This window comes from Pseudomarimonas salicorniae (genome assembly GCF_023156535.1).
In the GTDB taxonomy this organism is placed as follows: domain Bacteria; phylum Pseudomonadota; class Gammaproteobacteria; order Xanthomonadales; family Xanthomonadaceae; genus Pseudomarimonas; species Pseudomarimonas salicorniae.
Genome location: NZ_JALNMH010000002.1, coordinates 1 through 230686, shown reverse-complemented (window position 1 = coordinate 230686; position 230686 = coordinate 1). Strand labels below are relative to the sequence as shown.

Here is a 230686-nt window from a genome sequence, read left to right as displayed (position 1 = left end):
GCGCCGCGAGTTGCTGGCCGCGCGCCCATCGGACCGCATCTCGCTGAATGTCATCCTCGACATGCTGACCCGCACAAGCGAGGTCGACGCGATGCGTGAGCCGCTGGATCAGGTGTACGCGCGCGCCAGCGAGCGGGCCGAATGGGCCAACCTGTATCTGAACTACGGCCACCGGGGCCCCGACGTCGCACTGGCGGCGGAGCGCGCGCTCCCGCTGGCCGAACGCTGGCGGGATGACGAGTTTGTCCTCTACCAGGCGCATCGCGGACTGCTTTGGTACGGACGTATCGACGCCGCCCGTAAGGTTCTCGAACGCTGGCAGCAGGTCACGCTGCGCGGGCAATGGTCGCTCATCCCGCCCGCGCGGCAGGCCAGCGCCGAGGGCCGCTGCGAGGAGGTCGAGCGGCTGCTGGGCGAGCTCTCGCCGAAGCAGATCTCCGAACGCTGGCATCTGCTGATGCTGCTGCAGCGCAGCCGCGAGGCGACCGAATTGCTGATGCCCTATGAGGAGAGTGGCAACGTGCAGGCGCTGTCCGGCTTCCTCAGCTACCGCCAGTTCGATCCGACGCCGTTCCCCTCACTGATGCGCGTGCTCGAGCGGGAAGGCGTGCAGCGACCCGCAGCCGTGGGCGTGCCATTCGCCTGCCCGGCGCAGGGCGGCGGCATATGAACACGGCGCAGCGACCTGTGCAGGCGCCAAAGTCCGGACTCTGGGCCGAACTGCGCCGCCGCAACGTGATCCGCATGGCCGGCCTGTACCTGGTCGGCGCCTGGCTGATCGTGCAGGTGGCGGAGACGGTGCTGCCGATCTTCCACACCCCGGACTGGGTGCTGCAGACTTTGATCGTGCTGATCGCGCTCGGCTTCCTGCCGGCGCTGGTGTTCTCCTGGCTGTACGAGCTGACACCGGACGGCCTGAAGCGCGATAGCGAGGTGCCGGTCGACAGCGCCATCGCCTCACGCACGGCGAAACGGCTGGATATGCTCACACTGGCCGCGGTCGCAGTGCTGCTGGCGGTGATCGCTGCCGATCGCTTCTGGCCCAGCGCCGGCGCGCCGGTTCGCCCGCCGCCGGTGTCGACCGCGGCCGCCCTGGCTATTAAGCCAACCGTTCCAGCACAAGCCACGACAGGCGCCGCCCCAGCCGGCCACACGCCGGGCCTGATCGCGGTGCTGCCCTTCCGCAACCGCAGCGTGCGGCCCGAGGATGCGTTCTTCGCTGAGGGCGTGCATGACGATCTGCTGACCCAGCTGTCCAAGGTGGCGGCGTTCAGGGTGATCTCGCGCACCTCGATGATGCGCTACACCGACACGACGAAGTCGGTGCCGGAGATCGCCGCCGAGCTGGGCGCGGCGGTAGTGCTGGAAGGTGCCGTGCAGCGCGCCGGCGACCAGGTCCGTATCACCGTCCAGCTGATCGACGGCGCCAGCGACGTGCACGTCTGGGCGGAGAGCTACGACCGCGCGCTGACCACCGACAGCATCTTCGCCATCCAGGCCGATATCGCCCAGGCGGTGGCCAAGGCGATGGAAGTGGCGCTCAGTGCGGACGAAAGCAGCTCGCTGCGAACCGGCATGACGCAGAACCTCGACGCCTATGAGGCCTTCCTGCAGGGCACCCTGCTGTCCGATAGTTCAACCCTGTCGCCGGAGACCTCGCGCCAGGCCATCGCCGCCTTCGACCGCGCGATCGCACTCGACCCGGACTTCGCCGAGGCCCATGCGCGCAAGGCCCACGTGCAGTTGCTCAGCTTCTGGCTGGCGCTGGGGCCGCGCGCCCTGCGCGAGGCCGGTCGTGACAGCCTCGCCGAGGCCCGCCGGCTGGCCCCCGACAACATCGAGACCCTGCTGGCCCAGGCCTACGAGTACTACTGGGGCCAGCAGGACTACGCCCGCGCGCAGCAGACGCTGGACCAGATCCTGGCCCGCCTGCCCGACCACGCGGCTGCGCTGGAAACCAGCGCCTACGTAGCGCGGCGCGACGGTCGCTTCGATGACGCCTTCGACTACTTCGAACGCGCGCTGGCGATCAATCCGCAGGAGGTCGACGTCATCCACTCCCTGGTCGAACTGCTCTTCATCATCCGCGGTGATTTCGACGCCGCGGAGGCGATGCTGCAGCGTGCGGCGCGTCTGGGCGCCGACAATCGGGTGCGGGCGATCTGGATCCAGGAAGCGCGCGGCGACCTCGACGCCGCCTGGGCCGAGGTCGACGGGCCGGTGCAGAATTTCTTCCCTGTGCCTGCCCGGATTGCGATCAAGAGCCGCGATCCGGCGCGCATCGCCCAGGCGCTCTCGCCCGAGCTGTGGCCGCACGACCAGCGCAGCGTCGGCGATTTCCCCGAGCTTTACGCCATGGTGGAGGCCGTCGCAGCGCTGGCCCTTGGCCAGCAGGAACAGGCCCGCCAGCTTCTGCAGGCCATCAAGGCGCGGCTTGAGCAGCGCAGCGATCCCTACCCCTCGCGCTGGCTGGGCAATGCCTATTACCACCCCTGCGACCTGCCCGGAATGCTGGGCGATCTCGAGGGCGTGCGCGCGGCCGAGGCGGACTACCTCGCCAACGCCCGCCGCGACGAGTGGGGCTCGCGTGGAGTCCATCTCTCGCTGGCGATGGCCTTTTCACGAGCCGGAGACCCGGAGCGGGCGTTGCACTACCTGGACCGCCTGATCGAGCGCTACGGACCCCACACCTATGCCTGGTTCGCGCCCGAGCCGGGCTTCGATAGCCTCCGCGAACACCCGCGCTTTCTTGCCTACCAGGCCGCCTACCAGCAGTGGGCCGCGGAGCGAAGGGAATGAGCCTGCTGTCCGAGCTGCGCCGTCGCAACGTCATCCGCATGGCGGGCCTGTACGTGGTCGGCGCCTGGCTGGTCGTGCAGGTCGCCGAGACGGTGCTACCCGCGTTCGACGTGCCGGGCTGGGTCCTTCGCGCGGTGATCATCCTGCTGGCCATCGGCTTCCTGCCCGCCCTCGTGCTCAGCTGGGTGTTCGAGCTGACGCCCGATGGATTGAAGCGCGAGTCGGCGCTGGATCCGGCGCGGCGCCACGACCACGTGACGGCGCGCAAGCTCGATGTAGCGGTGATCCTGCTCCTGCTTGCGGTTGGCGGGCTGACCCTGTGGAGCCACCAGCGGGGCCCTGCGCCCGCGAGTGATTCGCCGCCGCAGACCGCAGAAGGCAGCGCATCGGATACGGGTCCCGACGCCGCCACGGCATCGCCGGCGTCGCCGACCGCCCAGGCGGCCTCGATTGCCGTCCTGCCCTTCGTCAACATGAGCCCGGACCCGGAGCAGGAGTACTTCTCCGACGGCATCAGCGAGGAAATCCTCAACGCCCTGGTCAAGGTGCGCGGCCTGCAGGTGGCCTCACGCACCTCGGCGTTCGGCTTCAAGGGCCAGGAAGCGCTGGGCGTCCCCACCATCGCCGAGCGACTGGGCGTGCGCCACGTCCTCGAGGGCAGCGTGCGTCGCGCCGGCAACACCCTGCGCATCACCGCCCAGCTGATCGATGCGCAGACAGACCGGCACCTCTGGTCGGAGACCTTCGACCGGCCGCTGACCGCCGAGAACGTGTTCGCGATCCAGGAGGAGATCTCCACGGCCATCGTGGCCGCATTGAAGGCATCGCTCGCGCTGGGCGACGTAGGCCAGCTGGCGCTGACCCAGCCGACCGACAACCTCAGCGCCTACGACCTGTATCTTCAGGCCCGATCGCTGATGCTGGGTCGACGCGCGCTTGACCGGGCCGAGCAGCTGCTGGCGAAGTCGCTGGAGCTGGACCCGGCCTTCGCCAAGGCATGGGAGCTGCGCGCCGCGATCACGTCCTTGCTGACGGAATACGGGTTCTCCGAGCTTGATCCCGAGATGCTCGACAAGCAGGTGGTTGAGTACGCGGGCAGGGCGCTGGACCTGGAGCCCCAATCCAGCCTGGCCCTCGCCGCCATGGCGCGCGTCCGCGGGCAGGTGGGGCGGTCGCTACGCGGCCGCGTCGACTTCGCTTCCGTGCTCAGCGACCTTGAGGCGGCCATCGAAATTGATCCGCACAACATCAATGCGATGAACTGGCTGGCCCTGACCTGGGCGCTGTTGGGAGAACGGGAGCGCGCGCTGTCGATGTTCGACCGCTGCCACGCAGTTGACCCTCGGTTCGCGCCCTGTGCGGAAAACCGGTTCGACAGCATGTGGGTATTGGGGCGAAATGAGGAGGCCTACGCCGCGATGCTTGAAAGCCTGAGCCGGGGCGTGAACGTCGAGGGCTATGCCAACCTGCATCTGTTGGCCGAGTTCGAACAGCGCGCGGCGTTCCTGCTGCTGATGAACCATCCGCTCTGGCTGCCAGGCTGGAATCGGGGGAATGAGATGTATGAGGCCTTCCGGCATCCGCAGCGCGATCACGCTGCGCTGCGCGAGGACCTGATCCGTTTCCTGGGCGATCGGGAGCAGACCTACTACATGCCGACTTTGCTGGTCCCCCTGGGTGACTACGCGGCGCCGCCGCCGTCGTGGCTGTTGTGGGGCGAGGTCTACGCAGACTACCGGCGGTCGCCGCAATTCCACGCGCTGGCTGCGCAAAGCGGCATGCTCGACTACTGGCGGGCCCACCGATTCCCACCGCAGTGCCGCGCCGCGTCCCCCGACGGCTTCGAGTGCGGCGAATGACGCCAGGTCGCGCCAACGGATTTATCGCCGAGCTGCGCCGTCGCAACGTGATCCGCATGGCGGGCCTGTACGTGGTCAGTGCCTGGCTGATCGTGCAGGTCGCCGAGACCCTGCTGCCGATCTTCGCCACGCCAGAGTGGGTACTGAAGGCGCTGGTCGTGCTGCTGGCCGTCGGTTTCATTCCTGCGCTCGCACTGTCCTGGGTTTTCGAGCTGACGCCGGAAGGAATCCGTCGCGAGACCGCGACAGCCGCGTCTCCCACGCCCGTGGACGGCACCGCGCGCAAGCTGGACATCGCCGTGATCCTGCTGCTGTGCCTGGTCGGCGCGATCACCGTGGGTCGCTGGCTGGACCAGCCGGCGACCCATGAATCCGGGACAGGCCCGACGGCGGAAGGCTTCGCAGACGGGGCGGATTCGGCGCAGGCAGGTAGATCGCCTGTCAGACAGGGCGAAAAGTCGATCGCCGTGCTGCCCTTCTCCGACCTCAGTTCGGAGCGTGACCAGGAATATTTCTCCGACGGCATCGCCGAGGAAATCCTCAATGCGCTGGCCAAGGTGCGTGACCTGAAAGTCGCCGGACGCACCTCGTCCTTCGCCTTCAAGGGCCGCAACGAGGACCTGCGCGAGATCGGCAAGACCCTCGGCGTGGAAAACATCCTCGAGGGCTCGGTACGCAAGCAGGGCGACCGCGTGCGGATCACCGCCCAGCTGATCCAGGTGGCGGATGGTTTCCACCTCTGGTCCGAGACCTACGACGGCGAGCTCAGCGACATCTTCGAGCTGCAGGAGCGCATTGCGCGCGCCATCACCGACAAGCTGCAGGTCATCCTGCGGGGCGACCAGGAGCGTCGCCTGGTGCCGGTGGCGACCAGGAATGCCGAGGCCTATGGGATGTACCTCCAGGCGAGCGCCATCTTCCACCGCCGCGAGGGGGCAAGATTTGCCGATGCCATCGCGCTGCTTGAGGAGGCGCTGCGTCTCGATGCCGGCTTCGCGCGCGCCCACGCCCGGCTGGGTGCCGTGCACGGATTGGCGCCGCAGTATGCGGGCGCCGAACTGCACGCTTCGATCACCGCGGCGCTGAGTCACGCCGAATCCGCGATTGCGCTCAACCCCGACCTGGCAGAAGCCTACGCGGTGCTTGCACAGGGCCTGTCGAGCGTGCGCGACCACGTTGCCGCGCGGGAGTCCTACGAGCGTGCGTTGTCGATCGACCCGGACGACGTGCTGGCGAACTTCTGGATGGCCACCTACCTGATCAACGCCGGCTATCTGGAGCAGGGCGACAGGTATCTTGACCGCGTGCTGGAGATCGACCCACTCCTGCCCAACGCCCTGATGTGGCGGGGCTCGCGATATGTCTTCGAGGGCAATCTGGTCGAGGGAGAACGGCTGCTGCGACGTGCCGATGCGTCTGGCATCAGCAATGTCGGCCTGGGGCTCGCACACCTCGCCGAACGGCAAGGCAATCAATCCGAAGCCTTCCACCAGCTCGCGCGCGGCCTGAAGGTGTTCATGAGCGCCTTTGCTCCCGAGGCGCCCCGCATCGTGGCGGAGGGTGCCTTCGGAAACGCAGCGCAGCGCGCCGCCGCCGTAGAGATGGTCGAAGCCTATCTGGCAGGCGATCCCGATGTGGTCGCCGGCGCTGCGCCCTATGCCCTGATCTGGCTCGGTGAGCCCGGCCGCGCGCTGGCGTTGGCCGCAACCGTGCCCACCGACTCGGATGCAATGCTGAATTTCCTCCTATGGAGCCCGGTTGGCGCCGGCGCGCGCCAGCTGCCCGCCTTCTCCCGCTTTGCCCGCGATGTTGGCTGGGCTGCCACCTGGGACCGATTCGGCGCGCCGGACCTGTGCCGCAAGGAGGCCAGCGGAGACTATGTCTGTGAGTAGCCCATGAGCTTCCTCGCCGAACTGCGCCGGCGCAACGTGTTCCGCATGGCCGGTCTCTACCTGGTCGGTGCCTGGCTGATCATCCAGGTGGCTGAAACGCTCCTGCCGGCTTTCGACGTGCCCGACTGGTTCATGCGCGCGATCATCATCCTGTTGGCACTGGGCTTCGTGCCTGCCCTGCTGTTTTCCTGGGTCTTCGAGCTGACGCCCGATGGGCTGAAGCGCGACGGGGCGGTGGATCCGGCGCACCCGATCGCGCCGCGGTCGGCCCGGCGCATGGACCAGCTGACCCTGGCGGGCGTCCTGCTGGTGCTGGGCGCGATCGGCGCCGATCGACTATGGCCGGATCCGGCCTCGCCGCCGGCGCATGATTCGATCGCAGACCGGACCGTGGACTCCAGCGTTGAAGTGAACCGATCGCGCGACGCCGGTGCGGCGGAAAGCGAGCCGGTGAGCAACGGGTCTGCGTCACCCTCGGTGGCGGTGCTGCCCTTCGTCAATCTCAGCAGCGACCCCGAGCAGGAGTACTTCTCCGACGGCATGACGGAGGAGATCCTCAATGTGCTCGCCAAGGTGCGCGGCCTCAAGGTGGCCGCACGCACCTCGGTGTTCGAGTTCAAGAACCGCGGCGGGGACGTGCGCGAGATCGGTGGAAAGCTGGGCGTGAGCCATGTCATCGAGGGCAGCGTGCGGCGTGACGGTGACCAGATCCGGGTCACCGCGCAGCTGATCCGGGTCGCCGACGGCTTCCATGTCTGGTCCGAGAGCTACGACCGCAAGCTCGAAGGCATCTTCGCCCTGCAGGATGACCTGGCGCAGCGGGTCGGGGAGGCCCTGCAGGCTTCCTTCGGCCTGAATGCGTCGAGCGCGCCGCGGGTCTCGATCAAGCCTGAGGCCTATGACGCCTACCTCAAGGGGCGTTCGCTGCTGCGCAATCGCACGGACATTCCGACGGCCATCGCCCACTTCGAGCGGGCCGTGTCGCTGGAGCCGGCCTTTGGCGCCGCCTGGGCGGCGCTCTCGCTCGGCTATGACGTCGCCTACTGGTACGTCGAAGGGTTGAGCGGGGAGCAGCTGGAGGCGCTGATCGAGAAGCAGGGCCAGGCCGCCGAGCAGGCCGCAGCGATCGACCCGGGTTCGGCCACGGTCCAGCACGCCCTGGGTAACGTGGCAAGGAAGCGGTTTCACTACGTGGATGCCGAGCGGCACTACCTGCAGGCCATGCGTATCGATCCCAGCTATCCCGACGTCCGCGAGGACTACTCCGAGCTGCTCTTCGGCGTGGGGCGCACGCGTGAGTCCCGGCTGGCCGCGCGGCAGCTGGTGCAGCTGGATCCCTACTTCGGAATCGGTTGGGTCAGGGTCCTCGACAACGCCATCCATGCCGATGCGCGCGAAGAGGTCGAGGAAGCCGTAGAGCGACTGCGCGAACTGTCGCCGGACGGGACCGCGGGGAAAGTTGGACGTTTGGACTACGCCGTCACCTGGGGGCGCACCGACGAGGCGCGCCTCGAACTGGCCGAGGGTCTCAGGCGTTGGCCCGAGGTATTCAGCTTCGCCGAGACCCTGCTTCCCTGGGCTCTGGAGGGACAGTCGCTGGACGAAGCCACCTATCAGGCGGCCCTGACGCCGACCAGAACCGGACATGCCATCTACTTCGTCGTAGCGCGCGGGAACGCTGATCTCTACGACGCCGAAATCGACCGCAGCGGCGCGACGATGCAGGGCTACTATTTCGCCTACCTAAACGACAACGTGCGTCAAGGTCATGCCCTGCTGCGCACGCCGCAGGTCAAGGCCAACCTCGTGCGCTACGGCTTTGTCGACTATTGGCGCGAGAAGGGCTGGCCCGAGGCCTGCCGGCCGCTGGGGCGCGAAGACTTCGAGTGCGGCAGGGACTCAGGGGAGGCGCGCTGACATGAGCTTCCTCGCCGAACTCCGCCGCCGCAACGTCATCCGCGTTGCCGGTCTGTATGTGGTCACCGCCTGGCTGCTGATCCAGATCGCCGAAACCCTGCTGCCGATCTTCGGCACGCCGGACTGGGTGCTGCGGGCCCTGGTGGTACTGCTGGCGCTGGGCTTTATTCCGGCACTGATCGTCAGCTGGGTGTTCGAACTCACCCCGGAGGGCCTGAAGCGCGACAGCGAGGTCAATCCGGCCATCGAGAGCAGCGCCGCGACCGCGCGCAAGCTGGATGTAGTGGTGATCGTCCTGCTGCTGCTGGCGATGGGGCTGTTTCTGGGCGAGCGCTTTCTCTTCGGGCACGGTGTCGAAGCGGTCACGCAGGCGCGGACGGATCCGGGGGAGCCGTCCCAGGGCGGGCCGGTCGCGATCGCGGTGCTGCCGTTCGGCAACATGAGCACCGATGCCGAGAACGAGTTCTTTGCCGATGGCATTGCCGAGGAAATCCTCAACCTGCTCGCCGGCGTGCAGGATCTTGAGGTCGCGTCGCGCACCTCGGCGTTCGCCTTCAAGGGCAAGGACGCCTCGGTGCCGGAGATCGCCGCGAGCCTCAACGTGCGCTACGTGCTCGAAGGCAGCGTGCGAAAGGCCGGGCAGCAGGTGCGGATCACCGCCCAGCTGATCGACGCCCATTCCGATCGCCACCTGTGGTCGGAGACCTTCGACCGCAGGCTGGACGACATCTTCGCCGTGCAGGACGAGATCGCCGCGGCCATCGGCAACGCGTTGCAGGTGAAGCTGCTGGGCGCGGGGGGCGAGGCCGTCACGGCAGAGGCCATCCAGCCGGAGATCTACGAGGACTTTCTCGAGGCACGCATCCTGATGCGTCGACGCTCGGAAGCCTCGCTGCAGCGGGCCGAAGCCCTGCTGGAAGAGGTGGTCAAGGCCGAGCCGCAGTTCGCCCGTGGACTCGCCCTGCTGGCCGAGAACCTGATGCTCGGACGGCCGACGGACACCTATGACCCGGACGAGGTCGAGCCGCGCTACCAGCGCGCCGAGGCGCTGGCCCTGCGCGCCCTGACGCTCAATCCGCGTCTTGCGTCCGCGGAGATGATCCTTGGCCAGGTCGCGGTGTGGATGAAGGGTGACGCCGCGGCGGCCCATGCGCATTATCGGCGCGCCATGGCGCTCGAGCCCGATGAGCCGCGTCCGCACCACTGGCTGGGCATCGAGCTCAGCAAGGCCGGGTACCTGGATCAGGGCATGGAGGCGATCGACACCGCGATCCGGCTGGAGCCGGAGAACGCGAACACCTTCGGCTGGCGTTCGACCATCTGGATCGCCATGGACAATGTCGATCGCGCCGTCGCCGATGCCCAGGAGCAGGTCCGCCGCGGCAATACCTATGGCTACCTGCAGGTCGGCATCTACCACCTGTTCGCGGGTGAAATCGATGCAGCGAAGCGTCTGGTCGAGAAGGACGTTGACCATTCCCAGCGCAATGCCGCCTTCCTCGACGATGCGCTCGCTGCGAGAGCGGACCCGGCACTTCGCAGCACGCTCCTGCAGCGCTGGGAGCTGGGCACCGAGCGCACGCCCTGGATGAGTCTAGCGCTGCTGGCACTGGACCAGACCGATGTCTACCTCGATGCGCTGGTGGAATCCGGCGCACGCGTGCGCTGGCGTGGCGACGGCCACGCTATGGTGTGGAATCCGCGCTATCGCGCCATGCGCGCCGACCCGCGCTTCATCGAGATCATGGCCCAGCGCGGGCGCACCGAGCTGTGGCGGCAGCTGGGTCCGCCGCCTGACTGCAGGGCGAAAGGTGAATCGTTCGAGTGCGGGCTTGGGCCATGAGTGAGGTTTACCCGAAAGATCACGACGCCACGTCCCGCGCGGACGTCGCGCTGGGCGCGCTTCACCCCGACGATGGGCTGGCAGGCCTTCGTCAGCGAGGTTGTCTCGGCGTCGGTCAAGGCGGCTTCGCCATGAGCCATGACCGGCAGGGAGAACGCGCATGATCCTCAGGCGCCTTGCCCAGAATCTTCGCGAGCAGAACTGGACGGCCATCACCATCGAGTTCGTGCTGCTGGTGGTGGGCGTGTTCCTGGGCATCCAGGTCGCCAACTGGAATGAGGCGCGGGTTGATCGCGATCGGGAGAAGGCCTTTCTCGGCCAGCTGCGTGGCGAGATTGCCGAGAACGCAAGGTCGATCCGGCATCAGCTGGACTACCAGCAGCAAGTCGTCGACAGCGGCCGTCGCGTGCTGGCGTTCCTGGCCTCCGATGGCCGCTGCAGCGAAGGTTGCGCGGGGCTGATCATCGACGTCTTCCATGCGTCGCAGATCTGGGGAACCCCCTTCGTACGGGTACGCTATGAGGAGAATCAGCGACTGGGCTTCCCGACCGATCCCGCCACCCGCGCGGCCATCGACGCTTTCTACGCCTTTATCGACGGTTGGGACGTCGTCACCGCCTCGCCGCCCGCGTATCGCGAGCGTGTGCGCGGGCACCTGACTCCGGACGCCTCCGATGCGCTGTGGCGCGAGTGCTGGCGCTCCACGGGCGCTGGTTTCGAGATTTTGGTTCGCGACTGCGAGAAGAAAATCCAATCCCTGGACGTGCAGGCGATGCTGGCCGCGATGCATGCCGATCCCGAGCTGGTGAAGGGCCTGAACTTCTGGCTCGGACAGAACCTGTTTTCGCTCAGCGCCATGCCGGAGGCGCTGCAGCACGCCGAAGCCGCGTTCTCGGCCATCGACGCAGACCTGGAGCGGCCCTGATGATCCTGCGCCGCATTGCCGATGCGCTGCGCCGGCAGGACTGGTCGACGGTCTTCCTCGAGATCGTGATCGTGGTGCTGGGCGTATTCCTTGGCCTGCAGGCGAACAACTGGAACGAGGCACAGAGCGACCGGCGCCTGGAGCGGCAGTACCTCGAGCGGCTCTACCAGGATGCCGTGCTGTCCATCGAGGACAACCTGGCCGGCAGGGCCTGGGACGATGAGCGCGCCAGAACGCAACGTGTGGTGCTGGACGCCCTGGCCCGCGGCGAACTCACCGACGCAGCGCGTGCCGACTTCGATGCCGGACTGATCTACTTCGGCTACCACAACACCCTCACCATGCGTTGGGCCACGGTCGAGGAGTTGCGCTCGACCGGCAAGATGGGGGTGATCAGCGATGTCGCGCTGCGCGACCTGCTGGCCCAGGCCGAGGCCAGCTTCCACTACCGCGCCGCGCAGACGCTGACGCTGACCGAGCGCATCCGCCGCTATCGCGAGTCGGTGGATCGTCGCTTTGCGCCGATCGACTACGACCACAAGCTCAACGGTCCGGTGACCCTGGCCTACGATTTCAACCAGCTGGCCACCGATCGGGAGTTCTACAACACGCTGGCCCAGATCGAGTTCTTCGCCAGCCTTGCGCGACGCAACATGGGCCAGCACTTGGCCCGTCTCGAAGCGCTGCGCGATGCGCTGGGCAAGGCGCTCGGCGAGGAGATCCCGTAGACGTCGGCAAACCCATCACCCCGACCCGGCGCAGCGCCGGAAACCAGAACCCACCGGGTCCCGGCGCCCTGAATTGCCGGGACCCGCACCTACACGGAGAGTCCCGATGTCGAACATGCAAGACAAGGTTGCCCTGGTCACCGGCGCCAGCAGCGGCATCGGCCGCGCCACCGCCGAACTGTTCGCCACGAACGGCGCCAAGGTCGTGGTCGCAGCGCGGCGCGGGGACGAACTGGACGCGCTGGTCGCCGCGATCGAAGCGGCGGGTGGCCAGGCCAGCGCAGTCCAGACCGACGTATCCAAGAGCGAAGACGTGCAGGCCATGGTCCAGCACGCGGTCGGCACTTTTGGCCGGATCGACTACGCGGTGAACAACGCCGGCATCGAGGGCGTGTTCTCGGCGATCACCGAGCTGCCGGACGAGGAATGGGACCGCGTGCTGGGGATCAACCTGCGCGGCGTGTTCCTGTGCATGAAGCACCAGGCGCGGGCCATGCTGGCCGCTGGCCAGGGCGGCGCCATCGTGAATGTCGGCTCGGTGAACTCCTTCCTCGGCTTTCCGACCGGCTCGGCCTATTGCACCTCGAAGCACGGCTTGATCGGGCTGACCACCAGCGTGTCGGCGGAACTGGCGGTACAAGGCATCCGCGTCAACCTGGTCTGCCCGGGCATCGTCGACACGCCGATGCACCACCGCGCTCGCAACCTGCTGGGTGACGAGATCTATGACCAGGGCGTCCTGCCCAGCGTGCATCTGCGCCGCGCCGGCAGGCCCGAGGAGATCGCCCAGGCCATCGTTTTCCTGTGCTCGGACGCTGCCAGCTATATCACCGGCACCACCCTGACGCCGGACGGTGGCCTGACCCTGACCGTTTGACGGCCGTCAGTATCGAATCTGGCCGTGGACAAGCCGCGGCCGGAACCCCAAAGCAACTGCCAGGAGCATGACCGTGCACATCAACCTACGAACCGCGTCGCTGCACGCAGGGCTTCTGGTTTTCCTGTGCGCCTGCGCTCCAGGCGAGGACAACACTTCCAGCCAGGCAAGCCCGGAGCCCTCTTCGCCTGCGGGGCAGGGCGCAGCGGCTACGGATGACTCGCAGAGTGCATCGGGCACGGCCCCGGCCTACCAGCAGGTGGGTCTGTTTCCCGCCGACCGCTCACTGGTGCGGCCCGAGGACGGAGTGATGCTGGGCGATGGCACCCTGCTGATCGCCGATCAGGTCCACGGTCTGGTGGCGCTGGCGGCGGACGGCAGCAAGCGTCCCTTCGGCAACTTCGCCGCGGCCGGGTACGTGCACGCCCCTCCCGAGCGCAGCGCAGGCCCGAATGGCGTGGCGCTCGAGCCCGATGGCATCCACGTGCTGGTGGCGGACGTGCTGACCGGGGCGATCTACCGGGTCAACAGCCAGGACGAGCGCGTCGAGCGTGTCCACCAGCACGCCTTCGGCGCCAACTCGGCGCGTCGAGACCGCAGTGGTGCGCTCTGGTTCACCCAGTCGACCGAGAACAGCGGGCCGGATTCCGAGAAGCGCATGTTCGCCGCGGTCGATACCCGGCCTGCCGACGGCGCGCTGTTCCGCATCGCGCCCTCTGCTTCCGGAGCGCCTGCCCCGGAAGCGCAGCGCAAGCTGTCCGGACTCGATTTCGCCAATGGCATCGCGATCGACGAGGCCCGGGGACGGATCTACGTGGCCGAGACCATGGCCGATCGCATCCTCAGCTATCGGCTGTCGCAGGCCACCGGCGAGCTGTCCGACCGCCGGGTCATCGAAGGCGTGCCGACGCCGGACAACATCGAGCTGGATGCCGCCGGCCGGCTCTGGGTGGCCTCGCCCATCTACAACGCGCTGATCGTGGTCGATCCCGAGACCGGCGAATGGTCGACCGCCTTCCGTCCGCAAACGCCCGAGCACGATCACGTCATTGCCGAATGGCAGCGGCGCGGCGACGCCGGCGAGCCGCGTCTGGAATTGTTCGGACCGGACATGTGGTCACCCCTGCCCGGCCTGATCACCGGCCTCATACTGACCGGCGAGGGCGGGCCGATCTACCTGAGCGGACTGGGCGATGCGTTGGTGAAGATCGAGGCCAGCGGTCACGATCCACGTGAGCTGCGCTGAGGCCGCCGTACGGATCCCCGTCATCTACTCGGGAAGCAGGCCGACCCCATGACACGGATCGCCGAACTGCGCCGCCGCAATATCGCTCGTTCGTCCGCCTCTATCCGGTCGGCACCTGGCACGATGTCCCGGCCAGGAGACCACGCCATGAGTCATGATCGGCAGGGAGGGCTCGCGTGATCCTCAGGCGCCTTGCCCAGCATCTCCGCGAACAGAACTGGACCGCGATCAGCATCGAGTTCGTGCTCCTGGTCGCCGGCGTATTCCTCGGCATCCAGGTGGCGAACTGGAATGAGTCCCGCAATGAGGCCGAACGGGCACGACAGAACCTCGAACGCATCGCCGTCGACCTGCGCAGTGACCGGGAGGCGCTGGAACGCCGCGTGGTGTTCTGGGGTGAGGTGGCCGAGCACGGGCGCGCCGCGATCCGCTACGCGGAAACCGGCGAGCTGCGTGAGGGTTCGGCATGGAAGACGCTGCTGTCCTTCTACCAGGCCAGCCAGCTGTTTCCGTACGTGCCGATGGACACCACCTATCAGGAGCTGGTCAGCGCCGGAGAGATCGGACTTTTTTCCAGCGCCGAGCTGCGCACGGCGCTGGCTGACTACTACGTTCGCGGCGCTGGACCGGCGGCCAATTTCCTCTTCCGCACCGAGCCCGAATATCGACGCCTGGTGCGCGGCCTGACTCCGGCCCCGGCCGCCTCATGGGTCTGGCGTGCCTGCCACCGCATGCCCGGGATCGATGAGCAGGAGCTGCTCGAGTGCGAATCGCCCATCCCCGAGGTGGACGCGCAGGCCGTGCTCGACGTCTATCTCGAGGATCCGCAGATGCTGCGGGAACTGCGCTTCTGGATCACCAATCTTGAAGTCATGACGGGGCTGATCATCAACCATCAGGGTTCTGCCGAGCGGCTTGCCGGGCAGATCAACGAGGCGCTGAACCCATGAACTTCCTCGCCGAGCTACGCCGACGCAACGTCATTCGCATGGCCGGCCTGTACCTGGTCGGCGCTTGGCTGGTGGTGCAGATCGCGGAAACGCTGCTGCCGATCTTCCACACCCCGGACTGGGTGCTGCAGGCCCTGGTGGTCCTGCTGGCGCTGGGCTTCCTGCCGGCCCTGGTCTTCGCCTGGGTCTACGAGCTGACCCCCGAGGGCCTGAAGCGCGATGCCGAGGTCGACCCGACCCGGTCGGTGGCCACGCAGACTGCCAAGCGGATGGACACGCTGACCCTCGTCGGTGTGGTGGTGCTGCTCGTGGTGATCGCGGCGGATCGCTACTGGCCCAGGGAGACGACTGCCCTTGTCGCCCCTGCGCAACCCCAGGCCGAGACAGTTCCGGAAGCGCCGACGGCGACCGACGCCGCGGGCGCCGCAGGAATGAAGCAGGATGCCGGGGCAGACGATGGCATCGAGTCCGGCTCGATCGCAGTCCTGCCCTTCGTCAACATGAGCGCGGATGCCGACAACGAATACTTCTCGGACGGCATCTCGGAGGAACTGCTCAATGTGCTGGTGAAGGTCGAAGGCCTCAGCGTGGCCTCGCGCACCTCGTCCTTCGCCTACAAGGGCCGCGAGTTGAGCGCGGCAAGAATCGGCGAGGAGCTGAAGGTGGCCCACGTGCTGGAAGGCAGCGTGCGCAAGGCGGGTAACCGCGTACGCATCACCGCCCAGCTGATCGATACCCGCAGCGACCGGCACCTGTGGTCGGACACCTTCGATCGCGAGCTCGACGATATCTTCGCGATCCAGGATGAGATCGCCAATGCCATCGTCACCGCGCTGCGGGACACGCTGGGCGGACGCGAACAGCGTGTCCAGGTGCGCGCCGACACCGACAACCTCGACGCCTACCAGTCGTACCTGAAAGCACGCGAGCTGTTCCTGGCCCGAGAGCGGCTTGACGAGTCGATCCGGCTGTTCGAGCGCTCGGTGGAGCTGGATCCCGAGTTTGCACGCGCCTGGGAGGGGCTGGCCGCCTCGGCGGCAGTCATCATCGACTGGAGCAGTACCTACCCCGGGCTTGATCACCAGGCACTGACAGATAAATCCGAGGCGGCCGCCGCCCGCGCCCTGGCCCTCGCTCCCAGCCTGTCCATGCCCTGGGCGGCGCGCTCCCTTCTGCTGACCAACGTGCTGCCGATTGAGCTGACCGAGGCGCTCAGGCTGATCGATCTCGCCATCTCCGCCGACCCGCGCAATGCCTCGGCGATCCTCTGGCGCGGCATCCTGTGGATCGATCTTGGCTTCTTCGACCGGGCGCTGGCCGACTTCGACCGCTGCCTGGCGATCGATCCGGCCTATGCGAACTGCCTGCGCTGGAAGGCCGTCGGCCTTCTGCTCTCCGGCGACGCGCCGACGGCGATCGAACTCTACGAGCAGGGCATCGCAGCGGGCTTTAATGCGAACCAGGGCCAGGGCTTCGTCGAACCGCTGCTGCGTCAGGGCAACACCTTCGCCGCGCGCCTGCTGATGCGCGAACTGCGCTGGCCGCTGGAAATCCAGCATGCCGTCGTGACGACAGTGCTTGATGGTCGGCCGCCGGACAACGTGCGTGAGTTGGTCACACGCCTGAGCCAGGACCCCGGTGTCCGCTACCAATGGGCACTGATCCTCAGGGACTACGCCCTGGCCAGCGAAGTAGATGGCCTGACCTCCACCGATATCGAACACTGGGACCCGGGCCTCGAAGGGCTGCGTGGATCGCCGGCCTTCAAGCATTTGATGCGCCGCCTCGGTGCTGTGGACTACTGGCGCACCCACGGTTTCCCGCCGCAGTGCCGTCCGCTGGGCGAGGACGACTTCAGCTGCGAGGAGGCGCCCTGACATGATCCTTCGCCGCATTGCCCAACAGCTCCGAGAACAGAACTGGGCCGCGATCGCGATCGAGTTCGTGCTGCTGATCGTCGGCGTGTTCCTCGGCATCCAGGTGGCCAACTGGAACGAGGATCGGCAGCAGGTGGCTCGCCAGGCGCAGTACATGGAACGCCTGCGCGTCGACTTCGAGGGCATCCGCGACCGCATCCGCGAGCACTTCGCGATCTACCGCGATGCCGAGGACGGTGGGGACTACCTGCTTGAGCTGGCGGACGCCGATAGCGATGTCACGCGAGACCAACCCGTCGACGAAGAACGCCTTTCTCGCGCCTACAATGCCCTGACCTCGCTGAGGATCCCACCGCCCCTGCCGGCGACCTATGTCGAAATGCGCTCGGAGGGGCAGCTCAGCTACATCGCCAACCCGGCGCTGCGCGACAGCCTTGCCGAGTACGACCGCCTGCTGGGCGTCCTGCAGGAGGTGTCCAGAGTGACCGCCGACAACCTGATCCAGCAGTCCCCCACGGTCCGTCGCTACTTCAACAGCCGCACGGTCCGCGACCCGACCGCGCTTTCCTCCATCCGCATTGAAGTGCTGGGCTATGACCTCGAGGGCATGCGCGCAGACCGCGACTTCACGGTCGCGATCGACCTGCTGCAGCGCTACGCCATCAACTCCTCGGGTCAGCGCGAACTGCAACTGGCGCTGGTCGAAGATATCCTCGACCTGATCGACGCGGAGACCGCACGATGATCCTGCGGCGGTTCGTGGAGGGGCTGCGCGAGCAGAACTGGGCCTCGGTGTCGGTGGAGTTCGTGCTGCTGGTGCTCGGCGTGTTTCTCGGTATCCAGGTGGCCAACTGGAATGAAGACCTTGCGGACGACCAGCGCTCGACCGAGTTCACTGCGAGACTGAAGGCCGACCTTCGGGTCGAGGCGTGGAAGTATCAGTACCTGCTGGAGTACTACACCGACGTGCTGGCGCATGCCGAGCGCGCCGCCGACGCGCTGGACGGTACAGCCCTGCTCTCGGATGAAGACCTGGTCATCAGCGCCTATCGCGCCACCCAGTACCTGGGCGTGCCGGCGCAGCGTGCGACCTATGACGAGCTGATCTCGACCGGCACCTTCGCCCTGATTCGCGATCCTGAGCTGAGGGAAGCTGCGACGGGCGCCTACACCGCCGTCATCTTTGACACGCTGCGCGATGAAGGCGTCGCCTCCCGCTATCGCGGCGTCTTCCGTACCTTGCTGCCCTATCGGGTACAGCGCCAGCTGGCGAAAGACTGCGGGGATCGCCTGATCGAGGTGGGTGACTATGCAGGGGTCAAGGATTCGCTCGACTACCCCTGCAAGGTCGATTTGCCGATCGAGTCGATCGCTTCCGCAGCGGCCGCGCTGCGTAGCGAGCCCTCGTTGCTGCCGCTGCTGCGCCTTCGGATCGCGGATATGGATACCCGGCTCAGCGATCTGACCCTGTTCAATCTTGGCGCGCTTGATGGGCTTCGCAGGCTCGCGCAGGAGGGTGCTCAGTGAGCTTTCTTGCCGAACTTCGTCGCCGCAACGTGATCCGCGTCGCCGGTCTCTACGTCGTCACCGCCTGGCTGCTGATCCAGATCGCCGAGACCCTGCTGCCGATCTTCGCCACGCCGGACTGGGTGCTGCGGGTGCTGGTGGTGGGTCTCGCGTTGGGGTTCATCCCGGTATTGGTGTTCAGCTGGATCTACGAGCTGACGCCAGAGGGCCTGAAGCGCGACAGCGAGATCCCGCGCGGTGATCGCACAGCGGGGCACGCCACCACCCGCAAGCTGGACATCGCAACGCTTGCCATCGCGCTGCTGGCCATCACCCTGCTGCTGATCGACTGGACGCGTAGCCCGGCAGCGCCTTCCGCCGACGTGCGGACCCGTACAACCGAAGCTGACGCGCCTCCTGCGTCAGGGATCTCGGCGGCGTCCATCGCCGTGCTGCCCTTTGCCGATCTGTCGCCCGAGGGCGACCAGGCCTATTTCGCCGAGGGCATCAGCGAGGAGATCCTCAACGTGCTGGTGTCGGCCAAGGGTCTGAGCGTGGCCTCGCGCACGTCCTCTTTCCAGTTCCGCGCCCAGCAGGGAATCGGCATTCCCGACATCGCGCGCACCCTGAAGGTACGCCATGTGCTGGAGGGCAGCGTGCGCAAGGCGGGCGAGCGCATCCGCATCACCGCGCAGCTGATCGACGCCGAGGCCGATTCGCATCTGTGGTCGGAGACCTTCGACCGCACGCTCAGCACCGAAAACCTGTTCGAGATCCAGGACGAGATCGCCCGCGCAATTGTGGCGGCGATCAATGCCAACTTCGGCGCGCAGATCGGCGAGACCGCCACAGCGGCCAAGACCACCGACAGCGTCGAAGCCTATGCGCTCTACCTGCAGGCGCGGACGCGATACTTCGCGCGGGTGGAGTTCAACCACGTTGCGGACCTGCTGGATCAGGCGGTGCGCATCGACCCGGAGTTCACCGATGCGCTCGCCATGCGCGGCGCGGTGTTCGTGATCGCCCCGGAGTACGGCGTGTCCCTGCGCGAGTCCTCGGCGGCCACGCGGGCGTTCGGGCGTGAACTGGCGAGGCAGGCGCTCGCGCTCGAGCCGGAGCACCCCCTCGCCCTCGGCGTAGTCAGCCTGTCCCATGATATCGATATGGCGAGCGGCGTCCGCGGCAGCGGAGCCAGCTATGCCGAGCTCATGGACGGCTACAGCCGTGCGCTAGCGGCGCAGCCGAACAATGTCGACCTGGTGAACTGGCGCGGCTATGCGCTGTTCCGCGCCGGCCACGTCGCGAAAGCGCTGGAGGATTTTCTGCGCTGCCGCGAGATTGACCCGGTTTATTCGCCCTGCCGTGGCAATCTGGCCGGCGCTTGGCTGATTCTCGGCGACCTCGAGCAGGCGCGCGAGGAAATGCTGGCCGCCGCGGCGGTGGGCGCCTTGAGCCCGAATATCCCGGGACTGTTCACCCTCCGCGCGCTGGGAATGAGGGAGGCGTTCTACCTGGTCGGCAGCAGCCTGTCGGGGCTGCGCGGCTGGCACGCCTTCGACGAGCTGTACGACGCGCTGGGCGATCCGCAGGCAGACCACAGTGTGCTGCGTGCCCGGCTAGGCAACCTGGTGCGGGCGCAGGGGACCGAGAACCAGCAGATCGAGGGGCTGCTGGTGGCTCTCGGCGACCATAGTCACCGCATCGTCAACTGGACCGCCTGGATGCCGGTCAATACGCCCTACCGCCGCTCCGACGCCTTCAAGCGACATGTCACCGAGAACGGGCTGTTGCAGTACTGGCGCGAGCAGGGCTTTCCGCCGCAGTGCCGGCCGGTCGGTGACGAGGATTTCGCCTGCGACTGACAGCAGGCCGCCCGTGCCGGTGTCGACAGGCACGCCACAGAGGGAGACGCAACATGAAAGCCAGCCGTCCGATCAGCCGACGTGCACTGATGAAGGCCAGCCTGGGCGCAGCAGCCCTCGCCGCGAGCGCCGCGCTGCCTGCCGCGACCCCCACGCCGCAGCAAACCGAGGGCCCCTTCTTTCCGAGCAAGGACCAGGCCGACAAGGATCTCGACATGACCCGAATCGAGGGTCACAGCGAGCGCGCCGAGGGCGAGGTGGTCGAGGTCGAGGGTCAGGTGGTGGATGTCGACGGCGCGCCCATCGCCGGGGCGCTGGTGGACGTCTGGCAGGCCAATGCCAAGGGCCGCTACGCCCATGAGCGCGACCCGAATCCGGCACCGCTGGATCCGCACTTCCAGGGCTGGGCGCGGCTGACCACGGATGCGGAGGGGCGGTTCCGGGTTCGCACCATCAAACCGGGCGCGTATCCGGTGGGAGAGGGCTGGTCCAGGCCGCCGCACATCCACTACAAGGTCGCCCGGCGCGGCTTCCACGAGCTGACCACCCAAATGTACTTCGCGGGCGATCCGCTCAACGACATCGATCGGGTGCTGGGCGCGGTGCCGGAGGCGCAGCGCGGCTCGCTGATCGTGGATTTCGCGCCGGCGGGGCAGGGTGGTGTGCCGACCGGGAGCTTCGTGATGGTGCTGCGGACGGTGTGAATCGATCGGCGGGAGGCTATCCAGGCGGCTGGAAGGAAAGACTCGACTCGGGCGCGAAGAAGACATTCATAGGGTGCGGCTGGCCGCACCGGGCGTACCGTCCGAAGGCCCGTGTCGGTGCGCCGAAGGCACACCCTATGGGGCTTCGCCGACGCGCGACGAAACCCGACTGTGGGAGCGCCCTTGGGCGCGACCGCAGCGCTACGGATTCACCACAGACCGCGGCCAACGCGGATTTCCGAGGTCGCGCCCAAGGGCGCTCCCACAATTTGACTGCGGCAAGGTCTGCTTTGCGGCGCAAGCCGGACCTGGCAAAGCCGTTGCGTGTAGGAGCCAGCTTGCTGGCGATCGTCCCGTCCGTGGCGCCTATCGCCAGCAAGCTGGCTCCTACAATCGGGTTTTGCGGAAGATCTTCTTCGCGCCTTGGGCAGACGCAGGAATGTCCCTCATCTCCACAGGGCTGAGGGGCGGGACCCGCCGGCTTTCCTCTTGCGACGGGGCGGGCGGGCGACCTCTGGCGCGGTGACCCGCGCCGAAGCCGCAATCGTCCGGGATCGGCGCCGATCGGCCGAGCGGTCTGCCGAGCTTCATCCCCACTTCAGGCCGGCACTACCTAGTATTCACGGTAAACCGTACAATATTGGTCCACATTAGCCAGCGGACTTCCGCCAGCCATGTTCCGGATCAGCAAGCTCACCGATTACGCCACCGTGGTGCTGACCCTGCTCGCCGAGCAGGCCGACGGCATTCACAGCGCCAGCGACCTTGCGGCGCGCGCAAAGCTCGAGCCGCCGACGGTGAGCAAGCTGCTGAAGATGCTGGGTCAGGCCGGGCTGGTCGAGTCCTTTCGGGGCGCCAGCGGGGGCTACCGTTTGGCCCGCCCGGCGGCGCAGATCAGCGTCGCCGACATCGTCACCGCGATGGAAGGCCCCATCGGCGTCACCGAATGCTCGCTCCACGACGGTCTCTGCGACCACGAGACCCACTGTGGCGTACGCGCCAACTGGAGGCGGATCAGCGTCGCCGTCGAGGCGGCGCTGCGCTCGGTGACGCTCGCCGACATGCTCGATCCGGCGCCGACGCGCCGACTCATTCCTTCGCAACTGTCCGCCCACTGACCGGGACACGCTCATGGCCACCGAACGCGCCGACATCGAAGCCGCCCTCTCGCGCCGCTACAGCGCCGGCTTCACCACCGACATCGAATCCGACTATCTGCCGCCCGGCCTCAACGAGGACGTGGTGCGCTGGATTTCGGCGCGCAAGAACGAGCCCGAATGGCTGACGGAGTGGCGGCTGAAGGCCTATCGCCGCTGGCTGAAGATGACGCCTCCCGACTGGGCCAAGCTCAGGCTGAGTCCGATCGACTACCAGGCAATCAGCTACTTCTCCGCTCCGAAGAAGAAGTACGCCTCGCTGGACGAGGTCGATCCCAAGCTGCTGGAAACCTACGAAAAGCTCGGCGTGCCGCTGCATGAGCGGGCCAAGCTGGCCGGCGTCGCCGTCGATGCGGTGTTCGACTCGGTCTCGGTCGGTACCACCTTCAAGAAGGAGTTGGCCGAAGCCGGGGTGATCTTCTGCAGCTTCTCCGAGGCGGTGCAGGAGCATCCCGAACTGGTCAGGCAGTACCTCGGCACGGTGGTTCCGGCCGGTGACAACTACTTCGCCGCGCTCAATTCGGCGGTGTTCTCCGACGGCAGCTTCGTGTTCATTCCCAAGGGCGTGCGCTGCCCGATGGAGCTGTCGACCTACTTCCGCATCAACGCGGCCGAGACCGGCCAGTTCGAGCGCACCCTGATCGTCGCTGAGGAGGGCAGCCACGTCTCCTACCTCGAGGGCTGCACCGCGCCGATGCGCGACGAGAACCAGCTGCATGCCGCGGTGGTCGAGCTGGTCGCCCTGGAGCGTGCCGAGATCAAGTACAGCACGGTGCAGAACTGGTATCCCGGCGACGAGGAAGGTCGCGGCGGCATCTACAACTTCGTCACCAAGCGCGGCGAGTGCCGCGGTGCGAAGAGCAAGATCAGCTGGACCCAGGTCGAGACCGGCTCGGCGATCACCTGGAAATACCCCAGCTGCGTACTGCTGGGCGATGACAGCGTGGGCGAGTTCTACTCGGTCGCCCTGACCCACCACTGCCAGCAGGCCGACACCGGCACCAAGATGGTCCATGTCGGCAAGAACACCAAGAGCAAGATCATCAGCAAGGGCATCAGTGCCGGCCGAGGGCAGAACACATACCGCGGCCTGGTCCGGGTAGAGAAAAACGCCGACAACTCACGCAACTACACCCAGTGCGATTCCCTGTTGATCGGCAAGCGCTGCGGTGCGCACACCTTTCCCTACATCGAGGTGCGCAACCCCGGCGCCAATGTCGAGCACGAGGCGACCACCTCGAAGATCTCCGATGACCAGCTTTTCTACTGCCGCGCGCGAGGCATCGGCGAGGAGGATGCGGTTTCGATGATCGTGGATGGCTTCTGCAAGCAGGTCTTCCGCGAGCTGCCGATGGAGTTCGCGGTCGAGGCCAAGAAGCTGCTCGAGGTGTCGCTCGAGGGAGCCGTGGGATGAGCGAGACCGACTGGGTCGCCAGCGTCGGCGTGACGCTGCTGCTGATTGCCTTCTTCGCCAACCAGCGCGGGCTGCTTTCCGAGCGGTCGCTGGCCTATCTGCTGCTCAACCTGCTCGGCGCCGGCATCGCCGGCATCGCCGCCTGGATGGGCGGGATCATCCCCTTCGTAGTGCTCGAAGCCGTCTGGGCCGGCGTGGCGATCTTCGGCCTTATCGACCTGGCGCGACGTCGCCGGGCGCCGGGCACGGCGTAGCCACCCTGTAGGAGCCAGCTCGCTGGCGATCGGAATCTTCAAAGCGCTGATCGCCAGCAAGCTGGCTCCTACAGATCGAGAGTTGAATCCGAACGGCGGGATAGATCCCGCCCGTGAAAACAGAAAGTTCTGAAAGGCAAACCCCATGCTAAGCATCAAGAATCTCCAGGTCCGCCTGGGCGAGAAGGACATCCTCAAGGGCCTCGATCTCGAGGTGAAGCCCGGCGAAGTGCACGCCATCATGGGCCCGAACGGCGCCGGCAAGTCGACCCTGGGTTACCTGCTGGCCGGCCGCGAGGGCTACGAGGCACAGGACGGCTCGGTGAGCTTCGAGGGCGAGGATCTGCTGGCGCTGGAGCCGGAGGAGCGGGCTGCAAAGGGCGTCTTCCTGGCCTTCCAGTACCCGGTCGAGATCCCGGGGGTGAACAACACCTACTTCCTGCGCGCGGCCTACAACGCGCAGCGCAAGGCGCGTGGCGAGCCGGAGCTCGATTCGATGCAGTTCCTCAAGCGCGTGCGCGAGAAGCTCTCCGTGCTGCATCTCAAGGACGAGCTGCTGCATCGCGCCGTCAACGAGGGCTTCTCCGGCGGCGAGAAGAAGCGCAACGAGATCTTCCAGCTGGCGGTGCTCGAGCCCAAGCTGGCGATCCTCGACGAGACCGACTCCGGGCTCGATATCGACGCGCTGAAGGCGGTGGCCGACGGGGTCAACGCGCTGCGTTCGCCGGACCGCGCTTTCATCGTCATCACCCACTACCAGCGCCTGCTCGACTACATCAAGCCGGACGTGGTCCACGTGCTGGCCGAGGGCCACATCGTTGAAAGCGGCGGGCCGGAGCTGGCCCTTCAGCTGGAGGAGCACGGCTATGCCTGGGTGCGCGACCGGGTCGCGCCGGCGGACGCCTGAGCCATGCCGGGACTGATCGATTCATTCGCCGCCCAGCACGCGGCGCTCCCCGAGCCGCTGCGCAGCGCAGCCTCGCGCGGCGAGGCCCTGGCTGCCCTGCAGCGTGACGGCCTGCCCGGGCCGCGCTCGGAGCCCTGGAAGTACACATCGTTGCGTGCGCTCGGCCAGCGCGCCTTCTTCCGCGCCGAAGGTGGTGCGCAGCTGGAGGCCGCCACCGTCGAGCGGATTCGTTCGCTGCCGGCACCGCGCCTGGTGCTGGTGGATGGCCGCTTCGATGCCGGCCTGTCCGACCTGACCGGCCTGCCGGAGGGCGCCCGCCTGCGCCCGCTCTCGGCCCTGCTGGGTGAGGGCGACTCACGCGACCTGGCCGTGCTGGCCAAGCGCTTTGCGGGCGATGACGCGCTGTTTCCGCGGGCCAATGCCGCGCTCGCCGAAGACGGCCTCTGGCTGCAGCTGGCGGCCGGCGTCGAAGTGTCTGCTCCGGTGCACTGGGTACACGTCTCGACGCCGAGGGACAGCGATGTGTCCTGGCACCTGCGCTCGCTGGTGGAGCTGCGCGAGGGCGCGCGCCTTTCGCTGTGCGAGTACCTGATCTGCGCCGGTGGCCATCGCCATCTCGGCAGCAGCGTGCTCCACGTTCACCTCGCGCAGGGCGCCTTTCTGGAGCAGCTTGCCCTGCAGCAGGAGTCGGCCGGCAGCGCCCTGTTCCGGCGCACCGAGGGCGCCGTCGCGGCGGGTGCCGAGTATCGCCGGCTCGATCTGGAACTGGGCGGCGGCCTGTCGCGGCACGAGCTGAACGTGTCGCTGCAGGGCGCGGCGGCACGGCTGCAGGCCGACGGCGTGCTGCTGGGGCAGGACGCCTCGCATGTCGACACCCGGCTCGGCATCGACCATGCGATCGGCGGCACGCGCTCAGCGATGACCTGGCGCGGGCTGGGTCGCGATCAGTCACGGGTGGCGTTCCACGGCGGCATCGGCATCCGCGCCGGGGCCGACGATTCCGAGGCCATGCTGTCGAACAAGAACCTGCTGCTGTCCGACGAGGCGGAGATCGACACCCAGCCGGTGCTGGAGATCCACGCCGACGAGGTCAAGGCTGCACACGGCGCCACCGTGGGCCGGCTCGACCCCACCGCGCTGTTCTACCTGCGCACCCGCGGCCTGCCCGCGGCCCAGGCCCGGGCGCTGTTGACCCGGGCGTTCTGCCTCGAGCTGCTGTCCGAGCTGTCCGATGGCCTGCGCGACATCGCCGAGGCGGCGCTCCAGGAGGCGCTGGGCGATTGAGCGCGTTGGAGCAAGCATCGACAGCAAGCTGGCTCCTACGGGGCCGCTTCGATGTAGGAGCCAGCTTGCTGGCGATCAGCAATCAATGAGGATTCAGGGATGAGCAAGCCCGACTGGACCGCGATCCGCGCCGATTTTCCCCTGCTTTCGCGGCAGGTCCACGGCAAGCCGCTGGTCTACCTCGACTCGGCCAACACCGCGCAGAAGCCGGCCGCGGTGATCGAGGCGGTGGACGACTTCTACCGCCGGCACAACGCGAATGTCAGCCGCGCGGTCCACGCCCTGGGCACCGAGGCCACCGAGGCGTACGAGGGCGCGCGCGGCAAGCTGGCGCGGTTTCTCAACGTGCAGCCGGACGATCTGGTGCTGTGCTCCGGGACCACGCTGGCGATCAACCTGGTCGCCTACAGCTTCGCCCTGCCGAGGCTGCAGCGCGGCGACGTGATCCTGGTCAGCCGCATGGAGCACCACGCCAATATCGTGCCCTGGCAGCTGATCGCGCAGCGCTGCGGCGCGCGCATCGAGGCGGTCGAGATCAGCCCCGAGGGCGTGATCGACATCGAGGCGCTCGACCGCCAGCTGGCCGCGGGCGCGAAGCTTCTGGCCCTGACCCACGTCTCCAACGTGCTCGGAACGATCAATCCGGTGCGCGAGATCTGCGCCCGGGCGCGGCGGAACGGGGTGTTCACGGTGATCGACGGCTCGCAGGCGGTGCCGCACCAGCCGGTCGACGTCGCCAGCCTCGGCTGCGACTTCTACGCCTTTACCGGGCACAAGCTGTGCGGGCCGACCGGCACCGGCGGTCTCTGGGCGCGGCGCGAGCACTGGCAGTCGATGCCGCCCTTCCTCGGCGGCGGCGAGATGATCAAGGAAGTGCGCTTCGACGGCACCGTGTTCAACGACCCGCCGCACAAGTTCGAGGCCGGCACGCCGAACATCGCCGGCTTCATCGGGCTTGGCGCCGCGGTGGACTACCTCTCCGGCATCGGCATGCCGGCGATCGCCGAGCGCGAGGCGGCCCTGCTGCGCTACGCCACCGGCAAGCTGTCCGAGGTCCCCGGCCTGAAGCTGTTCGGCACCGCGCCGGACAAGGCGGCCATCCTCAGCTTCCTCGTCGAGGGCGCGCATGCCCATGACCTCGCCACCTTGCTCGACCTCGAGGGCATCGCCATGCGCTCGGGCCACCACTGCGCCCATCCGCTGATGCAGTTCTACGGCGTACCGGCTACCTGCCGGGCCTCGCTGGCGTTCTGGAACACCGAGGCCGAGGTCGACGCGCTGGTGGCCGGCATCGCCAAGGTCCGGCGGATGCTGGCCTGATCCACGGCGGCCGCGCGTGGATAGAATGCGGACGTGTTTGGGCCGGGAGGGGCCATGAGCGAAGAACGCGGCGAGATCCTCGCCCTGCTGCGCGAGATCCGCGACGGCCAGCAGGCGTCGCTGGCGCTTCAGCGTGAGCAGTTCGAGCTGTATCGGCAGCAGTGGGCGCGCGCCGAGCGCATCAACGAGCGCGCCGAAGCCCTGCAGCAGCGTCAGCAGGGCGCCCTTGGCATGGCCCGTGGTCTGCTCATCGGCGTGGGCGCGGCCCTGCTGGCCGCGGTCGGGCTGCTGGCGTGGAGACTTCTCGGGTGAGCGCGGTGGCCGATGATGCACTGGTGTTCCGCGCCGCCACCGAGGCCGATATCCCGGCCCTGGTCCCGCTGGTCACCAGCGCCTACCGCGGCGAGAGCAGTCGCCAGGGCTGGACGACCGAGGCCGATATCCTGGATGGCAACCGCATCGTGCCCGAGGTGCTGGAAACGGACATCCGCCGGCCGCGCTCGCGCATCCTGATCGCCGAGCGCGATGGTGAGATGCTGGCCTGCGCCCATGTCTGCGACGAAGGCGGGATCGGCTACTTCGGCATGTTCGCCGTGCGCCCGGACCTGCAGAACGCAGGGCTGGGACGCCGGGTGCTGGCCGAGGCCGAGCGGGTGGCCCGCGAGGACTGGCAGCTGCCGCTGATGCGGATGACCGTGATCGATCTGCGCGAGGAACTGATCGCCTGGTATGAACGGCGCGGCTATCGGCGCACTGGAATCAAGAAGCCGTTTCCCGCCACCGACCCGCGCTTTGGCCTGCCGCGCCGCGACGACCTGCGCTTCGAGGTGCTGGAGAAGGCGCTGTGAGCGGCGAGTGGGTCAGGGTCTGCGACAGCGCCGCGGTCCTGCCCGGCGAGTTGCATACGGCCTGGATGGACGAGGTCCCGCTGGTGCTGTTCAACCTCGAGGGGGAGATCCACGTGCTGCGCGACCAGTGCAGCCACGAGGATTACGAGCTGTCTTCCGGCTTCTATGATCCTGATGAGGGCAGCATCGAATGTGCCCTGCACGGTGCGAAGTTCGACGTCCGTGACGGACGTGCCCTGTGCGCACCGGCCTACACACCGGTCGAGCATTTCGAGGCACGCATCGCCGATGGAGGCGTGCATGTCAGGCGACGTTGAGCCGCGCCTGCCCGCGGCCCCCACGCCCACGCTTGGCGAGGCGCCGCTGACGCTGAACTGGCAGTACCTGCGGGCCATTGCGCGCGGCGAATCGGCGATCGACCTGCGCGGCATGGCGCTGCGCCATCACGAGGACGCCCAGCGCTTCGCCCGCGAGTACGGTCTTGACCCGGAGAACCCTGCGCATGCGGCCTGGATGCGCCGCGTGCATCGCGAGGCCGTGGTCTTCCTGCGCGAGTGTCTGCTGAGCGATGAGGAGGGGCGGCAGATGCCCCCCGAGGTCTGCGAGCCGGCCGATGTGCTGGACCTGCTGGTATATGCGTCGCGTTTCTCCCGCTCGCGCAGCACGCGGCGGCACTGGTCCTGCGCGGTGCTCAAGGTGATGCACGCGCTGTTCTACATCGACAGCAACCTCAAGCTGCGTCACTTCGAGACCATCCGGCGGCAGGTCTTCGCCGCCCTCGACACCGTCATCCTGCGCTCGGCCGAAGGCCAGGTGCTGAGCGATGGCGAGATCGTCCTGCCGCTGGTGGCGGTCGACCGCAAGAGCGCCAAGGGTCGCCAGAGCATCCTTCTGAAGCTGCTGCAGAAGTCCGCTTACGTGGCCGAGGACATCCACGACCATCTCGGCGTGCGCCTGGTCCTCGACACCCGGATCGAGTGCCTGCTGGCGCTTCGCGTGCTGCAGCGGGCCCAGCTGCTGTCGGCGATCAACATCGAGTCCCATCGCGTGCGCAACACGCTGATCGATCTGGACGCGGCCCACGACCTGTTCGCCGTCTGGCGCGACCGCCTCGCCGCGGCCGAGGGCTATCCGCGCGAGGCCCTGCGCGAGATGGACGCCGCATTGGCGGCGGCCACGCCCGGGTCGCACAACCCGCACAGCGGCGCTGGCTTCCGCAGCCTGCAGGTCACCGTGCGCAAGCTGATCCACCTGCCACCGGATGGCGAGGAGCCCGCAGCGCGGATGGAGGCCCAGCCGTCCGCATCAGTAGGCCGCGCCGGCCCCAGCTTCTATTTCAACTACGAGATCCAGCTGCTCGACCGCTCCAGCTACGAGGCGACTCGCGCCGGTCCGGCGAGCCATGGCGCCTACAAGCAGCGCCAGGTGGAAACGGCCAGGCGTCGTGTGCTCGGCGAACTCGCCGAGCCGCCCCCGGCGGGCGCTGGCTGAACGCGCCGGACGGCCTTCGATCCTTCGTCTTCCCGGCGTGTTGCTGCAGCCCATTCCCCCACCTATAGTCGCGGCGACTCCCGGCGGCGCAACGCATGGACCCGATCGGCCACAACGCCCTCTCCAGGATGACCATGGCCGTCGGCTTCGCCGCCGCGGCCATCACCCTGCGCGCGGCCCTCGACCCCTGGGTGGGCGGGCAGGTGCCCTTCATCACCCTGTTCGCCGCGGTGGCCGCGTCGGCCCTGTTTGCCGGCACCCGCCCGGCCATGCTGACCGCCCTGCTCGGCGGTGCCTGCGCGTTCTGGCTCTGGCCGCCCGGCAACACGGTGGCCGTGCTGGCAGCGCTGGTGGCCTACCTGCTGGCCTGCGGGCTGATCATCTGGCTGGTCAGCCGGGCCCGGCGGCGCAGTCGGGAAGCCCGGCAGGCCGCAGGCCAACTCACCGACCAGCGGCGCCTGCTGCAGGAGATGATCGATGCGCTGCCGATGCTGGTGGCCTATGTCGATCGCGAGCATCGATATCAGTTCAACAATCGCGCCTACGGAGACTGGTTCGAAGTCGCGCCGGAGTCGCTCGCCGGCCGGCACGTGCGCGAGCTTGCCGGTGAAGAGGCCTATCGTCGGATCGAGCCGCATATCCAGCGCGCCCTGGCCGGCGAAATGGTGCGTTATGAGGCCCAGTTGCCGCTTTCCAGCGGCACCCGCGACCTGGCCATCACCTATGCGCCGCATGACGTGGATGGTCGCGTGGAGGGATTCTTCGCCATCATCGAGGACATCTCCGAGCGCCGGCGCACCGAGCACGCCCGCGCGCACCTGGCCGCCATCGTCGACTCCACCAGCGATGCGATCGTCTCCAAGTCGCTGCAGGGCATCGTGCAGTCGTGGAACGCCGGGGCCGAGCGGCTGTTCGGCTGGAGCGCCGAAGAGATGGTCGGGCAGTCGATCACCCGGATCATTCCCGACGAGCGCCTGCACGAGGAGGCGGACATCCTCTCGCGCCTGTCGCGCGGCGAGCACGTCATCGGCATGGAAACCGAAAGGCGGCGTCGCGACGGCCACCTCGTACCGATTTCGTTGACTGTCTCGCCGGTGTTCGATGCCCAGGGGCGGGTGATCGGCGCCTCGAAGATTGCCCGTGACATCACCGAGCGGCGCCGCCGCGAGGCCGAACGGCAGGAGGAAGCGCGGCGCAAGGATGAGTTCCTCGCCACGCTGGCCCACGAGCTGCGCAATCCGCTGGCGCCGATCCTCAACGCGGCGCAGGCGATGCAGGTCGATGCGCTGTCCGACCCCGGCCTGCTCGCCGCCCGCAGCATGATCGAGCGCCAGGCGCGGCACATGAGCCGTCTGGTCGACGATCTGCTCGACCTGTCACGGATCAGCCACGGGCAGATCGTCCTGCGCCGTGAACCCTGCGTCCTGCAGGAGGTCTTCAGATCGGCCCTGGAGGCCTGCGAGCCGACGATCGAGCGCGCCGGCATCCACTTGGCCTGGCAGTACGACGAGCAGGCGATCACGGTCGAGGGCGACCCCACCCGGCTGGCCCAGATCCTGAGCAACCTGGTCGGCAACGCGGCCAAGTTCACCGAGCGTGGGGGCTCCATCGAAGTGGATCTCTCGCGTCAGGGCGACGAGGCCCGCCTGGAGGTGGAGGACACCGGGATCGGTATCGATCCGACACAGATCGAAGCGATCTTCGGCATGTTTGCCCAGGCCGAGGGGCGTGGGGAGCAGGTCTCGTCCGGACTCGGGATTGGACTCTGGCTGTCTCGCCATCTGGCCGAGATGCACGGCGGCAGTCTGACCGCGCATAGCGAGGGCAGGGGCCACGGCAGCCGGTTCACGCTTCGCCTGCCGATTACGGCGGCCGCTTGCGCGGAGCCCGAGCAGCCGACAGCTGCAGGCGGGGAAGGCGCCGTGGCGGGCCTCTCGCTGCTGGTCGCCGACGACAACGTGGATGCCGCCACCAGCCTCGCCATGCTGCTTCGCCTGGAGGGGCATCAGGTCGAGGTGGTGCACGATGGCGAGGCGGCCGTCGCGCGGCTGTCGGGACAGCGCTTCGATGTGGCCCTGCTCGACCTGGGCATGCCCGGTTGCGACGGCTACGAGGTGGCCCGGCGGGTGCGGGCGATGGACGGCGGCGATGACCTGCGCCTGGTCGCGCTAACCGGCTGGGGCCAGGAAGAGGCCCGCCAGCGCTCGCGCGACGCCGGCTTCGACGCCCACCTGACCAAGCCGGCCGAAGCCGGGCAGATCGAGGAGACCCTGCGACGGCTCTGTGATCGCGGGCAGGGGCGCCCGATCCCTGGCTGAGCGGCGGCCGCGCCGGCCTGCCCGGACTGGAGGCGGCCTGCGCCCGGATGGTGCGCCGCAACATCGCGCTTTCACGCCCTCGCACTGGACCACGCCCCGCAATCGTGCGACAACTCAGCGGCTACCGTCCCTCCAAGATCCAGGATGAAAGGCAAGCCGACCTCGTTTGACATCGCTTACCAGGCCGGGGTCTCGCAGTCGACCGTGTCGCGCGCCCTGCGCGGCAGCCCGCTGGTCAGCGCCGAGACCCGCAAGCGCATTCAGGCGATCGCCAAGCAGCTCAACTACAAGGTCGACAAGAACGCTTCCAACCTGCGCCGCCAGCACTCGGTGACCCTGGCGCTGCTGCTGTTCGAGGACGCGACCTCGGACGCGGCCTTGGTCAATCCGTTCTTCCTCTCCATGCTGGGCTCGATCACCCGCGCCTGTGCGCGGGAGGGTTACGACCTGCTGATCTCCTTCCAGCAGCTCTCCGACGACTGGCATGCCGACTTCCAGGACAGCCACAAGGCCGATGGCCTGATCCTGCTGGGCTACGGCGATTTCGAGGTGGCCCGCCACAAGCTCGAGAAGCTGGTCGAGCAGGGCACCCAGTTTGTCTACTGGGGGGCGGTCGAGCCCGGTCAGCCGGGCATCTCCGTCGGCTGCGACAATGTCCAGGGAGGGCGCGCCGTCACTGAACATCTTCTTTCGCTCGGGCGCCGGCGCATCGCCTTCGTCGGAGACGCGTCGCCGCACTGCCCTGAGTTCTTCGACCGCTACCGGGGTCACTGCGAGGCGCTGCGCGCTGCCGGCGTGCCCGTGGTGCCGGCGCTGCAGGTCGAGGCCATGGATTCCAGCGAGAAGCTCGGCCACGCGGCGGTGCGCATGCTGCAGGAGCGCGGCCAGAAGTTCGATGCCGTCTTCGCCGCCTCCGATCTGCTGGCGATCGGCGCCATGCGCGCCCTCGAGGAATCCGGCCTGCGGGTGCCGGAGGACGTGGCCGTGGTTGGCTTCGACGACATCCCGGTCGCAGCCTTCGCCAGCCCGCCCCTGACCACGGTGCAGCAGGACACCCGTGCTGCCGGCGAGGTGCTCGTCCAGCGACTGCTCCAGCTGATCCGCGGCGAGCCCAGCGAGAGCACCATGCTGCCGGCCCGGGTCATCGTTCGCCGCTCCTGCGGCCAGCCCGGCGACACCGACGCCACACGCATGGCGCAGCTCCGGCGCGCGTCCTGAGCAAGCCAGGCGGGGCGGGCAGGAGTCGATCCGGAACGTGCGTGCGGTGATGTGGGCTTTGGGCGGCGCAAAGCGGACATCCATAGGGTGCGGCTGGCCGCACCGGGCGTCGCGTCCGAACGCCCGCATCGGTGCGCCCCAAGGCGCACCCTATACGTCTTCGCCAACGCCCAACGAAGCCCGACCGTAGGAGCGCACATGGGCGCGACCGCAGCGCTACGGATTCACCGAAGACCGCGGCCAGATCGGATCTCCGCGGTCGCGCCCAAGGGCACTCCCACAATCTGACTGCGGCAAGGCCTGCTTTGCGGCGCAAATCGGACCTGGCAACGCCGTTGGGTGTAGGAGCCAGCTTGCTGGCGATCGTCCCGTCCGGGGTGCCTATCGCCAGCAAGCTGGCTCCTACATCCGGGTTTTGCGGAAGGTCTTCTTTGTGCCCAGATCTAGCCTCTGGGAACGCGCTCGCCTGGCCGGAATCGGACCATTCCGACCCCGCCGTCCTCCAGCCCGACATAACGCCGACGTTGAGCGAAGCAACTCGGGAAGCGGATCAAGGGGGCCAGTGCGGACGGGAATGGCCGAGCAGCCCGGACCGGGGTGGGCGCCTACGTCCTCGCGTCCTCCGCAGCCTACCGGGCGGTGCCCTGCTCCAGCATCATCCTGCGCTGGGGGCCACGCAGGTCCAGGTAGAGGCTGTAGCCCGCGGTGAAAAGCGGGAACAGGTTCTGCAGGACGCCAACCGAGTCCTGCTTGGATGAGAGCAGGAAGTAGGACATCGCCATGAAGCTGCCAGCGAGGCTCATGTACCAGAACAGCCGGGGGATCACCGGGCGACCGGCCCGGTGGGTGGCGATCACCTGGACCGCCCAGCGAGCCCCGAACATCAGCGCGCCGCAGTAGCCGATCAGCTTCCAGGGCGTGACATGCAGGCCGGTCCAGGCCAGCCAGACAAGCTCGTCGTTCATGGCGGGCTGATCTCGACCACCGGTGCCCGGTGGGACCGGGCGATGAGCCAGGCGACTCCAAGCAGGTCGCGCAGCCCGACCAGGGCGCGCTGCAGGTTGCCGTACTTCGAGGTGCCCTGGCGCCGCTCGCGGTGGTTGACCGGAATCGATTCGCAGCGCCAGCCGGCGCGTCGGAACAGCGCGGGCAGGTAGCGGTGCATATGGTCGAAGTAGGGCAGGTCGAGGAAGACGGCCCTGTCGAACAGCTTGATGCCGCAGCCGGTGTCCGGGGTCTCGTCGCGGAGCAGGCCGGCGCGGATGCGGTTTGCCAGAAGCGAAGCGAACCGTTTCGACCAGGTGTCGCGCCGCTCGATCCGCCAACCTGCCAGCAGTCGGACCGTCGAAGGCAGCTGCGCGCGCCGCGCCAACAGCCGGGGAATGTCTGCCGGGTCGTTCTGGCCGTCGCCGTCGAGGGTCGCGACCCATGGGCTGCGCGCCGCCTCCACACCGCTGCGGATTGCCGCGGACTGTCCGCAGCGTCTTTCGTGGCGGAGCAGTCGCACTTCCGGGGCCCGGGTCATGGCCGCCTGGACCATGGTCGCGCTGCCGTCGTCCGAGCCGTCGTCGACGACGATGATCTCGAACCGGGCGCTGCCGCGCAGCGCTTCGCAGACCTCGCGGAGCAGGCTGCCGATGCTGCCGGCTTCGTTGAGCACGGGGATCACGACACTGATCGATTCGGTGGCGGAGGGCGAGGCGGGCATGGTCATTGGCGTGCGCGGACTGTGGGAAAGGGGCCGGAGGGCGCTGGGGAGGATGCGGTCTTGCGGCTGACAGCATGGTCGCCTGGCGCCGATCCGGGAGCGGGTGTTCCGCGGGAGTCTGTGCACAGTCTTGCTGCATCCTTGTCGTAAAGCGGTCGGAGCGCGGTAGCCGGGGCGTTAAGCGGCCCCTGCACACGTCCCGTGCCACGCCTTGCCACGGCGTGCGTTCGCACCAGGGTGGATTCCGCATGACATGGCCGCCCTACACCCAGCCACGGGCGGCCTGCCGGCCGACTGCACAATCTCCGGCGCGGGGCGCTGGACCTGTTCAGAGTCTCCTCAAGCCGGTCTCTGGTCCTGATTGCCGTGCTCCCTGTCGCCGTCTTTCTCCAGCAGGGCGCAGCGCAGGTCCAGGACCATCGTCGTGCCCCGGCCGCCCGTGCTCTGCACGTGCAGCGCCCAGCCCAGGTGCTCGCAGATCCTGCGGATCAGCTCGAGACCGATCCCGCGGGCATAGCGCTCGCCCGGCGCCCTGGCGCGGCTCGCATAGATCCGGCTGATCTCCTCCGGGCTGAGGCCGTGGCCGGGGTCTTCAACCGTCACCACGCCGGGCGGATCGATGCTCACCCGCACGGTGCCGGCGTCGCTCTGTTCGATGGCGTTGCGCAGGAGATTCGCGATGGCGACCTGCACCAGCTGGGCTGGCGCGAACAGCTGGGAGGGCTGGAGCGCCGCGGTTTCGACCTGCAGTGCCTTCTGGGCGGTGAGATGTCCGTGGTCCTCGATGACGTCCTGCACCAGAGCCACGAGATCGAGCTCCGACCCCGTGGCCTTCACCCGCTCGGGTGCCTTGGCCAGGACCAGCAGCATGCGGATGAGTTGCTCCATGTCGCGCGAGGCGCGGGCGACACGCTGGATCAGCTTGCGTTGCGCGTCGGGCAGGCCGCCCTGCTGCAGCGCCAGCGAGGTGGCACCGGAAATCACGGCGACCGGCGTTCGAAGCTCGTGGCTGGCAAGACTGAGGAAAATCCGCTCGCGGGCGAGATAGCCGTCGACGCGGGCCAGCAGGCCATTGAGCGCGCCGACGATGCGCGCCGTCTCATCGTCCAGCGGCCCCTCGAGCTCGACCCGGTGTCCGTCCTGATCCGGGCGCAGCGTATCGATCCGGTCCGCCAGCCGGGTAATCGAGCCGGCCAGCCGGCCGGCCAGCCACCAGGCCAGCACCGCCAGAACGGCGGCGATGGCGGCCGCCGCGGCCAGCACGCCGCCGGTGAGTGACAGCTCCGCGGCCTCGAGGTCGGTGATGTCGATCGACATCACCAGTCGCTCGCCCGGTGAGCTGCGCACGAGGACTGCGTACTGCCGGTCTGCGATGCGGATCTCGTCGTGCAGGCCCGGCCCCAGCGCCTGCAGCGGCGCGGGCAGGCCGATTGCAGGATGCCCGTCGACCTGCCGATAGGCCCACAGCGTTCCGCTCTCCACCAGCACGCCGGCCTCGCGCGGATGCGGTCGGTCAAGCAGGTGCTCGAGCTCTTCGTTCAGCAGGGACTCCCATACCAGCTGTTCGACCTGTTCGTTGACCAGGTAGCCAAGGCCCATCACCGCGCCCCCCAGGCACAGCGAGTAGAGGAACAGACCGAGGGCGATGCGTCTGCGGAGCGGACGGCGGCTCACTCGGCGTTGGCCTTGCCGAGCCGGTACCCTTCCTTGGGGACCGTGTGCAGGAGCTTGGCCTCGAACGGGCTGTCGATCGCCCTGCGAAGCTCGTACATATGCGAGCGCAGCAGGTCGGCATCTGGCGGGTCGTCGCCCCACAGGGCCGCCTCGAGACGCTCTCTCGGCACCACGGCGGGCGAGGCCCGCATCAGGGTTTCCAGAAGCCGGCGGCAGGCCGGGTAGAGCTTGAGCAGCTTGCCCGCCCGTTCCACCTCGAGCGTGCCAAGATCCAGACGGAGATCCTCTACTACCAGTTCCCGCGAGATGCTGCGCTCGCCGGCGCACCGGTTGCGAAGGGCCTCGATCCGGACCTCAAGTTCCGGAAGATCGAACGGCTTGGTGAGGTAGTCGTCCGCGCCCGCGCGGAAGCCGCCCAGCTTGTCCGCCAGTTCGTCACGCGCGGTCAGCATGATGATGGGAGTCTGTTTGCGCGCCTCGAGACGCAGCTTGGACGCCACTTCGGGGCCCGCCATCCGCGGCAGCATCCAGTCGAGGACGATGGCGTCGTAGTCGTTGGTGATCGCCAGATGCAGCCCGGTCAGGCCGTCCGGCGCGGCGTCGAGGATGTAGCCGCGGGCCTCGAAGTATTCGAAGAGGTTGGCGACCAGACTGTGGTTGTCCTCGACGATCAGCAGCCTGAGCGCGGATCCGGAGTTCATGCTTGCCTCGCCATTGCGCAGGGCACCTCGGTGCCGATTCTAGACATGTGCGGGATGCGGTTGAGGCGTGGGGCGCCCTGCAGCCCCCCGGCGGCTCTCCGCTGTCAGGTCGAGTCCTGGCTCATGGAGCCCGCTGCCGATATCCATCAGACCCAGCACGGTATGGAAGAGATGGTCGTGGCCGATCGCGCAGCCGGGCCCAGAACGGGCCGTTCAGGAGAAGCACCGTAGCCAGGCAGAACGCGGCGATCAGCGCTTCCTGGGAAACCAGCGGGCGCTGTCCGATCGCGCGGCGCAGGCGGCGCGGCAAGCTGTAGAGGAAGGGGCTGGACATGCCGGCATGGTGCGGGTGCCAAGGTCGGAGACCTGTCGGAGACCGCTGGCTGCCACGCTAAGCTTGCGCCGACTTTTTTCCTACCGTGCTGCGGGTCATCTGGAGACCCGTCGCCGGTGAGCGACAGCCGGGAGGCGCCGCCATTTACAGGTTTCCAATCCGCCCCTGGCTGTGGCTCGGGCTCGCGGCCATCGTCCTCGCGGCGGGCATGGGGCTTCGCGACCCGTCGCCGCCGGACGAGCCCCGGTTCGTGCTGGCGGCCAAGCACATGGTCGACAGCGGCGAATGGCTGGTGCCTCGCCGGGGCAGAGAGCTCTATGCACACAAGCCTGCGCCGTTCATGTGGGCGCAGGCGCTGGCCTACGAGGCCGTCGGAAACTGGCGCATAGCTTTCCTTTTGCCGTCGCTGCTCGCGGGGCTCGGCACGCTGTTTCTGACCTGGGATCTTGGCCGCAGGCTGTGGGGACGGCGGATCGGATGCGTCGCCGGGCTGGCCCTGTTCGCGACCCTGCAGTTCGGGCTGCAGGCCAAACGCGCGCAGATCGACATGCTGCTGGTTTTCTTCACCACGCTCGCGCTGTGGGGCCTGCTGCGCCACCTGCTGGAATCGCCGAACAGGAGAGTGCTCGGGCTGGGTGCCTTTGCCGCCGGGCTTGGTACCGTGACCAAGGGCGTCGGCTTCCTGCCCCTGCTCGCCTGGCTGCCCTGGTGGCTGGCCCAGCGACGCAGCGCGCGGCCGGCCGCAAGGGCGGGGGGCTGGGTCCTGCTCGTCGGCTTCCTGGCCGGCGCAGGGGTCTGGGCCGTGCCCGTGCTGGTCGCGGCCTGGACATCCCCTGATCCCTCGATGAAGGCCTACGCGGCGGAGATCTTTCTGCGCCAGACCGGAGAGCGCTACGTCAGCGCCTGGCACCACATCCGTCCGGCCTGGTACTACCTGCAGGTGATTGCAACGCTCTGGTTGCCCGGCGCGTTGCTGCTGCCCTGGCTCCTGCCCGCGTGGTGGCGCCGGCTGCGCCGGGGTGACGCGCGGCAGGCCACGCTGCTCGGCTGGGTGGTCCTGGTCCTGCTGTTCTTCAGTGCGAGCCCGGGAAAGCGCGAGGTCTACCTGCTACCCGCACTCCCTGCGGTCTGTCTCGCCGCGGCCCCGCTGCTGGCCGGCATCCTTCGCCGGCCGGGACCCCGCCGGCTGCTGCTCGGCTACGTCTGCACGCTTTCGCTGGTGGCCCTTCTCCTGCTGTTCGACGGACTGGTCCGCGATGCCGGCATCGTCGCCCGACTGGCCGAGCGACGGGATATCCGGTCCGCCGACCTTGGCTTGCTGCTGGCGGGTCTGGGGGCGCTGGGCATCTCGGGACTGCTGCTGATCGCCGGGCTCCGGCAGCGTGCCGGCGCCCTGATCGTGGCCTTCAGCGCCCTGCTCTGGACCTGCTATGGCCTGCTCCTCGCGCCCGCGCTCAGCGCCTCAGGTTCGGCGCGGCAGCTGATGGCCGAGGTCGAGGCACGGCTGCCGCAGGATGCCCGGCTGGGAATGGTGGCCTGGCGTGAACAGATGCTGCTGCAGTCGATCCGGCCGGCTGCCGACTTCGGCTTCAGCCGGTCACCCGCAGCCCAATGGGCGGGCGCCGAGGAATGGCTAAGGGCCGAGCCCGGCCAGCGCTGGCTGCTGGTCGCAGGCGCAGCGATGCCTGTCTGTCTCGCCGTGCCGCCGGCGCAGTCCGTTGGTCGCAGCAATCGGGATGACTGGTGGCTGCTGCCGGGGTCGGCGCTGACCCCGGACTGCACGCCTTCGGAACAGCTTCAGGACGAGCGCCGGTCGGGAGCCGGCCATGACCTCAAGCAGGGGCGCTGAGTCCCGAGCGCTGCGAGGATAGCCCGCTTCGCCCAGTCCTTTCGGATGCCAGCAATGCTCAAACGCACCGTGTCTTACCTCGTCCTGCTGGCCTGCGCCGCCAGCGTTTCGGCCGCCGGCAATGAGACTCCGAGCCGCGAGCACCTCGCCCCGCCGGGCATGGAGGCCGCCTATCACGACTGGCACTACACCCCGGTGCTCAAGGTCGGAGACATGGTGATCGTCTCCGGCATCCCTGCCGGTCGCGGCGCCGACTACGAGGAAAAGATCGAGAACATGTTCGTGGCGCTGAAGGCGCATCTGGCGAGCGCGGGCGCCGAGATGTCGGACGTGGTCGAGTTGACCAGTTTCCACGTCCTGCCCAAGGACGACGCTGCCTTCCGCGAGGAGTTCGCGCGCTTCGCCCCCATCCACCACCGGCACTTCCCAGACCACTACCCGGCCTGGAGCGCCGTCGGCACCACCGCCCTGCTGGCCCCGGGCGCCGTGGTGGAACTGCGTGCGGTGGCCGTGATCGGGTCCGGCAAGCAGCCCCGCGCCAATATCCCCCAGCCTCAGCGACGCCCGCCACCGAAGGATTAGACGAAGGGCAGGGCAGGGCGCAAAGCAGACCTTCCGCAGTACCCGCCTGTAGGAGCCAGCTCGCTGGCGATCGTCCCATCCGGGGCGCCTATCGCCAGCAAGCTGGCTCCTACAGCGGGACCGGGGCGAATGCGAACTTCGCGCCCCAAGGTCGTCGCCAGGGCTACTCCAGCGTGAACCACTGCACCTCGACGCGGCGGTTGAGTTCGCTGTCGGGGCTGGCGGGTTCTTCCCAGCCGCGGCCGACGAGTTCCAGGCGCGCCTTGTCGATGTTGGGGTGGCGCTGGAGCAGGGCATCGCGCACCGACTGCGCGCGCTGGCGGGAGAGCTCCATGGCCTTCAGTGCCATCGTGCGCACCAGTTCCTTGCCGCCCTGCTGCTCGAATTCGGCGACCCGGGCGTTGTCGACATGGCCGCGCAGCAGCACGATCGAGCCCGGGCTGACCTGCAGGAAGCCCTTGATGGTGTCGAGGTAGCCCTCGTTCTCCTTGGCGTCGGTGTCGAGCTCTGCGGAATTGGGCCGGAAGAAGAAGCGGATGTCCTTGCTGAGCAGGGCATCGCCTTCCAGCGAGACGTTGCCGCCGGTGCGGATCGGGGCGATGGCCACCTTCTGCTGCGCGAAGGCGGCCTCGCCGGACAGCGCCTTGAGGAACTGCAGGTCGACGAAGCGCGCGGGGTCGGCGGGGTTCCTGATGAGGTCGCCATAGCTCAGCACCGAGCTCTGGAAGATTCCCTGGAAGCTCCCGGCGGCATCGATGGTGCCCTCGAAAAAGGCGAGGTTCTCGGGCAGGTTGGACAGGTGAACCTTGGCCAGCTCGTCGCGGGTCTCCTGCTCGTTCCAGCCGAGCGCCTTGGCGATGGTGGACAGGTGCGGCTCGGCGTTGTCGCGCACCTGGCGGTTGCCCTCGAGCAGGCCATGCACCAGGCCCTGCGCCAGCTTCGGGTTCGCTTCCGCAAACCCTTTGTTGAGCATCAGGATGTCGGCGACGATCAGCAGGTTCCGGTTGGAGACCAGGATCTTGGCCCGGCCGTTGCTGGCGGCGACCACTTCCTCGGTGCCCGGTGACCAGCCAACGCAGCCGTTGAGCTTCGGCTTTCCGCCGGCCAGTTCGTGGCGATAGGCCTCGCAGGCGACGAAGGCGTCCTCGTAGAACACCAGACCCAGCTCGCCCGCTCCCGGGCGGCCGTCCAGATCACGCAAGACCTTGACCGGCACGCCGGCCTCGGAGGCGAGATAGCGGATGAAGAACTCGGCCTCGTTGAACTGCGAGCTGGCCAGCACCTTGCCCTTGAGCTGGTTGATGTTGGCGATGCCGGTGTCGACCACGACCTGGTCGGCGCCGCGCGAGAAGCCGATCTGCGCCGGCACGATGGCCTCGAACTGCCGGCCGATGACGGCCAGGGTGTCGGCCGTGGTCACGGTGGCGGCGATGCGTCCGTTGTTGAGCTTGTTCCAGCCCTCCTCCTCGCTGAGCTTGAGTCGTACCTGGAAGCCGTAGCGCTTGGCGAAGAACGACTCCGGATTCGGCTCCAGCCCGCCGTTGGCGACTATCAGGCCGGCATAACCGGCGTACTCGCTGATATCGACATCGACCACGCCGTTCTGCGGCTGGTAGGCCGCCGGGGCATCGAGCCGCGGCTGGCCGCTGACCGGCTCGATCGGCTCCGGCTTGTCGCCTTCGGCATCGACCGAGGCTTGCTGCGGCCTCTCCTCGCTGCTGCTGTCGCGCGGCGCGGGCTTGTCGCCCATGTCCTGCCAGACCAGCCAGCCGCCAAGGGCGAGCAGACCAAGCACCAGCAGCATGGTGATGAACTTGCCGGCGGCGTTGCCGCGCTGGCGGTGGGCGGAAGAAAAGGCGGTCATGGCGGTCTCCCTGTAGCGGCGACGGCGAAACGATGGGTTCATTGCGACTGGGCCTGGCGGGCGCGCCGGGCTGGCGCCGGCGGCGGCCCCTGCAGCACGCTCTGCGGCAGCTTGTGGTCGGTGGACAGATCGAGGCTGCCGAGCAGGTCGCGCTGGCTGCCGAGCCATCGGTTGGCCTCGTTGAAGGAGGCCGCCAGCGCGTCCAGCGAGGCGCCGATATGCTCGTCGTCCGAGGCGAGCAGGGCCTGCTCGCGGATCAGGGCGATCTGCTGGTCGATCCGGGCCAGCTCGGCCTCGACGTGCTCAAGGCGGCGCTCGGCGCTGACATGCGCCTCCTGGCGCTGGTCGATCACCGCCTTCTGCTGCTCCAGCGAGCGGCGCAGCTCCGGGCTCAGCTCGTCGGTCGCAAGGCGTGCGTCGATCTGGTCCTCCTGCGCCTGCAGGCGCTCGCGCTCGGTCTCGGCGGTGGCAACCACGCCAAGAATCGCCTGCTTGGCGACGAGCAGGCGCAGGTGCAGCCAGACCAGCTGCTCCAGGCTGTCCTTGTGGGTGGCCAGCATGGGTGAGCGGTCGAGGGTGGCGAAGATCTCGCGCGCCCGCGCCTCGATCTGCCGCTGGCTCTGCTGCTGGCCTGGGGTGAGCTGGGCGATCTGCTGCTGGTAGCGCTGGTCGACCGGATCCTCGCTGCGCGCCTGGGCATCCACCGCGCGGCGGAACCGCTGGCTCTGGCTGAGCGCGTAGAGATAGGCAATCTCCAGGCCCAGCCCCAGCGCGAAGAAGCCCGGGTTGATGAAGGCGCCCAGCAGTCCGAAGGTGGCGAGGCCGAACAGGTTCGGCGGGATCGGCATGCCGAAGGGCCGGGCGGTGAAGGCGGCCCAGAGATAGGAGGGTTTCTTCACGGCGCGCCGCCCTCGGCCAGCGGCCGCAGAGACGGCGGCACGAAGGCCATGTCCGTGGCCTCGCGGATGGCGATGCGCATCTGGAAGTCGAGCACGTCGCGCGGCACCGGCGCCTGGTAGCCCTCGAGGCAGGCCGCCAGCGCCTCCAGCGGAGCCAGCTGTTCAGTGCGATGGCGGCGGTAGACCTTGACCGCCAGCGCCTCCGCAGCACCCGGAGTGAGCAGGGTCGGCAGGGGCAGGGTGGCGAGCTCGGCCGCCTCGAGCTTGAGGTCGAAGCGCTTGAGCAGGGCGCGCAGCAGGGCCGCGCTCTCGGCCACCGTGGTGGTCGGCAGCAGGGGCACCTTGACGTCGACCCGGCCCGGGCGCTTGAGGTCGACCTCGATCAGGTCGCAGCGCGAGGAGGCGAGGATCCACATCACCCGGCCGCGGTTGGAGGAGTTGGACATCTCCTGGGCGATCATCGAGTACAGGCGGCCGGACAGGCCCGAGTCACTGCTGCCGCCGTCGCGCTTGCCCAGCGTCTGGTCGGCCTCGTCGATGAACACGATGCAGCGGCCGAGCGCGCGGATCAGGCGGAAGATCTTCTCGAGGTTGCCTTCGGACGAGCCCACCCAGCGGTCGCGGAAATTCTTAAGCTTGATCACCGGCACCCCTGCCTCGCCGGCCAGGCACTCGACCAGATACGTCTTGCCGGTGCCGACCGGGCCGCAGAACAGGTAGCCCATCGGCAGGGCGCGCAGGTCCGAGGCGCGCCACAGGGCCATGTCCTGGCGCAGCCAGGTCTTCAGCGCCTCCTGGGCGTGGTAATCGTCCAGCGAGCGGTGCGAATCGATGAACTCGATCAGGCCGCCGGCCTCGTCCTCGACCAGGGATTTCTTGATCGACACCCAGTCCGCCGGGCCGATCTGCCGGTTCTCGTGATCGCGACGGCGGGCCAGGCTCTGCAGGGCTGCGACGCTGACCCCGGTCAGTGCCGCGGCGAGTTCCTCATCGCCGCTGTCCGGGTCGAAGGCTCGCGGATGATCCAGGCGCAGCTGGGCCAGCGCCTCGCGGAGCACCGCGGCATCGGGCAGCGGGATCTGTACCTTGTCGACCCGCGGATGGTTCGCCACCAGCGGGTGCAGGTCGGCCAGGTTGTCGGCGATCAGGAAGCTGGCGAAGGGCAGGTCGGTGAACGGCGGCTCCCCGGCCCAGTCGCGGACCAGGGAGGCCAGGCTGGAGACGTCGAAGTCGCCGGCCCGCCCGGCCGGCAGGATCTGCTCGACCCCGCGCACGATCACCGCCACGTGTTCCACCTCATCTCGGCCCAGCGCGCGCAGGTTCGCCCGGTAGCGCAGGTAGCGGGTTACCAGCTCGACGGCCTGGCGCGGGTCGCGCGGCAGCGGGCCCATCTCCTTCATCGCCGGCCACTGAGCGAGGCGCTCGGCGCCGCGCAGCACGGCCAGGCCATTGCCGGCATCGTAGGTGAACACCAGCTCGAAGCCGCCCAGCAGCAGCGCGTCCAGCGCCCGGGTCAGGCTGACCCGCCGGCCCTGCAGCGGAAAGCGGTCGGAGACGTTGCCATGCAGGATGAACTGCCCGTGCGCGCCGCTGACGTAGCCGACGGCGAGTTCCTGGGCCCAGGCGGGAGCGGTGTCGGGAAGCGTCATGGCGTTAGCGTGCCTGCAATTCGACGAAAGTGCCTGTTCAGCGCGTCAGCGCGTAGGAGCCAGCTTGCTGGCGATCAGGCGCAGCGGGACATCGATCGCCAGCAAGCTGGCTCCTACATGAGCAGGGAAAGGCGGGCCTAGGCCGACTCGCCCTCGCTGGCCGGCTTGGCGCCCATGCTGCGCTGGGCCGGCGCGGGTTCCGGGTTGGCGCTGCCGTCCTCAATGCTGATGCCCTCGGCCGCGGCGAAGTCGGCCAGGGCCTGGTCAGCCAGCGCGTTCATCTCGGCTTCCTTGAGGTTGATGTCGGTCAGGTCCAGCGAATCGCGCGCGACGCGGGCGCGGCCGGCGGCCTTGTTGCGCTCTTCCTCGACCATCTCGTGAAGGCGATTGAGGGTGTCACCGGAGCCGCCGATGCTGCCGATCATCCCCGAGGCCATCTCGTTCATCTCCGCCATGGCGGTCTTCATGCGCATGTCGTTGATCGCGCCCTTCAGGCTTTCGATCTTGGCGCGGGCCGCCTGCACCGCCACGTCGCGGGCGCGGACCAGGTCCTTGTACGTGGTCTCGGCCTGCTCCATCTGTGCGCGGTTCTCGGCCAGCTCCCGCGAGATGGTCTGCAGTCGCAGCGCATTCTGGGCCGCGGCGGCCTTGTTGCCCGCGCGCAGGTGGGCGGTGGTGCGGGCGCGCACTTCGCGTTCCTCGGCTTCCAGCTTGCGGACCTGGCCGATCAGCCGCTCGGCGAGCCCGGCATGATTGGCCAGGCCCTGGTTGTAGCTGGCAATCTGCGCGCGCAGATTCTCCTGCTCGAGCTCAAGCAGGGCTTCGGGGTTACGCTTCTCCAGGTCCTTGATGAACAGGGACAGGAAGCCGCGGAACAGATTGGCGATACGAGTGAACATGAAACCTCCCCAGTGGGTTCCGGCCGGGCCGATGCGGAATCAGCCGCCACTTTACGCAGCATTGGGTTGCGCTTCCATGCCGGCCCGATGGTGGGTGACGCTGTGCCGGCTTCTGTCCTGCATGACGAGCGGGCGCCATCGCTGTGACAGCCGACTGCGGGAGCGTGCCGATGGCCCGTGAGCTCAGGCGGCGACAGGCCTGGATCGCGCTCCTGCTGGCCCTGGCGATCAGCTTCGCCGTGGTCTGGGTGCCTTTCGCCGAGGTACTGGCCTGGCCCCTGTTGCTGACCTCGACCCTGTTCCACGAACTGGGCCATGGCCTGGCCGCGCTGGCCCTGGGCGGCAAGTTCGACAGCCTGTCCCTGTACGCCGACGGCTCGGGCATGGCCGAATACCGCGGCGCCTTCGGACGCGGCGAGATCGCCCTGATCGCGATGTCCGGCCTGATCGGGCCGCCCTTGGCCGCCATGCTCCTGCTCATCGCCGCGGGCTATCAGCGCGCCTGCCACATCGCTCTCGGGGTGCTCGGCGCCGGCCTCGCGATGGCCGGTCTGTTCTGGGCCGGCAACACCCTGACCCTGGTGTTCTGCCTTGCCCTCGCGTTCGGCCTGCTGCTGATTGCGATCCTCGGCGCGGCGATGGTCTCGCAGATCACCTGCGTGTTCGTGGCCGTCGAGCTGGCGCTCGCCAGCTTCACCCGGGCCGACTACCTGTTCACGGATTCCGCGCAGACCGGCGCCGGGGTGCTGGTGTCGGACGTGGGACAAATCGCCGAGGCCTGGTGGCTTCCGTTCTGGTTCTGGGGTGGGCTGATCGCGGTGCTGAGTATCGCCCTGCTGGCCGTGGGCGCCTGGCGGTTCCTCGCCGCGCTGCGCTGAGCCCGCGCGCTTGATCACTGCTCATGCACGCCCGTCACGTCGGCGTGAGCCATCGTCCACAAAACATTGAGTTTCACTGCACCGCGGCTTCACCGGTGGGGTGGCAGCTTCTCGACGGCCGGCGTCAGGGGCGCCGGACCCTGTCCCCACCGAGGAGAATCCAATGCGTCGCCGCTTCGCCCGAAAAGCCCTTTCCGCTGCCGTTTCCCTGCTTGCCTTGCCCTCGCTTGCGCTGGCCGACGCCCGCGTCCTGGTCGGCCATTTCGCCCCGTTCGATGCCGACCTGGCCGCCACGGCAGTGGACGTGCGGGTCAACGGACAGGTGGCGCTCAGCAACGTGCGCTACGGTGATTTCACCGACTATCTCAGCCTGCCCGCGGGCGCGACCCTGGTCGAGGTCCTGCCGGCCGGAACCGGCACGGTCGCGATCAGCGCAACGCTGACCCTGGTCGACAACACCGACTACACCGTGCTCGCGACCGGCGGCGCCAACGGCCAGCCCCTGGCCCTGCAGGCGCTGCAGGACGACAACTCGGCGCCGTCCAGCGGCAACCTGAAGCTGCGTGTCATCCACGCGGCGCCCTTTGCCGGATCGGCCGAGGCCACCGCGGTCTCGATCCGGACCGATCGCGGTGCCGTGGTGGGTGGCCTCGCATCAGTGCCCTTCTTCGCCGCCAGCCCGTATCTCGAGATCCCCGCCGGTCCATACGACCTCAAGGTGTCGACCCCGGATGGCGCCCGCAACCTGATCGACCTTGCCCCCGTCGAGCTGCCGGCCGGCGCGGTGCTCAGTGTCCTGGCGACCGGTGACGGCGTGAACCAGCCGCTCGGCTTCACCGCCCTGCCGTTGGGAGCGCTGCCCACCGAGCTGCCGGTGGACATCAGCGTGTCCGGCCACTGGTTCACCCCGGAGTTCAACGGCCAGGGCTTTGCCTTCACGCCCAAGCCCGACGAGAACCGGCTGCTCGGCAGCTGGTACAGCTGGGGCGACAACGGCAGTCAGGTCTGGTTCGCGCTGGACTCCGCCGGCCCGTCCTCGGGCAGCGACGCGCCCAACGGCGGCTTCGACAACCAGCGCGCGGTGTTCACCCTGTATCGCAGCAGCGGTGGCGCCTTCGCCTCCAGCCAGGCCGTGGTGACCGAGCCGGCGGGCACGGTCACCGTCGAGTTCGCCGACTGCCTCAACGCGGTGGCGAGCTACGCCTTCGAAGGCGGGCCGAGCGGCGAGATCCCGCTCACCAACCTCACGCCCTCGGGTGTCTGCACCCTGCCGCAGCCGTCCGCGCGCTGACGGCCGACCGCTGGCCTTCCCGGTGATCTCGCCGCAGGAAGGCCAGCGTGGTGGGCAAAACCTCATATCGGGAAAACCCCTTTCCTGCGTGATTCACTGGCGCGTTTGACCGGAAATCCGGTTAAATAGGGCCGCCATTGCCTTTGTATCTTTCCGCAAAGAGGATCGCGGATCAGGCATGGCCCCTGCATCGTTCCCATCGAGGAGCCCGCCATGCCCGCCAGGAAGAAGCGAGATTTCATCCCGCAGACCGCGCCGGATCCGGAAGACGACAGCTATGTCAATCTGAAGGTGCGTCGCAAGCTGCGCGAGCAGTTGCGCAAGATCGCGGCCATCGAGGAGGTCTTCATCCACGAGCTGACCCACCGGGTGCTCGCAGACTTCATCGACGACTACGAGGACAAGTCGGGCATCAAGCTGCCCCAGGCGCGGCTGTCCAACGCCGCGAGGCGGCGCCGCGAGGCTTGAGCGGCGCTGGCTTCAGGGTGCGAGGCAGGGTCGACCCAGCTTCGTCATCCCCGCGAAGGCGGGGATCCACTGCGTTGAAGTGATTGAGGGGAGAAGGGCTGGATTCCCGCCTCCGCGGGAATGCCGACTCTCTCACCACCTGTCCAGAGTCTTTCCTAGCCGGCACTGGCCTCGCGGGCCAGCTCGGCCGCCGTCTCGCGGCCAAGGTAGTGGCGGATGCCGGCGCGCACCGCGTAGATCAGCGGAATCATCAGCAGGGCCATCAGCACCTTGTAGCCGTAGTTCACCGTGCCGACCGCGAGGAAGAGGGGAATCGGCCACTGCTGCGGGCCGATGACGAAGGCGATGTAGAGGACGACGAAGCTGTCGACCAGCTGGCTGACCATCGTCGAGCCGGTCGCCCTCAGCCAGACCCAGCGCTCGCCGGTGAGCCGGCGGATGTGCTGGAACACCGCGACATCGATCAGCTGGCCGACCAGAAAGGCGGTCACCGACCCTGCGATGGTCCACAGGCCCTGGCCGAACACCGCGGCGAATGCCAGCTGGTAGTCCGGCACGCCCTGTTCCCGCGCGGCGGCGCGCCACCAGTCGGCGGGGGCGAGGGCAATGGCGGCAAAGGCGAAGGCAAAGGCATAGATGATCAGGCCCACGGTCAGCCAGCTGAGCAGGCGAACGCCCCGCGGGCCGTAGTACTCGTTGATGATGTCGGTCATCACGAACACGACCGGCCAGAGCAGGACTCCGGCGGTGAAGCTCAGCGATCCCTGCTGACCGAAGAGGTTCCAGGCCAGCGGGTCGACCCCGAGGGTGTCCTCGAGGGCGAATATCTTCACCCCGACGAACTCGGCCAGCAGCGCATTGGCGACGAAGAAGCCCGCCAGGACCACGAACAGCACCTGGCTGCGCGCGGCCAGAGGTCGACTCATCGGCTGTCGGGCACCACGTCGCCCCGCTGATAGGGCACGTTGTCCGGCGAGACCGCACCGCCGGAGATGATGAAGGCCATGGCCTGGTCCACGGTCCAGGCAGTCGGCACCAGATGCTCGACCGGGACGATCTCCAGATAGCCCGAGGTCGGGTTGGGCGTGGTCGGCACGAAGACCGCCGCCAGCTCCCGCCCGCTGGCGCTGTCGCGCAGGGTGCGGGTGACCAGGCCGATGGTCTTCACGCCCGGGTGCGGGAACTCGATCAACACCACGCGCTGCGAGCCTTCCGGCTTCTTCTGCAGCACGCCGAGCAGCTTCTTGGTGCCGCCGTAGATGGTCTGGACCAGCGGAATGCGCTCGATCAGCGCATCGAAGGCCGACAGCAGGCGCTTGCCGACCACCTTGTTGGCGACCCAGCCGAGCACGTAGAGGCTGCCGATGGTCAGCACCACGGCAAGCAGGAAGCGCACCCACTCGGCCTGGAGCACGGCGCCGGCACCCGGCAGCAAGCGCGCCAGCAGCTCGGCGGCGGCATCGACCAGAGGCGCGCCGAGCTTGGACAGCTGGGTCAGGACCAGCTCGAAGACGATCCAGGTCAGCCACAGTGGGAAGACCGTGAGCAGGCCGGTGATCAGGTAGCGCTGGAAGTGCAGTTCTCGACTCATGGCGCGGATTGTAGTGGTATTCGGGCAGCGGCCGGTGGCAGGCATCGGCAGGAGGAGTGGTGGTGCGGAGCAAACCCTGTGTGGTGATGCTGGTCGGCCTGCCCGGGTCCGGCAAGTCCGAGGTCGCCGTGGCGCTGGAGCGTGAGCTGGGCCTGCATCGCATCGATCGCGACCTGATCCGCGTTGCCCTGTTCCCCCGCTGCAGCTTCAGTCCGGCCGAGAAGCGCGCGGCCAACCATGCCGCGCTCAAGGCGCTCGAGGTCAACTGCCTGATGGGCCGTCATTCGGTGCTGGACGGACGCACCTTCTCCCGGCTGCGCGAGCGGGTCGAACTGGAGTCGCGGATCGAGACCTTCGGCGCGCGGGCCGTGGCCATGTGGCTGAACTGTCCTCCGGCGCTGGCGCGCGAGCGGGTGGCGGCCTCGTCGGGGCACCACGCCGCCGATCGCACGCCCGATCTGGTCGACGGCGTCGCTGCGCGCTTCGAGGCGCCCGGCCTCGGCTGCCTCGAGCTGGACGCCTGCCAGCCACTGGGCCAGATGGTGAGCGAGGCGGTGCGCGCGGTGCGCGAGCTGCTTGCGCCGGACTGAGCGGCTCAGTCCGCCGCCGCCGCGCCGCGCCGGTCGCGCTTGAGTCGCACGTAGAGCTGCTTGCGCACCCGCGCCACCAGCTCGCCGCTGCGCGCGTCGCGCACCTCGGTGTCGAACCAGCGGAGGACCTTGCCGCCGTCCGCCGCGGCCGCGCGCAGCTCGTCGAGCACCGAATCCTCGACATTGACCTCGGCGACCACGTCGCCGCGGCCCGGGGCGACGAACTCGATGCTGCCGGCCTGGTCCCAGACCAGATAGTCGCTGCCCAGGCAGCGCAGCACGAGGATCATCCACCACGGGTCGGTCATCGAGAACAGGCTGCCGCCGAACTGCGTGCCGACGTAGTTGCGGTTGTACCAGCGCAGCTTCAGCCGCACCCGCGCGCTGCGCCAGTCGTCACCGATGTGCTCGCAGCGGATGCCGGAAAACAGGAAGGGGGGCCACAGGTTGACGTAGCGGCGAAGCTGGCGCGGGTTCATGGCGCGGCCGATCGGGAGCGGGCCGGGAGCATGCCAAACCGGCCCACCGTCCTGCCAGTGGAGGATCCCAGCCTGAAAGCACGGAACCCGGCGGCCGCCGCGCGGTCACTGCCTGCATCCTCCCGCGGACGCCCCCGATGCGCCATTGCAATCCGCTGACCGCGCTGCTGTTGGCCACCGCGCTGCCGATCCCTGCGGCGGCCGGCGGGTTGTGGGACGCGGGCCTCCTGCAGGGTGGCTGGCGCAGTGAGCTGCCGCGCCCCAGCTATGGCACCGCTTCCGATCCGCTGGTTTTCGAAACGGCCTGCCGCTTTCCCGGCGTCGAGTTCGCCCTCTGCCCGGCCCATCCCGGCATCGCCGGCCCCCCGGCGCGGGTCTTTTCGCAGAGCCACTGGCAGGATCAGCGCAGCGATTCCGAAGGCCGCTACTGGGTCGTGGGCGCCAATGCCGAGCCGGCCGGTGATGCCGCCTGCAACAGCGGGCCGCCGAACCAGAGCGAGGCCATCGCGGCACCCTTCGAGGACGTCTTCGGCCTGCGCTTTGGCCCGCCGGAGGACGGCCGGGCGCCGTGGCGCAACGAGTGGCTGCTGGCGGTCGACCTCGCCCACCGCCCGCGGCAGCTCGCCGATCGGCCGGACTGCGTCACCCGCGACTACATTCCCTATCTGGGCGTTGGCATCGCCAGCGAGCGAGGCGGCGGCGGGGCGCCGCTGGCCCGCTTCGAGCCCGGCCGGACCGGGCCGCTGCTGCGCCTGGGGCTTCGCCTCGTCGATAGCAATGCAGAGGTCTTCGATGCCGGCCAGCCGATCCCGCCGGACCCGCGCGGCCAGCACGCAGGGATCTGGCTGGAGGCGCACTGGGGTGAGACCCGCCGCTGGATCTGGCTGGCCCTGTTCAGCAGTTTCGAGCACCCGGACGAGGTCTATGCCGCGCCCTGGAACTGGGCCCTGCGCGAGTCCTTCCATGCGCCGGGCGCGGATATCGTGGTGGCCTCGCTGCCGGCTCTGCGCCGCAGCTGCCCCCAGCAGGACTGGCCGGGACCCTCGCCGGCGCCCGCGGCCTGGCAGGAAGGGGTCAGGCATGAGTTCGTCCTCGACATCGGCGCACTGTTCGATTGCCTGGGCGCTCGCTTCCAGCAGCCGCCGCCTTCCGCGAAGCTGGAACTGACCGGCGTGCACGGCTGGATCGAGGTCGGCCTGCGCGAGCGCGACGGGCTGCCGGGTTTTTCCGCCGAGGACTACGACTCGCGTCTGGGCATGGCCTTCGATGGCTTCGACCTGCTGCCACCCGAACTGCATGGCCTGGCCGAGGATCCGATCCTGCTGACGAGGCTGGCCGGTCGCTTCGGCGGGCGCGAGCCGGAGGCCGCCGCGGCCCGGGTCGCGGGACTCGATCCGCGGCTTGAGCGCGGCGCTGCGATCGCCGATCTGCTGGCCGATGCCGAGACCGCCGAGCACGGCCTGCTGCCGATCCTGCTCCAGCATCTGCTTCTGGATGCCGGCAGCGCGGCCTGGCTGGGCGGCCAGCAGCGGCGGCTTGCCGCCGGCAGCCTGTCGCTGGAGGGCGCGGCGCACCAGATCCTGCGTGCCCAGGGTGGCGGGCGCGGCCTGCCGATGGAACCCTGGGTGGAGGGCCTGCAGTCGCGCTTCCTTGTCCTGTCCGGCCTCGACCGGGGCGCGGCGCGGGCGCGCTCGCCCTGGCTGGTCGAGGCGGGCAAATGGCAGCGGCTGATCGCGCTGGGCCGGACCACGCCCGGCGCCCTGGCCGAATTCCTCGCGCGCGAGCTGCTGGCGCTGCCCGCCGGGCGCCGCCTGGCCGAGGTCGACCTGCTGCACCACGCCTTTCTGGGGCGCCCCGCCGCGCCTGCCGAGCTGGCCCGCTGGCGCACGCCGTCGGCGTCCCCGCAGCAACTGGCCGAGCAGCTCTACTACGGCGCCGAGTTCCGCGCCTCGGTGGCCGCCGGCCTCTGAGCCCGGCGCATCCGGTCTGCGCTGCGGCACGGACCTCAGACGGGGAGGAATCACCCCGCAGTCGGGTAGGATGGCTGCATCTTTCCGCAGGAGACCGCGATGCCGGCGATCACCGTGCACCACCTCAACAACTCGAGATCGCAGCGCGTGCTCTGGATGCTCGAGGAGCTGGGGCTCGATTACCAGGTGCGCCGCTACGAGCGGGACCGCGAGACCATGCTGGCGCCGGAGTCGCTGCGCAAGGTCCATCCGCTCGGGAAGTCCCCTGTCATCGAGGACGGCGAGCGGGTGGTCGCCGAGTCAGGGGCGATCATCGAGTACCTCGCCGTTCGCCACGGCAACGGCAGGCTGGTCCCCGAACCGGGCAGTGATGACTACTGGCGGTGCCGCTACTGGATGCACTTCGCCGAAGGCTCGGCCATGCCTCCGCTGCTGATGAAGCTGGTCTTCGACCGTGTCGAGTCCTCGAAGATGCCCTTCTTCGCGCGACCCATCGCCCGCGGCATCGCCGACAAGGTACGGAGCAGCTTCGTCATGCCGCAGATCAAGGCGCAGCTTGCCTACATGGAAGCCGAACTGGAGGGGCGCGACTGGTTCGCCGGGCGCGAGCTGAGCATCGCCGACATCATGATGAGCTTCCCACTGGAGGCGGCGAAGTCGCGTGGCGGACTGGGCGAGTCGCACCCGCGCCTGCTGCGCTGGCTCGATGCCATCCATGCCCGGCCAGCCTACCGGCGCGCGCTGGAGCAGGGCGGCGAGTACGCCTTCGCGGACTGAGCGGAGGCCTGCATGAAGGTCCGCTTCTGGGGCACCCGGGGATCGCTGGCCAAGCCGGGCCCGCGCACCGTGCGCTACGGCGGCAATACCTCCTGCGTGAGCGTGGAGACCGCCGCCGGGACCCTGCTGGTGATCGACTGCGGCACCGGCGTGCACGACCTTGGCCAGCACCTGCTGGAGACCCGCAAGGGGCCGATCCGCGGCCACGTGCTGATCAGCCACACGCATTGGGACCACATCCAGGGCATTCCCTTCTTCGCGCCCCTGTTCCTGCCCGGCCACCAGTGGGACTTCTATGCGGCGCAGGGCTTCGGCGAATCGCTGCGCGAGACCCTCGCGGGGCAGATGGAGTACACCTACTTCCCGGTGACGCCCGAGGCCTTCAATGCCAGCGTCCACTACCACCATCTCGGTGAGGGCAGCCTGCGCATCGACGACGTGCTCATCCGCACGCGCTACCTCAACCACCCGGCACTGACGCTCGGCTTCCGCATCGAGGTCGACGGCGCGGTCCTGGTCTATGCCTGCGACCACGAGCCGCATGGCGCGGAAGCCGCGCACGGCGGCGAGCTCAGCGGCGAGGATGCCGAGCATGCCGCGTTCCTGCGCGGTGCCGATCTGGTCATCCACGACGCCCAGTACTGCGCCGCCGAGTATCCGAACAAGAAGGGCTGGGGCCACAGCACGGTGGAGTACGCCACCCGCGTCGCCGCCAGCGCCGGGGTCAAACGGCTCGCGCTCACCCACCACGATCCGCTGCGCCACGACGAGGCCATGGACACCCTGATCGCCGGCCTGCGCGAGCGGCATCCAAAGGAATGCGCGGCGCTCGAGGTGTTCGCCGCCGCCGAGGGCATGGAGATCGAACTCGTCGGCACGGCCGCCGCTCGCGAGGAAGGGCCCTCGGCCCTGCAGCCCGCCGAGCGCTCACGGCCCGGGCCGATCGTGGTGTTCAGCAGGGATCAGGCCACGGTCGAGCGGGTGCGCGGCTTTGTCGCTGGTGACGGCATCGAGGTGCATGGCGAGTCCAAGGCCGACAGGCTGATCGACAGCCTTGGCAGGCTGCGCGCCGGCCTGCTGCTGATCGACGCCGAGGTCGGTTTCGACGACGCGCATGCCGCGGCCACGGCGCTCGCCCGCTCTGGCGACCCGAGGCTGGCCCAGCTGCCCTGCGTGGTCCTCGGCGCCGCCGCGCCCAAGGACGGCCGCGACTGGTCCGGCGTGGCCGGCTGGCTCAATGCGCCCTACTCGCCGGAGTACGCGCGCGCCCGGCTGCGCGCTTTCCTGCTGCGTGCCCGCTGTCGCTGGCAGGTGGCGCCGCTGCCCGAGGACGAACAGGGCCGCCTGGAGGCCCTGCGAGCCCTGCGCCTGCTCGACACGCCGCGCGAGGAGCGCTTTGACCGATTCACCCGCATGGCCTCGGCCATGTTCGACATGCCCTTTGCCTTCATCAGCCTGGTCGACGCCGAGCGCCAGTGGTTCAAGAGCTGCATCGGCATCGATGCCGAGGAGACCTCGCGCGAGGTCTCCTTCTGCGCCCACGCCATCCACCAGCGCGAGCTGTTTGTGGTGCCCGACACCCTGCTCGACGACCGCTTCGCCGACAATCCGGTGGTCGCCGACGGCCCACGAGTGCGCTTCTACGCCGGCTATCCCCTGGTGCTCGACAGCGGCCACTGCATTGGCACCCTGTGCCTGGCGGACCAGCGCCCGCGCGACCTCAGTGAGGAGCAGTCACGCCTGCTCGGCGACCTCGGCGCCCTGGTGCTGAAGGAGATCCAGTCCCGCCAGCAGGCCGCCTGAGCCGGCGCCACCGGAGGTCCGCTTCGGGCGCGAAGTTCGCATTCGCCCCGGTCCCGCTGTAGGAGCCAGCTTGCTGGCGATAGGCGCCCCGGATGGGACGATCGCCAGCAAGCTGGCTCCTACAGCAGCGGTGCTGCCAGGTCCGGTTTGTGCCGCGAAGCAGCCCTTACCGCAGTCAAATTGTGGGAGTGCCCTCGGGCGCGACCGCGGAGACCCGCTCTGGCCGCAGTCTGTGGTGAATCTGGAGCGCTGCGGTGGCGCCCAAGGGCACTCCCACAGTCGGGCACCGTTGGGGGTCGGCGAAGGCCTATAGGGTGCGTCTTGGACGCACCGATACGGGCGTTCGGACGGTACGCCCGGTGCGGCCAGCCGCACCCTATGAATGTCTTCTTCGCGCCCGAACCGGGCATCGCCATCGGCTTCGCAACGAGGTGCGATTGTAGGAGCGGGCTTGCCCGCGACCGCGGCGCCAAGGATCTTCCCGGTTCGCGGCCACAGCGGCCTCGCTGCGGTCGCGCCCGTGTGCGCTCATACAGTCCCGCTTCGTTGGGCGTCGGCGAAGCCCCATAGGGTGCGTCTTGGACGCACCGATACGGGCGTTCGGACGGTATGCCCGGTGCGGCCAGCCGCACCCTATGAATGTCTTCTTCGCGCCCGAACCGGGCATCGCCATCGGCTTCGCAACGAGGCGCGATTGTAGGAGCGGGCTTGCCCGCGACCGTGGCGCCAAGGATTGCCCAGGTTCTCGGCCACAGCGGCATCGCTGCGGTCGCGCCGGTGTGCGCTCATACGGTCCCGCTTCGTTGGGCGTCGGCGAAGCCCCATAGGGTGTGCCTTGGCACACCGATACGGGCGTTCGGACGGTATGCCCGGTGCGGCCAGCCGCACCCTATGGTTGTTTGTTGGATGCTCCCCGCATCCGCTCAATACTCCGCGGCAATGACCTGCTGGGTCACGGCGACGAAATGGCAGACGCTGCCGGCGATGACGAACAGGTGCCAGACCGCGTGGCCGAAGCGCAGCGAGCGCTTGAGGTAGAAGATCACGCCGACGGTATAGGCGATGCCGCCGGCGCCGACCCAGGCCAGGGTGTCGCGGGGCAGGTGCTCGAGCATGCCCGGCGCCGCGATCACCGCAATCCAGCCCATGCCGACGTAGAGCGCGGTGGACACGCCGCGGAAACGGCCTGCGGTGTAGAGCTTGAACAGGACCCCAGCTGCCGCAAGTGCCCAGACCAGCCCGAACAGCCACAGCCCGCCGTGTTCACGTAGTCCGATCAGGCTGAACGGGGTGTAGGTGCCGGCGATCAGCAGGTAGATCGAGCAGTGGTCGATGACCTTGAACCAGTGCTTGGCCCGCGGGTGGGGGAGGGCGTGGTAGAGCGTCGATGCCAGATAGAGCACGAACAGGGTGGCGCCGAACGCGATCGCCGCACCCAGCTGCCACCCATCGCCCCAGACTGCGGCGAGGGTGATCAGCACCGCGCTTCCGCCAAAGGCCAGCAGCGCACCGATCCCGTGGGTCAGGGCGTTGGCGATTTCCTCGGCGGTGGAATAGGAGGGGGCGTTCACGGGCAGGCATCATGGCCAGCCGGATGAGCGAAGAGCAAGCGGGAGTTCGCACCGGACCGGGTCATCGGCCTGCTAGGCTGTCGCGACGTTCCCTGCTCGGGGTCCCATTTGGCGCCCGCTCACGCCTTTCTCGAAAGCTTCGGCATCGCCGTCTGCGTGGCTGCGGCGACCAGCTGGCTGTCGGTCAAGCTGCGCCAGCCCCCGGTGCTGGGCTACCTGCTCGCCGGCCTGATCGTCGGTCCCTATCTCGGCCTCACCCTGGTCAGCGACCGCGCGGCGATTGCCTCGCTGTCGGAGCTCGGGGTGATCCTGCTGATGTTCTTCCTCGGCCTCGAGTTCAGCCTGCGCCACCTGATCCGGGTCGGCCCCCGCGCCTTCGTGATCGCCTTCCTCGAGGTGGGCGTGATGATCTTCGCCGGCCTGTCGATCGCCCGGGCCTTCGGCTTTGGCGGCGTGCAGGCGCTGTTCTTCGGCGGCGTGGTGGCGATCGCCTCGACCACCATCATCGCCAAGGTGTTCGAGGAGCAGCGCCCCGAGCGCCCGCTGCGGGAGCTGGTCCTTGGCGTGCTGATCGTCGAGGACCTGCTGGCCGTGTTCATGCTCGCCGTGTTCAGCGCCATCGCCAAGACCGGGGATGCCAGCTTCGACGGCCTGGCCGACACCGCCCTCAACCTGGGGCTGTTCCTGGGCGGGCTGCTCCTGGTCGGCATGTGGCTGGTGCCCAGGCTGGTGCAACGGGTGGTCAAGGAGAACCGTCCGGAAACCACCCTGCTGGCCAGTGTCGGGATCTGCTTCGCCGTGGTGCTGGCCACCGAGCACTTCGGCTATTCGGTGGCCCTCGGCGCCTTCCTTGCCGGCTCGCTGGTCGCGGAGTCCGGCGAGGAGAAGCGCATCGAGCAGCTGGTGCGTCCGCTCAAGGACCTGTTCACCGCGGTCTTCTTCGTTGCGGTGGGCATGTCGATCGACCCCAGCGTGCTCGGCGAGCACTGGCCAATGGTGCTGTTGATGACCGCCACCGTGCTCCTGCTCAAGCCGGTTGCGGTGGCCTTCGGTGGTTTCGTCGCCGGTGCCGGCATCTCGCGCTCGGTGCGCGCCGGCATGACCATGGGCCAGATTGGCGAGTTCAGCTTCATCATCGCCGGGCTGGGCCTGACGCTTGGCGCGGTGGACCCCTCGCTGTACCCGATTGCCGTGGCGGTCAGCGCCATCACCGTGCTGACCACCCCGGTGATGGCACGGCGCGCCGAAGGCGTGGCCCGCGCGGTGGATCGCTTCCTGCCCAAGCCGCTGCAGACCTTCGCCGCGCTCTATGCCAGCTGGATCGACGACCTGGTCCGCGCCCGCAATCGCGGCGCGCTGGGCCATGGCGCGCAGATCCGCCGGATCAGCCTGCTTCTGATCATCGATGCCGCCCTGCTCTGCGGCATCGTGATCGGTGCCGCGATCGGCGGGCCGCAGCTGCTGGGACGGATCGAGGAGTGGGTGGCCCTTGGCGACGCCGGTCCGATGCTGATGTGGATCGCCACCGCCTTGCTGATCGCGCCCTTCGTGCTGACCTCGGTGCGCCTGGCCCGGGCCCTGGGAAGGCGTCTGGCGAAGCTGGCACTGCCGCAGACGGCCGAAGGCGTCGACTTTGCCGCGGCCCCGCGCCGGGCCATGACCATGACCCTGGAGATCGCCATCGTCGCCGGCGTCGGCCTGCTCTGCCTGCTGGTCACCGCACCCTTCCTGCCGCCCTTCGGCGGCGCTGCCGTGCTGGCCCTGATCGTGCTGGCGCTTGCGGTGGCCCTGTGGCGCAGTGCGACCAACCTGCAGGGGCATGTTCAGGCCGGCTCCCTGGCCATCCTCGATGCCCTCGGCAAGCGTTCACCGGGCGCCGGCGCGGGCAGCTCGGCGCTGGCCCTGGAGCAGGTACGCGAGATCCTGCCTGGTCTCGGCGACCTGCAGCCCGTGCCGCTGGACACCAGCTCCGCCTGCATCGGCCAGAGCCTTGGCCAGATCGGCCTGCGTTCGCGCAGCGGGGCCAGCGTGCTGGCGATCCGGCGCAGCGAGGCCCTGGTCTCGGACCCGGACGGCAGCTGCGTGCTTGAGGTAGGCGATGTCGTGGTGCTCGCCGGCAGCCAGGAGGCGGTGCAGCAGGCCAGGGCCATCCTGCTCGGTGAGCCGGAGCCCGACGAGGAGGCCGGCGGCGCCTAGGCGCCGGGCCGCAACGCGCTGCGCGGGTCGAGACCCTGGGGGCGTGTCACATCTGCGCTTGTTGTTCATCTGGGGTTGTGTTCGAAACGCCCGTCCACCATTGCCCAAGGGGAAACCGCATGTCCGCATTCGCCACGCTCGGCCAGGTCTTCACCGATCCCGCCAAGGCCTTCGAGTCGCTCTACGAGCGCTCCAATCCGGTTCTGCCGCTGCTCTTGCTGATTCTCGGCAGTGCCGCGCTGATGACCTGGTACTACCAGGTGGTGGACATGTCCTGGCTCATCGACCAGATGCTGGCGGCCTCGCCACAGGGCGGTGATCCGGCTGCCCGCGCCGGCATGGAGAAGTTCATGACGCCGGCGACCATGACCGTCACGACCGTGGTCAGCATCGCCGTCATGCTGCCGCTGATCCTGCTGCTCACGGCGGTCTACTACCTGCTGAGCGCCAAGGTGGTCGGCAGCGAGATCGGCTTCGGCAAGTGGTTCTCCTTCGCCGCCTGGGCCTCGGTGCCGACCTTGCTGACCATCCCGGCCGGCGCGGTGGCGATCCTCATGGCCAGCAATGGCCAGCTCGGCACCCACGAGGTCAATCCGCTGACCCTCAACCAGCTGTTCTTCCACCTGCCGATGGGCCACCACTGGCAGGCCCTGCTCGACGCCGTCCACCTGCCGATGCTCTGGAGCCTGTTCGTCAGCGCGGTCGGCTACAGGGTCTGGACGAAGAAGTCGGCGGCCACCTCGTGGATCGTCGTCTCGCTGCCCTACGTCCTGATCTTCGGCATCTGGGCGCTGGTCCTGGCCTTCACGGGTGGCGCATGAACAAGCGCTGGCTGGTGTTCGGTGCGATCGCCCTGCTGATCGCGCTGCCGGTGTTCCTCAAGTCGCGCACCAGTGACGCCAAGGCGGTGGACGTGCAGGCGGTGTCGCCGCGCGAGGTCAAGGCCTCGATCCTGGCCTCGGGCAACCTGGTCTTCCGCGAGCAGGCCCTGCTCTCGCCCGAGGTGATCGGCAAGGTGCGCGCCGTGCTGGTCGAGGAGGGCGACAAGGTCGAGGCCGGCCAGGTCGTGCTGCGCCTCGATGAGCAGGTCTACCAGGCCGAAGTCGCCCAGCAGGAGGCCTTCGTCCGCCAGCAGCGGATCAACATCGAGCGCCAGCGGCTCAACGTGGCCAATGCCGAGCGGCAGTGGAAGCGCGTGCACGAGCTGAACGAGCGCGGCCTGCTGGACGACAACCAGGCCGATAGCAGCCGCCACGCCTTCGACGTCGCCAAGGTCGAGCTGCAGGCCAGCCGCGAGGCGCTGAAGCAGGCCGAGGCCTCGCTGCAGCAGGCGCGCGAGCGCCTGGCCAGGACCGAGATCCGCGCGCCGATCGCCGGCACCGTGATGGCGGTCGACATCAAGGTCGGCGAGACCGCGGTGTCCAGCGCCACCGGCATCGCCGGCTCCTCGCTGATGACCATCGCCAATCCCGACAGCCTGATGACCGAGGTGAATGTCGACGAGGCCGACATCGCCCGCATCGCGGTCGGCCAGCCGGTGGACGTGTTCGCCGCGGCCTTCCCCGATACCGCGCTGCCGGGGGAGGTGGAGAGCATTCCGCTGTCACCGCGCAGCCAGGGGGTTGGCCAGCAGACATCGCTGGCGCGCAACTACGCGGTCAAGGTGCGCCTGGCCGACCCCAAGGCGCTGGCGCTGCGCCCGGGCATGACCTGCCGCGCCGAGATCTACACCGCGAATGCCGAGAACGTGGTGGCGGTGCCGGTGCAGGCGGTGTTCTCGACCAACCAGGCCAGCACCGAGGTCAAGCCGGGCACCGAGGCCCCCGAGGTCGAGCACTACCTGTTCGTCGAGAAGGACGGCAAGGTGGAGCGCCGTGTGGTGGAGGTCGGACTGTCCGACGACAGCTGGCAGGAGGTTCGCGCCGGCCTCAGCGACGGCGAGCGGGTGGTCACCGGCCCCTACAAGGTGCTGCGCCACCTGAAGGATGGCGAAGCCGTGGAGGCCAGGGCCCCGCGCGAGGGTGCCAGCGACGAGTCGGTCGAAAGCGGGGAGGCGGCGTGAGCCAGGCCCTGCTGCGGCTGGAGGGCATCTCCAAGCGCTACGAGATGGGTGGCGAGACGGTGCATGCCCTGCGCGGCGTCGACCTCGAGATCGCCCGCAACGAGAGCATCGCCTTCATCGGCGCTTCGGGCTCGGGCAAGTCGACGATGATGAACATCCTCGGCTGCCTCGACCGGCCGACCGAGGGCCGCTACTGGCTCAACGGCCGCGACGTCGCCAGCATGAGCGAGGATGAGCTGGCCGAAGCGCGCAACCGCGAGATCGGTTTCATCTTCCAGAGCTTCAACCTCCTGCCGCGCGCCAGCGCCCTGCAGAACGTGATGCATCCGCTGGTCTACCGCGGCGTGAAGCTTGCCGAGCGTCGCCGACGCGCCGAGGAGGCGCTGTCCCGCGTCGGTCTGGGCGCGCGCATGGGCCATCTGCCCAACCAGCTCAGCGGCGGCCAGCGGCAGCGCGTGGCGATCGCCCGCGCCCTGGTCGGCGAGCCCTCGATCCTGCTCGCCGACGAGCCCACCGGAAATCTCGACTCCGCCACCACCGCCGAGATCATGCGCCTGTTCGACGCCCTGCATCGCGATGGGCAGACGGTGATCCTGGTGACTCACGAGCCCGACATCGCCGCCCACTGCGAGCGCGTCGTCCGGCTCTCCGATGGCCAGGTGGTCAGTGACGTGCGCCAGGAGAAGGTCGCCGCATGAACATGCTCTGGGAAAGCCTGCGCTCGGCGCTGGCCAGCATCCGCGCGCACGGGCTGCGCAGCTTCCTCACCACCCTCGGGATCATCATCGGTGTCGCCTCGGTGATCGCCGTGGTCTCGCTGATCCAGGGCCTCTCGCACTCGATCACCAGCCAGTTCGAGGGACTCGGCGGCAACAGCCTGACCATCCAGTCCGATACCTCGTTCCAGGAGGCCATGCAGGGCAAGCGCAACCGCCTGACCCTGGCCGACTTCGAGGCCATCGTCCACCACATCGACGGCATCTCCGACGTCACCCCGCTGTTCGTTGCCAATATCGGCGGTGACCGCCTGCTGCGCTACCAGGGCAATACCGCGTTCACCCAGGTGCTGGCCACGCGCGGCAGCTTCGCCGACAGCCGGCAGATCTATCCCGACCTTGGCCGCTTCCTGATCGACGGCGACGAGGCCTCGCGCCGCCGCGTCGTGGTCATCGGCGAGAAGGTGCGCGAGAACCTCAAGCTGCCCGAGGACCCGCTGGGCGAGTTCATCGAGATGGGCGGCGAGTGGTTCAAGGTCGTTGGCGTCACCGAAAAACGTGGCGAGATGTTCGGCTTCAGCCAGGACGACTACGCCATCATCCCGTTCTCCACCGGCATGACTGCGTATGCCGATCCGGTGCGCCAGGACATCGATATCAGCTTTACCGTCGCCGACATCGATGAGATCGAGCCGGTCAAGGACCGGGTCACCGCCCTGCTGCGCCAGCTGCACGGGCTCAAGCCCGGCGAGCGCAACGATTTCAGGGTGCAGACGGCGAGCCAGCTGACCGAGTCGTTCTCGCAGGTGATCGCCACCGTCACCCTGGTGCTGGGCGGCATCGTCAGCGTGTCCCTGCTGGTTGGCGGCATCGGCATCATGAACATCATGCTGGTCTCGGTGACCGAGCGGACCCGCGAGATCGGCATCAGCAAGGCGCTCGGCGCCAAGCGCCACCACATCCTGCTGCAGTTCCTGATCGAGGCGACGGTGCTGTCCCTGCTCGGTGGCCTGGTCGGCGTGCTGATCGGCTACGGCCTCGGCTTCGGCGCCGCCAAGCTGCTGCCCGGCTTCCCCGATGCCTACGTGCCCTGGTGGGCCGTGGCCCTGGCCTTCGGCTTTTCGACCCTGGTCGGCATCATCTTCGGCCTGATGCCCGCGGCCAAGGCGGCCAAGCTCGACCCGATCGACGCGCTGCGCTACGAATAGCAAAGCGAAGTGTGGGCGCAAAGCAGACATTCATAGGGTGCGGCTTGCCGCACCGGACGTACCGTCCGAACGCCCGTGTCGGTGCGTCCAAGGCGCACCCTATGGCGCTTCGCTCACGCCCAACGAAGCCCGACTGTAGGAGCGCACATGGGCGCGACCGCGGCGTGACGTGTTCTCCACAGACCGCGGCCAGAGCGAAACTCCGCGGTCGCGGCCATGTCCGCTCCTACGAAGAGCCCGCCCAATCGGGGTCGGTGGCGAATGTCCGCTTCGCGCCCAAAGTCCGCTCCCTGAGCCGCTCCGAGGCTGCCGCCTCGCAGCCTCGTGATCGCCGGTCTGGCTGCCGCCGGGTCGGCGCTGGCGCGACTGCCGCCCCGCCGCTAGAAATCCACCGCCACCCGCAGGCTCAGGGTGCGTCCGGGCTGGCTGTAGAAGCCCAGGTTGGCCTCGTCGGCGGAAAGACCGCGCAACGTGCCCCAGGCCCAGTGCCGACGGTCGAACAGGTTGTTCAGTGCGGCATGGATGCGCAGGGAGGGCAGGGGTGCCCACCAGGCGGTCAGGTCGATGACCGTGTATCCAGGCGGCGCGAAAAGGGAGCCTCTGGATTCATCGAGGCGACGCTTGCCGGACGTGGCGGTGGCGAGCAACTCGCTTCCCCAGCGGCTGCTGTCGGCGCTGAACGCCAGACCGAGCGACAGTCGCGCGGGGTCGATGCTGTTGAGCGGCAGGTCGCGACCCAGATCATCACCCCGCGACCAGCTGGCCGCCCCGCGCAGGGTCCATCTCTCGCCGAGCTGTCGCCGGCCCTCGATCTCGATGCCCTCGATGCGTGCGCGCTGCCGGTTCACCGACTGGAACACCAGGGCGCCGCTGACCGGGTCGGTGCCAAGGTTGGCGCGCGACTCGATCAGGTCACGATAGCGGTTGTGGAAGGCGGTCACGCTGAGCGTTCCCAGGTCGTCGGCCCAGCGCCATCCGATGTCGATGCCGCGGCTGCGCTCGTCGCGCAGGGCGGGATTGGGGCGGACCTCGTAGTTCAGCGCAGGCAGCGACAGTCCGATGTTGAGGTCGGAGAACGGCGGTGAGCGGAAGCCCTCGGCGAACTGGGCGAAGAGCTGCTGTCGATCAGTAAGCGCGAAACGCAGCCCCAGTTTCGTGGTCAGGGCGCCTGCGCTGTCGTTGACCACCTCGAGGTTGGGGAAGTCCTCGCGGAAGGTGGCGTCGGGTCGCGCATCGAGGCGGTAATGCTCATAGCGCAGGCCGGGTATCAGCGACCAGCGCCCGAGGCGGAGTTCGTCCTGGGCAAACAGGCCGACGCGGCGGGCCACCGACCTCGGGAAGTCCCTGACCGGAAATCGCTCGCCGAGGATCACCGTGCTGCGCGCACCCGTGGAGAGGTTGGTCTCCACGCCGTCGCGGTAGCCGCCGTAGTCCTGCTGCTCCAGCTCGACACCGTAGAGCAGGGCATGGCCGAAGGCCGCCCCCTTCCACGCGGCGCTGGCCACCAGGTCGACACCGAGGCTGTCCTGACTGAACACGAACCTGCGCTCGCGCAGCGAAGGAAATGACGTGCCGCGATCGGCATTGCGCGTCTGCGCCGTGTCCTGGGTCACCTCGCTTTGCTGCAGATAGGCCAGCAGGGCCAACTCATGCCGGTACGGATCGTCAAACGACCATCGGGCGGACAGGCCGATCCGCTCGCGTTGGTAGCTGTCGTCGGCGAGAAGCTTGGTGGTGCTGGCGAAGCGCCCGGCGCCGAAGCGTTGCGAGACCACATCGGTCTGCCGCTCGCCGCGCGTGCCTTCGGCGATCAGGTCGAACTCGCCGAGCCAGTCGCTCTGCCCCGCGTAGCGGAGCAGCACGGCCTGCCGCCGGGTGTCTGCGGGGTTGGGTTCGCTCCGTGGCCCCTCGCCGAGGTTCTGCGTGGCCTCTCCGTCGCGGCGCGACGCGGCCAGCAGCAGTCGCCCGCCCTTGCCCGTATCCCGAGCATGCATCGCTGCCAGCAGCAGTCCCAGATCGCGCTGGCTGAACCCGGCACGCAGGCTGCTGACGGCTTGCGCCTCCGGCTTCAGGCCCAGCACGCTGTCGGGGTCGCGGCTGGACAGCGCGATGATGCCGGCCAGGGCATCGCTGCCATAGAGGGTGGAAGCGGGGCCCCGCAGCACCTCCATGCGCTCGAGCAGTTCGAGGTCGGCCAGGTCACGGCTGGCCGAGGCGAACTGCCCGACCGAGAACGTCTCGGGAAGCGGCACACCATCGAGTTCCACCCGGACCCGGTTGCCGCCCAGGCCGCGCAGGCTGAACCCGCTACCGCCAAAGCGGGTGGCATCGGTATCGACGCGCAGTCCCGGGACGAACCGGGCGAGGTCGGCGCTGTCCTGCATCAGCTGTCCCTCGATGCCCTCGCGCTCGACGATGCTGACGGGTGCCGCGACCTGGGCGATGGGTTCCGGGCGTCGACTGGCCACCGCCACGATGGTCTCGAGCGTCACGGGTTCGGCGGCTACGGAAAGCGCTGCGGGAAGCAGGACGAGGAGCGGGGTGTGGGCCAGGCGGCGCATTGGCGATTCCTTTCGTGGGAAGTGGCCTCCAGCCTAGGTAACGCCACCGCCCACGCATTTGACCGGGCTCAAGCCGACGGCCGCCCGTCCAGCAATCTGGCCTGCGTCTGATCCAGATCAAGTCGCCCATCGACTCGGCCGGCGCAGACTGCATTCAGCCCGGAACCGGGGCCCGACACACATACCGGACCAAGGAGCAAGCCATGTTGCGTCGAACCGCATTGTTCAGTGTGCTGCTGGCGGCGTTGGCCGGCCAGGCCTGCGGCAGCGATGTCGTCAACGAGCGGCCGCCCAAGGCTGCGGCGGAGCAGGGCAAGGCGCTCTACCTCGCCAACTGCGCGGCCTGTCACCAGCCGGAGGGAACCGGTCTGCCGGGCGCATTCCCGCCGCTTGCGGGTGCCGACTACCTCGGCAAGCAGACGCCGGCCGATGTCGCCGGTATCGTGCTCAAGGGGCTCAGCGGCAAGCTGGTGGTCAACGGCGTCGAGTACAACAACGTGATGCCGGCGATGAGCCATCTGGGCGACGAGGACATCGCCTCCATCGTCAACTTCGTCTACGCCAGCTGGGGCAACCCGGGGGGCGAGGTGAGCCCGGCCGAGGTCAGGGCGCAGCGCGATGCGCTCTCGGTGTCGGCAGACCCGGCCCAGGGCGAGCGTCACCCGGGCACCAAGGAGGGGGTGATGAAGTACCAGGGCGCGCCATCCACCGTGGCCGCCGAGGACGTCGAGATGGTGGTCAATCCCGACGCGCCACCGATCAGCAAGGCCGAGTTCGGCCGTGCCACGCAGATCTTCTTCGAGCGCTGCGCCGGCTGCCACGGCGTGCTGCGCAAGGGCGCCACCGGCAAGCCGCTGACCACCGACATCACCCGGGCCAAGGGCACCCAGTACCTCGAGGCGCTGATCAACTTCGGCTCGCCTGCGGGCATGCCCAACTGGGGCACCTCGGGCGACCTCACCGCCGAAGAGGTCAACATGATGGCCCGCTTCCTCCAGCATGATCCGCCGGCGCCGCCGGAGTTCGGCATGCCGGAGATGATGAAGACCTGGAAGGTTCTGGTGCCGGTGGAAGAGCGCCCGACGGAGAAGGAGAACGATTACAACATCGACAACTTCTTCGCAGTGACCCTGCGCGATTCGGGCGAAGTGGCCCTGATCGACGGCGACACCAAGAAGATCGTCAGCATCATCAAGACCGGCTATGCGGTCCACATCTCGCGGCTCTCGCATTCCGGCCGCTACGTCTACACCATCGGTCGCGACGGCAGGATCGACCTGATCGACCTGTGGATGAAGGTGCCGGCGCGGGTGGCCGAGATCAAGATCGGCCTTGAGGCGCGCTCGGTGGAAACCTCCAAGTTCAAGGGCTACGAGGACAAGCTGGCCATCGCCGGTGCCTACTGGCCACCGCAGTTCGTGATCATGGACGGCCCGACGCTGGAGCCGATCAAGATCGTGTCGACCCGCGGCACCACCGTGGACACCCAGGAGTACCACCCGGAGCCGCGCGTGGCGGCCATCGTCGCCAGCCACGAACACCCCGACTTCATCGTCAACGTGAAGGAGACCGGCCGCATCCTGCTGGTCAACTATTCGGACCTGGCCAACCTCAACATCACCACCCTCGACGCCGCGCGCTTCCTGCATGACGGCGGCTGGGACGTGACCAAGCGCTACTTCCTCACCGCTGCCAACCAGTCGGACAAGCTGGCCGTGGTGGATTCGAAGGAGCGGCGGATGGTCGGCCTGATCGATGTCGACAAGATTCCGCATCCGGGCCGTGGCGCCAACTTCGTGCATCCGAAGTACGGTCCGGTCTGGGGCACTTCCGCCCTGGGCAACGAGAAGGTGACCCTGGTCGGTACCGATCCGGTCGGCCACCCCGAGCACGCCTGGAAGGTGGTCGAGGTGCTCAAGGGGCAGGGCGGCGGCTCGCTCTTCATCAAGACCCACCCGAAATCGCACAACCTCTGGGTGGACACGCCACTCAACCCTGATCCCGGGATGAGCCAGAGCATCGCAGTCTTCGACACCCGCGATCTCGGCAAGGGTTATGAGGTGCTGCCGATCGCCGAGTGGGCGGATCTTGGCGAAGGGCCCAAGCGGGTCGTGCAGCCGGAGTACAACAAGAACGGCGACGAGGTCTGGTTCTCGGTCTGGAACGGCAAGGACCAGCGCTCGGCGATCGTGGTGGTCGATGACACCACCCGCAAGCTGAAGGCGGTGATCAAGGACGAGCGGATCATCACGCCGACCGGAAAGTTCAACGTGCACAACACGGTGGGCGACGTGTACTGAGCAGGTAGATCCATCTTCCCTGCGCACGGCCCGCCCACGCGGGCCGTGTTTTTTGTCGGTCAGGCGGCAGGGATGGGCGCGAAGAAGACATCCATAGGGTGCGGCTGGCCGCACCGGGCATACCGTCCGAACGCCCGTATCGGTGCGTCCAAGACGCACCCTATGGGGCTTCGCCGACGCCCAACGAAGCCCGACTGTGGGAGCGCCCTTGGGCGCGACCGCGGAGATCCGCTCTGGCCGCGGTCTGTGGTGAATCCGTAGCGCTGCGGTCGCGCCCAAGGGCGCTCCCACAATCTGACTGCGGCAAGGTCTGCTTTGCGGCGCAAACCGGACCTGGAAATGCTGTTGCGTGTGTAGGAGCCAGCTTGCTGGCGATAGGCGCCCCGGAAGGGACGATCGCCAGCAAGCTGGCTCCTACCTTCGGGATCTGCGGAAGGTCCGCTTCGCGCCCAAACGCGCCTTTCCGACCGTCCCGGCCGTCCTCACGTTGGGGCATGCGCATCGCCTGATCTGGATCAGTGCGCCCACGCGGGGCGGAGCCGAGCATGGCGTTCGGGACTCAGCCTAGGAGAGCGCCATGTCCAATACGAAGAAACTCTGGTTGATGCTGGGCGGGCTGTTGTTCTGCTCGTTCAGCGTGCTGCTGTGGATGGGAAGCGAGATCTACCGCCAGGCACCGCCGGTGCCCGGCGCCTTCGTCGCCGAGGACGGCAGCGTGCTGTACAGCCGCGACGATATCCAGACCGGGCGCGAAGTCTGGCAGTCGATGGGCGGCATGCAGCTGGGTTCGATCTGGGGTCATGGCGCCTATGTCGCCCCGGACTGGTCGGCCGACTGGCTGAACCGGGAGGCCAAGGCCCTGCTGGGAATCTGGTCACGGCAGGCTTTCCAGCGTGACTTCCACCTGCTCGACCCAGCGCAGCAGGCCGGACTCAAGGACCGGCTGCAGCGCGAGATGCGCCGCAACACCTTTGACACTGCTTCCGAGCGCGTGGTGCTCAGCAACGACCGGGTGGCTGCAGCCCGCGAGGTCGCTGAACACTACGATGCCCTGTTCGGCAGCGACCCTGCGCTGCGCGAGCTGCGGGAGAACTACGCGATGAAGGAAGCCACGGTGGGCGACCCCGAACGCCGAGCCAAGCTGGCTGCCTTCATCCACTGGGCCGCCTGGGCTGCCGCCACCGAGCGTCCGGGTCAGGACATCACCTACACCAGCAACTGGCCCTCGGAGCCGCTGGTCGGCAATCAGCCGACCTCGGGCATCTTTTTGTGGACGGTGTTCAGCGTGCTGTTCCTGATTGCCGGTATCGCTGCCCTGGTCTGGTACCACGCCGCCCGCGGCGAGGAGCCCGAGCCCGGCCCGCCAAGCGGCGATCCGCTGGCTGGGCTGGTCGTTACCCCGTCGATGCGTGCCACCGCCAAGTACTTCTGGCTGGTGGTGGTGCTGTTCCTGGTGCAGATCGCGCTGGGCGCGACCACCGCCCACTACCAGGTCGAGGGCCAGACGCTCTACGGCTTCGACCTCGCCGAGATTCTTCCCTACTCACTGGTGCGCACCTGGCATACCCAGCTCAGCGTGCTGTGGATCGCCACCGCCTGGCTGGCGACCGGCCTGTTCATCGCCCCGGCGATCGGCGGTCGCGAGCCGGCCTGGCAGCGCTTCGGGGTGAACTTCCTGTTCACCAGCCTGCTGATCATCGTTGTCGGCGCGTTCGCCGGGCAGTGGTTTGCGGTCATGCAGATCATGCCGCTGGACATGAACTTCTGGTTTGGCCACCAGGGCTGGGAGTACGTCGACCTGGGCCGCTTCTGGCAGATCTACCTGTTCGTGGGCCTGATGCTCTGGCTGCTGCTGGTGGGTCGGGGCCTGTGGCCGGCGATCCAGCGTCGTGACGAGAACCGCTCGATCGTCCTGCTGCTGTTCCTGTCGACCGTGGCGATCGGCCTGTTCTATGCCGCTGGCCTGATGTGGGGCCGCCACACCCATATCTCGATGGTCGAGTACTGGCGCTGGTGGGTGGTGCACCTGTGGGTGGAGGGCTTCTTCGAGGTCTTCGCCACCGCGGTGATCGCCTTCCTGTTCACCCGCCTTGGCCTGGTGCGCGCGCGCATCGCCACCGCCGGCGTGCTGTTCGCCACGGTGATCTTCCTCACCGGTGGCGTGCTGGGCACGGCCCATCACTGGTACTGGGCCGGTACGCCGACTTCGGTGCTGGCCATTGGCGCCTCGTTCTCGGCGCTGGAAGTGGTGCCGCTGGCCCTGATCGGCTTCGAGGCCCTGCACACCTACCGCGGTGCCTCGGCGGCACCCTGGATGCCGCGCTACCGCTGGCCGATCCTGTTCTTCGTCGCGGTCGCCTTCTGGAACCTGGTCGGTGCCGGCCTGTTCGGCTTCCTGATCAACCCGCCGCTGGCGCTGTACTACATGCAGGGCCTGAACCTGACGCCGCTGCATGGCCACACCGCGCTGTTCGGCGTCTACGGCATGCTCGGCATCGGCCTGATGCTGTTCTGCCTGCGCCTGATGCGGCCGGCTGTGAGCTGGGACAGCGTTCTGCTCAAGCGCGGCTTCTGGTCGCTGAACATCGGCCTTGCCGCCATGGCCCTGATGTGTCTGCTGCCGATCGGCATCCTGCAGCTGGCCGCGGCCATCGACAACGGGTACGCCTACGCCCGCTCGGCCGAGTTCATGCAGCAGCCGATCATCGAGACCCTGGTCTGGATGCGCGTGCCGGGTGACGTGATCTTCGCCGTCGGCGCCTGCTTCATCGGGGTCTTCGTGGCGCGGCTGTGGATCGGCGCGAGGCAGGTCGATGTGCCGGCGAAGGGGGCGGGACAGGAACTCAACTGAGTCGAACCGCAGCGCTGCCGGACATCCCTGAGGTGCCCGGCAGCGCGGAGGAGGTCCGAGGAATGATTGCCTACTATCCGCAGATCAAGATGCTCCACGTCGCCTGCGTGATCGCCAGCCTCTCGCTGTTCGCCTTCCGCGGCACCTTCAGCGTGCTGCTGGAGAAGCCATGGGGCGACCATGGTGTTCTGCGCTACGCCTCCTATGCGGTGGACACCGGCCTGCTGACCTTTGCCCTGATGCTCGCCACCATGCTGCATCTCGGGCCCATCGCCCAGCCCTGGTTCGGGACCAAGCTGGTCCTGCTTGTCCTCTACGTCATGCTGGGTGCGTTGGCCCTGCGGCGCGCCCGCACCCGCGCCATGCGCTTCGCATGCTTCTTCGCGGCATTGCTCGTCGCCGCATGGATGTACGGCGTGGCCCGTGCCCATCACCCGGCGGGCTGGTGGGTCCTGCTCGGCTGAATCCTCCGAGGAAACGGCCCTTGGGCCTTCGCAGGCGCCCTGCGATCCTGCGCCCGGTTCCTGTCGAGCCGAGCCGATCGCGCTCGATGCGGGTCTGCGCAGCGTAATGAATAGACAGCGGCAGTCTGGCGGCAATCCCGGTTAGGCAGACTCGACTCCATGAAGGCGAAGTGGGGGCGCGAAGCAGACGTTCCGCAAAACCCGAATGTAGGAGCCAGCTTGCTGGCGATCGTCCCTTCCGGGGCGCCTATCGCCAGCAAGCTGGCTCCTACGTGCAACGGCGTTGCCAGGCCCGGTCTGCGCCGCCAAGTAGGCCTTGCCGCAGTCAAACTGTGGGAGTGCCCTTGGGCGCGACCGTGGCGCTATGGATTCACCACAGACCGCAGCCAGAGCGGAACTCCGCTGTCGCGCCCAAGGGCACTCCCACAGAACATCTGCCCAATTGATGTGCCGGGGCGAATGCGAACGTTGCGCCCAAAGTGCCCCTGGGCCGCGGCATCCGCCGGGTGCATCAACGCTCGCGAGGGTGCCGCTGCGGGCGGTTTCCCTCGACGCTCGCGGCGGTAGAGGTAGCGGTAGCGATAGCGATTGCAATCGCGGCTGCGGTTGCGTCATGCGAGCCGCAGCGCCGGAACCGGACGCTCGGGCACGGCGAGCACGCGGGGGGCGGCGCCATGGCCGATGCGCTGCATCAACGCATCTTCCCTGCCTGTCCCGAGGCTGGTCGGGTCAGCCCTGCGGCACGCCCTGCATGTCCGGCAGTCGATGGGCGATGCCCTTGTGGCAGTCGATGCAGGTCTTTTCGCCCTCGGTCAGGAATCGCTCGTGGATTTCGCCGGCGCGGCGACTTTGCCGGGTGAAGTCCATCGATTCGAAACTGTGGCAGTTGCGGCACTCCAGCGAATCATTCGCTTTCAGCCGCGCCCACTCGTGCTGGGCCAGTTCCAGGCGCTTGTCGAGGAACTTCTCGCGGGTGTCGATGGTGCCGAACACCTTGCCCCATACCTCCTTGGAGGCCTGCATCTTGCGGCCGATCTTGTCGGTCCAGTTGTGCGGGACGTGGCAGTCGGGGCAGGTCGCGCGCACGCCGCTGCGGTTGCTGTAGTGGATGGTCGGCTTGAGCTCCTCGAACACGTTGTTGTTCATCTCGTGGCAGGAGACGCAGAACTGCTCGGTATTGGTGACCTCGAGGGCGGTGTTGAAGCCGCCCCAGAAAATGATCCCGGCGATGAAGCCGCCGAGGGTCAGGAAGCCCAGGCTGAAGTGCAGACTGGGGCTGCGCACCACCCGCCAGCTGCGTTGGAGCAACCGCGTGACGGCTCGCAACATCTCAGCGCTCCTTCCCTGCGGTGATCACCCGGTCGACATCGAGGAAGCCGTTCTCGACCAGCGGCTTGGCATCGGTCTGCACGACGTGGCACTGGTTGCAGAAGAAGCGTCGGGCAGAGATCTGCGCCAGAACCTGGCCCTCGCGGTCCATGAAGTGGGTGACGCTGACCATCGGGGCCTGAAACTGCTCGGAGCCGCCCCGCGAGTGGCAGATCATGCAGCGATTGGCCTCCTTGCTGACCTGGTAGCCGTCGATGCTGTGCGGGATGGTGGGCGGCTGCTCTGGCCAGCCGCGCTGGCGGCGCAGGTCCTGGTTCTCGACCCGGGCCATCGGTGCGGCGGGCGGCTCCTCGGTCAGCGGCGCGCCGCGGCGCAGGGCGTCGATCGAGCGGTATTCGGTGGCAGACGGCGCCGGGGTATTGGCCTCGGGGTCCTGGGCCAGTGCCGGCAAGACCAGCGCTGCCGCCAGCATCATGCAGGCCAGCACGGCGACCACTGACCAGCGTCCGACGATGATCGACCCGCGAACGGCGCGCGATGTGCTCGCGGTGGTGGCTTCGGGGCTTGAAGGGTTCATGCTGCGCTCCTCAGGCCTGGACGATGCGGCAGGCGCATTTCTTGAAGTCGGTCTGCCGCGAGATCGGGTCGTTGGCGTCCAGCAGCAGCTTGTTGATCAGCACGCTGGCGTCGAACCAGGGCACGAAGACCAGCCCCTTGGGCGGGCGATTGCGGCCGCGGGTCTCGACCCGGGCGAGGATCTCGCCGCGCCGCGACTGCAGTTTCGCGGTCTGCCCGCGGCGCAGACCGCGCGCCTTGGCATCGTCCGGATGCATGAACACCGGCGCCTGCGGGAACGACTTGTAGAGCTCCGGAACGCGCATGGTCATCGAGCCCGAATGCCAGTGCTCCAGCACCCGCCCGGTGACCAGCCAGAGGTCGAATTCCTCATCGGGCGGCTCGTGCGGCGGCTCATAGGGCAGGGCCCAGATCACCGCGCGGCCCTCTGGATTGCCGTAGAACTTCCAGCCCTCGCCCTTGGCCACATACGGATCGCTGTCCTCGTGATAGCGCCAGCGGGTTTCCTTGCCGTCGACCACCGGCCAGCGCAAGCCACGCGCGGCGTGGTAGACGTCGAAGTCGGCCAGGTCCTTGCCCTTGTGCTCGCCAAAGCGACGGTACTCCTGCCACAGGCCCTTCTGCGCGTAGAAACCGAAGGCTTCCGCCTCGTGGTTCTCGTAGCCGGCCTCGATATCGCTGACCGGATAGGCATCGACCTGGCCATTCCGGAACAGCACCTCGAACAGGGTCTTGCCGCGGAACTCCGGATTGGCCGCCAGAAACTCCTCGCCCCAGCACTCATCGGTGGTGAAGCGCTTGGAGAACTCCATCAGCTGCCACAGGTCCGAGCGCGCCTCGCCCGGGGCACGCACCAGCTGGTGCCAGAACTGGGTGCGCCGCTCGGCGTTGCCGTAGGCGCCTTCCTTCTCCACCCACATCGCGGCCGGCAGGATCAGGTCGGCGGCCTGGGCCGTCACCGTGGGGTAGGCGTCGGAGACGACGATGAAGTTGTCCGGGTTGCGGTAGCCCGGCAGGCCCTCCTCATTGAGGTTCGCCGCGGCCTGGATGTTGTTGTTGACCTGCACCCAATAGGCGTTGAGCTTGCCGTCCTTGAGCGCACGGTTCTGGTCGACCGCATGGAAGCCCGGCTTCTCCTTGATCGTGCCCTCGGGCACCTTCCAGATGTGCTCGGCCTTCTTCCGGTGTTCGGGATTCATCACGACCATGTCGGCCGGCAGGCGGTGGGCGAACGTGCCGACCTCGCGGGCGGTGCCGCAGGCAGAGGGCTGGCCGGTCAGCGAGAACGGGCTGTTGCCGGGCGTGGCGATCTTTCCGGTCAGGAGGTGGATGTTGTAGACCATGTTGTTGGCCCACACGCCGCGGGTGTGCTGGTTGAAGCCCATGGTCCAGAAGCTCATGACCCGGACCTTCGGGTCGGCATAGAGCTCGGCGAGCTTCTCCAGCCAGCCGCGCTCGGCGCCGGTCATCTTCACCGCGTAGTCCAGCGTGTACGGGGCGACAAACTTCGCGAAGGCGTCGAAGTCGATCGGCTCGCCGCTGTTGGCCTTGTCTGCGTTCCTGGCTGCCTGCTGCAGCGGATGTTCCGGACGCAGGCCGTAACCGATGTCGGTCGCGCCCTGCATGAAGCGAGTGTGTTTATCGACGAACTCGCGATTGACCCGGCCGCTCTTGATGATGTGGTTGGCGATGTAGTTGAGGATCACAAGATCGGTCTGCGGGCCGAACACGATCGGAATGTCGGCGAGGTCGAAGCTGCGGTGCTCGAAGGTCGAAAGCACGGCGACCTTTACGTGCGGATGCGACAGTCGGCGGTCGGCGACCCGGGTCCACAGGATCGGATGCATCTCGGCCATGTTCGAGCCCCACAGCACGAAGGCATCGGCCTGTTCGATGTCGTCGTACACGCCCATCGGCTCGTCCATGCCGAAGGTGCGCATGAAGCCCATTACCGCCGAGGCCATGCAGTGCCGCGCGTTGGGGTCGATGTTGTTGCTGCGGAAGCCGGCCTTGAACAGCTTGTTGGCGGCGTAGCCTTCCCAGATGGTCCACTGCCCCGAGCCGAACATGCCGACCGCCTCCGGGCCCTTGTCCTTGATCACCCGCTTGAACTGCGCGGCCATCACGTCGAAGGCCTCGTCCCAGCTGACCGGCTCGAACTCACCGTCCTTGGCGTAGGCGCCGTTCTTCTTGCGCAGCAGGGGCGTGGTCAGGCGGTCCTTGCCGTACAGGATCTTGGACAGGAAATAGCCCTTGACGCAGTTCAGTCCGCGATTGACCTCGGCATGCACGTCGCCGTGGGTGGCGACCACGCGGCCCTCCTTGACCGCGACGTTGATCCCGCAGCCGGTGCCGCAGAAGCGGCAGGGCGCCTTGGACCACTTCAGTTCGGTCACCGGACGCTCGAGCAGCACGTTCTGCGCTGCGGCCGGCAAGCTGATGCCGGCGGCGGCGGCCGCACTGGCCACGGCGGACTGGCGGACGAAGTCGCGTCGGCTGGTCATGGACTGATCTCCTGGTCGAGGCTTTCGGCGTCCTCGGCATGGTGGTGCACGAGGTTCACCGCGTGGATTCCGGGAAGGGCTTGCAAGGCGTCGACCACCTGCATCAGGGCCGAGTCGCTGTCGGCCTCGCAGAGCACGATGCTGCGGTTGCGCTCGCGAAGCGCCAGCTCGGCGTCGCGGCGCTCGCCGAGCAGGGTGTCAATCACGGCGCAGGCGTCCTCGCGGTGGTGGACGACCAGGCTGGCGATATGCACAAGGCGGCTCATGGCGACGCGGCCGATTGTGAGATGGCGATCCGCTGCAGTCGAAGCGCCGAGGTGGGACAGGCCCCGATGCAGGCGCCGCAGCCGCTGCATGCGCTCGCATCGATCATCGGTGCACCCAGCCCGGCACCGGGTGGGAAGCGGATCGCCCGCTCTCCGCAGGCATCACGGCAGGCCTGGCAGACCACACCCTGCCCAGACAGGCAGCCCGCGCCGAGCGCCGCGCGCCATGGCCACTCCGCGAGCAGCGAGGGCAGCAGGGCCTGGTCTGCGCAGGCTGCCACGCAATCGCCACAGAAGGTGCATTCGCCCAGCGACGGGTCGAGGATCGGAAACCCCCCGTCTGCCCTGACCAGCACCCGCTCGGGGCAGGCCTCGACGCAGCCGTCGCAGCGGATGCAGCGATCGACGAACAGCGCCTCGTCGACGGCCCCCGGGGGCCTGGGGCGCGAGTCCACCTGCCGTCTGCCGCGCAGGAAGGCGCGCCGCGAGGGTGACGGCCTGACCAGCGCGCCGCTCATACGCCGGGCGGCCCGAAGATCATCTGCCAGATCCACACGGCAAAGCCGAAGCCGGACACCAGCAGGACCGAGAGCAACGGAAACAGGAAGACCGTGATGAACAGGAAGGCGCGCAGTTCCTCGCTGCGGCGCGGGTCGGTACGGGTCGCTGGGCTGGGCATCAATCCTCCCGTCTGGCCTGGGATGGCCGAACCACGACTTCAGCACACGGGGTCCAGGACGGTTTGCGTCAAGTCAAATTCCCGCGGTGTCCGTGGGCGGCTCGCCCCGATCCACGGCCGCGTGGCTATGATTGGGCGGATCGCGAGCCAAGGAATCCTCCGTGTCCTCACTGGAACCGAGCCCCGCAGTACCGGTGCCGGTCGCCGATGATGGCGACGCCCTGCATTTCTGCAGCACCTGCGCCTTTTCCGCGGCCTGCATGGCCGAGGGCTACGACAAGTCCGCCCTGCATTCGCTGCACTGCCTGGTCGAGCACGAGGGGCCGCTTGCCGCCGGCACCCACCTGTTCCGGGAGGGCGATCCGTTCCAGTCGATCGCCGCGGTGCGTGCCGGGACGGTCAAGACCTACGTGGTCGACGAGGAGGGCGGCGAGCAGGTCCATGGATTCTTCCTGCCGGGCGAGGTGATCGGCCTGTCGGCGATCCACGGCGAGCGCTATCCCTGCAACGCGGTGGCGCTGGATACCGTGACCATCTGTCGTTTCTCCTTCCCCATGCTGGCCACGCTGGCGACGCGCATGCCGGGCCTGCAGCGGCACCTGTTCCGCCTGCTCAGTCAGGACATCGGCAAGGCCGCCCTGCTGGCTGGCGACTTCAGCGCCGACCAGCGGGTCGCGGCCTTCCTGGTGGCACTCTCGCGGCGGTACGCGGCGCGCGGGTTCAGCCCGACGCGCTTCAACCTGACCATGTCGCGCGGCGACATCGCCAGCTACCTGCGACTGGCGCCGGAAACCGTCAGCCGCGTGTTCCGCCGGATGGCCGACGAGGGGCTGCTGCACGTGGACCGACGCGAGGTCGAGTTCCTCGAACCCGCGCGCATGCTCGACCTGGCGCGTCCGGTGCTGCGCGGGGGCTGAGCCTCGCGCAGCGTTCTTCGTCTGCAGTTCAGAACGCATACTCGACGCTCACCCATGCCTTGTCGACGTCGCTGGCGAAGCCCTCGCTCCGGTAGTGCGCCACCTTGAACAGAACGTTCCACTGGGCGTCGACCTTCCAGCCGAGCGAGGCGTCAAGCTCATCGCCGTAGCGGGCGCCTCCCTGATCGGCTTCGAAGCGGTGCAGGCGAAGGCTGGCCATGACACTGCCAAAGCCGCGGTTCCAGCCCAGCCAAAGGTCGCGCAGGCCGTGCGGCGGGGTGGTCAGGAAGCGGTCGGCCCAGCCGTTGAAGGCGTGCAGGGTCGCCAGCGGAGTCTGGAACGCGTAGCGCCCATCGCCGCCCAGTCGCTCGAGCCCGATCCTGAACTGGCCCGCGGCCAGCCGGGTACCCAGCTCGGCCGAGGTAAAGTTCGCGCGATTCCCGCCGAGGCCGTCGGCATGCGGACGCTGCTGGGCGAACTCCGCGACAAAGTCGAGGGCGGGCGCCTCGCCTATGCTCAGGCTGCCTTCGTAGCGCAGGCCGAGGTTTCGATGCGATGCGTCGGGGAGGCTGCGGTTGTCCAGCCACAGGCCAAGAATGGCCAGCCGTCCGGGCCCCAGCGTGGTGGTGGCCTCGACGACATGGGTGTCGAGATCCCAGCGTGCGAGAAGCGGATTCGGATGCTCCGCTCCGAACACCCGGTTGACCCGGTCCAAGTAGACGTAGCGCAGCGAGGGCCCATCGAAGGCGAACTGCAGGTCGAGCGCATCGAAGGTCTGCTCGTTCTGCCGCCAGCCCACCGCGCCCACAAACCGTTGGTTGCCAAGATTCAGGCGCTGCCGCCCAAGGGTCGCGGCGAGCGGTCCCTGCCTGAGCCGCGCCCAGGCCTGGTTGAGCTCGGTGTTGTCGGGGTCGGCCACCGTCGGGAAACCCGCCGCGCCGTTGGCGGTGCTGTTGTAGCGCTCGCCGAACAGGTGCCCGGTGTGTTCGGCCTCGAGGAAGCCTGACCAGCGCGGAGAGATCTCGAACAGATGGCCGAGCCGCAGTCGGTAGGTGGTGGCCTCGGCCCGCCGCGCGAGGGCTGCATCGTCGACGTTCTCGTGGCGCAGTCGCAGGTACAGGCTGGGGCCGCTCCCGGCCGCCGCCGTGCTCGGCGGGCCCGCAAGCAGGGCGGCGATCGACAGGGGGATCAGCAGGCGGGCGATGCGGGGCATGACGGGTCCTCGGGCAGTGGTGCTTCGGAATCCAGTCTGATCGTCGGGACAGCCCATCGCCCTGATCTGGATCATGGCAGGGCCCGGGATTCGCGCTCAGGCTCGAGGCAGCTGCCCCACCGGTCGAGTTCCATGGCTACCTCCACCGTTTCCCTTCCGGCCTGGCCGATCACGGCCACCCCGCACCGCATCCTGTTTGCGGTGGGCGCCCTCAATCTGCTCCTGGCGATGGCCTGGTGGGCCGGCTGGATCGGCCGGCTTCGCTGGGGGCTGCCCGGCGTACCCCAGGACGGCCTCTACGGCGGCAGCGTGCATGCGCTGGTCATGCCCTATCTGGTGCTTGGCCCGTTCCTGTTCGGCTTTCTTTACACCGTGTTCCCGCGATGGATGCCGGTGCCGGCCTTCTCGCGCCGGCACTACCTGCCCACTGCCGCCTGCCTGCTCGCAGCGCAGGGCCTGCTGCTGGCCTCGGCCTGGCAGGGCGGCCTGGTGCTGGCGGCGGCCCTGATCGGCCTCGTTGGCTGGGCAGGGGGCGCAGGCCTGCTGCTGGATCGCCTGCGCCACGACCCGACGCGCTGCGTGCACGGGCTGAGTATCGGCCTGGCGATGCTGGTGGGGCTTGGTGGCTGGTCCAGCTTCGTCCTTCATGCGCTGACCGGGGATCCCGCCTGGCTACAGGCCGCGACGCGCGTGGGCGTGCATGGCCTGCTCCTGCCGGTCTACCTGTCCGTGGCCCACCGCATGTTTCCGTTCTTTGCCCAGTGCGTCGTGCCGGGCTACCAGCCGTGGCGGCCGGCGGCGTGGCTCTGGCTTTCGGTGATCTGCAGCCTGGCGCATCTGGTGCTGGACATCTCGCGGCTGTCGGACCTGCTCTGGCTTGCCGACCTGCCGCTGGCGGCGCTCGGCATCGCCTGGCTCTGGCGCTGCAGTCCGCCCGCCGGCAGCCCCTTCGTGCTGCGCGCGCTGTTCCTCGGCATGCTCTGGCTGCCTGTTGGCGCGACCCTGTCCGGCGCGCAGTCGCTGGCGCTGTATGTCGGTGTCGACCTGGTGCCGCTGCGGGCGCCGCTTCACGCCTACACCATCGGCCTGTTCGGCGCACTGCTGGTCGCCATGGTCAGCCGGGTGAGCCGGGGCCATTCCGGCCGGCCGATCCGGATGAACCTCGTCGACCGGTTTGCCTTCTTCGCCATCCAGATGGTGGCCCTGCTCCGCATCGGCGCGGAGTGGACCCGCGATCCCTGGGCGCTCAACGGCGTGGCCGCCGCCCTGTGGGTACTGGTTCTGACGCCCTGGCTGCTCCAGCATCTTGCCTACTGGTCCAGCCCCAGGGCGGACGGCAAGCCGGGATAGCTCGATGAGCGATCCCGCCCTGCATCCCTGCTTCCTCGGTCCCTATGCCGAGAATGACGCCCTGCTCGAACAGCTGGTCACCGAGTTCCTGCGCGACCACGTCTACTGGCGGCGCAACATCCATCCGGAAGATCCACCGGCCATCCCCACCCGGGCCCGCCACCGGGCGGACTTCCAGGCCTTCGAGGCCCGGCTGCGCCGCGAACTGCACCTGCTGTCCGCGGCGCTGAAGCGCTCGGTGCCCTTCCACAGCCAGCGCTACCTGGGGCACATGGTCAGCGACCTGCTGATTCCGGGACTCGTCGCCCAGATCCTGACCCTGCCGTACAACCCGAACAATGTCAGCGAGGAGGCGGCTCCGGTCACCCTCGACATGGAGCGTGAGGCCGGCATGCAGCTCGCCGCCATGCTCGGCTACGGGGTCGATGCGCGCCGGCTGCCCTGCGCGTTCGGTCACCTGACCTCGGGAGGCACCACGGCCAACTTCCAGGCGCTGCGCCTGGCCCTGGCCCTGAAGTGCTACCCGCTTGCCCTGCGCGCCGCGAGGCTGGATGGCATCGACCTTGCGGGCGACGACCTCGACGCCTTCCTGATGCCGGTCGACCGATCGATCGAGGTGATCTGCGCGGCGCAGCGCCTGCTCTCGGCGATGTCACCGCGAGAGCGTCAGCAGGCCGGCCGACGCATCGAGGAGGCCCGCGTCGAGCAGATGGGACTTGCCGCCTTCCTGGATGCCCATCCCGCCCTCTCCACGCCCCTGGTCCTGGCGCCGGCCACTGCGCACTACTCGTGGAGCAAGGGCATGAAGCTGCTCGGTCTTGGCCGGCGCCAACTGGTGCAGCTGCCCGAGGCCGGGATGCGCATCTGCGCCGAGGCCGCAGACGAGCTGATCGATCGTCTGGAGCGCGAGCGGCGACCGGTGCTGCTGGCAGTCGGCATTCTCGGCAGCACGGAGTTCGGAACCATCGACCCGATCGACCGTCTCTGCGATGCGCGCGACCGCTCTGCGGGGCGCGGTTTCGGGTTCGGCGTGCACGTCGACGCCGCATGGGGCGGCTACCTGATGTCTCTGTTGCGCGATGAGCAGGGCGGGCTTCGCGGAATCGATGCAGTGGGCCGCGAGTTCGCACGCTTTCCGCGTCCCGAGGTCTACCGGGCCATGTCCGCCGTATCGCGGAGCGATTCGGTCACCATCGATCCACACAAGCTCGGATACCTGCCGTATGGCGCAGGCGCCTTCCTGTGCCGGGACCGGCGGCCGGTGGAACTGCTGGCTGAGGCGGCGGACTACGTCTTCGATGAGGCAGGATCGGGCGAGCCGGGCAGCGGCTACAGCGCGATCGGCCGCTACGAGATCGAAGGCTCCAACCCGGGCGCCATGGCCGCGGCGGTCTGCGTCACCCATCGGGTCATGCCGCTCGACGCCGCCCACTTCGGCCGCATCCAGGCCGCGACCATCCGCGGCGCAGAGGCCTTCCGCGACCTGCTGGCCGACTGGGTGCCGCGCATGGCACCGCGGTTCCGTGTGGTCGTTCCCTTCGAGCCGGACTGCAACCTGCTGTGCATCGCGCTGAATCCCGTGGGCAATGAAGATCTCGCCGCCTGCAACGGCTTCATGCGCCGACTGCAGGCGCGACTCGCCGTCGACCCGGCGATGCCGCGACCGGAACAGAGCTTCTACGGCAGCAGCACCACGCTTCGCGGCGACGCCCTGGGCGGCGAGGCGATGCGGGCGCTGCTGCAGGCACTCGGCATCGCTGCCCCGGCCGATGGCGAGGAGCTGGCGGCGCTGCGGCTGAAGGTGCTTCGCCACACGCTGATGAACCCGTTCCTGCTCGACGAGGTCAATGGGATCAACTATCTGGCCCGCTACCTCGCATATCTCGAAGTGCTGCTGCCCGAGCTGCTGGAGACGCATGCCGGGCGCTGAAGGCGCAGGCTGGGTGCATCGGCGGCCGCGCGGCAGTGGGGCGGCTTCAGGCGCAGTCGCCGGTTGCCGCGATCGCCGCAGGTCGCGACCAGGCGGCATACTGGCCGGGGATGTCCGCGGGAGAGGATGTGATCTGGCTCGTTCTTCAGGCCTGCTTGTTGGCGCTCACCCTGCTCGGGCTGTTTGGTCTGCGCCGGCGGATCGGGATGGTTCCTCTGTATGTCTGCCTTGGCACGCTCCAGGTGCTGCAGACGCTCAGCGCCGGGCTGTTCGTGCCAACCCCGCTCGGCATCGAGTTCAGTCCCGGCTCGTCGCTCATGTTCGTGATGGGCCTGGTCGCGGTACTGATCGTCTACATCCGCGAGGACGCCCTTGAGGCGAGGCAGCTGATCTATGCCCTGCTCATCGGCAACCTGCTGAGCGGCCTGCTGCTCCTGAGCCTGGCCGCCCAGGTCCATTACGGCGAGGTGCGTGACCTGGTCGGGATCTCCTTCCAGGGCCTTGCGACAAGCGCCGGAATGCTGGTCCTTGGCAGCCTGTTGCTTGTACTGGACGCGCTGGCGGTGGTGGTGGTCTACGAGTTTCTCGCCCGGCGCTTGCCTGTGCTGGCGGCTATGCAGTTGACCCTTTGGCTGGTTCTCGCCGCGGACAGCCTGCTGTTTCTCGGCATCGCTTTCTGGGGAACTGCGGGACTGGGCGCGCTGCTGCTGAACTCCATCCTCGCCAAGAGCATTGGCTCGACATTCTTCGTGACGGTCGCCTGGTGGTACCTGCGCCGTTGGGAGCGCGAGCTTCCGCTGCCGACAGCCGTTGGCGAGTCCCGCGGCCTCTTTGCCATCCTGACCTATCGTCAGAAGTACGAATGGGCCCGCAGCGCGGCTCTTGAGGATGCCCTGACCGGGGTTTTCAACCGGCGCTATTTCGATGCCACCGCGAGTCATGACCTCGAGATGGCACGCCGCATGGGCCAGCCCATGGCGCTGATCCTGGTCGATCTCGACTCCTTCAAGCAGGTCAACGACGTGCATGGGCATCTGGTGGGCGATGCGGTACTGAAGGCGGTTGCCGGGTACCTCGCGACGACCCGCCGCCGGGCGGACTACGTGGCGCGCTTCGGTGGCGAAGAGCTGGTCATCGTCCTGCCCGGGGCCGATGTCTCCAAGGCTGCAGGCGTCGCCGACGAATCGCGCAGAGCGGTGGAGGCCTTGTTCTCGCGCGGGCTCAGTCCGGTCGAGATCACGTGCAGTATGGGGGTCGCCGCGTTCCCCGAGGATGGCCCCAGTCTGGAGGCCGTCCTGGAGGTAGCCGACAGGCGCCTGTACCTGGCCAAGGAGACGGGTCGGAACCGGGTCGTCGCGTCCGAGCCCGAAGGAGAATGGGCGCCGGGAGGCACAGGCACCGCGGCGACGCGGTAGAAAGTGGCAGCCTGCCCGGGGCGCAGAGTTCGCATTCACCGCGTCCCATCGAATGGGCCGATCTTCTGTGGGAGCGCCCTTGGGCGCGACCGCGGAGTTCCGCTCTGGCCGCGGTCTGACGTGAAACCGTAGCGCTGCGGTCGCGCCCGAGGGCGCTTCCACCGTGGGGCTTTGCTGGGCGTCAGCGAGGCCCCATGGGGCGTGTCTTGGCGCACCGATACGGGCATTCATAGGGTACGCCCGGTGCGGCCAGCCGCACCCTATGAGTGTCTTCTTTGCGCTCTCTTGTCCGCCCCGGAACACCGGAGATGGTGATCGGGCGGCACTCCGCTGCGGCAGGGCGCAACCGATGGTCTGCGGTGATCGACCGGCCTGCGCCCGAAGACATTCGTCGGCTAGCGCGAGGCCTTCTCGCCCGTCGCTTGCGTCGCCGGGCGCTGCTCGGCCCCGGCCAGCGGGCGGCGGCGCAGCGTCCCGCACAGCCAGTCGCCCAGCGGATAGCTGATATTGAAGTTGGCGTGCGCCATCTGCCGCGGGTCGTGGTGGGTCTGGTGCAGCCACTTCAGGCGCCGGACCAGGGGGATGCGGGCGATCGAGTGGGCGGCGGGCAGGTGGTAGGCGGTATGCAGGAACTCATAGTTCAGGTAGTAGGCGATGGCCGTGGCGATGAACAGCCAGGCCACGTTGCTGCCGAAGAAATAGTCCAGAGCCCACCAGGCCGGGATGCCGAAACCGCCGAAGAAGAACAGCACCAGCGAGGGCGGGAAGAGCACGGCGCGCAGGTCGCGCAGGCCGTCGAACGGCATCGCCTGGTCGGTGAAGAAGCGGTGGTGCTGGCCGGCGTGCCGCTTGTAGATCAGCCCCAGTCCGCGGAACGGCCGGTGCATCGGCCAGCGGTGGCCGACATATTCGGCGAAGTTGGCATAGAGGAAGGCCGCCGGCACGGCCAGCAGTTCCACCGGGCGCAGGCCATCGACCAGCCACAGGCAGGTGGCGAAGGCGAGCAGGCCGCCGCCGAAGGTGAACAGCAGGTGGCCGAGCGGGCGATAGCCGTGCGGAATCTCGGTGGCGCGGTAGTGCTCGCGGTAGCGCTGGATGGCAGCGTGTTCGATCACTTCGCCCCCCGCTTGGCCTTCCGCTTCGCCGCCGCGGTCTGCGCCCTGGAAGCTTCGTAAAGGGCGATGAAATCCTCGACCGATGTGGAAGCGATCAGCGGCCCGATCAGGTCCTCCGGTGGCGGCGCCTGGTCCGGGAAGCGCAGGCAGCACTTGCCCATGTCCAGCTTGAGCCCGCGCGCCGCGTAGGCCTCGCGCAGCGCCTTCTCGCTGTCCGAATCGGCGTAGACGTTCATGAGATAGATCGCGTTGTGCCGCTTCTGCGCGGCCAGCGCCACATAGCCCAGCGGCTGCTTGTTGTAGGCGTCGGGATAGCGCGAGAGCGGGATCACCCAGCCGATCATGCCGAAGGCCATGCATTCCTCGTAGCCATCCGGCAGGTGGCGGTTGACCATGTCGCGCACGGACGAAATCACCGCGCGACGGTCCGGCGGCAGTTCCTTCAGATAGGCGCTGACCGTGTCGGCCTGGCTCTGGACCACGGGATCTCCTCCCTGCAGGGCAGTCCCGGGACATTGAAGCGCAGCACCGGGGTGATTGCCAGTCGCAGCGCGGGGCCTGGCTGAGCCTGCTGGCCGGCGCGTTCAGGTCATAGGTGGGATCTATGGAACTGGTCTAAACAATCTATTTCAACCGGCGGTCGCGGGGGGCTAGTCTGCTTTCACACCCCTCGCGCAACGAAAGCGTGGCAAGGGGAGTATTGTTGCGGATGCGCGGTCGGCCTGAACATGGCGTTTGCGCGGGGCAGCATCCAGCCACCCGAAAGAGGAGGGAACAGCATGTCGAATGAATCGAAGTGCCCGATGTCGGGCGGTCTCGGCCATCTGCGGATGGGCAAGGGGCCTCGCAATCTTGACTGGTGGCCGAACGCGCTGAACCTGCGCATCCTGCACCTGCACTCGGAGAAGTCGAATCCGCGCGGTGGGGAGTTCAACTACCGCAAGGAGTTCCGCACCCTCGACCTCGATGCGGTGGTCAAGGACCTGCACGCGCTGATGACCGACTCGCAGAGCTGGTGGCCGGCGGACTATGGCCACTACGGGCCGTTCTTCATCCGCATGGCCTGGCACGCGGCCGGCACCTATCGCATCTATGACGGGCGCGGTGGCGGCGGCACAGGTGACCAGCGTTTCGCACCGCTGAACAGCTGGCCTGACAACGGCAACCTCGACAAGGCCCGTCGCCTGCTGTGGCCGATCAAGAAAAAGTACGGCAAGAAGCTCAGCTGGGCCGACCTGTTCATCCTGACCGGCAACGTGGCGCTGGAGTCGATGGGCTTCAAGACCTTCGGTTTCGGTGGCGGTCGCCCGGACATCTGGGAGCCGCCCGAGGACGTCGATTGGGGTCCGGAGCGCGAGTGGCTCGCCACCAGCGACAAGGAAAACAGCCGCTACTCCGGTGATCGCGAGCTGGCCAACCCGCTGGCTGCCGTGCAGATGGGGCTGATCTACGTCAATCCGCAGGGCCCGGACGGCAACCCCGACCCGCTGGCCTCGGCCAAGGACATCCGGGTCACCTTCGCCCGCATGGCGATGAACGACGAGGAGACCGTCGCGCTGACCGCCGGTGGACACACCTTCGGCAAGGCCCATGGCGCCGGTCCCGAATCCGCGGTGGGTGCCGAGCCGGAAGGCGCGGATGTCGAGGCGCAGGGCTTCGGCTGGGCGAGCAAGCACGGTACCGGTCTGGGCGATGACGTCATCACCAGCGGCATCGAGGGCTCGTGGACGCCCACTCCGACCAAGTGGGACAACAGCTATTTCGACGTGCTGTTCGGCTACGAGTGGGAGAAGGTCAAGAGCCCGGCGGGTGCCTGGCAGTGGCATCCCAAGGACCTCTCCGAGAAGGACATGGCACCGGCTGCGCACAACCCGCAGAAGAAGGTCACGATCATGATGACCACCGCCGACATGGCGATGCGCATGGATCCGGCCTACGAGAAGATCTCGCGCCGCTTCAAGGACAACCCCGACCAGTTCGCCGACGCCTTTGCCCGCGCCTGGTACAAGCTGACCCATCGCGACATGGGTCCGCGCTCGCGCTACCTCGGCAAGCTGGTGCCCAAGGAAGTGCTGATCTGGCAGGACCCGGTGCCCGATGTCGACCATCCGCTGATCGACGAAGCCGATGCGGATGCGCTGAAGAAGCAGGTGCTGGCCTCCGGCCTGTCGACCCAGCAGCTGGTCGCCACGGCCTGGGCCTCGGCCTCGACCTATCGCGGCGGCGACAAGCGCGGTGGCGCCAATGGTGCGCGTATCCGGCTCGCCCCGCAGAAGGACTGGGAGGCCAACCAGCCGGCCCAGCTGGCCAAGGTGTTGTCCACGCTCGAGGGCGTTCAGAAGGCCTTCAACGGCTCGGCCAAGGGCGGCAAGAGGGTTTCGATGGCCGACCTGATCGTGCTGGCCGGCAATGCGGCGGTCGAGGATGCCGCGGCCAAGGGCGGGGTGAAGATCAAGCTGCCCTTCCACCCGGGCCGCACCGACGCCACCCAGGAGATGACCGACGTCGAGTCCTTCGAGCCGCTGGAACCGCGCGCCGATGGCTTCCGCAACTTCGCCAAGCAGGGCATGGAGGAAGATGCCGCCGAGAAGCTGGTCGACAAGGCCCAGCTGCTGACCCTGACCGCGCCGGAGATGACCGTCCTGATCGGAGGCCTGCGAGCGCTGGACGCCAACGTCGGTGGCAGCAAGCACGGCGTGTTCACCGACCGGCCGGGCGTGCTGAGCAATGACTTCTTCGTCAACCTGCTCGACATGCGCACCAAGTGGGCGCGCAAGGAAGGCGAGAAGTACGTGCTGGAAGGCCGGGACCGCCAGACCGACAAGGTGCGCTGGACCGCCACCGTCGTCGACCTGGTCTTCGGCTCGAGCTCGCAGCTGCGCGCCATCGCCGAGGTCTATGCCGAGGACGACGCCAAGGAGAAGTTCGTCCACGACTTCGCCAAGGCGTGGACCAAGGTGATGGAGCTGGACCGCTTCGACCTGCACGACTGAGCTATCTGTTCAGCGTGAAGCGTACAGGACGGCCCGGGAAACCGGGCCGTTCTGCGTTGTGGGGATCGGCGAACGCGGGCAGGTCGTTCGCGGCGATCCATTCGGATCCGGGCATCGCGCCCGCCGGCTGCCGTCGGACTGCCCTTATCGGCCGGTGGAGGTCTGCGATGGGCGCGAAGCAGACCTTCCGCAGAACCCGGATGTAGGAGCCAGCTTGCTGGCGATCGGCGCCCCGGACGGGACGATCGCCAGCAAGCTGGCTCCTACACGCAGCGGTGCTGCAAGGTCCGGTTTGCGCCGCAAAGCTGGCCTTGCAGCAGTCGAATTGTGGGAGTGCCCTTGGGCGCGACCGCAGCGCTAAGGATTTACTACCGACCGCGGCCAGAACGATCTCCGCGGTCGCGCCCAAGGGCGCTCCCACAGTCGGGCGTCGTTGGGCGGTCGGCGAAGGCCTATAGGGTGTGCCTCGGCGCACCGATATGGGCGTTCGGACGGTACGCCCGGTGCGGCAAGCCGCACCCTATGAATGTCCGATTTGCGCATCCTGCGCATCCGTGTGCGACCGACGGATCGGATCGGCGCCCCGCTATGGCGCACCGCGACCTTCGAAGTCGGCCTGGAAGATGCCGGGAAAACGCTCGAATTCGGGACAGCCCGCGGCGGTGGCGATGCGCAGGTCCTCGATCATCTGCAGATAGACCGGATAGGCCTGCAGGTTGATGCCGGGCAGGGCGCGGATCATGAAGACGCCGAACAGGCCGGCCTCGAAGTCGATCCAGGGCATGAAGCCGAAGGCGCCGAGGCTGTGGATCAGCGGCGGACGGCCGGACTCGCGCTCGACGATCCAGGCGCCGAGGCTGTAGCGGACCGGCGGCTGGGCGGTGGGCGGCGGGTCGATCACGGCCAGGCTGCCGATGCGGTCGCGCCACAGCTCGAACACCGCATCGCGTGAGAGCAGCCGGTGGCCATTGGCCCAGCCGCCGTTGAGCAGCACGTGCAGCAGGGCGCCGTAGTCGCGCAGCGATGCCCGGGCGCCGCCCGCGATCATGTAGTTGGTGGTGGGCCCAAGACCCTGCCAGTCGATGCGGGTGATGCCGAGCGGCGCGCCGATCCCGTCCTGCCAGCCCTGCTCCCAGTCGACTCCGGTGGCCAGTTCGGCGATGCGCCCTGCGACGTGCATGGACACGCCGCCGTAGGCGAACTGGCCGCCTACCGCATAGCCTGGTGCGAGATCGCGGCAGCACTCGATCTGCGAAACGGCCGCGGCCAGGCTGATCCCGCGGTCGGTGATCAGCGGGTCCGCCGAGTCGTTCCCATAACCCGAGGTATGCGCGAACAGCTGCTCGATCGTCATCGCGCCGCGCTGGGCGCCGAAGCCGGCCAGCCAGCGTTCGACCCGGTCGTCGAGCGGCAGCTGGCCGCGGTCGGCGAGCTGCAGGATGCGCACCGCGCTGGCCAGCTTGCTGGCCGAGGCGATGGCGACCACGGTGTCGGCCGCATAGCTGCCCCGGTACTGCTGCAGCAGCAGGCCCTGCCGGGTGCCGAGCAGCAGGGCGCCGCCGGGCAGGCCGCGGTCGGCAAGCAGCTGTTCGAAGCGCTGCACGGCCGGTGAGTAGTCGCAGGCCGCGGCACGCGCGGCGCCGACGGGCAGCGCGGTCAGCAGCAGGGCCAGCGCGAGCAGGCACGCGGCGGAGGGGGAAGCGGGCATCGGTGCGGGTCCCTTCAAGCGAGGGTCGAGGTCCATGTGCGGACGTCAGCCAGGGACAACGTGCAGGTGCGCGATCGGTTGACCGGGACCTGCCTTCGCCTCGCTCACTCGATCTCGCGGTGGAAGGCCAGGGTCTGCTCGCGCCCGCCCTCGCGCAGATGGTCGGCGAGACGCTCGGCCAGGTAGACCGAGCGGTGGCGGCCGCCGCTGCAGCCGAAGGCGATGGTCACGTAGCTGCGCGACTCGTTCTCGAAGCGCGGCAGCCAGTTGTCGATGAACTGGGCGACCTGCTGGAAGTAGGCCTGCATCGTCGGCTCGGTCCCGAAATACTCGCGCACGGCGGCGTCCTTGCCGGACAGCGGCCGCAGCCGCGGATCCCAGTGCGGGTTAGGCAGGCAGCGCGCGTCGAAAACGAAGTCGGCATCCTCGGGCACGCCGTGGCGGAAGGCGAAGGACTCGATCAGCAGGGAGGTGCCGCTCTGCTGGGCAAAGCCCAGCTCGGTCACGATCAGTCGGCGCAGCTGGTGCACATTCAGCTCGCTGGAGTCGATCACCTTGTCGGCGATGGCCACCAGCGGCTTCAGCAGCCGGCGCTCGAGGGCAATGGCCTCGGCCAGGCGCACTTCGCCCCGCCCCAAGGGATGCCGGCGGCGGGTATCGGCGTAGCGCTTGATCAGCACCTCGTCGCGGGTGTCGAGGAAGAGCAGCTGGTGCTGCAGGCCGGCCGCGCCGACCTCGGACAGGGCGCTGGGCAGGTGCGAGAGGTCCTCGGCGCGGTTGCGCACGTCGATGCCCACCGCCAGCCGGGTCGGCGGGTTTTCGTTGGCCATGATCGAGCGGACAAAGTCCGGCAGCAGGTCCGAGGGCAGGTTGTCGACGCAGTAGCACCCAAGATCCTCCAGCGTGCGCAGCACCACCGACTTGCCCGAGCCGGACAGGCCCGAGACGACGATCAGCTGGGGGGTGAGGGGGTTGATCTCGGACATGGTCGAGGGCGCTCGCGATCCGGCAGTCTGCAAGGGTAGAGCATCCGCCGGGAGCTGTCGGCATGCGCGGCGTCAAGGACGCGGCGGAGCGGCGCCCTGCCGCGACCGTTCGGGGGCGGGAAACGGACGGGGCGCCCGAAGGCGCCCCGCGACACGCTGTTGCTTCAACCCGACGCGCCTAGGGCACCGGACGGATATCGACCTGCACGCGCAGCCGGTCACCCGGGTGGTAATCGGTCACGGTGTTGAAGACCTGGCCGTTGTAGCGATAGGTGACGTCGTAGCCGGTGACGCGCTCTTCGCTGAAATACTCGGTGTTGACCCGGCAGCGCTCCTCGTAGCGGACGTACTCGCGCCCGCCCTCGTAGTAGCCGCCGCCATACCGGCGCTGGTCATTGCGCACCGCCTGGTAGCCGAGGATGGCGCCCGCCGCGGTCGCCGCATCACGGCCGCCACCGCTGCCGAACTGGCTGCCGATCACCCCGCCGACGATCGCACCGAGCACCGCGGGTCCGCGATCCTCACGGGCGTGGCGGTAGCGGGCCGGCTCGCGGTAGCGCACCGGCTCCCTCCAGCACTGGTCGCGCTGCACCGGCCGCTGGTAGCGCTCGATGATCGGGTCGACGCGGATCACCTCGGCATAGTCGTAGCCCGAAGGGCCGTGGTGTCGACCGTAGGAGGTGGCGCCCGCGTTTGAGGCGGCCATGACGCCGAGGGTGGCCAGGGCCAGGACGGACTTGCGGACCATATGCGTTTCCTTATCGAGCGCGCGGGCAGCCCGCGCAACGACGATGCTGGGAACCGCGCACTTAATTCCCTCTGAACCCCCGCGACGTGTTCAGCCAGGCGACAGCGTGGGCGGCGGGCTCATGGGCGCGCTCACCGAGCAGCGGAGACAGGTGCCCGCCGGGAAGACGCAGCAGGCTGGCGCCCAGGCGCAGGGCCAGCGCGGCGCTGATTTCCGCGGGCACGTCGTGGTCGGCTTCGGAGGCGACGATAAGGCACGCAGCGGCAGGTGCGTCGATCTCGATGCCCGCGCGTGCGGCATTCAGCACCCGGCCGGATTCGTCCCGCCAATGGCGGAAGGCAAACAGCCTCGCCGCTGCATCGGCGTCCTCCATGGCCTCGAACGTGCCGGCGAAGCGGCCGGCCGAGGCCCAGGGAATCACCGGTGGATAGGGCTCGCGGAGCGGCATCCGCTCGCACTCGGGGGCCGGCGGCATGAGATTGACCAGCACCCGCGGCAGCGCCCGGGCCGCCGGACAGGCGAGGCACAGCAGGCCGCCAAGGCTCGCACCGACCAGGGCCTGCGGGCGCAGCGCCTCGATCCAGCCGGCGAGCTGGCAGAGATAGTCGTCGAGCGTGGTGGCCGCTAGACCGGCGGGCGAGGGCTGCAGGTCCGGCGCCGAGACCGTCCAGCCGGCGGCCTTGAACACACCGCTCCAGCGGTTCCATTCCCAGCCGCCGCCACCGGCGCCGTGCACCATCAGGACACGGCGCGGACCCGGGTCAGCCGAGGCTGGCATCCATGCTGACCGGCACCGACAGGGCGCGGGAGATCACGCAGTTCTTCTTCGCCTCATCGGCAAACCCGGCGAAGCGCTCGGCGTCGATGCCCGGAACCTTGGCTTTCACCGTCAGGTGGATCTGGGTGACGGTCGGCGCCGGGGACATTTCCAGCGTCAGGTCGGCGCGGGTCTCGATCTTCTCCGCGGTGATTCCCGCGTTCTGCATGATGAAGGACAGGGCCATCGAGAAGCATCCGGCGTGGGCCGCGGCCAGCAGCTCCTCGGGATTGGTGCCCTTGTCATCCCCGAAGCGGGTCTTGAAGGAGTAGTTCTGGTCGGCGAACAGGCCGCTCTGCGGCGTGCTCATCACGCCCTTGCCGGCGTTGAGGTCACCTTCCCAGCGGGCGGTCGCGTAGCGCTTGAGTCCCATCGGCTTGTCTCCTGTGGCAGCGCCCGGCGGTCGGGCGCGAGGGTCGACAGTGTACGGCCGCGATCGGGGCGGGAGTGGAACACCCCAAAGGGCGGGGCGCCGCACGGGCCGGAAGGGGCGCAAAATTCGCATTCGCCCCGGTCCCGCTGTAGGAGCCAGCTTGCTGGCGATAGGCGCCCCGGATGGGACGATCGCCAGCAAGCTGGCTCCTACATTCGGGTGTTGTGGAAGGTCTTCTTCGCGCCCGGACTTGCCAATCGCCGAGCGGCTAGGCGGCGAGGCTCCCGAGGCCGTCGAGCAGCTCCTCGCCGATGATCTGATCGGCCTTGAGGATGACGGTGAAGCCGTCCTCGCGGCGGGCCATGCCGGCGATGGCTCCGCTGCGCGGCGACGAAGCTCCACTGGTTGCGGCTAGGACGCACCGATACGGGGCTTCGGACGGTATGCCCAGTGCGGTCAAGCGCACCCTATGAGGGTCTGGCGCGCGCGGCTCGACGAGCCTGGGCGCGGCGTCCGGCGAGGGTTGATCCCTGCCCCGGGCTGCCTCCCCCGGGTACGATGCCGGCTTCCCGTTCCCGACCGCTCCCCGCATGCAGCTTCCCGATTCCATTCCGACCCCCGCGGACATCGCCGATGCGGCGCGCCGGATTGCCCCTCACGCCCGGCGAACGCCGGTGCTGCGCTCGCGCTCGATCGAGGCGCTGGCCGGCTGCGAGATCCACTTCAAGTGCGAGAACCTGCAGCGCGCGGGCGCCTTCAAGTTCCGCGGCGCCTGCAATGCGGTGTTCTCGCTGAGCGACGAGGAGGCGGCGCGCGGGGTGGTGACGCAGAGCTCGGGCAACCACGGCGCCGCAGTGGCGCTGGCCTGTCGCGAGCGCGGCATCGCGGCGACCGTGGTCGTCCCGCGCAGTGCACCGCGGATCAAGCTGCGCGCCATCGAGGCCTTCGGTGGGCGCATCGTGCCCTGCGAGGTATCGCAGTCGGCGCGCGATGCAGCGACGCGGGAAGTCCTCGCCGAGACCGGAGCCAGCTATGTGCATCCATTCAACGACACCCGGGTGATCGCCGGCCAGGCCACCGCCACGGTGGAGCTGCTGGATGAGGTGGGCCATCTCGACGTGGTGATGGCGCCGGTATCCGGCGGCGGGCTGATGTCGGGCGCGGCCCTGGCCGCCCACTACCGCGACCCGGCGATCCGCGCGATTGGCACCGAGCCGGAGAAGGCCCGCGACGCGCACGACTCGCTGCTCGCCGGCGAGCGCATCACCGGCCGGCCGACGCCCACCATCTGCGATGGCCTGCGCGCCGAACTGGGCCCGCTGACCTTCAGCATCCTGCGCGAGCATCTGGAAACCATCCTGCTGGCCGACGAGGCGCCGATCATCGAGGCCATGCGCCTGATCTGGGAGCGACTGAAGCTGGTCATCGAGCCCTCCTGCGCGGTGCCGCTGGCGGCCCTGCTGGCGCATCGCGAGCGCTTTGCCGGGCTGCGGGTGGGGATGATCCTGTCCGGTGGCAATGTCGATCTGGATGCGCTGCCCTGGCAGGCGGATCGAGACTGAGCCTCGGGCCGCGAAAGCCCTGCACTGAGGAGGCGTTCGGACTTCGATACCTCAGCCCGAACGGGTGTCGCGGCGTGATGGGTCTCCGATACTTCGGTCCGGTTGGGCGTGGGCGCGTGGCGGGGTCTGGATTCCCCGGCCCGGATGGGGGCGGATTCTCGATGCGGTATTGCCCAAGGCCAGTTGCCGTGCGAGCCCCACGGCCGTGCGTGAGGCATCAGGTTTCGCCGCCGCGGTTCAGGCCTTGCGCGCGGCGGCCACGCAGTCGGCGGTGGCCTTGAGGAAGGCGTCGACCTGGTCGGCGCTGCTGGCGAAGGAGCAGATCAGCCGCTGGGTGCGGCCGCCGGTTTCATCGCAGGGCGTGATCCAGGGATAGAACGCCGCGCCGCGGGCGCGCAGGGCCTCGGCCACGCCATCGGGAAAGGCAACGAAGACCTCGTTGATCTGGCACGGATGGACGATCTCGACGCCGTCGATGGCGGCGAGGCCTTCGGCCAGTCGCCGGGCCATCGCGTTGGCCTGGCCGGCCAGCTGCAGCCAGGCGTCCTCGGCGAGCAGGCCCTCGAACTGGGCGGCGAGGAAGCGCTGCTTCGACCACAGCTGGCCCGCGCGCTTGCGGCGGAAGGCGAAGTCGCGGGCGAGGCCGGGGTCGAAGAACAGCACGGCTTCGGCGGCCATCGCACCATTCTTGGTGCCGCCGAAGCAGAGCACGTCGACGCCGGCGCGCCAGCTGATCTCGGCCGGATGGCAGCCCAGCGTGGCCACCGCATTGGCGAAACGGGCGCCGTCCATATGCACGCGCAGCCCCTGCTCGCGGGCCAGCGCGCCGAGCGCCGTCAGCTCGGCCGGGGTGTAGACCGTCCCGCATTCGGTGGCCTGGGTCAGCGAGAGCACCGAGGGCGGGCAGCCGTGCGGGGGGCGCTCCGGAAAGCCGCGCAGCGCGGCCCGTACCGACTCCACCGTGAGTTTCGCCGAGGGGCCGGGTACGGGCAGAAGCTTGGCCCCGCCGGTGAACATCTCCGGCCCGCCGCATTCGTCCATCTGGATATGCGACTCGGCATGGCAGACCACCATGCCCCAGGGCGGCGACAGCGCCGACAGCGCCAGCGCATTGGCCGCGCCGCCGGTGCTGACCATGAACAGCGCGACCTCGTGATCGAAGACCTCGGCAAAGCGCCGCTCGACGGCTCGCGTGAGGTCATCGCCGCCATAGGCCGGGGCCAGGCCCGCGTTCGCATGCTGCAGCGCCGCCATCACCGGCTCGGCCACGCCGGCCCAGTTGTCCGAAGCGAACTGCATGGGCGGATCCTCCTTGATCTGTGGGGTGGCAAGGATGGCGTTGGGAAGTGGGGTGGGGCAAGGGAGGGGGGCCAGGGTTCGCCCGCTGCGCGGGCGCCTTCGCTTCGCTCGGACATGGCTCATGAGCAAAGAGCAGCGCGCGCAGCTGGCCTTGGCTGTTCCTGAGCCCTAGCCCCTAGTCCCTGATCCCTGGGCAGAGCGCCAGCGGTTGCCCCTAGCCCTCAGCGCAGCGCAGCAAGCTGCGCCATCAGCCCGTGTTCTGCACGCCGGCGGCGATGCCGTTGACCGTCGCCACCAGCGCGTGGAAGAGGGCGTCCTCCTCGCGGCCGGCGGCGCGCCAGCGGCGCAGCAGGTCGACCTGGAGCAGGCTGATCGGGTCGACGTACGGGTTGCGCAGGCGGATCGACAGGGACAGGCGGCGATCGCCCGCGAGCAGTTCGTCGGCGCCGCGCAGGGCGAGGATCGCCTCGCGCGTGCGCTGGAACTCGGCGTTCAGTACCGGAAACAGCGCCTCGTGGCCGGCGGCCAGCTTCGAGTACTCCGAGAAGATGCCCATGTCGCTCTTGGCGAGGACCATCTCGATGTCGTCGATGAAGGTGCCGAAGAAGGGCCAGTCGCGGGCCATCTCGACCAGGGCCTCGACGCCGTGCTCGGCGATCGCCGCTTTCAGCGCGCTGCCGGCACCGTACCAGGCGGTGAAGCCGGAGCGGTTCTGCGACCAGGCGAAGACCCAGGGAATGGCCCGCAGCGACTCGACGCCGGCCTGGCCGCCGGCGGCGCGCTTGGCCGGGCGCGAGCCGAGCTTGAGCCGCTCGATGACGTCGATCGGGGTCGCTTCGCGGAAGTAGGGAATGAACTCGGGGGTCTCGTGGACCATCGCCCGGTAGACCCGCCGCGCTTCCTGGGCCAGCGACTCCATGCGTTTGCGCCAGACCTGCTCGCGCGGCTCCGGCGGACGCGGCCTGAGACTGGCTCGGAGCACGGCGGCGCTCATCTGCTCGAGGTTGCGCAGGGCCAGGGCACGGATGCCGTACTTGCGGTGGATCACCTCGCCCTGCTCGGTGAGCCGGAAGTAACCGTCCACGCTGCCGCGCGGCGCGGCGATGATCGCCCGTTCGGTCTTGCTGCCGCCGCGGCTGGCCGAGCCGCCGCGGCCGTGGAAGAAGCGCAGGCAGATGCCGGCCTCGGCGGCGATCGAGCCCAGCGCGATCTGGCAGCGCTGGATCGCCCAGCGCGAGGCGGGCAGGCCGGCGTCCTTGGCGCTGTCCGAATAGCCGAGCATGACCATCTGCTGCTCGCCGCGGCGGCGCAGGTGCTCGCGGTAGAACGGCTGGCCGAGCAGGCTGCGCAGCACGTCCGGCGCGGCGTCGAGGTCATCGACGGTCTCGAACAGCGGCACCACGTCGATCGGGATGCTGCCGTCGGGCAGCGCATCGCCGCCGGCCTTGGCCAGGGCCAGCACGGCCAGCGCGTCGGCGCTGTTGCGGCTCATGCTGACGATGTAGGGACCGAAGGCGCGGGCGCCGTAGCGTTCGCGCAGCTCGCGGCGGGCGCGGAACACGTCGAGCACCGACTGCGCCGACTCGGCCTTGAGGTTCCACTCCGGCGCCGCGGCCTCGAGCAGCTCGACCAGCCGCGTCGAGCGAGCTTCGACCGTCCGGCTGCTCCACTCGGAATCGCCGAGCAGCACCGACAGCGCGTCCTCATGGACCCGTGAATCCTGGCGCAGGTCGAGGGTGGCGAGATGGAAGCCGAAGGCGTCGACGCGGTGGATCAGTCGCTCGACCTCGACCGCGCCGGCGTGCTGGCCGCGGTGCTGGCGCAGGCTGTCGAGGATCAGCTGCAGGTCGGCGCGCAAGCCCTCCGGGCCCTCGTAGCCGCTGCGCTCGTCGCGCAGGGTGGCAGCCAGCCGCGCGCTGATCAGGCGCAGCAGCTGGCGGTAGGGCATGTTGCGATGGCGGGCGTTGGCCTTGGAAGCGGTCTCGGCAAAGCGCAGCGTGTATTCGCCGATGCGCTGCATCAGGTCGTCGTTGAAGCCGATACGCTCCTCGGACTGGCTGAGCAGCAGGGAAAGCTTGCTGATGTCGCGCTTGTAGGCGGCCAGCAGCAGGGCCTGCTGGCGCTTGAGCGCAGCGCGCATGGTGGCCGCGCCGACGTTCGGGTTGCCGTCCATGTCGCCACCGACCCAGGTGCCGAAACGCAGCAGGGGCAGGCCGGCCGGATCGACGCCGGTGGCCTCGCGCAGGGTGGCGAGGAAGGTCGGCAGCACGCGGTAGAGGACTTCGGTCAGATAGAAGCCGACGTGCTCCAGTTCGTCGAGCACCGTGGGCTTCTCGGGGGCGTCTTCCGAGGTCTGCCAGGCGGCGGTCAGGGCGGTGCGGATGCGCGCCCAGTCCGTGGCGCGCTCCTGCGGGGTCAGCGAGCCGTCGATGTCGGCGACCAGGCCGCGGACGACATCGCGCTCCTTCTCCAGCAGCACCCGGCGCACGGCCTCGGTGGGGTGGGCGGTGAACACCGGTTCGATGTGCAGGCGCTGCATCAGGGCGGCAAACGCCTCGCGGTCGACGCCCTCCTCGGCCAGCGCGGCGCAGACCGCCTGCAGGCCGCCGGGCTGTGGCGTGGCGCCGGCCTTCTGGTAGTCGCGGCGGCGGCGGATGCGGTGCACCCGCTCGGCCAGGTTGACCGCGCCGAACCAGCTGGCGAAGGCGCGGACCAGGGCCTCGGCCTCGGGCAGCGGCCGGCCGACCAGCTCGGCGGCCAGCTCACCGGCATCCTCGCCGGACTCCCGGCGCAGGATCGCGGCGCGGCGCAGGCGCTCCACCTCGGCAAAGAAGGCCTCGCCCTCCTGCTCGGCGATGACTTCGCCGACCAGGGCGCCGAGGCGATTCACATCGTCGCGCAGGGGCTGGTCGGTGGGCGGAAGGTCGATGTCGCGCAGCTTGCTGCGCTCGCTGCCTGGGCTGTCATGGTCGATACGGTTCATCCGCCAAGATTACCCTGCCCTGATGCAGCGCAACACCGCGCGCAAACGAATGCATTGGTGGCCTCGGCGGCGCCCGGGGCGGGCCCGGCAGTCACGATTGCGGCACACTGGCGTCTTTGGGGAATCACGACCGGATGTCGTACGGGGAGACAGCATGAGCAACAACACGATCAATCTTTCCGCCATCTTCGAGAAGGTGCGCAGCGAGGCCGGGCGCGGCGGCCGGGGCGGCAAGGGGCCACCCCGGGGCGGCGGCGGGACCGGCAAGGGCGGCTACATGGCCGGAGTGATCGGCATCGGGCTGATCGCCCTGTGGTTCGTCATGAGCACCTACTACACGGTGCAGCCGGAAGAGCGCGCGGTGGTCAAGCGCTTCGGCGAGGTGATCAAGATCGCCGACCCCGGCCTGCACTTCAAGGCGCCGTTCGGCATCGACACGGTCGAGTTCGTCGCCACCGAGCGCGTGCTGAAGCAGGAGTTCGGTTTCCGCACCTCCGGCAGCGACGGCACCCGCAGCCAGTACTCCGAGACCGACTATCCGGACGAGTCGCTGATGCTCTCGGGCGATCTCAACATCGTCGATGTCGAGTGGGTGGTGCAGTACCGGATCGCCGACCCGATGAAGTTCCTCTACGGCATGCGCGACCCGACCCGCTCGCTGCGCGACATCAGTGAGTCGGTGATGCGCCGTGCGGTGGGCAACCGGCTGGGCAGCGAGGTGCTGACCACCGGGCGCGTGGAGATCTCCAACCTCGCCCGCGACGAGATCCAGGAGGCCATGGAGAAGTACGGTACTGGCATCCAGGTGGTCACCGTCGAACTGCAGGACGTGGTGCCGCCCAAGGCGGTGCAGCCGGCCTTCAACGAGGTCAACGAAGCCCGCCAGGAGCGCGAGCGGATGATCAACGAGGCCACCAAGCAGGCCAACCAGGTGATCCCGCGGGCGCAGGGCGAGGCCAACCGGACCATCGCCGAGGCCGAGGGCTATGCCACCGAGCGGGTCAACGGCGCGCTCGGCGAGACCGCGCGCTTCCGTTCGATCCTGTCCGAGTACCGCACCGCACCCGAGGTCACCCGAACCCGCATGTACCTCGAGACCATCGATCGCGTCCTGCCCAAGATCGGTTCGATCGTGGTGGTCCAGGACGGCCAGTCCACCCCGCTGCCGCTGCTGCGCCTGCGTGATGCCCAGGGCAGCAAGGACAAGGAGAACGCGCAATGAAAGGTGCCATCGCCCTGATCGCAGGCTTTGCCCTGTTTCTGGTCCTGAGCTCGGCGACCTACCGCCTGGACCAGGCCGAGCAGGCCATCATCGTCCAGTTCGGCGAGCCGGTCGGCGATGTGGTGGCCGACCCCGGCCTGCACTTCAAGCTGCCCTTCGTCCAGGAGGTGCGCCGTTTCGACAAGCGTCTGCTTGACTGGGACGGCGACGTCAGCCAGATCCCGACCCTGGGTCGCGAATTCGTCCTGGTCGACACCACCGCGCGCTGGCGGATCGCCGATCCGCTGAAGTTCCTGCGCTCGGTGCGCGACGAGTACGGCGCGCGTACCCGCATGGACGACATCATCGACTCGGTGACCCGCGACATCATCTCCGGCACCGACCTCGAGGAGATCGTCCGCTCGGCCGACTGGAAGGTCGACTCCAAGGCCCTGGTCGAGGAAGGCGCGCTGGCCGAGAACGTCGATCTCGAGAAGCCGAAGAAGGGCCGCGAGAAGCTCGAGCAGGAGATCCTCGCCGCGGCCGCCAAGCAGATGCCGGGGCTCGGTATCGAACTGATGGACGTGCGCATCCGCCGCATCAACTACATCGACAGCGTGCGCCGCCAGGTCGAGACGCGGATGATCTCCGAGCGCCAGAGCATCGCCGAGCGCTTCCGCGCCGAAGGCCAGGGCCGCAGCTCGGAGATCCTCGGCGAGATGGGCCGCGAGCTGCGCAAGATCCGCTCCGAGGCCGAGCGCCAGGCCGCGGAGATCCGCGGCAAGGCCGACGCCGAAGCGACCAAGATCTACGGCGAGGCCTATGGCGCCGATCCGGAGTTCTACGCCTTCTTCCGCACCCTTGAGAGCTACCGCGGCCTGGGCGAGAACTCGACCCTGATGCTCGACGCCGACTCGGAGTTCTTCCGCTACCTGCAGTCGACCCGCCGGCGCTGAACCGCCGGGGCCCGCGCCGCCGGTCGGCGGTGCGGGCTCAGCTCTCGCCGCCGCTGCCGGCCGCGGCCCGGCGCAGGCGGTCGCGCAGGGCGTCCCAGGCGGCGCCCTCGGGCAGGGTCTCGACGCGGATCTCCCGGCCGTCCTCGCCGTCCAGCTCGCGCAGGGCGGCATACAGGCCATGGGCATAGGCCACCGGTTCGGCCGGCAGGGAGAGTCCCTCCCAGCCCCCGGGCATCTCGCCCAGCACCAGCACCCGGAAGATGCCGTCATCGCCAAGCCGGTCGCGCGGCAGCAGGCGCAGCCGGGCGCGCGGCGCATAGTGCTTGTCCAGCGCCCCTGAGACCCGCGGCGCCGGCGAGGCATCGGCGTCGGCCAAGGGGCCGATCACCGCCTCGATCGCCTCGCGGCCGATCATGCCGGGGCGCAGGATCCGCGGCGTCGGGCCGGAGAGGTCGACGATGGTGCTCTCGATGCCGACCTCGCTGTCGCCGCCATCGAGGATGATCGGCAGCGACTCGCCGAACTCGGCGCGGACATGCTCGGCCCGGGTCGGGCTGATCCGGCCGAAGCGGTTGGCCGAGGGCGCGGCGAGACCGCCGCCGAAGGCCTGCAGCACCGCCTGGGCCACCGGATGGGCCGGCATCCGCAGGCCGACCGTCTTCTGGCCGCCGGTGACGATGTCGGGCACCCAGCCGGCGCGCGGCAGGATCAGGGTCAGCGGGCCCGGCCAGAAGGCCCTGGCCAGCTTGCGCGCGGCCTCGGGAACGCTGGCGGCGTACTCGGACAGGCGCGCGCTGCGCGGCAGGTGGACGATCACCGGGTGGTCCGCGGGGCGCTTCTTGAGGGCGAATATCCGGGTCACCGCCTGCGGGTCGCGGGCATCGGCGGCCAGGCCATAGACGGTTTCGGTCGGCAGGCCGATGCATTCGCCGCGGCGCAGGGCGGCGACCGCGGCCTGGATCTCGGCATGCTGGGCGGGGGAGGGTTTCATGGCGGGCATGGTAGCGGTCCGGGCTGCGGCTTCGCATGGCTTGCTACAATCCGGCGCCCTTCCAGCCGTGCCGGCGGGCCGCAATCGCCGCGCGGGTCCAACGCATCAACAGCCCAAGGAGTTCTCAGCCCATGGCAATCAAGGTCGCCATCAATGGCTACGGCCGCATCGGTCGCAACGTGCTGCGCGCGCTGTACGAGTCCGGCCGCAACGGCGCCATCGAGGTGGTCGCGGTCAATGACCTCGGCAATGCCGAGACCAATGCCCACCTGACCCAGTACGACACCGCCCACGGCCGCTTCCCGCACGACGTGTCGGTGGACGGCGGTGACCTGGTGGTCAAGGGCGACCGGATCAAGGTCTTCGCCGAGCGCGACCCGTCCAAGCTGCCCTGGGGCTCGCTGGGCGTCGACGTGGTCCTCGAGTGCACCGGCCTGTTCACCTCCAAGGCCAAGGCTGGCGCGCACATCGCCGGTGGCGCGAAGAAGGTGATCATCTCGGCCCCGGGCGACAAGGACGTCGACGGCACCTTCGTCTACGGCGTCAACCACGATCAGCTGACCGCCAAGCACGAGGTGATCTCCAACGCCTCCTGCACCACCAACTGCCTGGCGCCGCTGGCCAAGGTGCTGCACCAGAAGGTCGGCATCGTGCACGGCCTGATGACCACCATCCACGCCTACACCAATGACCAGGTGCTGACCGACGTCTACCACAGCGACCTGCGCCGGGCGCGCAGCGCGACCATGAGCCAGATCCCGACCAAGACCGGCGCGGCCGCCGCGGTCGGCCTCGTCCTGCCCGAGCTCAACGGAAAGCTCGACGGCTTTGCGATGCGCGTGCCGACGATCAATGTCTCGGTGGTCGACCTGTGCTTCACCGCCGCCCGCGCCACCACGAAGGAAGAGATCGACGCCGCCGTGACCGAGGCCGCCAACGGCGCGCTGAAGGGCATCCTCGGCATCAACAGCAAGCCGCTGGTCTCCTGCGACTTCAACCACGATCCGCGCAGCTCGGTCTACGACAGCACGCTGACCAAGGTCACCGGCGGCACCTTCGTCAAGGTGCTGTCCTGGTACGACAACGAGTGGGGCTTCTCCAACCGCATGCTGGACATGACCGAGGCCCTGGTCGCGGCGAAGTAGGCTCCGCGATCCGGCCGTGCGGTCCACGCATGAACGGGAACGGCCCGGCTCCGAGTCGGGCCGTTTTCGTTCCGGGCACGGCGGATGACCGAGCCACGGCCCGGCAGCGAGCCGGTGATCCTGATCCACGGCCTGTGGATGCGGGCGCTGATCATGCGCCCGCTCGCCGCGAGGCTGCGGGCCGAAGGCTTCGACCCCCGCTGTTTCGATCACGCGAGCCTGCGGGCCCGGCCCGAGGACACCCTCGATCGGCTCGCGGGCCTCGTCGCGGTGCTCGGTCCGGGGCTGGTGCATCTGGTCGGCCACAGCTTGGGCGGCGTGCTTGCCCTGACCCTGGCGGCGGCGCGCCCGGACCTGCCGACAGGGCGGATTGTCTGCCTGGGATCCCCCCTCGCCGGCAGCCGCTCAGCGCGTCGCCTTCGCGAACTCGGACTGTCCTGGCTCGGCGGTCGCAGCCGGGCGCTTCTTGAGCAGGGCGTTTCGACGCCGGCAGGCCGGGAGGTCGGGATGATCGCCGGTACCCGGGCGCTCGGCGCCGGTCAGTGGCTCTCGCGCCTGGAGCGGCCGCACGACGGCACGGTCAGCGTGGCCGAGACCCGGGTCCCCGGCCTCGCCGATCACCTCTGTCTGCCGCACAGCCATAGCGGGCTGCTGTTCGCGGCCGACGTGGCCCGGGCCACGGCCCGATGGCTGCGGCACGGCCGCTTCGCCTAGCCTCCGTATAATGGCCGGCTGGTTTTGGACAGCACGGAGCACGCATGGCCGGTCATTCCAAATGGGCCAATATCCAGCACAGGAAGGGCAAGCAGGACGCGGTGCGCGGCCGGATCTTCACCAAGCTGGTCCGCGAGATCAGCGTCGCCGCGCGCGTCGGTGGAGGCGATCCCGCCGGCAATCCGCGGCTGCGCCTCGCGGTGGAGAAGGCCATCGCCGCCTCGATGCCCAAGGACAACATCGAGCGCGCGATCAAGAAGGCGACCGGAGAGCTGGAGGGCGTGGCCTACGAGGAGCCGCGCTACGAGGGCTATGCCCCGGGCGGCGTGGCGGTGATCGTTGACTGCATGACCGACAACCGCCAGCGCACCGTGGCCGACGTGCGCCACGCCTTCGCAAAGTTCGGCGGCAATCTCGGCACCGATGGTTCGGTGGCCTTCCTGTTCAACCGCTGCGGCGTGCTCAGCTACGCCCCCGGCGCCGACGAGGACTCCATCACCGAGGCGGCCATCGAGGCCGGCGCCGAGGACATCCAGGTCAATGCGGAGGACGGCTCGATCGAGGTGCTGACCTCGGCCGAGGACTACCAGGCGGTGAAGGACGCGCTGATCGGCGCTGGCCACCCGCCGGACGAATCCGAGATCACCTTCCGCGCCGAGACCCAGGTCAGCGTCGATGGCGAGACGGCCAAACAGGTCGCCAAGCTGCTGGACCGGCTCGAGGAACTCGATGACGTACAGTCGGTGTATTCGAATGCCGACCTGCCGGGGGATGCGTATGAGTAACAGCGTGATTGGTGATTCGTGACTCCTGACTTGTGATTGGTGATTCGTGATTCGTGATTCGTCAGAAGCCGAGCTGGCGCCAGGGAGCTTGGCCTCCGCTACGCCGTGCCTCTTCGCTGCAGGTAGTCGGGCTGTTGCTCTTGCGAATCACGAATCACGACCGAGCGCAGCGAAGGCGCAGGCGGCGCAGCCGCCGTTGCCGCTAGGCGGCCGAATCACGAATCACGGATCAAGCGCCCGAGGCGCGCGATGACGAGAATCCTCGGCATCGACCCCGGCTCCCAGCGCACCGGCGTGGGCATCGTCGATGCCGATGCGACGGGTCGCTGCACGCATGTTTTCCACACCGCCCTGGTGGTGGGCGGGGAGAAGGATTTCCCGCGCCGGCTGAAGGCGATCTTCGATGGGCTGCAGGCGCTGATCGCCGAATACCAGCCCGCCGAGGTGGCGATCGAGCGGGTGTTCCTGGCCAAGAATCCGGACTCGGCGCTGAAGCTCGGCCAGGCCCGTGGCGCAGCGATCTGCGCGGTCGTGGATCGCGACCTGGCGGTGCTGGAGTATTCGCCCATGCAGATCAAGAACGCGGTGGTCGGTCGGGGCGTCGCGGAGAAGACCCAGGTGCAGCACATGGTCGGCGTGCTGCTCGGCCTCACCGCCAAGTTGCAGGCCGACGCCGCCGATGCGCTGGCGGTGGCCATCACCCACGCCCATTCGCGTGGGCTGGCGGACAGAACCGGTGTCTTGCCGGCCCAGATGATGCGACGGAGGGGTTGGAGGCGATGATCGGACGTTTGCGCGGGAACCTGGTGTACAAGCAGCCGCCATGGCTGATGCTCGACGTGAATGGCGTCGGCTACGAGCTCGAGGCGCCGATGAGCACCATCTATGACCTGCCCGAGCTCGGCCGCGAGGTGACCCTGTTCACCCATTACGCGCAGAAGGAAGACAGCGTTTCGCTATACGGCTTTCTCACCGAGGCCGAGCGCAGGCTGTTCCGCGACGTGCAGAAGGTCACCGGCATCGGCGCCAAGATCGCCCTGGCGATTCTATCGGGGGTGAGCGTCGCCGAGTTCGCCCGGCTGGTGGCGGGCAGCGACGTCACCGCCCTGACCCGGATTCCCGGTATCGGCAAGAAGACCGCCGAGCGCATCGTGGTCGAGTTGCGCGATCGCGCGGCGGATTTCGGCAGCGGCGGCGCGGTCCCCGCCCGCGGCGCCGTCCCGGCCGACCCCCAGGCCGAGGCCAGCGTCGCCCTGCAGCAGCTCGGCTACAAGCCGCAGGAAATCACCCGACTGCTGAAAGGCGCCCCCGACGGCGCCAGTGCGGAAGAGCTCATCCGTCATGCGCTGAAGGCGGCGTTGAAGGCCTAGGGGCTAGGGCTCAGGGCTCAGGGCCTGGGGTTCAGGGCCTAGGGCCTAGGGTTCGGCCGCTTCGCGGCTCGCCTTCGCTTCGCTCGGTCAGGGCTTAGGGCGACAGGGTCGCCGCGGGATCCGTTTCGTTGCGACCGGGCGCGACGCCACAGCCGTTCGGGCTGAGGTATCGAAGTCCGAACGGGCTCCGCAGCGCCGCCGTTCGCGGTTCGATACCTCACCGCGAACGGGGTCGAGGAGGGGAGGTTCGCGGAGCGGGACTCGGAACTCGGGTCCTCCGCGGCCACCCGCGGCAGGGCGCGAAAGCGCTGCCGGATTCTGCCCCTCCCCTTGCGCCGCCGCAGGCGGTGTAGGGGGAGGCTGGGGGGGTTGCCGGGCGCTGCGATGTCTCCTCCCGCACGGGAAAGCCGACACGCCGCGGTCGCGGGCAAGCCCACTCCTGCAGCGGGCGGTGGCGGATCCATCGATGCGTTCTGGCCCTTCCCTGTGGGAGTGCCCTTGGGCGCGACCGCGGCGCCGCTGTGTCCCCCGCCGCGCGGGAAAGCCGAGACACCTCGGCCGCGGGCGACCCTGCTCTACAAGGCTCGCGCAGCACCACGGCCGTTCGGGCTGAGGTATCGAAGACCGAACGGGCTCCGCAGCGCCGCCGTTCGCGGTTCGATACCTCACCGCGAATGGGGTCGAGGAGGGGAGGTTCGCGGAGCGGGACTCGGAACTCGGGTCCTCGGCGACCACCCGCGGCAGGGCGCGAAAGCGCTGCCGGATTCTGCCCCTCCCCTTGCGCCGCCGCAGGCGGTGTAGGGGGAGGCTGGGAGGGGGGTGCCGGGCGCTGCGATGTCTCCTCCCGCACGGGAAAGCCGACACGCCGCGGTCGCGGGCAAGCCTACTCCTGCAGCGGGCGGTGGCGGATCCATCGATGCGTTCTGGCCCTTCCCTGTGGGAGTGCCCTTGGGCGCGACCGCGGCGCCGCTGTGTCCCCCGCCGCGCGGGAAAGCCGAGACACCTCGGCCGCGGGCAACCCTGCTCTACAAGGCTCGCGCAGCGCTACGGCCGTTCGGGCTGAGGTATCGAAGACCGAACGGGCTCCGCAGCGCCGCCGTCCGCGGTTCGATACCTCACCACGAACGGAGTCGAGGAAGGGCGGCACGCAAGACCCGGAGCGGCAACTTGGGTTAGCCTGTGCCGCTTGAGGATTCGTGATCCCGGCTCAGCGGGGCTGCAAGGCGATCGCCGGCTCCGGTGGGCGCCGCCGGCGAAGCCCGCGGACCGGGATCGTCGCGGTCCGCGCTTGCGAATCCCGAATTCCGATTCCCGAATCCCGGCCCCCCATGACCGACCGCGTAATCTCACCCGACGCTGCCCTCGACGACGAGCGGCTGGAGGCCTCGATCCGCCCGAAGCGGCTGGACGAGTACCTTGGTCAGCAGCCGGTGCGGGACCAGCTGAAGATCTTTATCGAGGCGGCCAAGCGGCGCGGCGAAGCGCTGGACCACGTGCTGATCTTCGGCCCGCCCGGGCTCGGCAAGACCACGCTCTCGCACGTGATCGCCAACGAGATGGGCGTGCAGCTGCGGCAGACCTCGGGGCCGGTGATCGAGCGTGCCGGTGACCTTGCCGCCCTGCTGACCAACCTGCAGCCGCATGACGTGCTCTTCGTCGACGAGATCCATCGCCTCTCGCCCGTGGTCGAGGAAGTGCTGTACCCGGCGATGGAGGACTTCCAGATCGACATCATGATCGGCGAGGGCCCGGCCGCCCGCTCGATCAAGCTCGACCTGCCGCCCTTCACCCTGATCGGCGCCACCACCCGCGCCGGCCTGCTCACCGGCCCCCTGCGCGACCGTTTCGGCATCGTCCAGCGCCTCGAGTTCTATTCGGCCGGGGAGCTGACCGACATCGTGCGCCGCTCGGCCAAGATCCTCGGCATCGCCTGCGAGGCCGAGGGCGCGGCGGAGATCGCCAAGCGCTCGCGCGGCACCCCACGCATTGCCAACCGCCTGCTGCGCCGCGCGCGGGACTTCGCCCAGGTGATGGCCGATGGGGCGATCACCCGCGAGGTGGCCGACCAGGCCATGGGCATGCTGAAGGTCGACGCCGAGGGCTTCGACGAGCTGGATCGCCGCCTGCTGCGCTCGATCATCGAGAATTTCGACGGCGGGCCGGTGGGCGTCGAGTCGCTGGCCGCCGGGCTCTCCGAGGAGCGCGGCACGCTCGAGGACGTCATCGAGCCCTACCTGATCCAGCAGGGCTTCCTCATCCGCACCGCCCGTGGCCGGATGGCCAGCGCCAAGGCCTACCGCTATCTTGGCCTGCGCACGCCGGCCGGCCGAGCCGGGGACCTGTTCGCGGCGGAGGCGGAGTCCGGCCCGTGAGCGAACTTCCGTTCAGCATCACCTTACCGATCTACTGGGAAGATACGGATGCGGGGGGCGTGGTCTACCACGCCAACTACCTGCGCTTCCTCGAGCGCGCGCGGAGCGAATGGCTGCGTGCGCTGGGGGTCGGGCAGCAGGCGCTGAAGTCGGAGCAGGACCGGGTGTTCGCCATACGCGGCATGCAGATCGACTTCAGATTGCCGGCGCGTCTGGACGACCTGCTCCGGGTGCAGGTCGACCGGGTGGTGGTCGGGCGGGCCAGCCTGTCCTTCCAACAGTCGATCCTGCGCCAGGCGCCGGAAGGCGGCGCGTTGCTGCTGACCGCCACGGTGCGCGCCGCGTGCCTGTCGGCCAGCCGCTTCAGGCCGAGTCCCATCCCAGAACACATCCGCCGGCTGCTGCCGGCGGGCACCGACAACCAGATCAACCAGCCAGATCGAGCTGGAACGGAGTGACGATGAGCAAGCATGGGTGGTTGCGTGGCGCGGTGTCGCTGGCTGCGCTGGTCCCGGCATCCCTGGCCCTGGCCCAGGATGCGGCTGCGCCCGAGGCGCTGCCCGCCGAGGTCGCCGCCGCCGCCGACACGATTCCGGCCGCGGCCACGGTCATCGGCCAGGACCTGAATCTCTGGGTGCTGATCCTGCACGCATCGATTCCGGTCCAGCTGGTCATGGCATTGCTGGTGCTGGGCTCGATTGCGTCCTGGATGATCATCTTCCGGAAAAAGGCACAGCTCGACGGCGCGCGGCGTTCGGCCGACCAGTTCGAGGAGAAGTTCTGGTCCGGCGTCGACCTGTCGGCGATGTTCCGCGAGGCGACCAAGCCCGAGCGCAGCATCGGCGGGCTGGAGGCGATCTTCGAGGCCGGCTTTCGCGAGTTCGCCCGTCTGCGGCAGAAGCGCGGCGTCGATACCCGCACCCAGCTGGAGGGCGCCCAGCGCGCGATGCGTGCCCAGCTCTCGCGCGAGATGGACGATCTGGAACACAACCTCGAGTTCCTCGCCAACGTCGGCTCGATCAGCCCCTACGTCGGCCTGTTCGGCACTGTCTGGGGCATCATGATCAGCTTCCAGGGCCTGGCAAACGTCAAGGAGGCGACCATCGCCACCGTCGCCCCGGGCATCTCCGAGGCCCTGGTCGCCACCGCCATGGGCCTGTTCGCCGCCATCCCCGCGGTCTGGGCCTACAACCGCTACGCGACCAAGGTCGAGCGCATGAACTCGCGCTACGAGGCCTTCGCCGAGGAATTCAGCTCGATCCTGCAGCGCCAGTCGCATGCGGAAGAGCATTGAGGGAGGGCTCAGGGCTCAGGGCTCAGGGCTCAGGGCTCAGGGCTCAGGGCTCAGGGCTCAGAAGAGCACGGACCCGTCAGCGTTTGCCCTTCGCTTCTTCTGAGCCCTAGCCCCTAGCCCCTGAGCCCTGGCGCAGCCAAGCGCCCCTTCGCACGCCAACACGCCACCCAGGCCCCTGCCATGTCCGCATCCTTTTCAGGCCACCGCCGCAAGCGCCGCAAGCTGAAGGCCGACATCAATGTCGTGCCCTACATCGACGTCATGCTGGTGCTGCTGATCATCTTCATGGTCACGGCGCCCTTGCTGAACCTCGGTGTCGACATCGAGCTGCCGCAGTCGAACGCGAGGCCGATTGAGCAGCAGAAGGATCCGGTGATCGTCGAGGTCACCCAGGACGGCCGCTTCTACCTGACCCTCGAGGGCGCCAAGTCCGAGGAGATCGACGAGCAGACCCTCCTGATCAAGATCGGCGCCTTCGTGCGCCAGAACCCGCAGGTGCCGGTGCTGGTGGGCGCCGACCGACGGATCGATTACGGCACGGTGATGGCCGTGCTCGGCCAGCTGCAGCAGGCGGGCGTGCCCAAGGTCGGCCTGATGAGTGCGCCGGTCGATTCCGCCGCTCCGGCTGGTCGCTGAGGACGCGCTACGCAGATGATCTCGCAGCGTGACAACCTGCGCGCCTTCGGCCTGTCCCTGGGCGTCCACCTGCTCTGCGTACTGCTGATCAGCGCCGGCGTCTGGTGGACCCGCAAGGAGGCGCCGATCAGCGTGGCCGGCAGCGTGGTGGAGGCCACCCTGGTGAGCGCGCCCCCGTCTGCCGCCAGCGCGCCGCCGCGCCCGGCCCGGCCTGACCCGCCTGCGGCGCCGCCGCCGCAGCCCAAGCCGACGCCGGCTCCGCAGCAGGCCGAGACGCCGCCGCAGCCCAAGCCCCAGGCGCCGCCGCCGCAGCCCGACACCCGCGATGCCGAGGCCGCTGCGCGGCTGGCCATCCAGCAGGCCGAGGAGAAGGCCCGCGAGGAGCAGCGCGAGCGCCGCCGCCAGGAGCAGGTCCTGCTGGAGGAGCAGCGCCGCCAGGAAGAGGTCGAGCGCCGCGAGCGCCTGCGCAAGCAGCAGGAGGAGCGCGAGAAGCAGCTGGCCGAGATCCGTCGCCAGCGCGAGGCGGCCGAGCGCCAGCGCAAGCTGGAAGCCGAGCGCCTGCAGCAGATCGCCGACGCCCGCCGCCAGGCGGCGGACGCTGCCCAGCCTCGCGAGGCCCCCCCGGGGCAGCAGCTGGGCAACAACGGCGTCGACAACAGCCTGCTCGGCCGCTACCAGCTGGCCATCCAGCAGGCAGTGACGCAGAATTGGCTGCGGCCTGAGTCGACGCGCCCGGGAATTCGCTGCGCGCTGCGCATCGTCCAGATTCCCGGGGGGGAAGTGATTCAGGCCAGCGTCAGCACGCCCTGCAATGCTGACGATCTCACGCGGCGTTCCATCGAGGCGGCGGTGCTCAAGGCGCAGCCGCTGCCCTACAGCGGCTATGAGTCGGTGTTCCGCCGCGAGATCCTCTTCACGTTCCGCTACGACGGTGAATAGACCGATGCCCCGATTGCTACTTGCTTGCGTGCTCCTGCTCACCGCCCTCTTTGCCGGGCGCCATGCCCAGGCCCAGGCGCTTGAGATCGACATCATCGGCGGCAACGCCGCCGCCCTGCCGATTGCCGTGGTCGGCATGGACTACCTCGGCACCGGCGTTGCGCCCGATACCGACATCGCCGCGGTGATCCGCGCCGACCTGAATCGCTCCGGCGCGTTCCGCACCCTCTCCGAGCAGGACATCGTCGAAAAGCCGGCGCGGCTGTCGGACGTCAACTTCGCCACCTGGCGCCTGCTCAAGCAGGACTTCCTGCTGGTCGGCCGGGTGCTGGACAACGGCGACGGCGGCTACCGCGCCGAGTTCGAGCTGATGGACGTGGCCAAGCAGGAGCGCCTGCTCGGCCTCGCCCTGGCCGGCCGCCCCGGCAACATGCGCGACGTCGCCCACCAGATCGCCGACCTGGTCTACGAGAAGATCCTCGGCATCCGAGGCGCCTTCTGGACCCGCATCGCCTATGTCACCGCCAGCGGTCTTGGCCAGAGCATCCAGTACTCGCTGATGATCGCCGACGCCGACGGCCACAACCCGCAGACGGTGGTCCGCTCGCGCGAGCCGCTGCTCTCGCCGGCCTGGAGCCCGGACGGCCGCAAGCTGGCCTATGTCAGCTTCGAGCGCGGCAACTCCTCGATCTACATCCAGGAGATCGCCACCGGCGCCCGCGAGGTGGTTGCGAGCTTCCGCGGCATCAACGGCGCCCCGGCCTTCTCCCCGGACGGCAGCAAGCTGGCCCTGACCCTGTCCCGCTCGGGCAATCCCGAGATCTATGTCATGGACCTCGGCAGCAAGGCGCTGAACCAGATCACCCGGCACTGGGGCATCGACACCGAGCCTGTCTGGACCTCGGACGGGCGTTCCCTCATCTTCACCTCGGACCGCTCCGGCAAGCCGCAGCTGTACAAGGTTCTGGCCAGCGGCGGCGAGCCGCAGCGGCTGACCTTCCAGGGCGAGTACAACGCCCGCGCCACGGTATGCTGCGACGGCAAGAAGGTGGCTATGGCGCAGGGTAGTGGAAACGTTTATCGTATTGCGGTTTTGGACAAAACCCTTGGCGAGCCGGGCCAGTTCCTGACCCTGTCCCCCGGCAACCTGGATGAGTCGCCGAGCTTCGCCCCGAATGGAAGCATGGTCCTGTACGCATCGCGAGAGGGAAGGCGCGGTGTGCTGTACGCAGTCTCCGCCGATGCGCGGGTCAGGCAGCGTCTTGTTCTAGCCGATGGCGACGTCCGGGAGCCCGCCTGGTCGCCGTTCCGGCAGCGTTGAAGAAAAGCAAGGACGGGCTGTACCAGCTGTTAAGTAAATTGGTTGTCCTACCCCCCCCCGACACACACCCGAACCACAGGTATCGCCGAAATGAACAATATGACCCGCATCCTGCTCGCCGCCGCGCTCTGCGCGACGATGGCCGCCTGCGCCAAGAAGGTGAAGGAAGAGGCTCCGCCGCCGCCGCCGCCGCCGGCTCCCGCCCCGGCTCCGGCTCCCGTCGATGACGGCAAGTACGATCCGTCCGATCTCGACACCGACAGCTGCCTGCGCCAGCGCGTTGTCTACTTCGACTTCGACCAGAGCGACGTCAAGGCCGAGTTCGCCGCGATCATGAGCTGCCACGCCAAGTACCTGCGTGACCGGCCGAGCGCGCGCATCACCCTCGAGGGCCACGCCGACGAGCGCGGTACCCGCGAGTACAACCTCGGCCTCGGCGAGCGCCGCGGCAACGCCGTCTCCGACGCCCTGCAGGGCAACGGCGGCAGCGCCAGCCAGCTGAGCGTTGTCAGCTACGGCGAAGAGCGCCCGACCTGCAATGACAGCAGCGACAGCTGCTGGGGCCAGAACCGTCGCGTCGAAATCGTCTACACGGCGAAGTAAGTGATGCGGTCGGGTCTGCGCAAGCTGACCCTGGGCACGGCGGTCCTTGCGACCGCCGTTGCCTTTTCGGCGTCGGCACAAAGTTCGCGCCTGAGCCTTGCCGAGCGGGTCGCCCGCTTGGAGCAGGATCAGGCACAGGGCAATGCCAGCGAGCAGACGCTGGATCTGCTCAACCGGATCAAACAGCTGCAGACCGAGGTGCAGTCGCTGCGCGGCCTCGTCGAGCAGCAGAGCTTCGAGATCGAGTCGCTTAAGAAGCGCTCGCGCGACCAGTACCTCGACCTAGACAGCCGCATCGGCCGCATCGAGGGCAATCCGCTGGCGCCCGATCCCGCCGCCGCGCCGCAGGGCGTGACGATGCCGGACAATGCCCAGCCGCTGGCCGGGCCGGCCGATCCTAACGTGACCACGCCGACGCCGGTGCTGATGGAAGAGCCCGAAGTCCGCGCTCCGCTCGATGTGCCCTCGCAGACCGCGGGCGTGGCCGGTGGCGATGCCGCGGCGGCCGAGAGCATCGCCAACCCCGCCGACGAGCGCCGGATGTACGAGTCGGCCTTCGATGCGCTGAAGGAAGGCCGCTACGCCGAGGCTGCGCGTCGCTTCCAGGGCTTCCTCAACGCCTATCCGAACGGCGAATTCGCCCCCAACGCGCACTACTGGCTGGGCGAGAGCTACTACGTCACCCAGAACTACCAGATCGCCCTCGACTCCTTCCGCACCCTGCTCAACCGCTTCCCGAACAGCCTGAAGGCGCCGGACGCGCTGCTCAAGGTCGGCTACTGCCAGTACGAACTGCGCCAGTGGGCCGAGGCCGAGGCCACCCTCAACCAGGTGGTCGAACGCTACCCCGACAGCACCGTCTCGCGTCTGGCCCAGGGCCGTCTGCGCGCGCTGCGGCTGGAGGCGAGGCAGTAGGGAGCCGTGTTTCGTGATTGGTGATTGGTGATTCGCAAGAGCCAAGAGCCGCCACGCTGAGCGAACGCTCAACAGGCTTGCTTTGAGGCCGCTGGCCATGACATTGACCTGCGGCCGCGAATTGCCATGAGTAAGACGAATCACGAATCACCCATCACGAATCACGCCGGCCCAGAGGGCCGGCTGAAGCTGACCGAGATCTTCTGCTCGCTGCAGGGCGAGTCGCGGAGCGTCGGCTGGCCGACCGTGTTCGTGCGCCTGACCGGCTGCCCACTGCGCTGCACCTGGTGCGATACCACTTACTCGTTCCAGGGCGGACAGTGGTGGAGCATCGAGGACATCCTGTCCGAGGTCGCCCGGCACGGCGCGAGGCACGTCTGCGTCACCGGTGGCGAGCCGCTGGCGCAGAAACGCTGCCTTGATCTGCTGACGGCCCTCTGCGATGCCGGTCACGAAGTGTCGCTGGAGACCTCGGGTGCGCTGGACATCGGCGCCGTCGATCCGCGGGTCAGCCGGGTGATGGACCTGAAGGCGCCGGGATCGGGCGAGATCGCCCGCAACCGGCTGGAGAACATCGCCCTGCTGACCGAGCACGATCAGCTGAAGTTTGTGCTGGCTGATCGCGCGGATTTCGACTGGGCAGTGGGCATGCTCGGCGAGCACCGGCTGACCGAGCGCTGCGAGGTGCTGTTCTCGCCGGTCTGGGAGTCGCTGCCGCCGGCCGAACTGGCGCAGTGGGTCCTCGACGCGAAGCTGGCGGTGCGCATGCAGGTGCAGCTGCACAAGATCCTCTGGGGCGAGTCGCCCGGACGCTGAGCAGGACAGATGAGCGAGAACGCAAAGAAAGCGGTGGTACTGGTCAGCGGCGGCATGGATTCGGCCGTGGTGCTCGCCATGGCGCGCGAGCGGGGATTTGCCCTGCACGCGCTCAGCGTCTCCTACGGGCAGCGCCACACCTCCGAGCTCGATGCCGCCGCCCGGGTTGCGGCCCAGCTGGGCGCGGTGGCGCACAAGGTGGTCAATGTCGACCTGCGCAGCATTGGCGGCTCGGCGCTCACCGACGATATCGAGGTGCCCGAGGCCGGTGGCGCCGGCATTCCCGTCACCTACGTACCGGCGCGCAACACCATCATGCTGTCGGTCGCGCTGGGCTGGGCCGAGGTGCTCGGCGCCGATGACCTGTTCTGCGGGGTCAACGCGGTCGACTATTCGGGCTATCCCGATTGCCGGCCGGCTTTCATCGCCGCCTTCGAGCAGCTGGCCAACCTCGCCACCAAGGCCGGCGTCGAGGGCCACCGCCTGCGCATCCATGCCCCGCTGATCGACCTGACCAAGGCCGACATCGTCCGTGAGGGTCTGCGCCTGGGCGTCGACTTCGCCGCGACCGTTAGCTGCTATCGGGCCGATGCCGAGGGCCGCGCCTGCGGCCACTGTGACGCCTGCCACCTTCGCGCCGAAGGCTTTGCTGCCGCGGGCGCCGCGGACCCCACCCGCTACGTCGACGCGGGCTGATCGGCGCCGCCCGTTCACGCCGCGTCGCTTGAGCCCGGGCACCGTCATGACTACACTTCGCCCCCTTGCGCGCTCCCGGGTCGTTAGCTCAGTTGGTAGAGCAGCGGACTTTTAATCCGTAGGTCATTGGTTCGAATCCAATACGACCCACCACCGCGCCGCAGTTGGTCTCGCAGAGCGGACTCAATCCGCAGGTCATTGGTTCGAATCCGACGACCCGCCATCCCGATGCGCAGTTGGTCTCGTAATAGAGCAGACAACGCGGTCCGCAAAGGACGCAAAAGGCGCAAAGGGGAGTCGTAGAGCGCAGCTTGCTGCGCTGAAGCCGCGCTCTGGTCCCCTCGCGTCGCTTTTCGAGCCGACTCATAACTCGTTGTTCAATCGGGTTGCTATCGAACACCTCGCCGTGCAAACGCGAGCGTCGTCGGCTGTCCGATCACCGCGGACCGGGGCAGATCCCGGCGCTGCGGTCGCGCCCAAGGGCGCTCCCACAGGCTGGCGGCCGCTGATCGCCTCGGGCATGCCCTTGCCGCATTCGCACTTTCGCGTCCTTGGCGGTTCCAACACTTCCCGCTCTTCCCGCTCTTCCCTCCCCGCGACGGAGCGAGCCGTCGGCCGGGCGGAGCGAGGGTGCGGGCATGAAGTTCGGCCGGCCGGCTTGGGTTACCCTCGCAGGCTTTGCCCTCCGGAGTTCGTCCATGACGCCGCGCCTGCTCTGTCTTGCCCTTGCCGCCGCCCTCCTGCCGCCCGCCGCGCTGGCGGCGAAGAAGGATGACAAGAAGGACGAGTGGTCGGTCGAGACCAGCTTGGCCGCGTCGAAGACCATCCGCTTCGACACCGACGAGGGCACCTGGATGAACCTCGACGTGTCGCCGGACGGCCGGCGCATCGTGTTCGACCTGTTGGGCGACCTCTATCTGCTGCCGATCGAGGGCGGCAAGGCGACGCGGCTGACCTCGGGGCGTGTCTTCGACGTGCAGCCGCGCTTCTCTCCGGACGGCCGGCAGGTCGCCTTCACCTCCGACCGAGACGGCGCCAACAACCTCTGGCGCATCGACGTCGACGGCAAGAATCCGGTGCAGGTCAGCAAGGAGGACTTCCGCCTGCTGAACAATCCGGCCTGGACCGCCGACGGCGAGTACCTGATCGGCCGCAAGCACTTCACCGGCATGCGCTCGGCGGGTGCCGGCGAGCTTTGGATGTACCACGTGTCCGGCGGCCACGCCGGCCTGCAGCTGACCAAGCAGAAGAACGACCAGCAGGACCAGGGCGAGCCGGCGGTCAGCCCGGACGGCCGCTACGTCTACTTCTCCGAGGACGTCAGCCCCGGCCCGTCCTTCCAGTACAACAAGGATCCGCACGGCCTGATCTATGCGATCCGCCGCCTCGATCGCGAGAGCGGCGAGGTCGATGACGTGGTCCGCTCGCCCGGCGGCGCGGTGCGCCCGCAGCCCTCGCCGGACGGCCGCAGCCTGGCCTTCGTCAAGCGCGTGCGCGACAAGTCGGTGCTGCACCTGCTCGACCTCGAGTCCGGCGTGGTGCGTCCGCTCTGGGACGGCATGAGCCACGACCAGCAGGAAGGCTGGGCGATCTTCGGGCCGTATCCGAACTACGACTGGCTGCCGGACGGCTCAGCTCTGGTGGTCTGGGCCCAGGGCGGCTTCTGGAAGGTCGATGCCGGCTCCGGCGAGGCCAGCCGTATCCCCTTCACCGCCGAGGTCGAGCAGAAGGTCGCCGAGCCGCTGCGCTTCGAGCAGAAGCTCGATGACAGCGTGTTCGCGCCGAAGATGATCCGCGACGTCGCCACCTCGCCGGACGGTCGTCTCGTGGTCTTCCACGCCGTCGGCAAGCTGTGGACGCGAACCATGCCCAGCGGCAAGCCGCAGCGGCTGACCACGCAGGCGGCGGACTTCGAGTACCAGCCGAGCTTCAGCCCGGATGGCCGCAAGCTGGTCTACACCCGCTGGAACGATGCCGACCTGGTGCGCGTGATCGAGCGCGATCTCGCCAGCGGCAGCGAGCGCGAGCTGCCGACCGGCAGCGGCTATTTCTACGGGCCGCGCTACGCGCCCAACGGCCGCGACGTGGTCTATGCAAAGACCTCGGGCAGCGAGCTGACCGGTCGGGTCTGGGCCAAGGACCCCGGCATCTACCTGCTGCGCGGCGACTCCAAAGCGCCGGCCCGCATCGCCCGCGAGGGTCGCGATCCGCAGTTCAATGCCGATGGCAATCGCGTGTTCTACTTCACCGGGAGTTTCACCAACAAGGAATCCGGCCGCAAGCTGATGAGCGTCGGCCTTGCCGGCGAGGAGCCGCGTCAGCACTTCAGCTTCAAGTATCCGGACGCGGTCAGCCTCAGCCCGGACGGCCGCTGGATTGCCTTCAGCGAGCTGTTCAATGCCTACGTCGCGCCGCTGCCGGCGACCGGCGGCAGCGTCGAGCTGTCCAAGGACAGCAAGGCCGTACCGGTGGCGAAGATCAGCCACGACGCCGGCTCCTACCTGCACTGGAGCGACTCCGACAGCCTGCACTGGACGGTCGGCAACCAGTACTACACCCGCGATCTGAAGGACGCCTTCGCCTTCCTGCCGGACGCGCCCAAGACCCTGCCCAAACCCGCCGACCTGCGCGGCGTCGAGCTGGGCCTCTCACAGCCGGTCTACCAGCCCGAGGGCCGGGTCGCCCTGGTCGGCGGCCGGGTGATCACCATGCGCGATGCCGAGAACACCCAGGAGGTGATCGAGGACGGCGTGGTGCTGGTGGCCGGCGACGAGATCGTCGCGGTCGGACCGCGCAGCGAGGTCCGGGTGCCGGACGGCACGCGGGTGATCGACGTCTCGGGCAAGACCGTTTTCCCCGGCATCGTCGATGCCCATGCCCATGCCGCGCACTTCGGCGGCGGCGTGATTCCGCAGCAGAACTGGGCCTACTACGCCAACCTCGCTTTCGGCGTCACCACCATGCACGACCCGAGCGCGAGCAACGAGTTCGTGTTCTCGCAGAGCGAGCTGGTCAAGACCGGCGAAATGGTCGGCCCGCGGGTGATGTCGACCGGCACCATCCTTTACGGCGCTGACTTCGACTTCAAGGCGGTGGTCGATTCGCTGGATGACGCCCGCTCGCACCTGCGCCGGATGAAGGCGCTGGGCGCCTTCTCGGTGAAGAGCTACAACCAGCCGCGGCGCAACCAGCACCAGCAGATCAACCAGGCCGCCCGCGAGCTGGAGATGCTGGTGGTCGAGGAGGGCGGCGCCACCTTCTTCCACAACATCCCGATGGTGCTCGACGGCGCCACCGGCATCGAGCACAACCTGCCGATCGCGCCGCTGTACAAGGACGTCGTCCAGCTGATGGCACAGACCGACGTGCGCAACACGCCGACCCTGGTGGTCAGCTACGGCGGGCTCTCCGGCGAGCGCTGGTTCTACTCGCGCGACAACGTCTTCGAGGACGAGAAGCTCAACCGCTTCTTCCCGCGCGAGACGCTGGCGGCGCAGTCGATCCGCCGCGAGATCGCGCCGGACTGGGACTACTACCACATCGAGGTGGCCAGGGCGGCCAAGGTGCTGCGCGACGCAGGGGTCAAGATCCAGGTCGGCGGACATGGTCAGATGCAGGGCCTCGCCCCGCACTGGGAGACCTGGATGCTGGTCCAGGGGGGCTTCAGCAACTTCGAGGCCCTGCGCGCGGCGACCATCGACGGTGCCGACTACCTCGGATTCGGCAAGCAACTCGGCTCGCTGGAGCCCGGCAAGCGCGCCGATCTGGTGGTGGTCGACGGCAATCCGCTGGAGGACATCCGCGATACCGACGACACCACCCACGTGATGGTCAACGGCCGCCTGTTCGACACCGCGACCATGGCCGAGATCGGCGGCCGCGAGGCCCCGGCGCCGACCTTCCACTGGCAGCGCCACCGCGCCGCGCAGAGCTTCGGACTGAACTACGGACCGACCGCGGTCTGCCACTGCCCGAAGGGCAACCACCGCCACTGAGCCGGCTGCCGGGCGGGCGCCTGCCCGCCCGGCCACTCAATCCGCGGTCGCCTGCTCCGGACAGGCGCCGCCGGACCCGCCCGATTCGCGGCGCCGCATGGGCATCAGGTCGATCCGCGCGAACAGCGCGCAGGCCTCGAGCGCTGACTGTGCGCGCTGCTTGACGCCGCCATCCTTGCCGACCAGAAGCACGGCGAAGTCCGTGGCGGGGACGCTGAAATGACGTCGCAGGTCCGCCGCGGCGGGTGCCGTCCCGCCCGGCGCCGGGGTGACCTCGTCGCCGGCCACCTCGATCACCAGCAGCTCGCGCTCGCGGGCGCCGGCGGCCGCGCCGGCCACCAGCTCGCGCTGGCGCAGCAGATCGGGATGCGTCGCGTCCGGGGCGAAGACCAGCAGCAACCGCGCCTGCCACCGCCAGTCCGCCAGCGGCCCGCCCAGGGCGGGCGCGAGGCCGGCCGGCAGCAGGGCCGCGCCGAGCAGGAGACAGAGAATGAGGCGGAGGCCCGGGAGATCCATGCCCGGAAAGCGTCGCCCAGTCGACCTGCAGGCGATGCGAAGGGCCGCCCCGGCCGTGCTCGCGTTGACCGATCGCGGCGGGCCGGGGGCTTGTCCCGGCGCCTCCGGATGGTAGGTTGGGAGGAATCCAGGGCAGGCCCGGAGGACGCAGTGGCCAGCGAACAGGGGCAGCGGGGGTTCGCGCGGGCGATTCCTCGACCGATCCGGCAGGCGCTGTGTGCGCTGCTGGTGGGCCTGCCGATTGCGGCCCTGGCCCTGCCTCCGTTGCCGCTGGGCAGTCCGCCCTTCGCCCTGCACCGGCCGGACCTGCCCGTCTACCCCAGCCACTATGCCGTGGCCGAGGGCCCGAGCGGACGGATCTGGATCGGCAATGCCGAGGGCGTGCTGGAGTTCGACGGCGAGGGCTGGCGGCTGTGGCGTCTGCCCAACCACGAGCTTGTGCGGTCGCTGGCGGTGGCCGAGGACGGTCGGATCTATGTCGGTGGCTACAACGCCTTCGGCTATCTCGAGACCGACGCCGCCGGCACGGTCAGCTACCGCGATCTCACCGCTGAATTTGCCGGGGCGCTGGCGGGACGCGAGTTCGCCGACATCTGGGACCTGCAGGTGACGCCGGAGTGCGTCTACTTCAAGGCGCTGGTCGACCTGTTCTGCTGGCGCCCGGAAGATGGCGCGACGCGGCACTGGAAGCATACCGGCCGGTTCGGGGCAATGGCCCGGGTCGGCGGTGAGACCTGGCTGCAGTTCCGCGGCGAGGGCCTGCGCCGGCGTCAGGGGGAGGACTGGCAGGCGCTGGGTCCCGCGCCCGGTCCTCGCGAACTGCTCTTCGGCCTTCTGCCGCTTGCCGACGGGCGGGTGCTCGGCTTTGGCGTCGACGAACAATGGTGGGCCTTCAACCGCGAGGGCGAGGCCGAGGCCATCGTCCTGCCCGAGCCGATGCCGGCCCCTTCGTCGCTTGAATCCTCGCTGGCGCGCAGCGATGGCACGCTGTGGTTCGCCTCCGCAAACGGAGGTGTGTTCGAACTCCAGGGCGACCTCTCCGCCGCGCGGCGATTCCAGCTCGGGCACGAATTTCTTTCCGGCATTGCCGAGAGCGGCTCGGGCGGCCTGCTGATCTCCTCCGATAGCGGTGTCTACCACCTGCGCTGGCCCAGCGCCTGGACCCTGATCGGCGAAGAGCATGGGGTCGAGGGCTCGCTGGCCGCGGTCGCGGCCTGGAAGGATCGCTGGTGGCTGCTGGGCAGCGCGGGCGCCCGCCCGCTGAACGACTCGGGTCCGCACCGCGCGGTCACGCTCGGCGGGACGCGCTGGGCCGAATTCGGCCTCCAGGCCCTGCATCCGCTGGATGCCGGGCGAGCGCTGCTGGCCCGGGCGCGAAAGCTGGTCCTGATCGACCAGGACCAGGCACAGCCTCTGAGCCCGGGCTTCAGCTATCCGCGCCTGCTGGTTCGCTCGCAGGTGGCGCCCGGCCGGGTGCTGGTCGGCACCGAGTTCGGGCTGCGCCACGTCGATCTTGGCGGCGAGCGTCCGTCGCTGTCCGCAGCTGCCCGGCCCGATCTCGCAGTCAGGCTGAACAGCCTGGTCGAGCGTCCCGACGGCAGCGTGCTGGCGGGCAGCGAGCGGCATGGGCTCTGGCGCTACGCGCTCGATCCGGCGAGTGGAAGCTGGCAGGGCGAGCGCCTGGACGTCCGCCTGCAGGTGGCCTGTGGCCCCGTCGCCAGCCTCAGCCTGGTCGGCATGGACGACGGGGAACTGCTGCTCAGCACCGCGCGCGGGTTCTGGCAGGGCACGCCCGAGTCGGGGTTCGAACAAGTCGAACTGGATGGCCTCGAAGCCCTGCGCGGCCGCGAGGAGGTGCTGCGGATTCTCCTGCAGGAGGGCGAGCCACGCTTCGCCTGGAGCCACTACCGGGTGCTCGAGCGCGGCGAATCGGGCTGGCAGGAGCATCCGGCCGGGCGCCTGCGGCGCGGTGCCATCCTCGACGCCCGGCTGCACGGTGACGGGCTGCTGCTGGTTTCCGACCATGCCCTGCTGATCCACCGCCCCGGGCGCGAGGCCGGCGCACAGGGGGCGCCGCCGGTGCGCCTGCGCGAGGTCTGGGTCGAGGAGGCCGGTCGCGGCATCCGGCATCTGCCGCTGGCACCCGAGGGGGTGCCCGAGGTCGTGATGGCGGGCGGCGCGACCTATTTCCGCTTCGCCGCGATCGACCTGGACCAGCCCGGAGCCATGCGCTATCGCGGCCGGCTGGTTGGCCAGGAGAGCGGTTTCTCGGACTGGGAACCGTCCAACGCCTACACCTACTTCGGGCTGGCGCCCGGGCGTTACACGCTGGAGGTCGAGGCGCGCGACAGCGCCGGACGGATCTCGCGGATGAGGCCGTACACGCTGCAGGTGCACCCGCGCTGGTTCGAGCGCTCGGACGTCCGTCTGGCCGCGGCGCTGCTGTTTCTGGCCGGCCTCGCCCTCACACTGCGCGCCGCGGCTCGCGGCCGCACCCGGCGGATCTCGCGGCAGAACGCCCTGCTGGAGCAGCAGGTGGTCAGCCGGACCGAAGAGCTGGCCGAAGCCAACCGGCGGCTGCGAACCATGGCCGATCTTGATGGCCTGACCGGCATCGCCAACCGGCGCCGTCTCGACGAGTACCTGCCCATCGCCTGGGAGCGCTGCGTCCAGCGCGGCCGGTCGCTGGCCCTGCTGCTGGTCGATATCGACCACTTCAAGCACTACAACGATACCCAGGGCCATCTCGCCGGCGACGAGCTGATCCGGCGCATGGCCGACCTCCTGCGCACCGGCATGCGGCGCAGCGAGGACCTGGTGGCCCGATACGGAGGGGAGGAGTTTCTGGTGGTGATGCCCGGCGCCACCATGGAAGTCGCCCTGGAACTCGCCGAGTCGCTGCGTGCCGGGGTCGAGGCCGAGCTGGGAGGCACGACGATCTCGATCGGCGTCGCCTCGACCCGCCCGGGTGGGGCGCTGACCGAGCATGCCGACCTCGTCGCGCTTGCCGATGCCGCCCTCTATCGGGCCAAGGAAGCCGGCCGCAACCGCGTCGAGGCCGCCCCCGGCCCCGCGCCACCGCCGCGCAAGGGGTGATGGCAGGCTCGGGCGCGAAGAGGACCTTCCGCGAAAGCCGAACGTAGGAGCCAGCTTGCTGGCGATAGGCGCCACGGACGGGACGATCGCCAGCAAGCTGGCTCCTACAGCAACGGCGCTGCAAGGTTCGGTTTGCGCCGCAACGCAGGCCTTGCCGCAGTCGAATTGTGGGAACGCCCTTGGGCGCGACCGCGGAGTTCCGCTCTGGCAGCGGTCTGGGGTGAATCCGTGGCGCAGCGGTCGCGCCCAAGGGCGCTCCCACAGTCGGGCACCGTTGGGGGCCGGCGAAGGCCTATAGGGTGTGCCTTGGCGCACCGATATGGGCGTTCGGACGGTACGCCCGGTGCGGCAAGCCGCACCCTATGAACGTCTTCTCGACCCTCCCGCCCGCGCCACAGGGCCGTTGCCGGCGCCCCCGCGGCGAGGTGATGATGCCGGGTCGAACGTTCTCCAATCCTTCGGGAGCCCGCCTTGACCCTGCAGATCCGCCACAGCGAACCGGCCGACATCCCGGCCATCCGTGATCTCTACGCGCAGCCGAGCTGCCTTGCGGCGACCCTGCAGCTGCCGCATCCCTCGCTGACGCTCTGGGAGCGGCGGCTCGGCAATCCGCCGGACCACTTCACCAGCCTGGTCGCGCTGCGTGAGGGGCGGCTGCTTGGGCAGGTCGGGATCGAGGTGTTCACCGCCGCGCGCCGCCGGCACGTTGCCAATATCGGCATGGCGGTCTGCGAGGATGCTCGCCGCCAGGGCGTCGGCCGGGCCCTGGTCCGGGCCGCCAAGGCGCAGTGCTTCGGCTGGCTGGGCGTGCGCCGCATCGAACTCGAGTGTTATGTGGACAACGCCGGCGCGCTGGCCCTGTACGAGTCGGAGGGCTTCGTTGTCGAGGGGACTGCCCGTGGCTACGCACTGCGCGAAGGCGAGTACGTCGATGTACACCTGATGGCCTGCGCCAAGGATTGAGCGACCCGGGTCGGGTTGTCGGGCGGATACAGGCGCAAAGAAGACCTTCCGCAGAACCCGAATGTAGACACTCTGTTCCCTGTCAAGCGATTTCTTGGCTCGGGAACAGCCTGCTCCCGTCGTACTTTTCTGGGCTTTTGACGAGGGTCCAGGCAGCGGTGAGCAGCTTTCTCATGACCGCCACGTTTGCCTGCATCTTCTTTTTCCCGCGGGCGATCAAGCGCTCCTTGAACGCGCGGGCGTAGGGGTCGTGCCGGCCGGCAACCAGTGCAGGGTGGAACAGTGCCCGGCGCAGATACTTGTTGCCGTGGCGCGTGATGCGCGGCGCCTTGGCCAGGCTGGACCCTGACTCGAATACGCGGACATCCAGGCCGGCATGGCATACGCAGGCCCGGGCGCTCATATCGCGGGGCAGGACGGCCAGTTCACCGAGCAGGGAGACGGCGCTGGTTTCTGCGACCCCAACCATCGAGATCAGTGCCTCGAACATGGACTGCAGGTCGGGATCCTCGCGGATCAGCTCCACCGCCTCGCCTCGGAGGCGGTCGATCCGCCGTTCCAAGCCGGCGATAGCGCGCTGCATGTCGGTACGCAGTGCCTTGGGACAGGCCTGTGTGCTGGACAGCGCGTGCAGCCGATTCTTGGCCGCCGTACAGTCCTCGGTGAGCTGGGTGAGATAGCGGCCGTAGTAGCGCAGCGCCAAGTGACTTTGGCTCGGCGGAGTCCAGCGCTTGAGCGGCATGCGCTTGACGAATTCCAGCAGCATGGCGGCGTCCAGTGCATCGGTCTTGCTGCGCTGCTGCAGGGCCTTGGCGAAGTTGTGGGCGGCCTTTGGGTTGACCACGAACACCTCGGCGCCCAGCTCGGCGGCGATCACCGCAGCATCCAGATAGTAGATGCCAGTCGCCTCCATGATGACGCGAAGGGGCCTGTCCTTTCGCACCTTGGAAGCGATGAATCGGCGCACTTCCTCGGGGGCGCTGTCGACCTTTCCAGCCTTGCTGGTATTGCCGTCCTCGAAACAAAAAGCATGCTCGGCAGCGCCGATATCCAACGAGAGAAAAGCGCTGCGCGGCGATTGATCCATCAGGGATACCTCCTTGTCACTCAGAGATGCATGGGTAGACTGACTCCCAGGTTCCCCGACCCCGAATCCCTTGCGGCACAGCCTTGTTACGCCGGCTCTTGGCCCGTGACACTCTTCGTGCTCTGCAAATGGGGCGGGGAGCCGCTCTACATACGAGGTCAGCCAAAGCTGCCCCAAGGAGCAAGCGGCTTCCCCGGAAATCGACCGGTGGTATAGGCGAATCTGAAGCCGGATCCAAGGTACAAGGAGCCAGCTTGCTGGCGACAGGCGTCCCGGACGGGACGATCGCCAGCAAGCTGGCTCCTACACGCAAGGGCGCTGCCAGGTCCGGTTTGCGCCCTTCCGGCGCGTCTGAATCCCGCCCCCTTCGACCCCATTCCCGCAATTCAACGAGACCCGGCTGTGAGAGCGCCCTTGGGCGCGACCGCAGCGCCACGGACTCACCACAGACCGTGGCCAGAGCGGGACTCCGCGGTCGCGCCCAAGGGCGCTCCCACAGAAGGCGCACCGGTTTGTTCGTTCGGGCGAATGCGAAGCTCGCGCGCGTAGTAGCCCACCGATGTCCCTACGGTTGGCGCTTTCGGAGGTTGCTAGCGCTGCGGCTGCCCTTGGGGCTCGGGCGGGGTGGGGCGGGAGAGCTGCAGGCGGCCGACCTGGATGCCGGGCAGGTCGCGCAGGCGGTGCAGCAGCTCGGGCTCTGCACGGACGCCGAAGCGGCCGTTGGCGTCGAGGCTGCCGCGGGCGGTCGGCGTGGTGAGGTCGAGGCGCAGCGGGGTGTGGCCCGGCCGGTACTCGGCCAGCAGCGACTCCAGCCTTGGCATCACCGCCGGGTCACGGGTGTCGATCTGCAGGTCGAGGCGGCGGGCGAGGCGGGCGCACTCGCTGCGGAAGTCCCAGGCGTGTTTGACCCGGAGCGACCAGCCACCGTTGAACTCGTCCTCCTGCAGCGCGCCCTCGACGAGCAGGATGCGGTCGCGGGTCAGCAGCTGGCGGTAGTTCATGCAGGCCTCGCGAAAGAACGCCGCCTCCACTCGACCGTTGCCGTCTTCCAGGGCGACGAAGGCCTGGGTTTCGCCGCGCAGGCGCACCGCGGTGACCAGGCCTGCGAGCAGGATGTGGGCGGCCTCGAAGCGTGCGCCGCGCTTGTCGGCGTAGGCCTTCTCCAGCTGGTCCAGCCGGTAGCCGACGACCTGGTCGAGCAGCTCGCGCCAGGCGTCCAGCGGATGGCCCGAGAGGTACCAGCCCAGCGTCTCGCGCTCGCCGTTGAGCACCACCTCGAGCGGCGCTTCCTTGCATTCGGGCAGGTCAAGCTGGATCGGCTGGGTGGCGCTGCCGCCGAAAATGTCGATCTGCCCGGCGGCGCGGTCGCGGGCCAGCTGTTCGGTGGCGCGCAGCACTTCGGGCAGCTGCAGCAGCAGCGAGGCGCGGTTGCAGCCCAGGGCGTCGAGCGCGCCGGCCTGGATCAGCGCCTCGAGCACGCGCTTGTTGAGCTTGCCGGCGTCGACCCGACGGCAGAAATCGAGCAGGTCGCGATAGGGGCCGCCGCGCTCACGCTCCTCGACGATCGACTCGACGGCGCCACGGCCGACGCCCTTCACCGCGCCCAGGCCGTAGCGCAGTACGCCGTCGCCGACCGCCTCGAACATGTAGGTCGAATGGTTGACGTCGGGCGGCAGCACCTTGAGACCGAGCGCCTTCACCTCGGCCAGGAAGCCGACCACCTTGTCGGTGTTGTCCATGTCGGACGAGCACACCGCGGCCATGAACTCGGCCGGATAGTGCTGCTTCAGCCAGGCGGTCTGGTAGGCGACCAGCGCATAGGCGGCCGAGTGCGACTTGTTGAAGCCGTACTCGGCGAACTTCTCCATCAGGTCGAAGATCGGCGTGGCGATGTCCGGGGCGATGCCGCGCTCGGCGCAGCCGCTTTCGAACTTGGCGCGCTCCTTGGCCATCTCCTCGGGCTTCTTCTTGCCCATCGCGCGGCGCAGCAGGTCGGCACCGCCCAGCGAGTAGCCGGCCAGGACCTGGGCGATCTGCATCACCTGTTCCTGGTAGACGATGACGCCATAGGTCGGTGAAAGCACCGGTTCAAGAAGCGGGTGCGGATAGCTGACTTCGGTGACGCCGTGCTTGCGGTCACACCATTCGCGGTCCATTCCCGAGCCCAGCGGGCCGGGACGAAACAGCGCGGCCAGCGCAATGATGTCCTCGAAGCGATCGGGCTTGGCACGCTTGAGCAGCTCGCGCATGCCGCGTGATTCGAACTGGAACACCGCCACCGTGTCGCCGCGCGCAAACAGCTTGTAGGTGGCCGGGTCGTCCAGCGGCAGCTGGGTGATGTCCAGCGCAGGCTTCCCTTCGTGGGCGAGGCGCCGGTTGATCGCCTTCACCGCCCAGTCGATGATGGTCAGGGTGCGCAGGCCGAGGAAGTCGAACTTCACCAGGCCGACCGACTCGACGTCATCCTTGTCGAACTGGGTGACCGGGTTCTTGCCGCCCTCTTCGGCGAACAGCGGGCAGAACTCGGTCAGCGGCTTCGGGCCGATGACCACGCCGCCGGCGTGCTTGCCGGCGTTGCGGGTGAGGTCTTCCAGCTTGAGCGCAAGGTCGACCAGCTCGCGGACGTCGTCCTCGTCGCGGTAGCGCTGGATCAGCTCGGCCGAACACAGCTCCTGGTCCTTGGCCGCCTTCTCGCTGCGCCCCAGTGCATCGTCGAGGCAGATGCCGAGCGTGTTGGGAATCAGCTTGGCGATGCCGTCGACGAAGCCATAGGGATGCCCCAGCACGCGGCCGCAGTCGCGGATCACCGCCTTGGCCGCCATGGTGCCGTAGGTGATGATCTGGCTGACGTGGTCGCGGCCGTACTTGCGCGCGACGTAGTCGATCACCTCGTCGCGCCGATCCATGCAGAAGTCGATGTCGAAGTCCGGCATCGACACGCGCTCGGGGTTCAGGAAGCGCTCGAACAGCAGGTCGTAGGGGATCGGATCAAGATCGGTGATGCCGAGCGCCCAGGCGACCAGCGAGCCGGCACCCGAGCCGCGTCCCGGACCGACCGGTATGTCGTTCTGCTTGGCCCAGTTGATGAAGTCGGCGACGATCAGGAAGTAGCCGGGGAAGCCCATCTTCAGGATGACGTCGAGCTCGATGTCGAGGCGCTTGCGGTAGCTCGCCTCGTCATGGCCCTCGGCGCAGGGCTGTCGTGACAGCCGCTGGGTCAGGCCCTCGTGGGCGCTGTGCCGGATCCAGCTGTCTAGGGTATGGCCCTCGGGCACCGGGAACTCGGGCAGGTAGTAGGTGCCGAGCTGCAGGTCGAGGTTGCAGCGCATCGCCAGCTGGACGGTGTTCTCCAGTGCCTCCGGCAGGTCGGCGAACAGCTCGGCCATTTCCTCGGGCGACTTCAGGTACTGCTCGGCGCTGTACTCGCGCGGTCGCTTGGGGTCGCCCAGCACGCGTCCGCCGGCGATGCACACCCGGGCCTCGTGAGATTCGAAATCCTCGCGGTCGAGGAAGCGCACGTCATTGCTGGCGATGACCGGCAGGTCCTGGGCATCGGCCAGGGCCAGGGCCTGCTGCACCCAGTCCTCTTCGCCCGGCCGGCCGCAGCGGCTGATCTCCAGGTACAGCCTGCGCGGGAACTGACGGCCGAACTGGCGCACCAGGGCCTGGGCGGCCGCGTCCTGGCCCTCGGCGCAGTGGCGGGCGAGGGGAGACTCGCGGCCGAGGATCAGGATCAGGCCTTCGGCATGGGCCTGCAGCCAGTCCGGCCTCACCACGACCCGGTCATCCTGATGGCCTTCCAGCCAGGCGCGGCTGAGCAGGCGCGACAGGCTGAGGTAGCCGGCGTAGTCCTGGCAGAGCACGGTGATGCGGCCGAGCGGCTGCTCGGGCAGGGCCAGCCAGAGGTCGGCGCCGGCGATCGGCTTCACCCCTGCCTTGAGGCAAGCCTTGAAGAACTTGACCAGGGCGAAGAGGTTGCTCTGGTCGGTCAGCGCGACGGCCGGCATCCCCTGCTGGGCGCAGCGCTTGACCATCTCCGCGATGCGGATGGTCGAGTCGGTCAGCGAGTACTCGCTGTGCAGGTGAAGATGGACGAAGCGCGGGGACATGGCAGCGGGCGCGTTGGCCCTGCAGCGTAGCCCCGGGGCAGGGGAGGGACAAGGCTTGACGTGGCGCAGATCCGCGGGCCTCGGCGCCGGCACTGGCCGCGGGCGCTTCGCCTCGATGCCCCGGCGGGCCGCCCTTCCCTGGCGGCCCGCCCGGATACCCGCGCGTGGGGAGGTCGCGCGGGAGGCTGGGGCTGCCGGTCAGTTGACGTTGAACGGCACGAGGTCCGGCCGGACGCTGTAGCGCTGGCGCCCTGGCTGCTGCATGCGGCGCCGGTGGCGCAGCGCGGCATCCAGCTCGTTGCGGCGCAGTGACATCCAGCTGCCGCGGTCAAGCGGGCCAAGCTCGGGATAGTCACGGCGGAAGCGGTCGTACTCGCGCCATGCCAGCCATTCGTGCTCGTGGCTGGAAAGCGCCAGCTCCAGCACGATGGCGTCGTCGAGCAGGCCGAACTTGGGGTTGTCGTCGGGGATCAGGTCCTTCTCGTCAACGAAGTAGGCCAGTGCGCCCTCGAGGTCGCGGCGGATGCCCGTCGGCAGCGGCCAGCTGCGGTCGGCCAGCATGCGGATGAGGTCGTCGATGCTGTCGACGTGCGACTGCAGGAAGGGCGGCAGGCGGCGCTGCCGGGCCTCGCCGACGTGTCGGCGGGCGGCCTCGACCAGGGCGCCGTTCTCCGACTCGCCCACCCCGGCGATGGCCTCGATCCAGGCCGTGCGGAACGGGGCCAGGGACGCTTCGTTCATGGTGACGTGGATGGCAAGGCTCATGGTGCTGCTCCGGTTCGGATGGACGAGGTGGTGTTGTGCACCTCTGATGCAACACGATGGAGGAAAGTTGCCCGGTGTGACGCATCCGGAAGTCATGCCTTGACTTCAGGCAGGGCCGATCCTTAAGCCCGGGTTCGGATTTCCGACCGTCCGTCGGTGAAGGGGCAGGCTATGTAGGCCGGAAGTCATGCCGTGCCGCGGGGAAGGTCTACCGGCTAGAAACCGAGCCCGGCCTGCTCCGGCGGTGCGCGCAGCGCATCGCGCACCGGGGCGAAACTGCGGCGATGGACCGCGCAGGGGCCGTGGCGGCGCAGCGCATCGAGGTGCGCGGGCGTCGGGTAGCCCTTGTGCCGGTCGAAACCGTATTGGGGGAACTGCTGGTGAAGGGCCATCAGGGCGCGGTCGCGGCTGACCTTGGCCAGGATCGAGGCGGCGCTGATCGCAGGTTCCAGAGCATCGCCACCGATCCGGTACTCGGCAGGGCAGGGCAGGTCGTCGGGTATCCGGTTGCCGTCGACCAGGGCCAGCCGGGGCGCCGCGGCCAGCCCGCGCAGAGACTCGCGCATGCCGTGCAGGGTGGCCTGGAAGATATTGCGGCGGTCGATCTCCTCGGGCGCGATGAAGACGATGCAGTGGGCCAGCGCGCTGTCGAGGATGGGCTGGTAGAGCGCCTCGCGGCGCGCTTCGGTGAGCTTCTTGGAATCGTCCAGCCCGGCAGGCGTGCGCCGCGGGTCGAGGATCACCGCCGCTACCACCAGCGGGCCGGCCAGCGGGCCGCGGCCGGCCTCGTCGACGCCGGCGATCGCGGAGTCGGGGGTCAGGGCGACGTAGCGCATGTGCCGGTCGGCAGGGGGTCCAGCAGGGCGCGGGCCGCGGCGTCCGGCTCGGGCGCGCGCAGGGCCTCGTGCAGGCGCCGGAACTCGGGATCGAGCGCGGCGCGCCGGGTCGGATCGCTGTGCAGGGCAAGCAGGGCTTCGGCCAGTCGTGACGGGGTGCAGTCGCCCTGCATGCGTTCGGCCACCAGTTCGCGGCCGGCGAGGATGTTGGGCAGGCTGTAGTGGGTCGTGCGCATCATCCCGAGGCCCATGACCAGGGCATGCGTCAGGGCCGCGATGCGGTAGCCGACGACCATCGGCTGCTTGGCCAGCATCGCCTCGAGCGCCGCCGTGCCCGAGGCGAGCAGGACCAGTTCGGCGGCCTCCAGCACGCCCTGCGAGCGGCCCTCGACGATACGCAGGCTGCGCTGCAGCGACCACAGCTCGGCCTGCGAGGGGCGATCCGGTCGCTCCTCGCGCGGCGCCGAAGACAGGGTTTCGCGCAGGGCCTGTTCAAAGGCGTCGCGGGTGCGCGGGCCGGTCATCGGCACCAGCACGCCCAACTCGGGTGCCTGGCGACGGAACAGGGCAGCAGCCTCGAGGAAGGGGCGGCTGAGGCGGCCGATCTCGCCGCGGCGGCTGCCCGGCAGCACGGCCAGCCAGCGCGAGTCGGGCGCCAGACCCAGCGCGCGGCGTGCAGCGGCCCGGTCGGGCGCCATCGCGAAGCGCGAAGCGAGGGGGTGGCCGACGAAGCGCGCGTCGATCGCGTGGCGGGCGTAGATGTCGGGCTCCATCGGGAACAGGCAGAGCACGCGATCGCAGCTGGCACCGATCTTCTCCACCCGGCCCTCGCGCCAGGCCCATACCGAGGGGCTGACGTAGTGGGCGGTGGCCACGCCGCGCTGCTTGAGCCAGCGCTCGAGGCCCAGATTGAAGTCCGGGGCGTCGATGCCGACCACGAGGTCGGGCTTCCAGTCGAGCAGACGCTGACGCAGCCGGCGGCGCAGGCGCAGCAGCCGCGGCAGGTGGCGGAGCACCTCGGCCAGGCCCATCACCGCCAGCTCCTCGCAGTCGACCCAGGCCTCGACGCCGGCCGAGCGCATGGCCGGCCCGGCCACGCCTACCAGTTCCACCGAGGGCAGCAGACGCCTCAGTCCCGTGGCAAGGTCGGCGCCCAGCAGATCGCCGGAGGCTTCGCCGGCGATCAGCGCAATGCGGATTGGCGCTTCGCGCCGTGATTGGTGATTCGTGATTGGTGATTCGTTCAAGACGGCACTCCTGGGCGCCGCGGTCCGATTGTCATGCCAGGCCGCCTACCGGCTCGCGGCTGCTTGCTCTTTCGAAACACGAATCACGAATCACCAATCACAGGCTTCAGCGCACCAACGACCGCTGCGAGCGGTCGATGAAGTCGAGCATCATGGCCACGTCAGGGGCCGACTTGGCGGCCTCGGCGAGCTGGATGCGGGCTTCGGCCAGGGGCAGGCCGGACTTGTAGATGGTCCGGTAGGCGCGCTTGATCGCCGAGATGCGTTCGCGGTCGAAGCCGCGACGCTTGAGGCCTTCGCTGTTGATACCGTGGGGCTCGGCATAGGTACCGGCGACGGTGACGAAGGGTGGCACGTCGCGGTTGATCACGCTGCCCATGGCAGTGAAGGCGTGGGCGCCGACCTGGCAGAACTGGTGGACCAGGGAGAAGCCGCCGAGGATGGCGTAGTCGTCGACCCGGCAATGCCCGGCCAGCGAGGCTGCATTGGCGAAGATGCAGTGGTTGCCGACCACCACGTCGTGCGCGACATGGACGTAGGCCATGATCCAGTTGTCGTTGCCGATCCGGGTGATGCCGGCGTCCTCGACGGTGCCGCGGTTGAAGGTGCAGTACTCGCGGATCAGGTTGCGGTCGCCGATCACCAGCTCGGTGGGCTGGCCGGCGTACTTCTTGTCCTGCGGCGCGCCACCCAGGGCGTTGAAGGCGAAGATGCGGTTGTCGCGGCCGATCCGGGTCGGGCCCTCGATGACGACGTGCGAGCCGATCTCGGTGCCTGCGCCGATCTCGACGTCCGCACCGATGATGCAGAACGGGCCGATGCTGACGTTCTCGCCGATACGGGCCTTGGGGTCGATGACGGCGCTGGGATGGATCATCCGTTCTTTCCTTCGGCGCAGAGGATTTCGGCGCAGGCGACCTCGCGACCTTCCACCCGAGCGGTGCAGGCGTACTGGGCCATGCCGCGCAGGGTGCGTTTGAGTTCCACCTCGAGTTCAAGCTGGTCACCCGGGACCACCATCTTCGAGAAGCGCGCCTTGTCGACCTTGACCAGGTAGAACAGCTTGTTGCGCTGGGTGCTCGGGATGCCATCGGAGAGCTGGGACAGCAGGCCGCCGGCCTGGGCCATGGCCTCGACCACCAGCACGCCCGGCATCACCGGGTGGCCCGGGAAGTGGCCCTGGAAGAAGGGTTCGTTGATGGTCACGTTCTTGATCGCGCGGATCCGCTTGTGCGGCTCGAGCTCGATGACGCGGTCGACCAGCAGGAAGGGATAGCGGTGCGGCAGCATCTGCTGGATGCGGGTCACGTCGACCGGGAGGGTCAGCGCGGCAGGGGCCTCAGTCATCGGGTAGATCCTTGTTCTGTTTCGATATCGCGCGGGCCAGCTGGTCAAGCTGGCGGAAGCGCGCTGCGCTGCGCCGCCAGGCACGCGCGGTCTGGATAGGAGTGCCCGAGGCGTACTCGCCGGGACCCTCCAGGGAGCGGCTGACCAGGGCCATGGCATTGATCCGTACCCGGTCGCCGATGTTCAGGTGGCCCGCGATGCCCACGCCTCCGGCAATGAGACAGTATCGGCCGATCCGCGTCGACCCGGCAATGGCGGTGCAGCCGGCGATCGCGGTGTGCGCGCCGATATGCACGTTGTGGCCGACCTGGATCAGGTTGTCGAGGCGGACGTCCTCCTCGAGGACGGTGTCGTCCAACGCACCGCGGTCGATGCAGGTGTTGGCGCCGATCTCGCAGTCGTCGCCGATGCGCACCCCGCCCAGCTGCGGCACCTTCAGCCAGTGGCCGTCGTCGAAGGCGAGGCCGAATCCGTCGGCGCCCAGCACGACGCCGGGGTGGACCAGCACGCGGACGCCGAGCCGGACGCGGGCGACCAGGGTGACCCGGGCGACCAGCTCGCAGCCCTCGCCGATCTCGCAGTCCTCACCGATCACGCAGCCCGGTCCGATGCGCACTCCGGCAGCGATCCGGCTGCGCGCGCCGATGCTGACCTGCGGGCCGATCTCGGCACCGGGGTCGACGCGTGCCTCGACGTCGACCGATGCGGTCGGGTGGATCCCGGGACGCGCCGGGCTGCGCTGCTCGAACAGGGCAGCGACGCGGGCAAAGTCGGCGTAGGGGTTGCGGCTGATCAGCGCATTGCCCTCGTAGCCCTCGGCGTCGCCTGCGCCCAGCACCACGGCGCCTGCCCGGCTCTCCGTCAGCTGCTTGCGATAGCTCGGGTTGGCCAGGAAGCCCAGCTGGTGCGGCTCGGCGCAGGCCAGCGTGGCGACGCCGGTGATCTCCTGCGCGGGATCGCCGCGCAGCTCCAGCGCGAAGCGCTCGGCGAGCGCGTCGAGGCGGAAGCGGGCACTCATCGGGACTCCTCGCGCGCCTGCTGGCGAAGCCGGTCGAGAATGCGGTCGGTGATGTCGACCCGGGCGCTGGCGTACAGCACCGGGGTTGGCAGCACCAGATCGATGCCCGCATCCCGCGCGTACTGCGCGACGGTATCGTTCAGCTGCAGCCAGACCCGGTCGCGCTCCTCGCGGTTGCGCGCCGCCAGCTCATCGCGCAGGCGATCCTGGGCGCGTTCCAGCGCACGGCGCAACACGTCGATGTCACGGGCCAGCTGTTCGGCGTCGGCCTGCGGCATCGAGGCGCCCTGTTCGCGCAGCCGGCGCTGCATCTGTTCGAGCTGGCTGCGCTGCTGGACCAAGTCGGCATTGCGATCGGCGAATTCGCGGGTCAGGCGGGTCTTCGCTGCCGCCATCTGGGGCGCCTCGTCGAGCAGGCGCTGCATGTCGACCAGGGCGATCTTCTGAGCGCGCTCCTGCGCACCGGTCAGCGCCGAGAACCCGAGCAGCAGCCAGCCGAGTACGCAGAGGATGCGCCGGCTGGCGCGTCCCCTGGCGTGGATGGGCCGGTTCATGCCGGGTTATCCGTGGGCCGCGTTGCCGCCGATCAGAACTGGGTGCCGAAGGTGAACTGCAGGCGCTCGATCTCGTCGCCGTCCTGCTTCTTCACCGGTGTCGACAGGTTGAGGATGATCGGACCGATCGGCGCCTGCCACTGCAGTGCCACGCCTGCCGAAGCCCGGAACTCGCCGACGTCGAAGGCGTCGGTATCGGCGAATACGTTGCCGAAGTCGAGGAAGGCCGAGACGCGCGTGGTGTCGGAATCGAGCAGGGTGGGGAAGATCAGTTCCAGCGTACCGGTGGTCTTGAACGAGCCGCCCAGCGGCTGGTTGAAGTCCGATCCGGGGAAGCGGAAGATCGGGCCGAGGGTGTTGTCCTCGAAGCCACGGATCGAGCGAACGCCGCCTGCGTAGAAATTCTCGAAGAACGGCAGGCCGTCGGCAGTGACCACGCGCAGCAGCGGGTCGCCGTTGTCGTCCAGCACGGGCACGCGCGGTCCATTCGGATCGAACGGATTCTCCGCGGTGACCGGGAAGCTCCGGGTGATGGCGTCGCCGTAGCTGTCGCCATAGCCGATCTCCGCCGCGCTGAGCAGGACCAGGCTGCGCGAGATCGGCCAGTACTTGGCGAACTGGTAGTTGAGCTTGTAGTACTCGACCGTGGAGCCGGGCAGGGTGATCTCGGCGCCGATCCGCTGGTAGGTACCGCGGGTGGGATTGAAGAACGCGTTGCGCGAGTCGCGGGCCCAGGAGATCTCGGTGCGCCAGGCGTTGAAGGTGCGCCGGCCGAGGGCATCGATGTAGTCGATGAAGGGGTCCGGCGTCGCGCCCGGGATGACGTTGATCTGGTTGCGGTCGATGCCGAAGACCACGCCGACGGTATCGGTCTCGGTGATCGGCACCCCGAACACCGCCTGCAGCGCACCGTTGTCGGTGGTGAAGTTGGCGATGTTGGCCTGGCCCTGGTCGAGCTCGCGGTAGATGACGTTGTAGCCGAGCGAGATGCCGTCGTCGGTGAAGTAGGGGTCGAGGTAGCTGAAGTCGAAGCGCTTGACGAAGCGGTTGTTCTGCACCGTGAAGCCGACCCGGTCGCCGCTGCCGAAGAAGTTGTTCTGCTGCACCGAGACCGAGGTGATGACGCCGGAGAGCTGTGAGTAGCCGAGGCCGAACACGAAGCTGCCCGAGGTGCGCTCCTTCATGCTGATGACCACGTCGACCTGGTCGGCGCTGCCCGGCACCTGCGGTGTCTCGATGCTGATGTCCTCGAAGAAGCCGAGGCGCTGCAGGCGGATCTTGGAGCGGTCGATGGCGGCCTGCGAGTACCACATGCCCTCGAACTGGCGCATCTCGCGGCGGATGACCTCGTCCGAAGTCCGCGTGTTGCCCTTGTAGAGGATGCGGCGCACGTAGACGCGCTTGCCCGGCTGCACGTAGAAATTGACCTTGACCGTGCGCGTGTCGCGGTCGATCTCGGGGATCGGCTCGACCTCGGCGAAGGCATAGCCGATGTTGGCCAGCACCGAGATGATCGAGTCACGGGTCAGCTCGAGCAGCCGGCGCGAGAAGGTGTCGCCTTCCTTGATCAGGACCAGGCGCTGCAGCTCTTCGACCGGGATGATGGTGTCGCCGCTGATTCGCGTGCCGGAGATCGTGTAGACCTCACCCTCGCGGACATTGGCCGTCAGGTACATCTCGCGACGATCAGGGCCGATCGAGACCTGGGTGCTGTCGATGTTGAAGTCGACATAGCCGCGGTCGAGGTAGAACGAGTTCAGCTTCTCAAGGTCGCCCGAAAGCTTCTCGCGCGAGTACTGGTCGTCGCGGCGGTACCAGGACAGCCAGTTGGTGGTGCCCGACTCCCAGCCGTCGAGGATCTCCTCGTCGCTGAAGGTCTCGTTGCCGACGATGTTGATGTGCTTGATCTTGGCCGCCTTGCCTTCCTTGACGTCGATGGTCAGGTCGACGCGGTTGCGGTCGAGGTCGGTGACGGTCGGCGAGATGGAGACGTTGTACTTGCCGCGGTTGTTGTACTGGCGGACCAGCTCCTGGGTGACCCGCTGCAGCTGCAGGCGGTCGAAGGTCTCGCCTTCGGCCAGACCGATGTCCTTCAGGCCCTTGAGCAGCTCTTCGGACTTGATGTCCTTGTTGCCGACCAGGGTGATCTTGTTGATCGCCGGGCGCTCGCTGACCTTGATCACCAGGATGTCGCCCTGGCGTTCGATCTCGATGTCGTTGAAGAACCCGGTGCGGAACAGCGCGCGGATTGATTCGGCCACCCGCGAGCGGTCGATGCGGTCACCGCGCTCGATCGGCAGGTAGGTGTAGACGGTGCCGGCCGAAATGCGCTGGAGCCCGTCGACGCGGATGTCGGCGACCGTGAACGGTTCGAAGCCCCTGATCGGTGAGGGGGCGAGGGCCTGGGCCGCCGAGAGTCCGGGCGCACAGGCGAGCGCCATCAGGATGGCTGCGGCAAGTCGTTTCATTGTCACTTCCGAAAGAGAAACAGGCCGTGGGCCATCAGCCCACGAGGCGCACGATATCGTTATAGAAGGCCAGTCCCATAAGCCCGGCAAGGAACGCCAGGCCGACGTACTGTCCGGCAACGAGCATGCGCTCGCTCACCGGAGAGCCCTTTATCATCTCGATAAGGTAATACAGCAGGTGACCCCCGTCCAAGATCGGGATCGGGAGCAGGTTCATGATGCACAGGCTGAGCGACAGCACGGCGAGGAAAAAGAAGAACCAGGCCGCGCCCATCTGGGCCGAGGCATTGGCGTACTGGGCGATGGAGATCGGGCCCGACAGATTCTGCAGCGAAGCGACCCCGGTGACCATCCGGTAGAGCATGCCCAGGGTGGCCTCGGTCAGCCGCCAGGTCTCCCTGAGCGCCGCACCGACCGCCTCGCCGGGACCGTAGCGCAGTATCGCATCATGTGGGGCTTCGCTGCGCTGGGCCTGCACGCCCAGCAGCCAGCGTCCGCCCTCGCCGGCTTCCCCGGCCTGCCAGGTCGGGCTGAGCGACACGTCAAGGCGCCGGCCTTCGCGCTCCAGGGTGACCTCGATCGGGCCGCCCTCGGGGGGATGTTCGGCGAGTGCGCGGGGAATGTCGTCGAAAAACTCGATATCTCGCCCGCCCAGGGCGAGGATTCGGTCGCCTTCACGGAGCCCGGCCCGGGCCGCGGCGCCGTCATCGAGCACCGCGCCGATGACCGGCGGCAGGAGCAGCTGGCGCGGGATCAGGCCGATCTGGCGCATGGCCCGGGTTTCGTCGATCTCGCGATCGATGCGCGACAGGTCGAGGGTCAGCTGGCGGCGGGCGCCGTCGCGCTCGACCTCGATCTCTACCGCGCGACGGTCCATGACTGCCGTGGTCAGGGCCATGCCGGCCTGGGTCCAGGTCGCCACCGGCTCGCCATCGATGCTGAGCAGGCGGTCGTCAAGCTGCAGCCCGGCGGCCGCCGCGGTGTCGGTCGAGCGGCCGACGATCGGGGCGTAGTCGCCCTTGCCGACCAGAAACATCACCCAGAGCAGGAAGATGGCCAGGATCAGATTGAAGGCCGGTCCGGCGGCGACGATGGCAAAGCGCTGGCCGACGCTCTTGCGGGTGAAGGCCTGGTCGAGTTGCTCGCGCGGCACCTCGCCCTCGCGCTCGTCGAGGAACTTCACGTAGCCGCCCAGCGGCAGCGCCGCCACGACCCACTCGGTGCCGTCCTTGCCGATGCGCTTCCACAGCGGGCTGCCGAAGCCGACCGAGAAGCGCAGCACCTTGACGCCGAAGCGCCGGCCCACCCAGTAGTGGCCGAATTCGTGGAAGGTGACCAGCAGCCCGAGGCTGACGATCAACCACCATACCGACCCGAAGAATTCCGTCATGAGTGCTGTCCTGATCCGCTCAGTGCCGCCTGGCTACCCAGTCTGCCGCCGCCCGCCGGGTGCGGGCGTCAAGGTCGAGCCGTCCAGTGAGGTCGTCGCCGGCCTGGCCGTCGACCTCGTCGAGCATGGCGCCGAGGCAATCTGCAATGTCGAGGAAACCCATCCGGCGCTGAAGGAAGGCTGAAACCGCCACTTCATTGGCCGCATTGAGCACGGTGGTCGCGCCGATTCCCTGGCGCAAGGCCGAGAAGGCATGGGCCAGGGCCGGGAAGGTGTTGAGGTCGGGGGGCTCGAAATCCAGCCGCCCGGCGCTGATCAGGTCCAGCGGGCCGACCCCGGCCTCGATCCGCTCCGGCCAGGCCAGGCCATAGGCCAGCGCCGTGCGCATGTCGGGCAGGCCGAGCTGGGCAAGGGTCGAGCCATCGACGTAGTCGACCAGGGAGTGGACCAGGCTCTGCGGATGGACCACCACTTCGATGCGCCCGGCCTCGAGGCCGAACAGCCAATGCGCCTCGATCACCTCCAGCCCCTTGTTCATCAGGGTGGCCGAGTCGACCGAGATCTTCCGCCCCATGGTCCAGTTGGGATGCGCGCAGGCCTCGTCCGGGGTGATCGCCCGCAGGCTGTCTCGACTGCGGCCGCGGAACGGCCCGCCGCTGGCGGTCAACACGATGCGGCGTACGGCCGGATGGCGCCCGGCGGCGGCGGCCGGCTGCGGCAGGCACTGGAACAGGGCGTTGTGCTCGGAATCGACCGGCAGCAGCTCGCCACCGCTGCGGGAAAGCGCCGCCTGGACGAGGTCGCCGGCGACGACGATGGCCTCCTTGTTGGCCAGCAGGATGCGCCGCCCGGCTTCCGCCGCGGCCAGCACCGAAGGCACGCCCGCAGCGCCGACGATGGCCGCGATCACCGTGTCCGCGGCCTCGGCCGCCAGCCGGGCCAGGGCCTCGCCGCCGGCATGCGCCTCGGTGGCCAGGCCGGCGCCGGCCAGGCCCTCGCGCAGCGCAGCGTGTCCGGCCGGGTCGGCGATGACCGCATGGTCCGGACGATGCCTCCGGCACAGGGCGATGAGCTCATCGACCCGGGTGCCCGAGGCCAGCACGCTGGCCCGGTAGCGTTCCGGGTGGCGGGCGATGACGTCGAGCGCGCTGCCTCCGATCGAGCCGGTGGCGCCGAGGACAGCGACCCGGATCACAGGCCGAGCCAGAGCTTGCCGAGGGCGAAGACGGGCAGGGCGGCGAGCAGGCTGTCGACGCGGTCCATCACGCCGCCATGGCCGGGAATCAGCGCCCCCGAGTCCTTGGCGCCGCTGTGCCGCTTGATCAGGCTCTCGAACAGGTCGCCAACGACCGAGGCGACAAAGGTCACCGCGGCCAGGGCGAGCATCGGCAGGGCATAGGAGAAGTCGAGACCGAGCAGGGGCGTGGCCGCCACCGAGACGATCAGGACGCCGCCGAGGCCTCCCCAGAAGCCGGCCCAGGTCTTGTTCGGGCTGATCGAGGGCGCCAGCTTGGGGCCGCCGATCCGGCTGCCGGTGAAGTAGGCGAAGGTGTCGGCGGCCCAGACCAGGCAGAGCGCGTACAGCATCCAGCGCGGGCCGAGGTCGCCATCGGCGTGGAGCAGGGCAGCGCCGGCCCAGGCCGGAACCGCCATGAACAGGCCGGCCACGGACTTGATCAGGGCGTTGCCGCGGTTCGGCACGCCGGCCAGCTGGCTGCGGCCGAGCCAGACCGCCGCGGCCAGCCACCACAGGCAGCCGACAGCGACCACGCTGGGGAAGCCTTCCGGCCAGGCCAGCCGCGCGAGGGCCGCCATGGCGACGGCATGCAGCAGCAGGACCACGGCGCGCTGATGCGGCTTGGGCAGGCCGCTCAGGCGTGCCCATTCCCAGATGCCGAGGAGCAGGACCGCGGCCACCAGGGCCATGAACCACCCGGTCGGCAGCCAGAGCACGGCGGCGATGGCCAGCGGCAGCATCAGCAGCGCCGTCAGGATGCGTTGTTTCATCGGGGGGTTCCCGCTGCGACCTGCTCCGAGGTCATGCCGAACCGCCGCTCGCGCTGCTGGAAGTCGTCGAGCGCCGCATCCAGCGTCGCCGCGTCGACATCCGGCCACAGGACCGGGGTGAAATGCAGCTCGCTGTAGGCCAGCTGCCAGAGCAGGAAATTGCTGATCCGGCGATCACCGCCGGTACGGATGAACAGATCGGGTTCGGGCAGGTCGGCAAGGCAGGTGCGGGTGCCGAGCAGGGTTTCGTCGATCTCCTCGGCCCGCAGTCGTCCGGCGGCCACGTCCGCGGCCAGCGTGCGGGCGGCCTGGGCGATGTCCCAGCGTCCGCCGTAGCTGGCAGCGATCGACAGCTGCAGGCGCTCGCCGCTCGCGGTCGCCGCCTCGGCGCGCTGCATGCGCGTCTGCAGGTCGGGGGAGAAGGCCTCGCGGTGGCCGATGAAGCGCAGGCGCACCGAGCGCCGCGCCAGTTCGTCCACCTCGCGATCGAGCGCGCGCATGAACAGCTGCATCAGCGCGCCGACCTCCTCCTCCGGACGGCGCCAGTTCTCAGACGAGAAGGCGAACAGGGTCAGGGCGTCGATGCCGCGCTCGATGCACCAGTCGATGCAGCGGTTGACCGCCCGGGCGCCGGCGCGGTGGCCGATGCTGCGCGGCCGCGCGCGGGCCCTGGCCCAGCGGCCGTTGCCGTCCATCACGATGGCGATGTGCCGGGGCAGGGCCGCGGCGGGGAGCTCGGTCACGAGGGTGTCTCAGACCGCCATCAGCTCGGTTTCCTTGTCCTTGACCACGCCGTCTACGTCCTTGACGAACTTGTCGGTGAGCTTCTGGATGTCCTCCTCGGCCTTGCGCTCCTCGTCCTCGGTGATCTGCTTGGACTTCAGCAGCTCCTTGACCTGGTGCATGGCGTCGCGGCGGATGTTGCGGATCGCCACCTTGGCGTTCTCGCCCTCGTGCGAGACGTGCTTGGAGAGCTCCTTGCGGCGCTCCTCGGTGAGCGGCGGCAGGTTGATGCGGATGATCTGGCCGGCGGTGTTCGGGGTCAGGCCGAGGTCGGAGGCGAAGATCGCCTTCTCGACCACGCCGACCATGTTCTTCTCCCACGGCGTGATGGTCAGGGTGCGCGCATCGGAAATGGCGACGCTGGCAACCTGCGAGAGCGGCACATCGGAGCCGTAGTAGTTGACCTTGAGATTGTCGACCAGGGCGGTGCTGGCGCGGCCGGTGCGCAGCTTGGTCAGGTCGTGGCGCAGGGACTCGACGCTCTTCTGCATGCGCGTCTCGGCGTCCTTCTTGATGTCATTGATCATGGCCAGCTCCGTTCTATGCCTTGGCGGCTCGTTTGGTGTGGGGATGATACGTGCTGCGGCGCGGCGCGCGACTCAGCCGCGGTTGTGGACCAGGGTGCCGATCGGCTCGCCCTGGACGATCCGCATCAGGTCGCCGCTGCGCGACATGTCGTAGATGCGCAGCGGAATGTCGTAGTCGCGGCACAGGGCGATGGCGGCGGTGTCCATCACCTTCAGGTCGCGGGTGATCACGTCCTCGTAGGTGAGCTTCTCGTAGCGGGTCGCATCGGCGTGCTTCTTCGGATCCTTGTCGTAGACGCCGTCGACCTTGGTCGCCTTCAGCATCAGCTCGGCGCCGACCTCCACCGCGCGCAGCGCGGCGGCGGAATCGGTGGTGAAGAACGGATTGCCGGTGCCGGCGGCGAAGATCGCGATGCGCCCCTTCTCCAGATGCCGGATCGCCCGCCGGCGGATGAAGTCCTCGCAGACCTCGTTGATCTTCAGCGCGCTCATCGTCCGTGCGTAGGAACCAATCTTCTCCAGCGCATCCTGCATGGCCAGGGCGTTCATCACCGTCGCCAGCATGCCCATGTGGTCTCCGGTGACGCGGTCCATGCCGGCCGCGGCAAGGCCGGCGCCGCGGAAGATGTTGCCGCCGCCGATCACCACGCCGACTTGCACCCCGGCTCGGTTGACCTCCTGGATTTCACGGGCGAGGCGGAACAGCACCTCGGGGTCGATGCCGTAGTCCTCGCGCCCCATCAGCGCCTCGCCGCTGAGCTTGAGCAGAATGCGTCGATATTTCAGGGCAGAGGTGCTCATCGGTGATTCCAGGCAGACAAAACCGCCGCATTCTAGCCCGGATGGCCGGCAAGGTCGCCCGGGATCGCGCCGATGGTGTGCGACCTCACTGCCCGGCGCGGTTCAGCCGGGTATCCAGCGCAGCCGCGCCCCGCGCTCGTTCAGCCAATCCTCGAAGCGGGCGCTGTAGAGCAGGTCGCCGGCTGCATCCAGCTCGGCGTCGGCGCCCAGCAGCAGCGGCAGCCCGCGGCGCTCCCAGGGTGGCAGGCCGAGCGACTGCAGGCAGTCCTTGAGCGCGTGACGGTGCGCGCGGCCCGGCAGGCGCATCTGCTCGCCGCCGCGGCGCGGGGCGACCGAGACCGGCCAGGGCAGGGCTTCGGCACCGATGAGTGCCAGCCGGCCGTGGCCGAGCTGCAGCGAAGCGCGGCCGTCCCAGGGGCGGGCCACGAAGCCGGTCGGGCGCTCGGCTTCGATGTGCAGGGCCCCGCGGTAGCGTTCGATCCGCCAGCCCTGCCAGACCAGCGAGGCAAAGCCCCGCGGTTCGCGGCGGGGCAGCCCGCGGGCCAGTCGCTCGACCAGGGCGCCGGGCAGGGCCGGGGCGCCCTGTTGCTGGCACCAGGCCTCGATCAGCGGCCGGCGCAGCGGCTCGGATTCGTCCATCAGCGGTCCCAGCAGCAGGCAGGCCGGGTCCAGACCCCGGCAGCGGGCCAGCGCGTCCTGCACGGCGGCCTGGCGCCGCTCGTCCTCGGCGGCCAGCAGGGCGGCGCTGGAGGCAAGCGCCTCGGCGGCCTGCGGCCAGCGCCGGGCCAGCGCAGGCAGGACCTGGTGTCGCAGGTAGACCCGGTCGAAGCGGCCGTCGGCGTTCATCGGGTCCTCGATGAAGGCCAGGCCATGGCGCTGCGCGTAGTCGACCAGGGCCGCCCGCGGCAGGCCCAGAAAGGGTCGCCACAGGCGCAGCCCGGAAGCCGAGTCGCTGGTTTCGCGCATTCCCCCGAGCCCGCGGGCGCCGGCGCGGCGCAGCAGCCTGAGCAGCACGGTTTCGGCCTGGTCGTCGCGGTGGTGGGCGAGGGCCAGCCAGGCTCCCGGTGGCAGGGCGGCGGCCAGCGCTTGGTAGCGCGCCTCGCGGGCGGCGGCCTCGAGGCCGCGCGGGTCGCCGGATGCGATCTCGGCGTGCAGGTTCCGGCAATCGACGCCCCAGTGGCGCGCGGTGTCGAGGCAGTGGCGCGCCCAGTCGCGTGATGCCGTCTGCAGGCCGTGGTCGACATGCAGCGCGAGCAGCCCGCCGCGACGCTGCCGGGCGAGGGCATGCAGCAGCACGCTGGAATCAAGGCCGCCGCTGAAGCCGACGGCAAGGGTGTCGGCGGGCCATTCGGCCAGCGCCTGGGTGACCGGGCAGTCCATCCGCGAATCCTGCCGCGCGACGGGCGCGGCGACCAGCGCCGGCCCTGCTAACGTGTCCGGATGCCTGCCGACTCCCGACCCCGAGTGATCGCCCTGATGGGCCCGACCGCCTCGGGCAAGACCGCCGCGGCGCTGGCTCTGGCCGCGCGCCTGCCGGCCGAGGTGATCAGTGTCGACTCGGCCCTGGTCTACCGTGGCCTCGACATCGGCAGCGCCAAACCCAGCGCCGCCGAGCGCGCCGCGGTACCGCACCACCTGATCGATATCCGTGAGCCCTGGGCGCCCTATTCGGCCGCGGAGTTCGCCCGCGAGGCCAGCGGCCTGGTCGCCGAGATCCACGCCCGCGGCCGGACGCCCCTGCTGGTCGGCGGCACCGGCCTGTACTTCCGCGCCCTGCTCGACGGGCTCTCGCCAATGCCGGAGAGCGATCCCGGGCTGCGCGCTGCCCTGGTCGCCGAGTGTGCCGAGCGCGGCGCGCCGGCGATGCACGCCGAGCTGGCGGCCGTCGACCCGGCCTCGGCCGCACGGATCCGGCCGGGCGATTCGCAGCGCGTCCTGCGCGCGCTGGAGGTGTTCAGGCTGAGCGGCCGGCCGCTGTCCGAGTGGCAGGCCGCGGCTGCCCCCCCGCGACGGCCCTTCTGCGTGCTGAAGATCGCCCTTGCCCCGCCCGACCGCAGCCTGCTGCACCGGCGCATCGCCGATCGGTTCGCCGCCATGCTCGAGGCCGGCTTCCTGGACGAGGTGCGCCGGCTGCGCGCCGATCCGCGCTTCGACCCGGAACTGCCGGCGATGCGCGCGGTCGGCTACCGGCAGGCCCTTGCCCACCTCGACGGGGAGACCGACCTGGCCGGCTTCCTGGCCGCCGGCATCGCCGCGACCCGGCAGCTGGCCAAACGGCAGCTGACCTGGCTGCGCTCCGAGGCGGATCTTTTCTGGGTCGACCCGGTCGATGAGACGCGGCTGCAGCGCCTGGTCGACGGCTTCCTCTGAACGGCGCCCCCAGCCGTGAACGCGCCCTCTCCTTGCCGCTGCGGCGCCCGTGTACCATGCGCTTGACTTGCCCGATCCGCCCCCCATTTGGGAACCAGGAGGATCGGGTGCCGCGGCCGCTGAACCCGGCCGCCCACAACAACACATCAGCGGGAGACAAGCATGTCCAAGGGTCAGTCCTTGCAGGACCCTTTCCTCAACGCCCTGCGCCGTGAGCGCGTGCCGGTTTCGATCTACCTGGTCAACGGCATCAAGCTCCAGGGCACCATCGAGTCCTTCGACCAGTTCGTGGTGCTGCTGCGCAACACGGTCAGCCAGATGGTCTACAAGCATGCGATCTCCACCGTCGTGCCGTCGCGCAATGTGCGTATCGGCCCGGCGCCGAGCCAGTCCGGGGAGTCCGCTGGCGAGCACGAGGACGAATGAGGCGCCCGGCCTTGTCCCTGACGGAGCAGGTGAAACCCGGTGTTTGAACGCTCACGGGGCGGCGAGAACGCCCTGCTGATCCAGCCCTATGCGCCCGGCGAGAACGACGAGTCGGTGCTGGAAGAGTTCGCCGAGCTGGCCCGCTCGGCGGGCGCCCGGGTGGTCGGTCGGCTGACTGCCCGCCTCGAGCGGCCGAATCCGGCGCTGCTGATCGGCAGCGGCAAGGCGGAGGAGGCCGAGGCCATGTGCGAGGCCACCGGCGCCGACCTGGTGCTGGTCAACCATCCGCTGAGCCCGGTGCAGGAGCGCAACCTCGAGCGGCTGCTCAAGCGCCGGGTGGTGGACCGTACCGGCCTGATCCTCGACATCTTTGCCCAGCGCGCCCGCTCCCACGAGGGCAAGCTGCAGGTCGAGCTGGCCCAGCTCAAGCACGTCGCCACCCGCCTGGTGCGCGGCTGGACCCATCTGGAGCGCCAGCGCGGCGGTGCGATCGGCCTGCGCGGCCCGGGTGAGACCCAGCTAGAAACCGATCGCCGCCTGCTCGCCAAGCGCGTCGACCAGCTGCAGCGTCGGCTGGAGAAGGTCGAGGTGCAGCACGCCCAAATGCGCCGGGCGCGCGTGCGCAACGAGGTGCCGCGCGTGGCCCTGGTCGGCTACACCAACGCCGGCAAGTCGACCCTGTTCAACGCCCTGACCGGCGCCGTGGCCTATGCCGCCGACCAGCTCTTCGCGACGCTGGATCCCACCGTCCGACGGCTTCCGGACCTCGACTGCGGCCCGGTGACCCTGGCCGATACCGTGGGTTTCATCCGCGACCTGCCGCATGACCTGGTCGCCGCCTTCCGCTCGACCCTGGCCGAGGCGCGCGAGGCCGACCTGCTGCTGCACGTCGTCGACGCCGCCGATCCCGACCGCGACCTGCGCATCACCCAGGTGCAGCAGGTGCTCGACGAGATCGGTGCCGGCGAGCTGCCGCAGCTCATGGTCTACAACAAGATCGACCGCCTCGAGGACTTCGCCGCCCGGGCCGACCGCGACGAAGAGGGCCAGGTGGACCGGGTCTGGTTGTCAGCGATGCAGGGCGAAGGCCTCGATCTGCTGCGCGGCGCGATCGGCGAGCGCTTCGCCGAGCAGCGCATCCACCGCTGGGTGCGGCTGTCGCCGCTGGCAGGACGGCTGCGTGCCCGGCTGTTCGCCGCCGGAGCGGTGCGTGCCGAGCGCAGCGACGACGAGGGCTGGCAGCTGGAGCTGGACCTGCCGAGGCGGCTGGCCGAACAGCTTTGCGCCGATCCGGACCGGCAGGCGGCGGCGCTACGCGAACAATTGCTCGATGCGCCGGCTGACCTCGCCGACGCCTGAGCGGAGCGACGCAGACCTGGCACAGACGCAGGCTGGGCTAGAATCGCCGGCCTTGACCAAGCCGCGGGTGGCATGAGGCCGCAGCGCGGGACACAGACGGAGTAGTGCGATGGCGTGGAACCAACCCGGCGGTGGCAAGAAGGATCCCTGGAACGAAGGCGGTAGCGGTGGCGGTGACCAGGGTCCGGATGTCGAGGCGTTCCTCAACCGTCTGAAAGGCAATATCAACCGCGTCTTCGGCGGCGGGGGCGGCGGCGATGGCCGGACCGGCCAGGGCGGTCCCAACTTCATGCTGATCATCGGCGTCCTGATCGCGCTGTGGTTCGCGCTGGATGCCTGGGTGATGATCGACGAGCGCCAGCGCGGCGTGGTCCTGCGCTTCGGCAAGTTCGACCGCATCCTCACCCCGGGGCCGAACTTCAAGCTGCCCCGGCCGCTGGAATCGGTGACCAAGGTCGACGTCACCCAGCTGCGCAGCATCAGCGACCAGGTGCGCATGCTGACCCGCGACGAAAACATCGTGCAGATCGAGTTCAACGTGCAGTACCTGGTCGCCGACCCCCAGCTCTACCTGTTTGGCGCCCGCGACCCCGACGACACTCTCAAGCAGGCGGCGGAGAGCGCCGTGCGCGACGTGATCGGGTCGAGCGAGATGGACCAGGTGCTGACCGGCGAGCGTGCCGCCCTGGCTGCCGAAGCCCGTCTACGCCTGCAGGGCACGCTGGACTTCTACAACACCGGCCTGCAGGTCTCGGTCTTCAACCTGCAGAACGCGCGCCCGCCCTCCGAGGTCCGCGAGGCCTTCGACGATGCGATCAGCGCCCGCGAGGACAAGGAGCGTATCGAGTCCGAAGCCGAGGCCTACGCCAGCAAGGTGGTCCCCGAGGCCCGAGGCGAGGCCGCGCGCATCCGCGCCGAGGCCGAAGGTTACAAGCAGTCGATGATCGCCCGCGCCGAAGGTGACGCGCAGCGCTTCTCCCTGCTCGCCGACGAGTACCGCAAGGCGCCGGTGGTCACCCGCCAGCGCCTGTATCTCGAAACCATGCAGGACGTGCTCTCGCGCAACCGCAAGGTCTACGCCGGCGACGGCGGAAACGTGCTCTACCTGCCCATGGAGGGCGGCGCGCCGCTGCCGGGCGGTCCGGGCGGCCGCCTGCCCGCCGCCACCCCGCTGATGCCGGGCCTGCAAGGTTCCTCAGGCGCCGAGCGTGACCTCAGACGCCCCGACCGAACCGGCCGAGAGGAGGCCCGTCGATGAAGCCCGCCATTCCGATCGTCATCATCATCCTGCTCTTCCTGGCCATGGATTCGGTCTACCAGGTGCAGGAGAGCCAGGTCGCGGTGCGCTTCCAGATCGGCCGCATCGTCGAGACCGAGATCCAGCCCGGCTTCCATCTGAAGCTGCCGCTGGTGCAGAACGTGCTGAAGTTCGATCGCCGCATCCTGTCGCTGGACGGCCAGCCGGAGCGCTACCTGACCTCGGAGAAGAAGGACGTCAACGTCGACTTCTTCGTCAAGTGGCGCATCGACGACGTGCGCCGCTTCTACCAGGCCACCGCGGGCAACGAGATCAATGCCCAGCAGCGGTTGTCGCCGATCGTGAAGGAAGCCATCCGCAACGAGATCAACCAGCGCACCCTCAAGGACGTGGTCGGCGGCGAGCGCACCAACCTCGCCGAGCGCTTCGTGGAGGTTGCCAACCCGGCGGCCGAGAGCCTGGGCGTCAAGATCGTCGACATCCGCATCAAACGCATCGACCTGCCCGAGGACGGCCAGGTGATCGGTTCGGTGTTCGAGCGCATGCGCGCAGAGCGCCTGCGCGTCGCCAACGAGCTGCGCGCCGAGGGTACCGAGCAGTCCGAGACGATCCGCTCCAATGCCGACCGGCAGCGGGCGATCATCGTCGCCGAGGCCGAGCGTGACGCCCAGCGGCTGCGCGGTGAAGGCGATGCCGAGGCCGCCGACACCTATGCCCGCGCCTACCAGGACAATGTCGAGTTCTACGCCTTCTACCGCTCGCTCGAGGCCTACCGCAACGGCTTCGCCGACGGCGAGGGCGTGCTGGTCCTGGACAAGAACGCCGAGTTCCTTCGCTACTTCGAGCGGGGCGGCACGCCGCAGCGCTGAGTGCCGTGATCAGCCAGGATCTGCTCGCCGCCCTGTGCCTGGTCCTGGTGATCGAGGGACTGTTCCTGCTTGCCGGCGCTTCCGCCTGGAAGCGCATGGCCGCGCAGATGCAGGAGGTGCCGACCGGCACCCTGCGGATCGGTGGCGCCATCCTGGCCGGCCTTGGCCTGCTCCTGCTGCAGTGGGTCCGCGGCTAGCCCGGACAGAGCCGCCGTCCGGTCGTGGCCACTGTTCGACCCTGGTCGGGAGATCGAAGGAGAAGGACCGGTTCGGGCGCGAAGTTCGCATTCGCCCCGGTCCCGCTGTAGGAGCCAGCTTGCTGGCGATAGGCGCCCCGGATGGGACGATCGCCAGCAAGCTGGCTCCTACATTCGGGTGTTGTGGAAGGTCTTCTTCGCGCCCCAAGCAGCCTCTGCTCTGCTCGCGCACCCGATCGTGCCTTACAGCCACCGTGCGCGTTTGAGCAGGGCGAAGACCACGCCCATGGCAAGCCCGGTGGCGCCAAGCATCAGGTAGTAGCTGTAGCGCCCGCCCAGCTCGGGCATGTGCGCGAAATTCATGCCATACCAGCTGGCGACGAGGGTTGGCACCGCGAGCAGGGCGGCCCAGCCGGCCAGGCGCTTGACCACCTCGCCCTGGTTCACCGAGACCAGGGCAAGGTTGACGCTGAGCGCGGCCGAGAGCATCTCCGACAGGGTGCTCACCGATTCGTTGATGCGTACCGCGTGGTCGTAGACGTCACGGAAATAGACCCGAACCTCGTCGCGGATCAGGGTCGGGTGGAAGCGGACCAGCTGGTTGAGGATGTCCTGCAGCGGCGTGACCGCAAGGCGCAGCGACACCAGCTCGCGCTTGAGCCGGTAGAGCCGCTGGATGGTGCCGCGGCTGCGGCCCTGTGTGTCGCCGAAGATGTCGTCCTCGAGCTCGCGGAGCTGGCCTTGGAAGGCGTCGACGATCGGCATCAGGTTGTCGACGATCAGGTCGAGCACGGCGTACAGGCCATAGCTCGGGCCGAGCGCGAGCAGCTCCGCCTCCCGCTCGCAGCGGGCCCGGGCCGGGGCGTAGGAGGCCGAGGCCCCGTGGCGCACGGTGAGCAGGTAGGCGCGGCCGAGAAAGATGTGGGTCTCGCCGAAGCGGATATGGCCGTCGACCAGCTGGGCGGTGTGCACGGCGATGAACAGCGACTCCCCGTAGGACTCGATCTTGGGCCGCTGGTGCGCGTTGTGCGCATCCTCCACCGCCAGGTCATGCAGGCCGAACTCGGCCTGCAGGCTCTCCAGAAGCGGCTCGTCGGGCTCGTGCAGGCCCACCCATACGAAGCCCTTGCCGCGCTCCAGCACGTCGCTGACCGCGGCAAGGTCGATATCCGGCCCGCGCCCGCCCTGGTCGGTGTAGGCGACGCAGTTGCGGATCATCCCTCCGTGTTCGTCCATGCCAACCTCCCTATCCGCGCGCAGTGTCCCACAGCGGTCGGCGCGCTCGCGACACGCCGTGGGCCAGGTCATCGCCCGCCAAAGGGGGGGCGCCGCGGGGGAGGCGCACATCGTGCGCATGGGTGTCGTTCGCCGCGCGTTGCCGAATCTTCATAGGGTGCGCCCTGGGCGCACGGGTACAGGCATTCGGACTGCACCTGCGGTCCGCCCAAGGCGCACCCTACGGATGTCCGGGCGACCGATCTCTCTCGCTCTTGTCCAGGCGCGTTCGAGCAACCTGCCGCGATACAGCGAGGCCCGACCGCAGGAGCGCACATGGGCGCGACTCCGGCGTGGCAGGTTCGCCACAGAGCGCGGCCAGAGCGGATCTCCGGGGTCGCGGCCATGCCTGTCCTGAGGTACGAAGGGTCCGCCCCTACGACAAGCCCTCTCATCCGGGGGAGGTGGCGCGCGGCCGGTTTCCGCAGACGCTCTGGACGCGCGGCGGCGCCGGCTTCAGTCGAAGGCCGCGGCGTATCCGGAGTCGACCATCGCCTTCTGCAGCGGGTCGCAGAGTTTGACGTTGGCGGCGACGATCTGGCCGCGGTCGAGCAGCTTGTCGCTGCTGCCGCGGAAGTCGCAGACCTTGCCGCCGGCCTCGCGGACCAGCAGCACGCCGGCGGCGATGTCCCAGGGCTTCACGCCGGCCTCGAAATAGCCGTCGGCGCGGCCGGCGGCGACGTAGGCGAGGTCCAGCGCGGCCGAGCCGCTGCGTCGGATGTCTTCGGCTTCGTGCTCGACCAGCAGCCTGCGGATGGTCTCCAGCTGGGGCGACAGCCGCTTGCGCTCGCGCGGCGGGAATCCGGTAATCAGCAGCGAGCCGGGCAACTCCTGGCGCGTGGCGCAACGGATGCGGCGCTCGTCGAGGTAAGCCCCGGAGCCCTTGGTGGCGTAGAAGATCTCGTTGCGCAGCGGGTCGTAGACCACCGCATGGATCGGCTCCTCGCCGTCCAGCATGGCGATCGAGACGCAGTAGTGGGGAATACCGCGCAGGTAATTGCTGGTACCGTCCAGAGGATCGATCACGAAGGTGAACCGGCCGCGGCCCTGCTGCCCGCCCTCCTCGCCGAGGAAGGCATGCTGCGGGAAGGCGCGCTTCAGCTCGCGGACGATGTCCTTCTCGGCCTGGGCATCCACCTCGCTGGCGAAGTCATGGCGGGCCTTCTCGACGACGTTGAGGCCCTCGATCCGGCCGATCTGGCGGAGAATGGTATTGCCGGCTTGCCGCGCGGCCTTGATCATTACGGTGACCGCGGGCTTCTGCATGCGGTGGATTCCATGGCGCTGTGAGAGATCGGGCGCTCGACCCTCTTGGCCGGCGCGAAGGGCCCGAAGTCTAGCAGATGAGTCCAGAACAACCGCTCGAAAATCTCCGCCTGGTCCTGGTCGGCACCTCGCACCCCGGCAACATCGGCTCGGCTGCCCGGGCGATGAAGGCCATGGGCCTGCGGCAGATGGCTCTGGTCGCCCCGGAGTGCGACCCCGGTCACCGCGACGCCATGGCCCTCGCTGCCGGGGCCGACGACCTCATTGCCAAGGCTGAACGGGCGGATGACCTCAACCCGGTGCTGGCTGACTGCACGCTGGTGTTCGGCACCACCGCGCGGCAGCGCGGCGTGCGCATGCCGGGACTGTCCCCGCGCGAGGCGGCCTCCCGGCTGCTGGCCGCCGCGCGCGCCGGTCAGCGGGTGGCCGTGCTGTTCGGTCGTGAGAGCAGCGGGCTGAACAACGATGAGCTGCAGCGTTGCCACGCGGCCATCCACATCGCTACCGACCCGGCCTTCTCCTCGCTCAACCTGGCCGCGGCGGTGCAGGTGGTCGCCTACGAGCTGCGCATGGCAGAGCTGGACGGTGCGCCGCCGGCGACCGCTCCGGATGCGTCCGACCCCGAGGAGGGCGGGCCGGAGCCACCGGCCACGCACGCCGAGCTGGAAGGCCTGTTCGGCCATCTCGACCGCGCCCTGCACGCGATCGACTTCCACAAGGGGCGTTCGCCGGACACGGTGATGCGCCGCCTGCGCCGCCTGTTCTTCCGCGCCGCGCCCAGCGAGCGGGAGATCCGGATCCTGCACGGCATCCTCGCCGACGCCGAACGCATGGCGCGACTGGCCGACGCGGCCGGGGGGCAGGACCGCGGATGAGCGCGACGCCCGCCAGGCTCGCCTGCCTCCTACTGGCCTTCCTTGGCTTCTTTCCGGGTCCGGGCGCCGCCTGGGAGCCGGATCCCGGCGAGGTCGCTGACGGCGAGCTGGTGCTCGGCCGGATCAGCGACGATCCGCGTCGTCACCATGACCCGCTGCGCGCCCTGCTCGACTATGTGGTACCGCGCATGCGCTCGGTCGGCATCCGCCGCGGGCGGGTGTTGATGGCGCGGGATTTCCAGCAGATGGCCAGCTATCTGCGGCGGGGCAGGGTGGACTGGGTCACCGAGACCGCGGCTACCGGGCTGTTGCTGGCCGAGCGCAGCGGCGGCCAGGTGCTGGTCGGCACCGAGCGCAACGGGGTCGCCATGTACCGCAGCCTGATCTTCGCCCGCCGCGACAGCGGCATCCGCAGCCTTGCCGATCTCCGCGGTCGTTCGATCGCCTTCCAGAACCCGCAGTCCACCAGCGCCTTCTATGCGCCGGCCGCGACCCTGCTCGATGCCGGCGTCGAGCTCGAGATCCTGCTTTCGCCCAAGGACCGGCCGCGCAGCGATGCCACCGGCTACGTCTTCGCCCAGTCGGAATCCAACATCGGCACCTGGGTGCACAAGCGGCTTGTCGATGCCGGCGCGTTCAGCAACCTTGACTGGAACGACCTCGGCCGCCTGCCGGAGAGCATGCGCGCCGACCTGGTGGTGATTGCCGAGACCCCGGACTTCCCGCGCGGCCTCGAGATCGTCGGCTCGGGGATGACGGCCGCGCGCGTCGAGCGCCTGCGCGAGGTGTTGCTGGGCGCGGCAGCGGATCCTGCGGCCCGCGAAGCGCTGCGCCGCTTTTTCGGAACCGATGGCTTCTTTGCCATCGACGAGGCCCAGCGGGCCGGGCTGCAGCGGCTGCGCGATTCGGCGCAGCAGGTGCGGAGCCGGGTCGAGTGAGCATGCCCGGCAGACGCTGGAACGGTCTGCGGGCACGGGCATTCGGCCTGCTGCTGCTGGTCCTGGCGGTGGTGGTGACCAGCTTCTGGCTGAGCGCGCGCCACCAGCACCGCGCCCAGGATGGCATGGTCGCGACGAGCTCGGAGGCCATGCAGGGCCTGGTCACCGAGGCCCTGCAGCGTCGCGGCGAGGCCGTCGCGCGGCTGCTCGCCGAGTCACTGGCCAACCCGATGTACTACTTCGACCTCGCGCGTATCGGCGAGACCGTTCGCTCGGCCAAGCGCCTGCCGGGCGTGTCCTACGTTCTGGTCTTCGACGAGCAGGGCAGGGTGCTGCACGACGGTTCGCTGGATATCGACGCCTTCGGCAGCGACATGGACGATCCGCTGGCCTTCGACGCCATCCATGCGCGCGGCTTGCTGACCCAGCACGATGAGCGCGCGGTGGACGTGGCAATGCCGATCCTGATCGGCGACGAACGCCTTGGCGGTGTGCGGGTCGGCCTGTCGCGGGCCGATCCCCAGCGTCTCGAAGCCCTGGCCCGCGGCGATCTCGAGCGCCGGGCCGCGGCCGACCGCGGACGCAGCCTGCGCCTGCTCTTCGCCCTGGTCGGCCTGCTCCTGCTCGGCGGCATCGGCCTGATGCTGCTGGTCAACCGCGGCGTGCTGCGACCGATCCAGCGGATGGCCGCCGCGGCCCGGCAGATCGAACGCGGTGATTACAGGATCAGCCTGCCCGGGCGGCGCACCGATGAACTCGGCGACCTTGAGCGTGCCTTCGTGCGCATGGCCGATGCGCTGGGCCGCCACGACCAGGACGTGCTGCGCATGGCCTACACCGATCCGCTGACCGGGCTTGCCAACCGGCTGGCCTTCCGCGAGCGCCTCGAGCAGCGCATCGTCGGCGCGCGGGCCGCAGGGCAGTCTTTGACCCTGCTGTTCATCGATCTCGACGACTTCAAGCGAATAAACGACTCGATGGGCCACGATGCCGGCGACCAGGTGCTGGAGCAGGTGGCAGCGCGGCTCTCGCGCTGCCTGCCGCAGGCCGATGCCGAGACCGCCCTGCTGGCGCGGCTGGGCGGCGACGAGTTCGTCGTCCTGCTGGCGACCGGTGCCGAGCACGACGCAGCGCGGCAGCTGGCCGAGACCCTTCTGCACGAGCTGCAGCGGCCGTTCACCGTGCTCGGCAAGCAGGCCTTCCTCGGCGCCTCGATCGGCATCACACGCTTCCCGGACGACGCCAGCGAGCCACGCTCCCTGCTCAAGGCGGGTGACCTGGCGATGTACCAGGCCAAGCTGGCCGGCAAGAACTGCATCCGCTTCTTCCATGCCGCCATGGACCACGCGGTGGCCGAGTCGGCCCAGCTTGAACAGGCGCTGCGTGGGGCCTGGGATCGGGATGAGCTGAGCTTGTCGTTCCAGCCGATCTACGATCTGGCCAATCGGCGGCTGGTCGGCGCGGAATCGCTGCTGCGCTGGACCCATCCGATGCTGGGCGTGGTGCCACCCACGGTCTTCGTGGCGGTGGCCGAGCGTTCGGGGCTGATCGAGTCGATCGGCCGCGAGGTGCTGCACGCGGCCTGCCGCGCGGCGGCCGACTGGCATATCGCCGGCACGCGTCCCTTCGTGTCCGTCAACGTCTCGGCCCTGCAGCTGCGCAAGGGCGATCTGGTCGAGGAGGTGCAGGCCGCCCTGTCCGCGAGCGGCCTGCCAGCGGAGTTGCTTCATCTCGAGCTGACCGAGACCTCAGTGATGGGCGACGAGGCCCAGGTCGCCGTGCTGGTCAGCCGGCTGCGCGCGATCGGAGTGAAGATCTGGCTGGACGATTTCGGCACCGGCTTCTCGGGCCTCAGTCACCTGCGCCGGGTGCCGGTGGACGGGGTCAAGATCGACAAGAGCTTCGTCTTCGACCTGCTGCGCGATCCAGACGACCTCGCCCTGACCTCGGCGATCATCGCCATGGCCCACTCGCTGGGCTTCACCGTGGTCGCCGAGGGTGTCGAGTCCGAGGCCCAGTTCGACCTGCTGCGCGAGCGCGGCTGCGATTTCGCCCAGGGCTACTGGCTGGGGCGCCCGGTGCCCGATGCGGAATTCACCGCCGGGCATCTCGAGGGCCGCTGAGGCCCGGCCGGCCGCTCTCGCCTGCTCTCGCCTACTCGGGCTCGCCGATCTGCGCCTGCAGATACAGCGTGCTGCCGAGCATGCGGATCAGCCGCAGCTGCTGCTCGAGCCAGCGGGTGTGGTCTTCCTCGGTGTCCTCCATCTGCGCCACGAGGATCCCGCGGCTGACGAAGTCGCCGTGCTTCTCGCAGAGTTCCACGCCGCGGGCGAGGTGGCCGCGTACGGCGTACTCCAGCTGCAGGTCGCGCTCGAGCATCTCCTCGACCGTGGTGCCAGGTTCGAACGGGTCCGGACGCATGTCCGGCTCGCCTTCGAGGAAGAGGATGCGCTTGAGCAGGGCGTCGGCGTGCTGGCCCTCCTCCTCCATCTCGTGGTTGATCCGCTGGTAGAGCTTGTGGAAGCCCAGGTCCTCGTAGCGCCGGGAGTGGATGAAGTACTGGTCCCGCGCGGCCAGCTCGCCGCGGAGCAGAAACTTCAGATAGTCGACGACTTCGGGGTGGCCTTTCATCCTGGGGCTCTCGGTTCTTTCCTGCGGCCGATTATCCACGGAAGCCACGCTGCGGGCCGGCACAAGAATCGTTCCGTTTCCGGTTTGCGCTCGGCTTGCGCCGCCAACCGGGCGCGGCAGGCGCCCGGTTGGCCCCTGGTTACGGACGCAGCCACATCCTTGCGCCGCGCGGCGGCAGGCTGAAGGTATAGGGGCTGCCGGTGATGCGGACCACGTTGCCGCTGCCCAGCGTGTCGGTGTAGTTGGTGTTCCACCAGAGCACGCTGTTGTTCATGTTGACGCTGGCATTGACCGTGCTGCCGCACTTGTTGATGCCGACGATGCCCAGGCTGCCACGTCGGAAAACCAGGTGGCAGCTGCCGTGCGAGAGCACCTGCATGTCGCTGCCCTGGGCCGCGTTGTGGAAGCGCACCATGCCCTTGATGTCGCTGCGGCTCCAGGCATTGCGCCAGCGGTTGTCGCCGCTTTCGTTGTTGTCCGAGTAGACCATCGGCACGCCGCCATCGCGGCCCATCACGTAGGCATAGGCGAGGGTTTCATCGGTCGGGTCCATGATCAGGTAGCGGAAGCCTGCGTTGTTCGGGATGTCGTGGGTGACCGTGAAGGTGACCGCGCGCGATGGCTGCAGGGCCTGGCCGGTGGCCAGTGGATCGACCAGCGAAGACAGGCTGCCGCCGAAGCCGAAGGCGCCGCGCAGGGTGTTGAACAGCGGGAAGTCGTAGGCACCGTGGTCGGTGTTCGTGAGGTAGGGGCGGAGGAAGTTCTCGTACTCGCTCTCGCCAGCGCCGCCGCCGGTGATCACCTCGCCGAACACATGCATGCCTGATTTGATCGTACTGGTGAACACCCGGTTGATGTGCGAGACCGGCATGTGTTTTGCGGCATCGACGCGGTATCCCTTGACCCCGATGGTCTTCAGCGCCTGCAGGTAGGCCTGCTGCTGGCCAACCACCCAGTCGTTGGCGACCAGGTCCGGCAGGCCGGGGTCGCCACCACCTCCACACAGGCGGTACGTGGTGACCTGGAACACGTTGGAGTAATCGGTGATGCACTGTGCCGGGCCGAAGTCCCACTGGCTGAACAGGCCGTTCGACAGGTTGCCGAACAGGCGCTGGCGGCTGAAGTAGCTGCTGCGCGCGGCGTAGTCGGCGAGCACGGCGCTGCCCGGGTAGTTGAGGTCGCTCCGCTGTGCCGCCTCGTTGGCCATGTGGTTGAAGATGACGTCGGCGTAGGTGCGGATGCCGCGCTGCGCCAGGGCGCTGACCATCGCCTTGAAGCTCTCGGAGTTGCCCAGCGGATGCTCGATGACCCGATAGTCCTGCGGCTGGTAGCGCGCCCACCATGCGCTGCCCTGGGACTTGTAGGCGGGGGCGACCAGGACGACCCGGTAGCCGGCATCGCGGATCTGGTCGGCGCGGGCAGTGACGTCGGCATAGCGCCAGTTGAAGGCGTGCAGGATGACATCCGCGCGGGCCAGGGCCGGCGCAAGAGTGATCAGGACGAGGATGGCAAGCCCGAAGAGCGGGCGAACGCGGGCGTCGGCGCGCGCCGCGGCGATTCGACAAAGCATGGTGTGTGCTCCCGTTGGTGGGCGGTGCGGAATGCCCCGGCCCGGCATGCGTCCGCGCGGCCCTCCCGGCCGGTACGGTCGCCCCGCCTGCCCCTTTCAGACGGATGGTGCGGAAACGTCCTTCTCCCTGACGTTTCGGAAGCGATGTGATTGCGGTAGTTAGCCTATGCGCCCGGCGCCCTCGGCCAAAGGGCCTGCATACGTATTCACTTCAGGCCTTTCGATCCGGGCGCTGAAGGAGCGGGCGATCCTGGCGTTGCCCGGACGGTCTTGCAGGATGCAATGCATGCACCCTGCAGGATTCTTGCATTTTGCATTACCGGCGCGGGGCGCGGTTCTTTCCGGACTCGGAAAGCCTCGATGCAAGACGTTGAAAAAACGAAACATTATCGGCTCATGCACGATGCGCCGGGCGACTGGCACGGGTCTTGAACATCCTTCCACGAGCGCCCCCGGAGGCGTGCCATCGAAGGGAGTCCCACCATGCTGTACTACGCCATCGTCTTTTTCGTCATCGCCCTGATTGCCGCCGTGTTCGGTTTTGGCGGGATCGCCGGCGCCGCCACCGGCATCGCCAAGATCCTGTTCTTCGTCTTCCTGGTGCTGTTCGTGATCTCGCTCCTGGTCGGCCGCCGGCCGAAGATCTGAGCAGGCCATGTCCGCCTCGCGAAGCGCCGCCATGCACCCGAGCATCGGCAACCGCCCCGACCCCGCGCAGGCCACGACCCGTGGCACTGCGCGGGACCGGGCCTATGGCATGCTCGATGCCGCGTCCTCCAACCTTGGAAAGTCCGCTCCCATGAGTGAAGAGACCGCACCGGCCGGTCGCGTTCTGGCCATCGATGACGAGCCGGAGATCCTCGATACCTACGAGGCCATCCTGGCCAAGCAGGGATTGCGCCTGACCCGCGCCGAGACTCTGGACGAGGGCATGAGGCTGGCGGTCAGCCGGCCGTTCGACGTGCTGCTGCTCGACCGCAACATCGGCTACGACCTGGGCACCGACGCCGTTCCGGAGCTGAAGAGCCAGGCCCCGGGCCTGCGGATCATCATGGCCACCGCCCACCGCGACACCGAGGCCGCGATGGAGGCTCTGCGGCTGGGCATCGACGACTATCTGGTCAAGCCGTTCTCGCCGGAGCAGCTGCGCATCGCCGTGGCCCGCCAGCTGGAAGCGCGCAGACTGAACGTCAAGGTGGCCGCGCTGGAAAGCCAGGTCAAACCTGCCTCGGGCAGCGCCGGTGACCTCGACAGCCGATCGCCGACCATGCAGCAGGCCCTGGCCATGGCCAAGCAGGTGGCGCGTACCGGCGCCAACGTGCTGATCCTTGGCGAGAGCGGCACCGGCAAGAACGTCATGGCCCGGGCCATCCACGCCTGGAGCCCGCGTGCAGCCGGCCAGTGCGTCACCGTGAACTGCCCCTCGCTCAACGCCGAGCTGCTCGAGAACGAGCTGTTCGGCCACCGCAAGGGCGCCTTCACCGGTGCCCAGGACAGCAGCGAGGGCCGCGTGGCCCAGGCCGACGGCGGCACCCTGTTCCTCGACGAGATCGGCGACTTCCCCATGGTCCTGCAGCCCAAGCTGCTGCGTTTCATCCAGGAGAAGGCCTACGAGCGGGTCGGCGATCCGGTCACCCGCCAGGCTGACGTCCGCCTGGTCACCGCGACCAACCGCGATCTGGCCACGATGGTCGAGCGGGGCGAGTTCCGCCAGGATCTGTTCTATCGCCTCAACGTGGTGGCCATCACCCTGCCGCCGCTGCGCGAGCGTCGCGAGGACGTGCTCGACCTCGCCCGCGGCTTCCTGACCCGCTTTGCACGCGATTATGGCTGCCCGGCGAGGCGCTTCTCGGACGGTGCCGAGGCCTTGCTGCGCGACTACCCCTGGCCAGGCAACGTCCGCGAGCTGCAGAACGTCGTCGAGCGTGCGGTGATCCTGTGTCCGGAGGAGGCCATCGATCGCGAGCAGCTGTCGCTTGGCGAGACCGCCTCGGCGGCGCCTTCGCTCAACTCGGCGGTGGGCAGCGACATCTCCCTCGAGCAGCTTGAGCGGCAGCACATCGAAGCCGTGCTGGCCCGGGCCGAGACCCTCGACCAGGCCTCCACCATCCTCGGCATCGATGCCTCGACGCTGTACCGCAAGCGCAAGGCTTACGGCCTCAAGTGAGGCCCGTTTGATGGCGGGCTCGCCCGCCGTCCGGCTCATGTCCATAATGGCTTGCCGGCATCTGCCGGTGAGCCACGTGTCCAGGAGTGTCCATGCCGCTGTCCGGCGCCAAGTCAGCGCTCGTGCTGATCGTCGATGACCAGGAGGCCAACCTCAGATTGCTCGGCCGGGTGCTGAGCGAGGCCGGTTTCGACGTCATGCCGGCCTCGTCCGGCGAGCAGGCCCTGAAGCGGATGGAGGCCGAGGTGCCTCACGTCGTGCTGCTCGACATGCGGATGCCGGGCATGGATGGTTACGAGGTGCTGCAGCACATCCGAGGACGCCCGGAATGGGCCGATATCCCGGTGCTGTTCCTGACCGCCGCCCACGAGCGCGAGCTGCTGGTCAAGGCCTTCGAGGCCGGCGCCTCGGATTACCTGACCAAGCCCTTCGTCACCGAGGAGCTGATCGTGCGCGTGCGCACGCACAGCGAGCACAAGCGATATCGCGACCAGCTGCGACAGTCGATCCGCGAGCGCGAGGACATCGCCACCATCGTGGTTCACGACCTGAAGAATCCGCTGTTCAACATCAGTCTCAACGCCTCACTCCTGCGCGAGGAGGCTCCGGCCGACAGCGAGACCGCCAAGCGTGCCAACTCGATCGAATCCTCGGCGCGGCGCGCCATGGACTTTGTCGAGCGCTATCTCGGGCGGCGTGCATCACTTGAATTGCGCGAGCGCTACGCGCCGGAGGCTCACTCGCCGCATGCACTGATCGGTGCGGCCTGCAGCGAGTTGCAGGAGGACGCGACGCGGCGCGGCCAGATCCTGCAGCAGGTCAGGAACGCCTCGGTTCCGCAGGTCGCCTGCGACCGGGACTCGGCGCTGATGATCCTGCGCAACCTGCTGTCCAACGCGATCAAGTATTCGCCCGAGGGCAGCGAGATCGAGCTCGGCGCGGAAGCCGGGGCCGGCGGCACCGTGCGACTGTGGGTCGCCGACCGTGGCCCGGGAATCAGCCGTGAGGAGCAGGCCAAGCTCTTCAAGCGTTATGTGAGGCTTTCCGCAGAGTCGGGCGAGGCCGCATCCTCCTCGGGAGTGGGCCTTGCCCTGGCCCGTCAGGAGGCCGAGTGGATGGGCGGCGAGCTGTGGCACGAGCCGCGTTCCGAAGGCGGTTCGGTCTTCGTCTTCAAGCTTCCGCAGGCCGGCCCCCAGGTGCCCGGCTATCGCGGTGAGGGCAAGTCGGGCGACTGACCCGCCAACGGCGCGGTGCCGGTCGCGCTGTCCACCCCTTGCCAAACTTCATGCCCAGGGCGGCCAGTTCGCCTTGGCCTGCCGGCGCCTCGGTGAGGCAGGCCAAGCTCGACCGGACAGACCCGATGCTGCTGGGCGTGCCGGATGCTGCAGCCGATCCATCTCCGATTGAACGTCATGTTGTGGGCGGGGCAGGGGCGGATCCCAAGGTAAGTTCCCGCCGGGCGACTCCATGGGCAAACAACGGCTTCTTCATCAGGCGTATACGGTTCTGTTAATGAGCCGATCAGTTTCGCGAGCGCCTCGCCCTGCATTGCGCCGGGCACGGATCCGCAGCCTGCAGGACAAGCCTTGCTGCCGGCTGAAGCGGGCTTCGATCACGCCTCATGATGTAGCTGTAAGTAAAAGATAAATAAGGAAAACATAGAAGGACTCCAGCTTGGCATCGCGGTTGCAATTCCTTGTTCAAACGCCCCAGGGCGAATCGAACCAGGAGAAACCCGATGTCCCGCAAGTTCCGTTTCCAGCGTCTCGCCATTGCCTGCATGTTGGGAGGTGTGGCGAGCGCTGCCAGCGCCGATGTCGTCTACGGCGACCAGGCCCGCGAGGCGTTCGCCGCGCGTCAGGCGCTGCTGGCCGGAATCCTGGATGCTTCTCCCAAGGGCAAGGTGTCGGCCGATACGCTGTTCCAGAACAGCTTCGAAGTCGCCGCCAGCTCGCAGCAGAACTGCGACAGTGACCGCGACGGCGATGGGCTCCCGGACTGCGTCGAGACCAACACGGGGCGCTTTGTCAGCGTCTCCGATACCGGCACCGACCCGGATCACGCGGACACGGATGGGGACGGCCTGCGTGATGGAGAGGAGGTGCTGGGTGCCGAGACCGGGCTCGACCTGCCGGCGCTCGGCGTCAGCCCGCTGCGTCGCGATCTGCTGATCGAGTATGACTGGTTCGACAGCAGCTACGACTGCGGCCCCCACAGCCAGCGCCCCACCGCTGCCATCGCCGCCCGTGTCGCCGCCATGTTCGCCTCGGCGCCGGTGCTCAATCCGGACGGCAGCAGCGGGATCAACGTGATCCAGGACTACGGCCAGGGCGGCCTGTTTGTCGGCGGCAACCGCATCGAGGGACATGACGCCATTCTCCCGGGCAGCCTCGACGCAACCTTCCATCAGATCAAGAACGAGAACTTCGATCCTGCGCGACTGGGCTACTTCCGCTACGTGATGATGCCGCACCGCTACAACGGCGGCAGCAGCTCCTCGGGCTATGCCGAAATCGTCGGCGACGACGCCATCGTCTCGCTGTACTGCCAGAACAGCGAGAGCAATGTGGCCCGCACCATCGCCCACGAGGTGGGTCATCTGCTGGGCCTGCATCACGGCGGCTTCGAGGAGTGCAACAACAAGCCGAACTACAACTCGCTGATGAACTACCGCTACCAGTTCCAGGGCGTCGATACCCAGTGTGACGCGCAGGGCGATTTCGCGGCTGACGATTTCTCCCGCGGCGACCGGCTGAGCCTGGACGAAAACGCGCTGCGCGAGCCGCAGGGCGTGTGCGGCAATCCGGCGATCGACTGGAACCGCGATGGCACCCTGCAGGAAGGTCTGGCCATGGACCTGAACCCGAATGACGCGGCGACCTGTGGCACCGCCATGCGCAAGCTGGACGACTTCGACGACTGGGCCAACCTGACCTTCGCCGGCGTGCTGGACTTCAAGGGCCAGCTGAAGTCGGTGCAGAGCGAGACGGGCTGTGCGGGCGCGCCGGTCCACTGATCGCCGCTGCCGGGTCTGACCCGGGCAGGACCTTCGCCCGCGGCCGTCCTGGTCGCGGGTTCCGTTTGGCGCCGATTCACCTGCGGCGTCACCCCGCAGGGCCGTCGAGCCCGGGCAACAGTGGTTTGGCTGCTCTGGGCGCCCGCGGCGGTCGGTGAGCTTCCGGATGGTCAGCGCCCGTCCCAGCGGCGAGAATGCCGGGGTCCTTGCTGCGGAATCTTCTCGTTGGCTCGTCCCATCGACGTTACCCACCGTCCTCCATCGGCCTGGCCGAATGCTTGAACGTGTGAGGTCCGGCACCCGCGGCGCCAGCCTGCGCCGGTCGTTGCTGCTGTCGTACGTGGCGCTTGTCGTGGCGATGGCGGTCTCGCTGTCCTGGGCGGTGGGTGACCGGGTGCATCGCATCCTCACCGAGTGGGCAGGACAGCGGATCGCCGTGCAGGCGATGTCGTTGGCCCAGCGCCTTGACGACGCGCTGGCCGAGCGCCTCGGTGACATGCGACTACTGGCAAGCCTGCCGGTGATGGCGCGCGCTGACGCCGACCCGGTGGAGATGCGTGCGGTGTTCCGGCAGCTGGGCCAGGAAGTACCCGAGTACGCCTGGATCGCCCGAAGCGATGGGGAGGGTCGGATCATCGCGGCCAGTGATCCGCGCCTCGAAGGTCTTTCGGTGGCCGAGCGGCCCTGGTTCAGCGAGGCGCTACAGGGGCCGTTCCTGGGCGACGCCCACGATTCCGGGCCGCTGTCCCCGACAGTCACCGCGCCCGAAGGCAGCCGTGCCCCCCTGTTCATCGATGTCGCCGCGCCGGTGCTGGATGCCGAAGGCCGCGCGGTCGGCGTGCTGGGCGCGCATCTCTCGCTGGGCTGGGCCGATGCCCTGCAGGAGCGCATGGGCCGCCAGGTCCTGCCGCTCGGCGATGTCGAGGTGCTGATCATCAACCGCGCCGGCGCCGTGCTGATCGGACCGCCGGCTTCGCAAGGTCGGCCGATGTGGGAGCTGATGAGCGAGTCGCGCTACCTGGTCGGCCTGGCTGCCACTGCCGGCCATCCGACGGCGAACGGCCTCGGCTGGTCGGTGCTGGTGCGCGTGCCGCGCGAGCAGGCGCTGAGCGAGATCGGCCCGGTCCGTTGGGCGATTGCCGGCGTCGCCGGCGTCATCGCCTTGCTGGCCTTGGCCTTTGCCAGCGTGATGGCGAGGCTGATCAGCGGCCCGCTGCGGCGCCTGTCGCGCGAGGCCAAGCAGATCATCGCCGGCGAATCGCGCGACTTCGCGGTGGTCCGCGGCTACCGCGAGTCGGTCGAGCTGAGCATGGCCCTGCACACGCTGATGGAATCGTTGGGTCGCCGGCGCGCCGAGCTGGAGCAGGCCGCGAGCAGCCTCGAGCGCGACGTGGCCGAGCGGACGGCCGAGCTGGAGGCCGCCAACCGCCGCCTGGCGGAGCTGGCCATCACCGACCCGCTGACCCGCCTCTATAACCGCCGGCATTTCGACGAGCGACTGCTTTTGGCGACCGGCCGCTGCGTGGAGGGCCACGGCGCCACGGTCCTGCTCCTGGTCGACATCGACCACTTCAAGCGGATCAACGACCGCCACGGGCATCCGGTCGGTGACGAGGTGCTGCGCCAGATGGCGAGGCTGTTGGGCGAGTCGGTCCGCCCTGCCGACATGGTGGCGAGGATCGGCGGCGAGGAGTTCGCCGTGCTTGCAGCGGATACGTCCGCCGGGGAGGGATTGGCGCTCGCCGAGCGCCTGCTGCAGCGAATCCGCCAGGCCTCGCCGCTGGCGGTTGGCCGGATGAGGGTGCCGGTGTCGGTCAGCATCGGCATTGCCAGCTGCAGGAACGGGGCCGGCCGGACGCCGGACCAGCTGGCCGAATGGCTGCTGGGTCGGGCCGATTCGGCCCTCTACCAGGCCAAGGCCGGCGGTCGCGACCGGCTCTTCGAGGCGCTGCCCGAAAACAAGCGCGCCGCGCCCTAGAAGGGGCGCGGCGCAGGGGCTTGGAGTTGCCTCAGTCGGGCGATGCTCAGCCCTCGATCACCTTGAGCCGCTTGGCATCGACATCGCGGACACCCTCGGTGTTCTCGGCGATGCGGATGGCCATGGCCTTCATGGTGTCGCTCTCGATCACGCCGCTGAGGTGAACCACCTCGTTCTTCGTCTCGACGTTGATCTTGCTGCCGTCGACATCATCCTCGGCCAGCAGCTGGCTCTTGACCTTGGTGGTCAGCCAGGCGTCCTTGGACTTCTCGCCCAGCTCCGCCGCCTCGGCACGGGCCTCGCCGCTCAGCGTCGCGGTGTTGGCCTCACGCCGGGCCAGGCTGCCCTCGGGGGCCACCACGATGCGGTTGTCGACCGAAACCACGCCTTCGGTGGTGCGGGCGATGTGGGTGGCCACGTCTCGGGCCGCCTCACTGTCGGCGCCACCCTTCAGGGTGACCACGCCGCTCTTGGTGGTGACATTGATGTCGAAGGCCTCGGTACGCTCGTCATCCATCAGCTTGGTCTTGATGCTGGCGGTGATCGTCGAGTCGTCGATCACCTGGCCGACGGTGCGGTCGTGGTCGGCATGGTCATCGGCGATGGCGACGCCGCCGCCGAAGCCGACGCCGAGGGCAAGGGACAGGGCGAACGGAAGGGTCTTCTTGATCATGATGTAACTCCTCTGCATGGATTTCTTGTGGGCGTCGTAGCAGGGACGCATCCATGGACAAACAAGGCCCGTGCCAATCGAGAGGATGTCAATAAAATCAGTGTGTTGGGTGATCTCCCGAAGCCCGGTGCCAGCGCTCGCCGGGGCAGGGTGCAAGGGCGGGCGGGCAACCTGCACGGGCTGCCGGCAGATCCGGACCATGCCGGGTCTGGCCAGGCTGGGACCCGGCTCAGGGGACTTCGAGACCGGCGCGCCGGGTCTGGTCCCTGGATTCGGCGGGCAGCCAGACCGCGAGCGCCTCGTCCGCCTCGGTCGGGCGGGCGAGCAGGTAGCCCTGCGCGAGGTCGAATCCGAGCGATCGGGCCAACTCGAATTGCGCCTGCGTCTCGACGCCCTCTGCGACCACCCGGCGACCCAGCCTGTGGCAGAGCGGCACGAGGGCCTCCAGCACCATCCGCTCGGTCTCGCCCAGCGAGGCGATGAAGGCGCGGTCGAACTTGATCCACTGCGCGGGCAGGTCCTTCAGATAGGTCAGCGACGAGTAGCCGGTGCCGAAATCGTCCACCGCCACCGCCACGCCCAGCTCGCCCAGCCGCCGCAGTGCATCGAGCCCACCCTGCATCGAACGCATCGCCGCGCCTTCGGTGACCTCGACCAGCAGCTGCTCGGCCGGCACCCCATGCCGGCGGAGCAGCTCACCGACGTCGTCGACAAGACTCGGGTGTTCGAGCGACTCGGCCGACAGATTCACTGCCAGCCTCGGAATCCGCCCGCCCTGCTCCGAGCCCAGCAGGGTGATCGCGCGGCGCAGCATCATCAGGTCGAAGCGCGGCATCAGGCGCAAGGTCTGCAGCTGCGGCAGGAACGCACCCGGCCCGAGCAGTCCGCGCCGCGGGTGCGGCCAGCGCGCCAGCGCCTCGAACCCGGCCAGCGCGCCGCTGCGGCAGTCGAACAAGGGCTGCAGGTGCACGGCGAAGGCGTCGTTGTCGAAGGCGTGCTGGACCTGGTCGGAGAGGCTGACCCAGTCCTGCAGCCGGCCGCGCATGTCGCGCGAATAGCCCAGGCACTGTCCGTCGCCGTGCATCTTGGCGGCATGCAGGGCGATCTCCGCCTCGCGCAACACGCTGTCCCAGGCCGAAGGGGAGCGCAGCCGTGACCAGCCCATGCTGGCCGACAGGGGCACGTTCTGGCCGCCGACCTGCAGGCGCTCGTGGATCAGCATCTGAAGATCGGCGAGTCGTTCCAGCGCCGAGTCGTCGTCCGCGGTGAACAGCAGGAACTGGTCGCCACCGAAGCGGCCGACGTGCAGGCCGGCGGGCAGCCGCCGGGTCAGGCGCTGTCCCAGGGCGGCCAGTGCCGCATCCCCGCCGTGCATGCCAAGGGTCTGGTTGACCAGTCGGAAGTTGTCGAGGCCGGCGATTGCCAGCAGCACGTTCTGGCCGGGATGGGCGGTGAACCACGCGTGCAGGGCGTGGCGCAGGCCGGCGTCATTGGGCAGGCCGGTCAGCGGATCACTGCGGCTGAGGGTGAGTACCCGCCGGTCGGCGGCCTCGGCCCGGCGCCGCTCGATGGCCAGCAGCCAGATCACCAGGCCCAGCCCGATCACCTGGTAGGCCAGCAGTTCCACCACCGGTTGCAGCCGCGCCAGCAGGCCGAGGGTCGCACTGCCGGCGGTGGGCAGTGCCGGCATGCTCATCGTACCCATGACGGCGAGCAGCACTCCGTACAGGCCAAGGCCGGCCGCGACCAGCCACCGGCCCGCGTGCCAGGGCGCGCGGGCCCGCAGCACGCCGATGCTGGCTGCGATGAGGGCGAGGCCGGTGAGCAGGTAGCGCAGGCCGGTGCGCAGGAACAGCCGCGACAGGTTGCCGTCCGGGGCCGTGGCGTAGGGCAGGGTGACCAAGGCGCCCAGCAGCAGGCAGGCGAGAAGAAGCAGCACCGGGCGTCGCGCGGGGGACCATTCGGGTCGGATCAGCAGGTGCAGGCCGATCAACAGGGTGAGCAGCTGGAGGAAGCCCAGAGTGGTGTAGCCGAGCGCGAGTCCGATCATTCCCGGATCGGTGGCCACCGATCCGCCGGCCCGGAACTGGTAGGCCACCATCACCGTGGCCAGATACAGCGCCAGCGCGACAAAGCTCATCGACCACCAGCCAAGGTAGGCCTGGCGATACTGGCGCCAGAACGTGCCGAGCACGCCCGCGAGCAGCAGGGCGCCGAGCAGCTGGGCGACCATCAGGGACGTCGAAACCATGGGCCAAGCCTAGCCCAGTCGCCCGGGAAGAGGGCGCTCGCACCGTCTACGGTGCCGGATCGGGGAGGAATCCTAGGCGGCGAGAATCAGCGAGCCCAGCCCCAGTACCGAGGCGATGAGGGCGGCGGCAGCGACGTCGCTCGGATAGTGCAGGCCCAGGATCACCCGCGACGCGGCCACGGCGACGGTGAACGGCACGAGGATCAGGGCAAGCGCCGGATACCAGGCCACGGCGATGATGGTGAACGAAACGGCGTGCAGGGTGTGGCCGGAGGGAAAGCTGAATTCGTCGAGCGGCGGAGTGATCGCCTTGATGCGTGCGTCGTCCCTGAACGGGCGCGGACGGCGGGTGCGCCGCTTGAGCTGCGTGTAAAGGATCAGGGCCACGAGGCCGGTGGCCGCCATGTGCACCGAGGCGGATAGGCCGTTCCAGCCGTCCAGCATGACCACGGCCAGCATCAGTGCATACCAGATCGGCCCGTCGCCGGCTCGGCTGATCCAGGTGAACACCCGCCCGGCGCTGCCGCCGCGGGCCCAGCGGTTGGCGGCGAGGCACCAGGCCAGCTCGCGCCGTTTCACGCCATCGAAGATCAGGGCTCTGGTCGGCATCAGCGCAGCTCCGGTCTGGGCAGTTCCGCCAGGAGATCGGCAAACCGGCGGGCCAGTGCCGCCGGGTCGGACTCAATCATCGATCGGCGCGCGGCGGCGCCGAGGCGCTGGCGCAGGGCCGGCTCGGCGGCGAGGGTGCGGGCCGCGGCGACGAAGCCTTCGGGGTCATCGCGAGCGACCAGCCAGCCGTTCTTTCCATGACGCACCACCTCGCGTGCCGCGCCATAGTCGAAGGCGACCAGGGGCAGGCCGGCAGCCATTGCTTCCAGCGTGACGTTGCCGAAAGTTTCGGAGAGGCTCGGAAACAGGAACAGATCGGCCGACGCGACCTGCCGGCCCAGCGCCGCCCCGAGGTGGACCCCGGCGAAAATGAAGTCCGGGTGCGCCCGCGCCAGACGGACGCGTTCGGGGCCGTCACCGACCAGCACCAGCCGCGCATCCGGCTCGACCCCCTGTAGTCCGCGGAAGGCGCGAACCAGGAGGGGCAGGTTCTTCTCGGCAGCCAGTCGTCCGACGTGGATGACGGCCAGTTCGCCGTCGTCCAGGCCCCACTCGGTGCGCAGCGTCCGGTCCCGGCGTGCCGGATCGAACACGCTGCAATCGACCGCCCGGCCGAGCTGGTGCAGTCGCCGGAAGCCCTGGGCGGAGAGGTAGTCCGCGAGTTCGCGGGTCGGCACCAGGGTGCCTTGGGCGCGGTTGTGGAAACGGCGCATCCAGCCCAGCGCCAAGGGGGCGAGGAAAGGCAGCCCGTATCGCCGCATGTAGTCGTCGAAGCGGGTATGGAAGCCCGCCGCCACCGGAATGCCGAGGCGCCTGGCAGCGCCCAGCGCCGACCAGCCGAGCGGTCCTTCGGTCGCCACGTAGACCGCATCGGGCCGGTCGTTGCTCCAGCGCTGACGGAGCCGGCGCCCGGCCGGAAAACCGAAGCGCAGCTCCGGGTAGCGCGGAATCGGCGCGCCCTTCACCACCAGTTCCGACGCCCGCTGCCGGCCGCGTTCGTCGCGCTGCCGCGGTCGGACCAGGCTGACCCGGTGCCCGGCCTCGCCGAGCCCGCGCTCAAGCCTTTCGATGGTCAGGGCGACGCCGTTGACCTCCGGCGGATAGGTTTCGGTGACGATGGCAACGTGCATGCGCACTCCCCGGTTTCGGGAAGTGTCGGCAGCGGGTGTGATCCGGTGATGACCCGCGGGTGGCAGGTGCGTGACATCGGGCACGCCCCGGCGCGTCGGCGCCGGGGCGCGGGAACGGCCTCAGGTCTTCGGCTGGGTGGGGCGCAGATGGATCGCGTCGAGGGCCCCGCTGTCGCCGGCGCAGGCCGGTTGCGAACTACTCTCGTCCAGGCTGAAGCAGATCGGCACCTGGCTCCAGGCGCTGACCGCCAAACCGTCGCGCGTGGCCGGATTGAACGTCCACTTGGCGACCGCCTCCCGGGCGGCGGCATCGAACACGCCCGGGAGCGTGGCGCGTTCGACCTCGATGCGCTCGGGGCGGCCATCCGCGGCCACCAGGACCCGCAGCAGGACCACGCCTTCCTGGCCGGCGGCGATCGCCGCCTCGGGATAGGTCGGAGGCGCCAGCCTGCGGTAGGTCGGGCCGGTCTCGGCGACCGGCGAAGAGCCCTTGGTCGCTGCCGCATCTGCCGGCTCAACCGGCGTCACCTTGGCCTTCAGGCGCAGGCTCGAGTCCGCATTCGGTGCAGTGGTGGTGACCTGCTCGCCGCGGCTCAGGGCCAGCAGGTCCACGGGCGTTGCCGGCTGACCGTTGAACTCGAACACCGCGCTGCTGAACTGTGCGTGCTCGGGGTCGTACGCGAAGCTGGCGCGCCAACTTCTGCCTGGCTCATCGAACCCCATCGAGAAACCGGTGGCTGGATCGAACTTTACCTCCGGTGCATAGGTCTGGCCGTCGAAATCCACCTCGACCAGGGCGTGTTGCAACGGCGCCGGGGCGGCGGACAAGGAGGCGTCCTGCCGCGAAGCGGGCTGGTTCGACCACGCCATGCCGGCGGAGCAGAGCGCCAGGGCGACGACCAGGGAAGTGCCGATCCGGCGGCGGACGGGTGAATTGCGGACTGTACTCAACATAAGGATGCGTTCCTTCAGGGGATGGCTGGACTGCCATAGGCAGCCGACCGGCAGTCCAGGGACGGCCAGCTGCACATTCAGGAGCGTGTCGGCATATTGCCGGCGCGCGTGGGGGTAGCGCTGCACCACCTCGGCATCGCTGGCCAGCTCGTGGTCATGGCGCAGCCGGTGGGCCGCGTAGTGGACCAGCGGGTTGAACCAGTAGATGCAGCGAAGCGCCGTGGCGATGGCGTTGGCGGCCACGTCGCCGCGACGCAGGTGGCTGCGCTCGTGAGCCAGGATCAGGGCCTGCTCTGCTTCGCTGAAACGCTGGGTGAAGTCGGCCGGCAGGATGATCCGCGGCCGGACCAGGCCGAGCACTGCCGGTCCGACCTCGCTGGATTCCGCCCGCAGCACGCCATCGTCGAGCACCTGCAGCCGGCCGAGACGGCGGCGGAATCGGCGCTGCTGGAGCATGAAGTAAATCAGGGCCAGCACACCGCCGAGGCCCCAGGCCAGGGCCAGGAGCAGACTTCCCGAAGGACCGGCAGGCGCCGCGGGGAGGCTCGTGCCGACGGCGGCAGGCAGCGCCATGGCAGGCAGGATCTGCCAGGTCGCCGTCGCCTGTTTTTCCGGCGCGGGCAGCCACACCGCCAGCTGGGCCAGCGGTACCAGGGCCCAGAGCAGGGGCAGGCAGCCGGCGCCGAAGGTACGGGCCATCGGCCGGCGCAGGGCCAGCACGGCGAGCAGGGCGGCGCTGGTGGCCAGCGTCCCTTCGATGAGGAAAGCGATCAGCTCAGCGCCCATCATCGATCTCCCCGATCAGTCGGCGAAGCTCCTCGACATCCCGTTTCGACAGCTTGCCGTGGCGGCTGAAGTGCGCCACCAGCGGTGCCACCCGGCCGTCGAACAGCCGGTCGAGCAGGCCGCGGCTTTCCGCCAGCACGTACTCTTCGCGCGCCAGCTGCGGCCGGTAGCGGTAGCGGCGCCCCTCGGGCTCGGCCTCCAGTGCGCCCTTCTTGAGCAGCCGGTTGAGCAGGGTCTTGACCGTGGCCTCCTGCCAGTCGGTCGCGTCGCCCAGGGCCTGGAAGACCTCCTCGGCGGTGGAGGGGCCGCGCTCCCAGAGCACGCCCATCACCCGGCTTTCCGCTTCGCTGATCTGCATGGAAGGTTTACGTCCGTAATCGTTGAGCACAGATTACGCGCGTAAACGATACTGTCAAGTGCCTCTGGGCGCGGAGCAGCTTTCGCGCGTTTCGACAGCTTCGGGCGCGAAGCAGACCTTCATAGGGTGCGGCTTGCCGCACCGGGCATACCGTCCGAACGCCCGCAAGGCACACCCTCTGGGGCTTCGCTGACGCCCAGCGAAGCCAGACTGTGGGAGCGCCCTTGGGCGCGACCGCGGCGCTAAGGATTCACCTCAGACCGCGGCTAGAGCCGAACTCCACGGTCGCGCCCAAGGGCGCTCCCACAGAACATCGGCGCAATTGATGCACCGGGGCGAATGCGAGCTTCGCGCCCCGACCCGCCGCCGGGCGCCCGGGCTGCGGACGGGTGGTCGCACTCAGCGCGTTTCGATGTGCAGCAGCAGGCCGAAGGGCGCGAGGTATTCGCGTTCGGCGTCGAGGTCGGAGCGGGTCAGGGGATGGGCGTCGAGCCAGCCCGCCGGCAGGGTAAGGCGCACGCTGCCGCCATCGATGGCCAGTTCCATGGCGGGCGGCGGCGAGGGGTCGTGGCTGCGGTGCAGTAGCACGGCCAGCCGCAGCAGAACGAGGGATTGCAGGGTCGACTGCGCGTCGCGTTCGGGGATCGCCGAGATCGCGTTGCGCGAGATCTCACGACGGTGGCAGCGGACCAGTGTCGCCAGGATCTGCTGGTCCTGGGTCGAGAAGCCGGCGATGTCGGAATGGCGCAGCAGGTAGGCGCCGTGGCGGTGGTACTGGCTGTGCGCGATCGACAGGCCGAGTTCGTGGACCCGCGCCGCCCAGACCAGCTGGTCGCGTTCCTCCTCGCCGAGTCCGCAGCGCTCGGCCACCTGCTCGAACAGGGCGAGCACGGTCTGCTCCACCCGTTGCGCCTGGGCGAGGTCGACGTCGTAGCGCTTGGCCAGCGCGGCGATCGAGGCGTCGCGGGGATCGCGGTCGCTGGCGCGACCCAGCATGTCGATCAGGATTCCCTCGCGCATCGCGGTCTGGGCGACCTGCATGCGCTGGATGCCGAGTTCGTTGAACGCGGCCTCCAGCACCAGGATGGCGCCGGCGATGATCGGACGCCGATCCTCGGACAGGCCGGGCAGGCGGATATCGTCGACGCCGTCGAACTCGAGCAGGGTGTCACGCAGCTTCTTCAGCGCCGGCTCGGTGATCACACCCCGCGAGAGCTTCATCTCGGTGAGGATCTCGCCGATCGCCTTGATGCTGCCGGAGGAGCCGAAGGTCTCCTGCCAGCCGGTCGAACGGTAGGCCGCGGCGAACTGCTGGAACTCGGCCGAGACCTCGGTCAGCGCCTCCTTCCAGCGCTTCTTGGAGAGTTTGCCGTGGGCAAAAAAGCGCCGTGTGCTGGCGATGCAGCCCATCTGCAGGCTCTCGCGTTCGATCGGCAGGTCGCCCATGCCGATGATGAACTCGGTCGATCCACCGCCGATGTCCATCACGAGACGGCGCTTGCGCGGCGCGGTGGGATGGCCGTGGGCGACGCCGAGGTAGATCAGGCGCGCCTCCTCGCGACCCGATACCACTTCGATGCGGTGGCCCAGCGCGGTCTCGGCCGGCACCAGGAAACCCTGCGGATTGCGCAGCTGGCGCACGGTGTTGGTGGCGATGACCCGGACCCGGTTGTCGGGCAGGGTGCGCACCCGTTGGCCGAGCCGTGACAGGCAGTCGAGCGCGCGGGCCATGGCCTCGCCGGTCAGACCTCCCTCCGCGTCGAGGCCATTGGCCATGCGCACGGTCTCGCGCAGGCGGTCGACCGTACGCAGCTGGCCCAGCAGGTGCCGGGCAACGACCATGTGGAAGCTGTTCGAGCCGAGGTCGACCGCGGCGAACAGTTCGCCCTCTTTCAGCGCATCACCCATGGGTGGTCGGCGCTCCTTGGAGGGCCGGGGCGGCCGGCCTCATTCGCAGAGCCTCGCCAGCAGGGAGCGCTGCGCCGAATGGGGCATGCCGTCCTCGGGCGGCGTCACCCGCAGGTAGCTGCCGTCGGACTGCAGCTCCCAGGCCTGCGTGTTGTCGGCCAGATAGTTGCCGATCTCCTCCTCGTAGACCCGCGCCGCGAGGTCGCGGTCGAGGATCGGGAAACAGGTCTCGATCCGGCGCAGCAGGTTGCGCTCCATCCAGTCGGCGGAGGAGCAGTAGATCTCGGGTTCGCCGTCATTGCCGAACCAGTACACCCGCGAGTGCTCGAGAAAGCGGCCGACCACCGAGCGCACCCGGATGTTCTCCGAGACGCCCGGGACTCCGGGACGCAGGCAGCAGGCGCCGCGCACGATCAGATCGATCTGGACGCCGGCGCAGGATGCCTCGTACAGCGCCCGGATCACTGTGGGCTCGTTGAGCGCGTTCATCTTGGCCTGGATGGTCGCCGGTCGGCCCGCGCGGGCAAGCCTGGTCTCGCGCTCGATCATCCGCAGCAGGCCCTTGTGCAGGGTAAAGGGCGACTGCAGCAGGCGCTTGAGCTTGATCTCGGTGCACAGACCGGAGAGCTGCTGGAAGATCAGGTGGACATCGTTGCCGATGTCGGGATCGGCGGTGAACAGGCCCACGTCGGTGTAGACCCGCGCCGTGCCCGGGTGGTAGTTGCCGGTGCCGAGATGCACGTAGCGCCGCAGCTTGCTGCCCTCCCGGCGCACGATCAGCAGCATCTTGGCGTGGGTCTTGTAGCCGACCACGCCGTAGACGACCTGCACGCCGACCTCCTGCAGGCGGTCGGCGAGGCGGATGTTGGCCTCCTCGTCGAAGCGGGCCCGCAGCTCGATCACCACGGTGACGTCCTTGCCGTTGCGCGCCGCGGTGATCAGGCTTTCGACCAGGGGCGAATTGGCGCCGGCGCGGTACAGGGTCTGCTTGATCGCCAGCACGTCCGGGTCGTGCGCGGCCGCCTTCATCACGTCGAGAACGGTCTGGAAGCTCTCGTAGGGGTGATGCAGCAGCACGTCATGGCGGCTGATGCTGTCGAAGGGTGTGTCGCCCGAGATCCGCGCCGGACGCGGGGTGAAGGACGGGAACTTCAGCTCCGGCCGGTCGACCATGTCATAGACCGCGATGACCCGGTTGAGGTTGACCGGGCCGTTGATCCGGTAAAGCGCGTTCTCCTGCAGGTCGAAGTTCTGCAGCAGGATGCGCACGATCGGCGTCGGACAGTTCTCGGCGATCTCCAGCCTCACAGCGCGGCGAAAGCCGCGCCCGGCGAGTTCGTCCTTCAGCGCGTGGGCGAGGTTCTCGACCTCCTCCTCGTCGACGAACAGCTCGGAGTTGCGGGTGACCCGGAACTGGTAGGCGCCCTTGACCCGCATGCCGGGGAACATCTCGTCCACGAAGGCGCTGAGGATGGCCGAGAGCAGGACGAAGTCGTTCTCGCCACCGCTGACCTCAAGCGGCAGGCGGACGATGCGCGGCAGCGAGCGGGGCGCGCGGACGATCGCCATGCCGCCGGAGCGGCCGAAGGCATCGCGGCCTTCCAGCACAACCACCACGTTCAGCGACTTGTTGAGGATCCGCGGGAAGGGGTGCGAAGGGTCGAGGCCCAGCGGCGAGAGCACCGGCAGGATCTCCTCGATGAACAGCTCGTGCAGCCATCGGCGCAGCTTCGCGTTCCAGGCCTCGCGCGGCAGGATGCGGATGCCCGCATCGGCCAGCGCCGGACGCAGCGTGTCGTTCCAGAACTGGTACTGGGCCTGCACCAGCCGCCCGGCATGCTCATGGATGGCGCCCATCGCAGCCGCGGGGGTCAGCCCGTCCGGTGGCAGCGGGCCGCCGTACTCCAGCGCCGTGCGCACGGTGGCGGCGCGGATCTCGAAGAATTCGTCGAGGTTGGTGCAGGAGATGCACAGGTACTTCAGACGCTCGAGCAGGGGAATCGAGGCATCCATCGCCTGGGCCATCACCCGGCGGTTGAACTCCAGCTGCGAGAGTTCGCGGTTGAGGAACAGCGCGGGGTCGCGGAAGGGGTCCTCGCCGCCGCCCACGCGCCTGGGGGCGGGGCTGCGCTCGGGGCTGGGCTTGCGCTTGGCGGTGCTCATGCTGCGTCCTGTTCCTGTGCGGCGACCTGCTCCGGGGCGAACACGCAGCTGAAGGTGCTGCCCCGGCCGAGTTCGCTTTCGATCTCCAGCCTTGCATGATGCAGGTTCAGGGCGTGCTTGACGATGGCAAGGCCAAGTCCGGTGCCGCCCGTATCGCGCGAGCGGCTGTTCGACACCCGGTAGAAGCGCTCGGTGATCCGTGGCAGGTGCTGGGGGGCGATACCCGGCCCGCTGTCGCTGACCGAGAGCCGTGCTCCGCCGTCCGCCTCGCGCGCGAAGCGGATGCGCACCTCGCCCCCCGCCGGGGTGTAGCGGACCGCATTGCTGACCAGGTTGGAGAACGCGCTCTGCAGCTCCTTGGACGAGCCCAGCAGGTCGCAGGGGCAGTGCTCGTCCAGGCTGATCCGGTGCCGGCCCGAGGAGAGCGCCTCGGCATCACGGCGCAGGGCCTGCAGCAGGGGCTGCATCGGCACCCGCTCGCTCGGCACCCGGTCCATCGACTCGAGGCGCGAAAGCGTCAGCAGGTCCTCGACGATGCGGTTCATGCGCGCCGACTGGCTGCGCATCTCATCGAGCAAGCCGGCGAGCTCGGGGTTGTCCTCGCCATCGAGCATGTCGAGGTAGCCGTGGATCACGGTCAACGGCGTGCGCAGCTCGTGGCTGACGTTGGCGACGAAATCGCGGCGCACCTGCTCCAGCTGCATGAGCTTGCTGACATCGCGGGCAATCAGCAGCTTCTGCTCGCTGGTGTAGTCGGCCAGGCGCAGCAGCAGCCGACGTTGCGGATCGACCGGCGAGGGCAGGTCGATCAGCGGCTCGGAGGCGTCGCCCGACAGCCATTCGACCACCCGGGGCGCACGCAGCAGGTGGGTCAGCCGGGCTCCGAGATCGTCCGGATGACGCAGCCCGAGCAGGCGGGTCGCGGATTCGTTGAACCAGGCGATCCGGCCGTCGCGCCGGGAGACCACCAGCACGCCGTCGGGCAGGGCGGCCGCGGCTTCGCGGAAGGCATGCAGCAGGGACTGCAGGCGCCGCTTGCGCTGCCTGGACTCGCGCTGGCGGCGAAACAGCTGGGCCTGGATCTCGCTGAACACGCCCCAGCCCTCGGGTGAGGCGATGGCCCTGCGCGAGCCGAGCTGGCGCAGCAGGCGGTGGATCTGCCAGTAATGCCAGCCCAACGCCCCAGCGAGGCCCAGGCTGAGTCCGGCCAGGGGCCGTCCGAACACGCCGCCGGCCACGGCGCAGAGCAGCAGCCAGCCGGCCAGCCGCCAAAGGGAGTGTTGCCAGGCGCGCCCGGGGATCCAGTTCATGCAGGCATGTTAGCCGTAGCCTGGACGGTGGTCAGCGCCGCGAGGTTGGCCGCGCCGGTTCAATAGCTCGTGGAAAAGCGGTACCCCGCGCCACGCACGGTCTGCACCAGGCCGTCGACGCCGTGCGGTTCCAGCGTCTTGCGCAGTCGACGGATATGCACGTCGACGGTGCGCTCTTCGACGTAGACATTGCTGCCCCAGACCTGGTCGAGCAGCTGGGTGCGCGAATAGACGCGCTCGGGATGGGTCATGAAGAAATGCAGCAGGCGGTATTCGGTCGGGCCGATCTCGACCGGCGCTTCGCCGGCGAATACGCGGTGGGCTGGGCCGTCGATGCGCAGGCCGCCGAGCGAGACGCTGCCGTCCTCGGAGTCGCCCCGGGCCCGGCGCATCACCGCCTTGATCCGGGCCAGCAGCTCGCGCGCCGAGAAGGGCTTGACCACGTAGTCGTCGACCCCGGATTCGAGGCCGCTGACGCGGTCGTTCTCCTCGCCGCGGGCGGTCAGCATGATGATCGGGATCTCCCGGGTCAGCTCGTCGCGGCGGAAGCGGCGCGCAAGCTCGAGACCCGAGGTGCCGGGCAGCATCCAGTCGAGCAGGATCAGGTCCGGCACGCGCTCGGAGATGCGCACCTGGGCTTCGCGGGCGTCGCCCGCCGGTACCGGCTCGTACTCCGCCTTGCGCAGGGCATAGGCGACCATGTCACGGATAGCCGGTTCGTCATCGATGATCAGAATGCGCTTGTTCACTCGAGCTCACGAGAATCGGAACCCGACCAAGTACATAACAGATTTATGACCATACGGTGACGCGGTCCCGGCCAATCACAGGGATCGCGCACCGCGGCCACCGCTGCGAGTCGATCCAACGTCTGACGCAGCCCGCAGCCCGCAGCCCGCGGCGCCGGCCTTGCCCCCGCTCAGCGAAGGGTGCGGGCCGCGGCGCCCGGAGCCATCGAGCGCGAGCGGTCGCCGGCGCGGATCCCGCGCTCGCGCAGCTCGAGCACGATCGGGGTCATTTCGGCGATGCGCGCATCGATGCGGGCGCGCTGCACGTAGTCGATGTCCTCGCGCTGCTTGAGGCGCTGCAGCTGGTTCAGTGCATCCTCGGCGCGACCGCTGAGGAAGGCGGCCTCGGCAAAGGCCTCTGCGGCGCGCGGCAGATCGCCGGCCAGCTCGCAGGCGCGGCCGAAGCTTTCCTGCAGCGAGGGATCGTAGGGACTCTCGCTCAGCACCGGCCGCAGCACGGCCTGAGCGGCAAGGCCTGCCTCGCGCGTGCCGCGTTCGGCCAGGACGCCGGCGTAGCTCATGGCGATCGCCCGGTTGCGCGGCTGGCGGTCGAGCATCCGGCCAAAGGCGGCGTCGGCCTCGGCGCGCTGGCCATTACGCTCCAGCGCCTCGGCCCAGGCGAGGTCGAACCAGAAGCGGTCGTCATGCTTGGCCTGAAGCGGGTCGAGCAGGGCAAGGGCGCGCTCCGCCTTGCCGGTGCGCAGCAGGGTCAGGGCATAGCCGTAGCGCTCGGCCTCGGTGAGCTCGTCGCCCGCGCGTTCGCGCCGCCGGTACTCGGCCAGCGCCTCGGTCGGGCTCTGCGCGCTGAGCACGCGCAGCCGCTCGCGGGCCAGGGCGAACCCCAGCGGATCGGGGCCATGGGCGAGGCTCAGCGACTCGTGGACGTGGCCGGGCAGGGCCGGGTTGATCGGCTCGTCGGTCAGCGCGGGGAGCCCCCCGGCGCGCTTGCCGAGCTCCTCGGCGCGGTCCTTGGCCTCAGAGATGCGGGTGGTGGTGACCGGATGGGTGCGCAGGAAGTCCGGCATGCCGTCGCCCTGCGAGCGGGTCGCTCGCTGCATGCGGCCGAAGAAGCTGGCCATTGCCAGCGGGTCGTAGCCGGAGCGGGCCAGCGTCTGGATGCCGACCCGGTCGGCTTCGTGCTCGTTGGAGCGGGTGTAGTTGATCTGCCGTTGCTGCATCAGCGCCAGGCCGCCGGCGATCGCCGCCTGTGAGGCATCGCCCGCGCTGTTGCTGTCGCTGGCCGAGGCGGCGGCCAGGACGCCGAGCATGCCGAGCAGGATCGGCAGGCTGTCGCGCTGGGCCGATTCGACCGAGCGCACGATGTGCCGCTGGGTGGCGTGCGCCACCTCGTGTGCCAGGACCGCCGCGACTTCGTCTTCGGTCTCCGCGGTCAGGACCAGCCCCGCGTTCATGCCGATGTAGCCGCCCAGGGTGGCGAAGGCATTGATGTCGCGCGAGCGAACGAAGAAGAAGGTGAAGGGCTGCTCGGGCCGGTCGCTGCGGGCGGCGATGCGGTGGCCGATGGATTGCAGCCAGTCGGACAGCAGCGGATCCTCCAGCAGCAGGCCGTAGCGGCGCATCTCGCCGAGCATCTGGCGGGCGTAGGCGCGTTCCTGTGCCGGCGAGATCAGCTGGGCCGCCGAGGAGCCGATCTCGGGCAACTGGGTACGGTCCTGGGCCAGCGGGGCTCCTGCCGCAAGGCAGGTCAGGCAGGCAAACAGGCAGGAGGCAAGGCGCGGCATGGGGTTTCCTCGGGGGCCGAATGGCCACAGTGCGGGTCAATGCGGGATCGCCCCGCTGCACTGGAAAGCGGACGATACGGCACCATATAGCAACCGAGGTTAAAGACCTGCAGCGCCGGCCAAAGTTCGCCCGGTGCCCCAAATGGAGTGCTGCCTTGCCTGCCGTGACGCTTTACACCACCGCCATCTGCCCCTACTGCGTGGCCGCCAAGAACTTCCTGAAGAGTCGCGGCGTCGAATGGAGCGAGGTCCGCATCGACCTCGACCCGGCACGGCGCGACGAGATGCTCTCGCGTGCCCGCCGCACCTCGGTGCCGCAGATCTTCGTCGGCGAGGTCCATGTCGGCGGCTACGATGACCTGGTCGCGCTCGACCGCGCCGGCGGGCTGGGCGAGCTCCTGGAGGGCAAGGCATGAGCGTCGAGGACGGCCAGCAGGGCTCGGGCGGCGACCGCGTCGCCGAGTTCACCGCCTACCGCAAGCGGATGAACGAGCGGATCCTCGCCGAGGACAACCAGGTCGTGCGGCGATTCTTCGCCCTCGACACCCAGACCTACAAGGAAGGCGCTCTCGACCACAAGACCAAGGAGCTGCTCGGCCTGGTCGCCTCGATGGTGCTGCGCTGCGACGACTGCATCAGTTACCACGTGGCCCAGTGCAAGGAGGCCGGGGTCAGCCGGGAGGAGTTCTTCGAGACGTTCTCGGTCGGTCTCGTGGTGGGCGGCAGCATCGTCATCCCCCACCTGCGTCGGGCGGTGGATTTCCTCGACCAGCTGGAGGGCCCGGCCGAGCGCTGAGGCCCTGGCTCAGCGCAGACGGCGCAGGCTGATCCGCTCGCCGGAATGCCGGGTGACCATGCCGTCGAGACCGACGTCCGTGAACCTCAGGGCCCGGCCGGAACCCAGCGGCAGAAGCTGGCAGGCGCGCGGCGCCTGCTCCATGGCGTCGCCGCGGCGGCAGGCCAGACGTTGGCCGCGGTCGCTGAGCAGCTCGAAACTCTCGGCATCGCCATCCAGCCATTCAAAGCGGTGCAGTTCGACGCTCGACGCCCCCTCGGCCGGCTCGCGGTGCAGCACCCAGTCGCCGGTCCAGCTCTCCCCCGGTCGCGTGGCAAAGGCGAACCGGGTCATCGATACCGGACGCAGCTCAAGGCCCTGCCCGTCGGCGGCCGGCGCAAGAAACCAGAACACGGCGCGGGCGCTGCCGCGCCATTCCACGTGCAGGGTGCCGGCGCCGCTGAGCTGCTTGGGCGCGGAATAGGCTCCGAACGGCCCGCCGCCTCCGCCCAGGACGCTCAGCTCGATGGCCTGCGTGGGTCGGGACAGCGGCGCTGCGCCAAACCACCAGGTCGGCGCGCCGTCGGCGTCATAGCCCGACACGTTGATCGCCAGGGTGTCCTGCTGGACTTCGATCTGCGCGCCGAAGCCGGGTCCGCTGGTGTCGAATTCTCCGCCTGCCTCCGGCCACCACAGGCCGGATTCCGGCGCATCCGCGGCCTGTCCCTCGCCGCCGGCCAGGCTGAAGGCGAGCAGGCGTCCACTGTCGGCATCGGTCAGATGCAGGCGCCAGGGACGCTGGCCGAGCCCGGCGCCGGTGGGCAGGTCGATCGGTCCGCTGCGCAGTTCGAACGCGGTCTTGGGATCGCTGCCGCACTGCGCCTTGGGCAGGCGCAGCTCGACATGAATATCCTGGCCCTTGGCCCAGGCATTGGCCGGCGCCGGCAGGCAGCGTGGCGCCCACTGGCCTTCGACCAGGACCTGCAGCTGGCCGCCCTCGAGCGGCGCCAGGGACAGGCTGGGCGGTGCCGCACTGCTGGCCGCGGCGGCCAGCGGCAGCGTGGCCAGCAGGCCGGCGGCGAGGGCGAAACGGGTCGGTCCTGAAGGCCTGTTCATGTTCTGTCGCTGTACCTTGGTTGCGTCGTGCAACCATAATGGGCGGCTGACTCACAACGCGCAGGCGGCCGCGGCAAGGTGCCGCAGCAGGCGAGGGCGCGGCACAAGGATACTCAATGTCTCAGACGATTGCGGTAATCCGGGGCGACGGCATCGGCCCCGAGATCATGGACGCCACCCTCGAGGTGCTGGACCGGATGAAGCTCGGCTTCGACTACGACTTCGTCGAGGCCGGTCTGGGCGCTTACGAGGCCTGCGGCGAGCTGCTGCCGGCCAAGACCCTGGAAGCGATCAGCCGTCATCGGGTGGCCCTGAAGAGCCCGCTGACCACGCCGGTCGGCGAGGGCTTCTCCTCGATCAACGTCGAGCTGCGCAAGCACTTCGACCTGTACGCCAACGTGCGTCCGGCGATCAGCTTTCCGAACACCAAGTCGCGCTATTCGGGCATCGACATCATCACCGTGCGGGAGAACACAGAGGGCGCCTACATCGGCCTCGGCCAGCAGCTCAGCGAGGACGGCGAGGTCGCCTCGCTGACCCAGCAGATCACCCGCCATGGCTCCGAGCGGATCGTCCGCTATGCCTTCGAGATGGCCCGCAAGCAGGGTCGCAAGAAGGTCACCGTGGTGCACAAGGCGAACATCCTGAAGTCGACCTCCGGCCTGTTCCTGCGCACCGCGCGCCTGGTCGCCGCGGACTTCCCGGACATCGAGTGCAACGAGATGATCGTCGACAACACCTGCATGCAGCTGGTGATGCGTCCCGAGCAGTTCGACGTCATCGTCACCACCAACCTGTTCGGCGACATCGTCTCCGACCTGTGCGCCGGCCTGGTCGGCGGCCTGGGCCTCGCCCCCGGCGCCAACATCGGCAAGGACGCTGCCATCTTCGAGGCGGTGCATGGCTCGGCCCCGGACATTGCCGGCCAGGGCATCGCCAATCCCTGCGCCCTGCTGCTCGGCGCCGCGCAGATGCTCGGCCACCTCGGCAAGGAAGAGGACGCCCGTCGCCTGCGCCGCGCCATCGTCAGCACGATGGAAGCGCGGGATCGCCTGACGCCGGATCTCGGCGGCACCGGTAACACCCGCAGTTTCGGCGAGGCGATCTCCGAGCGGGTCAACGGCTGATCCGCTGGCCACGGGGCAGGTCGCAGGACCTGCCCCGTGACGTGTACCGGGAATCAGAACCCTGGCGTTCCTACCGGAATGATGGTCGAGTTGGTGCGGGTGAAGCGCCCGCCCTCGGCGCCCGGCCAGGTCACATCGAAGCTGACCGTGCTCGGACCCTCGCCCGGCCGACGCAGGTTGAGCACCATCTCGCCGATCTGCACGGCCTCGAGTTCGCTCGGCTCGCACTCGCGGCAGAAGCCGTCGAAGGACACCACCGGCATGGGCGCGCCCGGCTCGTAGCGGTCGGTCTGGACCAGGCCCCAGCGGCCGCGGCCCTGGGCGTCGGGATAGTAGATCTCCAGCGCCAGCGCATCGCCGCCATTGCCCGGCACGCTGACGATCGACAAGCCCCAGCCGCCATCGGCCGGGTCGTACCACTGGTTGCTGAAGTCGACCTGCGGCGCGGCGGCCGGATCGGTCAGCGCCTCCACGCACCACTGGGTCTCGTCGTCGGCATTGATGCTGAAGGACAGCACGGCCATCGGCGAGCTGAAGTTGCGGCCCTCGGCACTGGTGAAACAGGCCGGGTGGTTGGCGGCATTGCCGAAGTCGATGCGCACCTGGCCGTCGTAGTCCGGCGAAGGGTCGGCCTGGGTCTGCGGCGAGCTGTTGCGGCCAAGGTAGAGGTTGCGCAGCAGGGAGTCACCGGTGGTGGCGTCCTGAGCCGGCGAGAATACGCCCTCGACCAGGGTCCCGGTGGCGGTGAAGAACTCCGGACGGCCGTCGCCGTCATAGGTATAGAAGGTGACGAAGTACAACGGGTCGCCATTCCGCGCGCTGAACCCGGCGATACGGCGGATCTCGAAGCCGTGACCGTTGCGCTTGGGGTCGAAGTACTGGCCTTCGGAGATCTGCAGGGCGGGCGAGGGCGCCCGGGTGCTCCGGTACCAGCCGATATCCTGCAGCACCAGACGGCCAAGGCCCAGCGAGCGCGGACCCGAAGCGTTGATCGAAGCGGTCATCAGCTGCGGGCCCGCTGCGTTGTTGAGCGTGCTCAGATGCGAGTAGGTCGAACCGGGCGCGACCGGGGACGGGGCGTGCAGGGCGAGATGGTTGCCCGGGGACGGCTCCAGGGAGAACGGGTTGTCCGGTGAGCTGAGGGTGATCGGACCGCCGAAGCGCAGACCCACCGTGCTGACCAGTGCGTTGAGACGGTCTCCATTATCGAGACGCAGGAACGGAGTCGGGTTCAGGGCGCCGCCGACCGACGAGCGCACCTTGTTGCCGTAGGTGTCGTCGTAGGGCAGGCCGCGGAACAGCCGCTGGTCACCGAAGCGGCTCGAGCTGGACGACAGGTCGAGCGAGCCGGCGAATCCGAGTCCGTGGGCGATCTCGTGCATGGCCACGCTGATGAAGCTGGTGGTGCCCGGCTGTGCCTCGAAGCCGTAGTCGAAGCGGCGATTGGCGTTGCTGGACTGGTCGACCGCGTAGTTGAACTCGGAGAACACATCCGGCAGGTATTCGGCGCAGCGGCCGCCGGCGTAGCGGCAGATGTTGTTTCCGGCCTGGTGCGCCGAGACCGTGCCCGGGAAGGTCACGAAGCGCTCGGGCAGGAAGTTCACGCCGAAGCCGCGGCCGGCGTCGCGGACCAGGCGGTAGTAGGGGCCAGCCTGGGCGAGGGTGCCGCCGTTGTCGCCGAACTCCAGGGTGTCCCAGCAGGCCTGGACGGTCAGCGGGGCAATCGGGCGCAGCTCCTCGCTGAGCAGGCGCGCGGCCTCGTTCAGCGCGTTGCGGCGCTGCTGGCCGAGCGTGGTGCCGCTGTTGCCGCGCACTGGCGAGGCCGCCGCGGCGTCGTTCCACCCGGCCACGTCGCAGCCGCCGCGGGTGTCGTTGAAGACAACCGTGATCGGCACGAAGAAGTCGGCCGGCAACACCTCCGAGCTGAAGGTGATGGTGGCCGGCGCGGCGTCGAAGTTGAGCAGCGAGATGTGCACCGGTCCGGCGCGCAGCGGCACGCCGCTGGCGCTGGAGAGCACGATGAACTCGTCACCCTCGGCATTGGCCGAGAGCTGGACGGCATGGTCGAACAGGTAGCCCGGCGAGGGCGGCGCGCCGTCGAAGGTGGTGTCCGGGAACGGCGAACCGTAGCGGACCAGCAGATCGATATCCGTCGCGGGGTTGGCCGCCGTTGCGCGCAGGCGCAGGCGCTCGACGCCTTCCGGCACGTTCAGCACCAGGGCATTGGTGAAGCCACTGCCCTGCAGGGTGACCACGGCGGTCTGTCCGGGGGCGATCGGCTGGGTGGCGGCAGCGCCGGCGAGGCCGGAGGCGAGCAGCAGGGGCAGGGCAAGCAGGCGGCTCATCGGCGGGACTCCCCGGCGGCGGATGTGGCCGATTGCCGCTGTACTGCGTGGTCCTCGCGGCACTCGATGCGCGAACTGCCGTCGGCGGCGACGTGGAGGTGCAGCGGAATCAGGTGTCCGTCCTCTTCGACGATGGCGAACTCCGGCTTGGCCGCGGCCTTGGCGCCGGCTTCGCGGGCCATCGGCAGCGAATGCTCGATGCCCAGCTCGATGGTGGTCACGGTCTCCGGCTTGTTCGGCTGGGCGGCGACCGCCAGGGGAATGAGGGCCAGCAGGGTGGCCGGGGTGAAGCTTCGCATCGTAGGCGACTCCCTCGAATGGAATGGATGGACACGCATCGGACGACCGATGGATCGCGGCGTGACCGGACGCGCCCGGCCGGGCGCAGGGTCGGGACGGCGCTGCCCGGATTATGCCTGCAGCACGTCCGGAGCAGGTCAAGCCCGCTGGCCCGGGACAGCGGCTCGATCTGTTGGGTTTCCGCAACATCGGCCTCGGAATCGCCGGTATGGCGCCATATCGGCTGCGTCGCGGCCGTGGCGTTTTTCGCAACAGGCCGTTGACGCTGGGCAACGGTATGCCCATACTCGGCGCCTGATTCCGCAGTCAAACCGGACCCTTCCCGCGTCCATGCGACCTTCCAGACTCAGCCTTGCCCTCTGCGCCGCCCTCGCCCCCACCCTGGCCATGGCCGGCGGCGGCCATCTCGAACAGTGGAAGGAGTACGCGGGCGCGAACATGGCCCCGGACTTCGACTGGTACCGACCTGCCGCCGTAGCGCTTCCGAGCGTGCTGCCCGAGCAGCCGGGCGCCGAGGCGCTGGCCGGGTGGACGGTGCGCGGCGTAGCGCTGCGCGTGTCCTCGCTGGACGCCGACCTGGGCTGGGCTTCCGATGCGGCCACCGCGGTTCCGCGCAGCAACGCGTTCTCGGTCGACGGCGATCTGTCCGGCCGCGCGATCTCCTCACAGTATTCCGGCACCCGTCTTGGCCTGCGTAGCGCCGGCTTCGGCGAATTCGGCATCTCTGCCGTGGTCGCGCGCCAGCACTACGCCACCCAGGGCTTCGGCTACGGTGAGTGGGACGGCTCCTACAACCACCGGCGCTTCCTCGGCATCGGCGGCGGGGTGCATGAGAGCAGCACCGGCAATGCGGTGCGCGTGGACTGGCGCAATGCGCTGGGCGACGGAGGATGGCTGGTCGATGCCGCGGTGCAGTCGCGGATCGAGATGGATCCTTTCAAGGCCTACCGCGGCGTCTATTCCGAAGCGGGTGACTTCGATATTCCGGGCTATGCGCGACTCGCGCTGGAGGCTCCGGTCGGCGCCCGCCTTTCGCTGGTCGGCGAGGTTCAGCGGGTCTTCTACCGCGAGATCCCGACCTTCACCAGCGCCAGCCTGCCGACCCGGTTCCTCGCCCTGCTTGGCGACGGTGCCTCGCCGGACTTCGCCTGGCGCGACCTGACCGTGTTCGCGGTCGAGGCCCGCCTGCGAGATGATTTCCGCGGTCAGTGGTCGCTGCGCCTGGCAACTCAGCAACAGCCACGTCCGACCTCGCAGCTGCTCGACCGCGCGCTGGAGGAGCTTTACTCCGACCAGAACATCTCGGTCGCCTATCTGCGCGACAGCCAGCGCTGGGGCCAGCTGCGCGTTGGCGCCAGCTACTCCCCGGTGACCTATTTCCTTGGCTCCGCCCCCTATCTGCAGCGCGGCTTCCAGACCGGACGCCAGCTCGAGTTCGAGGCGCAGTGGACTCTGCCTTTCTGAATTGATTTACGTACACAGGGCTTGTTCGGCCTCCCCGAAACGGGAGGCCTTTTTTTTGCGCGCGTGCCGGCATGGCGATGGCGCGGAGCCAACAGGGCGATGTCGCGGGAAGGGTGGGGAAGCAGACATCCGTAGGGTGCGCCGTGGGGGCACCGATACGGGCATTCGGACGCTACCTCCGGTGCGCCCAGGGGCATCCTGTGGGACTCGGCCACGCCCCGCGAAGGGCAAACATGCGCCCCACCGCCCACACCCTGCCGGCTTGCTCCCCATAACAACAAGGCCCGCCTTTCGGCGGGCCTTGTGGGTTTCAATCGGCCGCGGCGGACTACTCCGGCAGCAGCTCCTTGACCAGCTTGACCAGCGCTGCCTCGTTGACCGGCTTGGTCAGGTAGGCCTTGGCGCCTTGGCGCATGCCCCAGACCTTGTCGGTCTCCTGGTCCTTGGTGGTGACCAGGATGATCGGGATATGCGAGGTGCTGGGCTCCTTCGAAATGGAGCGGGTGGCCTGGAAACCGTTGAGGTTCGGCATCACCACGTCCATCAGGATCAGATCGGGGATCTCGCGCTTGGCGACCTCCACGCCTTGCTGGCCATCCTCGGCGGTCAGGATGTCATGTCCCAGCTTCTCGACGATGCGCCGCATGCCCATGAGCTGCGAAGGCGAATCGTCGACGATCAGAACTCGTGCCATGAGGTCTCCCCGGGTAGTCCATGCCGCGGGTGCGGCCAAAGCGCGATGATACCGTCAACCGACCTCTCCAGACAGGCCACCGGTTCCCGATGTCGCCAACGTCTGTCGGGTGCCTCAGCCGCCGATGCGAACCAGGCTGCGGCCGAAGGAGTCGCCGGCCAGCATGGTCCCGAAGACGTCCTGCAGGCCGTCGAGGTCGACTTCGCGGGTCTTGATCCGGGCCAGGTGCGCGGGTTTCCAGTCGCCCGCCAGCTTCTCCCAGACCGCTTCACGGATGTTCCGGGCAGTGCCCGCCGACGCGATGCCGAGCAGGGACACGCCGCGGATGATGAAGGGCATCACGGTGGTGGCCAGTGCATGGCCGCCGGCAAGGCCGCAGCTGGCGATGTTGCCGTAGGGCTGGATGACCCGGGTGAGGCCGGCCAACATCTCGTTGCCGACGTTGTCGATGGCGCCCGCCCAGCTGGCCTTTTCCAGAGGGTTCTGGCCCCAGTGCAGGTCCTTGCGTGAGATCACCTGCTTGGCGCCGAGACCGGTGAGGAAGTCGAGGTGCTCGAACTTGCCGGTGATCGCGTGGGCCTCGTAGCCGGCGCGGGTAAGGATATCCAGCGCAAGCATGCCGACTCCGCCGGTGGCGCCGGTCACCACCACCGGGCCCATCTCGGGCACCTGGCCATTCTGCTCCATGCGGTACAGGGCCAGTGCGGCGGTAAACCCGGCCGTGCCGAGCACCATGCTCTCCTCCAGCGACAGGCCGCGGGGTAGCGGGATCGTCCATTTCGCGTCCAGGCGGGCGTACTCGGCGTAGCCGCCGTCGCGGGTCTCCGACAGGCCGCTGCCCGTGCAGAGCACCGCGTCGCCTTCCTTGAATGCGGGATCGCTGCTGGCGATCACGTGCCCGGCCACGTCGATGCCCCCGTTGAGCGGGAACCTGCGCAGGATCTTGCCCTGCCCGGTGCCGGCCAGGGCGTCCTTGTAGTTGATCGAGGAGAATGCCGCCTTGATCACCACCTCGCCCGGCGACAGCGCATCCAGCTTGATCGTCTCGACCCCGGCGCGATAGTCGTCGCGGCCGGAAGAGTGGATACGGAACGCACGGAAGGCATCGGGCAGCGGCATCGAGGGGTCCTGGATGGCGGAAAGCGCTCAGGATACCAAGTCACGCGGCGCTCACCGGTGGCCCGGACGACCCCGCGGAATGGAGGCGGCGGGTGATGGGTGGCGGATCCGGGCGCAGGGCGCACGAACCCCGCTGCGTGTCGGCCGACCTTTCCAGGGGATGCCTCGGCGGCGCACCCAGCGCGCGGTTTCGGAAGCGCGCCTGCGGGGAAGAAGATCAGGCCTGCTGCGTGGGTTCGGCGGATTCGCGGAGCAGGGCGCGGAGTTCGTTCTTTTCTTCCTCGGTGAGCCCGGACGCCTGCTGCTGCTGGCGCAGGTCGGCCAGGCGCTGGGTACGCGCCTGGCGGGCCAGCTGCTGCAGGCCGTCGAGAAACTCCTGCTTCCAGGCCGCCTCCTCGCCGGGGAAGTCGACCAGGGCGAGCTTGCGCAGGGCGGGCTCCTCCTCGCGGCCGGCGAAATGCTCGAGCAGGACGGCGGCGTTCGGCGCGCCGCTCTCGCGGCACAGCTCCAGCAGTTCCAGCAGCAGGCCGATGCCCGGCTGGCGAAGACCGGCGAAGCCCCAGGGTGGAGCGGCCTCGCGGGCCAGCCGGGGCTGGTGCAGAAGCAGGGCGATGACGCTGCGGACCAGCGAACGGCGCGCGCCGGACGGTCCGGGTCGGCGCTGAACTGACTGTTCCATCGACGCGGGCGCGGTGATCCGGGCGGCCAGGCCGGTCTGATTGGCCAACTTCTGCTGCATGAGATCGCGAAAGGCGCCGTCGGGGATCTGCGCCAGCAGTGGGCGGCAGCGTTCGGCCAGGCGCGCCTTGCCGTCCAGGGTCGAAAGGTTGATCTCGCGGCTCACCTCGCCGAACAGGAACTCGGACAGCGGAACCGCCTGTTCAAGCTGGCGCTGGAAGCCCTCGGCGCCGTCGGCGCGGAGCAGGGAGTCCGGATCCTCGCCGTCGGGCAGGAACAGGAAGAAGGCCTGGCGGCCGTCGCGCATCCTCGGCAGCACCGACTCCAGCGCCTTCCAGGCCGCGCTGCGCCCGGCGCGGTCTCCATCGAAGCAGAAATAGATGTCGCCGGCGTTGCGGAACAGCAGCTCGGCGTGGTCCGGCGTGGTTGCGGTGCCCAGAGTGGCCACCGCCGTGGTGATGCCGTATTGGAACAGCGCGACCACGTCCATGTAGCCCTCGACCACGATCAGCCGGGGGATCCGGTTGTGCGCCTGACGCACCTGCCACAGGCCGTACAGCTCGCGGCCCTTGTGGAAGAGCGGCGTCTCCGGCGAATTGAGGTACTTCGGGCCGTCGTCCTTCTCCAGCACCCGCCCGCCGAAGGCGATCACCCGGCCGCGGCGATCGTGGATGGGAAACATCACCCGGTCGCGGAACTTGTCGTAGACGCGGCCGGAATCGTTCCTCGACAGCAGGCCAGCCTTGTCGAGCAGGGCGAGCTCACGGCCGTCGCTGCCGAGCGCGCTCTTCAGCGCCTCCCAGCCGTCCGGTGCGTAGCCGATGCCGAAGCGCTGCTGGGTCTCGGCATCGACGCCGCGGCGCTGCAGGTATTGCCGGGCGCGCGGGCTCTCGACCAGCTGCCCGGAGAAAAACCGCGCGGCCCGCTCGCAGACGTCATAGAGCGGCTGGAAGTCGCTGCGCTGGTGCCGTTGGTGGGTCTCGCGCGGGACCTCGACGCCGGCGCGCTTGGCCAGCTCCTCGACGGCGTCGAGAAATTCGAGCCGGTCGTACTCCATCAGGAACTTGATCGCGCTGCCGTGTGCCCCGCAGCCGAAGCAGTGATAGAACTGCTTGGTCGGGCTGACCGTGAAGCTAGGGCTGCGCTCGTCGTGGAACGGACAGCGCGCCTGGTATTCGCGGCCGGCCTTCTTCAGCGGCACGCGCGCCTGGATCACGTCGACGATATCGGTGCGCGCCAGCAGATCGTCGATGAAGGCGTCGGGGATGCGGGCCATCCCGCTAGTGTGCCATCGACGGTTGCTGTTTCTGCGTCGAACTGGGCAGGTGGAGCGGCTCGGCCGGGTGTCGGTCCGGCTCAGTCATCTGCCTCGACCTCCTGCCCGCCGATCTTGACACCCTTGCCGACGCGCACCCCTTCCCCCATGCGCACCCCTGCTGCCGACGCCGCGGGCGGCGCCTGCGCGGCAGCCATCAGGCGCAGTGTGCGGGTGTCGCCCAGCGCCGCATCGATGCGCGCCTTGCGCATCCACCAGGCGTGGCCGATGAGAAAGTCGTACAGGCTAAGGCCGTGCGGCGCCAGCGTTTCGGCCTCGAAGGCTTCCAGCGCCTCGCCCTCGAGCCGGAGCGCGCCGTGCCGGGCGACCGCCGCCAGCAGGGCGGTGGCGGTTTCGATCGGGTAGGGGGGATCCAGCGCCAGCGGCCTGCCCTTCTCGGTCGAGTCGGCGACGTCGCGGGCGTGGGCGGCCAAGGGGCCCTCACTGGCGCGCAGGTAGGCCGGGCTGTAGCGCGCGGCCAGCGCCGGGTGTTCGCGCATTCGCTCGACGTAGGTGTCGCGCACCCGCTGGTAGCCTGCCTCGTCGAGACGGTGTGCCTGCAGGACGTCCGCGCGTCCGTCCCGGCCCTCACGGACCAGCCGGTTGCTGAGCGCGGCAAATGCTTCGAAACCGACGCCTTCGACCGGATCCAGGACCGCGGGGTCCAGCTCGCCGCCCTCGGCCGGCGTCAGGGCCTTGGTTAGGGCCGCTTCTCGCTCGCCGCGGATCGCCGCCTCGGCGCGGGCGATGGCCTCGCCTCCGGCCAGTGGGGCAGGCGCCGCACCGGCCTCGACGCCAAGCACGGCAATTTGCGACTCGGCGGCGCGGAACCGCTTCTCGCTGCTCGGGTGGCTATCGAAGATGCCGGCCCGGCGCTTTCCGGCGAGATCACCGAGCGTGCGCTGCAGGCGCAGCATGCCCGCAGGCGCGTAGCCGCGATCTGCCATCCACTGCACGCTCAGTCGATCGGCCTCCATCTCCTGGCTGCGATTGAACTTCAGCGCAACCAGCGTGGCGCCTACGCCGACGGCAGCCCCGCCAACGGCACCGGCCAGCTGACCGTGCTTGCGCCCGAGCTTGGCGCCGACGACGGCGCCGAGCAGGGCGCCCAGCGCCTTGACCCCGCGCTGCTTGCGCTGGCCCGCACGTACGTGGTCGGCCTTGTGGTGGGCCAGCTCATGGCCGACCACCGCGGCCACCGCGTCGCGGTCCTCGGCCAGAAGCTCAAGCAGACCGCGGTTCACGACTACCAGTTTGGTGTCTTCCACCTCGGTGGCAAAGGCGTTGATGTCCTCGCTGTCGGCGTAGAGCAGGACGGCATCGACGCCGGAGGCCTTGGCCATCGAGTCGAACATCGCCTGCAGTTCGGTGGACTGCGCCCTGAGGGTGGGCTCCGGTGCGACCTCGGCCAGTCCCGATACCAGGTACAGCTTGGACTCCGCCGCGCAGAGTTGCGGTGCGGCAAGCAGGATGAGCAGGCATAGCACGCGCATGGCGAGTCCTCCCCGCAGTCGAGAGGGGTCAGTGTAATGCCGTCCATGACACTCTCCGATCAGTCCGCGCCAGCGGCTGACCGCGGGCGGGCAGATCGGGGCTTGGGCTGCCGTCCGCCGTGGCCCCTTGATGGGACGGGCGCAAACGGGACGTTCGCCACGCGTTGCCGATTTCGAACAGGGTGCGCCCAGGGCGCACCCTATGGATGTCCGGATTGCGCCCGGTGTGCGCATCCGCCTGGCGACCACCGCGCTCGCAGGTAGGGCCCGGTGTGGCCGAGCCGCACCCTACGCCTGGCCGGATCGGGCCAGCAGCCGCCAGGCGGCAAGGTGCAGGGGCAGGGCCAGCAGGATCCACTCGAGGTGATCCTGGGGGCGCGCGGGCAGCAGGTACAGCGGCAGCGTGACCAGGGCCAGCGCGGCGCAGAGCGCGGCGAGATGGCGCTGCCAGGCCGCCGGGGACAGGCCTCGGGACAAAGGACCGAGACTGGGCAGCAGGGCAAGGCTGAGCGGATTGAAAAGCAGCAGGCTGCGGTTGCCGGCGGCCATGTCGTGATCGGTGAAGGTCCACAGGCCGAGCCCGACCAGGCCGGCGATGGCGCAGAAGACCCAGAACAGCGCCAGCAGGCTGCGGCCGAGCATGCCGGCCGCGCCGCGGCGGCGCGCCAGCAACCAGATCGCCAGCCCGGCAGCGAGCCCGATCAGGGCGGCGCGGTAGGCAAAGCGCGGCTCCTCGATCAGGGCGTCGGGCAGGCGCTGGGGCAGCAGGCGGATGTCGCTTTCGACCAGCGGCCGACCATCGGCGCGGCGAACCAGGTTAAGCGCGTCGTGGAAGCGGGCCGGCACGAAGCCTTCCTGCCAGCGCGACAGCGGCTGGTCGGCACGCGGCCCGATCAGCAGGTGGATGCCCAGGTACATCCAGGCATCCGGTGCCGACAGGCGCAGGGCCTCGCTGCGCCAGGTCAGTCCCCGCGAGCGCCCGCGGGTCTGCTCCAGGACGAGGCCACCGAGCACCCGGTCCAGCGCGTCACGCACCCGCGTCGAGCAGTTGTCGGTGAAGTAGTCATAGCGGTATTCGGCGTTCTCCGGCCGCGCGTTCCATTCGAGGAACTCGGCCAGCTCGCGCGCCTCGTCCGCCTCGAGGTTCAGCCACTGCAGCTGCATGCCACGTCCTTCGGCCTGGTAGTAGGCGAAGTCGCGGTCGAAGGTCAGGGCGACCAGCTGGTAGCGCATATGGCCGCGGATGAAGCGCGCCAGGAAGCCGGGCTGCTCGAAGTCGAAGAAACCGTAGTTGTAGACCAGTCTCTCGCCGCTGCTCTGCTCGACCAGCAATGCGTTATGGCCGAAGCGCGACCAGTACTCCGCGCCCGGCCCCATGGTCAGCACGCCGATCCGCGGCGCGGCCAGCAGGGCGCCCGGCAAGGCCAGGAGCAGGAGCAGCAGCCATGCCGCGCCCGCGGGCCGGCCCCCGGTCTTCCTAGCCATCCGTTGCGCCGGGCACCTGCATGCGGAAGCTGTGGACCCGGCGCGCATCGGCGCTGGCCACGCGGAAGTGGAAGCCCTCAAGGGCGAGCTCCTCGCCGACCTCCGGCAGATGGCCGATCGCGTCGACCACCAGGCCGCCGACGGTGTCGTAGTCGTCATCGGAGAAGCCGGCGTTGAAGCGGTCGTTGAACTCCGAGATCGGGGTGAGCGCGTCGATCACGTAGTGGCCGTCCGGCTGCGCGGCGATCAGTGCGTTCTCGTCCGGGGCCTCGTCATGCTCGTCGTCGATGTCGCCGACGATCTGCTCAAGCACATCCTCGATGGTCACCAGGCCGGCCACGCCGCCGTACTCGTCGACCACGATGGCCATGTGGTTGCGGCTTTGCCGGAACTCGCGCAGCAGCACGTTCAGCCGCTTGGACTCCGGGATCAGCACGGCCGGTCGCAGCATCTCGTGCAGGGGCTTGCGCTCCTTGCCGGCGCAGTCGCGCAGCAGGTCCTTGGCCAGCAGGATGCCGAGAATCTCGTCCTTGTCCTCGCCGTGAACGGGAAACCGCGAGTGGCCACTCTCGACGACGATCTCCAGGATCTCCTCGAACGTGGCATCCACCGGCACCGAGACCATCTGCACGCGCGGAATCATGACGTCGCCGACCTGCTGGTCGGCCACGCGGATCGCGCCTTCGATCATTTCCAGCGTGTCGGCCCCCAACAGGCCGTTGCTGTGGGCGGCATGGAGCTCCTCGATGAGCTCCTCGCGGCTGCGGGGCTCCCCTGAGAGGGCCTGGCTCAGACGGTCGAACCAGGAACGTTGGGGAGCGCTGCTACTGTCGGATTCTTCGGGCATGGAACCTGGATATTCGCCTGACGGCGGGACCGGTGAGTGTAGCCGAAACCCGCGGCAGGTCCGTGACAGATCTGTTCAGGCTTCGTCGTCGCCGTAGGGGTCGTCGAAACCGAGGCCGGCAAGGATCTCGCGCTCGAGCGTCTCCATGGACTGCGCATCGAGCGGGTCCTCGTGGTCGAAGCCGAGCAGGTGGAGCACGCCGTGAACGGTCAGGTGGGCGAAGTGGGCCCGGCAGTCCTTGCCCTGCACCCGCGCCTCGCGCTGCACCACCGGGGCACAGATCACGATATCGCCGAGGATCGGCAGGTCGACGCCCGGGGGCAGCTCTGCCGGAAAGCTCAGGACATTGGTCGCGTAATCCTTGCCCCGGTAGTGGCGGTTGAGCGAGCGGCCCTCGTACTCGCCGACCAGGCGCAGGGCGAGGTCGGCGCGCTTGATCCGGTCCTGAAGGGCGGCCGAGACCCACTGGCGGAACGAGCTCGCCGCGGGCAGGCCGGCGCGCGGCAGGCCATAGCTGACCGAGAGATCCAGTTCCACCGGCGGCCGGCTCATGCGCCGCCCTCGCCGTCCCGTGCGTCGTAGGCGCGGACGATGCGCGCCACCAGCGGATGGCGGACCACGTCACGGGCCTCGAAGAAGGTGAAGTGGACCCCCTCCACCCCGCGCAGGACATCGACGGCGTCGCGCAGGCCCGAGCGCTGATGGCGCGGCAGGTCGACCTGGGTAAGGTCGCCGGTGACCACCGCCGTCGAGCCGAAACCGATCCGGGTCAGAAACATCTTCATCTGTTCGACCGAGGTGTTCTGCGCCTCGTCGAGGATGACGAACGAGTCGTTCAGGGTGCGACCGCGCATGTAGGCCAGCGGGGCGACCTCGATGACGTTGCGCTCGACCAGCTTCGCCACCCGTTCCACGCCGAGCATCTCGTACAGCGCGTCATACAGCGGGCGCAGGTACGGGTCGACCTTCTGGGCGAGGTCTCCGGGCAGGAAGCCGAGGCGCTCGCCGGCCTCCACCGCGGGGCGCACCAGCAGCAGGCGCTGCACGCGGGCCTGGTTCAGTGCCTCGACCGCCATGGCGACGGCGAGGAAGGTCTTGCCGGTGCCGGCCGGGCCGATGCCGAAGTTGATGTCATGGGTGGCGATGGCATGCAGGTAGCGCTGCTGGTTGCCGCCGCGGGCCTTGATGGTGCCGCGCTTGACCTTGATGCTGACGTCCTGCGGCCGGACCACCCCGGGTGCCGCCTCGCTGGCCGAGGAGGCCTGCCCAAGGCGCAGGTGGACGCCGTGCGGGTCGAGGGTGGCGTGGGCGGTATCCGCCCACAGCTCGCGCAATACCCGCTCGGCGGCCCCGACGTCTTCGGCATCGCCGCTGACCCGGAATATCTGCCCGCGGTGGGCGATCTCGACCCCGAGGCGCAGTTCGACCTGCCGCAGGTGCTCGTCCAGCGGGCCGGCCAGGTTGGCCAGGCGTTCGTTGTCCTCGGGCTCGAGGACGAAGTCGCGGTGTTCCAGTGCCGTACTCATCGGCAAAGGGTAGCGCGCGGCGTCCTCCGCGGGAACGGGTGGCCGGGGAAAGGGGGGTGTGGGCGCAAAGCGGACGTTCGCCACCGCCCCCGATCGGGCGGGCTCTTCGTAGCGGACATGGCCGCGACCGCGGAGGTTCGCTCTGGCCGCGGTCTGTGGAGAACACGTCACGCCGCGGTCGCGCCCATGTGCGCTCCTGCGGTCGGGCTTCGTTGGGCGTCAGCGGAGCCACATAGGGTGTGCCTTGGCGCACCGATACGGGCGTTCGGACGGTACGTCCGGTGCGGCCAGCCGCACCCTATGAACGTCTTCTCTGCGCCCGAATCGGCCGCTGGTCTCAGGCCGCGTCGGGTTCGGCGAGCAGCAGGCGGCCGCGCAGGGAGTTGCTCATCGCCTCGGTGATCTGCACGTCGACAAACTGGCCGGTGAGGCGCGGGTGACCCGGGAAGTTGACGAAGCGCATGTTCTCGGTGCGTCCGGTCATCTCGTTCGGGTTCTTCTTGCTCGGCCCCTCGACCAGAACCGTCTGCACGCTGCCGACCATCGACTGCGAGATGGCCTTGGCCTTGGCATCGATCGCCGCCTGCAGGCGGGCCAGGCGAGCCGACTTCTCGGCGGCCGGAGTGTCGTCGGCGAGGTTTGCGGCAGGGGTGCCGGGGCGCGAGGAATAGATGAAGGAGAAGCTGGCGTCGAAGCCGATGTCCTCGATCAGCTTCATGGTCTTCTCGAAATCGGACTCGGTCTCGCCGGGGAAGCCGACGATGAAGTCCGAGCTGATCGAGATGCCCGGCCGCGCCTCGCGCAGGCGGCGGATCTTGGCCTTGTACTCGAGCGCCGTGTGGCCGCGCTTCATGGCGGCGAGGATGCGGTCCGAGCCCGCCTGTACCGGCAGGTGCAGGTAGCCGGCGAGCTTGCGCACGTCGCGGTAGGCCTCGATCAGCGAGTCGGTGAACTCGACCGGATGCGAGGTGGTGAAGCGGATCCGGCCGATGCCGTCGATCTCGGCGATGGCGCGGATCAGCAGTGCCAGGTCGGCCTCCAGCCCGCCTTCCAGCGGCGCGCGATAGGCGTTCACGTTCTGACCCAGCAGGTTGACCTCACGCACGCCCTGGGCGGCGAGCTGGGCGACCTCGAGCAGCACGTCGTCGAACGGCCGCGAAACCTCCTCGCCGCGGGTGTAGGGCACGACGCAGAAGGTGCAGTACTTGGAGCAGCCTTCCATGATCGAAACGAACGCGGTGGGCCCTTCCGCGCGCGGTTCGGGCAGGCGGTCGAACTTCTCGATCTCGGGGAAGCTGATGTCGACCTGGGGGCGGCCGCTCTGGCGCTTGGCCTCGATCAGCTCAGGCAGCCGGTGCAGGGTCTGCGGGCCAAAGACCAGGTCGACGAAGGGCGCCCGTTTGAGGATGGCGTCACCCTCCTGCGAGGCGACGCAGCCGCCGACGCCGATGATCACCTGTTCGTTCTTCTTCTTCAGGGTCTTCCAGCGGCCGAGCTGGCTGAACACCTTCTCCTGCGCCTTCTCGCGGATCGAGCAGGTGTTGATCAGGATGACGTCGGCCTCGGACTCGTCCTGGGTCAGCTCGAGGCCGTGCGAGGCCGCCAGCACGTCGGCCATCTTGGCCGAGTCGTACTCGTTCATCTGGCAACCGTGGGTCTTGACGAACAGTTTTCCGGGCATGGCGGCGGGCCGGGGCAGGCGACAGCAGGGCGTAACCGCGTAAGATAACCGATCAAGGGCTCCGGGTCTGCGGGAACCGATCGCTTCGTTGGCGGTCCGTCAGGCCGGGTCGTATCGAGAGCGGATGGGCGAATGCGGGTATTGAACTGGGCGGGGGCGGTGCTGCTTGCGGGCCTGACCGGGCTTGCCCTGCCTGCGCCGGCGGCGGCCGCTTCATTGTTCCGCTGCACCGGGCCGAACGGCGAGATCGCGTTCACCAGCAGCCGGGTCGGCTACAGCAACTGCCGCGCGATCCACGTGCCCGAGCCGGTGCCGGCGCCCAGGTCCGCCACGCCGGCCGCAACGCCGCCGGGCGGCAGCCAGGCCAAGGTCGAGTTCCGCAGCGCTCCGGCGGGCGCCGAGCCGGCCACCCCGGTTGCCGCCACCGCGCCGGACCGGACCACCCGTGGTGCCGTCTACCGCTATGTGAAGGACGGGGTCACCCACTACACCAACCGCCGCCCGGCCGGGGTCAAGGCGGCCGTGGTGTTCACCTACATCGAGAGCTGCTTCGCCTGCTCGGTCCGTCCGGGGCTGGATTTCCACAGCGTCGCCCTTAACCGCGACGCTTTCTCCGAAGAGGTGCTGGCCGCCGCCGCGCGGCACGGCGTCGACCCGGCCTTCGTCCGCGCCGTCATCCATGCCGAGTCGGCCTTCAATCCGATGGCGCTGTCGAACAAGGGCGCCCAGGGTCTCATGCAGCTGATGCCGGCTACCGCCGACCGCTTTGGCGTGCTCGACGCCTTCACACCCGCGCAGAACATCGAGGGCGGCACCCGCTACCTCGCCTGGCTGCTCAAGCGCTTCAATGGCGACACCCGGCTGGCCGCCGCCGGCTACAACAGCGGAGAGGGCAACGTCGATCGCTATGGCGGCGTGCCGCCGTTCGAGGAAACCCAGCGCTTCGTCGAGCGTGTCGGCATCCTGCACGCCCGCTACGGCGCGGGTGGCGGCGCCCCGGTGGCCGCCGCTGCGGCCAGCTCAGCCGGACCGAACTAGCGGCCGCTGGGCAAGGGTGATCCTGCCGCTCAGCGGCACCCCGGCACGGAAGCCCTCGATCTCGACCTCGGTGCCCGGCCGGGCGGCGGCTTCGCGATCGCGCAGGTCGGCCTGGTCGACGATCACCTTGCCGTCGAAGGTGGTCAGCACGTCGCCCGATCGCAGGCCGGCGCTGTCGGCAGGCCCGCCGGGATAGACGGTGGTGATCGCCACCCCGCGCGGCGAACCCGGCGGCAGCGAGCCCGGCAATACCGGCGCATCGCCGTATTCGGCGCCCAGCCAGCCGCGCACCACCACGCCGTGTTCGCGGATCTGGGCCAGGACGTTCTGCGCAAGACCCAGGGGGATGGCGAAGCCGATGCCCTCGGCGCCGACCCGACGGCCGAGGACGAAGGTATTGATGCCGACCAGCTCGCCGCGGGCGTTGACCAGGGCGCCGCCCGAGTTGCCCTCGTTGATCGCCGCGTCGGTCTGGATGAAGTCCTCCAGGCCGCTGACGTTGCGCGGGCTGCGGCCAAGCCCCGAGATGATTCCCTGAGTCACCGTCTGATGCAGGCCGAAGGGGTTGCCGATCGCCAGCACCACGTCGCCTACCGAGACCGGGCGCTCGGGGTCGAGCGACATCGCCGGCAGGTCGCTGGCCTCGACCTTGAGCACGGCGAGGTCGGTCTCGGGGTCGCTGCCGACGATGCGCGCGACCGTGGCCTGGCCGGTCCAGAAAACGATCTGGATCTCGTCGGCACGGGCGATGACGTGGTGGTTGGTCAGCACGTAGCCGTCCGCGCTGACGATCACCCCGGAGCCCAACGCGCGCTCCAGGCGCCGCCGGGGCTGGCCGAGGGCGATGCCGGAGAAGCGCTGCACGGTGGGATTGCTGAGCGGCACCGGCAACAGCTCCGTCACGATGCGTGCGGTATAGATGCTGACCACGGATGGAGCTGCCCGGGCTACCGCGTCGGCATAGCTGACCGGCCCGCTGGGCCCCGGAAGCGCCGGCTGCGCATCGACCTGGCGCTGCAGGGTGCGCGCCCAGTCCGGGCGGGCCAGCACGACCAGGAAGGCGATGGCCAGCCCGACGCTTGCGGCGAGAAGCAGGAATTTCAGCAGCTTGAAGGCGGGCCGCATCGGCGAAATCGGGGCAAGGGACAGGGCAGGGCCGTCGATTGTGGCACGGAGGCGATTTCGCGTTGTCCGCGAATGGAGGGTTCCGTTAAACTACGGCGCTTCGCGGGGCGCCAACGGTGGCGCACTGTTCCCTGTTCGGACAGGCTGCCAGCCCCGGTCGCCGGGACCGGCCACGGGGCCTTGCCGCGCGGGATCGTCACAATACTGTCTGTGGAGAGCCGAATGGCTGACCAAGGTGTAAACCCAGGCCGCCGTCGTTTCCTGACCGCCACCACGGCTGTGGTGGGTGGTGCGGGAGCGATCGCCGCTGCTGTTCCTTTCATCGCCTCCTGGCAGCCCAGCGCCCGGGCCCAACAGGCCGGCGCCCCGGTGACCGTGGACATCAGCAAGCTGGAGCCCGGCCAACGCCTGATCGAGCAGTGGCGCGGTCAGCCGGTGTGGCTGATCCGCCGCACGCCGGAGCAGCTCGCCGCGCTGTCCGGCGAGGATGCCCGCCTGCGCGATCCGAATTCGGACAACCCCGAGCAGCAGCCGGAATACGCCAAGAACGAGTATCGCTCGATCAAGCCCGAGATCGCCGTGCTGGTCGGCACCTGCACCCACCTCGGCTGCTCGCCGCTGTTCCGTCCGGAACTCGAGCCCCAGCCCTTCGACTCGCAGTGGAAGGGCGGTTTCTACTGCCCCTGCCACAACTCGCGCTTCGACATGGCCGGGCGCGTGTACGAGGGCGTTCCGGCGCCGACCAACCTGCGCGTGCCGCCCTACCACTTCGAGGGCGACGGCCGCATCGTTATTGGCGTTGATCCCGAGGGAGCCGCCTGATGGCCAACATGATCGATCGCAGCGTGGCGACCGTCACCGACTGGGTGAACGCCCGGACCCCGGGGCTGGTGCCGTTCTACAAGAAGCACATGTCGGAGTACTACGCTCCGAAGAACTTCAACATCTGGTACTACTTCGGCTCGCTGGCCATCCTGGTGCTGGTCAACCAGATCGTCACCGGCATCTGGCTGACGATGAACTACAAGCCGTCGGCCGCCGAGGCCTTCGCCTCGGTCGAATACATCATGCGCGATGTCGACTACGGCTGGCTGATCCGCTACATGCATTCGACGGGCGCTTCGGCGTTCTTCATCGTCGTCTACCTGCACATGTTCCGTGGCCTGGTCTACGGCTCCTATCAGAAGCCCCGTGAGCTGGTCTGGATCATCGGCATGCTGATCTTCCTGACCCTGATGGCCGAGGCCTTCATGGGCTATGTGCTGCCGTGGGGCCAGATGAGCTACTGGGGCGCGCAGGTGATCATCAACCTGTTCGGCGCGGTGCCCTATGTCGGCGAGGCCCTGACCGAGTTCATCCGCGGTGACTACCTGGTCTCCGATGCGACCCTGAACCGCTTCTTCGCCCTGCACGTCATCGCCCTGCCGCTGGTCATCCTGCTGCTGGTCGTCCTGCACCTCGGCGCCCTGCACGAAGTCGGCTCGAACAATCCGGACGGCGTCGACATCAAGAAGAAGAAGGTCGACGGCAAGCCGGTCGACGGCATTCCGTTCCACCCGTACTACACGGTCAAGGACCTGTTCGGTGCCGGCTTCTTCCTGACCATCATGGCCTTCATCGTGTTCTACGCGCCGACCTTCGGCGACCTGTTCCTGGAATACGACAACTTCGTCCCGGCCGATCCGCTGGTCACTCCCGAGCACATCAAGCCGGTGTGGTACTTCACCCCGTACTACGCGATGCTTCGCGCGGTGCCGGACAAGTTCTTCGGCGTGGTGGTGATGGGCGGCGCGGTGCTGATCCTGTTCCTGCTGCCCTGGCTGGACAAGAGCCCGGTACGCTCGATCCGCTACCGCGGCTGGCTGTCCAAGCTGTTGCTCACCATCTTCGTCATCGCCTTCGTGGCGCTGGGCTGGCTCGGCCTGCAGTCGGGCAGCGAAACCCAGACCCTGATGGCGCGGATCTTTACCTTCTACTATTTCGCCTTCTTCATCCTCATGCCGATCTGGACCCGTATGGACGCGGTCAAGGCGGTGCCAGAGCGGGTGACCATGCATGACTAAGCGACTTGCCGCCTTCCTGCTCGCGCTGCTGCCGGGCCTTGCCTTCGCCGCAGGCGACGTCAAGCTGCTGGAGTCGAACGCCAGCGTGAACAACATCGCCTCGCTGCAGCGTGGCGCCGCGATGTACATGAGCTACTGCTCGGGTTGTCACGCGCTGGGCTTCCAGCGTTACTCCCGGATCGCCAAGGACCTCGAGCTCCCCGAAGAGCTGGTCATGGACAAGCTGGTCTTCACCGACGCCAAGATCGGCGACCACGTGAAGGTGGCCATGGATCCGGCGGACGGCCAGGCCTGGTTCGGCAAGACGCCGCCCGACCTGTCCCTGGTGGCGCGCAGCAAGCCGGGCGGTCCGGACTGGGTGTACACCTTCCTGAAGTCCTTCTACGTCGACGAGACCCGTCCGGCCGGCTGGAACAACACCGTGCTGCCCGGTTCGAGCATGCCGCACGTGCTGTGGGAGCTTCAGGGCAGCCAGCGTCCGATCTACCAGGAAGGGGCGGCCGAGGCCCTGCCGGTGATCGAGCGTCTGGAGATGGCCTCCCCGGGCTCGATGAGCGCCCAGGAATACGACGCCGCGATCCGCGACCTGACCAACTTCCTGACCTATGTCGGCGAGCCGGCGGCGATCAAGCGCACCTCGATGGGCGTCTGGGTTATCCTGTTTCTCGCGGCCTTCACCTTCCTTGCCTGGCTGTTGAAGCACGAGTACTGGCGGGACGTCCACTGAGGCCGGGTGGGACCGTGCCCCTGTCCGGGGGTGCGGTCCTCAGGTCATCCAGTCGATAGGGTCACGCCATGGTATCCAGCCCCCGGGTCCGCAATACGCTGACGCTGTTCTCCTCACTGGACTGCGTTGTCTGCCACAGGGTCCGACTGGTACTGGCCGCCAAAGGCGTCACCTACGATATGGTGGCGGTCGATCCGGCCAAGCCGCCGGACGAGTTGGTCGAGGTCAATCCGTATCATTCGGTGCCGACCCTGGTCGAGCGCGACCTGGTCCTGTACTCGGCCTCGGTGGTGTCCGAGTATCTTGACGAGCGCTATCCGCATCCGCCGCTGATGCCGGTCGACCCGCTGTCGCGGGCCCGTCTGCGCCTGTCTATGCTGCGCCTCGAGCACGACTGGGTTCCGCAGGTCCAGGCGATCCAGGCCGGCAACAAGACCCAGTCGGACGCCGCGCGGAAGAAGCTGCGCGAGCACCTGCTGGCCACCCTGCCGCTGTTCAAGGCCTCCAAGTTCTTCCTCAATACCGAGATGAGCCTCGCCGACTGTGCGGTGGCCCCGATCATCTGGCGCCTGCCCCAGCTCGGCGTGAGCCTGCCCAAGGATGCCAAGGCGATCGAGGACTACGGCGCGCGGATCTTCCGCAGCCCGGGCTTCGCCCGCAGCCTGACCGCCGAGGAACGCGCCTATCGGGACGGCGTCGCGTGAGTGAGGGCAACACCATCCAGATGACTTCCAACCGCCCCTATCTGGTGCGGGCGATGTACGAGTGGATCTCGGACAACGCACTGACCCCGTACCTGCTGGTCGACGCCGGCATCGAGGGAGTCCAGGTGCCCAGCCAGGCGGTCAAGGATGGCCGGGTGGTCCTCAACATTGCCGGGCGGGCGGTGGCACAGCTCGAGCTCGGCAACGACGAGATCCGCTTCATGGCGCGCTTTTCCGGCGTCAGCCAGTCGGTGCGTGTTCCGATGCCGGCGGTGCTGGCGATCTACGCCCAGGAAACCGGGCAGGGCATGATGCTGCCGCAGGGCGACGAGGACGAGGAGCCGCCGCGCACGCCGGCGCCCGACGACGACGATTCCGAGCCGCCGCCGCGGCGCAGCCACCTGCGGGTGGTCAAGTAGGCTCGTCCCCGGGCTGCGGCTCGCTGATCCAAAGCAGGTCCTTGCCGAGCAGCGAGAGCTCGCCGAGCTGACGATCGTGTCCCGCCGCTGAATAGGCGAACTGGTAGGTGCGCTCGAAGCGCATCCGCCCCTCTTCGTTGCGGCGTAGCCGGAAGCGACGCAGGGCCACGCTCTGGTCAAGCAGCTGGACATGCTGCCTCTGGCAGGCAGCGCGGGCATGCCCGCGGGCCACCTCGCTGGCGTCGCGCGCGGCGGACCAGAACAGCACGAAGGCGCCGATGAGGAGAAGGCAGATGAGCGTCGCGGTCATCCGCCAAGCATGCGGCAGCGTGGGTGAACGCGGCAAGCTCGCAGCGGGCGCGCTTTGCCGGCCGGACGCTCGCACTCGGCACGGCCCGCTCGCCCGGCGGCAGTGCGCAACCGGCCTGTTCGGCGTCCCGCACCGCCTGGGCCTCGGGGCAACGGGGTGTTCGGCTGCCTCCGGTTCGGGCCGATGCACAATGCACGAGTCCGGTGATCCTCGCTGCGACCTCGTGGAATCCACGGGCTAGGGCGTTTCCCGGGGCTGGCGTGAGCCTCGCGCAACCGGGCTAGAATGCCCGCAGAATCCGGCCGGGGGGCGTTGGTGATCGAGGTTCAGGGCTACACCATACTGGGGCAGATCGGAAAGGGCGGTATGGCCACCGTCTACCGGGCCCGCCAGGTGCTGCTCGACCGCGAAGTCGCCCTCAAGGTGATGTCGCCCCAGCTGGCGACCGATCCGATCTACGCCCAGCGCTTCCTGCAGGAAGCGCGCATGCTGGCCGCGCTCAACCACCCGAACATCGTCCAGGTGTTCGATATCGGCGAGACGCCGAGCGGGCTCAACTACTTCTCCATGCAGCTGCTCACCGGTGGCGACTTCGGCTCGCGGCTGGCCGACGGTATGTCGGAGGCGGAACTGGTCCGCGTCCTGGCCTCGGTGGCCCAGGCGCTCAGCTTCGCCCACGCGCGCGGTTACGTGCACCGTGACGTGACCCCCGCGAACATCCTCTTCGATTCCCACGACCAGCCGGTGCTGACCGATTTCGGCATCGCCCGGGCGCTGGCCAACACCTCGCGCATCACCAGCGCCGGGCTCTCGATCGGCACCAGCCAGTACATGAGCCCCGAACAGGCCCGAGGGGTCGAGGTGGACCACCGCTCGGACATCTACAGCCTTGGCGTGCTGACCTACGAAGCGGTGGTCGGGCATCCGCCCTTCGAGGGTGACGACGGGTTCGCCGTGGCCTTTTCCCACGTTCACGACCCGGTGCCGCGGCTGCCGCCGGAGGCGGCCCGCTGGCAGCCGCTGATCGACCGGGCCATGGCCAAGGATCCGGACGGGCGCTTTCCGGATTGCGCGGCCTTCATCGAGGCGCTGGCCGACACCGCCCCGGATGAGTTCAAGGACGCCGTCGGTCCGGTCGCTCCGGTCGTGGCGCCGCCTCCCGGCAAGCCCCGCGCACCGCGCGACGCCAGCGCCAGGGAGCGTGACGGCGCGGCGGGGGTCAAATCCGGGGAGCCGGCCGCGGCGCCGGCGCCAGCGGCTTCGGCGCCTGCTGCGTCCTCGTCCCCGGCGGCTGCCGGCCCGGCCGCCCGGTCTTCGGCCGGGTCTGGATCTCCGCCACGCCCGCAGCAGGACGAAGCGCTGCCGGCGCGCTGGATCCCCATCGCCCTCGCGGCGGGCGCCGTGGTCTGCGGGGTATTGCTGGCGCTCGGCATCTGGCAATGGATGGGCGGTGAGGAGTCTTCGGCCCCAGCAACTGCCTCCACCCGCGACGCTTCCGGCAAGGCGCCGACCAGCGCTGCGCCGGCGCCGGTACGTCCCGCGCCAGCTTCCCAGCCCGGCCCGGGCGGCATCGAAGAAGCCGAGCAGGTCGAGCTTATCGACCCCCTGGCCGCGGCCGAGCAGGGCGAGCCGATTCCCGAGCACACCGTGCAGGACCCGATCGCCCAGCTGCTGGCCATGGCGGCCGCCAATATCCGCGCCCAGCGTTACACGACGCCTCCGGTCACCAATGCGCTGGACCGCTACAAGCTGGCCCTGCTGATCGAGCCGGGCAATGCCGACGCCCAGCAGGGTATCGCCCGGGTCGCCTCGATCTACCTCGAGATCGCCAACGGCCTGGATCGCGACGCCGACCTGCAGGCCTGGCTGGACCACCTCGCCAAGGCCGAGCAGGTCGCCGCGGAGTCCCCTGCGGCGCGCGAGATCGCCGCCTCGGTGGCCTCGATGCGCAAGGCGTACCTGGACCAGCTGCTGGATCAGGCACGCGCGGCGATCTCCAACTGGGACCGCGAGGCGGCCCTGGCCGCCCTCGACCGGGCCGAGAAGGTCAGCCCCGGCGACGGCGCCATCGCCAGCAGCCGACGGATCGCGCAACGTGTCGGAACGGTGGGCTATGTGTTCCGCGACGGCCAGAACCTGCCCGAGATGGTGGTGGTCGGCCAGCGTCTTGCCCTGTCGCGCAGCGAGATCACCGTCGCCGAGTACAAGCGCTACTGGTCGGCCTCCGGAAAACGCCGCTTCGGCAGCTCGCTGCCGTCCTGCCGCAACCGCGAGGGCCCGACCCTGTTCTCCCGGCGGAATTTCGAGAATCCGGACATTCCGCAGGACGACAGCCACCCGGTGGTCTGCCTCAGCTACCCGATGGCCGAGCACTTCGCTGCCTGGGTCGCCGAGCGCAGCGGCAAGCCCTATCGCCTGCCGCGCGCCGATGAGCTGGCCGGGTTCGTCGATGACGCGATGGACTGCCGCAGCAATATCCGCGACCAGTCCTTCGCCCGCAGCTACTCCTCGCGCGGCGGCGCCAGCTGCGACGATGGCCACGCCGCCACGGCGCCGGTGCGGAGCTTCCCCGCCGTCGCCCCGGGCCTGTTCGACGTCAATGGCAATGTCAGCGAGTGGACCAGCGACTGCGCCGACAACCGCTGCAGCGACCGCATCGTCATCGGTCGCAGCTTCGAGCTTGAAAGCGGCCGCGCCTCGCGGCGTGGTTTCCCGGCCGACACTGCGTCCAATACCATAGGCCTTCGCCTGGCCCTGGAACTGCCGGCCCGCGGGTCCACCGCGCCCTGAATATCGAGGAACCGATGAAGCTGATCTTTCCCAACGGCGAACATGGCCAGGTCCTGCTGAGCGAAGGTGTCAACCGGATAGGCAGCGCCCCGGATGCGCAGGTCCGTCTGGACCGTGACGAGGTCGCCCCGGTGCACTGCGAGCTCCAGCTCTCGGGCACCATGGTCACGGTGCGCGTACCGGACCCCTCGCGGCCGGTGACCCTGAACGGCAAGCCGGTGCAGGGCGTGATGGCCGTGCGGGCCGGCGACGAGATCGGCGTCGCCGGCGTGGTCGGCAAGCTGGTCAGCGTCGAGCGCGCCGCGGGCCCCGCCGGCGCCAAGTTCGATCCCGAGAACGACGCCGGCGCGACCCGCATGCGCATGGCCGTGCCCAAGTTCGTCCTCAGGGGAGTCAGCGGGCCAGCCTTTGGCAAGACCTATCCGGTGCCGGCGCTCCAGGTCATCGGCCGCTCGGAAGAATGCAACATCTGCATTCCCGCAGAAGAGATCTCGCGACGCCACGCCCAGGTCAAGCCGACCGGTGATGGCCTCGCAGTGGAGGACCTCGGCTCGGCCAATGGCACGTTCATCAACGGCCAGAAGGTGCAGAACGGCGTGCTCAAGCCCGGTGACGAACTGCGCCTCGACACCATCCGCTTCCTGCTCGTTGCCCCCGGCATGGAAATCGCCGCGGCCACCAAGGCGCCACCGCCGGCGCCGGCGAAGAAATCCGGCGGGTCCGGAGTGGTGGTCGGCGTGGTCATCGCGGTGGTCGCCGCCGCGGCCGCGGCAGGCTGGTACTTCTTCCTGCGCTGAGGGGGGCCTCGCTGCGCTCGGCAGGGCTTAGGGGCTAGGGACCAGGGCTCAGGGTTCGGCCGCTTCGCGGCAACGGCGGCTGCGCCGCCTGCGCCTTCGCTTCGCTCGGTCAGGGCTCAGGGGCGGGGTTTGCTCGGCCCTACCGCCGCTGCTTCATGAACTGACGGTAGAGCACCGGTACGACGAACAGCGTCAGCACTGAAGAGAAGGCCAGGCCCCAGACGATGCTGGCGGCGACCGGGCCCCAGAGCAGGGAGCTGCCGCCGAGGCCGAAGGCCAGTGAGAACAGGCCGGCGATGGTGGTGCCGGTGGTCATCAGCACCGCGACCACGCGGCGCCGGGCCGCGTAGATGGTGGCGTGCAGGGTGCGCATGCCGGCCGCGCGGCGTTGGTTGGCGGCATCGATCAGAACGATGGCCGCATTGACCGCGATGCCGGTCAGCGCGATCACGCCGTACAGCGTGTAGAGCGACATCGGATTGCGCGAGATCAGCAGGCCGATGGTGACGCCGGTAAACGCCAGTGGCACCGTGACCAGGATCAGCAGTGGCTGGAAATAGCTGCGGAACTGCGCCGCCAGGATCAGGTAGATCAGGCCAAGGCCCAGCCCGAACAGCGGGCCCATCGCTGCCAGTGATTCGTTGATGTCATCCAGCTCGCCGCTGAAGTCGAGGTCGACGCCGGGGTAGTCGGCGCGCATGCCTTCCCAGGCTTCGCGCAGCATGCGGTTGGCGGTGACCGTGTCGACGCCGTCCTCGGCGAGGTCGGCCTCGAGGGTGATCGCGCGGCGCCAGTTCCAGTGCCGGACCAGGCCCGGGCTGTCGCGGACCTCGCTGCGGACCAGGGCGCCGAGCTGGGTGCTGCCGCCGCCGGGCAGGGCGACCGGGCGCTGCAGCACGTCGTCGATGCGCTGGGTCGCCTCCGGCCGCGCGCGAACCCGCAGCTCGGTCTTCTCGCCGCGGTGGCGCAGCTCGGCGACCACCTCGCCGTCCACGTGCAGGCGCACCAGCCGGGCGACCGCGCCGGGGTCGAGGCCAGCGCGACGGACGGCCTCGAGGTCCACCTCGAGGCCGTATTCGGGGCGGCCGGCGGTGTCGTTGTCGACCACGTCGCGGCTGCCGGGGATCTTCGCCACCTCGCGCTTCAGCGCCGCGGTCGCGGCGCGCAGCTCGTCGAAGTCGTTGCCGCGCACCTTGACGCTGATGGCCTTGGAGGCGGGCGGGCCGCCGGAGATCCGCAGGAAGGAGTTGCGCGAGATGCCCGGCGCATCCTCGATCGCCCGGCGCATCGACTCGATCACCTCGTCGACGCTGCGGTCCTCGTCGCCGGCGGGCGCCAGGGATACGGTGATCTGCCCGTAGTGGTCGCCGTAGACCGGCTCCATCTCGGTGAACTTGATCCCGGCCAGCGAGACCACCGAGCGGGCCTCCTCCGGCTCCAGGTGGGCGCGGACGATCTGCTCGACCTCGCCGGTGCGGGCGAGCGTCTGCTCGATCGAGGACGAGGCCGGCATGTCGACGTTGACGTAAAAGATGCGCAGCGGGTCGAAGGCAAAGAACTGCATGCGCACCGCGCCGGCAGCGACCGCGGCGAGGGCGCCGAGGAACAGCGCCAGGGCGATGCCGAGATAGCGCCGCGGCTGGCGCATGACGTGGATCAGTGCCCGCGTGTAGAGCACCCGCACGCGATGGGTGAAACGGGCGCGCCAGGCCTGCGAGCGCGAGGTGCGCAGGGCCCGCGGGCCGAGTGCGCTGACGTGGGCGGGCAGCATCCACATCGCCTCGATCAGGCTGACCGCAAGGCCGACGCTGACCACGAAGGGAATGACGAACATGAATTTGCCGACGATGCCGGGCAGCAGCATCAGCGGCAGGAAGGCGGCCATCGTCGTGGCCACCGCAGCCAGCACGGGCAGGCCGACCTCGCGCAGCGATTCCAGCGAGGCCTGCAGGGCCGGCATGCCGCGCTGCAGGCGGAAGTAGATCGCCTCGACCACCACCACGGCGTCGTCGACCAGCATGCCGAGCACGATGACGATTCCGAGCAGGACCGACACGTTGAGCGTGTTGCCGGTGGCCTGCAGCACCAGCAGGGCGCCGCAGATCGAGAACACCACGCCCAGCGCCACCATGGCCGCGATCCGCGAGCCGAGGAACACCCAGCACACCGCCATCACCAGCAGCAGGCCGATGGCCGCATTGCTCTGCATCACCCCCAGCGCCTCGCGGGTGGGGATGGTCTGGTCATCGGCCAGGCGCAGCTCGAGGCCCTGCACCGCCAGCACCGGATTGCGCCGCTCCAGGTAGTCGTCAATGCGCTCGACCAGTTCAAGCGTGTTGGTCCGGCTGACCTTGGTCACCGAGAACAGCACCGCGGCGCGGCCGTCGGTGGCGGCCAGCTCGCGCGGCCGCTCGTGGCCGCGGCCGACGCGGGCCAGGCTCTCCAGCGGCACGCTGCGGCCGTCGGGCAGGCGCACGCTGAAGCGGGCCAGTTCGCCGGCCTCGGGCGTGGTGCCGTCGACCCGGACCAGCCATTCATGCCCCTCGGTCTTCAGCTTGCCGGCGAACACGTCGCGGAACCAGCCGCGCAGCTGATCGGCGAGCAGGTCGGGATTCAGGCCGTGCGCGGCCAGCGCCTCCGGGTCGAAGTCGACCTGCAGCTCGGGCTCGTGGAAGCCCAGCGCCAGAACGCGGTCCACGCCAGCGATGCGCTCCAGGTCGTTCTGGATCTCGCGCGCCGCATAGCGCAGCGTTTCATCGCCGGCCTGCCCGGTGAGCAGGACCATGGCGGTGGGGAATCCGTTCGAGGTGGTGATTTCGAGCACCACCGGATCGATCGCCTGCTCGGGCAGCTCGGCGCTGGCGGTGTTCTGCACCTCGCGGCGCAGGTCGTTGACCCGCTTGTCGAAGACCCGCTCGGGCATGTCGCGGAAGCGGACCAGGATGTTCGACACGCCCTCGCGCGAGCTGCTGGCGATGAAGCGAACGTCCTGGACGTTGCGCAGCGAGTCTTCAAGCGGGTTGGTGACCCGGTCCTCGACGTCGGCGGCGCTGGCGCCGGGCAGGGCGGTCGAGATGTTGACCCAGTTGAAGTTGATCTCCGGGTCCTGTTCGCGCGGCATGGTGGCAAAGGCCAGCATGCCGAGCAGGATGACCACCGCGAAGCCGATGTTGGCCAGCGGGTGGTTGCGGATCATCGCCGCGAGCAGGTTCATCTCAGCGCTCCGCCAGGCTGACCGGGTCTCCGTCGCGCAGACGCTGCTGGCCCTCGGTTACCATCAGGGTCGTGGGCGGCAGGCCAATCTCTGCACTGCGCCCTGGCTCGGCATCGGGCAGGACCTCGAAGCGGGCGATGCCCTGCTCGACCCTGAACACGCCCAGGCGGCCGTCACGCTGAACAATGAGTTCCGCCGGAACGCTGGCCGTGCTGGCCTTCCAGCGCAGACTGCCGCTGCGGCCTGGCGCGGCCGCCGCATCGACAAAGCCCAGTCGGGCGGTGCGCGTGCGGCTGCTCGGGTCGACGGCCTCGGTCAGCCGCAGCAGACGCAGCGGCAGCCGCAGCCCCGGTGCCTCGAAGAAGGCCTCGCCGGCCGCTGCGAGGCTTGCGGCCTGGGCCTGCGGGACGCGCGCCTCGACCTCGTCCGAGCCCAACTGGACGAGGCGCAGCAGGGGCGTGCCGGGTGAGGCGAGGGCGCCGGCCTGGGCCATGCGCTCGACCACCTCGCCGTCGAAGGGCGCGAGGATACGGGTCTTCTCCAGGCTCCGTCGGGCCTGGGCGACGGCGCTGTCGGCGATCTCCAGATCGGCCCTGGCCGCCGCCTCCCCGGCCGACAGGGCGAGCAGCTCATCGGCGGAGACAAACTGCTTTCCGGCCAGCTCCTTGCCTCGGCTCAGACGCTGCCGGGCCAGCTCCAGCCCGGCGGCGGCGGCGGCGCGCTGGGCCTGGGCCTGGCGCAGCTGAAGCTCGGGATCGCGGCGGTCCAGCTCGATCAGCAGCTCGCCCGCCTGCACCTTCTGGCCGACCTCGACCCGGACCTCTCGGATCGGCAGGGCCAGTTCGCTGGCGAGCCGGCTGTCGTGGCGGGGCACCACCTCGGCCGGCGCGTTGAGGCTGCGCGGCGTGGCCACCTCGGAGAGCGGCTGGGCGCGGACCTTGACCGGTGTCGAGGCCGTGGTCTGGGCGAGGGCGGCAAGCGGGACGAGCAGGGCGACGGCCAGCGCCGCGCGGCGAAGCGTGTGGGCCAACATGCGATGGACTCGAAACTGGAAAGCCTGGGACGCCGCCGCTCAGATTCGATCCGGCCGGGCTTGGCATCGATCAGCCAAGTGAAACATGGCCGGGTGCGAATGGCGATGGCCCAAGGTCACGGCTCGGCGTGCCGGCCGCTGCGCAGGATCCGGACCGCGCCGGCCGGCAGCCGCTCGGGCTCGACGCCCGACAGCAGGTCCGACAGGTTCCGCGCATCCAGCGCCGGGCCGGCGCACCAGAGCTGCCAGGCCTGCTTGCCCTCGGCCTTGGCCCGGTACAGGGCGCGGTCGGCCAGGATGACGCTCTGCTCCCAGTCGCCGGCGTCCAGTGCCGGATCGAATGGCCAGGCGGCGATGCCGATCGAGGCGCCGACCTCGATGCTGCCGTGCTCGCGCAGGGGGACCGGTGCCGTGGCCTTGTCCAGCAGGCGGTCGAGCAGGGGGGCAAGGTCGGCCGCGGGGGCCACCTGCAGCACCAGCAGGAACTCCTCGCCACCCCAGCGGACCACTAGATCCTGGTCGCGGCACAGCTCCCGCAGCCGGCTGGCCACCGCGACCAGCACCTCGTCGCCGGCGCGATGGCCGAGGCTGTCGTTGATCTGCTTGAAGTCGTCAAGGTCGAGCAGGCAGAACAGCAGGCGCGGCCCGCCAGCGCGGGCTTCGACTAGCACGGCCTCCTGTCGCGACTCCAGCCACTCGTGCAGGTCGCGGCGGTTGGAGGCGCCGGTCAGCGGATCGGTGCGTCCGGCCCGGTCCAGCTGGGCATTGCTCTGGCGCAGCTGGCGATTGGCCGATTCGAGATCGGCGGTGCGCTGGGCGACCAGCCGGTTGAGCTGCTCCAGCCGCGCCTCCTTGGCCCGCGCCAGACGCCGGTGACGGCGCCACATCCACGCCAGCACGGCGCCGGCGGTCATCAGGTAGAGCAGCTGGGCGGGCAGCGAGGCCCAGGGGGGTGGATCGATCGACATGCGCTGGGTCACCGCCGGGCCGAAGCGTCCATCGCGACCGGCCGCCTGCATCTCGAGCCGATAGTCTCCATGACGCAGCCCGGCCAACAGCACCTCGCTGCGCGGCCGCACCGGCTCGATCCAGCCCACCCCGTCACCGTCTCCGTTCGGCCCGATCAGCCGGTAGCGCAGGCGGGCCGCGTCCGGAGCGCTGAAGTCGATGGCGACCAGGGTGGCAGCCAGAAGCCGCTGGTCCCAGGCAAAGCGCTGCGGGCCGCCGAGGGCGATCGCCTGCCAGTCCGGGTCGGAACCGCCGCGGATCCGGCTGTCGCGCCCGATGGCCTGCAGCTGGGCCAGCAGCGGCCGGGCCTGGCTCGAGGTGTCGGGCACGGCCAGCGGATCGATCACATCGAGGCCCTCGGTGCCGCCGAAGTACAGCCGCCCCTGGGCATCGCGGAAGCTGGCCCCGGCGTTGTACTCGGTGTTGGCAAGACCGTCGCTGGCGCCAAGCACCTCGACCCTGCGGCTGCCCGGATCGACCCGGTTCAGGCCCCGATTGGTGCTCAGCCACAGCCGGCCCTGCGGGTCCGGCTCGATCCGGTAGACCACGTTGTTGGACATGCCCTCGCGCAGGCCAAGATGCCAGGCCGATTCCTCGTCCAGCCGCAGGCGCTGCAGCCCGCCACCATGGGTGCCGGCGTAGACATGGGGTCCGGCCTCGTGCAGTGCCCAGACCGAGTCGGTGGTCAGTCGGCCATTGCCGCGATGCAGCCGGCGCAACCCGCCATCAGCCATCAGCACGAAGATGCCGCCCTCGTTGCTGCCGACCCAGAGGTGGCCATGGGTGTCGCGCAGGAGGACGGTGAGGAAGCCCCGCTTCAGCGGCTCGGGCACGCCGTCCTGGCTGCAGCGTTCGCCCTCCATCCAGCACAGGCCGTCACGGGTAGCGACCCACAGGCGCCGGTCGGCATACAGCAGGTCGCTGATCCGGCTGTCGACAAGGGACTCGACCTGTCGCGTCGCGCCCTCCGGGGCGAGATGCCAGAGACCGTCGAGCGTGCCGATCCACCAGCCGCCCTCAGCCGCCGGCAGGATGCGGCGGACCGAGCGCGCCCCGATCGCTTCGACCGGCTCCCAGTCCGGCGCCGCGGAACGGCGGCGGAGCAGGCCGTCGGCGGTGCCGACCAGGATGTCGGTCTCATCGCGCCAGACGGAATAGACCAGACGGCGCGGCCAGCCGGACAGGCCCGGCTGGCCCGGCGGGCCGGCGTCCAGCGCCGGCGACAGGGCCCCGGCGCGGAGCAGGCCGGAAGCATGGGTGCCGACCCAGAGCCCTCCCGAGGCAGGCTCGAACAAGCTGTTGATCCGGCTGCCCACAGGTTGGCTGGTGCGTAGCGGAACGGCCCGTGCGGCACGCGCCGTGGCCAGCCGCGACAGGCTGCCGTCCTCGAAGCCGATGACCAGGCCGCCGTCGCGCAGCGGCAACAGCGCGCTGGGCGGGGCCTCAGCGCCCAGCGTCCCTGTGGACCAGTGCTGGCGTTCCGAGCCGTCGGGCGTAAGACGCAGCAGGCCGTGACCGGGGCTTGCAATCCACAGGCCCTCGGGCGAGGCAGCCAGCGCCACGCAACGGGCCTGCTCGGGCAGCTCCGTGTCGATCCGAACGGCCGGCAGCGGGTCAAGGCGCCACAGGCCGCAGTCGCGGTCGAGGCCGTAGGGCAGGCCCGCGAGCACCGCGAGACCGGCGGCCTCGACGCCGCGGACCAGCGGCTCCAGCGCCGGCGGATCAAGCTGCAGGCGGTCGAAGCCGCGCGGCGTGCCGGCGATGGCGCCCGGGCCGTAGATGCGCAGCTGGCTGACCGTCGGGTGGGCCAGCCCGTCGCCGGTGGACAGCCGCCACATGCGAGCGCGCTGCAGATCGCGTACCTCGACCCCCTGGTCGTTGGTGCCGATCCAGAGCCGTTGCTGGGCATCCACGGCCAGCGCGTCGACGCTGCTGCTCGCAAGGCTGCTCGGCTCTCCTGGTTGGTGGCGGAAGACGTCGAACGACTGACCGTCAAACCGGGCCAGGCCCTCCTGGGTACCCACCCAGATCGGCCCCGCCGGCGCCAGGGCCATGCTGGTGACTGTCAGCTGCGGCAGGCCATCGCGCAGGGTGTAGCGCTGCAAGCCGAGATAGTCGCCCGCTGCGGCGGCGAGGGGCCATAGCGAGAACAAGGCTGGGATCGGCCACAGCAGGCCTTGGCGGCGGTGCGGTCCGGACACGGCTGGTCCCTCGGGCATGGCTGCCATCTTGCCCGATCCCGCGGTCTTCGCGTGCGAGCGCGGCGTTCACGGCGGCTGCAGCCACCGGGCGGCACGCTTGACTCATGCGTGCACTGATCCCGATGCTGCTGCTGGCCTGTCTGCCCGGCCTTGCCTTGGCGGCGGGTGCACCGCGCTGGGACTTCGAGATCAGGCTCGAAGCGCCCACAGGCCCACTGAAGCTGCGCAGCTGCACGTCTGCGGCACAGCCTGCGGTGCGTTTCGAGGCCGGCCGGTCGGCATCACGCTTCCTGATCGAGGCGCGGCGCACCGGTGGCGGCCGACTGGCACGCAGCGGGTGGGTCCTGGAGGGCGCTGACTGGGCCGCCGGCGAGTGCCTGCTGACCCGGATCGACCTCGCCGCGATCGCCCGCGCCGACCGCTACGGCCTCGGCGGCCAGCCCGATCGCTTCTGGCGGATCGCTCCGCGAGATTTCCTGTGGAGGCCCGCCGAGCTCGATGCCGAAAGCAGGCTGCGCTTTCTCGCGCCGCCGGGCTGGTCGGCGTCGGTGCCCTGGCGACCGATCGGCAACGGCTGGCATCGGCTCGGCGCCACCCCCGCGGACTGGCCGGCCAGCGTGGTCTTCGGACGCTTCGAGGAGCGCCGCATCGAGCGGCCGGGTGGCGTACTGCGCCTGGCCGTGGTGCCAGTCGGCGGGTCGCTGCCCAACGACGAGGTCGCCGGCTGGATCGAATCGGTGACCGACGACCTCCTGCACAGCCATGGCCGGCTGCCCCTTCCCGATGTCCAGATCCTGGTCCTGCCGCTTCCGGGGGTGCGCGGTGCGGTGCCCTGGGGCCAGGTCCAGCGCGGCGGCGGTAGCGCCGTGCACCTGTTCCCAGGCCTCGAGGCCGGTCCAGCGCGCTGGCGCGCCGACTGGACCGCCACCCACGAGTTCGCCCACCTGCTGCATCCCTATCTCGGCGAGCGCGGGCGCTGGCTGTCCGAGGGGCTGGCCAGCTATTACCAGAACGTGCTGCGGGCACGCAGCGGTGAGCTTGGCCGGGCCGAAGCCTGGGCCAAGCTGGCCGCGGGATTCGAGCGCGGGCGACGGGCCACGCCCGAGGATGCCGCTCCGCTGGAGACGGTGGCCGGCCAGCGCCAGCGCGGCAGCACCATGCGCGTCTACTGGGCCGGCGCCGCGTTCTGGCTGGAATCCGACCTCGCCCTGCGCCGGCAGGGCAGCAGCCTCGACCAGGCGCTGGAGCGCTTTGCCCGCGAGCATCTGCCCAGTGAGCGGCGCTGGAGCGGCGAGCAGTACATGGCCGCCCTGCAGCGGCTGGCGCCGGAGGGCGACTGGCAGGCGCGCTTCAGGCGCCACGCCCGGGCCGAGACCTTCCCCGACATCGATCCGCGGGTCGACCTGCTGGCGGCGGGGCGGGGCGCGGAGGCGCCCGCCTTCATCCGCGAGGTGATGCAGGGCGCGGCCGGGATAGCCCGGCGCGAGGCAGCGAATCAGGGCGCCGCAGCGCCCTAGGCACCGGACCCCCGACCCGCTTCCACGGGCCGGGGCGACACCGCCTATGGCATCTGCGCGGCCGAGCCCGGCGGCGTGCCGAGGTCGCCGCCGGCGGTCGGCTGCGGCGGCCGGCGCAGGCGGCTGTGGCGGAAGCCGTAGACGGCGTAGATCAGCAGGCCAAGGAAGGTCCAGCCGAGCATCAGCTGCCAGTGGTCGGCGAAGACCTGGGCAAACAGGTACAGGCAGGACAGGGCCCCGGCGACGCCGACGAAGGGCGCGAAGGGCACGCGGAACGGGCGCGGCAGCTCGGGCCGGGTGCGGCGCAGGACCAGCACGCCGATGCAGACGGTGGCAAAGGCCAGCAGGGTGCCCATGGAGACCAGGTCGCCGAGCACGCTGATCGGCAGGAAACCGGCGAGACCGGCGGCCAGCACGCCGACGATCAGGGTGCCGACGTAGGGGGTGTGGAAGCGCGGATGGACGCGGCCGAAGATCCGCGGCATCAGGCCATCCTGGGCCATGGTGTAGAAGATCCGCGGCTGGCCCATCAGCATGACAAGGATCACCGAGGAGAGGCCGGCAATGGCGCCGATCTCGACGATCGTCTTCAGCCAGAGCAGGGAGGGGTAGGCCTCGAGCGCGGTGGCTACCGGCTTGGCGGTGCCCAGCGCGGTGTAGGGCAGCATGCCGGTCAGTACCGCGGCGACGGCGATGTAGAGCACGGTGCAGACCACCAGCGAGCCGAGGATGCCGATCGGCATGTCCCGCTGCGGGTTGCGCGCCTCGGCGGCGGCGGTGCTCACCGCGTCGAAACCGATGTAGGCGAAGAACACGATCGAGGCGCCGCGCATCACGCCGTCCCAGCCGAAGCGGCCCGGGCCCTCGGCCTCGGGGATCAGAGGGATCCAGTTGTCCGGATTGACGTACTGCAGGCCCATGGCGAGGAACAGCAGGATCACCACCACCTTGATCGCGACGATCACCGCGTTGACCGAGGCCGACTGCGAGATGCCGACGTAGCACAGGCCCGAGACCGCGGCGACGATACCGACGGCCGGCAGGTTGATCAGCGAACCGGTGCGCACCAGCTCACCGTCGACGATGTTCAGCGGCGCGGTGGACAGGTAGGCCGGGATGGCGATGCCAAGGGTGCCGAGCAGGCTGTTGAAGTAGCTCGACCAGCCCACGGCGACGGTCGAGGCGGCGAACAGGTACTCCAGCACCAGGTTCCAGCCGATGAACCAGGCCACGCCCTCGCCGAGGGTGGCGTAGGAATACGAGTACGCGCTGCCCGAGACCGGCAGCATGGCGGCGAACTCGGCGTAACACAGGCCGGCAAAGGCGCAGGCCAGGCCAGCCAGGGCAAAGCTGATCATCACCGCCGGGCCGGCGTGGTTGGCCGCGGCGGTGCCGGTCATGACGAAGATGCCGGCGCCGATGATCGCGCCGATGCCGAGCAGCAGCAGCTGCCGGGCGGTGAGGGTGCGCTTGAGATGCACCTCGCCGGCGAGGCCGTCATGCGGCGGCTCTCCGGCATCGATATGGGGGGCGGGACGGACCGGTTTGACCGCGAGCAGTTGGCGCAGCATGGGATCGGGAATCCAGGGCAGGAGTAGGGAATGCCCGGGGCATGCGGCCGAGGGCGAGCAACGCTAGGGCCGGCCCCTTTGCCGCGCAAGTGCCGACGCCGCGCTTGGCGGCGTCACCGCGCATCGCGATAATCGGCGGTCCTGACGCGCCCGGGCGACGACCGCCCGCCGCCCGCCGCCCGGATTGCCGAGTGACCACGCCCATCGTCTACGACATCGATCCGATCGCCATCCCGCTGCCGGTCTGGCCGCACGGCATCCACTGGTACGGGCTCATGTACCTGCTGGCCTTCGGCGTCGCCTGGTGGCTCGGCCGCCGGCGGATCCGCGCCGGACGCCTGCCCGGGGTCAGCGAGGACGCCTTCGGCGACCTGATGTTCTACGGCATGCTCGGCGTGATCCTCGGTGGAAGGATCGGTTATGTGCTGTTCTATGCCTTCGATGCCTTCCTCGACAACCCGCTGAGCCTGTTCTACATCAAGGACGGCGGGATGAGCTTCCACGGAGGCCTGATCGGGGTGATGGTGGCCGTGGCCTGGTGGTCGCGTGCGCAGCGCCTGCACATGTTCGACACCCTCGACTTCGTCGCGCCCCTGGTGCCGGCGGGTCTCGGCTTCGGCCGGATCGGCAACTTCATCGGTGGCGAGCTGTGGGGACGCACCAGCGAGGTGCCCTGGGCCATCGTGTTCCCCGCCTCGCTGCCGGCGCCGTACGCCTCGATGGATGCCGAGGCGCTGCGCCAGCTCGCCGCGCAGGGCGCGCTGGACGGCCTCGCCCGGCATCCCTCCCAGCTCTACCAGGCGGCGCTCGAGGGCCTTGCCCTGTTCGCCATCCTCTGGTGGTTCTCGGCGCGACCACGAGGCCGCTACGCGGTGTCCGGCATGTTCGCGCTGTGCTACGCGCTGTTCCGCATCATCATCGAATTCTTCCGCGAGCCCGATGCCCATATCGGCTTCATCGCCTGGGGCTGGCTGACCATGGGCCAGCTGCTGTCGATTCCGCTGGCCCTGGTCGGCATCGGCCTGCTCTGGGCCTCGCGCCGCCAGCCGCGCCTCGGCGCATAGCCCATCGTTCCACTGGAGGGATCACGCCTTGCGCGCCTACCTCGACCTGCTCGACCACGTTCTCCACCACGGCACCGAGAAGGCTGACCGCACCGGCACCGGCACGCGCTCGGTGTTCGGCTGGCAGATGCGTTTCGATCTGCGCCAGGGCTTTCCGCTGGTCACCACCAAGAAGCTGCACCTGCGCTCGATCATCCACGAGCTGCTCTGGTTCCTGCGCGGCGAGACCAACATCGCCTACCTGCGCGAGAACAAGGTCAGCATCTGGGACGAGTGGGCCGACGAGCAGGGCGAACTGGGCCCGGTCTACGGCCGGCAGTGGCGCAGCTGGCTGGGGGCCGATGGCCAGACCCACGACCAGATCCGCTGGGTGGTCGACGAGATCCGCCGCAATCCCGACTCGCGGCGGCTGGTGGTGTCGGCCTGGAACGTCGCCGAGCTGCCGAAAATGGCCCTGCAGCCCTGCCATGCCCTGTTCCAGTTCTATGTCGCGCAGGGGCGGCTGAGCTGCCAGCTGTACCAGCGTTCCGGCGACATCTTCCTCGGCGTGCCGTTCAATATCGCCAGCTACGCCCTGCTCACCCACATGGTCGCCCAGGTCTGCGGGCTGGAGGTGGGCGACTTCGTGCACACGCTGGGCGACGCGCACCTGTACTCCAACCACTTCGATCAGGCCCGCGAGCAGCTCGCGCGCGCGCCGCGGCCGCTGCCCACCCTCTGGCTGAATCCCGAGGTGGATGACCTGCTCGGCTTCCGCTTCGAGGACATCCGCATCGACGGCTACGACCCGCATCCGGCGATCCGCGCGCCGGTCGCAGTCTGATGGCCGAGCTGGCCCTGATCGCCGCCATGGATCGCCACCGCGCGATCGGCCGCGGCAACGCCTTGCCCTGGCGCCTGCCCGACGACCTCCGGCGCTTCAAGGCGCTGACCCTCGACGCCCCGGTGCTGATGGGCCGGAAGACCGCCGAGTCGCTGGGCCGCGCGCTACCGCGGCGATCGAACCTGGTGCTCAGCCGGCAGGGCAGGGTGCCCTTCGAGGGCATGCAGTGCGTCGCCTCGCTGGACGAGGCCCTGGCCGCGGCGGGCGACGCGCCACGGCTGTGGGTGATCGGCGGCGGCGAGGTCTATGGGCTGTGCCTGCCGCAGGCGCAGGCACTGCATCTGACCGAGGTCGACACCGAGGTCGCTGGAGCCGATGCCTATTTCCCGGCCTTCGATCCCGCACAGTGGCGCGAAGTGGCGCGCGAGGCGCATCCGGCCGATGCGCGCCACGCCCATCCGTTCGCTTTCGTCGACTACGTCCGGGCCTGATCCTCTCGGTCTCGGTCTCGGTCTCGGTCTCGGTCTCGGTCGCTGCCGCGGCCCGCGCCCTCGCGCAGCACGTCGCGGCTGCGGCCCTGGCGCTTGGCCGTATACAGCGCGCGGTCGGCCTGCTCGAACAGATCGTCCAGCGACTCGCCCGGGCGCTGCTCGACCACCCCGGCGCTGAAGCGGAGCGGGAAGCCGAGGCTGCGCACCGTCTCGCTGGACTGCAGGTCCGAGCGCGCCGTTTTCAGCGCGCGCTGCATCTGCGCCAGATCGGCGTCAGGCATGGCGATCATGAACTCCTCGCCGCCCACCCGCGCCACCAGATCGCTGTGCCGCCGCGCGCGGCGCAGGGTCTCGGCGAACAGGCGCAGGGCCTGGTCGCCGCGGGCGTGCCCGAACTCGTCGTTGATCTGCTTGAAGTGGTCGATATCGAGCGAGGCCAGCACCCACTTTTGCGCCCGCAGCGGCCCGTTGCCCTCGCGGGCCTCGAGGTAGGCCATCGCTCCGCGCCGGTTGGGCAGGCCGGTGAGGGCGTCGGTGAAGGCCAGCCGGCTCAGACGCGACAGGTCGTCGCGCTCGATGCCCAGGCGTCGGGCGGCCATCAGCAGGGCCACCAGGGCCATCCAGGTCGCGGTGGCCGCCGTGACCTCGGCGCGGAACGCGCTGATCAGCGGCGGGTCCCAGTTGCTCGAGGCCAGGGTCAGGCAAAGGGGCAGCACTGCGCCGACCACGCCGACAGCGGTGCGCGGCGCCCCGCGCAGGCAGTAGAGGCCGATGCCCAGAGGCAGCAGCAGCCAGACCGCGGCGGCCGCCTCGACGGCCCGGCTGAGGGTGGGCAGCCAGGCCAGGGGTGCCAGGGCAACCAGCAGGGCGGCCGGCAGCGAGGCGAACATGGCCCCGCGCAGCCCCGAGGACAGGTTCGGCCAGCGATGGCGGGTGCCGCATTCCTCGGCCAGCGCCCGGGCGGCGAAGCCCACCACCGGCAGGAGCAGGGCGATGCCCAGCGGGGCGCTCCACTCCGGCGGCAGCAGCCAGCGCGAAGGGTAGCCGGCGACGCCGCTCAGCTCGGCCACCCAGATCGCCAGCAGGCCACTGGCCAGCGCATGGCCATGGAAGACGGAGCTGTTCGATATGATCGAGCCCAGACCGGCACTCAGGATCAACAGGGCCGCGGCAGTCAGGATCGCGATGCGCAGCGCGCCGCGAATGCCGTCCTGGCGCTGCAGGGCGGTGGGATCCCCGGCGACCACGCTGACTGCCCAGTGCTCCCACGTGCCCGGTGAGATCCACACCTCGATCGGCTTGCCCGACGCCGCCAGCGGCCGCAGCACTGTGCCGACCCCGGCATTGAAGCGCGAGTCGCGCAGGCGGGCGTCGATCAGGCTGCCGCATTCGACCCGCGGGGCGTGCTGGATCACGACCAGGGCATCCGCCGGGCTCCAGGCGACCACGGCCAGCGGCCGGCCGTCCCAGTGCCGGCCGGGCGGCAGTTCGAGGTGGCGCCAGCCCTCCGCCCGGGCCCGGGCCAGCAGGAACTGGCAGTCCAGCGGGGTGATGCCGGCGTCGGGTGGCGGCGGAGCTGCCGTGCGCAGTTCACCACGCCCGCTCGGCAGCCCGGCCAGCAGCAGGACCAGCAAGGCGACCAGCACCGCACCCAGCGCCAGGGACAGCACCCGGCCCGACTCGCTCGACGGCGCCGGAAGCCGGGCGCCGCTGGCTGGGGGTTCGCCGCGTTGGCCGCGATCCATGGAAGCGCTCGAGCGGAGTCGGGGAGGCATCCAGAGAATACGCCAGGCGGGTCGTCCCCGACACGCTTCCACCTGTCGTTTCACCCGGGGGGTCAGTCCTCGCCGCGTGCTTCGCCGCTGCTGACGGTGCGGCCGGCCACCTGCACCACCACCGGCACCTCGCCCGGCGGAACCAGCTGCAGGGCGGTCAGCCGGCCGCCCCAGACACATCCGGTATCGATGCCGTAGGCGCCGTGGCCCATGAACAGGCCCAGCGTGGACCAATGGCCGAACACCACACGCTGCTCCAGCGGCTTGCGGCCGGGTGCCTCGTACCAGGGGTAAAGGCCCGGCGACTGGCTCCCGGGCACGCCCTTCTGATCGAAGGCGATGCGCCCCTGCGGGCTGCAGTAGCGCAGGCGGGTGAATACGTTGATGATCGCCCGGGTCCGATCAAGGCCGCCCAGCTTGGGCGACCATTGCGGCTTGTCGCCGTACATCGCCCGCAACAGCTTGTGGTAGTTCTTGCCGTGCAGCACGCGCTCGACCTCGGCGGCGCGGGCGGCGGCCATCTTCAGGTTCCACTTCGGCGCAATGCCGGCATGCACCATCGTCCAGCCCAGCGCCTCGTCGCGATGCAGCAGCTTGCGGGCGCGCAGCCAGTCGAGCAGGAGATCGCGGTCCTCGGCGAACAGCACGCCGCGCAGGTCCGGATTGACCCGCCGCTGCTCCTCCTCCTTGCGCTCGGCGATCGAGAGCAGGGAGAGGTCGTGGTTGCCCAGCACCACCTCGGAGTGGATATCCAGCGAGCGGACCAGGCGCAGGGTCTCGACCGACTGCCCGCCACGGTTGACCAGGTCGCCGCAGAACCACAGCCGGTCCTGTGCTGGGTCGAAGCGGATCGCCTCCAGCAATCGCTGGAGCGCGTCGTAGCAGCCCTGCAGGTCGCCGATCGCCCAGGTCGTCACGTCAGTTCAGCGACCGCGGCACGGACAGGGTGAAAGGCGCGATCGGCGCCTCGAATTCGGTGCCGTCGGCCGCATGCATGGCGTAGCTGCCCTGCATGCTGCCCACCGCGGTCTTCAGCACCGCGCCCGAGCTGTACTCGAAGGACTCCCCCGGGGCCAGCACCGGCTGCTTGCCGACCACGCCCTCGCCACGGACCTCCTCCACCCCTCCGTCGGCGTCGGTGATGATCCAGTGGCGTTCAAGCAGCTGCGCGCTCACCGCCCCCTCGTTGCGCAAACGGATGGTGTAGGCGAACACGTAGCGTGCTTCGTCGGGGTCCGACTGGTCGGCGAGATAGCGGCTGCGCGCCTCGACGGCGACTCGATAGCGTGGGGCGTTCATGGCGCTCATTGTACGGAAGCCGCCGTGCCGTCCGCGTCGAGCGAGTTGGCCAGACGCACGAAGTCGGCCACCGCCAGCTGTTCGGCGCGGGCGCCGGGGTCGATGCCGACCGCTTGCATCGCCGCCGCGTCGGCCACGCCTGAGAGGGCATTGCGCAGGGTCTTCCGGCGCTGGCCGAAGGCGGCCTTGACCACGGCGGCGAAGCGGGCCCGGTCGACCACCGCGATCTCCCCGGCCGCGCGCGGCAGCACGCGAACAATCGCCGAGTCGACCTTGGGCGGCGGTCGAAAGGCGTCGGGCGGCACCACGAAAAGCGCCTCGACCCGGCAGTAGGCCTGCAGCATCACGCTGAGTCGACCGTAATCCTTGCCGCCAGGGGCCGCGGCCATGCGGTCGACGACCTCTTTCTGCAGCATGAAGTGCATGTCGATGATCGAGCCCGCATGCTCCAGGGCATGGAACAGGATCGGTGAGGAGATGTTGTAGGGCAGGTTGCCGACCAGGCGGATCCGACCCTCGCCGGCCAGCGCAGTGAGATCCACCTGCAGCACATCGCGATGGACGATCTCCAGCGCGCCGACGCCCTCGGCCGCCGCGCGCAGCGGGGCGATCAGGTCGCGGTCGAACTCGATGACGGTCAGGGCGCCGTGCCGGCGCAGCAGGGGGAAGGTCATCGCCCCCGCGCCCGGTCCGATCTCCACCAGCCGCTCGCCGGGCTTCGGGTCGATGGCCCGGATGATCCGCTCCACCACCTCCGTGTCGGCAAGGAAGTGCTGGCCCAGGGCCTTCTTGTGGCGGTGCTCGGACAGGGACACTAGGTGCTCGGCGGTCGTGGGTCGCCAAGGGTAACCGGCCCCCGGCCGCAGGGGAACGTGATTGCAGCGTTCAGCCAGAACCCTTCACCCTATCCACCCCCGTAGGAGCCAGCTTGCTGGCGAACGGGCACTGCTGACGCCTCGCCCTCCAAGTGCCTACGCCCTGATCGAACCTGTCCTGATCAAACCGGGAAGCCGCATGCGCCATCTTCTATCCATCCTGCTGCTCTGCTGCCTGCCCTGGACCGCCTCGGCCAAGCCACCCGAGTACCGCGTCGACTACCGCATCGGCTTCGATCCCGAGGCCGGCGAGGCGGAGTTCGCGATGACGGTGACCCCGAAAAGCGGCCGCCTGCAGCGCCTGCGCTTCACCATCGACCCCAAGCGGCACAGCGGGATCGAGGGCGATGGCCGGCTGACCCGCAAGGACGACCGCTACACCTGGCGTCCGCCCAGGGAGGGCGAGGCGACGCTGCGCTTCCGCTACAAGGTCGACCGCCGCCGCGATGGCAATACCTACGACGCGCGGATCACCGACGACTGGGCCCTGCTGCGCGCCGACCGCCTGTTCCCGCCGGCCTCGACCATCGCTCCCGACGGCGCGGTGGCCGATGCCCGCCTGCAGTTCGACCTGCCCAAGGGCTGGACCAACCAGGAGCTTGGCTATCCCTGGAACGACTCGCTCAAGCGCTTTGTCATCCGCAACGAGGGCAAGCGCTTCCAGCAGCCGCTGGGCTGGATGATCGCCGGCCAGGTCGGCACCCGGCGCGACTTCATCGACGGCATGGAAGTGGTGGTCGCCGCGCCCAAGGGAGACCCGCTGCGGCGCAACGACGTGCTGGCCATGCTCAACACCTCGGCCGCCGAGATCCGCGCCGCCTTCGGCCGCCTGCCCGAGAAGCTGCTGATCGTCGGCGCCGGCGACCCGATGTGGCGCGGTGGCCTGTCCGGCCCCAGCTCGCTGTACCTGCACTCCGACCGGCCGATGATCTCGGAGAACGGCACCAGCTCGCTGATCCACGAGATCGTCCATGTCGTCACCCGCATCCGCGGCGCCAAGGGTCAGGACTGGATTGCCGAAGGCTTCGCCGAGTACTACTCGATCCGCCTGCTGCAGCGCGCCGGCCTGATCAGCCAGCCGCGTGCCGACAAGGCCTTCGAGTGGATGCGCCAGCACGGCAAGGACGTCAAGCGCCTCTCGGCCACTTCGTCCTCCGGCAAGCGCACCGCGCGGGCGGTGACCCTGCTGCACGAGCTCGACGCCGAGATCCGCCGGGCCACGAAGGACAAGAAGGACCTCGACGACGTCACCCGCCAGCTGGTCGGCCGCGGCCGCATCTCGCTGGCCGAGCTCGAGGAGGCCGTCGACGGTGTCATCGGCCGCGAGTCCAAGGTCCTGCGCAGCGGCGTGCTCAGCCTGTAACGGCCGCCGCGGGCGGCGGCTTGGGGCGCATATTTGCCGTTCGCCCTGGCCGGCGAAATGGGCCTTTGTTCTGGATCCAGAGCCAGATCAAGATCAACATCAAGGGCGTTTCGAACCGTCCTTCGGCCGGCCCGAGTCACTTCTCTTTGCGTGCCCAAAGAGAAGTAACCAAGAGAAAGGGCACCCCGGTCAGGCGCCTTCCGGGCCTCCTGCCCTCCAGGTACGCGGTCGGGTTCCGGGGTTTTTCGACAGCACATCCTTGTCCTGGCGAAAAACACGCGCGCATCGTGCGCGCGTCCCTGCGGGCCTTCTTCTCCACCCGCCCGCCGCCAGACAGGGGCCCCATTGATCGGCCCTCCTGGCCGCACAGCCTGTGGACCGGTCGGGTAAGGCTTTTCAGGCGGCGTGTCGCGGAACGCGGCGCTCGAATCTCGAAACCCTCATTGCGCGTGGGTCCCGTGTGCAGCGCCGAGTAGCGCAGGAAGCCGGCGGGGAAAGGCGCGCATGTCCGAGGGCATGGATGCCCGAGTTCGCGCCGGCCGCCGGCTTCCGAGCAACGCAGGGAACCGGCATTGCGCAGCAATGGCGGCGCGGAAGTCGGGTCGGCTTCTCTTTGGTTACTTTCTCTTGCCGACCAAGAGAAAGTGACTCGGGCCGACCGAAGGTCGGTCTGAAAGCTTTTGATCCTGCTCTAGCCGCAAAACAGGCCCCATTCGCCGGCCAGGGCGAACGGCAAATATGCGCCCGAACCGGGCGCACGTCCGGTATCCCGATGCCCCCGGGGCGCACGCCCACCCACCGCTATAATCCGCCCACCTTCGAACCCGGGACGCCCCATGTCCGCGAACCCCCGCATCGACCGCTCGCGCGAGATCCGCGCGCCGCGCGGCGGCGAGAAATCCTGCAAGAGCTGGCTGGCCGAAGCCGCCTACCGGATGCTCCAGAACAACCTCGACCCCGACGTGGCCGAAAACCCTACCGAGCTGGTGGTCTATGGCGGCATCGGCCGCGCTGCGCGCGACTGGGCGAGCTTCGACGCCATTCTCGCTGCCCTGCGCGAGCTGGAAGACAACGAAACCCTGCTGGTGCAGAGCGGCAAGCCGGTCGGCGTGTTTCCTACACACCCAGATGCACCGCGAGTGCTGATCGCCAACTCCAACCTGGTGCCGCACTGGGCCACCTGGGAGCACTTCAACGAGCTCGATCGCAAGGGCCTGATGATGTACGGGCAGATGACCGCCGGCTCGTGGATCTACATCGGCTCACAGGGCATCGTCCAGGGCACCTACGAGACCTTCGTCGAGATGGGCCGCCAGCACTACGACGGCAACCTGACCGGGAAGTGGATCCTCACCGCGGGCCTCGGCGGCATGGGCGGTGCGCAGCCGCTGGCGGCGACCATGGCCGGTGCCTCGATGCTGGCCATCGAATGCCGGCAAAGCAGCATCGACATGCGTTTGCGCACCGGCTATGTCGACGAGCAGGCCAAGGACCTCGATGACGCCCTGGCGCGTATCGAGAAGTACTGCGCCGAAGGCAAGGCCAAATCGGTGGCCCTGCTCGGCAACGCCGCCGAGATCCTTCCGGAGATGGTCCGCCGTGGCGTGCGCCCCGATGCAGTCACCGACCAGACCTCAGCGCACGACCCGGTGCACGGCTACCTGCCCGAAGGCTGGACCCTGGAGCGCTGGTTCGACATGCAGAAGAACGACCCGGCCGCCGTCGTCGAGGCGGCCAAGGCGTCGATGCGCCGGCACGTCGAGGCCATGCTGCACTTCGAGGACATGGGCATCCCGACCTTCGACTACGGCAACAACATCCGCCAGATGGCGAAGGACGCCGGCTGCCAGAATGCCTTCGACTTTCCCGGCTTCGTGCCGGCCTACGTGCGTCCGCTGTTCTGCCGCGGCGTCGGCCCGTTTCGCTGGGTGGCGCTGTCCGGTGACCCCGAGGACATCGCGAAGACCGACGCCAAGGTCAAGGAACTCATCCCGGATGATCCGCACCTGCACCGCTGGCTCGACATGGCGCAGCAGCGGATCCAGTTCCAGGGCCTGCCGGCGCGGATCTGCTGGGTCGGCCTTGGCGATCGCCATCGCCTCGGCCTCGCCTTCAACGAGATGGTGCGCAAGGGCGAACTCAAGGCGCCCATCGTCATCGGTCGCGACCACCTCGACTCGGGCAGCGTTGCCAGCCCCAACCGCGAAACCGAGGCCATGCAGGACGGCTCGGACGCGGTCTCCGACTGGCCGCTGCTCAACGCCATGCTGAACGTCGCCGGCGGCGCCACCTGGGTCTCGCTGCACCACGGCGGCGGCGTCGGCATGGGTTTCTCCCAGCACAGCGGCGTGGTGATCGTCTGCGACGGCAGCCAAGCCGCCGACCAGCGCCTGGCCCGCGTGCTCTGGAACGACCCCGGCACCGGGGTCATGCGTCACGCCGATGCTGGCTATGAGATCGCCAAGGCCTGCGCCCGCGAGCAGGGCCTGAAGCTTCCCATGCTGCGCTAACGTCGCGTTTCACTCTGGCTCCGCACGCCGGTCGGCCGCCCGGCGTGCCGCCCGCGGCGGCCTTGCGCGCCGCCACGGGCAAAACCAGAATGCGGACTGCACCCGCCGCAGGCCCGCCCCGTGACCGCCGACGCCCGCTCCACCATCGAACCCGATTGGCTGCGCCAGGCGCTGGACCACGTGGCAGCCGAGGTCGGCATCCGCGATGGCGACGGGCGCTGGCTCTACGCCAACCGCGCCCTGCGCGAGCGGCTCGGCCTGCAGGAGCTGCCGGATGCCGACCCCGTCCCGCCCGGGCAGGCGATGCAGTCGCACGGCCCCGGTCGAGGCGCCGCGGCAGAGCAAGTCGAGGAAGAGATCGCCCTCGCGCTCGAGGACCCCGCAACAGGAGTGGCCGGCGCCACGCTGTGCATCCGCAGTGAACAGGCCGAGCTGCTCCGGCTGCGCAGGGAGGTCCGCCAGCTCGGCCTGAACGACCCCGTGACCGGCCTGCCCAACCGTCGCCTGCTGTTCGAGCGCATCGGCCAAGCCCAGCAGCGCAGCAAGCGCTCCGGGCACTTCGGTGCGATCGTGGTGGTCGATCTTGAGCGCTTCCGCGTGGTCAATGATCGCCATGGACACGAGACCGGTGACCGCCTGCTTCATGAGGTGGGCCAGCGGATTGCAGGCACCGTGCGCGCCACCGACACCGTGGCTCGCCTCGCCGCCGACGAGTTCGTGGTGCTGGCCGAGGGGGTCGGCCTCGACCAGTCCCAGGGCATCGACTTCACCGCCCAGCTGCGCCAGCGCATCGACGAGGCCCTGTCCGCTCCCTGCGAGCTCGGTCCGCTCAGCCTGCGCCTCACCGCCCGGGTCGGCAACCTGCTGTTTCGCGGCGAAGAGCCCAGCGCCTCCGACCTGCTGACCGCCGCCGCCGAAATCGCGTCGCGCAGCGATCCCTCCGCCCCCTGAGCGCCGCCGTCGGTCAGCGGACGGCGCTCGCCCGGGAAGGCATTCCGTAGAATCCAGACCGATTGGGATAAACTGCCCCCAGTATCTCGACCGCCCGGCAACCCCGCCGTGGAGTCGCGGGCGTATCGAGCATCGGAGTACAGCGTGTCCGGATCTTCCTATCCCCCCGCCGCACAAGAGGCCAAGCCCGTGTCTGCCCAACCTGCGAGGCCGGCCGACGGCAATATCGCCATCGACCTGCTCGCCGATCGCGCTGAACTGGCTGCGCGCCTTGCCGAGGTCTTCGGCCAGCGGAATGATCCGGTAGAGGACGTCGAGCGGCGCGCCGCCGAGCTGCTGGCCGGACGCCGGGTCATCGTCTGGGAGGGCGACCCGCAGACCTTCCAGTTCACCTTCGTCAGCCAGTCCGCCGAGGCCATCCTCGGCTACCCCGTCGCGCACTGGAAGGAGCCCGGCTTCTGGACGACCCATGTCGTTCATGTCGAGGATCGTTCGGACGCCGTGGCCTACTGCGCCCTGGCCACGGGCCAGGGGCGTGACCACGACTTCCGCTACCGCGCGATCACGGCGGACGGCCGTCAGGTCCTGCTGCACGACGTCGTCCACGTCATCCCCGGCCGCCTCGGTGTCGCCGCGAAGCTGCGTGGTCTGATGATCGACGTCACCGGCGATCCGGGCACGGAATCCTGACTTCCAGCCTGACGCCGTCGCCCCCGCGCACCGCCTAGCCGCGCTCGGTGCCATCCAGGGGGCTGCGCACCGCATTGGCCCCGCGCCCCAGCACGTGGGTATAGATCTGCGTCGTCGCCACATCGCTGTGCCCCAGCAGCTCCTGCACCGTGCGGATGTCGTAGCCATCCTCCAGCAGGTGTGTGGCGAAGGAGTGGCGGAGGGTGTGGCAGGTCGCGTGCTTGTCCACCCCGCAATGCTCCACCGCCTGCTTCAGGGCCCGCTGCACGGAGCACTCGTGAAGATGATGACGACCGCGGTCGCCGCTGCGCGGATCGCGGGAAATCCGGGGCGACGGAAACAGGAACTGCCAGCGCAGCTCGCGCGAGGCTCCGCTATATTTCCTCGCCAAGGCGCCCGGCAACTGCACACGGCCGACGCCGAGACGTAGGTCTACCGCATGCTGTTCGGCCACCCGCACCTGCTGCTGTGCCAGCGGTTCAACCAGCGAGGCGGGGAGCATGGTTCGCCGGTCTTTCCCGCCCTTGCCATGCTTTACGATCATCTCGCATCGCCCCAGATCCACGTCGTGCATCCGCAGGCGGAGCGCCTCGAGCAGTCTCAGTCCGCTGCCGTAGAGCAGTGAACAGACCAGGTGTGGCAGGCCGTGTAGTCGGGAGATCACACGTCGCACCTCGGCCCGCGACAGCACAACCGGCAGGCGCTCCGGACGTTTGGCGCGACGGATGTTATCCATCCAGGGAAGCTGCACGCCCAGCACCTCGCGATAGAGAAAGAGGATCGCCGAAAGGGCCTGGTTCTGCGTCGAGGCCGCGACCTGACCATGGCTGGCGAGTCGCGACAAGAAAGCCTCTACCTCCCTTGCTCCCATCGTGTCCGGATGGCGGCGCCCACTGTCCAGAATGAACCGGCGAATCCAACCGACATAGGCTTCTTCGGTGCGCAGAGACAGCCCGAGCCGACGCATCCTTGCCCGAACCTGGTCCAACAACCTCGGACGCGAGCCTGACTCGGCTTCCGCGACGCCTGACTGGCCCTCAGAATCCCCCGCATTCATCCTTGCAGCCTTAATCGACCCGTCGCCAGAATAGGCTGCAAGCTCATCCCGCAACCATCAGAACAAGCCCATGATTCTTGTGGGATTCTTCCTACCCCCTCCTGGAGCACAACACCGTGCTACGCTGCAGATATCGCTGCAAAATGCAGCCGAATAGTAGTTAGGCAGCAAGGAATGGACTCTCAGCTGACCACTTTTGAGAAAGCAATTCTGGGCCGCATTGCGGAAGACCATCCTGCCTTAGATCCGATTGCCGATCTCCGGGTGGACCGCCGCGAGCTA

190 protein-coding genes, 1 tRNA gene and 1 pseudogene (1 of these 192 cut by a window edge) are annotated in these 230686 nt (G+C 68.9%); 106 read left to right on the top strand and 86 right to left on the bottom strand.

All coding sequences use genetic code 11. The features are described from left to right. The 28 genes from M0G41_RS03515 to M0G41_RS03380 all read left to right on the top strand — a co-directional run. On the top strand, positions 1-670 hold the final stretch of the coding sequence (locus M0G41_RS03515) for a hypothetical protein (RefSeq protein ID WP_248205073.1). 1184 nt of this gene lie to the left of the window's left edge; the window shows 670 of its 1854 coding nt (coding positions 1185-1854); its start codon lies off the left edge, out of view; the stop codon is at positions 668-670. After that, positions 667-2799 carry a tetratricopeptide repeat protein gene (locus tag M0G41_RS03510; protein ID WP_248205071.1) on the top strand — a complete coding sequence of 711 codons (2133 nt, stop codon included), beginning with the start codon at positions 667-669 and terminating at the stop codon, positions 2797-2799. Before M0G41_RS03515 ends, M0G41_RS03510 begins: the two co-directional genes overlap by 4 nt. Then, the gene (locus tag M0G41_RS03505; protein WP_248205069.1) at positions 2796-4658 is read left to right on the top strand and encodes a tetratricopeptide repeat protein; all 1863 of its coding nucleotides are present in this window, start codon (positions 2796-2798) and stop codon (positions 4656-4658) included. The genes M0G41_RS03510 and M0G41_RS03505 overlap by 4 nt, the downstream gene beginning before the upstream one ends. Then, positions 4655-6550, top strand: a complete 1896-nt coding sequence (locus tag M0G41_RS03500; RefSeq protein WP_248205067.1) for a tetratricopeptide repeat protein — start codon at positions 4655-4657, stop codon at positions 6548-6550. The genes M0G41_RS03505 and M0G41_RS03500 overlap by 4 nt, the downstream gene beginning before the upstream one ends. A gap of 3 nt (positions 6551-6553) precedes the next feature. Beyond that, positions 6554-8467, top strand: coding sequence for a tetratricopeptide repeat protein (locus M0G41_RS03495; protein ID WP_248205066.1), 1914 nt, complete (start codon positions 6554-6556; stop codon positions 8465-8467). Position 8468: 1 nt separating this feature from the next. Continuing rightward, on the top strand, positions 8469-10310 hold the full coding sequence (locus tag M0G41_RS03490) for a tetratricopeptide repeat protein (protein ID WP_248205065.1): 1842 nt from the start codon (positions 8469-8471) through the stop codon (positions 10308-10310). Between the two features lie 160 nt (positions 10311-10470). Further along, positions 10471-11235, top strand: coding sequence for a hypothetical protein (locus M0G41_RS03485; RefSeq protein WP_248205063.1), 765 nt, complete (start codon positions 10471-10473; stop codon positions 11233-11235). Continuing rightward, complete coding sequence (locus tag M0G41_RS03480) at positions 11235-11963, top strand: hypothetical protein (RefSeq protein WP_248205060.1); 729 nt, start codon at positions 11235-11237, stop codon at positions 11961-11963. Before M0G41_RS03485 ends, M0G41_RS03480 begins: the two co-directional genes overlap by 1 nt. A gap of 106 nt (positions 11964-12069) precedes the next feature. Continuing rightward, positions 12070-12840, top strand: a complete 771-nt coding sequence (locus M0G41_RS03475) for an SDR family NAD(P)-dependent oxidoreductase (RefSeq protein ID WP_248205058.1) — start codon at positions 12070-12072, stop codon at positions 12838-12840. 73 nt (positions 12841-12913) lie between these two features. After that, complete coding sequence (locus M0G41_RS03470) at positions 12914-14086, top strand: SMP-30/gluconolactonase/LRE family protein (RefSeq protein ID WP_248205057.1); 1173 nt, start codon at positions 12914-12916, stop codon at positions 14084-14086. Between the two features lie 176 nt (positions 14087-14262). Then, positions 14263-15036, top strand: a complete 774-nt coding sequence (locus tag M0G41_RS03465) for a hypothetical protein (protein ID WP_248205055.1) — start codon at positions 14263-14265, stop codon at positions 15034-15036. Then, positions 15033-16913 (top strand): tetratricopeptide repeat protein, encoded by a 1881-nt coding sequence (locus M0G41_RS03460; RefSeq protein ID WP_248205054.1) that lies wholly within the window; start codon positions 15033-15035, stop codon positions 16911-16913. The genes M0G41_RS03465 and M0G41_RS03460 overlap by 4 nt, the downstream gene beginning before the upstream one ends. A 1-nt stretch (position 16914) precedes the next feature. Beyond that, complete coding sequence (locus M0G41_RS03455) at positions 16915-17658, top strand: hypothetical protein (RefSeq protein WP_248205052.1); 744 nt, start codon at positions 16915-16917, stop codon at positions 17656-17658. 14 nt (positions 17659-17672) lie between these two features. Next, positions 17673-18440, top strand: a complete 768-nt coding sequence (locus M0G41_RS03450) for a DUF6090 family protein (protein WP_248205049.1) — start codon at positions 17673-17675, stop codon at positions 18438-18440. Further along, positions 18437-20281 carry a tetratricopeptide repeat protein gene (locus M0G41_RS03445; protein ID WP_248205048.1) on the top strand — a complete coding sequence of 615 codons (1845 nt, stop codon included), beginning with the start codon at positions 18437-18439 and terminating at the stop codon, positions 20279-20281. Before M0G41_RS03450 ends, M0G41_RS03445 begins: the two co-directional genes overlap by 4 nt. A gap of 53 nt (positions 20282-20334) precedes the next feature. Further along, positions 20335-20985: a protocatechuate 3,4-dioxygenase gene (locus tag M0G41_RS03440; protein ID WP_248205046.1), complete on the top strand. Its 651-nt coding sequence runs from the start codon at positions 20335-20337 to the stop codon at positions 20983-20985. Between the two features lie 674 nt (positions 20986-21659). Then, the gene (locus tag M0G41_RS03435) at positions 21660-22103 is read left to right on the top strand and encodes an SUF system Fe-S cluster assembly regulator (protein WP_248205042.1); all 444 of its coding nucleotides are present in this window, start codon (positions 21660-21662) and stop codon (positions 22101-22103) included. 13 nt (positions 22104-22116) lie between these two features. Continuing rightward, positions 22117-23556 carry a Fe-S cluster assembly protein SufB gene (sufB, locus tag M0G41_RS03430; RefSeq protein ID WP_248205040.1) on the top strand — a complete coding sequence of 480 codons (1440 nt, stop codon included), beginning with the start codon at positions 22117-22119 and terminating at the stop codon, positions 23554-23556. Beyond that, positions 23553-23810: a CBU_0592 family membrane protein gene (locus tag M0G41_RS03425; RefSeq protein WP_248205037.1), complete on the top strand. Its 258-nt coding sequence runs from the start codon at positions 23553-23555 to the stop codon at positions 23808-23810. The genes sufB and M0G41_RS03425 overlap by 4 nt, the downstream gene beginning before the upstream one ends. Positions 23811-23955: 145 nt before the next feature. Next, positions 23956-24717 carry a Fe-S cluster assembly ATPase SufC gene (gene sufC, locus M0G41_RS03420; RefSeq protein ID WP_248205035.1) on the top strand — a complete coding sequence of 254 codons (762 nt, stop codon included), beginning with the start codon at positions 23956-23958 and terminating at the stop codon, positions 24715-24717. 3 nt (positions 24718-24720) lie between these two features. Continuing rightward, on the top strand, positions 24721-26001 hold the full coding sequence (gene sufD / locus M0G41_RS03415) for a Fe-S cluster assembly protein SufD (protein ID WP_248205034.1): 1281 nt from the start codon (positions 24721-24723) through the stop codon (positions 25999-26001). 99 nt (positions 26002-26100) lie between these two features. Continuing rightward, a complete protein-coding gene (locus M0G41_RS03410) occupies positions 26101-27321 on the top strand; it encodes a cysteine desulfurase (protein ID WP_248205032.1) in 1221 nt (406 codons plus the stop codon). A gap of 54 nt (positions 27322-27375) precedes the next feature. Further along, positions 27376-27633: a hypothetical protein gene (locus M0G41_RS03405; RefSeq protein ID WP_248205030.1), complete on the top strand. Its 258-nt coding sequence runs from the start codon at positions 27376-27378 to the stop codon at positions 27631-27633. Continuing rightward, positions 27630-28169, top strand: coding sequence for a GNAT family N-acetyltransferase (locus tag M0G41_RS03400; protein WP_248205028.1), 540 nt, complete (start codon positions 27630-27632; stop codon positions 28167-28169). The genes M0G41_RS03405 and M0G41_RS03400 overlap by 4 nt, the downstream gene beginning before the upstream one ends. After that, positions 28166-28486, top strand: coding sequence for a non-heme iron oxygenase ferredoxin subunit (locus M0G41_RS03395; RefSeq protein ID WP_248205026.1), 321 nt, complete (start codon positions 28166-28168; stop codon positions 28484-28486). Before M0G41_RS03400 ends, M0G41_RS03395 begins: the two co-directional genes overlap by 4 nt. Beyond that, positions 28470-29660: a TIGR04552 family protein gene (locus tag M0G41_RS03390; protein ID WP_248205025.1), complete on the top strand. Its 1191-nt coding sequence runs from the start codon at positions 28470-28472 to the stop codon at positions 29658-29660. The genes M0G41_RS03395 and M0G41_RS03390 overlap by 17 nt, the downstream gene beginning before the upstream one ends. 95 nt (positions 29661-29755) lie before the next feature. Beyond that, entirely contained in the window at positions 29756-31978 is a 2223-nt protein-coding gene (locus tag M0G41_RS03385; RefSeq protein WP_248205022.1) for a PAS domain-containing protein, read from the top strand. Between the two features lie 144 nt (positions 31979-32122). Next, positions 32123-33196, top strand: coding sequence for a LacI family DNA-binding transcriptional regulator (locus tag M0G41_RS03380; protein WP_248205020.1), 1074 nt, complete (start codon positions 32123-32125; stop codon positions 33194-33196). A gap of 629 nt (positions 33197-33825) precedes the next feature. Here M0G41_RS03380 and M0G41_RS03375 read toward each other — a convergent pair. The 4 genes from M0G41_RS03375 to M0G41_RS03360 form a co-directional block, all read right to left on the bottom strand. Then, positions 33826-34161 carry a lipid-A-disaccharide synthase N-terminal domain-containing protein gene (locus tag M0G41_RS03375; RefSeq protein WP_248205018.1) on the bottom strand — a complete coding sequence of 112 codons (336 nt, stop codon included), beginning with the start codon at positions 34159-34161 and terminating at the stop codon, positions 33826-33828. Continuing rightward, on the bottom strand, positions 34158-34904 hold the full coding sequence (locus tag M0G41_RS03370; protein WP_248205015.1) for a glycosyltransferase family 2 protein: 747 nt from the start codon (positions 34902-34904) through the stop codon (positions 34158-34160). Before M0G41_RS03370 ends, M0G41_RS03375 begins: the two co-directional genes overlap by 4 nt. A 339-nt stretch (positions 34905-35243) precedes the next feature. After that, positions 35244-36578 carry a sensor histidine kinase gene (locus M0G41_RS03365; protein ID WP_248205014.1) on the bottom strand — a complete coding sequence of 445 codons (1335 nt, stop codon included), beginning with the start codon at positions 36576-36578 and terminating at the stop codon, positions 35244-35246. Continuing rightward, positions 36575-37279 carry a response regulator transcription factor gene (locus M0G41_RS03360; protein WP_248205012.1) on the bottom strand — a complete coding sequence of 235 codons (705 nt, stop codon included), beginning with the start codon at positions 37277-37279 and terminating at the stop codon, positions 36575-36577. The genes M0G41_RS03365 and M0G41_RS03360 overlap by 4 nt, the downstream gene beginning before the upstream one ends. Positions 37280-37821: 542 nt before the next feature. Here M0G41_RS03360 and M0G41_RS03355 point away from each other — a divergent pair. Continuing rightward, positions 37822-39462 carry an ArnT family glycosyltransferase gene (locus tag M0G41_RS03355; protein ID WP_248205011.1) on the top strand — a complete coding sequence of 547 codons (1641 nt, stop codon included), beginning with the start codon at positions 37822-37824 and terminating at the stop codon, positions 39460-39462. A 54-nt stretch (positions 39463-39516) separates the two neighbouring features. Further along, entirely contained in the window at positions 39517-40044 is a 528-nt protein-coding gene (locus tag M0G41_RS03350; RefSeq protein ID WP_248205009.1) for a Rid family hydrolase, read from the top strand. A gap of 163 nt (positions 40045-40207) precedes the next feature. Here M0G41_RS03350 and M0G41_RS03345 read toward each other — a convergent pair whose 3' ends face one another. The 4 genes from M0G41_RS03345 to M0G41_RS03330 all read right to left on the bottom strand — a co-directional run bounded on the left by M0G41_RS03345 (position 40208) and on the right by M0G41_RS03330 (position 45355). Further along, positions 40208-41908, bottom strand: a complete 1701-nt coding sequence (locus tag M0G41_RS03345) for a phosphate ABC transporter substrate-binding/OmpA family protein (protein WP_248205007.1) — start codon at positions 41906-41908, stop codon at positions 40208-40210. 38 nt (positions 41909-41946) lie between these two features. Then, on the bottom strand, positions 41947-42807 hold the full coding sequence (locus M0G41_RS03340) for a hypothetical protein (protein WP_248205005.1): 861 nt from the start codon (positions 42805-42807) through the stop codon (positions 41947-41949). Further along, positions 42804-44456, bottom strand: a complete 1653-nt coding sequence (locus tag M0G41_RS03335) for an AAA family ATPase (RefSeq protein WP_248205004.1) — start codon at positions 44454-44456, stop codon at positions 42804-42806. Before M0G41_RS03335 ends, M0G41_RS03340 begins: the two co-directional genes overlap by 4 nt. 137 nt (positions 44457-44593) lie before the next feature. After that, the gene (locus tag M0G41_RS03330; protein WP_248205003.1) at positions 44594-45355 is read right to left on the bottom strand and encodes a PspA/IM30 family protein; all 762 of its coding nucleotides are present in this window, start codon (positions 45353-45355) and stop codon (positions 44594-44596) included. Between the two features lie 170 nt (positions 45356-45525). On the opposite strand from M0G41_RS03330, the gene M0G41_RS03325 reads away from it, so the two are divergent. The 3 genes from M0G41_RS03325 (at position 45526) to M0G41_RS03315 (ending at position 47992) form a co-directional block, all read left to right on the top strand. Further along, the gene (locus M0G41_RS03325; RefSeq protein ID WP_248205001.1) at positions 45526-46233 is read left to right on the top strand and encodes a M50 family metallopeptidase; all 708 of its coding nucleotides are present in this window, start codon (positions 45526-45528) and stop codon (positions 46231-46233) included. 163 nt (positions 46234-46396) lie between these two features. Then, on the top strand, positions 46397-47524 hold the full coding sequence (locus tag M0G41_RS03320) for a DUF4397 domain-containing protein (RefSeq protein WP_248204998.1): 1128 nt from the start codon (positions 46397-46399) through the stop codon (positions 47522-47524). A gap of 213 nt (positions 47525-47737) precedes the next feature. Next, positions 47738-47992 (top strand): hypothetical protein, encoded by a 255-nt coding sequence (locus M0G41_RS03315; RefSeq protein ID WP_248204997.1) that lies wholly within the window; start codon positions 47738-47740, stop codon positions 47990-47992. Between the two features lie 155 nt (positions 47993-48147). Here M0G41_RS03315 and M0G41_RS03310 read toward each other — a convergent pair whose 3' ends face one another. Next, the gene (locus tag M0G41_RS03310) at positions 48148-48918 is read right to left on the bottom strand and encodes a queuosine precursor transporter (protein WP_248204995.1); all 771 of its coding nucleotides are present in this window, start codon (positions 48916-48918) and stop codon (positions 48148-48150) included. Beyond that, the gene (locus tag M0G41_RS03305) at positions 48915-49583 is read right to left on the bottom strand and encodes a DUF502 domain-containing protein (RefSeq protein ID WP_248204993.1); all 669 of its coding nucleotides are present in this window, start codon (positions 49581-49583) and stop codon (positions 48915-48917) included. Before M0G41_RS03305 ends, M0G41_RS03310 begins: the two co-directional genes overlap by 4 nt. A gap of 62 nt (positions 49584-49645) precedes the next feature. On the opposite strand from M0G41_RS03305, the gene M0G41_RS03300 reads away from it, so the two are divergent. Then, on the top strand, positions 49646-50173 hold the full coding sequence (locus tag M0G41_RS03300) for a P-loop nucleotide/nucleoside kinase family protein (RefSeq protein ID WP_248204991.1): 528 nt from the start codon (positions 49646-49648) through the stop codon (positions 50171-50173). A gap of 5 nt (positions 50174-50178) precedes the next feature. On the opposite strand, the gene M0G41_RS03295 is transcribed toward M0G41_RS03300, so the two are convergent. Continuing rightward, positions 50179-50652, bottom strand: a complete 474-nt coding sequence (locus M0G41_RS03295) for a DUF4442 domain-containing protein (protein ID WP_248204989.1) — start codon at positions 50650-50652, stop codon at positions 50179-50181. Between the two features lie 137 nt (positions 50653-50789). Here M0G41_RS03295 and M0G41_RS03290 point away from each other — a divergent pair, with 137 nt between their 5' ends. The 3 genes from M0G41_RS03290 to M0G41_RS03280 all read left to right on the top strand — a co-directional run bounded on the left by M0G41_RS03290 (position 50790) and on the right by M0G41_RS03280 (position 55202). Beyond that, positions 50790-52622, top strand: a complete 1833-nt coding sequence (locus tag M0G41_RS03290) for a hypothetical protein (RefSeq protein WP_248204987.1) — start codon at positions 50790-50792, stop codon at positions 52620-52622. Positions 52623-52721: 99 nt separating this feature from the next. After that, positions 52722-53399, top strand: a complete 678-nt coding sequence (locus M0G41_RS03285) for a glutathione S-transferase family protein (RefSeq protein WP_248204986.1) — start codon at positions 52722-52724, stop codon at positions 53397-53399. 12 nt (positions 53400-53411) lie between these two features. Then, a complete protein-coding gene (locus M0G41_RS03280) occupies positions 53412-55202 on the top strand; it encodes an MBL fold metallo-hydrolase (RefSeq protein ID WP_248204984.1) in 1791 nt (596 codons plus the stop codon). Between the two features lie 923 nt (positions 55203-56125). Here the strand turns inward: M0G41_RS03280 and trhA are convergent. After that, positions 56126-56779, bottom strand: a complete 654-nt coding sequence (gene trhA, locus M0G41_RS03275; protein ID WP_248205588.1) for a PAQR family membrane homeostasis protein TrhA — start codon at positions 56777-56779, stop codon at positions 56126-56128. 102 nt (positions 56780-56881) lie between these two features. Between trhA and M0G41_RS03270 the strand changes: the two genes are divergently transcribed. From M0G41_RS03270 to M0G41_RS03250, 5 genes are all read left to right on the top strand, one after another. Next, a complete protein-coding gene (locus M0G41_RS03270) occupies positions 56882-58969 on the top strand; it encodes a monovalent cation:proton antiporter family protein (RefSeq protein WP_248204982.1) in 2088 nt (695 codons plus the stop codon). A gap of 119 nt (positions 58970-59088) precedes the next feature. Further along, a complete protein-coding gene (locus M0G41_RS03265; protein ID WP_248204980.1) occupies positions 59089-59790 on the top strand; it encodes a YIP1 family protein in 702 nt (233 codons plus the stop codon). Then, positions 59787-61031 carry an efflux RND transporter periplasmic adaptor subunit gene (locus M0G41_RS03260; RefSeq protein ID WP_248204979.1) on the top strand — a complete coding sequence of 415 codons (1245 nt, stop codon included), beginning with the start codon at positions 59787-59789 and terminating at the stop codon, positions 61029-61031. Before M0G41_RS03265 ends, M0G41_RS03260 begins: the two co-directional genes overlap by 4 nt. Further along, positions 61028-61729, top strand: a complete 702-nt coding sequence (locus M0G41_RS03255) for an ABC transporter ATP-binding protein (RefSeq protein ID WP_248204977.1) — start codon at positions 61028-61030, stop codon at positions 61727-61729. The genes M0G41_RS03260 and M0G41_RS03255 overlap by 4 nt, the downstream gene beginning before the upstream one ends. Next, positions 61726-62955: an ABC transporter permease gene (locus M0G41_RS03250; protein ID WP_248204975.1), complete on the top strand. Its 1230-nt coding sequence runs from the start codon at positions 61726-61728 to the stop codon at positions 62953-62955. The genes M0G41_RS03255 and M0G41_RS03250 overlap by 4 nt, the downstream gene beginning before the upstream one ends. A gap of 380 nt (positions 62956-63335) precedes the next feature. Here M0G41_RS03250 and M0G41_RS03245 read toward each other — a convergent pair whose 3' ends face one another. After that, a complete protein-coding gene (locus M0G41_RS03245) occupies positions 63336-65516 on the bottom strand; it encodes a TonB-dependent receptor domain-containing protein (RefSeq protein ID WP_248204974.1) in 2181 nt (726 codons plus the stop codon). Between the two features lie 203 nt (positions 65517-65719). On the opposite strand from M0G41_RS03245, the gene M0G41_RS03235 reads away from it, so the two are divergent. The 3 genes from M0G41_RS03235 (at position 65720) to M0G41_RS03225 (ending at position 71131) form a co-directional block, all read left to right on the top strand. Continuing rightward, positions 65720-67816, top strand: a complete 2097-nt coding sequence (locus M0G41_RS03235) for a cytochrome D1 domain-containing protein (protein WP_282452640.1) — start codon at positions 65720-65722, stop codon at positions 67814-67816. 577 nt (positions 67817-68393) lie between these two features. Then, the gene (locus M0G41_RS03230) at positions 68394-70667 is read left to right on the top strand and encodes a nitric-oxide reductase large subunit (RefSeq protein ID WP_248204972.1); all 2274 of its coding nucleotides are present in this window, start codon (positions 68394-68396) and stop codon (positions 70665-70667) included. A 62-nt stretch (positions 70668-70729) separates the two neighbouring features. Then, positions 70730-71131 carry a SirB2 family protein gene (locus M0G41_RS03225; RefSeq protein WP_248204971.1) on the top strand — a complete coding sequence of 134 codons (402 nt, stop codon included), beginning with the start codon at positions 70730-70732 and terminating at the stop codon, positions 71129-71131. Positions 71132-71860: 729 nt separating this feature from the next. Here M0G41_RS03225 and M0G41_RS03220 read toward each other — a convergent pair. From M0G41_RS03220 to napE, 6 genes are read right to left on the bottom strand one after another with little or no spacing between them, the layout of a single operon-like run. Beyond that, positions 71861-72460 (bottom strand): cytochrome c3 family protein, encoded by a 600-nt coding sequence (locus M0G41_RS03220; RefSeq protein WP_248204969.1) that lies wholly within the window; start codon positions 72458-72460, stop codon positions 71861-71863. Between the two features lies 1 nt (position 72461). Further along, positions 72462-73037: a nitrate reductase cytochrome c-type subunit gene (locus M0G41_RS03215; RefSeq protein ID WP_248204967.1), complete on the bottom strand. Its 576-nt coding sequence runs from the start codon at positions 73035-73037 to the stop codon at positions 72462-72464. Positions 73038-73047: 10 nt separating this feature from the next. Beyond that, positions 73048-75540 (bottom strand): periplasmic nitrate reductase subunit alpha, encoded by a 2493-nt coding sequence (gene napA / locus M0G41_RS03210; RefSeq protein WP_248204966.1) that lies wholly within the window; start codon positions 75538-75540, stop codon positions 73048-73050. Then, positions 75537-75806 (bottom strand): chaperone NapD, encoded by a 270-nt coding sequence (locus tag M0G41_RS03205; protein ID WP_248204964.1) that lies wholly within the window; start codon positions 75804-75806, stop codon positions 75537-75539. The genes napA and M0G41_RS03205 overlap by 4 nt, the downstream gene beginning before the upstream one ends. Continuing rightward, positions 75803-76324, bottom strand: a complete 522-nt coding sequence (gene napF, locus M0G41_RS03200; RefSeq protein WP_282452639.1) for a ferredoxin-type protein NapF — start codon at positions 76322-76324, stop codon at positions 75803-75805. Before napF ends, M0G41_RS03205 begins: the two co-directional genes overlap by 4 nt. Beyond that, complete coding sequence (napE, locus tag M0G41_RS03195) at positions 76321-76485, bottom strand: periplasmic nitrate reductase, NapE protein (RefSeq protein ID WP_248204959.1); 165 nt, start codon at positions 76483-76485, stop codon at positions 76321-76323. The genes napF and napE overlap by 4 nt, the downstream gene beginning before the upstream one ends. A gap of 161 nt (positions 76486-76646) precedes the next feature. Between napE and M0G41_RS03190 the strand changes: the two genes are divergently transcribed. Continuing rightward, positions 76647-77402: a helix-turn-helix domain-containing protein gene (locus M0G41_RS03190; protein WP_248204957.1), complete on the top strand. Its 756-nt coding sequence runs from the start codon at positions 76647-76649 to the stop codon at positions 77400-77402. A gap of 28 nt (positions 77403-77430) precedes the next feature. On the opposite strand, the gene M0G41_RS03185 is transcribed toward M0G41_RS03190, so the two are convergent. After that, positions 77431-78615 (bottom strand): alginate export family protein, encoded by a 1185-nt coding sequence (locus M0G41_RS03185; protein ID WP_248204956.1) that lies wholly within the window; start codon positions 78613-78615, stop codon positions 77431-77433. Between the two features lie 132 nt (positions 78616-78747). Here M0G41_RS03185 and M0G41_RS03180 point away from each other — a divergent pair, with 132 nt between their 5' ends. From M0G41_RS03180 to M0G41_RS18770, 3 genes are all read left to right on the top strand, one after another. Continuing rightward, positions 78748-79965, top strand: coding sequence for an NnrS family protein (locus tag M0G41_RS03180; RefSeq protein ID WP_248204954.1), 1218 nt, complete (start codon positions 78748-78750; stop codon positions 79963-79965). 4 nt (positions 79966-79969) lie between these two features. Next, the gene (locus M0G41_RS03175; protein ID WP_248204952.1) at positions 79970-81895 is read left to right on the top strand and encodes a pyridoxal phosphate-dependent decarboxylase family protein; all 1926 of its coding nucleotides are present in this window, start codon (positions 79970-79972) and stop codon (positions 81893-81895) included. Between the two features lie 128 nt (positions 81896-82023). Next, the gene (locus tag M0G41_RS18770; protein WP_248204951.1) at positions 82024-83310 is read left to right on the top strand and encodes a GGDEF domain-containing protein; all 1287 of its coding nucleotides are present in this window, start codon (positions 82024-82026) and stop codon (positions 83308-83310) included. Positions 83311-83705: 395 nt separating this feature from the next. On the opposite strand, the gene M0G41_RS03165 is transcribed toward M0G41_RS18770, so the two are convergent. Together M0G41_RS03165 and M0G41_RS03160 are read right to left on the bottom strand one after the other, a co-directional pair. After that, on the bottom strand, positions 83706-84425 hold the full coding sequence (locus M0G41_RS03165) for a sterol desaturase family protein (protein ID WP_248204949.1): 720 nt from the start codon (positions 84423-84425) through the stop codon (positions 83706-83708). Beyond that, positions 84422-84907 (bottom strand): DUF1801 domain-containing protein, encoded by a 486-nt coding sequence (locus tag M0G41_RS03160; protein WP_248204948.1) that lies wholly within the window; start codon positions 84905-84907, stop codon positions 84422-84424. The genes M0G41_RS03165 and M0G41_RS03160 overlap by 4 nt, the downstream gene beginning before the upstream one ends. A 297-nt stretch (positions 84908-85204) precedes the next feature. Here M0G41_RS03160 and katG point away from each other — a divergent pair, with 297 nt between their 5' ends. Beyond that, on the top strand, positions 85205-87418 hold the full coding sequence (gene katG, locus M0G41_RS03155; RefSeq protein ID WP_248204945.1) for a catalase/peroxidase HPI: 2214 nt from the start codon (positions 85205-85207) through the stop codon (positions 87416-87418). 586 nt (positions 87419-88004) lie between these two features. Here the strand turns inward: katG and M0G41_RS03150 are convergent. The 5 genes from M0G41_RS03150 to M0G41_RS03130 form a co-directional block, all read right to left on the bottom strand. Then, positions 88005-89126: a serine hydrolase domain-containing protein gene (locus M0G41_RS03150; protein WP_248204944.1), complete on the bottom strand. Its 1122-nt coding sequence runs from the start codon at positions 89124-89126 to the stop codon at positions 88005-88007. Positions 89127-89230: 104 nt separating this feature from the next. Continuing rightward, a complete protein-coding gene (rapZ, locus tag M0G41_RS03145) occupies positions 89231-90112 on the bottom strand; it encodes an RNase adapter RapZ (RefSeq protein ID WP_248204942.1) in 882 nt (293 codons plus the stop codon). 178 nt (positions 90113-90290) lie between these two features. Beyond that, positions 90291-90860: a glycine zipper 2TM domain-containing protein gene (locus tag M0G41_RS03140; protein WP_248204941.1), complete on the bottom strand. Its 570-nt coding sequence runs from the start codon at positions 90858-90860 to the stop codon at positions 90291-90293. Positions 90861-90921: 61 nt separating this feature from the next. After that, positions 90922-91638 carry an alpha/beta hydrolase gene (locus M0G41_RS03135; RefSeq protein WP_248204939.1) on the bottom strand — a complete coding sequence of 239 codons (717 nt, stop codon included), beginning with the start codon at positions 91636-91638 and terminating at the stop codon, positions 90922-90924. Then, positions 91622-92050 (bottom strand): OsmC family protein, encoded by a 429-nt coding sequence (locus tag M0G41_RS03130; protein WP_248204937.1) that lies wholly within the window; start codon positions 92048-92050, stop codon positions 91622-91624. The genes M0G41_RS03135 and M0G41_RS03130 overlap by 17 nt, the downstream gene beginning before the upstream one ends. A 590-nt stretch (positions 92051-92640) precedes the next feature. Here M0G41_RS03130 and M0G41_RS03125 point away from each other — a divergent pair. Then, a complete protein-coding gene (locus M0G41_RS03125) occupies positions 92641-93612 on the top strand; it encodes a threonine ammonia-lyase (RefSeq protein ID WP_248204936.1) in 972 nt (323 codons plus the stop codon). A gap of 237 nt (positions 93613-93849) precedes the next feature. Here M0G41_RS03125 and M0G41_RS03120 read toward each other — a convergent pair whose 3' ends face one another. Continuing rightward, the gene (locus M0G41_RS03120; protein WP_248204934.1) at positions 93850-94911 is read right to left on the bottom strand and encodes a threonine aldolase family protein; all 1062 of its coding nucleotides are present in this window, start codon (positions 94909-94911) and stop codon (positions 93850-93852) included. A gap of 247 nt (positions 94912-95158) precedes the next feature. Next, positions 95159-97894, bottom strand: coding sequence for a phosphoenolpyruvate carboxylase (ppc, locus tag M0G41_RS03115; protein WP_248204932.1), 2736 nt, complete (start codon positions 97892-97894; stop codon positions 95159-95161). A gap of 154 nt (positions 97895-98048) precedes the next feature. Between ppc and hflK (M0G41_RS03110) the strand changes: the two genes are divergently transcribed. Together hflK (M0G41_RS03110) and hflC (M0G41_RS03105) are read left to right on the top strand one after the other, a co-directional pair. Then, complete coding sequence (hflK, locus tag M0G41_RS03110) at positions 98049-99116, top strand: FtsH protease activity modulator HflK (protein ID WP_248204930.1); 1068 nt, start codon at positions 98049-98051, stop codon at positions 99114-99116. Then, complete coding sequence (hflC, locus tag M0G41_RS03105; protein ID WP_248204929.1) at positions 99113-100051, top strand: protease modulator HflC; 939 nt, start codon at positions 99113-99115, stop codon at positions 100049-100051. Before hflK (M0G41_RS03110) ends, hflC (M0G41_RS03105) begins: the two co-directional genes overlap by 4 nt. A gap of 37 nt (positions 100052-100088) precedes the next feature. On the opposite strand, the gene M0G41_RS03100 is transcribed toward hflC (M0G41_RS03105), so the two are convergent. After that, the gene (locus M0G41_RS03100; protein ID WP_248204927.1) at positions 100089-101042 is read right to left on the bottom strand and encodes an L-threonylcarbamoyladenylate synthase; all 954 of its coding nucleotides are present in this window, start codon (positions 101040-101042) and stop codon (positions 100089-100091) included. A gap of 131 nt (positions 101043-101173) precedes the next feature. Here M0G41_RS03100 and gap point away from each other — a divergent pair, with 131 nt between their 5' ends. The 17 genes from gap (at position 101174) to M0G41_RS03015 (ending at position 118643) form a co-directional block, all read left to right on the top strand. Then, the gene (gene gap, locus M0G41_RS03095) at positions 101174-102187 is read left to right on the top strand and encodes a type I glyceraldehyde-3-phosphate dehydrogenase (RefSeq protein ID WP_248204925.1); all 1014 of its coding nucleotides are present in this window, start codon (positions 101174-101176) and stop codon (positions 102185-102187) included. A gap of 114 nt (positions 102188-102301) precedes the next feature. Beyond that, complete coding sequence (locus M0G41_RS03090) at positions 102302-102901, top strand: esterase/lipase family protein (protein ID WP_248204923.1); 600 nt, start codon at positions 102302-102304, stop codon at positions 102899-102901. Between the two features lie 44 nt (positions 102902-102945). Continuing rightward, entirely contained in the window at positions 102946-103686 is a 741-nt protein-coding gene (locus M0G41_RS03085) for a YebC/PmpR family DNA-binding transcriptional regulator (protein WP_248204921.1), read from the top strand. Positions 103687-103935: 249 nt separating this feature from the next. Then, a complete protein-coding gene (gene ruvC / locus M0G41_RS03080; RefSeq protein ID WP_248204918.1) occupies positions 103936-104469 on the top strand; it encodes a crossover junction endodeoxyribonuclease RuvC in 534 nt (177 codons plus the stop codon). After that, complete coding sequence (gene ruvA, locus M0G41_RS03075) at positions 104466-105056, top strand: Holliday junction branch migration protein RuvA (protein ID WP_248204916.1); 591 nt, start codon at positions 104466-104468, stop codon at positions 105054-105056. The genes ruvC and ruvA overlap by 4 nt, the downstream gene beginning before the upstream one ends. 1328 nt (positions 105057-106384) lie before the next feature. After that, positions 106385-107428, top strand: a complete 1044-nt coding sequence (gene ruvB / locus M0G41_RS03070; protein WP_248204915.1) for a Holliday junction branch migration DNA helicase RuvB — start codon at positions 106385-106387, stop codon at positions 107426-107428. Continuing rightward, the gene (gene ybgC / locus M0G41_RS03065; RefSeq protein ID WP_248204913.1) at positions 107425-107886 is read left to right on the top strand and encodes a tol-pal system-associated acyl-CoA thioesterase; all 462 of its coding nucleotides are present in this window, start codon (positions 107425-107427) and stop codon (positions 107884-107886) included. The genes ruvB and ybgC overlap by 4 nt, the downstream gene beginning before the upstream one ends. Positions 107887-107888: 2 nt before the next feature. After that, the gene (tolQ, locus tag M0G41_RS03060) at positions 107889-108722 is read left to right on the top strand and encodes a protein TolQ (protein ID WP_425511225.1); all 834 of its coding nucleotides are present in this window, start codon (positions 107889-107891) and stop codon (positions 108720-108722) included. Positions 108723-108902: 180 nt separating this feature from the next. Next, on the top strand, positions 108903-109358 hold the full coding sequence (gene tolR, locus M0G41_RS03055; protein WP_248204911.1) for a protein TolR: 456 nt from the start codon (positions 108903-108905) through the stop codon (positions 109356-109358). Positions 109359-109373: 15 nt separating this feature from the next. Next, complete coding sequence (gene tolA, locus M0G41_RS03050) at positions 109374-110297, top strand: cell envelope integrity protein TolA (RefSeq protein WP_248204910.1); 924 nt, start codon at positions 109374-109376, stop codon at positions 110295-110297. Then, positions 110290-111618: a Tol-Pal system beta propeller repeat protein TolB gene (gene tolB / locus M0G41_RS03045; RefSeq protein WP_248204908.1), complete on the top strand. Its 1329-nt coding sequence runs from the start codon at positions 110290-110292 to the stop codon at positions 111616-111618. Before tolA ends, tolB begins: the two co-directional genes overlap by 8 nt. A gap of 90 nt (positions 111619-111708) precedes the next feature. Beyond that, on the top strand, positions 111709-112221 hold the full coding sequence (gene pal, locus M0G41_RS03040) for a peptidoglycan-associated lipoprotein Pal (RefSeq protein WP_248204906.1): 513 nt from the start codon (positions 111709-111711) through the stop codon (positions 112219-112221). 3 nt (positions 112222-112224) lie between these two features. After that, positions 112225-113136 carry a tol-pal system protein YbgF gene (ybgF, locus tag M0G41_RS03035; protein ID WP_248204904.1) on the top strand — a complete coding sequence of 304 codons (912 nt, stop codon included), beginning with the start codon at positions 112225-112227 and terminating at the stop codon, positions 113134-113136. A gap of 126 nt (positions 113137-113262) precedes the next feature. After that, positions 113263-113952, top strand: coding sequence for a 7-carboxy-7-deazaguanine synthase QueE (gene queE / locus M0G41_RS03030; protein ID WP_248204901.1), 690 nt, complete (start codon positions 113263-113265; stop codon positions 113950-113952). A 9-nt stretch (positions 113953-113961) separates the two neighbouring features. Continuing rightward, the gene (gene queC / locus M0G41_RS03025; RefSeq protein WP_248204899.1) at positions 113962-114648 is read left to right on the top strand and encodes a 7-cyano-7-deazaguanine synthase QueC; all 687 of its coding nucleotides are present in this window, start codon (positions 113962-113964) and stop codon (positions 114646-114648) included. Between the two features lie 77 nt (positions 114649-114725). Then, positions 114726-114801: transfer RNA gene (locus M0G41_RS03020), tRNA-Lys, on the top strand. A 545-nt stretch (positions 114802-115346) separates the two neighbouring features. Then, complete coding sequence (locus M0G41_RS03015; RefSeq protein ID WP_248204897.1) at positions 115347-118643, top strand: amidohydrolase family protein; 3297 nt, start codon at positions 115347-115349, stop codon at positions 118641-118643. A gap of 36 nt (positions 118644-118679) precedes the next feature. Here M0G41_RS03015 and M0G41_RS03010 read toward each other — a convergent pair whose 3' ends face one another. Beyond that, complete coding sequence (locus M0G41_RS03010) at positions 118680-119159, bottom strand: DUF4174 domain-containing protein (protein WP_248204894.1); 480 nt, start codon at positions 119157-119159, stop codon at positions 118680-118682. A gap of 150 nt (positions 119160-119309) precedes the next feature. Between M0G41_RS03010 and M0G41_RS18765 the strand changes: the two genes are divergently transcribed. Together M0G41_RS18765 and M0G41_RS03000 are read left to right on the top strand one after the other, a co-directional pair. Further along, positions 119310-122255: a ligand-binding sensor domain-containing diguanylate cyclase gene (locus tag M0G41_RS18765; protein WP_248204893.1), complete on the top strand. Its 2946-nt coding sequence runs from the start codon at positions 119310-119312 to the stop codon at positions 122253-122255. A 471-nt stretch (positions 122256-122726) separates the two neighbouring features. Next, the gene (locus tag M0G41_RS03000; RefSeq protein ID WP_248204891.1) at positions 122727-123218 is read left to right on the top strand and encodes a GNAT family N-acetyltransferase; all 492 of its coding nucleotides are present in this window, start codon (positions 122727-122729) and stop codon (positions 123216-123218) included. An 82-nt stretch (positions 123219-123300) separates the two neighbouring features. On the opposite strand, the gene M0G41_RS02995 is transcribed toward M0G41_RS03000, so the two are convergent. The 17 genes from M0G41_RS02995 to tilS all read right to left on the bottom strand — a co-directional run bounded on the left by M0G41_RS02995 (position 123301) and on the right by tilS (position 143537). Next, positions 123301-124305 carry an IS110 family RNA-guided transposase gene (locus tag M0G41_RS02995; RefSeq protein ID WP_248204889.1) on the bottom strand — a complete coding sequence of 335 codons (1005 nt, stop codon included), beginning with the start codon at positions 124303-124305 and terminating at the stop codon, positions 123301-123303. A gap of 590 nt (positions 124306-124895) precedes the next feature. Continuing rightward, the gene (gene dnaE / locus M0G41_RS02990) at positions 124896-128414 is read right to left on the bottom strand and encodes a DNA polymerase III subunit alpha (protein WP_248204887.1); all 3519 of its coding nucleotides are present in this window, start codon (positions 128412-128414) and stop codon (positions 124896-124898) included. 198 nt (positions 128415-128612) lie between these two features. Next, positions 128613-129179, bottom strand: a complete 567-nt coding sequence (locus M0G41_RS02985; protein ID WP_248204885.1) for a YkvA family protein — start codon at positions 129177-129179, stop codon at positions 128613-128615. Between the two features lie 215 nt (positions 129180-129394). After that, positions 129395-130015: a ribonuclease HII gene (locus M0G41_RS02980; RefSeq protein WP_248204883.1), complete on the bottom strand. Its 621-nt coding sequence runs from the start codon at positions 130013-130015 to the stop codon at positions 129395-129397. After that, positions 129997-131262: a lipid-A-disaccharide synthase gene (gene lpxB / locus M0G41_RS02975; protein ID WP_248204882.1), complete on the bottom strand. Its 1266-nt coding sequence runs from the start codon at positions 131260-131262 to the stop codon at positions 129997-129999. The genes M0G41_RS02980 and lpxB overlap by 19 nt, the downstream gene beginning before the upstream one ends. A 106-nt stretch (positions 131263-131368) precedes the next feature. After that, the gene (gene lpxA / locus M0G41_RS02970) at positions 131369-132139 is read right to left on the bottom strand and encodes an acyl-ACP--UDP-N-acetylglucosamine O-acyltransferase (RefSeq protein WP_248204880.1); all 771 of its coding nucleotides are present in this window, start codon (positions 132137-132139) and stop codon (positions 131369-131371) included. Then, a complete protein-coding gene (gene fabZ / locus M0G41_RS02965) occupies positions 132136-132609 on the bottom strand; it encodes a 3-hydroxyacyl-ACP dehydratase FabZ (RefSeq protein WP_248204878.1) in 474 nt (157 codons plus the stop codon). The genes lpxA and fabZ overlap by 4 nt, the downstream gene beginning before the upstream one ends. Continuing rightward, positions 132602-133627: a UDP-3-O-(3-hydroxymyristoyl)glucosamine N-acyltransferase gene (gene lpxD / locus M0G41_RS02960; RefSeq protein ID WP_248204875.1), complete on the bottom strand. Its 1026-nt coding sequence runs from the start codon at positions 133625-133627 to the stop codon at positions 132602-132604. Before lpxD ends, fabZ begins: the two co-directional genes overlap by 8 nt. Then, complete coding sequence (locus M0G41_RS02955) at positions 133624-134181, bottom strand: OmpH/Skp family outer membrane protein (RefSeq protein WP_248204873.1); 558 nt, start codon at positions 134179-134181, stop codon at positions 133624-133626. The genes lpxD and M0G41_RS02955 overlap by 4 nt, the downstream gene beginning before the upstream one ends. Positions 134182-134213: 32 nt before the next feature. Next, positions 134214-136649, bottom strand: coding sequence for an outer membrane protein assembly factor BamA (gene bamA, locus M0G41_RS02950; RefSeq protein ID WP_248204871.1), 2436 nt, complete (start codon positions 136647-136649; stop codon positions 134214-134216). A gap of 34 nt (positions 136650-136683) precedes the next feature. After that, complete coding sequence (gene rseP, locus M0G41_RS02945; RefSeq protein WP_248204870.1) at positions 136684-138039, bottom strand: RIP metalloprotease RseP; 1356 nt, start codon at positions 138037-138039, stop codon at positions 136684-136686. Positions 138040-138058: 19 nt separating this feature from the next. Continuing rightward, entirely contained in the window at positions 138059-139234 is a 1176-nt protein-coding gene (gene dxr / locus M0G41_RS02940) for a 1-deoxy-D-xylulose-5-phosphate reductoisomerase (RefSeq protein WP_248204868.1), read from the bottom strand. Continuing rightward, positions 139231-140046 carry a phosphatidate cytidylyltransferase gene (locus M0G41_RS02935; protein ID WP_248204867.1) on the bottom strand — a complete coding sequence of 272 codons (816 nt, stop codon included), beginning with the start codon at positions 140044-140046 and terminating at the stop codon, positions 139231-139233. The genes dxr and M0G41_RS02935 overlap by 4 nt, the downstream gene beginning before the upstream one ends. Beyond that, positions 140043-140789, bottom strand: a complete 747-nt coding sequence (uppS, locus tag M0G41_RS02930) for a polyprenyl diphosphate synthase (RefSeq protein ID WP_248204865.1) — start codon at positions 140787-140789, stop codon at positions 140043-140045. Before uppS ends, M0G41_RS02935 begins: the two co-directional genes overlap by 4 nt. Positions 140790-140798: 9 nt before the next feature. After that, positions 140799-141356 carry a ribosome recycling factor gene (gene frr / locus M0G41_RS02925; protein ID WP_248204863.1) on the bottom strand — a complete coding sequence of 186 codons (558 nt, stop codon included), beginning with the start codon at positions 141354-141356 and terminating at the stop codon, positions 140799-140801. A gap of 72 nt (positions 141357-141428) precedes the next feature. Further along, a complete protein-coding gene (gene pyrH / locus M0G41_RS02920) occupies positions 141429-142157 on the bottom strand; it encodes a UMP kinase (RefSeq protein WP_248204861.1) in 729 nt (242 codons plus the stop codon). 102 nt (positions 142158-142259) lie between these two features. Then, the gene (gene tilS / locus M0G41_RS02915; RefSeq protein WP_248204859.1) at positions 142260-143537 is read right to left on the bottom strand and encodes a tRNA lysidine(34) synthetase TilS; all 1278 of its coding nucleotides are present in this window, start codon (positions 143535-143537) and stop codon (positions 142260-142262) included. A gap of 60 nt (positions 143538-143597) precedes the next feature. On the opposite strand from tilS, the gene miaA reads away from it, so the two are divergent. The 6 genes from miaA (at position 143598) to M0G41_RS02885 (ending at position 148636) form a co-directional block, all read left to right on the top strand. Next, positions 143598-144527, top strand: coding sequence for a tRNA (adenosine(37)-N6)-dimethylallyltransferase MiaA (miaA, locus tag M0G41_RS02910; protein ID WP_248204857.1), 930 nt, complete (start codon positions 143598-143600; stop codon positions 144525-144527). 162 nt (positions 144528-144689) lie between these two features. Next, entirely contained in the window at positions 144690-144953 is a 264-nt protein-coding gene (gene hfq / locus M0G41_RS02905; RefSeq protein ID WP_248204855.1) for an RNA chaperone Hfq, read from the top strand. A 39-nt stretch (positions 144954-144992) separates the two neighbouring features. Continuing rightward, positions 144993-146312 carry a ribosome rescue GTPase HflX gene (gene hflX / locus M0G41_RS02900; protein WP_248204853.1) on the top strand — a complete coding sequence of 440 codons (1320 nt, stop codon included), beginning with the start codon at positions 144993-144995 and terminating at the stop codon, positions 146310-146312. 109 nt (positions 146313-146421) lie between these two features. Continuing rightward, positions 146422-147570 (top strand): FtsH protease activity modulator HflK, encoded by a 1149-nt coding sequence (gene hflK / locus M0G41_RS02895; protein ID WP_248204850.1) that lies wholly within the window; start codon positions 146422-146424, stop codon positions 147568-147570. Then, positions 147567-148439 (top strand): protease modulator HflC, encoded by an 873-nt coding sequence (gene hflC, locus M0G41_RS02890; protein ID WP_248204848.1) that lies wholly within the window; start codon positions 147567-147569, stop codon positions 148437-148439. The genes hflK (M0G41_RS02895) and hflC (M0G41_RS02890) overlap by 4 nt, the downstream gene beginning before the upstream one ends. A 5-nt stretch (positions 148440-148444) precedes the next feature. Next, complete coding sequence (locus M0G41_RS02885) at positions 148445-148636, top strand: DUF2065 family protein (RefSeq protein WP_248204845.1); 192 nt, start codon at positions 148445-148447, stop codon at positions 148634-148636. 243 nt (positions 148637-148879) lie between these two features. Here the strand turns inward: M0G41_RS02885 and M0G41_RS02880 are convergent, their stop codons facing one another. After that, positions 148880-149872 carry a magnesium and cobalt transport protein CorA gene (locus M0G41_RS02880; RefSeq protein ID WP_248204843.1) on the bottom strand — a complete coding sequence of 331 codons (993 nt, stop codon included), beginning with the start codon at positions 149870-149872 and terminating at the stop codon, positions 148880-148882. A 495-nt stretch (positions 149873-150367) separates the two neighbouring features. Beyond that, a complete protein-coding gene (locus M0G41_RS02875) occupies positions 150368-151177 on the bottom strand; it encodes an inositol monophosphatase family protein (protein ID WP_248204841.1) in 810 nt (269 codons plus the stop codon). Between the two features lie 77 nt (positions 151178-151254). Here M0G41_RS02875 and M0G41_RS02870 point away from each other — a divergent pair, with 77 nt between their 5' ends. Genes M0G41_RS02870 through M0G41_RS02860 form a run of 3 tightly spaced genes read left to right on the top strand, consistent with a single transcriptional unit; the run spans position 151255 to position 155113 of the window. Next, entirely contained in the window at positions 151255-152052 is a 798-nt protein-coding gene (locus M0G41_RS02870; RefSeq protein ID WP_248204840.1) for an RNA methyltransferase, read from the top strand. Continuing rightward, positions 152049-152990, top strand: a complete 942-nt coding sequence (locus M0G41_RS02865) for a phosphate/phosphite/phosphonate ABC transporter substrate-binding protein (RefSeq protein WP_248204838.1) — start codon at positions 152049-152051, stop codon at positions 152988-152990. Before M0G41_RS02870 ends, M0G41_RS02865 begins: the two co-directional genes overlap by 4 nt. Positions 152991-152992: 2 nt before the next feature. Next, a complete protein-coding gene (locus tag M0G41_RS02860) occupies positions 152993-155113 on the top strand; it encodes a putative bifunctional diguanylate cyclase/phosphodiesterase (protein ID WP_248204836.1) in 2121 nt (706 codons plus the stop codon). A 31-nt stretch (positions 155114-155144) separates the two neighbouring features. Here M0G41_RS02860 and bfr read toward each other — a convergent pair whose 3' ends face one another. Further along, complete coding sequence (gene bfr, locus M0G41_RS02855; protein WP_248204834.1) at positions 155145-155621, bottom strand: bacterioferritin; 477 nt, start codon at positions 155619-155621, stop codon at positions 155145-155147. A gap of 139 nt (positions 155622-155760) precedes the next feature. Further along, positions 155761-157191 carry an alpha-amylase family protein gene (locus M0G41_RS02850; RefSeq protein WP_248204830.1) on the bottom strand — a complete coding sequence of 477 codons (1431 nt, stop codon included), beginning with the start codon at positions 157189-157191 and terminating at the stop codon, positions 155761-155763. A gap of 483 nt (positions 157192-157674) precedes the next feature. Between M0G41_RS02850 and M0G41_RS02845 the strand changes: the two genes are divergently transcribed. From M0G41_RS02845 to M0G41_RS02825, 5 genes are all read left to right on the top strand, one after another. Next, a complete protein-coding gene (locus M0G41_RS02845; RefSeq protein ID WP_248204829.1) occupies positions 157675-157839 on the top strand; it encodes a DUF1328 domain-containing protein in 165 nt (54 codons plus the stop codon). A 7-nt stretch (positions 157840-157846) separates the two neighbouring features. Beyond that, positions 157847-159358 carry a sigma-54-dependent transcriptional regulator gene (locus tag M0G41_RS02840; protein ID WP_248204827.1) on the top strand — a complete coding sequence of 504 codons (1512 nt, stop codon included), beginning with the start codon at positions 157847-157849 and terminating at the stop codon, positions 159356-159358. A 92-nt stretch (positions 159359-159450) separates the two neighbouring features. Further along, a complete protein-coding gene (locus tag M0G41_RS02835; protein ID WP_248204825.1) occupies positions 159451-160593 on the top strand; it encodes a hybrid sensor histidine kinase/response regulator in 1143 nt (380 codons plus the stop codon). A 503-nt stretch (positions 160594-161096) separates the two neighbouring features. Next, a complete protein-coding gene (locus M0G41_RS02830) occupies positions 161097-162374 on the top strand; it encodes a hypothetical protein (protein ID WP_248204823.1) in 1278 nt (425 codons plus the stop codon). A gap of 274 nt (positions 162375-162648) precedes the next feature. Further along, positions 162649-164352, top strand: a complete 1704-nt coding sequence (locus M0G41_RS02825; RefSeq protein WP_248204821.1) for a sensor domain-containing diguanylate cyclase — start codon at positions 162649-162651, stop codon at positions 164350-164352. 46 nt (positions 164353-164398) lie between these two features. Here M0G41_RS02825 and M0G41_RS02820 read toward each other — a convergent pair whose 3' ends face one another. From M0G41_RS02820 to M0G41_RS02770, 11 genes are all read right to left on the bottom strand, one after another. After that, positions 164399-165025, bottom strand: coding sequence for a BON domain-containing protein (locus M0G41_RS02820; RefSeq protein ID WP_248204819.1), 627 nt, complete (start codon positions 165023-165025; stop codon positions 164399-164401). Between the two features lie 229 nt (positions 165026-165254). Then, a complete protein-coding gene (locus M0G41_RS02815) occupies positions 165255-167276 on the bottom strand; it encodes a putative bifunctional diguanylate cyclase/phosphodiesterase (protein ID WP_248204817.1) in 2022 nt (673 codons plus the stop codon). Between the two features lie 72 nt (positions 167277-167348). Continuing rightward, positions 167349-167888, bottom strand: coding sequence for a phosphatase PAP2 family protein (locus M0G41_RS02810; RefSeq protein ID WP_425511229.1), 540 nt, complete (start codon positions 167886-167888; stop codon positions 167349-167351). Next, positions 167885-169015, bottom strand: coding sequence for a glycosyltransferase family 4 protein (locus M0G41_RS02805; RefSeq protein WP_248204813.1), 1131 nt, complete (start codon positions 169013-169015; stop codon positions 167885-167887). The genes M0G41_RS02810 and M0G41_RS02805 overlap by 4 nt, the downstream gene beginning before the upstream one ends. Positions 169016-169135: 120 nt before the next feature. After that, positions 169136-170755, bottom strand: coding sequence for a TonB family protein (locus M0G41_RS02800; protein WP_248204811.1), 1620 nt, complete (start codon positions 170753-170755; stop codon positions 169136-169138). After that, a complete protein-coding gene (locus M0G41_RS02795; protein ID WP_248204809.1) occupies positions 170745-171113 on the bottom strand; it encodes a BlaI/MecI/CopY family transcriptional regulator in 369 nt (122 codons plus the stop codon). The genes M0G41_RS02800 and M0G41_RS02795 overlap by 11 nt, the downstream gene beginning before the upstream one ends. A 399-nt stretch (positions 171114-171512) precedes the next feature. Then, positions 171513-173021 (bottom strand): exopolyphosphatase, encoded by a 1509-nt coding sequence (gene ppx / locus M0G41_RS02790; protein WP_248204807.1) that lies wholly within the window; start codon positions 173019-173021, stop codon positions 171513-171515. Between the two features lie 39 nt (positions 173022-173060). After that, entirely contained in the window at positions 173061-175184 is a 2124-nt protein-coding gene (gene ppk1, locus M0G41_RS02785) for a polyphosphate kinase 1 (protein ID WP_248204805.1), read from the bottom strand. Continuing rightward, on the bottom strand, positions 175181-176494 hold the full coding sequence (phoR, locus tag M0G41_RS02780; protein ID WP_248204804.1) for a phosphate regulon sensor histidine kinase PhoR: 1314 nt from the start codon (positions 176492-176494) through the stop codon (positions 175181-175183). The genes ppk1 and phoR overlap by 4 nt, the downstream gene beginning before the upstream one ends. 59 nt (positions 176495-176553) lie before the next feature. Then, complete coding sequence (gene phoB, locus M0G41_RS02775; protein WP_248204803.1) at positions 176554-177243, bottom strand: phosphate regulon transcriptional regulator PhoB; 690 nt, start codon at positions 177241-177243, stop codon at positions 176554-176556. Positions 177244-177413: 170 nt separating this feature from the next. Then, a complete protein-coding gene (locus M0G41_RS02770) occupies positions 177414-179024 on the bottom strand; it encodes a beta-barrel assembly-enhancing protease (RefSeq protein ID WP_248204801.1) in 1611 nt (536 codons plus the stop codon). A 107-nt stretch (positions 179025-179131) separates the two neighbouring features. Between M0G41_RS02770 and grxC the strand changes: the two genes are divergently transcribed. Beyond that, entirely contained in the window at positions 179132-179440 is a 309-nt protein-coding gene (gene grxC, locus M0G41_RS02765) for a glutaredoxin 3 (protein WP_248205582.1), read from the top strand. Beyond that, on the top strand, positions 179437-179820 hold the full coding sequence (locus tag M0G41_RS02760) for a carboxymuconolactone decarboxylase family protein (RefSeq protein WP_248204799.1): 384 nt from the start codon (positions 179437-179439) through the stop codon (positions 179818-179820). The genes grxC and M0G41_RS02760 overlap by 4 nt, the downstream gene beginning before the upstream one ends. A gap of 9 nt (positions 179821-179829) precedes the next feature. On the opposite strand, the gene M0G41_RS02755 is transcribed toward M0G41_RS02760, so the two are convergent. Beyond that, a complete protein-coding gene (locus tag M0G41_RS02755) occupies positions 179830-180915 on the bottom strand; it encodes a hypothetical protein (RefSeq protein ID WP_248204797.1) in 1086 nt (361 codons plus the stop codon). A gap of 116 nt (positions 180916-181031) precedes the next feature. On the opposite strand from M0G41_RS02755, the gene M0G41_RS02750 reads away from it, so the two are divergent. Next, complete coding sequence (locus tag M0G41_RS02750) at positions 181032-182042, top strand: isocitrate dehydrogenase (RefSeq protein ID WP_248204795.1); 1011 nt, start codon at positions 181032-181034, stop codon at positions 182040-182042. Between the two features lie 53 nt (positions 182043-182095). Here the strand turns inward: M0G41_RS02750 and M0G41_RS02745 are convergent, their stop codons facing one another. Together M0G41_RS02745 and M0G41_RS02740 are read right to left on the bottom strand one after the other, a co-directional pair. Beyond that, complete coding sequence (locus M0G41_RS02745; RefSeq protein ID WP_248204794.1) at positions 182096-184387, bottom strand: hypothetical protein; 2292 nt, start codon at positions 184385-184387, stop codon at positions 182096-182098. Continuing rightward, complete coding sequence (locus tag M0G41_RS02740; protein ID WP_248204791.1) at positions 184384-184686, bottom strand: hypothetical protein; 303 nt, start codon at positions 184684-184686, stop codon at positions 184384-184386. The genes M0G41_RS02745 and M0G41_RS02740 overlap by 4 nt, the downstream gene beginning before the upstream one ends. Before the next feature lie 331 nt (positions 184687-185017). Between M0G41_RS02740 and M0G41_RS02735 the strand changes: the two genes are divergently transcribed. Next, positions 185018-186151 carry a hypothetical protein gene (locus M0G41_RS02735; RefSeq protein WP_248204790.1) on the top strand — a complete coding sequence of 378 codons (1134 nt, stop codon included), beginning with the start codon at positions 185018-185020 and terminating at the stop codon, positions 186149-186151. A gap of 328 nt (positions 186152-186479) precedes the next feature. On the opposite strand, the gene M0G41_RS02730 is transcribed toward M0G41_RS02735, so the two are convergent. The 9 genes from M0G41_RS02730 to miaB form a co-directional block, all read right to left on the bottom strand. Then, entirely contained in the window at positions 186480-186845 is a 366-nt protein-coding gene (locus M0G41_RS02730) for a response regulator (RefSeq protein WP_248204787.1), read from the bottom strand. Positions 186846-186959: 114 nt separating this feature from the next. Further along, positions 186960-187964 carry a YhdH/YhfP family quinone oxidoreductase gene (locus tag M0G41_RS02725; protein WP_248204785.1) on the bottom strand — a complete coding sequence of 335 codons (1005 nt, stop codon included), beginning with the start codon at positions 187962-187964 and terminating at the stop codon, positions 186960-186962. Between the two features lie 217 nt (positions 187965-188181). Then, positions 188182-189918: a DNA primase gene (gene dnaG, locus M0G41_RS02720; RefSeq protein WP_248204783.1), complete on the bottom strand. Its 1737-nt coding sequence runs from the start codon at positions 189916-189918 to the stop codon at positions 188182-188184. Positions 189919-189998: 80 nt separating this feature from the next. Continuing rightward, positions 189999-191450 carry a M48 family metallopeptidase gene (locus tag M0G41_RS02715; RefSeq protein WP_248204781.1) on the bottom strand — a complete coding sequence of 484 codons (1452 nt, stop codon included), beginning with the start codon at positions 191448-191450 and terminating at the stop codon, positions 189999-190001. 288 nt (positions 191451-191738) lie between these two features. Further along, the gene (locus M0G41_RS02710) at positions 191739-192935 is read right to left on the bottom strand and encodes a lipoprotein N-acyltransferase Lnb domain-containing protein (protein ID WP_248204780.1); all 1197 of its coding nucleotides are present in this window, start codon (positions 192933-192935) and stop codon (positions 191739-191741) included. Then, positions 192928-193782 carry a CorC family transporter gene (locus M0G41_RS02705; RefSeq protein WP_248204779.1) on the bottom strand — a complete coding sequence of 285 codons (855 nt, stop codon included), beginning with the start codon at positions 193780-193782 and terminating at the stop codon, positions 192928-192930. Before M0G41_RS02705 ends, M0G41_RS02710 begins: the two co-directional genes overlap by 8 nt. A 75-nt stretch (positions 193783-193857) precedes the next feature. Then, positions 193858-194334, bottom strand: coding sequence for an rRNA maturation RNase YbeY (gene ybeY / locus M0G41_RS02700; RefSeq protein WP_248204778.1), 477 nt, complete (start codon positions 194332-194334; stop codon positions 193858-193860). Then, a complete protein-coding gene (locus tag M0G41_RS02695) occupies positions 194331-195308 on the bottom strand; it encodes a PhoH family protein (RefSeq protein ID WP_248204777.1) in 978 nt (325 codons plus the stop codon). Before M0G41_RS02695 ends, ybeY begins: the two co-directional genes overlap by 4 nt. Positions 195309-195645: 337 nt before the next feature. Beyond that, the gene (gene miaB, locus M0G41_RS02690; RefSeq protein ID WP_248204776.1) at positions 195646-196989 is read right to left on the bottom strand and encodes a tRNA (N6-isopentenyl adenosine(37)-C2)-methylthiotransferase MiaB; all 1344 of its coding nucleotides are present in this window, start codon (positions 196987-196989) and stop codon (positions 195646-195648) included. A gap of 132 nt (positions 196990-197121) precedes the next feature. On the opposite strand from miaB, the gene M0G41_RS02685 reads away from it, so the two are divergent. Next, complete coding sequence (locus tag M0G41_RS02685; protein WP_248204775.1) at positions 197122-198027, top strand: lytic transglycosylase domain-containing protein; 906 nt, start codon at positions 197122-197124, stop codon at positions 198025-198027. Here M0G41_RS02685 and M0G41_RS02680 read toward each other — a convergent pair. Beyond that, a complete protein-coding gene (locus M0G41_RS02680; protein ID WP_248204774.1) occupies positions 198010-199152 on the bottom strand; it encodes a S1C family serine protease in 1143 nt (380 codons plus the stop codon). The two genes, M0G41_RS02685 and M0G41_RS02680, sit on opposite strands and share 18 nt — an antisense overlap. A 222-nt stretch (positions 199153-199374) precedes the next feature. Here M0G41_RS02680 and petA point away from each other — a divergent pair, with 222 nt between their 5' ends. The 5 genes from petA (at position 199375) to M0G41_RS02655 (ending at position 203065) form a co-directional block, all read left to right on the top strand. Beyond that, positions 199375-199974, top strand: a complete 600-nt coding sequence (petA, locus tag M0G41_RS02675) for a ubiquinol-cytochrome c reductase iron-sulfur subunit (RefSeq protein ID WP_248204773.1) — start codon at positions 199375-199377, stop codon at positions 199972-199974. Further along, positions 199974-201215, top strand: coding sequence for a cytochrome b (locus M0G41_RS02670; RefSeq protein WP_248204772.1), 1242 nt, complete (start codon positions 199974-199976; stop codon positions 201213-201215). Before petA ends, M0G41_RS02670 begins: the two co-directional genes overlap by 1 nt. Beyond that, positions 201208-201942 carry a cytochrome c1 gene (locus M0G41_RS02665; protein ID WP_248204771.1) on the top strand — a complete coding sequence of 245 codons (735 nt, stop codon included), beginning with the start codon at positions 201208-201210 and terminating at the stop codon, positions 201940-201942. Before M0G41_RS02670 ends, M0G41_RS02665 begins: the two co-directional genes overlap by 8 nt. A 68-nt stretch (positions 201943-202010) precedes the next feature. Then, entirely contained in the window at positions 202011-202646 is a 636-nt protein-coding gene (locus tag M0G41_RS02660; RefSeq protein WP_248204770.1) for a glutathione S-transferase N-terminal domain-containing protein, read from the top strand. Between the two features lie 20 nt (positions 202647-202666). After that, positions 202667-203065, top strand: a complete 399-nt coding sequence (locus M0G41_RS02655; protein WP_248205575.1) for a ClpXP protease specificity-enhancing factor — start codon at positions 202667-202669, stop codon at positions 203063-203065. Here the strand turns inward: M0G41_RS02655 and M0G41_RS02650 are convergent. Further along, entirely contained in the window at positions 203058-203375 is a 318-nt protein-coding gene (locus M0G41_RS02650) for a DUF3301 domain-containing protein (protein ID WP_248204769.1), read from the bottom strand. The two genes, M0G41_RS02655 and M0G41_RS02650, sit on opposite strands and share 8 nt — an antisense overlap. 315 nt (positions 203376-203690) lie before the next feature. On the opposite strand from M0G41_RS02650, the gene M0G41_RS02645 reads away from it, so the two are divergent. Both M0G41_RS02645 and M0G41_RS02640 read left to right on the top strand, forming a co-directional pair. Then, positions 203691-206165 carry a bifunctional serine/threonine-protein kinase/formylglycine-generating enzyme family protein gene (locus M0G41_RS02645; RefSeq protein WP_248204768.1) on the top strand — a complete coding sequence of 825 codons (2475 nt, stop codon included), beginning with the start codon at positions 203691-203693 and terminating at the stop codon, positions 206163-206165. Between the two features lie 14 nt (positions 206166-206179). Then, positions 206180-206962 carry an FHA domain-containing protein gene (locus tag M0G41_RS02640; RefSeq protein WP_248204767.1) on the top strand — a complete coding sequence of 261 codons (783 nt, stop codon included), beginning with the start codon at positions 206180-206182 and terminating at the stop codon, positions 206960-206962. Positions 206963-207101: 139 nt separating this feature from the next. On the opposite strand, the gene M0G41_RS02635 is transcribed toward M0G41_RS02640, so the two are convergent. From M0G41_RS02635 to M0G41_RS18760, 3 genes are all read right to left on the bottom strand, one after another. After that, positions 207102-210176: an efflux RND transporter permease subunit gene (locus M0G41_RS02635; RefSeq protein WP_248204766.1), complete on the bottom strand. Its 3075-nt coding sequence runs from the start codon at positions 210174-210176 to the stop codon at positions 207102-207104. Position 210177: 1 nt separating this feature from the next. Further along, positions 210178-211209 (bottom strand): efflux RND transporter periplasmic adaptor subunit, encoded by a 1032-nt coding sequence (locus M0G41_RS02630; RefSeq protein WP_248204765.1) that lies wholly within the window; start codon positions 211207-211209, stop codon positions 210178-210180. Between the two features lie 116 nt (positions 211210-211325). Then, positions 211326-214418, bottom strand: a complete 3093-nt coding sequence (locus M0G41_RS18760) for a diguanylate cyclase domain-containing protein (RefSeq protein ID WP_248204764.1) — start codon at positions 214416-214418, stop codon at positions 211326-211328. A 104-nt stretch (positions 214419-214522) separates the two neighbouring features. On the opposite strand from M0G41_RS18760, the gene M0G41_RS02620 reads away from it, so the two are divergent. Continuing rightward, complete coding sequence (locus M0G41_RS02620) at positions 214523-215935, top strand: M61 metallopeptidase family protein (protein ID WP_248204763.1); 1413 nt, start codon at positions 214523-214525, stop codon at positions 215933-215935. Between the two features lie 110 nt (positions 215936-216045). Here M0G41_RS02620 and M0G41_RS02615 read toward each other — a convergent pair. Then, positions 216046-217506 (bottom strand): annotated as a pseudogene (locus M0G41_RS02615) (amino acid permease); the annotation flags it as partial. Positions 217507-217697: 191 nt separating this feature from the next. Between M0G41_RS02615 and lgt the strand changes: the two are divergent. The 3 genes from lgt to M0G41_RS02600 are packed head-to-tail and all read left to right on the top strand — an operon-like array spanning position 217698 to position 219884. Next, positions 217698-218570, top strand: a complete 873-nt coding sequence (gene lgt / locus M0G41_RS02610) for a prolipoprotein diacylglyceryl transferase (protein WP_425511224.1) — start codon at positions 217698-217700, stop codon at positions 218568-218570. Between the two features lie 28 nt (positions 218571-218598). Then, a complete protein-coding gene (locus M0G41_RS02605) occupies positions 218599-219393 on the top strand; it encodes a thymidylate synthase (protein WP_248204762.1) in 795 nt (264 codons plus the stop codon). Beyond that, positions 219393-219884, top strand: coding sequence for a dihydrofolate reductase (locus M0G41_RS02600; protein ID WP_248204761.1), 492 nt, complete (start codon positions 219393-219395; stop codon positions 219882-219884). Before M0G41_RS02605 ends, M0G41_RS02600 begins: the two co-directional genes overlap by 1 nt. On the opposite strand, the gene M0G41_RS02595 is transcribed toward M0G41_RS02600, so the two are convergent. From M0G41_RS02595 to rsmA, 4 genes are all read right to left on the bottom strand, one after another. Further along, a complete protein-coding gene (locus M0G41_RS02595; protein ID WP_248204760.1) occupies positions 219869-221629 on the bottom strand; it encodes a GGDEF domain-containing protein in 1761 nt (586 codons plus the stop codon). The genes M0G41_RS02600 and M0G41_RS02595 overlap by 16 nt on opposite strands. A gap of 92 nt (positions 221630-221721) precedes the next feature. Further along, positions 221722-222576 (bottom strand): symmetrical bis(5'-nucleosyl)-tetraphosphatase, encoded by an 855-nt coding sequence (locus tag M0G41_RS02590; RefSeq protein WP_343226459.1) that lies wholly within the window; start codon positions 222574-222576, stop codon positions 221722-221724. 1 nt (position 222577) lies between these two features. Continuing rightward, entirely contained in the window at positions 222578-222958 is a 381-nt protein-coding gene (gene apaG / locus M0G41_RS02585) for a Co2+/Mg2+ efflux protein ApaG (RefSeq protein WP_248204759.1), read from the bottom strand. 5 nt (positions 222959-222963) lie between these two features. After that, entirely contained in the window at positions 222964-223773 is an 810-nt protein-coding gene (gene rsmA, locus M0G41_RS02580; RefSeq protein ID WP_248204758.1) for a 16S rRNA (adenine(1518)-N(6)/adenine(1519)-N(6))-dimethyltransferase RsmA, read from the bottom strand. Positions 223774-223972: 199 nt separating this feature from the next. Between rsmA and M0G41_RS02575 the strand changes: the two genes are divergently transcribed. From M0G41_RS02575 to M0G41_RS02560, 4 genes are all read left to right on the top strand, one after another. Further along, the gene (locus tag M0G41_RS02575) at positions 223973-225196 is read left to right on the top strand and encodes a hypothetical protein (RefSeq protein ID WP_248204757.1); all 1224 of its coding nucleotides are present in this window, start codon (positions 223973-223975) and stop codon (positions 225194-225196) included. A gap of 836 nt (positions 225197-226032) precedes the next feature. Further along, positions 226033-227706 carry a urocanate hydratase gene (hutU, locus tag M0G41_RS02570; RefSeq protein WP_248204756.1) on the top strand — a complete coding sequence of 558 codons (1674 nt, stop codon included), beginning with the start codon at positions 226033-226035 and terminating at the stop codon, positions 227704-227706. A 120-nt stretch (positions 227707-227826) separates the two neighbouring features. Further along, on the top strand, positions 227827-228657 hold the full coding sequence (locus M0G41_RS02565; RefSeq protein ID WP_248204755.1) for a diguanylate cyclase domain-containing protein: 831 nt from the start codon (positions 227827-227829) through the stop codon (positions 228655-228657). A 189-nt stretch (positions 228658-228846) separates the two neighbouring features. Continuing rightward, positions 228847-229347: a PAS domain-containing protein gene (locus M0G41_RS02560; RefSeq protein WP_248204754.1), complete on the top strand. Its 501-nt coding sequence runs from the start codon at positions 228847-228849 to the stop codon at positions 229345-229347. Between the two features lie 34 nt (positions 229348-229381). On the opposite strand, the gene M0G41_RS02555 is transcribed toward M0G41_RS02560, so the two are convergent. After that, positions 229382-230404: an integron integrase gene (locus M0G41_RS02555; RefSeq protein WP_282452629.1), complete on the bottom strand. Its 1023-nt coding sequence runs from the start codon at positions 230402-230404 to the stop codon at positions 229382-229384. Positions 230405-230686 lie beyond the last annotated feature (282 nt).

Excerpts from the sequence above, each read along its gene's own strand:
- M0G41_RS03510 (WP_248205071.1), top strand. The coding sequence starts at position 667 with ATGAACACGGCGCAGCGACCTGTGCAGGCGCCAAAGTCCGGACTCTGG.
- M0G41_RS03505 (WP_248205069.1), top strand. The coding sequence starts at position 2,796 with ATGAGCCTGCTGTCCGAGCTGCGCCGTCGCAACGTCATCCGCATGGCG.
- M0G41_RS03500 (WP_248205067.1), top strand. The coding sequence starts at position 4,655 with ATGACGCCAGGTCGCGCCAACGGATTTATCGCCGAGCTGCGCCGTCGC.
- M0G41_RS03495 (WP_248205066.1), top strand. The coding sequence starts at position 6,554 with ATGAGCTTCCTCGCCGAACTGCGCCGGCGCAACGTGTTCCGCATGGCC.
- M0G41_RS03490 (WP_248205065.1), top strand. The coding sequence starts at position 8,469 with ATGAGCTTCCTCGCCGAACTCCGCCGCCGCAACGTCATCCGCGTTGCC.
- M0G41_RS03485 (WP_248205063.1), top strand. The coding sequence starts at position 10,471 with ATGATCCTCAGGCGCCTTGCCCAGAATCTTCGCGAGCAGAACTGGACG.
- M0G41_RS03480 (WP_248205060.1), top strand. The coding sequence starts at position 11,235 with ATGATCCTGCGCCGCATTGCCGATGCGCTGCGCCGGCAGGACTGGTCG.
- M0G41_RS03475 (WP_248205058.1), top strand. The coding sequence starts at position 12,070 with ATGTCGAACATGCAAGACAAGGTTGCCCTGGTCACCGGCGCCAGCAGC.
- M0G41_RS03460 (WP_248205054.1), top strand. The coding sequence starts at position 15,033 with ATGAACTTCCTCGCCGAGCTACGCCGACGCAACGTCATTCGCATGGCC.
- M0G41_RS03455 (WP_248205052.1), top strand. The coding sequence starts at position 16,915 with ATGATCCTTCGCCGCATTGCCCAACAGCTCCGAGAACAGAACTGGGCC.
- M0G41_RS03440 (WP_248205046.1), top strand. The coding sequence starts at position 20,335 with ATGAAAGCCAGCCGTCCGATCAGCCGACGTGCACTGATGAAGGCCAGC.
- M0G41_RS03435 (WP_248205042.1), top strand. The coding sequence starts at position 21,660 with ATGTTCCGGATCAGCAAGCTCACCGATTACGCCACCGTGGTGCTGACC.
- sufB (WP_248205040.1), top strand. The coding sequence starts at position 22,117 with ATGGCCACCGAACGCGCCGACATCGAAGCCGCCCTCTCGCGCCGCTAC.
- M0G41_RS03425 (WP_248205037.1), top strand. The coding sequence starts at position 23,553 with ATGAGCGAGACCGACTGGGTCGCCAGCGTCGGCGTGACGCTGCTGCTG.
- sufC (WP_248205035.1), top strand. The coding sequence starts at position 23,956 with ATGCTAAGCATCAAGAATCTCCAGGTCCGCCTGGGCGAGAAGGACATC.
- sufD (WP_248205034.1), top strand. The coding sequence starts at position 24,721 with ATGCCGGGACTGATCGATTCATTCGCCGCCCAGCACGCGGCGCTCCCC.
- M0G41_RS03410 (WP_248205032.1), top strand. The coding sequence starts at position 26,101 with ATGAGCAAGCCCGACTGGACCGCGATCCGCGCCGATTTTCCCCTGCTT.
- M0G41_RS03405 (WP_248205030.1), top strand. The coding sequence starts at position 27,376 with ATGAGCGAAGAACGCGGCGAGATCCTCGCCCTGCTGCGCGAGATCCGC.
- M0G41_RS03390 (WP_248205025.1), top strand. The coding sequence starts at position 28,470 with ATGTCAGGCGACGTTGAGCCGCGCCTGCCCGCGGCCCCCACGCCCACG.
- M0G41_RS03385 (WP_248205022.1), top strand. The coding sequence starts at position 29,756 with ATGGACCCGATCGGCCACAACGCCCTCTCCAGGATGACCATGGCCGTC.
- M0G41_RS03380 (WP_248205020.1), top strand. The coding sequence starts at position 32,123 with ATGAAAGGCAAGCCGACCTCGTTTGACATCGCTTACCAGGCCGGGGTC.
- M0G41_RS03375 (WP_248205018.1), bottom strand. The coding sequence starts at position 34,161 with ATGAACGACGAGCTTGTCTGGCTGGCCTGGACCGGCCTGCATGTCACG.
- M0G41_RS03370 (WP_248205015.1), bottom strand. The coding sequence starts at position 34,904 with ATGCCCGCCTCGCCCTCCGCCACCGAATCGATCAGTGTCGTGATCCCC.
- M0G41_RS03360 (WP_248205012.1), bottom strand. The coding sequence starts at position 37,279 with ATGAACTCCGGATCCGCGCTCAGGCTGCTGATCGTCGAGGACAACCAC.
- M0G41_RS03355 (WP_248205011.1), top strand. The coding sequence starts at position 37,822 with ATGGGGCTTCGCGACCCGTCGCCGCCGGACGAGCCCCGGTTCGTGCTG.
- M0G41_RS03350 (WP_248205009.1), top strand. The coding sequence starts at position 39,517 with ATGCTCAAACGCACCGTGTCTTACCTCGTCCTGCTGGCCTGCGCCGCC.
- M0G41_RS03345 (WP_248205007.1), bottom strand. The coding sequence starts at position 41,908 with ATGACCGCCTTTTCTTCCGCCCACCGCCAGCGCGGCAACGCCGCCGGC.
- M0G41_RS03335 (WP_248205004.1), bottom strand. The coding sequence starts at position 44,456 with ATGACGCTTCCCGACACCGCTCCCGCCTGGGCCCAGGAACTCGCCGTC.
- M0G41_RS03330 (WP_248205003.1), bottom strand. The coding sequence starts at position 45,355 with ATGTTCACTCGTATCGCCAATCTGTTCCGCGGCTTCCTGTCCCTGTTC.
- M0G41_RS03325 (WP_248205001.1), top strand. The coding sequence starts at position 45,526 with ATGGCCCGTGAGCTCAGGCGGCGACAGGCCTGGATCGCGCTCCTGCTG.
- M0G41_RS03320 (WP_248204998.1), top strand. The coding sequence starts at position 46,397 with ATGCGTCGCCGCTTCGCCCGAAAAGCCCTTTCCGCTGCCGTTTCCCTG.
- M0G41_RS03315 (WP_248204997.1), top strand. The coding sequence starts at position 47,738 with ATGCCCGCCAGGAAGAAGCGAGATTTCATCCCGCAGACCGCGCCGGAT.
- M0G41_RS03310 (WP_248204995.1), bottom strand. The coding sequence starts at position 48,918 with ATGAGTCGACCTCTGGCCGCGCGCAGCCAGGTGCTGTTCGTGGTCCTG.
- M0G41_RS03305 (WP_248204993.1), bottom strand. The coding sequence starts at position 49,583 with ATGAGTCGAGAACTGCACTTCCAGCGCTACCTGATCACCGGCCTGCTC.
- M0G41_RS03295 (WP_248204989.1), bottom strand. The coding sequence starts at position 50,652 with ATGAACCCGCGCCAGCTTCGCCGCTACGTCAACCTGTGGCCCCCCTTC.
- M0G41_RS03290 (WP_248204987.1), top strand. The coding sequence starts at position 50,790 with ATGCGCCATTGCAATCCGCTGACCGCGCTGCTGTTGGCCACCGCGCTG.
- M0G41_RS03285 (WP_248204986.1), top strand. The coding sequence starts at position 52,722 with ATGCCGGCGATCACCGTGCACCACCTCAACAACTCGAGATCGCAGCGC.
- M0G41_RS03280 (WP_248204984.1), top strand. The coding sequence starts at position 53,412 with ATGAAGGTCCGCTTCTGGGGCACCCGGGGATCGCTGGCCAAGCCGGGC.
- M0G41_RS03265 (WP_248204980.1), top strand. The coding sequence starts at position 59,089 with ATGTCCGCATTCGCCACGCTCGGCCAGGTCTTCACCGATCCCGCCAAG.
- M0G41_RS03260 (WP_248204979.1), top strand. The coding sequence starts at position 59,787 with ATGAACAAGCGCTGGCTGGTGTTCGGTGCGATCGCCCTGCTGATCGCG.
- M0G41_RS03250 (WP_248204975.1), top strand. The coding sequence starts at position 61,726 with ATGAACATGCTCTGGGAAAGCCTGCGCTCGGCGCTGGCCAGCATCCGC.
- M0G41_RS03245 (WP_248204974.1), bottom strand. The coding sequence starts at position 65,516 with ATGCGCCGCCTGGCCCACACCCCGCTCCTCGTCCTGCTTCCCGCAGCG.
- M0G41_RS03235 (WP_282452640.1), top strand. The coding sequence starts at position 65,720 with ATGTTGCGTCGAACCGCATTGTTCAGTGTGCTGCTGGCGGCGTTGGCC.
- M0G41_RS03230 (WP_248204972.1), top strand. The coding sequence starts at position 68,394 with ATGTCCAATACGAAGAAACTCTGGTTGATGCTGGGCGGGCTGTTGTTC.
- M0G41_RS03225 (WP_248204971.1), top strand. The coding sequence starts at position 70,730 with ATGATTGCCTACTATCCGCAGATCAAGATGCTCCACGTCGCCTGCGTG.
- M0G41_RS03220 (WP_248204969.1), bottom strand. The coding sequence starts at position 72,460 with ATGTTGCGAGCCGTCACGCGGTTGCTCCAACGCAGCTGGCGGGTGGTG.
- M0G41_RS03215 (WP_248204967.1), bottom strand. The coding sequence starts at position 73,037 with ATGAACCCTTCAAGCCCCGAAGCCACCACCGCGAGCACATCGCGCGCC.
- napA (WP_248204966.1), bottom strand. The coding sequence starts at position 75,540 with ATGACCAGCCGACGCGACTTCGTCCGCCAGTCCGCCGTGGCCAGTGCG.
- M0G41_RS03205 (WP_248204964.1), bottom strand. The coding sequence starts at position 75,806 with ATGAGCCGCCTTGTGCATATCGCCAGCCTGGTCGTCCACCACCGCGAG.
- napF (WP_282452639.1), bottom strand. The coding sequence starts at position 76,324 with ATGAGCGGCGCGCTGGTCAGGCCGTCACCCTCGCGGCGCGCCTTCCTG.
- napE (WP_248204959.1), bottom strand. The coding sequence starts at position 76,485 with ATGCCCAGCCCAGCGACCCGTACCGACCCGCGCCGCAGCGAGGAACTG.
- M0G41_RS03185 (WP_248204956.1), bottom strand. The coding sequence starts at position 78,615 with ATGCCCCGCATCGCCCGCCTGCTGATCCCCCTGTCGATCGCCGCCCTG.
- M0G41_RS03180 (WP_248204954.1), top strand. The coding sequence starts at position 78,748 with ATGGCTACCTCCACCGTTTCCCTTCCGGCCTGGCCGATCACGGCCACC.
- M0G41_RS03175 (WP_248204952.1), top strand. The coding sequence starts at position 79,970 with ATGAGCGATCCCGCCCTGCATCCCTGCTTCCTCGGTCCCTATGCCGAG.
- katG (WP_248204945.1), top strand. The coding sequence starts at position 85,205 with ATGTCGAATGAATCGAAGTGCCCGATGTCGGGCGGTCTCGGCCATCTG.
- M0G41_RS03150 (WP_248204944.1), bottom strand. The coding sequence starts at position 89,126 with ATGCCCGCTTCCCCCTCCGCCGCGTGCCTGCTCGCGCTGGCCCTGCTG.
- rapZ (WP_248204942.1), bottom strand. The coding sequence starts at position 90,112 with ATGTCCGAGATCAACCCCCTCACCCCCCAGCTGATCGTCGTCTCGGGC.
- M0G41_RS03140 (WP_248204941.1), bottom strand. The coding sequence starts at position 90,860 with ATGGTCCGCAAGTCCGTCCTGGCCCTGGCCACCCTCGGCGTCATGGCC.
- M0G41_RS03135 (WP_248204939.1), bottom strand. The coding sequence starts at position 91,638 with ATGCCAGCCTCGGCTGACCCGGGTCCGCGCCGTGTCCTGATGGTGCAC.
- M0G41_RS03130 (WP_248204937.1), bottom strand. The coding sequence starts at position 92,050 with ATGGGACTCAAGCGCTACGCGACCGCCCGCTGGGAAGGTGACCTCAAC.
- M0G41_RS03125 (WP_248204936.1), top strand. The coding sequence starts at position 92,641 with ATGCAGCTTCCCGATTCCATTCCGACCCCCGCGGACATCGCCGATGCG.
- M0G41_RS03120 (WP_248204934.1), bottom strand. The coding sequence starts at position 94,911 with ATGCAGTTCGCTTCGGACAACTGGGCCGGCGTGGCCGAGCCGGTGATG.
- ppc (WP_248204932.1), bottom strand. The coding sequence starts at position 97,894 with ATGAACCGTATCGACCATGACAGCCCAGGCAGCGAGCGCAGCAAGCTG.
- hflK (WP_248204930.1), top strand. The coding sequence starts at position 98,049 with ATGAGCAACAACACGATCAATCTTTCCGCCATCTTCGAGAAGGTGCGC.
- hflC (WP_248204929.1), top strand. The coding sequence starts at position 99,113 with ATGAAAGGTGCCATCGCCCTGATCGCAGGCTTTGCCCTGTTTCTGGTC.
- M0G41_RS03100 (WP_248204927.1), bottom strand. The coding sequence starts at position 101,042 with ATGAAACCCTCCCCCGCCCAGCATGCCGAGATCCAGGCCGCGGTCGCC.
- gap (WP_248204925.1), top strand. The coding sequence starts at position 101,174 with ATGGCAATCAAGGTCGCCATCAATGGCTACGGCCGCATCGGTCGCAAC.
- M0G41_RS03085 (WP_248204921.1), top strand. The coding sequence starts at position 102,946 with ATGGCCGGTCATTCCAAATGGGCCAATATCCAGCACAGGAAGGGCAAG.
- ruvC (WP_248204918.1), top strand. The coding sequence starts at position 103,936 with ATGACGAGAATCCTCGGCATCGACCCCGGCTCCCAGCGCACCGGCGTG.
- ruvA (WP_248204916.1), top strand. The coding sequence starts at position 104,466 with ATGATCGGACGTTTGCGCGGGAACCTGGTGTACAAGCAGCCGCCATGG.
- ruvB (WP_248204915.1), top strand. The coding sequence starts at position 106,385 with ATGACCGACCGCGTAATCTCACCCGACGCTGCCCTCGACGACGAGCGG.
- tolQ (WP_425511225.1), top strand. The coding sequence starts at position 107,889 with ATGAGCAAGCATGGGTGGTTGCGTGGCGCGGTGTCGCTGGCTGCGCTG.
- tolR (WP_248204911.1), top strand. The coding sequence starts at position 108,903 with ATGTCCGCATCCTTTTCAGGCCACCGCCGCAAGCGCCGCAAGCTGAAG.
- tolA (WP_248204910.1), top strand. The coding sequence starts at position 109,374 with ATGATCTCGCAGCGTGACAACCTGCGCGCCTTCGGCCTGTCCCTGGGC.
- pal (WP_248204906.1), top strand. The coding sequence starts at position 111,709 with ATGAACAATATGACCCGCATCCTGCTCGCCGCCGCGCTCTGCGCGACG.
- ybgF (WP_248204904.1), top strand. The coding sequence starts at position 112,225 with ATGCGGTCGGGTCTGCGCAAGCTGACCCTGGGCACGGCGGTCCTTGCG.
- queE (WP_248204901.1), top strand. The coding sequence starts at position 113,263 with ATGAGTAAGACGAATCACGAATCACCCATCACGAATCACGCCGGCCCA.
- queC (WP_248204899.1), top strand. The coding sequence starts at position 113,962 with ATGAGCGAGAACGCAAAGAAAGCGGTGGTACTGGTCAGCGGCGGCATG.
- M0G41_RS03015 (WP_248204897.1), top strand. The coding sequence starts at position 115,347 with ATGACGCCGCGCCTGCTCTGTCTTGCCCTTGCCGCCGCCCTCCTGCCG.
- M0G41_RS03010 (WP_248204894.1), bottom strand. The coding sequence starts at position 119,159 with ATGGATCTCCCGGGCCTCCGCCTCATTCTCTGTCTCCTGCTCGGCGCG.
- M0G41_RS02995 (WP_248204889.1), bottom strand. The coding sequence starts at position 124,305 with ATGGATCAATCGCCGCGCAGCGCTTTTCTCTCGTTGGATATCGGCGCT.
- dnaE (WP_248204887.1), bottom strand. The coding sequence starts at position 128,414 with ATGTCCCCGCGCTTCGTCCATCTTCACCTGCACAGCGAGTACTCGCTG.
- M0G41_RS02985 (WP_248204885.1), bottom strand. The coding sequence starts at position 129,179 with ATGAGCCTTGCCATCCACGTCACCATGAACGAAGCGTCCCTGGCCCCG.
- M0G41_RS02980 (WP_248204883.1), bottom strand. The coding sequence starts at position 130,015 with ATGCGCTACGTCGCCCTGACCCCCGACTCCGCGATCGCCGGCGTCGAC.
- lpxA (WP_248204880.1), bottom strand. The coding sequence starts at position 132,139 with ATGATCCATCCCAGCGCCGTCATCGACCCCAAGGCCCGTATCGGCGAG.
- fabZ (WP_248204878.1), bottom strand. The coding sequence starts at position 132,609 with ATGACTGAGGCCCCTGCCGCGCTGACCCTCCCGGTCGACGTGACCCGC.
- lpxD (WP_248204875.1), bottom strand. The coding sequence starts at position 133,627 with ATGAGTGCCCGCTTCCGCCTCGACGCGCTCGCCGAGCGCTTCGCGCTG.
- M0G41_RS02955 (WP_248204873.1), bottom strand. The coding sequence starts at position 134,181 with ATGAACCGGCCCATCCACGCCAGGGGACGCGCCAGCCGGCGCATCCTC.
- bamA (WP_248204871.1), bottom strand. The coding sequence starts at position 136,649 with ATGAAACGACTTGCCGCAGCCATCCTGATGGCGCTCGCCTGTGCGCCC.
- rseP (WP_248204870.1), bottom strand. The coding sequence starts at position 138,039 with ATGACGGAATTCTTCGGGTCGGTATGGTGGTTGATCGTCAGCCTCGGG.
- M0G41_RS02935 (WP_248204867.1), bottom strand. The coding sequence starts at position 140,046 with ATGAAACAACGCATCCTGACGGCGCTGCTGATGCTGCCGCTGGCCATC.
- frr (WP_248204863.1), bottom strand. The coding sequence starts at position 141,356 with ATGATCAATGACATCAAGAAGGACGCCGAGACGCGCATGCAGAAGAGC.
- pyrH (WP_248204861.1), bottom strand. The coding sequence starts at position 142,157 with ATGAGCACCTCTGCCCTGAAATATCGACGCATTCTGCTCAAGCTCAGC.
- tilS (WP_248204859.1), bottom strand. The coding sequence starts at position 143,537 with ATGGACTGCCCGGTCACCCAGGCGCTGGCCGAATGGCCCGCCGACACC.
- miaA (WP_248204857.1), top strand. The coding sequence starts at position 143,598 with ATGCCTGCCGACTCCCGACCCCGAGTGATCGCCCTGATGGGCCCGACC.
- hfq (WP_248204855.1), top strand. The coding sequence starts at position 144,690 with ATGTCCAAGGGTCAGTCCTTGCAGGACCCTTTCCTCAACGCCCTGCGC.
- hflK (WP_248204850.1), top strand. The coding sequence starts at position 146,422 with ATGGCGTGGAACCAACCCGGCGGTGGCAAGAAGGATCCCTGGAACGAA.
- hflC (WP_248204848.1), top strand. The coding sequence starts at position 147,567 with ATGAAGCCCGCCATTCCGATCGTCATCATCATCCTGCTCTTCCTGGCC.
- M0G41_RS02880 (WP_248204843.1), bottom strand. The coding sequence starts at position 149,872 with ATGGACGAACACGGAGGGATGATCCGCAACTGCGTCGCCTACACCGAC.
- M0G41_RS02875 (WP_248204841.1), bottom strand. The coding sequence starts at position 151,177 with ATGCAGAAGCCCGCGGTCACCGTAATGATCAAGGCCGCGCGGCAAGCC.
- M0G41_RS02870 (WP_248204840.1), top strand. The coding sequence starts at position 151,255 with ATGAGTCCAGAACAACCGCTCGAAAATCTCCGCCTGGTCCTGGTCGGC.
- M0G41_RS02865 (WP_248204838.1), top strand. The coding sequence starts at position 152,049 with ATGAGCGCGACGCCCGCCAGGCTCGCCTGCCTCCTACTGGCCTTCCTT.
- M0G41_RS02860 (WP_248204836.1), top strand. The coding sequence starts at position 152,993 with ATGCCCGGCAGACGCTGGAACGGTCTGCGGGCACGGGCATTCGGCCTG.
- bfr (WP_248204834.1), bottom strand. The coding sequence starts at position 155,621 with ATGAAAGGCCACCCCGAAGTCGTCGACTATCTGAAGTTTCTGCTCCGC.
- M0G41_RS02850 (WP_248204830.1), bottom strand. The coding sequence starts at position 157,191 with ATGCTTTGTCGAATCGCCGCGGCGCGCGCCGACGCCCGCGTTCGCCCG.
- M0G41_RS02845 (WP_248204829.1), top strand. The coding sequence starts at position 157,675 with ATGCTGTACTACGCCATCGTCTTTTTCGTCATCGCCCTGATTGCCGCC.
- M0G41_RS02840 (WP_248204827.1), top strand. The coding sequence starts at position 157,847 with ATGTCCGCCTCGCGAAGCGCCGCCATGCACCCGAGCATCGGCAACCGC.
- M0G41_RS02835 (WP_248204825.1), top strand. The coding sequence starts at position 159,451 with ATGCCGCTGTCCGGCGCCAAGTCAGCGCTCGTGCTGATCGTCGATGAC.
- M0G41_RS02830 (WP_248204823.1), top strand. The coding sequence starts at position 161,097 with ATGTCCCGCAAGTTCCGTTTCCAGCGTCTCGCCATTGCCTGCATGTTG.
- M0G41_RS02825 (WP_248204821.1), top strand. The coding sequence starts at position 162,649 with ATGCTTGAACGTGTGAGGTCCGGCACCCGCGGCGCCAGCCTGCGCCGG.
- M0G41_RS02820 (WP_248204819.1), bottom strand. The coding sequence starts at position 165,025 with ATGATCAAGAAGACCCTTCCGTTCGCCCTGTCCCTTGCCCTCGGCGTC.
- M0G41_RS02815 (WP_248204817.1), bottom strand. The coding sequence starts at position 167,276 with ATGGTTTCGACGTCCCTGATGGTCGCCCAGCTGCTCGGCGCCCTGCTG.
- M0G41_RS02805 (WP_248204813.1), bottom strand. The coding sequence starts at position 169,015 with ATGCACGTTGCCATCGTCACCGAAACCTATCCGCCGGAGGTCAACGGC.
- M0G41_RS02800 (WP_248204811.1), bottom strand. The coding sequence starts at position 170,755 with ATGGGCGCTGAGCTGATCGCTTTCCTCATCGAAGGGACGCTGGCCACC.
- M0G41_RS02795 (WP_248204809.1), bottom strand. The coding sequence starts at position 171,113 with ATGCAGATCAGCGAAGCGGAAAGCCGGGTGATGGGCGTGCTCTGGGAG.
- ppx (WP_248204807.1), bottom strand. The coding sequence starts at position 173,021 with ATGGGTGATGCGCTGAAAGAGGGCGAACTGTTCGCCGCGGTCGACCTC.
- ppk1 (WP_248204805.1), bottom strand. The coding sequence starts at position 175,184 with ATGAGCACCGCCAAGCGCAAGCCCAGCCCCGAGCGCAGCCCCGCCCCC.
- phoR (WP_248204804.1), bottom strand. The coding sequence starts at position 176,494 with ATGAACTGGATCCCCGGGCGCGCCTGGCAACACTCCCTTTGGCGGCTG.
- M0G41_RS02770 (WP_248204801.1), bottom strand. The coding sequence starts at position 179,024 with ATGCCGCGCCTTGCCTCCTGCCTGTTTGCCTGCCTGACCTGCCTTGCG.
- M0G41_RS02760 (WP_248204799.1), top strand. The coding sequence starts at position 179,437 with ATGAGCGTCGAGGACGGCCAGCAGGGCTCGGGCGGCGACCGCGTCGCC.
- M0G41_RS02755 (WP_248204797.1), bottom strand. The coding sequence starts at position 180,915 with ATGAACAGGCCTTCAGGACCGACCCGTTTCGCCCTCGCCGCCGGCCTG.
- M0G41_RS02750 (WP_248204795.1), top strand. The coding sequence starts at position 181,032 with ATGTCTCAGACGATTGCGGTAATCCGGGGCGACGGCATCGGCCCCGAG.
- M0G41_RS02745 (WP_248204794.1), bottom strand. The coding sequence starts at position 184,387 with ATGAGCCGCCTGCTTGCCCTGCCCCTGCTGCTCGCCTCCGGCCTCGCC.
- M0G41_RS02740 (WP_248204791.1), bottom strand. The coding sequence starts at position 184,686 with ATGCGAAGCTTCACCCCGGCCACCCTGCTGGCCCTCATTCCCCTGGCG.
- M0G41_RS02735 (WP_248204790.1), top strand. The coding sequence starts at position 185,018 with ATGCGACCTTCCAGACTCAGCCTTGCCCTCTGCGCCGCCCTCGCCCCC.
- M0G41_RS02730 (WP_248204787.1), bottom strand. The coding sequence starts at position 186,845 with ATGGCACGAGTTCTGATCGTCGACGATTCGCCTTCGCAGCTCATGGGC.
- M0G41_RS02725 (WP_248204785.1), bottom strand. The coding sequence starts at position 187,964 with ATGCCGCTGCCCGATGCCTTCCGTGCGTTCCGTATCCACTCTTCCGGC.
- dnaG (WP_248204783.1), bottom strand. The coding sequence starts at position 189,918 with ATGGCCCGCATCCCCGACGCCTTCATCGACGATCTGCTGGCGCGCACC.
- M0G41_RS02715 (WP_248204781.1), bottom strand. The coding sequence starts at position 191,450 with ATGCGCGTGCTATGCCTGCTCATCCTGCTTGCCGCACCGCAACTCTGC.
- M0G41_RS02710 (WP_248204780.1), bottom strand. The coding sequence starts at position 192,935 with ATGGCTAGGAAGACCGGGGGCCGGCCCGCGGGCGCGGCATGGCTGCTG.
- M0G41_RS02705 (WP_248204779.1), bottom strand. The coding sequence starts at position 193,782 with ATGCCCGAAGAATCCGACAGTAGCAGCGCTCCCCAACGTTCCTGGTTC.
- ybeY (WP_248204778.1), bottom strand. The coding sequence starts at position 194,334 with ATGAGCCGGCCGCCGGTGGAACTGGATCTCTCGGTCAGCTATGGCCTG.
- M0G41_RS02695 (WP_248204777.1), bottom strand. The coding sequence starts at position 195,308 with ATGAGTACGGCACTGGAACACCGCGACTTCGTCCTCGAGCCCGAGGAC.
- miaB (WP_248204776.1), bottom strand. The coding sequence starts at position 196,989 with ATGCCCGGAAAACTGTTCGTCAAGACCCACGGTTGCCAGATGAACGAG.
- M0G41_RS02685 (WP_248204775.1), top strand. The coding sequence starts at position 197,122 with ATGCGGGTATTGAACTGGGCGGGGGCGGTGCTGCTTGCGGGCCTGACC.
- M0G41_RS02680 (WP_248204774.1), bottom strand. The coding sequence starts at position 199,152 with ATGCGGCCCGCCTTCAAGCTGCTGAAATTCCTGCTTCTCGCCGCAAGC.
- petA (WP_248204773.1), top strand. The coding sequence starts at position 199,375 with ATGGCTGACCAAGGTGTAAACCCAGGCCGCCGTCGTTTCCTGACCGCC.
- M0G41_RS02670 (WP_248204772.1), top strand. The coding sequence starts at position 199,974 with ATGGCCAACATGATCGATCGCAGCGTGGCGACCGTCACCGACTGGGTG.
- M0G41_RS02665 (WP_248204771.1), top strand. The coding sequence starts at position 201,208 with ATGACTAAGCGACTTGCCGCCTTCCTGCTCGCGCTGCTGCCGGGCCTT.
- M0G41_RS02660 (WP_248204770.1), top strand. The coding sequence starts at position 202,011 with ATGGTATCCAGCCCCCGGGTCCGCAATACGCTGACGCTGTTCTCCTCA.
- M0G41_RS02655 (WP_248205575.1), top strand. The coding sequence starts at position 202,667 with ATGACTTCCAACCGCCCCTATCTGGTGCGGGCGATGTACGAGTGGATC.
- M0G41_RS02650 (WP_248204769.1), bottom strand. The coding sequence starts at position 203,375 with ATGACCGCGACGCTCATCTGCCTTCTCCTCATCGGCGCCTTCGTGCTG.
- M0G41_RS02640 (WP_248204767.1), top strand. The coding sequence starts at position 206,180 with ATGAAGCTGATCTTTCCCAACGGCGAACATGGCCAGGTCCTGCTGAGC.
- M0G41_RS02635 (WP_248204766.1), bottom strand. The coding sequence starts at position 210,176 with ATGAACCTGCTCGCGGCGATGATCCGCAACCACCCGCTGGCCAACATC.
- M0G41_RS02630 (WP_248204765.1), bottom strand. The coding sequence starts at position 211,209 with ATGTTGGCCCACACGCTTCGCCGCGCGGCGCTGGCCGTCGCCCTGCTC.
- M0G41_RS02620 (WP_248204763.1), top strand. The coding sequence starts at position 214,523 with ATGCGTGCACTGATCCCGATGCTGCTGCTGGCCTGTCTGCCCGGCCTT.
- M0G41_RS02600 (WP_248204761.1), top strand. The coding sequence starts at position 219,393 with ATGGCCGAGCTGGCCCTGATCGCCGCCATGGATCGCCACCGCGCGATC.
- M0G41_RS02595 (WP_248204760.1), bottom strand. The coding sequence starts at position 221,629 with ATGGATCGCGGCCAACGCGGCGAACCCCCAGCCAGCGGCGCCCGGCTT.
- apaG (WP_248204759.1), bottom strand. The coding sequence starts at position 222,958 with ATGAACGCCCCACGCTATCGAGTCGCCGTCGAGGCGCGCAGCCGCTAT.
- M0G41_RS02575 (WP_248204757.1), top strand. The coding sequence starts at position 223,973 with ATGCGCCATCTTCTATCCATCCTGCTGCTCTGCTGCCTGCCCTGGACC.
- hutU (WP_248204756.1), top strand. The coding sequence starts at position 226,033 with ATGTCCGCGAACCCCCGCATCGACCGCTCGCGCGAGATCCGCGCGCCG.
- M0G41_RS02555 (WP_282452629.1), bottom strand. The coding sequence starts at position 230,404 with ATGAATGCGGGGGATTCTGAGGGCCAGTCAGGCGTCGCGGAAGCCGAG.